Consider the following 229,025-nt stretch of genomic DNA (forward strand, 5'->3'; position numbering starts at 1 on the left):
ATGTCAAACGAGCAAGAGTCCATCACGCAAACGTGGCAGACCGTGCTCGATGTACTTGCTACAGACGAGCGAATCACGCCCCCACTCCACGGGTTCCTCAACCTGGTCGTCCCCAAGGGCATCATGGCGGGGACCTTCTACCTGGAAGTTCCCAACGAGTTCACTGCCGGTCAGCTCAACATGCGGATGCGGGCACCGCTCCTCAATGCCATCGGCACTCTGCAGGAAACTCACGGCGCATCGACATTCGCGGTTGTCGTGAACCCCGAGATCATCGACGAAGAGTACGAACCTCTTCCCCAGGCGCCCGTGCAGCAGCAACAGCCGAATTACCTGCCGAGTCCCAACGCTCCGGCCATGCACGACACGGCTCTTCCCGCACGACAGAACGACACCCGGCTGAACTCGAAGTACTCATTCGACAACTTCGTGATCGGCCAGTCCAACAGGTTCTCCCACGCCGCCGCCGTCGCTGTCGCTGAAGCTCCGGCCAAGGCATACAACCCGCTCTTCATTTATGGCGACTCGGGGCTCGGTAAAACTCACCTCCTCCACGCCATCGGTCACTACGCGATGAGCCTGTACCCGGGAATCCGCGTTCGCTACGTATCGAGCGAGGAATTCACCAACGACTTCATCAACTCGATCGCCAACAACAGGGGTTCCGTCTTTCAGTCGCGCTACCGCGACATCGACATCCTGCTGATCGACGACATTCAGTTCCTCCAGGGCAAGGCAGAAACCCAGGAAGCGTTCTTCCACACCTTCAATACCCTGCACGACCACAACAAACAGGTCGCCATCACGAGCGACCTTCCTCCGAAGGCACTCACCGGGTTCGAAGACCGGATGCGCTCGCGCTTCGAGTGGGGTCTCATCACCGACGTCCAGGTTCCCGACCTCGAGACACGTATCGCCATCCTTCGAAAGAAGGCGCAAAGCGAGAAGCTTCAGATTCCGGACGAGGTACTCGAATTCATCGCGTCCAAAGTCTCGTCCAACATCCGTGAGCTCGAAGGAACCCTGATTCGGGTGACGGCATTTGCGAGCCTGAACCGCACACCTGTCGACATGAACCTCGTGCAGACGGTTCTCAAGGACCTGATCACCCTCGACGATGACAACGTCATCTCGCCGGTGGACATCATCAACATCGTCGCCGCATACTTCAAGCTCAGCGTCGACGACCTGTATGGCTCCAGTCGGTCACAAGCCATTGCGACGTCAAGGCAGATCGCCATGTACCTGTGTCGCGAGTTGACGAATCTCTCCCTTCCGAAGATCGGCCAGCTCTTCGGTAACCGCGATCACACCACCGTGATGTACGCGAATAAGAAGATTTCCGACCTCATGCAGGAACGTCGATCGATTTACAACCAGGTCACAGAACTGACCAGCCGCATCAAACAGGGACACCGCTTCAACCGTTAAAGCGGTGCTCAGGCACGGTTAAAGTCCACAGGATGCCGCAGTCTTACACAGTGTGGATAACCCTGTGGAAGAAAATCGGATAACTCGCCTGAGCCTGTGAGTGAAGCCGCTCTTAATGTGCACAACCGGCCTGCATGCCAGTAATGGCAAGGATCTCTCTCCGACCCAACTCCACAACGCGCCAACAAGTAACAACCGTGTGGTTCCCTTTCATTTACTCGCATCGAGAAAGTTATCCACAGTTTCCACAACGGTTAAGACCATTAAAGAATTCTTAAACTTTTAATCCGCCAATAACCTTTTGGCGAGACGGGCCTCGCCCCAACGAGGGTGTGACGTGCTCTCTCAGACCCGGCTAACATGGTGATCCACTCGTACCTTGAAATGACAGGGGATCCCACCGTGCGGTTCAGCGTCAATCGCGATGTCTTCAGCGAAGCGGTTTCGTTCGCCGTGAAGCTTCTGCCCCAACGAACCACCCTGCCCATCCTCAGCGGTGTGCTCATCGAAGCGACCGACTCAGGACTTGTGCTTTCGAGCTTCGACTACGAGGTTTCGGCCCAGACCGAGATCAATGCCCAGGTTGATGAGCCAGGAACGGTTCTGGTCTCCGGCCGGCTGCTCGCCGACATCGCGAGCCGGCTTCCCAACGCACCGGTGGTGTTTTCGACAAACGAGAACCGCATCGTCGTCAGCTGTGGTTCCGCCAACTTCACGCTCCTCTCCATGCCGGTCGAGGAATATCCGAGCATTCCTCAGATCAGCGGGCAAACCGGCCTGGTTCCTGGTGAAGACTTCGCCGCAGCGGTGGCCCAGGTTGCTGTCGCTGCCTCACGGGACGACGTCACGCCGGTCATTACCGGAGTCCAGCTGCAGGTCACCGACAATCGCCTCGGCCTGGTCGCCACAGACCGCTATCGCGTCGCGGTCCGTGAAATCGACTGGGACAACGGAGAAAACACGAACCCAGAAGGCCTCACCGCACTGGTTCCCGCGAAAACTCTGCAGGAGGTCGGCAAGACCTTCGGCCACTCAGCAACGATTTCTGTGTCGTTCACGGCCAAAGACGACCGAGAACTGATCGCGTTCACCGCCGACAACAAGACCGTGACGTCACTTCTGATCAAGGGATCCTTTCCCCCGGTCCGGCGCCTTTTCCCCGACAACACCGATAACTACGCCGTGATCAACACCGGCGAACTGATCGAAGCCGTTCGCCGGGTCTCCCTGGTTCTCGAACGTGAGGCAGCACTTCGGTTCACCTTCACGATCGATGGACTCACGATGGAGGCGGTGGGCTCCGAACACGCCCAGGCATCCGAATCACTCGACGCCCTGCTCACCGGCGACGACATCGTGCTCAGCCTCAAGCCGCAGTTCCTCATCGACGGGCTTACCGCCGTTCGCAGCGAATTCGTGCGCTTCTCGTTTACGAAGAGCGAGAACACGAACAAGCCGGGCCCGATGCTCATCACGAGCCAGTCCTCCAAGGATCAGCCGGGCGCCGACAGCTTCAAATACCTCCTCCAGCCCAACCTCCTCCTGCGGTAACAACCGGCGACGGGATACCGTCGCGCCTGGGCGACACACAGAGCCTCACGAAAGGGCTGACCATGCACATCGGTCTCATCGGACTCGGCAAAATGGGCGGCAACATGCGCACGCGGTTGCGCGCCGCCGGCGTCGAAGTAACAGGTTTCGACCGAAACCCGGATGTCACTGACGTTGCGACGGTCGAGGAGCTGGTCGCTGCACTGCCGGCACCGCGCACGGTATGGGTCATGGTTCCCGCCGGGAAAATCACTGACGACGTCGTCGGCGAACTGAACAACCTGCTGAGCGAGGGTGACCTGGTGATCGACGGCGGAAACAGCCGTTTCACCGAAGACTTCAAGCACGCGGAACTTCTCGCCGGCAACGGGATCGATTACATCGACGCCGGTGTATCCGGTGGAGTATGGGGCCTCGAAAACGGTTATGGCCTGATGGTCGGCGGATCCGCGGCCCAGGTGGAACGGGTGATGCCCGTCTTCGACGCGCTTCGTCCAGAAGGTCCCCGCGAAGAAGGCTTCGTTCACGTCGGAGAAGTTGGTGCCGGCCACTACGCCAAGATGGTCCACAACGGCATCGAGTACGCCCTCATGCAGGCATACGCCGAGGGATTCGAGCTGCTCGAGAAGCGTGAGGACATCATCCGCGATGTTCCGGGCACGTTCAAGGCATGGCAGCGTGGCACGGTCGTCCGGTCCTGGTTGCTTGAACTCCTCGTCCGAGCGCTCGACGAGGACGACGATCTCTCCGAAATCGAGGGCTACGTCGAGGATTCGGGCGAGGGTCGCTGGACCATCGAAGAAGCGCTGGCCAACGCCGTTCCTGTTCCCACAATCTCGGCATCCATCTTCGCTCGCTTCGTGTCGAGGCAGGACGATTCGCCAGCCATGAAGGCGGTAGCTGCGCTCCGCAACCAGTTCGGCGGCCACACCGTAAAGAAGAGCGACGAATAGTCGCGTCGGTGGTTCACAGGTAGCCTGTCTCAGTGATCGTTACCCACCTCAACCTCAGTGAATACCGCAACTACGCGGTAGCTGATGTGGCGTTCGCGCCGGGGGCGAACCTCTTTGTCGGCCGTAACGGCCAGGGCAAGACAAACCTGGTTGAGGCTCTCGGGTATCTCTCGACACTCGGATCGCACCGGGTATCCAACGATCAGGCCTTGATTCGGGCGGGTGCCGATGCCGCGGTGATCAGGGCTCGCCTGCAGCACAATGGCCGTGATCTGCTCGCGGAGGTACAGATCAATCGCAGCGGCGCCAACCGCGCGCAGGTAAATCGGAGCCAAATCAAGCCACGGGAACTGCCCCGTTACTTTTCGAGTGTGCTCTTCGCTCCGGAGGACCTCGGGATCGTGCGCGGAGACCCGTCGGCCAGGCGACGGTTCATCGATCAACTGCTCGTCCTGCACACCCCCAGGCTCGCCGGGGTGATGAGCGATTACGAGCGCACACTCAAGCAGCGCAACTCGCTGCTCAAATCGGCTCGATCGTCGGGACTGAAAGCGAACCAGCTGACAACCCTCGAAATCTGGGACGACCGGCTCGTGGTCTTCGGCTCTGAAATCATCGACGAACGGGTGCGGCTGGTCGAGGCCCTCTCCCAGCCGATCAGGGATGCGTATGCCTCGGTTGTCGGCGATGACCACGGCCCGTCGCTGACCCCACTTCTCTCGATCAACGGTGTCGATGCCGAGGAAACCGGCGCCGCACCCACCGAAACCCGAGCTGAGCCTGGTGGCCTGTCCACGGCAGACCTCTTCCGCTCTGCCCTCGCCGCCCGGAGGAAAAGTGAGGTCGAGCGCGGTCTTACGCTGGTCGGCCCACACCGGGATGACATTCTCTTCGAGCTCAATTCACTCCCGGTTAAGGGTTATGCCAGCCACGGCGAATCCTGGTCGTTCGCTCTCGCGCTGAAGCTGGCATCCGCCGAACTGCTCCGTCGTGACTCGAGCCTCGGCGATCCGGTTCTCATCCTCGACGATGTGTTCGCCGAACTCGACTCACACCGGCGTGCCCGTCTCGCCTCGGCGGTCTCGACGTTCGAGCAGGTCCTCATCACCGCCGCCGTTCTCGACGATGTACCCGCCGAGCTCGCTGCCCACACCGTTCACATCGAAGCCGGACGGATCCTTGACAGTTCCGCTGTCGGTGCGATTGAGAGCGAGCGCGACAGTGTCTGATCTGACGCCAGGTTCCGACAAGGGGGCCGAAGCTGCCCGGGTTTATGTGAGGTTCAAAGAGCTGTTCGGCGGGCACAAGCACTACGCCCGCTCGAAGCGAAAGAGCCGAACGGATGCCGCTGAGAGCGTTCCGTTCGGCGCCGGCCGCGATCCAAAGGGGCTCGGCGACATCGTTGGGGCGCTCACCAGCCAGCTCGGCTGGGACTCGCCCCTCGCGCAGTCGGAACTCGTCGCCAACTGGACCTCGCTCGCCGGAGAAGAAACAGCCAATCACTCCACCCCCGTCGGAATCGACAACGGTGTCCTGACCGTGCAGTGCGAGTCGACCGCGTGGGCTACCCAGTTGCGGATCATGCGGGTGGAGATCATGACGCACATCGCCGTGCGCTACCCGCAAGCCGGTATCGAGAGCATCCGTTTTCTTGGCCCCAACGTTCCAAGCTTCAAACGCGGCCCCAGATCGGTTCAGGGGCGTGGCGTACGCGATACCTACGGTTAGGCAGTCAAATCAGGTGGACTGGCTGATAAAAGTGGCTCAGACAGGCGATTCTGCCCCGAACCACTGTTCTTCTTGATAGAATGACATGTCGAGTAAGAACACGGTTTGGAGCCTAATTTCATATGTCATCAGAACCGGATAGGTCCGTGGACAACAGTAGCTACGGTGCAAGCCAGATTCAGGTTCTCGAAGGTCTCGAAGCCGTACGCAAGCGCCCCGGAATGTACATTGGTTCAACCGGTCCCCGCGGATTGCACCACCTCGTTTATGAGATCGTCGATAACGCTGTCGATGAAGCCCTCGCAGGATACTGCGACAACATCGAGGTCACCATCCTCAAGGACGGTGCCGTCCGGGTTACCGACAATGGCCGCGGCATCCCCGTCGATATTCACCCCGCAGAGGGAAAGTCGACCGTCGAGGTCGTCCTGACCATCCTGCACGCCGGCGGTAAGTTCGGCGGCGGCGGTTATGCGGTTTCCGGTGGACTTCACGGCGTCGGCAGCTCGGTGGTGAACGCTCTTTCCACGCGACTCGATGTCGAGGTTCGCAGGCAGGGATCGGTCTGGCGCGCCACATTCCACGATGGTGTTGCCGATGCGCCGCTGTCCCAGGACGAGGATTCCGACGAGACGGGCACGACGATCACGTTCTGGCCGAGCGCCGAGATCTTCGAGACCACCGAGTTCGATTACGACACGCTCAAGATGCGTTTCCAGCAGATGGCCTTCCTCAACAAGGGCCTTCGGATTGCTTTGACCGACGAACGCGACGACCACCTCGTTGAGGCTCCCGCCGTCGACGGTGCGGCGCCGGAACTCGTGCACCAGTCGAACGTCTTCCTCTACGAACGTGGCCTCGTTGACTACGTCGAGTACCTCAACCACGCCCGCAAGGCCGAGCTCGTCAACGACGAGATCATCTCGTTCGAGACCGAAGACGACAACCGCAAGATCGCGCTCGAAGTGGCGATGCAGTGGACGACCGCGTACACCGAGAGCGTCCACACCTACGCGAACACGATCAACACCCACGAGGGTGGAACCCACGAAGAAGGTTTCCGCGCGGCGCTGACGACTCTCGTCAACAAGTACGCCAGGGAAAAAGGCCTGCTCAAGGAGAAGGACGACAACCTCTCCGGTGACGATGTCCGCGAGGGACTGACCGCCGTTATTTCGGTCAAGCTCGCCGAACCGCAGTTCGAGGGCCAGACCAAGACCAAGCTGGGAAACACCGAGGCCAAGGCGTTCGTTCAGAAGGTTGTCGGCGACCAGCTCGGTGACTGGTTCGGACGCAACCCCGCCCAGGCCAAAGAGATCATCCGTAAGGCGTTCCAGGCAGCGACGGCACGGATGGCCGCGCGCAAGGCGCGCGAAACCGCACGCCGCAAGGGACTCCTCGAGGGCGGCGGAATGCCCGGCAAGCTCAAGGACTGCCAGTCGAAAGACCCCTCGCTCTCCGAGATCTTCATCGTGGAGGGCGACTCGGCAGGCGGTTCCGCTGTCCAGGGTCGAAACCCCGAGACCCAGGCGATCCTGCCGCTTCGAGGCAAGATTCTCAACGTCGAGAAGGCACGTCTCGACCGTGCACTCGGCAACGCCGAGGTCCAGGCCATGATTACGGCCTTCGGTGCCGGCATCGGCGAGGACTTCAACCCCGAAAAGGCTCGCTACCACAAGATTGTTTTGATGGCGGATGCCGACGTCGACGGTCAGCACATCACCACGCTGCTGTTGACTCTCCTGTTCCGCTACATGCGTCCGCTGATCGACTCCGGTTACGTCTATCTCGCGCAGCCACCGCTGTTCAAGCTCAAGTGGTCGAACGCGGCGCACGAATACGTCTACAGCGACGACGAGCGCGACGCGCGACTCGCCGCCGGTGCCGCCGCCGGCCGCCGGATTCCGAAGGACAACGGCATCCAGCGTTACAAGGGTCTCGGTGAGATGGACTACAAGGAGCTGTGGGAAACCACGATGGCTCCCGAAACCCGCACACTGATGCAGGTCAACCTCGACGACGCTGCCGCGGCCGACGAGATTTTTTCGACACTCATGGGCGAAGACGTTGAGTCCCGCCGTAACTTCATCCAGAAGAACGCCAAGGATGTGCGCTTCCTCGACATCTGATCGGGCCACGCCCGAGAAGCATCCGACGCCGGATGAGCCGAGAAACGCCGACTGACAAGTAGAGAAGACTTATGGCAGACGAAACCAACAACAGCGACGAGACTGCTGCGGAGACCACGGCCGCTGTTGTACCCATCGATCACGGTGTGCACGGTCGCATCGACCAGGTCGACCTTCAGCTCGAGATGCAGCGCTCATACCTCGACTACGCCATGAGCGTCATCGTCGGTCGCGCGCTTCCCGAGGTCCGCGACGGCATGAAGCCCGTGCACCGCCGCGTGATCTACGCGATGTACGACGGTGGATACCGGCCCGACAAGGCATTCTCGAAGTGCGCCCGCGTCGTCGGAGACGTGATGGGTCAGTTCCACCCCCACGGTGACTCGGCCATCTACGACGCCCTGGTACGACTCGTTCAACCGTGGAGCCTGCGTTACCCGCTCGCACTCGGCCAGGGAAACTTCGGATCTCCCGGTAACGACGGTGCTGCTGCTCCGCGATACACCGAAACCAAGATGGCCCCGCTCGCCATGGAGATGGTTCGGGACATCGACGAAGACACCGTCAATTTCCAGGACAACTACGACGGTCGCACGCAGGAGCCGGCGGTTCTGCCCGCTCGATTCCCCAACCTCCTGGTCAACGGATCAGTCGGTATCGCCGTCGGTATGGCCACGAACATTCCGCCGCACAACCTCCGCGAGGTTTCGGCCGGTGCACTGTGGCACCTCGCCAACCCCGAGGCATCCCGCGAAGAGCTCCTCGAAGCGCTCATGCAGCGCATCAAGGGTCCTGACTTCCCGACCGGTGCCCAGATTCTCGGCACCAAGGGCATTCACGACGCATACAGCACAGGTCGCGGCTCCATCACGATGCGCGCCGTCGTCAGTGTCGAGGAGATCCAGGGACGCACCTGCCTCGTCGTCACCGAACTGCCGTACCAGGTCAACCCGGATAACCTGGCGATCAAGATCGCCGACATGGTTAAGGACGGCAAGATCTCGGGTATCGCGGACATCCGCGACGAGACTTCCGGCCGCACCGGCCAGCGCCTCGTCATCGTGCTCAAGCGCGACGCCGTCGCCAAGGTCGTGCTCAATAACCTCTACAAGCACACGCAGCTTCAGGAGAACTTCGGCGCCAACATGCTGGCGATCGTTGACGGCATCCCGCGCACCCTCGCCATCGATGGCTTCATCACCGCATGGACCGCGCACCAGATCGACGTCATCGTGCGCCGGACCAAGCACCGCCTGGCCAAGGCCGAAGAGCGCGCGCACATCCTGCGTGGGTACCTCAAGGCACTCGACGCCCTCGACGAGGTCATCGCTCTCATCCGCCGGTCGAAGACGGTCGAGGATGCCCGCGACGGACTGATGGGCCTGCTCGACATCGACGAACTCCAGGCGCGCGCGATCCTCGACATGCAGCTGCGTCGACTCGCCGCCCTCGAGCGCCAGAAGATCATCGACGAGCACGACGAGATCGAGCTCCAGATCACCGAGTTCAAGGCGATCCTGGCCGACCCCGAGCGCCAGCGCAGCATCGTCAGCGAAGAGCTGACCGAGATCGTCGACAAGTACGGCGACGACCGCCGCACAGAGATCATGTTCGGCTACGACGGCGACATGAGCATCGAAGACCTCATCCCCGAAGAAGAGATGGTCATTTCCGTCACCCGCGGCGGCTACATCAAGCGCACGCGGAGCGACAACTACCGCCAGCAGCACCGTGGCGGCAAGGGTGTCAAGGGCGCACAGCTGCGTGCGGATGACGTCGTCGACCACTTCTTTGTCACAACGACGCACCACTGGCTCCTGTTCTTCACGAACAAGGGCCGCGTGTACCGCGCGAAGGCCTACGAGGTGCAGGAGGCCGGCCGTGACGCCAAGGGCCAGCACGTCGCCAACCTGCTCGCGATGCAGCCTGACGAAGAGATCGCTGAGATTCTCGACATCCGGGACTACGAAGCAGCGAAGTACCTCGTCCTGGCCACCCGAAACGGTCTCGTCAAAAAGACGGCGCTGAGCGAGTACGACACCAACCGCACCGGCGGCATCATCGCCATCAACCTGCGCGAGGGTGACGAACTCGTCGACGCTCTTCTCGTCGAAGACGACAGCGATATCTTCCTGGTCTCCCGCCGCGGCATGTCGATTCGCTTTACGGCGAGCGACGAGGCGTTGCGGCCGATGGGTCGATCGACATCCGGTGTCATCGGAATGCACTTCCGCGACGATGACGAATTGCTGTCAGCATCGGTTCTTCCTTCGGATCCGGACTCGGATGCCTTCGTTTTCATCGCGACGGAGGGTGGCTACGCCAAGCGCACAGCGATCGAGCAGTACCGACTGCAAAACCGCGGTGGACTCGGCATCAAGGTCGCCAAGTACAACGAAGATCGTGGCCATCTGGCCGGCGCTTTGATCGTCGGCGAGGATGACGAGGTCCTTGTGGTTCTCGCGAGCGGCAAGGTGGTAAGGTCTGCGGTGGCCGAAGTTCCGGCCAAGGGCAGGGACACGATGGGTGTCGTATTTGCACGATTCGCAGACGACGACCGCATCATCGCCCTGGCCAGGAACAGTGACCGTAATCTTGTCGCCGAGGTGGATGCGGAATCCGCACCAGCAACCGAGGGCGAGTCGGAGCAGAAAGAGTAAGCATGAGTAGCGTTGCCGAGAAACTCGCGAAGAAGTCGACGAAACGCACCACGACGAAGCAGGTGCGACTGAAGCTCGTCTATGTCGACTTCTGGTCGGCGGTCAAACTGTCGTTCCTCGTCGCGATTGCCCTGGCAATTATCACCATCGTGCTTTTCTTCCTGGTGTACACGGTTCTCGACACCACGGGAATCTTCGCGAACATCAACGGACTGTACAAGGACGTTGCCGGTGTTGGTGATGACCTCACGGCCATCTTCAACCTCGGCCGGGTGATGGGCTTCGCGGTTGTCGTTGCGATCCTCGACCTGATCGTCGTGACGGCCCTCGGAGCGCTCTGCGCAGCGCTGTACAACCTCAGTGTGAAGATCACCGGCGGCCTTCTCGTCGGCTTCACCAACAACTAAACGTCCAGAATCGGGTGGCAAGCCGCTCGATTATAGAAATCGGCAGATCTCGGGTAGTCTCGAACCTGCCCAAACGGGGATATAGCTCAGGCGGTTAGAGCGCTTCGCTGATAACGAAGAGGTCCCAGGTTCAAGTCCTGGTATCCCCACTCGGGAGACAATTTTCACAAGTTTCTCCCTAATCGGGGCCTTAGCTCAATTGGTAGAGCGCCTGCTTTGCAAGCAGGAGGTCAGGGGTTCGATTCCCCTAGGCTCCACAACAAAATACGAAAAATGCCCCGGCCACGTGCCGGGGCATTTCTGTTTCATCGGCGCGTGCCATCAGCTCTTGAGCGCGCAGGATGCCCCGTCCGGTTGCGTGGACGTTGCTTCATCGGCTGCGTGGGCTCAAAGGGTTGTTCCATCGGCGGAACTCTCGCCGTTTGCGTCCGTGCGGTGCGGGGTAACGGCGAGTGACCATTTATGTCCGAGCGGCGCGATGGGCGCGGGAGTCACCGGGAGTCACCGGGCTGGCTGTCGTGACGCCGCGCGGGCCCTGACGGCCTCTCTCGCCGCCCGCAGCAGCGCAGCGACGGCTCCATTGGTCTCGCCCATTCGACGCCCTGAGCCGCGCACAGGGCCGCCTCGCTGTTATCCCCTCCCGGCGGCTCGAATTAAGCTTCGAAACCCGCGTGAATCGACCAATCGCGGAGCCGAATTACGGGCGTGTAGTTATCCACAAGACTTTCCACACCTGTGGATAGATCCGCAGATCGCTCGCGATTAAGCACCTGTGAGTTATTCACAATTAATCTGTGGAAATTCGAAGATCGACTCCTCCCCGCGCTGGGGCCTGTCGAGCAACGGATCCGCGCAGGCACGGTGTGTACATTGGGGCCATGGACATCCGGGTAGCGGCCTATGGCGTAATCATCCGAGGGGAGCACATTCTCCTGGCGCACTGGAATGCCTCGGGGCGCAGCGGGTGGACCCTGCCCGGTGGCGGTATCGACCCCGGCGAGGATCCTGCGGATGCCGCGGTTCGCGAAATCCGAGAGGAGACCGGGTATACCGCTGAACTCGATCGACTCCTCGGCGTGAACTCACTCCTCGTCCCGGCAGCGCAGCGTTCTGACCCGTCGGCGGGGGTGCCCCTCCACGCGCTCCGGGTGGTGTACACGGCACACGTCACTGGTGGAGAGCTCACCAACGAGATCGGCGGCTCCACCGACCGGGCGGACTGGTTCCCGCTCGCGAGCCTGGGCGAGCTGGATACCGTCGGCCTTGTGGACGTCGCGCTTGAGATGCTTCAACAGCCGCAGACCGGAGCAGCGGCCGACCTGAGCTAGTCGGTCGGCTCGATGACGAGCTCGTCGTCATCCTCCTCGGCCGGTTCGAACCGGCGCCCGCTAATGGATTCCGGGGTGACCTCGACGACAGCATCCCTCCGGCCACGGATGAAGGGGTCGCGAAGCTGAGGGGAAATCCTCGCGAGCTCATCCGGCTCGTCGTCGAGCCTCCGGGCGCGCCCGTGCACGATCACGCTCCAGGCCGAACCTTCACCAATTTCATCGGCTTCGAAGAGCACGGCGGCGTTGACCGTGAGGGCGGCAAGTTTGTCGCCGGGAATGGTGCGGAAGTAAATCGAGCCGTCAACCACGGTGTGTGACACCGGATGAATGCTGGCCACGCTCCCAACCGCTGTCACGATCCTGCCCACCAGCGCGTCAGCCACCAGTTGCATTGATTGCTCTTCGGTCAGTTCCGTGGTCGGCATGGTGGCTCCTTTGGTGAACTCGGCGTGGGCGTCATTGTGACCCATGCGTCGTTGATGCGACAGGGGTTAACGCAACAATGGCCGGCCCCGAAGGACCGGCCATTGTTGTCGAAGACGTTAGAGGTTGGGCAGAGCCGGCTCTTCGTCGGCGACCCAGAGTTCATCGTCCGCACGGAATGTCTGCCAGACGGCGTATGCGACACCCGCAGCGGCCAGAACGCCAACACCAACGGCGATGACGTTGCCGGCGCTCGTTGACTTCTTCTTCGGAGCAGGCGTCGTGGCCTTCTGCAGCCGCTCCAGTGCGGAGCGGACGCGAGTGTCCTTCGCAATGTCGCTGATCGACAGGACAGAACCAACAACCCCGCCGATTGCCGGGAGGACTGCCTTGTCCAGGCCGTGCTTTGCGGTATCGACGATTCCGCGTGATGCGGCGTATCCGCGGTCGACGACAGGCTGAACGCGGTGCTCGTATGTGCTCACCACGGTCGGTACTACCTGCTCACGACCATATGCAGCCAGTTGCCTCGACGCTTCGCGGGCGACGTGGTTGGCGTGGTCAAGGATCTCCTGCTGTGAGCGCCACAGTTCGTTGGCGTCCCCCTTGAGCCGCTTGAGTTCCTTCTTACGCTTGCGTGACAGGCTCACCGCTGACCTCCATTTATCTCGTTCGTACGCGACAGGACTCCATCTTGCCACCGAATGGCCTGAACGCCACCTGACAGGCTCAGTGGATGTGTAAGAATTGGGGCATGTCAAAGCACACCGCTGTCGCCACCCTTCACACCAACTACGGAGATATCAAGGTCAACCTCTTCGGTGACCACGCCCCCAAGACGGTTAAGAACTTTGTTGGCCTCGCGACCGGTGAGATTGACTGGACCGACGAAAAGACCGGCGAATCCAAGAAGGGCACCCCGCTCTACAACGGTGTGATCTTCCACCGGATCATCCCCGGATTCATGGTCCAGGGCGGCGACCCGCTCGGCAACGGAACCGGTGGCCCCGGCTACAAGTTCGACGATGAGATCAACCCGGAACTCAACTTCAACGAGCCGTACATGCTCGCCATGGCAAACGCAGGAACCGTCGGTGGCAAGGGCACGAACGGTTCGCAGTTCTTCATCACCGTTGGCGCAACCAGCTGGCTCCAGGGTAAGCACACCATCTTCGGCGCAGTCGAGGATGAGGCAAGCCGCAAGGTCGTCGACAAGCTCGCCGAGGTTCCGCGCGACGCTCGCGACCGTCCTCTCGACGACATCGTCATCGAGAGCATCACGGTCACCGACGCCTAACACGCTGTCGGCTGCGGTCGCTCGATGACCTCGAACTCCCCTCCCCCGGTTCAACGCAACAACTTTTGCTACCGGCATCCTGACCGCCAGAGCTTCGTGCTCTGCCAGCGGTGCGGACGAACCGTGTGTGGGGAGTGCCAGACGCCCGGTGCCGTCGGGGTCATCTGCCCCGAGTGCATGAATGAGCAGCGCAAGAGCACGCCTCGTACCCGAAACCGCGCCGCGTTCTTCCGCAGCTCGAACGACAAGCCGGTGGTGACATACGTCATCCTCGCGGTGACTGCGCTGGTGTTCCTCCTCCAGTTGATCCCTGGCCTCGGCATCACCGAACGGCTGCTGTACGCCGGCGTCTACTCGTCCCCCATGGCTTTCGAGCCGTGGCGGATGCTGACGACGGCACTCGTGCATTCGCAGAACTTCATCCTGCATGTCGGTCTCAACATGTATTCGCTGTGGCTGTTCGGCCAGGCGCTCGAGCCCATGCTCGGTCGGGCACGCTTCCTGACGCTGTACCTGATCTCGGCGTTCGCTGGATCTCTCGGGGTGCTGTTCCTGTCGGTACCCAACCAGGCAGTCGTGGGAGCATCCGGTGCCATCTTCGGCCTGATGGGTGCGTTCCTTGTCATCCAGCGCAAGCTGGGCGGAAACATGAATGGTCTTCTGGTGCTGGTGGGTATCAACCTCGTCATCGGGTTCATACCGGGCACCAACGTTGCCTGGCAGGCTCACGTTGGCGGTCTTATCGGCGGCGCCCTGGTCGGTCTGATCTACGTCTCAACCCGCGGTGTGCGCCAAAAGGGGCTTCAGATCGCCCTCATCGTCGCACTTTCCGTGGTTCTTGTCGCACTCAGCCTCGTCCGTTTCGCGATCTGACCGGCCCCTGCGCGGCGGGGAACCTTTACCGGGGTAGAATCATGCCTATGGCACGCGAGAAGACGAAGAGCACCCAAACGCCCACGAGCGCGCAGCGATCCGGCGAGCAGGCCCCGAACCCGGTCTGGTTCAAGCCGGTGATGTTCGGCTTCATGCTCGTCGGCCTCATCTGGATCATCGTGTTCTACGTCAGCCAGGGCGCGCTGCCGATCGCGGCTCTCGAGTCCTGGAACATCGTGGTCGGTTTCGGAATCGCGTTCATCGGCTTCCTGATGACCACGCGCTGGCGCTAACCAGCTTTTCCCACAGTCACCCGTTGCCCGGCGTCGCCGCCGCGCAACGGGTGATTTTGCGTTAACGACCGAATGCAGAAAAATCCCGGGTCAAAGTTATTAACACCCTTATTAACACTGTGGACAATTACACCGGTGTAATTATCCCCAGCCTGTGGATAACTGTGTGGAGAACCCGGTGGAAAGCGACAGGGTGGCCTGTCACTTGCTGCGGATAGAATGGCCCGCATGCCTTCGACCGCCCCAGCAGTGCCTGACACCGCGGCTGGCCGACGGTTGCGTGCGCCAGCGAAATCACCGCGGCCCCGATCACGGATCAGTATCGTGGGCGTGATCGGAGAACTCCTGATCACAGCCGGAGTTTTGGTCATGCTCTTCCTCGTCTGGCAACTGTGGCTGAACGACGCCATAGAGCGCGCGGCTCAAGACAGTGAGGCGGCGGAACTCAGCGAGCAGTGGGCGTCGAGCATGCCGACGACGGTGCCGAGTCCCGCAGAGAGTAATCCACAACCTGTGGATTACGGCGAGCCGCTTATCCTTCCGCAGCCGGGCGACGCCGAGACTTTCGCCATCATGCACGTTCCGCGATTCGGCCCGGATTACGCCGCCAAGATCGCGGGCGGTGTTTCCAAGGCGCGCACGCTCGATCCCCTGGGAATCGGGCATTATCCGGATACGCAGATGCCGGGTGAGGTCGGTAACTTCGCGATCGCCGGTCACCGCAACACGCACGGCAAGCCGCTGAACTCCATCGGCTCGCTCCAGGTGGGTGACGCGATAGTCATCCAGGTGGAGGACGGCTGGTACACCTATCGGTATCGCACCACGGAGTACGTGAAGCCATCGGGGGTCGGGGTCCTTGACCCGGTGCCGCAGTCCGATGGTGTTGTGGCCACCGATTCCATCATCACGCTGACGAGTTGCAACCCGGTCTTCTCGCAAGCCGAGCGGATTGTCGCCTACGGCGTGTTCGAATCCTGGACTCCTGTGTCGGCTGGTCCGCCGGCGGCACTCACCGAATCTCTGGAGGGCTGATCATGTACGCCGCGCTCTGGCGCGCCCTTCCCGGACCGGTGTGGGTGCGCATTCTCATCATGATCATTCTGATCGCTGTAGTTTTGTATGTGTTGGCGACGTGGGTGTTCCCCTGGGTGCAGAGCATCGTCGACACTCAGGAAGTAACCGTTGAAGAGTAGAGGCTGACGTGACTCGTGTACTTGTGATCGATAACTACGACAGCTTTGTCTACACATTGAACGGGTATCTCCTTCAGCTCGGTGCTGAAACCGACGTGATCCGTAACGATATGTTCCGACCGGAGGATGCTGCAGCGCGCATCGCCGAATACGACGGCGTCCTGGTCTCACCCGGCCCAGGATCCCCCGCGGACGCGGGCGTTTCCATTCCGGTTGTGAAGGCCGCACTCCGCGCGGGCACGCCATTGCTCGGCGTCTGCCTCGGCCATCAGGCGATCGCCGAAGCGTTCGGTGCCACCGTGACCAACGCAGACGAACTCATGCACGGCAAGACGTCGCTGATCGAGCACGACGACAGCGCCTTCTACGCCGGCGTGCCCCAGCCGTTCACTGCCACGCGCTACCACTCGCTCGCTGTCGTCAATGGCACAGTGCCCGACGAACTCGTTGTCACCAGCCAGACCGGGGGCGGCGTGATCATGGGACTCAGGCATGCTGACGCCCCGATTTACGGCGTGCAGTTCCACCCCGAGAGCGTGCTCACACAGGGCGGGTACCTGATGCTCGGAAACTGGCTCGCCACGGCGGGCCTCCCGGAAGCGGCGGAGACAGCCAAGGGGCTGACTCCACTCGTCCCGACGGAGTCAGCAGCCTGATTCGAGGCCCAGAGTTCCGCGGTTTTCCGCGGTATTTGGTCGCGTGATACTCCCCTGCCCGCGGGGTGTCAACCCCGGCCCTTAAGCTTGCCGTTCGCCGCCGCTGCCGTCAGGATTCTTGTCACACGACTCGAGACCCTCACGCCGCTTTTCACTCTGAACCGCGGCTCGGTCTCCTCCTAGGAGGAAGAATCATGACACAAACCTCAACCGGTACAGACGACGCATCCACCACCGACCGGGTCCGCGAGGCCGGAGGCCACGTGGCTTCAACTGCCGCTGACGGGGCTTCGAATGTGAAGCAGGAGGTCGGTACGCAGGCAAAGAACCTCGTTGGTGAAGTCCGCTCGCAGCTGACGACGCAGGTCTCCACCCAGCAGGAGCGCGCCGCAGGCGGTATTCGGACGATGAGCGAGCAGCTCCGTTCGATGGCAGACTCCTCCGAGACCAGCGGAGTTGCAACGAGCCTCGTCTCACAGGCAGCCTCGCGCGCCGAAGGCGTCGCCGGATGGCTGGAGAGCCGTGACCCCGCCGGCCTGCTCGATGACGTCAAGAGCTTCGCTCGCCGTCGTCCAGGCGTATTCATCGCTGCCGCAGCTGGCGCGGGAATCGTCGTTGGTCGTCTCGCCAAGTCGCTTGCCGCCGGAAACGACGACTCGACCTCGACTTCGAGCTCAGCGACCACGGTAACGCCGCAGGCATCCACGCAGACGTTTGACGCTGCACCGCCCGCGACCGACCTGGGCTACGTGGCACCGCCCGCGTACAGCGACACTCCCACGTACGCCGACACGGCGACCGAGTACGGCGATTCCGGTGACGTCCGATGACCGATCCATACGTACCGGATCCGAACGGAAAGACTGAATCCCTCGGCCAGCTGCTTGGCGAGGTGTCGAAAGACATCTCGACTCTCTTCCGCCAGGAAGTGGAACTCGCGAAGGCAGAACTCTCCGATTCAGCCAAGAAGGCCGGAAAGGGTGCTGGAATGTTCGGCGGCGCAGGCGTCGCTGGATTCCTCGCCCTGATGTTCCTGTCCATTGCGCTGTGGTGGGGCCTTGGCTACCTGATGGGCAACGTCTGGTCGGCTCTGATTGTTGCGGTCATCTGGGGAATCGTTGCTGCGATTCTCGCGATGCGCGGCAAGAAGGAAGTCGAAGAGATCCAGGGTGCGCCCAAGACCGCAGAAACACTGAAAAAAGTGCCAGATGCATTCAAGACAAGTGAGGACCAGAGATGACCAACGATCCCGAAGCAATCCGTCAGGACATTGAGGAAACACGCCGTGAGCTCGGCAACGACGTCGACGCGCTGGCCGACAAGGTAAGCCCGTCGAGCATTGCCCAGCGCCAGACCGAAAAGGTCAAGGGCTTTGGCCGCCGAGTCAGGGACAACGTCATGGGTGTCGCAGACAGTGCGGGCTCGCACCTGAGCGACGCAGCCTCACACGTCGGTGGCGCTGCATCCAACGCGGGCAGCATGCCATCCGCAGCCGTGAACAAGGCCAAGGGTAACCCTCTTGCCGTCGGCGTCATCGCCTTCGGTGCCGGCCTGCTCGCCGCGTCGCTGATCCCGGCGTCGAACGCTGAGAAGCAGCTTGCCCAGACCGCCAAGGACAAGGCCGCCCCCCTCGTTGACGACCTCAAGGAGACCGCTAAGGGTGTCGCCGAGGACCTCAAGGAACCGGCAATGGATGCTGCCCAGTCCGTCAAGGGCGTGGCCACCGAGGCTGTTTCGAACGTCAAGGGCGACGCACAGTCGCAGACCGAGGACATCCGCGGCGGGTCTGACGACTCGTCATCCGATGCACAGTCGGACACGGCGACGTACTCCGCCGAGGGTTACGTTTCGGCCGACGGCGGCGGAATGCCCACGACGACTGACTACTCGCGCGACGACACGCTGCGATAGAACCGTCTGACACAGAAGCGGTGGCTGGGACTCAGGTCCCGGCCACCGCTTTCATTTGCCATGACATCCGCTCGCGTGGCCGTCTGGTGACGGTAACCCGGACGGACGACGGCGGGAGAGCTAACCGGTAGTGGTACCTGTGCAGTAGGTCAGCTGGATTGTCGACTGCTGAGCGACATCGCCGGGTGCCAGTGACTGGTTCGTGACCGGATTGCCGGGCTCCGCGGGACAGGTGGGGTCTGGCACCGGCTCAACGGTGAGACCAACCGTCGGATCCTCCATGAGGTCGGTCGCAACACTGAGGCTCTGTCCCCGAACGTCCTGAATGGTTACGAGACCGCTTGAAACGATGAGGTTCACCGTCGAGCCAGGGGCAACTTGCGATCCAGAGGCGGGGTCGGTGCCGATGACCGTTCCCTCCGACAAGTCCGGCGAGTTTTCGCGGCTGATGGCGCCCGTGGTCAGGCCGGCAGCGACCAGGTCCGCCTGGGCCTGTTCGGTCGTCTTGTTGGCGACTTCGGGCACGCCGACCGTTGGCGCACCGGTCGAGACCACAACCCGGACGACGGTCTTCGGGGGAACCCGGCTGTCAGTCCCCGGGTCCGTTCGGATGACGGTTCCCGCTTCGACCTCGGAGTTCAACTCGTTGACGACGCTCGCGACGAGGTCGAGTTCTTGCAGTGTGTCGACCGCGCTTTGCTCGCTGACGCCGACGAGATCCGGAACCGTGCGGGATGCCGCGGGCGGCGGTTCCACCTGACTCAACGTCATCACCCAGATCATGACGGCGGCGAGGACAACGACGATGGACGCGATTCCAGCCCAGATCCACACCACGGGTGGGCGGCGCTGGGTGCGGGTCACTGAATCGTCACTCGTCAGTTGGCGGAGAGCCTGTTCTGTACTGGACGCCACGTTCGGCGCCTGGCCGAAGAGAGCCGTTGCCACGTCCTCGTTGTCTCGCTGGGTGGGGATCTTGCCCCGGCCGGCGAGCTCGACGGCATCACGGAATTCCGCGGCGGTCTGGTAACGCTCGAAACGATCCTTCTTGAGCGCCCGCATGACGACGTAATCGAGAGCCGGTGAAACCTTGGGGTTCACGCTCGATGGCTTTACCGGGGTTTCGCTCACGTGCTGGTATGCGACGGCCACCGCGGTGTCCCCACGGAACGGGGCGCGGCCGGTGAGCATTTCGAAGAGAACGACGCCGGTTGAGTACAGGTCGGTGCGGGCGTCGACGGTTTCGCCCTTTGCCTGCTCCGGTGAGAAGTATGAGGCGGTGCCGAGGATGGCCGTTGTCTGCGCGACGGTAGAGGACGAGTCGCTGACGGCACGGGCGATCCCGAAGTCCATCACCTTGACCTTGCCCTCTGGGGTGATCATGATGTTGCCAGGTTTGATGTCGCGGTGCACCACGCCCGCCCGGTGCGAGTACTCGAGAGCGGTGAGGATGCCTTCGGCGATCGCTACCGCTCGCGCGGAGTCGAGTGGGCCGTCGGCGATGACGGTTTTGAGTGTTTCGCCCTGGACGTACTCCATGACGATGAAGGGCTCGCGGGTGATGCGGCCATCGTGCCTGACGGTCTCTTCACCGGCGTCAAACACCCGGACAATCGTCGGGTGGGCCATGCGTGACGCGGCCTGTGCTTCCTGCCGGAATCGGGTCCTGAACGCGGGATCAGTGGCGAGGTCAGCCTTGAGTATTTTGATCGCGACGGTGCGGCCGAGCTTGGTGTCGGTGCCACGGTAGACGTTGGCCATTCCACCGCGTCCGATAAGGTCGCCGACGAGATAGCGCCCCGCGAGCAGGCGTTGTTCGTCAGCCACTCATGAACTCCTTCAGCAATCGCAAGTCAGTCGGGTACATCCTAGTCGCTGGCAGATGTTCAACCGACCGGAGTGTTCTCGACCTCTGTCGGGGCCTGAATGGGCGCTGTTGCCGTCGGGGACTGGCCGGTTTCCTGCTGCCCGCAGTGTGCGCTGTAGCTCACGCTGAACGTACCGGGCGCGGTGCCGACGGTCACTCGCGCGGTGTTCGACGAAACCTCGCCACCGGCGGCCTGGGACGTACCACCCTCCACCGTAATGCGGTATCCGAGAAGCGATGAACCAGCCGGGCACCGGGTGAAGGCGGCCCAGTTGACCGTGACTTCTGCTCCTGCCGTGAGCGCTGTGCAGCTTGTATCGACGCAGGCAGGGCCGGACAGCGTCGGCGTTGCGGTCGGCGTGGGAATCTCCGCCATCGGGCTGTACACGGTGACCTTGACGACGCGGCCCTTTTCGAGGTTGCCCTCCGGGTTGATCGCGTAGACGGTGCCGACGTCGTCCTGCGAGCTCGCGGCATTGCCGTCAACACGCTCGGATGCCAGTCCAAGCGACCTGAGCCTGGCTGCGGCTTCGTCGTAGGTCAAGCCGACGAAGTCCGCCTGGCTTACGGCGATGAGGCTTTGCGTGGGCTCCGGTGTTGGCTTTTCCTCGGTCGGTGCGGTGGTTTCGACCGGGGCGCTCGTGGTGGTCTCGACCGGCGGCGGGGTTTCGTCCTGGTTGACCAGTGCGATAACCGTTCCGGTCAGAATGATGGCGAGAATCGCGATCAGGGCAATCAGGGGCCAGGTCCAGCGGCTGCGCTTCTTCTTTTCAGAGGTGGGCACCTCGGCCGTGGTCGTCGGGACGTCTGTGCCCGCTGCCGCCGTGGTTCCGAGGAGCGCGGTTTCGGCATCAGAGCCGAGAAGCATCGTTGCCGCCGTCGGTGTCGAATCGCCCGCGATCGCGGGAACCGCGACGGTCGCAGCGGATACATTGCCCTGGCGGAGCGACTGGGCTGCACGTGCGACGTGCGCCGCGGATGCCGGTCGGTCAGCCGGGTTCTTCGCGATCATCGACAGCACGAAGTTGCGGACCGGTTCCGAAACGGTCACCGGCAGGGGTGGTGGAGTCTCGTTGATCTGCGCCATCGCGATCGCGACCTGCGATTCACCGGTGAACGGGCGTTTTCCGGCGAGGCACTCGTATGCGACGATGCCGAGCGAGTAGATGTCGGTTGTCGGCGACGCCGCGTGGCCAGACGCCTGTTCCGGCGACAGGTACTGGACGGTGCCCATCACCTGTCCGGTCGCGGTCAGCGGTACCTGGTCGGCAATGCGGGCGATGCCGAAGTCGGTGATCTTGACCCGGCCATCAGGCGTAATAAGAAGGTTGCCCGGTTTGATGTCACGGTGGACGAGACCGGCCGCGTGTGCGGCCTGGAGTGCCGCCGCGGTTTGCGCGACGATGTCGAGGACCTTGTCGGTCGACAGAACGTGTTCCCGCTCGAGCATTGTGGAGAGCGCTTCGCCCGGAACGAGTTCCATGACGAGGAACGCGCTGCCGTCTTCCTCGCCGTAGTCAAAGACGTTAGCGATTCCCTCGTGGTTCACGAGTGCTGCGTGACGCGCCTCCGTGCGGAAACGCTCGAGGAAGTTCGGATCCCCGAGGTATTCGTCCTTGAGGATCTTGATGGCGACGCTTCGGCCGATAACCAGGTCCGTGGCGTTCCACACTTCACCCATGCCACCGATGGCAATGCGGGATTCGAGCTCGTAGCGCCCCCCGAAGGTGACCCCAGCTGTGGGTCTCATTTGTTCAGCACCGCCTCTATGACTTTCTTGGCTATGGGAGCGGCCACGATGTTCCCGGAGCTGTGATGCCCCAGGTTGCCGTCGTTTTCGACCACGACCGCGACTGCTACTTCCGGGTTTTCCGCTGGCGCGAAGCCGGTGAACCAGAGTGAATATGGTTCGCCTGTGCCGTTCTGCGCTGTTCCAGTCTTCCCAGCCACATCGACCCCCTCTATTCTTGCACCGTTGGATTGCCCATCTGAGACAGCACTGATCATCATGTCGGTCAGCTGGACGCAACTCTCCTCATCGAGAGTCTCGCTCATGAGCTCAGGTTCGAAGCTTTGCAGAACTTCGAGGTTTCTCCCGGTAACCCGGTCGATCAGGTTCGGCGCCATGAGGTCGCCGTCGTTGCCGATGGCCGCGGATGTCATCGCCATCTGCAGCGGGGTTGCACGGACCTCGTACTGCCCAAAACCTGTCAGGCCAGTCTGGGCATCATCGAGGTCGGACGGGTACGAACTCTTACCAGAGGGGAACGGCAGGAGGATTTCAGAGTTGAAACCAAACTTCTCCGCCTGCTCGCGAATCGCGTCGTCGCCGAGTTCAATGGCGAGTTCGGCCATCGGGACATTGCAACTCTGACGGAGGGCTTCCTTGAGGGTCACAGTCTCGCCAGGTCCACACGCGGCACGTGTCCAGTTGAAGACCTCTGACGTGCTGCCGGGCAGCTGGAAGCTCACCGGGTTGGGGAATTCGCTCTCGGGGGTGTACTTCCCGCTCTCGAGCGCGGCCGCCGCGACAATCACCTTGAACGAGGAGCCGGGAGGATTCATGTCTCCGCTCGTTGCACGGTTGGTGAGTGGCTTGAGCGGGTCATCCTCCAGCGCAGCGTATGCGTCGACAACGGCCTTCGAGTCGTGGCTGGCAAGGACGTTCGGGTCGTACGTGGGGGAGGAGACCATGGCGAGGATCCGCCCGGTTGCCGGTTCGATCGCGACAACGCCGCCCTGCCGGTCGCCGAGGGCGTCGAACGCGGCCTGCTGGACGACGGGATCGATGGTCACTTCAACGGCGGCACCCTTGGGGGCCTGACCGGCCACGATCCGATTGATGGTGTCGAGGAACTGGGTATTCGACGTTCCCGAGAGGTAGTCATTCATGTACTGCTCGATGCCGGCTGACCCCTGGGTTGGGTTGTAGTAGCCGGTCACCGGCGCGTAAAGCTCGCCCTGCGGGTACTCACGCTGGAAGGCGTACTGATCGCCGGTCGGCACCGACTGTGCGATGACGGTTCCCCCGGCGAGGATCGGCCCGCGTTCGGTGTCGTAGCTGTCGTACAGGGCGCGCGTGTTCCTCGGGTCAAGGCGGAGGGCATCCGCCTGCACCACCTGGATGAAGGTGGTTGAGACAAAGAGTGCGGCGAACATCGCGAGCACCACGAAGCTCACTCGTTTGAGTTCTCGATTCATGTTGACACCTCCGATGCCGGTCCGGTCCGAACGCTGTCGCTCACCCTGAGCAGCAGGGCGACGATGATCCAGTTCGCGACGAGAGACGATCCGCCCGCCGCGAGGAAGGGTGTGGTGAGGCCGGTGAGCGGGATGACGCGGGTGACGCCGCCGACCATGATGAACACCTGAAGGGCCACGGTGAAGGCGAGGCCGATGGCGAGCAGCTTGCCGAAGTCGTCCTGGCCTGCGAACCCGATCCGGATGCCGCGAGACACGAACAGGAGATACAGGCCCAGGATCGCGAACAGTCCGGCGAGGCCGAGTTCCTCACCGAGGCTCGCGATGATGTAGTCGCTCTGCGACAGCGGCGTGAGTTGTGGCCGGCCCTGGCCGAGTCCCGTACCGATGAGACCGCCTTGAGCGAGACCGAAGATGCCCTGCACCAGCTGGTAGCTGCCCCCGTTGGCGTCGTAGACCTGCGGGCTGAAGGCATCCAGCCAGTTCTGGAATCGGCCCTGAACGTAGGTCAGCGTCCGCGACGCGAAGAACGCTCCTCCGCCAAACAGGCCGATGCCGATGAGAATCCAGCTCAGGCGGCCCGTGGAGATGTAGAGCATCACGGTGAACAGACCGAAGTACAGGAGCGCGGTTCCCATGTCGTGCTGGAACACGATGATGAGCATCGACAGAGCCCACACGACAAGAATCGGCCCGAGGTCGCGGAGGCGGGGGAAGCGGATGCCCAGGATCTTCTTGCCGACCATGGAGAGACTGTCGCGGGTGCGCACCAGATAGCCGGCGAAGAATATGGCGAGGGCGATCTTCGCGATTTCGCCGGGCTGGAAGCTGCCGAAGCCGCCGAGACTGATCCACACCCGCGCACCGCTGACCTCGCGGCCCAGACCGGGAACCAGGGGCAGGAGCAGAAGAACGAAGGCGAGTGCCCCGAACAGGTAGGTGTAACGGAACAGCACGCGGTAATTGCGGATGACCAGGGTCACGACAATGGCGGCGATGATCGCGACGGCCGACCAGGTGATCTGCCTCGTCGACGCGGCCTCCCAGCCCGCGAGATTCTTCGCGAGGTCGATCCGGTAGATCATCGCGATACCGAGGCCGTTGAGCACGGTGACAATCGGCAGGAGTAGCGGGTCGGCCTTGGGTGCCACGTAGCGGAGGCAGATGTGCAGGCCGATGACGAGCACCGAGAGTCCCGCACCGAGGTAGAGAAGCTCGAGGTCGATGACACCGATTGCGCCGAGCTGCACGAGCAGGATGGCGACGGAGTTGATGACGCACGCGAAGAGCAGAAGAGCGAGCTCGCGGTTACGGAGTTTCTGGGGCAGGTGGAGCTTGCGCATGGTGCGCAGCACACTGGTGTCCGGGCGCAGCGCCGAATCGGCGCCAGGCTTCGTCAGATTCGAGGTGTTGGCCATCAGCCACCGTCCTCATCTTTGGAGGTCGTCGTCCGCAGTCGCGACACGATCTCTTCCGCTTCCTCCAGTGACGCGGCGCTGAGGGTCTGCTCCACTTGCTGCCGGTCATACGTCGAGAGAAGGGACAGCGGGATGCCGGTGTCCTTGTGCTCGTGCGAAAGGCTGAACGGGCCGATGTCCTGCTGGATCCCCTGGTAGATGACCACCGTGTTGTCGTCGGCTCCAACGAAGTAGCGCGACTGGGTCCACGCGTAGCCGAGGAGGGCGGCGAGCACGATGGCGAGTCCGAGAGCGATGGTCCCGACGAGCCAGGTGAGGCGACGTCGCCGTGCCCGGCGGGCATCCTCCTCGATGAGCTCGTCGAGGTAATCCTCGGATGCTGGTTCGAAGTGGCTCGATGCGAGCGGGTTGGCGCGTGCCGCGTGAAGCCGAAGCGAGGGAAGCAGGCCGGTTCGTTTCGGCGCTTCGTTCTGGAAGGCGAGGGGGCGGGAGGCAGACCCGACGATGACCGGGGTCTGGGCGTTCGCGGATCGTTCGACACCGACGTCGTAGATGACCACCGTGACGTTGTCGGGTGCCCCGCCGTCGAGAGCCTTGCGGACCAGCTGTTCGCCGACCTGTCGCGCGGGCAGCTCCTGGGCGAGGGTGGCTTCGATTGCGTCCTTGTCCACGACGCCGGAGAGACCATCGGAACACAGCATCCAGCGGTCGCCGGGGTGGGTGCCCATGATCATCGTGTCGATCTCGGGGTTGGAGTCGACGTCGCCGAGCACCCGCATGAGCACGGAGCGGCGCGGATGCACCATGGCTTCTTCCTCGGTGATGCGCCCGGAGTCAACGAGGCGCTGCACGAAGGTGTGGTCTGTGGTGATCTGGCTCAGTTCGCCATCGCGGAGGAGGTAGATGCGGGAGTCGCCGATGTGGGCAATCGCGATTTCGTCACCGACAGCGACGATGGCATCCACCGTTGTGCCCATTCCGGCGAGTTCCGGATGCTCGAACACGGCGTCGGCAAGCTCGTTGTTCGCCGAAATGATCGCCGATTGCAGTGCCGCTTCGGCGTCCTGCGCGCTGGTGTAATCGGCATCCGCTTCGATGATGCGTTGAAGGGCGATCGCGGATGCGACGTCACCGCCCGCGTGGCCGCCCATTCCGTCGGCGACGACAAACAGGTGCTTACCGGCGTAGCCGGAGTCCTGGTTGTTCGACCTGATCTTCCCGACGTGGGAGATGGCCGCGGAGTCGCCCGCTTTCGTCATCGTCTACCGCCGCAGTTCGAAACTGGTCGCGCCGACCTTGATCGGGGTGCCGAGAGTGATCTGCGTCGGTGCACTGATGCGCTTGCCGCCGAGGAATGTGCCGTTGGTTGAATCCAGGTCCTGGATCATCCAGTCTTCATTCCAGAGCAGGAGTTTGGCGTGGTGGGTTGAGGTGTAGTCATCGCGGATCACGAGCCCGGAGTCCGGCGCACGACCGATGGTGAGCGGATCGCGGCCAAGGGAGACTTCGAGTCCCTCCTTGGGGCCGGCGGTGATCACGAGTCGGCTGACGTTGTGGATCGTCGCCTTCTCGTTCTTGCGAGGCTGGGGAGGCAGCGAGGGTGGTGCCGTCGCAGCCCGTGGCGGAACGACCGGAGCGCGAGGCGCGGAGTTCTGTACCGGAGCGGGGGATGCGCCTGCTGCTGCCGCGGGGGTCTTGCGCGGCGTCTGGCCGAAGAGATCGGAGCGCAGCGCGTAGACGATGGCAAAGACGAAGAGCCACAGCAGCACAAGGAAGCCGATCCGAAGGACCAGCAGAGTGAGTTCACTCACCGCGCAGGCCCCCAAAATCCGTCGCCGGCGTCGTAAGCCCGCGTTGAATCTTCGGGTTCCATCGCTGAATTTCGGGTCGTTGCCTGTGCCAACACTCGGAACACAATACGCGTTCGACCGATCTGTACGACCGAGTCGGGCTCGAGCACGGCCTGGCTGAAGGCCTGGCCGTTGAGGGTCGAGCCGTTCGTCGAGCCAAGGTCACGGGCCTGTGCGCGCTCGCCGTCCCAGAGGATTTCGACGTGCTTGCGGCTCGTCCCCGCGTCATCGATCGTGATGTCGGCATCGCTTCCGCGCCCAATGATTGTGCGGCTTTTCTCGATCGGGTAACGCTTGCCACCGATATCGAGGACCGGTGTCCACGACACCTGGCCTTTGACGTTGACCGAGTCGACCTGGAGCATCCCGTCGCTGAGTGATGAATCAGCCGTCAAACGGATGCTGACGCCACCGGCAAATTGATAGCCCTGGTTTTTCGCGTGCTTCTGGACGAGGCTCGTGAGTTCGTCGATGAGAGCGGGCCCGATTCCGGTCATCCGCTCGTAGTCGGACGGTGACATGCTCACGACGAACTGGTTGGGCGCGAGGATGCGCTCACGGCTTACGACGGCCGCCTTGGTGTCGAGTTCGCGCTTGAGAGCGGACGTGATCTCGACCGGCTGAAGCCCCGAACGGAAGGTCTTGGCGAACGCACCGTTTACGGCACGTTCGAGACCTTTCTCGAAGTTGTCCAGAATGCCCACAGGTCTCCCGATCGCGTCAAATAGCTATGCACATGTTAGTGGTCGGGGCTGAGAGTGGCACCGGAACGGGTGTCACGGCGGCATCCGCTGGCACATGCGCGTCGATTACAGTACCGTTTGCTCGCCGTGCGCGAGGCCTCGAATGGAGTTCGTGCGCGTGCCATGCTAATCTCGCTGAGTTGACATGCGTGCATGTCGCAACACTGCGCGAGTGGCGGAATTGGCAGACGCGCTGGCTTCAGGTGCCAGTGCTCGAAAGGGCGTGGGGGTTCAAGTCCCCCCTCGCGCACAGTGAGTTTGATCGGCAAAAGGCCACCGGATCCCGGTGGCCTTTTTCGTTTCTGCCGGGGGTTTCCGGGAGTGTCGTTGCTCGGACAGAAATGGCTGGAGTGACCGCTGCTCGGTCGGAAACGGCTGGGATTTCTCGAGAAGTGCGACCCTTTGTGTCGTCGCAGGGCACGGCTCGCCCGCCCGCCCGCTCCCACACTGTGGCGTTTCGCTAGTCTTCAGTCCAAGAGCGACGGCGCTGGTGCTACCGCGGCGCGAGCTCCTCATCAAGGGAGTGGGCCAATGAACCGTCGAGGAACGCGCGCTGCACTGACGATGGTCGTCGCATCCGCCGGCCTGCTCCTTGCCCTGTGCACCCCCGTAGGCGTCGGCCTGCTCGTGGCGCTCAACCTGGACGACGCACCCGACGGGGTGCATTGGCTGGCGATATTTGGGGCCGCAACGCTCGGCCTCGCCCCGGTTCTCGCCGGCACCGTTGTCGCGAGCTGGAACGTGGATCCCCGAACGGCTCGTGGCCGGACCTGGTTTGTGCGGTTCGTACTCGGGGTCGCTGTGGTGGAAGTGGCAAGCGCTGCAGCCGTTGTCGTTGTCGCCGCAGCGGGCGCCCTGCCGGTGTGGGTTGCTGCCCTCGCGATCCTGAGTTCCGTCCTCTTTGCGGGTCTGGGTATCTGGCTCGGCGAGACGATCCGTCGTCGGATCGCTCAGACTGAACCCGAAGAACTGACGCAGGGGGACCTCGCTCCCGCCAGCCTTCGTCGCAAGTGGCGCCGAATCCTGCTCTCCTTCATCGTTGCCCTCGCGGTGAGTCTTGTCGGCGTTCTGCTTCTTGACGACTTGTCAGGCGACTCGACCCTGCTGGGTGTCGTCGCGCTCGCGGTGGCCATCGCGGCCATTGTCTCAAGCGGCGTGTGCCTTGGCATTTACCTGCCGCTGGTTCGGCGCGTGCCTCCCCTCTTCTCGAATGACGTGGAGCGGCAGAAGAAGATCGTCGGCGTGGTGTGGAAGGGTCAGAGTATTGAGCTCGACCCCGCCGAGACCGAGGTGGCCATCAGATACGCCGGCATGGTCGTGAGCTTCCTGCCGTTTCAGGCGGCCCAGAGCGTGCTCCTGTTTATCGGCCTAAGCGCGCTGCGTGTTGCCTCTCTTGCATCCGGGAACACTGGATTTCTCGGCTTCGACGTGATTTTTCTCGGGGCCATCGCCATCGTGCTGCTTGCGTCGGTCCCGTTCTGGGTCATCCGCTTCCGCCGGGTGCGCGGTTACCTCGACGACCGGTCCGCTCTGGAGCGGTGAGTGTGCCGACCCGCGCGTTGCGCCCCAGGGTGCCCTCGTTGCTCGGCCAGAGATGGTCGGAGGCACCGTTGCTCGGCCAGAAACGGCGGGAGTTTCTCGAGAAGTTTGACCCTTTTTGGCGTCGCAGGCAATGCCGCTGCGCTGTGAGGGCACCCCGAGCCACTCGCACAGCAGGGGGCGGCCGCGACGTGATCGCGACCACCCCCTGCGGCGACCGACCGGGTCAGCGCACCGACTTGCGCTCGTAGATCGTCATCGACCAGACGTACCCGACGACCGCGATGACGACGCACCACCCGATCGCCAGTGCTGGGTTCCAGCCGAGCGGAGTACCGAGCAGCAGACCCCGCACCGTCTCAATGAACGGCGTGAACGGCTGGTACTCGGCAAACCACTGCAGCCCGGCCGGCATTGACTCGGTCGGAACGAAGCCGCTTCCGAGCATCGGCAGGATGGTCAGGATGAGTGGCAGATTGCTCGCCGTCTCGACCGACTTGGCCTGCATCCCCATCGCCACTCCGAGCCAGCAGAGTGAATAGGAGATGAGGACGATCAGGCCTGCGACGGCCAGCCATTCGACGGGTCCCGCCGTCGGCCGGAACCCGATCAGCACAGCGACCCCGAGCACGAGCGCAACGGCAATCATGGCCTGGATGGTGTTGCCGAGCACGTGCCCGGCGAGCACAGCCGACCGGGAGATCGCCATGGTGCGGAATCGTGCCGTGATTCCCTCAATCATGTCCATCGAGACGGTGATGGCGGCTCCCGTCGTTGCTCCGCTGATCGTGATCAGCAGGATGCCAGGCACGACGTAGGCGGTGTATGCCTCGCGAGCGGCAGCGGGGTCGGCACCGGGCAGGCCGGCTCCGAGAGTGCCGCCGAACACGAACACCACGAGCAGCAGTGCAATGACCGGCCCGAGGATCGTGAATAGAGACAGGCCCGGGTAGCGAACCATGTGCAGCAGGTTGCGCCGCAGCATCGTCACCGAATCGGCGATGATGTGCGATTGGCGGCGGATGCCAGTGGCGGGGCCCGTGGCCGGGCGCTGTGCGGTGACTGTGGTCATGAGACCGTTCCTTTCGACGTGGCCCGGCTGGCTTGTTCCCTCTTCCCGGTCAGGGCGAAGAACACGTCATCGAGGTCAGGGGTGGTGATACTGAGGTCGTCAACGTCGACGTGAGCCGCATCGAGGCGGTCCAGGATGGTTCGCAAGGTTCGTATGCCGCCCGTACTCGGCACACTCAGAGCCAGGGCTGCGTCGTCGCGTTCCGCTCCCGCGAATATGCCGGAAGCGGCATCCAGTGCTTCGACATCCGCGAATCGAAGCTGGACGTGCCCGCCGGGGACGAGGCGCTTGAGTTCCTCGGGGGTTCCATCGGCGACGATCCGGCCGCCGTCGAGTACGGCGACCCGGTGTGCCAGCTCGTCGGCCTCATCGAGGTACTGGGTGGTGAGCAGTACCGTCGTGCCCTCGGTTACCAGCCCTCTGACGATGTCCCACATGGTGTGGCGGCTGCGGGGATCGAGGCCGGTCGTTGGTTCGTCGAGGAAGATCACGCTCGGCGTTGAGACCAGGGTCATGGCGAGGTCAAGCCGCCGCCGCATCCCTCCCGAGTAGGTGGCGAGAGGCTTGCGCGCCGCCTCGACCAGATCGAACTGCTCGAGCAGCTCGGCCACCCGGGCTTTTGAGCGTGTTGGGCCAAGGTGGCGCAGGCGGGCCATCAGCAGGAGGTTCTCCTCGCCGGTGAGCAACCCGTCGACCGCGGAGAACTGCCCGGTCAGGCCGATCGAGGCACGGACGCCGTCCTGCTGGCGAACGATGTCGAATCCGTTGACGGATGCCGAGCCTCCGTCTGGCCTGATGAGAGTCGACAGGATGTGTACTGCCGTTGTCTTGCCAGCCCCGTTTGGGCCGAGCAGTGCGGTGACGGTCCCCGCCTGAACGGAGAGGCTGACGTCGTCGAGGACGACTTTGTCGCCGTAGGACTTTCGGAGTCCGGTGACATGGATAGCTGGCGTGTTCCCTGCGGTGTTCCTTGCGTTCTTCATTGGGATGTTCCCTTCGAATCAGCCCGGCTTCATCGGGCGCGTTGGATGGTGATGTTGCCGAACTGGGTCCGCGCGCGCACCGCGACGGTTTGTTCGGATGTGTCTGGTGCGGCGTCACTGTCGAGATCGCTGCGCACGCGTCCGTCCCTTGACGACGCATCAAGCCAGGCGGGGATGCCGTCACGGACGCCGATGGAGATCTGGCCGAATCCGCTCTCGACCTGGATCGAGCCACTGGAGACCTCGCGCAGTTCGATAGCGCCGTACGCGGTCTTCGCGGTCACCGACCCCAGGGCCCTCTCGATCTCGAGGTCACCGTACGAGAGCTTCGCCTCGAGTTCACCGCCGGATTCAGCGACCCTGATATTGCCGTGGGACGATTTGAGCAACGCGTCGCCGGTCACGGTGCGGACGCGGATCTGGCCGTGATCTGCGGTGATTTCGGCGCCGCCGTCGACGGTTCCCACCGTCGTATTGCCGTGTCCGGCGCGCAGCCACAGGTCACCCGTCTGCTCCAGGTCGACGGCGCCCGTCGATGCTTTGACCCGGGTGGCGCCGAGGCGGCCCCGTGAGTTCAGGTTGCCGACCGAGATGTCGGCGGTGAGCCGTGAGCCCGCCGGCAGCTCGACGATCAGGTCGATGGACTCGGTCGGCCCGATGAAGCTGAGCCTGGGCTTCGGTCCGGTCACCGTCAGGCGTTGCCCGTCGAAGTCGATCTTCGTCTCCTCGGCGCCCCGGCGGTCAACGGCTTTGGCGGGGTTCGTCGGGGACGCCGTCACGACGGTGTCTTCGCGGTCGCTTGCGACGACGGTGATTTCGCCGACCGGCAGCTTGATGGCGAGGTCTATGGTGTGTGGTGTGGCGAATCTGGGCATGCGTGCGCCTCCCTTTCTCTGGGCGTGCTTGTCGGGCCCCGTGGTGTCACGGGGATCAAATGTGGTGAGCCGGGCCGGTTACCGCGCCCAGCCGGCGAAGTTGTCGCCGGTGCGCAGCGTTCGCTGTGCGTTTCGTCGTTGTTTGGGGGCAAGGGCGGCGGCAACCGCGCGGACCAGCCAGGTATTGACCGACAGACCGTCGGCCGCTGCCGCCTCGTCTACCCGAGCCTTGAGAGCGTCCGGCAGGCGAAGAGTGGTGCGGGAGGTGCTTGTGTCATCGAGATCGACCGCCGCGAGTACGCGATCGTCGGTCTCGGGCTCCGGTGTTGGTTGCGTGACGACGAACTCGACGTCGCGCCCGCGCAGGCGCAGATCAACCGATCCGGGGGCGAGATCGCGGGTGATCTCGCCGACGGCGGCAGAGAGTGCCTCGAGGAGCACGAGCCGCGTCGCTGAGTCCAGGCCAGCGGCAAGCCGCTCGGCCACGGCGCGGGTGTCTTCCGCACCGTTCGCGGCGGCATCCACCAGCTGGCGTTGGAGGTCAGTGACGTAGGGCCCAAGTTCCATGGCGTCAGTCTGACACCACGATGGTGTCACGTCAAGGGAAAAATGGTGTCACGGCGAGAATTGGCTGGGGCAATGCGATCCGGGACCCCACACCGCTCGCACGTGGATAATGTCCCCATGCCCAAGATCACCGCCCCGACCGTTGTGGAACACCGTATCCATCAGCGTCGTGCTCTCCTCGATGCCGCCGAGGCGATCATCGGTGACGAGGGTATCGCGGGCGTCACTCCGCGTTCGGTCGGAGAGCGGGCGGGGCTGTCTCGCTCCAGCTTCTACGAGTACTTCCCCTCGAGAGACGATCTCCTCGCCGCGATCGCCGTCCAGGCGTTCGATGAGTGGGTCGCTGAGCTCGAGACCGCCACCGCGGCGGTGCCAGCCGGTGCCGACCGCCTTCATGCCTACGTCGAGGCCACAATGCGGATGACGGCAGACGGCAAGCACTCCCTCGCGACGGGGCTTCGCGACGCCGATCTCTCACCGAAGAGCCGCGACGCCATCATGGCGATGCACGACATACTGCTTGCGCCGCTCCGTACCCTGCTCGAGGAGATGCAGATTCCGGATGCCGCGACGACAGCCATGCTCGTTCAGGGCATGATCAACTCCGGCGTTCAGCTGGTCGGCCACGGTGTTCCGGCTCAGGAGGTCACCACCGCCATCAACACGATGCTCGATTCCGGTATTCGCGCCTGACGACGGCCTCCGCCACAGTTCGACCGACGCCCGCGCTCGCCGGATTCGTCTTATCGACACAGTGTCGATAACATCGGGACCATGGAGATTCTGAAGAACGTCATACTCGCATTCCACATCATCGGCGTAGCCAGCCTGCTCGGCGGTGTTCTGGTGCAGATCTCTCAGATCAAGCTCGGCAAGACGCGCATCATCCCGGCCATCATGCACGGCGCCTGGCTGCTGCTCGTTACCGGTGTTCTCCTGGTCGGACTCCAGTACCCGCTCGGACACGAGGTCAACAACCTCAAGATCACCGTCAAACTCGTTGTGCTCATCGCCATCTTCGTGATCGCCTTCATGAACAAAAAGCGCGACGTGCTTGCCAGCTGGGTCATCCCCGCACTCGGCGGCCTGGCCGTCGCCAACATCCTTATCGCGACGGTCTGGAAGCAATACAACTAAGACCGCTCACCAACGAAGCGCCGGCCGGATCAACACCCGGTCGGCGCTTCGTGCATTCGGGATGGAGGTCAGGCGAGCGTCAGGAAGAGCTTCTCCAGCTCGTCGACCGTCATCGGGTCGCTCTTCTCACCCGTGCCACTGACGCAATCCTTCATCGCTGATGACACGATGGTGAAGCCTGCACGGTCGAGAGCCTTTGAGACTGCGGCGAGCTGGATGACGACGTCACGGCACTCGGACCCGGACTCGACGGCAGCGATGACCGATGACAGCTGTCCCTGCGCGCGCTTGAGCCGGTTCAGCACCTTTTTCTGGCTGTCAGCGGCAGTTTCGGCGGGAACGGGTGCGGTGGGTGTCGACATGGTGTCCTTACGCGAATGGGGTAGCGGGAGGTGTGCGGTGTGCGCCGGTCTTTGGCGACGTGGATGCCGTTCCGGCCAGCCAGGTGCGGTAGCCGCCATCGAGGTTACGTACGTCGTGGCCGAGCTGACTGAGGAGCCGCGATGCGGTGTGCCCGCGCTGCCCGACCTGGCAGTGGACGATGATCGGAGCATCCGGCAGTTCAGCAGCGCGTTCACGGATCTCGTCGAGGGGCAGGTTGATCGCCCCGGGGATGCCGCCCCGGTCGAATTCGCCCGCGGAGCGAACGTCGATCAGGGTCGCTCCGGCCGAAACCGCGTCATCCAGTTCGTGCCACTGGACACTGCGGGTGGCCCCCGTTGCGAGGTTGTCGGCGACGTAGCCCGCCATGTTGACGGCATCCTTCGCCGAGCCGAACTGGGGCGCGTACGCGAGTTCCAGCCGCGACAGCTGGGACGCTGTCAGGCCGCCGGCCATCGCCGTGGCGATGACGTCGATTCGCTTGTCGACGCCGGACCCACCGACGATCTGGGCGCCGAGGATGGCATCCGTTTCAGCGTCGACGAGGAGCTTCATCGACATTTGTTCGGCGCCGGGATAGTAGCCAGCGTGCGATGACGGATGCGTGTGGATGACGCGGTGCGGCCGGCCTGCGGCGAGCAGTCGGGTCTCGCTCCAGCCGATCATCGCGATGGTGAGGCCGAAGAGTCCGACGATCGATGCGCCGAACGCGGGAACGCTCGGTTCGGCGACGCCCGCGATGGCATCTGCGGCGGTCCTGCCGTGGCGGTTGGCGAGGCCTGCCATCGTCACGAGCGTTGCGCCATGGTCGATGCCATCAGTTTTCTCGACGGCGTCGCCGACCGCGTAGATCGAGGGGTCGCTCGTGCGCTGGAATTCATCGACGACGATGCCGCCGCTGGCCCCGATGGCAATGCCGGCGTCGCGAGCGAGGGATGAGTCGGGTCGCACGCCCCGCGCGTCGATGATGAGGTCGGCGGCGACGGCGGTTCCGTCGTCGAGGTGCACCATGCCGGCGCGGATATCGGTGACCGTGGTGTGAACGCGCAGGTCGACACCGTGGTCGCGGAGGGCGTCGATGACTGGGGCGGCCATCTCAGGATCGAGGGGGGACAGCGGACGGGGTCCGCGCTGGACGAGGGTCACGGCGAGTCCTCTGGCGACGAGGTTCTCGACGGCTTCGAGCCCGATGAATCCGGCGCCCATGATGACAGCGCGCGCGCTGTCGCCGGCCTCATCGAGAACCGTGGTGATGGCATCCACATCATCGATGGTTCGCAGTGTGTGGACCGGGATGTCGTTTCCGGGGAGAGTGCCGGTCACCGTTGCGCCCGCAGCGAGGATCAGTACGTCGTACGGCTCCGTATGGGTGACACCGTCGCGGACGCCTGTGACCTCAACGGTTCTGGATTCGCGATCGATCCGCGTGACTTCCTGGAGTACCCGTGCGTCGAGGCGAAAACGCGCGGCGAGTGAGGCGGGAGTCTGGAGGAGGAGGCTCTCGCGATCCTCGATGATCCCACCGACGTAGTACGGCAGCCCGCAGTTGGCGAACGAGACGTAAGGCCCGCGCTCAAACACGACGATCTCCGCGCTCTCATCGAGACGGCGCAGGCGGGTTGCAGCGGACATCCCGCCCGCGACACCTCCGACGATGACAATCTTCATAACGGTCCCGCTCCGCTTAGCGGCCGAAAAGGCGTGCGAAGAACCCGCCTGAGCTCGGCGTGTTCTCGTGACCCTGGCATCGGTCAGCGCGTGGCACGCCAACCATGACCGCATCGACGTGCTGACCGCAGCCCGCCCATGTCGTCTTTCCGCAGGTCTTGCAGGTCACAGCTCGGCACATCGTTTGGATTCTCCCTCGGTATTCGGGCACCCGGCGGGGTACCTGAACCCAACGTAAGATACCCCAGGGGGTATACCAAATCCGTGTTTGAACTCTGATTACTTTGACAGGGAACGGCTGGACTGATCGCGGCCTGAGTCGCTGATGAGGGCTCGAGGAGCCCGTTTCGAGCAGTTCGGTGAAGCGTATTTTGTCGGATGGTTGACGGAAAATTTCGGCCCTAATAGCTTGGCCACAATCCGCCCACTCAATGAGGAGTTCCCCGCATGCGCAGAAGATCTCGATACATCGGTGCCGCCGTCAGCGCTGCCGCACTCGTCCTGGGTGTGGTGCCTCTCGGGGCTGCCGCAGCGGCTCCCGACACGCTGGTGGGTGCCGGGCTGGAGTCTGATCTGCCGCTCATCCCGCAGCCTGTGTCCGTCGAGCGCACGGAAGGTACCTTCACGCTCGACGAGGGGGTGCGGATCGAAGCGATCGGAGACGCGGTCCCGGCGGCAGAGTACCTGGCAGAGATCCTGCGTCCATCGACGGGGTTCGAGGTGCCGGTGGTTGCCGATGCTGAGGGATCGATGATTTCGATTGAGGTGGCACCGGGCAACGCGCCCGCGGGCCACGAGGCGGAGGGCTACCAGCTTGACGTCACGGCAGACGGTGTCGGGATTGCTGCCGACACCGCGGAGGGTGCCCTCAACGGCGTCCAGACTCTCCGCCAGTTGTTGCCGGGGTGGGTCGAGTCCGACACCACTCTGCGCACCTCCTGGACGGTTCCCTTCGTCTCGATCGAGGACTACCCGCGTTTCGGCTACCGGGGCCTGATGGTGGACACAGCGCGGAGTTTCTATTCTGTCGATGACGTCAAACGTCTCATCGACAGTGCGGCGCCACTGAAGATCAATAGGCTTCACATCCATCTCACCGACGACCAGGGCTGGCGAATCGCGATGGACACGCCCGCGGATAACCCCTCAGGGATCGATTACGGCCTCCTCACCGAGGTGAGTGGCGCCACGGCGATGACGTACAACCGCGACGGCCAGCTCATGGGCACCGAGCTCGGGCACACGGGGTTCTACACCAAGGCCGACTACATTCAGATCGTCGAGTATGCCGGCCGCAACGGCATGGTCGTGGTTCCGGAGATCGACATGCCGAGCCACACGAACGCAGCCCTTCACGCCATTCCGCAACTCAACTCGGCTGGTTCCAACCCGAAACCCGCCCCGGGAGAGCTCACCGTGCCCGCTCAGGGCACGGGCGACGTCGGCATCTCGACCTTCGACGCCGACAACCCGCACACCTACACCTTCATCACGGAGGTACTGGTGCAGCTCGCCGAGCTCACGCCGGGGCAATACCTGCACATCGGTGGGGACGAGGCGCACGTGACGAGCCGCGAGGATTACGCGGCCATGGTCGACTTCGCGACGGCGGAGGTCGCGAAACTCGGCAAGACCGTCGTCGGCTGGAACGAGTATGCCGATACCGCCCTCCCCGAGAACGACGCCGTCGTGCAGTTGTGGATGGGCGACGGAGCCTCTACCCGTGAGGCGGTGGACACGCGCGGTGCGCAAGTGATCATGTCGCCGGCGGAAAAGGCCTACATGCCGCAGAAGCAGGACGCCCGTCAGCCGGTTGGCGGAACCTGGGCCTGCCCGGGGCCATGCACCATCGAGAACGCCTACGACTGGAATCCAGCGACCTACGTCGCCGGGATCGGTGAGGAGGATGTCCTCGGCGTCGAGGCCGCCTTCTGGGGCGAGTTCATTCGCGGTGTCGACCAGGCGCAGTTCTATACGTTCCCGAGGCTGCTCGCGACGGCCGAGGCCGGCTGGACTCCGGAGGCTGAGAAGGACGAGGCGAGCTTCCTCGACCGGGTCGCCGCTCATGGGCCACGGATGACAGTGCAGGGAATCAACTTCTTCCCGACCGCAACGGTGGACTGGGCAGTGTCGGCGGCGCAGACGGACTCGGCGTCAACGTTCGCCACTCAGGCGGTGGATGTGATCGAAGGAGAACTCGGTCAACCCGTGCAGATCGGCTGGAACGTGGCCGCCCCTGACACCACGAGCGCCGATGTAGCCGCGTTACTGCGCTGGGATGACGGGCAGGCCACCGAGGTCGTGTTGACCTCGACCGGAGTGACGGACATTGCAGCCATGACGATCAACCCGCTCTACACCGGCACCACGTCACGTTCGTTCGCCGAGGCGGGCACATACACCGGAACACTTGAGGTGTCGGTGGGTGGAGCGCTTGCGGCATCCGAACCGGTCACCGTGACCGTTGCCGCGGCGCCCGGTGTTCCAGCCGAGCCCGGTGTTCCTGCCGAGGCCGGTGTCCCGAGCGAGCCGGGCGTTCCGGTTGAGCCTGGGGTCGGCGAAGGTTTGGGCGACGCGTCCGGAAGCGGAGAAGTCTCCGGGGGTCGAGCGTCGGGAACATCCGATTCGCTTGGCCGCACGGGCGGCGGTGAGATCTGGCCAAGCCTCGCACTCGGAGTCGGTGCGCTTGCCATCGGCGCACTCGGATTGGTTCTGGTACAAACCGGGCGACGTCGCCGGGGCGCAGCAGACTAGTCGCGCCGGGTCACGGCTTCGGTGGGGCTGTGGACGCACGCACGATGAGTTCCGGGTGCAACCTTTCGGTTGCACCCGGTTCGCGCTTTTCGATCATGTCGATGACCCGCGTCGCTGTGGCGCGACCGACCTGTTCGAATGGCTGCCGAACCGTGGTGAGCGCGGGTGCAGCGTATGCCGCGAGGGCTATGTCGTCGACGCTGGCTACGGAGATCTCGTCAGGCACGATGCGGCCCGCTTCGTGCAGTGCCCGAATCACACCGAAGGCCATCTCATCGCTGGAGACAAACACCGCTGTCGCGTCGGGGATCGCTGCGAGGGTTCGGCCTGCCCGGTAGCCGGACTCGGGCGACCAGTCGGCGGGAATAACCGGGGGTGGGGTAATGCCGTGTTCTTCGAGGACGGCTTCCCACTCCTCGCGGCGAGCCTTTGATTCCTGCCAGAACTCGTCTCCGGAGACGTGCCAGACCGAACGGTGGCCGAGCTCGAGCAGGTATTCCGTGGCCATGCGGGCTATGGCTCGCTGATCGACGAGCGCATCGATCCCAGTGCTGTCTGACTGGCGATGACCGACGGTTGGCGTGCGCTCGGTGCGCGCTCCCAGGGCTTCGGCGAGGTAGCCGACCGGGGCGAGAAAGACGATCCCTTCGGAGCCCTGGCGCTCCAGCCGCTCGAATGCCTCCACGAAGGCGGCCGGCGCTGAGTGTTGTGGAACGCTCGCGGTGGTCACGGTGTACCCGGACTCCGCAGCGACGGCTTCGACGCCGAGCAGGATCGCGCTCGTCGAGTAGCGCCCGGACGAGACGAGGATGACCCCGAGGGTGCGGGTCCGACCTGAGGCGAGAGACGCGGCGGCCGCGTGGAGTCGGTAGCCGACGGCGTCGACAGCGGTCATCACGCGGCGGGCCGTTTCGGGCCGCACATTCGAATTACCGGAGATCACGCGGGAGACGGTCTGTGCAGAGACCCCGGCCGCGCGCGCGACATCGACCTGACTTGGCGACCGATCCTCCGGTGAACGACGTGGCATGCCCACCATCGTAGTGAGCGTTCACTCCGCCCGTACCCGCCGACCGGCTGGTCGCGGTAATCACGGTAATGTTAACGCAAACATTCTTTGGGGGCGATCCTGCCCGCGATCGGAGGACTGACCGTACATGAGTGCGACCATCACCCGGGACGTCACCGTCTCGCCAGCTGCCCTCACGTACAGCGACGACGTCCTCCTGAGGAACGGGCGGCCGCACCGGATGCTCTCCGGCTCGGTCCACTACTTCCGGGTGCACCCAGACCAGTGGGAGGACCGGCTGCGGCGCCTGGCCGCCATGGGCGCCAACACGGTCGACACCTACATTCCGTGGAACTTCCACGAGCAGGTGGAGGGTGAGCCCGATTTCGACGGGTGGCGCGACATCGAGGGATACATTCGACTCGCGGCAGAGATCGGTCTCGACGTCTACGTGCGTCCAAGCCCGTACATCTGCGCCGAATGGTCAAACGGGGGCCTGCCGACCTGGCTTACCGGGCGCACGCTCGCCGTCCGGACCAGCGACCCCGAGTTCCTGCGGTCGGTGGATTCCTGGTACGAGCACCTCCTGCCGCGACTGGCACCGCTCCAGGCGGCACACGGTGGGCCGATCGTGGCTTTCCAGATTGAAAACGAATACGGATCATTCGGATCGGATCGCGAATACCTCGAGCACCTGCGCGACGTCGTACGGGCGCACGGCATCGTTGAACTTCTCACAACGGCCGATGGAACAACCGCCGACATGGTCAGGAACGGTTCCATCGACGGCGTGATGCCGACGTTCACGTTCGGCACGGGTGTACCGGCGGCGCAGAGCCTGCTGCCTGAGGCGACCCCACTCCTCTGCAGCGAGCTGTGGGGCGGCTGGTTCGACCACTGGGGAGAGCGGCACCACGTGCGAGAGGCATCAAGCACGGCAGCAACCGTCGACGAACTCCTGGCTGCGGGCGGATCCGTCAGCCTGTATATGGCCCACGGCGGCACGAACTTTGGCCTGTGGAGTGGCGCCAACTGGGACGGCGTGCTCCAGCCGACCGTCACCAGTTATGACTCAGACGCACCGATCGCCGAGGACGGGCGACTCACCGCGAAATTCGAGGCGCTCCGGACGTCGTTCGCTCCATTCCACGATGGTCCGCTCCCTGAGCCCCCCGCCGAACCACGCTTCCAGCCAGCGGAATCGCTGCCGCTTGTGCCGGAGGCATCCCTCATGGCCGTCGTGCGCTCGGTGTCGGCCGGTCCGGTCCAACCTCGCCCACTGACGTTCGAGGACCTCGGCGTCGCTGACGGCCTTGTGGCCTACGAGAGCACTGTGCACCTCCCAGGGGAGACGGTCCTCGCGATCGATGGCCTGCACGATCGGGCCGTTGTCTTCCTCGACGGTGAACGCATCGCCGTTCTCGAGCGTGACGGCGAAACGAGCGTGCCTCTCGACGGACCCGCACGGTCGGCGGTGCTCACCATCGTCGTTGAGAGCCTCGGTCGCATCAACTACGGAGCAAAGCTGGGCGAACGCAAGGGCATCCTGGGGGGAGTTCTCGTCGGTGGACGACTGATCCACGGGTGGACCCACCGCGTACTTCCGCTCGACGGCGTCGTGGTCGGCGGCGCAGCAGGCGCTGACGGGTTCGCGAGCGCCGAACTCGAGCTGGAGGAGGCCGCGGATGCCTGGCTCGCCTTCCCCGGTGGTGTTCGGGGCATGGTCTGGGTGAATGGATTCCTCATCGGGCGCTATTCGGCGGTCGGGCCCCAGGAGACGCTCTACGCGCCTGCGCCGCTGTGGCGCGAAGGACACAACGAAGTCCGCGTCCTCGACTTGGACCGGCTTGGGACCGCGGTAGAAGTTCGGGACCGCGCGTCGCTCGGTGAGGTCGAAGAGTTCATCGGCTCGTAACGGTCGGCGGTTGCTGAACGGAACTCTTCCAGGCAGCAATGCGTCAGACACAACGAATGAGGCCCCGCGGCGCAACGCCGCGGGGCCTCTTTCGATTGGTCGGGTCAGCCCTTCACCGCTCCGGCGGCGAGTCCGGACTGGAAGAACCGCTGCAGGCTGAAGAAGAGCAGGATGAGCGGAATGACCCCGAGCAGGGCGCCGAGCATGACGGCACCCTTGTCCGGCGCAAAATAACTCACCATCCCGAACAGCCCGAGCGTCACAGGCTTGAGTTCCTGCGATGACACCATCAGGAGCGGCAGCAGGAAGTTGTTCCACGTGGCCACGAAGACGAACAGGAAGATGGTCACCATCGCCGGTCCGAGAAGCCGCAGGACAATGGTGAAGAAGATGCGCGCTTCACCCGCCCCGTCGATGCGAGCGGCCTCAAGCAACTCGGAGGGAACCGAGGACTCCGCGTAGACCATCGCCAGGAAGACGCCGAACGGCGAGACCGCTGACGGGATGATGATCGCCCAGGCCGTATTGACGAGGCCGAGCGCCTGGAACTCGAGATACAGGGGCACGGTCAGCAGGGCGACGGGCAGGAGTAGCCCTCCCATGATGAAGCCGACCGCCACCCGCTTGCCGGGGAAATCGAACTTGGCGATGGCGTATCCAGCCATGACAGCGAACAGGGTTCCGATGAGGCCGGCAGACAACGAATAGAAGACCGAGTTGCCCACCCACTGCCAGAACATGCCCTGGGTCCAGCTCATCAGGCTTTCGTAGTTCGTGACGAGATTCCAGTCGGCGAACCAGAACCCGAACGTCGACGACAGGTCGCGGTTGTTCTTCGTTGCGGCGAACATCACCCACACGACGGGTGCAACGAAATACAGGCTCGCGAGGAGGAGGGCGCCGATCCCGGCTACCCGGGCGATCGGCCCCGGCAGTACGGACTTCGGCGGGAGATCGGCGACGGGTGCGGCCCGGCGAGGTTTCGGGGTGGTGATGAGGGCGCTCACGCGCTTGCTCCCTTCCGACGCTGCAGCAGCGCGTAGACGATGGCGAGTGCTCCGGCGATCGCGGCCATCAGCAGCGAGTATGCCGAGGCAGGGCCGGTTCCCGACGGCGAGATCGCGCCCATCATCGAGTTGTATGTGAGCATCATCGGCGTGTATGCCTTACCCATCCAGGGGTTGGCTGCCTCCATGACGACCGGTTCGTTGAACAGCTGCACGGTGCCGATGATCGAGAGAAGCACGGCGAGGAGCGCGGCCGAGCGGACGAGCGGAACCTTGATCTTCATCGCGATCTGCCAGCCGCTTGCGCCATCGAGGCGTGCTGCCTCGTAGAGTTCACGCGGCACGGTCTGGAGCGCGGCGAGGAAGATGAGCATGTTGTAGCCCGTGTACGTCCAGGTGGTCATGTTTGACATCGAGAGCAGGACGGTGCCTGGGCCCATCAGGTCAGTTCCCTCGGGCAACAACTGCATGAAGGGGGAGACCTCAGGGGTGTAGAGGTAGAGCCACATCATGGCGGCGATAACCCCGGGGATCGCGTATGGCAGGAAGAAGGCCAGGCGGAAGACGGTGGGCCGACGCACGATGAAGGAGTCGAGGAGGAGCGCGAGGCCGAGCGCCGCGACGATCATCACGGGAATCTGGAAGAGCGCGTAGAGCGTCACCCTTCCCATTCCCAGCCAGAAGACCTCGCTCCCCAATGCGAGGGCGAAGTTATCGAATCCGACGAAAGTGTCGACGACTTCACCGCCGCCGTACAGGCCGTCGCCGCCCGGTTTCTGCGAGAAGAGCGCCGAGCGGATCGACACTCCGATCGGGACGAGGAAGACGACGACGAAAAGAACAGCGAATGGTGCCATGAACAGCCAGCCGGTCATGGCCTGCGAGCCGAGACGGCGTTTGCGTTTCACCGTGGTCGGCCGCGGAGCGGTGGCGGCGGGTTTCCGGTCGGGTGGAGAGCTGTCCGGAACGGCGCGGGTGGTCATGGTCATCAGCTGTGGTCTCCTTCAACCAGGAACGGCCGGCGGACCACATGATGTGTGGTCCGCCGGCGCGGTGTTTATTCTGTCGTTACCGTCACTTGGCGGTCGGCAGCCCGAGGTCTTCGAGGGTCTCGAGTGCTGTGGTCTTCGCTGTCGTGAAGATGTCAGCGACTGTCGCAGATCCACCCGCGACGTTCGAGGCTGTCTCGTTCATCTTGGTCAGCGAGGCGAAGCCCGGTGCGTAGACGAATTCGGGGTTCAGGTTCGCGGACGCCGTTGCCAGTTCCGCGAGAACATCCTGTCCACCGAACTGGCGGAGCATCTTCTCACTCGTCTCGGGTGTGCCGTTGGCCGCGATGACGAGGCCCTGTGAAGCGAGGTCATCGGTCTGCGTGTTGAACCACGCGTTGAATTCCATAGCTTCCTCGGGGTGCTCGCAGCCCTTCATGACGGCGACGCCCGAGCCGCCGTCGGGGCCGGTGACCTCTCCTGCGCCGAAGTCGGGGAGCTGCGCAACGCGCCACTGGCCTTCAGCGGGAGTTCCGTCGAGCGAGTCGAGCAGGAAGCCTGCTTCCCACGCTGCTCCGACGTGGCCGATGAGTGATCCGTCGTTCAGGGCCTGGGTGAAGCCTTCGCCCCAGCGCTCGGTCACGAGGGTCTGGTCGTTGTCGATGAGGCCCTGCCAGAATGCGGCGACCTTCTGGCTTCCGGGGCCTTCCGAGTCGACTGTCCAGCCCTCATCCGTCGAACCGAACCAGACATCGCCCGCCGCTGCGGACTGGGCGGACAGCCAGGACAGTGCTTCGTCAGGAGTGAAAGCGGCAGCGAACTTGCCTGCACCCGCTGCGGTAGCGGCCTGGGCGCCGAGCTCGTCGAGCGTCGTGGGAACGGTGAGGCCGAGCTCGGTGAATGCCGTCTCGTTGTAGTAGTACACGAGGGGGCCGGTGTCCTGCGGGAGCCCGACTACCGCGTCGCCGACGGTCATCATCGCGTACGCGCCGGCAGAGAAGTCGTCGGCGTACTTGTCAGCTTCCTCCGCAACGTCTTCGACGAGGCCCTTGACGAACATCTGCGGCACTTCGGAGTAGCCGACCTGGGCGAGGCAGCTGACGTTGCCGGCTTTAACATCGGTCTCGAGCTTCAGAATCATGTCGGTGGCTGCGCCGTCGAACTTCGTCGCTTTCACCTGGATGTCGGGGTTCTTCTCGTTCCACCGGTCGACGATCTCATTGACCGGGGTCATTCCTTCGCCATCGGGCAGGCGGTGAAGGTATTCGATCTTGACGGGCCCGTCAGACCCGGCCGATGTGTTCGACCCCTCGGTGCTGCAGGCCGCAAGCCCGAAGGCGGAAATCGCCGCCACAGCCGTGACGGCTGTGAAACGCGCGAAGCGAGTCCTGGGTGTCATCTGTCGCTCCTCTTTGAGAGATACCGCCCCGGATGGCGGGACGGATCGAATGCTGGCCCCAAGCGTTTCGTGCGTCGCCTCGCTGCCGAGCAAATGAATGTTTGCGCTAACACTACCGCGCGTATGCAGAAAATCAAAGAAGAGTGAATGACATTTGCTCAGGAAAGATAGCGCAACCAGCTGGGATTCAGCGCTCCTGTTGACCTGCTTCCGAGTGCCCGCGCTCGGCGGGGCTGTTGCGGAAACTGGTACCGATGAGGGCGAGCTGTCAGTGCCAGTTGATGTTCGACAGGGTGCGGGTGACGACGATCGGTTCGCCGCACCCAGTCAACAGCACGCGGCTGCTCGAGCGGCTCAGGCGCCGACGTAACTCGCGAGGTGCTCACCGGTGAGGGTCGAGCGGTGAGCGACAAGGTCAGCCGGCGTGCCCTCGAACACGATCCGCCCGCCGTCATGGCCCGCGCCGGGGCCGAGATCGATGATCCAGTCTGCATGCGCCATCACCGCCTGGTGATGTTCGACGACGATAACGCTCTTGCCCGAGTCGACGAGCCGGTCGAGCAGGCCGAGCAGATTCTCGACGTCGGCGAGGTGCAACCCGGTTGTCGGCTCGTCGAGCACGTAGATCCCACCCTTCTCGCCCATCTGGGTCGCCAGCTTGAGCCGCTGCCGCTCACCGCCCGACAGTGTGGTGAGCGGCTGGCCGAGGCTCAGGTAGCCGAGCCCCACGTCGGACAACCGCTCGAGGACCACGTGTGCCGCCGGCGTCCTGGCATCCCCCGATCCGAAGAACTCCTCGGCCTCGAGCACACTCATCGCGAGCACCTCGCTGATGTCGCGCCCACCGAGCGTGTATTCGAGAACGGATGCCATGAACCGCTTACCCTCACACACCTCACAGGGCGATTCGACAGTCGCCATCATGCCGAGGTCGGTATAGATCACGCCGGCCCCGTTGCAGTTGGGGCACGCGCCCTCCGAGTTGGAACTGAACAGGGCGGGCTTCACGCCGTTGGCCTTCGCGAACGCCTTGCGGATCGGATCCAGCATCCCGGTGTACGTTGCCGGGTTGCTGCGGCGCGAGCCCTTGATGGCGCCCTGGTCGATGGACACCACACCGGCACCGGGCGGAATCGAGCCGTGCACGAGTGAACTCTTGCCCGAACCGGCAACCCCGGTCATCACGACGAGCACGCCGAGGGGGATGTCGACGTCCACGTTCTTGAGGTTGTGCCTGGTCGCGCCCCTGATCTCCAGCGTGCCCGTTGCGCTCCGCACCTCGTCCTTGAGTGCGACCCGATCGGCGAGGTGACGGCCGGTGAGGGTATCGCTTGCGCGCAAGTCAGCGAGAGTGCCCTCGAAGCAGATAGCGCCGCCCGCCGATCCGGCTCCCGGGCCGAGGTCGACGATGTGGTCGGCGATCGCGATCATCTCGGGCTTGTGCTCGACCACGAGAACCGTGTTGCCCTTGTCGCGGAGCCGCAGCAACAACTCATTCATCCGCTGGATGTCGTGGGGGTGCAACCCGATGGTCGGCTCGTCGAAAACATAGGTGACGTCGGTGAGCGACGAACCCAGGTGGCGGATCATCTTGGTGCGCTGGGCCTCGCCACCCGAGAGTGTGCCAGCGGGTCGATCGAGCGAGAGATAGCCGAGGCCGATCTCCACGAATGAGTCGAAGATGTGCTGGAGTGCACCGAGCAAGGGGGCAACCGATGGCTCGTCGAGTGAGCGGACCCAGTCGGCGAGGTCGCTGATCTGCATCGCACACGCCTCAGCAATATTGACGCCGTCGATGCGCGACGACCGTGCGCCCTCGTTGAGCCGGGTGCCTCCACAGTCGGGGCACGTGGTGAACGTGACGGCCCTGTCGACAAACGCCCGAATGTGGGGCTGCATCGCCTCCCGGTCCTTCGAGAGGAGCGACTTCTTGATCTTGGGAATGAGCCCCTCGTAGGTCATGTTCATCGACTGGAGCGAGATCTTCGTCTGCTCCTTGTACAGAAAGTTGTCGCGCTCCTTTGTCGTGTACTCGCGGATCGGCTTGTGAGGATCGACGAATCCCGACTCCGAGTAGATCCGCACCATCCAGCCGTCTGCGGTGTATCCCGGAATGGTGAGGGCGCCGTCGGCCAGCGATTTGGAGTCGTCGAACAGCTGGGTCAGGTCGATGTCGTTGACCGTGCCCATGCCCTCGCAGCGCGGGCACATGCCGCCCGTGATGGAGAAGTCACGGCGTTCCTTGATGGTCTTGCCGCCGCGCTCGAGGGTGACAGCGCCAGCGCCCGAAATTGAGGCGACGTTGAACGAGAACGCCTGTGGTGGCCCAACATGCGGCTGGCCCACCTTGCTGAAGAGTATCCGCAGCAGGGCATTCGCGTCCGTTGCCGTGCCGACCGTGGAGCGGACGTTCGCGCCCATTCTTTCCTGGTCGACGATGATCGCCGTCGTGAGTCCCTCGAGGACATCGACGTCCGGCCGGGCGAGGTTCGGCATGAAGCCCTGGAGAAACGCGCTGTACGTCTCATTGATCATCCGCTGCGACTCCGCGGCGATTGTGCTGAAGACGAGGGAGCTCTTGCCGGAGCCGGAGACCCCGGTGAACACCGTGAGGCGGCGCTTGGGAAGATCGAGACTCACGTCCCTGAGGTTGTTCTCGCGGGCACCCTGCACCCGGATTCTGGTGTGCCCGTCGGCGATGTGTTGATCCCCGGCCACTAGCGAAGCTCCTGCAGGCGAATCAGGTTGCCAGCGGGGTCACGGAACGCGCAGTCACGGATGCCGTACGGCTGGTCGGTCGGTTCCTGGACGATTTCGGCGCCGCGAGCCTCGAGAGCCGCGAAGGTGTCGTCCAGGTCCGTGGTGGCGAGGTTCACGCCGAAGTAGCTGCCCTTGGCAATGAGATCGAGAATCGTCCGGCGTTCATCTTCGGTGAAGTCCGGAGATGCGATCGGCGGCATCAGGACGATCGAGGTGTCCGGCTGGTTCGGCGGTCCGACAGTGATCCAGCGCATGTCTTCATAGCCGACGTCGTTGCGAACCTCGAAGCCGAGGACGTCACGATAGAAGGCGAGCGAGGCGTCAGGGTCAGTCTGGGGAAGGAATGATTGGTGGATTGTGATGTTCATGATCGTCACGCTAGCTCCGGCTGTCGTGGCCGTGCTTCTCGATTCCTGACCGGTCTCGTCACCTGTTTGGCCACACACGGTGCCAGGCCGGCCGATGGGTGGATGGGCTCGCGCCGATAGACACTCGGAGGAACCCCCACCAGTTCGGTGAATCGGGTGCTGAATGTGCCGAGCGAGGAGCATCCGACGCTGAAGCACACCTCGGTGACGCTCAGGTCACTGTTACGCAGCAGCGCCATGGCCCGTTCGATGCGACGGGTCATGAGATACGAGTACGGGGAGACGCCATAGGCGAGTCGGAACTGCCGGCTCAGGTGCCCGGCCGAGAGGTGCGCACCCCTCGCGAGCCCCTCGACATCGAGCGGCTTCGCGTACTCACGATCGATCCGGTCCCGCACACGACGCAGAATTGCGAGGTCGGCGATGCGCTGGTTCTCGGCGGCACTGCTGGTCACACGCCCGATCGTGCCACGTCCGATTCGGCTTGTCCAGCGCCCCGGTGTGCGAGCGCGGCGCTGGGCAGTGGTCCGCCCCGGACCTAGCCGGAGGCCCGCATTCCGGGCTCGAGCGCCCGCGTCTTTCCTGCCGCGCGATACCACTGGAGGCACAGGATCACGATGAGTGCGGCATCCGCAACGTCACCGCCGTAATACATCAGCACGCTGCCCGACTGGGCTTCGGCGAGAGAAACCCCGGCAGGCGGATGCGCGTACAGATACTTGGAGAGGATGCCGTGACCGGCGAGGGCGGCCACCAGGACGACAGCCCGTAACGGGTAGCCCGCCCGGTGGGGGTTCGGGTCGACGCCGATGAGTGACGCGACCAGGAGATAGCCGGCGATGACGAAGTGCGCCGTGACCAGGAGGTGGAAGAACGAGCTCGATTGCATCAGCTCGTACAACTGCGTTGTGTAGAGCAGCCAGAGACTGCCGACGTTGATCACGGCTGCCGTCACCGGGTGCACGAGGAACCGGGCCGGGCGGCTCCGGAGCAGCCGCGACAGGCGGCGCGCCTGTCGAACATCGAGGGCACGCAACGCGAGGGTCACCGGGGCGGCAACGACGAGAAAGATCGGTGCGACCATGCCGGCGAGGAGGTGGCCAAGCATGTGGGCGGTGAAGCTCTCGTGTCCGGCGGTTGCGAGCGGTCCGATCATGGAGACCGTGACGACGAGAAGCCCCACAACCCAGCACGCCGTGCGCCAGAGCGGCCAGCTCCGACCCTGACCACGTGCAGCGCGGAGGCCGCCGAGATACAGCGCCGCCGCGGCCACCATGACGAGAGCAACGGCGTAGTCAAGAGCCGCGATGCCTGGTTCGCCGTGACCGTGGATTGTCACGTCGAGATGCATGGTCACGTCGAGCGAGCTGCCCCGCGCCTGGTCATGACGAGAAGCACGATCCCGGCGACGAGCATCAGGATCGCGGTGCCGTTCCAGACCAGGTCATAGACGAAGACGTCGGGGACGTATCGGATCTGGTGGATGCCGAACAGCTTGTGCTGAACCGTGCCGTCGTACAACTGGAATGCACCGGCGCCGACGAGGATGCCACCCCACCACCGCCGTGGCCAGAGCGCATTCCGGCGCCTGAGGTCGGCGAAGAGGAAGAGCCCGGCAATCGTGGCGAACCAGCTGATGGCGTGGAAGATGCCGTCGGAGACGAGGCCGACGTCCGGTGTGCCGAGATCGTAAAAATGGTGCCAGTGAAGCAACTGGTGGAACACGGCCTCGTCGATGAAGGCAACGATCCCCACACCGAAAAGAACACCGGACCAGGCGTTCTGCGCCGAGCGGGCCGCACGGGCGTCACGGGCGTCAGTCGTGTTCACTGTTGCCGGGGCGGATGCCATGGAAATCCTTCTGGTCAGGTGTGGAGCTTCCACCCTCGCTCGCTGCGGACGGAAAAGAAAGACGTTCCCATCCGGCCGGACATCTGTTAGCGCGTGCGAGACATCCGTCGCGTGTTCGAGCCGGGTGTCGCTCAGTAGACGAATCTGAGGGCGAGTGCACAGGCAATGGACTGCGACTCGATCTCGGCGTAGTCCAGCACCTCGCCGGTCGACACTTCCTCGCGGGCACCGAACAGTTCGGCGGCGCGGTGTGCAACCAGCGCCGCGTCGACGTCACCGGTGATGTCCACGGCGTTGATGCTGAGGTTCATGCCGTACTCATTGGTGGCCTGGCGACTGGTCCTGGTGATCACCGACACGACCTCGCGGTCGAGGCTCGCCTTGAGCGAGATGTCGGAACCGCGCGCGAGCACGAGTACCTGCGCGGGCTGGGCAAGGAGAGGGAGGAGCGTGTGGAGAGTCGCTGAGAGTGTCGACGCGAATTCCTTGCGGGCCCGGCGATCGCCGAGTCCAGCCGTATCGACGGTGAGAACCACTCCCGTTGCCTCATTCTCATGGAGCGACGCGGCGCAGGCAGAAATCTCTCGGGCTCGGATGGTGTCGACGCCGTGCTCAGAGAGTTCGGACACGATGGCCTCGAACGCGCCGCCCTCGTCGCCGAGCACCATGACGCGCGGTGTTGCCTCGGCGTATGACGAGCCGGTCCGGGCACGAGCGGGGGCTTCGATGTCCACGCGGAACGCTTCCCAGTCGACGGCCGGTGAATCGGAGTCGTCTCCGCTGGACCCGTCGCGAGCGATGGTTGCTGACCTGACTTTCCCGAACACGAGGGTCGAGCTTACACACAGAGCGCCGGATTCCATACGCGGCTCCCATCGGAAGCTCAGGAACAGCAACGGCCCGCGGTTTCCCGCGGGCCGTTGCTCAGATGACGCTGTGCTTACGCGGCGGACCAGCCACCGTCGCTCGCGAGGATGACACCGTTGACGTTCACGCCGTCATCACTGAGAAGGAAGGTGATGGACGCCGCGAGAGCGTCGCTCTCGACGGCATCCGGCATGACCGCCATTCCCGCACGGACGCGCTGCGCGCCGAGCTCTGACGCGAATGTCGCCTGGATGTTCGTGATCGTCGGCCCGGGGGCGACAGCGTTGACCCGCACGCCACTCGGTCCGTACATGAACGCACTGCTCTTGGTGAGGCCGACAACCGCGTGCTTCGACGCCGTGTATGCGGCGCCGGCAGCCGAGCCGCGAAGGCCGGCCTCTGACGCAACGTTGACGATCGAGCCGTACTCGCGAGCGAGCATGAACGGCGCAACGGCCCGCATGAGCTTCATCGTTCCGTCGACGTTGATCGCGAAAACGCGCTTCCAGATCGAGTCCGAGATCTCGTGCACCGGCGTCATGTCGTCCATGATGCCCGCAACGTTGGCGAGGGCGTCGATGGTTCCGCCGGCTGCCTCGATGATCGATGCGATCGCAGCATCGTCGGTGATGTCAGCAACGACGGGCACGATCTCTGCATCGGGCAGTTCGGCGACGAGCTCGTCCAGGCGCTCGCTGGAGATATCGACAGCGATGACGCGTCCGCCCTCGCGGGCAACGCGCGACGCGGTTGCGCGTCCGATGCCGGAACCGGCGCCGGTCACGATGACGGTCTTTCCGGTGAAGCGACCGGTGCTGATGCGCTCGACCCACTGCGGGCGCTCAACCGGTGCTGCTGCCGGCGTGTCTGAGTCGGCTGCCGGTGCGGCATCCGTTCCCGGTGCGGACTGGGGGGCGTCGCCGGCGGCGGCGCGCTCGACGAGCGCATCGAGCATCTCCTGCGTGAAGGAGCCCTTGCTCAACGTCACGAGGCGCTTGATGGCGAGGCGGCGGACCGGGCGCATGACCTCGGGGGTCTGTCCTCCCTGGGCGAGCATGTCGCGGAGGATGGCGCCGCCGACGGGGTGATCGATCCAGGTGCCGATCGCGGAGTCGGCGGTGAGGGGAGTGGCCGTGTTTGTCATGTGCTTCTTCCTGTCGGAGGTACATACCGGACAACTGTGTCCGGTTGTAGGCTACACCCGTGCCACCCACAGCAAAAGCGAACCGCGGACCCAGCGCAGGGCCGGAAAACCGGCGCGCGCTGATCGCAGCTGCCCGCGAGGTTTTCGCGACCGACGGCCTCTCGGCGCCGCTCAGCGCCGTCGCTCGCCGGGCCGGTGTCGGCCAGGGCACCCTGTACCGGCACTTCCCCGAGCGGATGGACCTCGCTGTTGCCGTCTTCGACGAGAACCTCACCGAACTCGAGGCGTTTGTCGACAACCCGGACTCGACGCTCGATGCCCTGCTCAACCTGGTCATCGAGCAGGCCGTCGTGTCGACGGCGTTCATCGACCTGATCTGGGCGAACTCACACGACGCGCGAGTGCTTCACCTGGGCGATCGGCTCCGGAGCATGGTTGAGCGAGAGCTCACCCGCGAGAAGGCGGCGGGGCGGATCGGAGCCCACGTCGACCCAGAGGACGTGCTGCTGGCTGTGTCGATGCTCGCGGGAGTTCTCGCCCGAACGGATGCCGACGACCGGCCGGCCGCCGGGCGCCGCGCCGTGACCCTGTTTACGCTGGCGTTCTCCCCGCGCTGACCCCGCGAGCAGAGCGCTCCCGCGCGACGTTCTCGCGGACGCCCGCTGCCACCTCGGCGAAGAGTTCTGTGGTGCGCGCGTCGTCAGTGACCAGGATGAAGCCCGAGGTCCCGTACTCAAGGGCGATGCCGGTGAGCTGGTCGATCCATTGGTTTGCCGGTCCGACGAGCAGTCCCTGTCCAGCGGCAGTGAACCGTCCCGCGACGTTGAGCAGCCGGCGAATGTCTCGCGGGTCCCGCCCTGCACGGGTCGCGCCGTCATCGATGTGGGCATTCATCGCTGTGAGATCGCGCGGCCCGCCTGGCAGGTAAGCGAGGGAGGGCATCCAGCCGTCGGCGGCGCGGCCCGTCATGCGGAGAATCCTCGGTTTGAGCGCGCCGACCCAGATGCCGATGTCGTGGGCGGGCTTCGGGCCCCGCTTGGCGCCGTCGACGCGGTGGAAGGAACCGTCGACGACCAGCCGACCGGGAGCATCCGCCGCCCAGATTCCGCGGATGATCTCGATCGCCTCTTCGAGAGCCTCGATCGACTCGCCCGGGGTGAGGCGCGTGCCACCCATCGCGACGATGGGGTCCCAGAAGCCGCCGGCGCCGATGCCGAGCTCGACGCGGCCGCCGCTGAGCAGATCGAGACTCGCGGCGCTGCGAGCGAGCACCGCTGGCTGGCGAAGCGGCAGGTTGAGCACGTTGGCGCTCAGCGAAATGTTCTCGGTCCTGGCCGCGGCGTATGACATCAGGGTCCAGGTGTCGAGGAAACCCGGCTGATACGGATGATCCTGGAAGGTCGCGAGGTCGAGGCCGGCGCGATCGGATACCACCGCCATCTCCACGGCGTGCATCGGCGGGTTGTTCGTGGGCGTGATGAACGTGCCAAAGAGCAGGTCGTGTCCATAGTCGGTCATGAGGTCGCCTCCGTGAGGGTCGCGTTACTGGGCGTCGGCGAGGTCGCCGCGGTGATGGGGAAGTTGTCCCGGAAGACGTGGTTCGGGTCGAAGCGTGCCTTGAGCTCACGAAGCCGGGTGAGCGTCTTCGGCGGGAACGCGTCGGCCAGCCGCTCGGGCCTCGTGTCGGTCTCGAAGCTCAGGTAGATGCCGTCGAAGAACGGGTACAGGGCCTCCCAGGCGGCATCGAGCCGCTGCCGGTTCGAGCCGAACGCGACAACCGAGAAGTTGGCGTTCCGGTGTGCGTACGCCGTGGCATCCGGATGGACGTCGGAAATCGCACCGCCGACCGCGCGGATCTGGAAGAAATAGACGATCCCGCTGGAGATGAGACGTGCCGCTTCGGCGGCAAACTCGGGGGTGATCTTCTCGAGCAGGCCGGTGCGTGTCACGGGCTGGCCCTGGCCGCCGTTGGACTCACCCTGCGCGTTGGCCATCACCGCCGCGTATGACGTCAGTTGAACGGACTGGCTGTAGAGCGGGGAGATGTTCGCGAAGGGCTGGAGCCGCTCGACGATGGTGCCGGGGTCACTGGAGTCGACCATCGCCATGATCTGGGCGACCGCGGGCTGGCCGGAGCGGGGAGGGCCCATGATCAAAAAGCTCGTGGTGTCACGGGGTGCCGTCTCGCTCAGGTGGCCCCAGGTCTCGAGGAAGCCGGCGGTGTCTGTCGCATCGAGCCCCAGTTGCGCCCAGCCGACGTCTCCGACCTCGTCCACCTCGAACTCGAAGGCGGTCACGATGCCGAAGCTCGCCCCCGCGCCGCGGATGGCCCAGAACAGGTCCGCGTTCTCGGTGTCGCTCGCGCGGACGAGCGAGCCGTCCGCGAGCACCATCTCCACTGAGCGGAGGTGGTCGATGGTGAGCCCGTGCTCACGTCCGAGGAACCCGACACCGCCAGCAGTGGCCAGCCCGCCGACGCCGACGCCGCCGTAGTCACCCGAGCTCAGCGCCCAGCCGTACGGGGCCAGCACTGCGGCGATATCCATCCAGCGCGCGCCCGGCTCGATGCGGACCCGCCGTGTTTGTTCATCGATGACGTCGATGCGGTTCATGTTCGAGAGGTTGATCACGATGCCGCCGTCGTTGGTCGACCTGCCGCTGATGCCGTGGCCTCCGCTCCGGATCGACAGCGGGAGTTCGGGGTGTTCGCGGGCGAACTCGAGGGCCGCGGCGACCTCTGCCGGGGTGTGAACCGGCAGGACGAGCCCGGGGGAGCCACCGCGCAGGTAGGTCGACTTCACCTTGGCATAGCCGAAGTCACCCGGCTCGATGGCGGCGTCGGCAAGAAGAGGCGGGACAGCGTCATAACGGATGCCCTCACGCCGTTTCGCGATCGCCGCCGACCTGCGGACGCGTGCGGTACGGGCAGGCTGGGGCAGCGCCGAGGTCACGGCCTCGCGCAGGGCGGGGACGACCTCGCTCGCGAATCGCTGCAGCACTGCGTCGTCATCCGACGCCAGGAGAATGCCGCTTGCACCCTGGTCGATCACCAGGGGAAGCAGGTCGTTTACCCAGTCCGAGGCGGCTCCGGAGAGGAAGCTGTTTCTGGTGTTTGAGAATGTTCCGCGGATCGTCACGAGCCTCCGCACCTCGCGCGGATCGCGACCTGCGGCGCTCGCCGTCTCGTCGAGGAGCCGGTTGCGTGCCGCAAAGCTGGCGAATCCCGAGCCGCCGATCTCGGTGAGCCAGCCGTCTGCTTTCTCTGCCGCGAGTCGCACCAGCTGTGGGGTCCCGCCGTGGATCAGGATCGGTACGTCGTGCGCTGGCGCGGGGCCGGGCTGCGCACCGTTGACCCGGAAGACGTCCCCCGTGTACCGAACAGTGCCGCGCTCGCCGACAGCCCACATGCGCCGGATGATGTCCAGTGTCTCCTCGGCGACCTCTGCGCTCTCCGCCGACTCGGCGGCATCCGCTGTGCTCTCGGCGCCGAGCGCAACCGTGACTCTGCCGCCCGACAGAAGGTCGAGGCTTGCGGCAGCCCGCGCGGCAACGGCCGGAAAGCCGGAGGGGTCGACGGCGAGCTGCGCGAGGAGGCCGATCCGGTCCGTGGTCCCGGCGATCCAGGCGAGGAGTGTCGCGTGATCGAGCCCCGCGGTCGTGGGTGACGAATCGTCGGGCGCGGAATCGTCCGACGCGGAATCATCGAACGCAAGGAGGTCGAATCCGAGGCGTTCCGCGAGCAGGGCTCGGTCGAGGACCGAGTCAGGCTCCGTACTCCCGGTTGCGAGAGCGACGCCGAAGATAAGGGGGTGGCCGTAATTCATGCTCATACTCTGACGGACCATGGACATCGCCACCAACACGAGGTAAGCTACTTACCTCAAGTAAGTGGGGATCATGCGCGCAACGAATTTTGAACACATCAATGACGACGAGTGCCGACAGTTTCAGGATGCCGTCGAACTCGCCGGACGCAAATGGAACGCCGCGATCCTGCTCGCCGGTGCGCGCGGAGCGCGGCGCTTCTCGGAGTACCGCGAGAGCATCGATAGCATCTCAGACCGGCTGCTCTCGGCGCGCCTTCGCGAACTCGAACTCGAGGGCCTGATCGAGCGGGACGTTACTCCGACCACGCCAGTGATGATCAGTTACACCCCGACGGAGGATGGTCGCAGGCTCATCACCCTGATGCATCCCCTGGTGCTCTGGGGGAGAAACCGGGCAGTGAAAACCCCGAGCGCGCTGAGCGCGTGATCGTCCGGGTTCGTCAATTCGACAGGTCCCGGCAGGTGCGGGTGGGCTGTTCCGCGGCCCGAGTTTCGCTTGCCGGGGAATAGCGCGGGGAACCACAGCGTTATCGCTCTGAATGACTTCGAATACCCCACAGCCCGATCCCTCTGACCGCACCACCACCGAAGGACGCAACGCGCTCGTGGTGGGCGCGACCGGAATCGGAGGGTCCGCACTGGTCGATCTGCTCACGCAACAGGGGTGGCCGGTCACGGCGCTTTCACGGCGACCCGGCGCTGAGCGTGAGGGTGTCCGTCCGCTTTCCGCCGATCTTCGCTCGGCCGAGGACCTCGCTCGCGTACTGGCCGATGAGCGACCGACTCACGTCTTCTTCACCGCCTGGTCCCGGCAGGCGACCGAGGAAGAGAACATCGCCGTCAACGGCGGAATGGTTCGCGATCTGCTCGCGGCGCTGTCTCACGCGCCGCTCGAGCATGTCGCCCTCGTCACCGGTCTCAAGCACTACCTCGGCCCGTTCGAGGCGTACGGACAGGGGAACATGCCCGACACTCCGTTCCACGAGGAAGAGGCGCGACTCGACGCCCCGAACTTCTACTACGCGCAGGAAGACGAACTCTTTGCCGCGGCTGAGCGAGACGACTTCACCTGGTCGGTGCACCGCTCTCACACGGTCATTGGCCACGCCGTCGGCAACGCTATGAACATGGGGCTTACCCTCGCGGTCTACGCGTCAATTTGTCGCGAACTCGGCACCCCGTTCGTGTTCCCTGGTTCGCTCACGCAGTGGAACGGCCTCACCGACATGACGGATGCCACGGTGCTCGCCGAGCAGATGCTCTGGGCGTCGACGTCGCCCGCGGGGCGCAATGAACCCTTCAACGTCGTCAACGGTGATGTCTTCCGCTGGCGCTGGATGTGGACGCGCCTCGCCGAGTACTTCGGTGTCGAGCCCGTTGGCCCCGTCGCGGAGCCCAACCCGCTCGAGCAGCAGATGGTGGACGCTCAGGACGTCTGGCAGCGGATCGTGGAGAAGAACGGGCTCGTCGAGTCCGACCTCGGCCGCATCGCCTCCTGGTGGCACACCGACGCCGACCTGGGCCGCGAGATCGAGGTCGTCACCGACATCAGCAAGTCACGGCTGGCCGGCTTCACCGTGCACCACCGCACTGTCGACTCGTTCACCGCGCTCTTCGACCGCTACCGGGCCGACCGGCTCATCCCGGGGGCGTAAGTCCCCGCCCCGGCTGGCCGGTAGCTCTCGGGCACTCCGGCCAGCCGGGCGAAACCTTTTCCCGTACGCGATTGCGTGCGGGAGCTTTAGCGTTTGGCGATCGCCTTGACGCCCCAGACGACGGCGCCCGCCGCGGCAATCCACGGACCGGCGACGAGGATCGGGTCGATCCACTGGTGGTTGAGGTCAACCCGCTTACGGCCGAAGCGCGATGAGATGCCGCCGCGGGTGAACTCGCTCAGCACGCCCGTCTCGGTGATCGGGTTGTCTGGACGCAGGGTCGCGAAGGAGCGCAGGTGGCTCTCGACGGCATCCACCCGGTCTGCTCCAAGCAGGATCAACCAGTGCGCGGCACGACCCTCGCTGTATTTGGCGTAGGCGAAGCGGCGGAGCATGCCCGAGAGGCCGCGCAGCGGCGCCGATGTGCCGAAGACCGGGGTCAGGAACTTGTGCTCAATGGAGCGCTCGCGCGGGACTTTCTCTTCCTGGCGGTCGGGGAAGTCCCAGTGGGCGCCGGTCGCGCTCGGATCGAATCGCTCCCGCGGAACCGACGGGCGGTCCTTCGGGTCGAGGTCGGCACCCCAGCCGGGGATGCGGGCGCGGAGTTCGTCGCTCGATTCGGGAGGCGTCGGGTGCTCAGCTGTGTACGGCATTCTGGTTTTCCTCTCAGGCGCCAGGAACGATGACGGGCTTGATGCAGTCATCGAGTTTCGCGGAGAACATGTGGTACCCCTCGGCGATGTGCTCGAGCGGGATGCGGTGGGTGACGATGTCGTTCGGCTTGAGGTATCCGTTCTGGATGTGCTCGAACAGGCGCGGCCACTGGCGCTTCGCAGGCGCCTGGTTCATGCGGAGCGTGAGCCCCTTGTTCATCGCATCGCCGAATTTCACGGCACTGAACATCGGGCCATATGCGCCCATGACCGAGACCGTACCGCCCTTGCGGACCGAGTCGATCGCCCAGTTCAGGGCGATGGGAGAGCCGCCCTGCAGCTTGAGTTTCGCTGCCGTCACGTGCTGGGTGAAGTTGCCATCGGCTTCGGCACCGACGGCGTCGATCACCACGTCTGCGCCGAGGAAGTCTGTCGCCTTCTTCATCTCAACCACGATGTCGTCGTACTCGGCGAAGTTGCGGGTCTCAGCGTGAGCAAAGGTGCGGGCCTTCTCGAGGCGGTACTCGAGGTGGTCGATCACGATTACCCGGCCGGCACCCATGAGCCACGCAGACTTGGCGGCGAAGAGGCCGACGGGGCCCGCTCCGAAGACCGCGACGGTGTCGCCCTCGCTGATGTCGCCGAGCTGGGCACCGAAGTATCCGGTCGCGAGCGCGTCGGTGCACATCAGGGCGTCTTCGTCCTCGAGCCAGTCCGGAATGACGGAAGGTCCGACATCCGCGAATGGCACCCGAACGTACTCGGACTGCCCGCCGTCGTACCCGCCACACGTGTGGGAGTAGCCGTAGATGCCGCCGACGGCCGTGGCGTTGGGGTTGACGTTGTGGCAGTTCGAGTAGAGGCCGCGCACACAGAAGTAGCAGGAGCCGCAGTACACATTGAACGGCACCATGACGCGGTCGCCGACCTTGAGGTTCTGGACTGAGGAGCCGACCTGCTCGACGACGCCGATGAACTCGTGTCCGAAGGTCATCCCGACCCGTGTGTCCGGCATCATGCCGTGATACAGGTGCAGGTCGGAGCCGCAGATGGCCGCGAGAGTCACACGGATGATGGCGTCGTTCGGATGCTCGATCGGCGGCATCGCTTTTTCCTCAACCCGAACCTTGTATGGTCCGCGGTACACCATCGCTCGCATCAGCTCTCCTGTCGTTCGTCGATGACAGCTAGGGTCACATCGCCCGGCCCGGATCGGCAGGGGGTTGAACTGCCCGGCGGAGGGGGATATAGGCGACAGCGCTCGGGCCGGGAACTCGGGCCGGCGAGCCGCGGCATCGTGCACCGGCGCCCATGGGCGCCCGGCCACACCCTCGGCACACGATGCCGCCGCGCGCCTCGTGCAGGAGATCGCACGGTTGACAGGATGCTTTCGCCGATTGTGTCCTGATAAGCGCGCGATCTCCTGTTAACCGTGCGGCCCGAGTCAGGCGCCCGCGCTCGCTAGGCTGAGAAACATGACCCGATTCGGTCCCCTCGAAGCCCGCGGAAACACCCTCGTTCTCGGTGACGCAGGCGGTCATCACGCCGAACTGACGGCATCCGCTCTTGTGCTGCGTGAATTCCAGGAGGAGCCCGTCTCGATCGACTGGTCACGCGTCGAGCAGGTGACGCTCACTGTGCCAGAGACCCGATTCCGGCTGCCCGGTTTGGCAACCACCGTCGGGCTGGTGGTTCTCGGCTCCATGTCCGGCGACATGGGTGTCGGCACGGAAATCGACGACGGCACACTGCGCGTATCGGTTGCCGGCGCAGACCCCGTCGAAATGCCGATCACGCGACACCACGTCGGTGGCTACTGGGCGAAGAGCGTGCGGGCAGCGACCGCCCTGCTGAACCGGCTCGGCACCGACCCGGAAGCGCGCCAGCTGCTCACTAACCCCGAGAGGGTCGTTAGGCTCCTCGCGTCAGGACGATGACGGATGCCGTCCGCTGACAACGACGAAATCATCGCCGAGATCCGCGCGGTTCTCGATCGTGCCGTCGAGCGGTTGAGTGCGGCTGGGGCGCGCGACGAGGCGCTCGCCGAATGGGTGCCCGAGCACCGGGTCCTGCTCATTCCGCGACCGCCGGTGTTGCGTTCGCTCGGGCGGGTCTGGCGGCTCGGGGTGTTTTTGCTCGGCGCCGACGGCACCCTCTACGAAACCGGACTGACGACGCGAGCACTCGAGCCGGGTCGCCCGGCTTTCCAGTCGCAGTCGGCAGAGCAGCGCCGGGCGTACCGCGCCGCGGCATCCCGCGGTCGATTCGCCAACGGCGAGACGGTGAACTTCGACGCGGTCCCCGTCGTGCTCGACGCTGAGGTGCTGGCGAGTTCACCCGGCCGGCTGTTTCTTGAGGGAGGCCGGGCGCTGGTGCGCTGGAGCACTACCGGTGCGGATGCCGTGGACTTCGCGACGTACCTCGCTGACCGGGTCGAGTTGCTCGCTGAGCCGCCGGCCGGGGCCTGACGGTCGGGGGTCTGACGGTCGGGGTCTGACGGCTGAGGAGTCGCCGACCTGGGTTGCCAGACATCGCCCACCTGAGTTGCGCGAGATAAGGACATCGGCCCGAGACAAGGACAAAAGCACCGGTTTCGTCCTTATCTGGGCGCTATTGCCTTCCCTCGGGTCGCACGATTATCAGAAGATGGTACGAGTTACAGGATGCTCTGGGGCAGTTTGGTCCTGATAACCGTGCGATCTCCTGTAACCGTGCACGACGGCATCCGCTCGCTCTACCGTGCGATCTCCTGTAGACCGCGTGCGACGGCATCCGCTCATCGGCCGACACGCGGTGCTCAGCCGACCGCCCGCTTCACCAGCGCGGCGATCCGCGTCTCGTCCTCGGGCGTCAGCGATGTGATCGCGAAAGCCGACGGCCACATGGTGCCGTCGTCGAGCGCCGCACTGTCGTTGAAGCCCAGCGTGGCGTAGCGGGTGTTGAATTTGTCGGCCGGCTGGAGGAAGCAGAGCACGTTTCCGCCCCTGGCCCAGGCGGGCATGCCATACCAGGTCTTCGGCAGGAGTTCCGGCGCGTTTTCGACGATGATCGCGTGCACCCGCTCGGCGATGGCGCGATCAGCGTCTGACATTTCGGCGATTTTGGCACGCAGTTCCGCCTCACCTTTTTCCCGTGCTTTGGCATCGCGTTCGTCGCGTCGCGCCTCGGCCTTGAGCTCACGCGCACGTTCCTTCATCGCCTCGCGCTCTTCGGCTGAGAATCCCTCGGTCTTCGTGCCCTCTGGCGCTGCCTTCTCGGTGTTGCTCATGTGCGGGTTCCTTCCCGGGTTGTGTGCCTGGCTCCATGCTAGGAACCGAGCGCGGCATCCGCTTCTCGAATTCTGATCGTTCACGCGGGTCGCATAGGCTGGGCAAATCGCGCGCCGCACACTGCCGTCGGCCACTCACTCCCACATATCTCGATCGGCGACGCCTGTGTCCTCACCAACGACAGCACCGACTGACAGCCCTGCCTTCCCCTGGATCGGGCTGCTGACCCTCGCCGGGGCGATTTTCGTGTCGGTGACGAGCGAGTTCCTGCCGACGGGCCTTCTGCCCGAGATGGCCAGTGACCTCAACGTCGGCCTCTCGACGGCCGGGTTCCTCGTCACGGTGTTTGCGGGAACCGTCGTAATCGCGACAACTCCGCTCGCCGCCCTCACGAGGAGGTACTCTCGCAAGAGCCTCGTCGTCGTCGTGCTCCTCGTGCTCGCCCTCGGTAACGTGCTCGCCGCCCTCGCGCCGACCTACGAGATCCTCGTCGGCGCGCGCATCCTCGGTGGTCTCGCCCACGGGTTGTTCTGGGCGGTTGTCGCCGCGTACTCCGCCCACCTCGTCCCCCGGCACCAGCTCGGCAAGGCCGTCGCCATCACCGCCGGCGGCGGATCAGCTGCCTTCGTCCTCGGCGTCCCGGTGGGGACCGCACTCGGTCACTCGCTCGGCTGGCGGATGGCGTTCGGCATCATCGCGGTGATCATCGTGATTCTCGCTCTGGCTGTAATCAAGTTCCTGCCACCGGTGAACCACCACGTCGTCGTCAAGACGGGCGAGATCCCGGTGCCGCTGCGCAAGGACCGCAGCATCCGCGGCATTGCACTGCTCTGCGCCGTCATCGTCATCATCATCACCGGGCAGAACATCTACTACACGTACATCGCGCCGTGGCTGATCGACGCTGCCGGGTTCCCTGAGACCTCCGTTGCTTTCCTGCTCTTCATCTTCGGTGGTGCGGGTGCGGTCGGTCTCGTCCTCGCCGGTTTTGCCTCTGACCGGTTCCCGAAACGGGGCTTCGCCGTTGCACTCATCGCGATCATGGCAGCGGTTCTCGTGCTCGCCCTGTGGTCGACGCACCCCGTCGTCGTCGTGGTGGCGTTCGTGGTCTGGGGTGTCGCTTTCGGCGGGATCCCCGCCATGCTTCAGACCCGGATGCTGCACACCGCCTCATTCCGCACGCGCGACCTTGCTGCGGCCCTGCAGACGACGGCGTTCAACATCGGTATCGGTGGAGGGGCGCTTCTCGGCGGGTTCCTGCTCGACACCAGGGGACTGCAATCACTTCCCATCGCCCACGTCATCTTCATCGCCGTCGGCTTCATTCTGCTCGTGGGAAGTGACGCCATGCGCGCTGCCCGCGCCCGTCGACCGCTCACCGTCTGAAAACCGGAATTCACGTGACTCACTCGCACTCGCATTCGTCCGCCGCGCCCACCTCGGACGCCATCGCCACCCGCCGCCGGGCCAATCGCCTCCTCGCCGCCATCCTGATTCCGCTCACCCTCCTGACCATCCTCGGGATGGCGCTGCTCTGGCCGAGCGGATCGAGCGACGACGTCGAGGTCGGCAACCCTTACTCGGTAGCCGGAGGCACGGGTTTTTCAACGGGAACCGTGGAAAGCATGAGTGTCGCGCCCTGCCTGTATCCCTCGGCGAACGCACCGGAGGGACAGCAGTGCACCGTCGTCAGCCTCACCCCCGACAGCGGTGACGACGGCACCATTGATGTGGAAGTGCCGCCGGAGGTGGGCCGCGAGGTCGACCTGTCCGCCGGCGACCGCATCCGTTACCTGGACCTGGGCGCGCGCGTTGACGACCCGGCAGCGCGCTATTCGTTCGTCGACTTCGTTCGCACAGTGCCGATGGCGCTCCTCGCGGCGGTTTACGCCCTCGTCGTGATCGTCGTTGCCCGGTGGCGCGGGTTCCGGGCGCTGCTCGGTTTGTTCGGCGCCTACCTCGTGGTGGCGAACTTCATCCTGCCCGGGCTCGTCGAGGGTAAACCACCGTTGCTGCTCGGCCTGGTCGGGTCGAGCCTCATCATGATCGCCGTGCTGTACTTCGCGCACGGGTTCTCGGCGCGGACATCGACGGCCCTGCTCGGCACGATCTTCGGGCTGGTGATCACCTCGCTTGTCGCGGCCTGGGCAACCGGGGCCGCGAACCTCACCGGGCTCAACGACGAGGCCGATTACACGCTGTCGTACGCCGCAGACTCCATCTCGCTGTCCGGCATCCTGTTATGCGGGCTCATCATCTCCGGCCTGGGTGTGCTCAACGACGTGACGATTACCCAGTCATCTGCGGTCTGGGAGATGCACGAGCTGGCGCCCGAGTCGAGTGCCAGGCGGCTCTTCGCCGGTGCGATGCGGGTGGGCCGTGACCACATCGCCTCGACGGTCTACACGATTGTGTTTGCTTACGCGGGTGCGGCGCTCCCGCTGCTGATCCTGCTCTCGCTGCAGGACCGGCCGTTCCTCGAAACGATCTCGAGCGGTGAGCTCGCCGAAGAAATCGTGCGCACACTCGTCGGCTCCATCGGCCTCGTCCTCGCCATTCCGGTCACAACCGGCATCGCGGTGCTCGTGGTCAAGGCCGTCGGCTCACAAGCGGGTTCGCGGGTGGGCTCAGCGGCTTCATCGCCGACGCCTTCGACGACGGATGCCGCCGGCGACGCGACATCCGAACCTCACGAAGCACAGGCGGCTGGCGTCACCGGCAGGTCGGACGCTTCGACGACGGTCTCTGTGTCGCCGTTTGAATCATCGATCGTGACGGCCCCGGGTGTTGTCAGGTCGGCAGGCCTTCTCGATGCGTCGGAGGCACCGCCAGCCGACGACGAGCCCCTGACCAGGCGAGAGCGCCGACTGCGTGAAGACTCGGGCGACTCTGAGTCCTGAGTCCGACCCGCTCCCTTCAGCCCCGATGCGGTCAGAGTGACAGGTCAGGAGGGATGTTGTGGTTGCGCCGGAACAGGTTCTCCGGGTCATACGTGTGCTTGATCGTCACGAGCCGGGCGAGGGTGTCGTGCGGGTACAGCCGGGACGGGTCCTCACCGTTGCGAGCGGTCGAGAAGCCGCCGTACGTGCCCTGGAGGTAAGGTTCGAGCCTGCCCCAGAGCTTATGGGTGCGCTCGATGGCCTCAGCCGGCGCGTCAGCCGGCAGGAACGCCGCGGAGATGATGAGCGCCTCGCTGTCACGGAAGGCGAAGGCCGTGGCATCGTTCGGTACCCGGTTGAAGGCGCCGGTCAGGCTCCTGATCATGAGTACGGAACCGCCCAGCTCCGTGTACACGCCGGCGAGCAGGTCACTGAGCTCGTCGCTTAACTCACGGGCGAAGGCGTTGTGGGTGGCGATCGTCACTCCTTCGGGCGGGTGTGCCTCTCCGAGCACAGCGGAATAGGGCTGGGGTGCGATGTCGTCGCCGTTCAGTCCGGGTAGAGCGCGAAGGGGAGCGATAGCCGCCTCGGCAGCAGGTACGTCATCGCCCGCGTAGCAAACGACGATCTGCACGCCGCCCGGCATTCCCGGAAAGTCCGGCATCGCGAGGAAGGTCGAGTTGAGGTTTTCCGGCGCCTCGCGCATGATGCCGCTCCACCCGGCCAGCAGTTCGGCAAGATCCCCTCCGGCGAACTGCAGCGTTCCCGCGATGACACGGCTCATCGGCTGGGCAGTGAAGGTAAAACTGGTGACCACCCCGAAGTTGCCTCCTCCGCCACGAAGAGCCCAGTACAGGTCCGGGTTCTCGTCGGCGCTCGCCCGCACCTGTTCGCTTCCGGCGGTGACGACGGATGCCTCCACGAGGTTGTCAACGGTCAGGCCGACCGTTCGGACCAGCCAGCCGATACCCCCGCCGACGCCGAGGCCGCCGACTCCGACCGAGACCGTGTCACCCGAACTGAGCGAGAACCCCTCGGCTCCCAGCGCCGTCGCGACGTCCCCCCACACGGCACCGGAACCGATGCGCACGAGTCCCCGAGAGGGGTCGAGAACCTCGACCCGGTTGAGGCGCCGAAGATCAATGACGAGGCCGCCCTCGTTCGAACTGAACCCGCTCGAGCTGTGGCCACCACTGCGGATCGAAAGCTCAAGTCGGTGCGATCGCGCGAAGGCTACGGCCACACCGACATCATCAGCGTCAGAGACCTGCACCACGACCGCGGGTGCGCCGACTAGGCCGTAGAAGTTGCCGTACGTAGCGCGTGCCGCCTCATAGTCCGGGTCGGCTGGCACAATTACCCGCCCGGTAATGGACTGGATGAGGTCAGCAATAGCGTCAGGGTGCAGGGAAGAAGAGTCGACCGTCGTCATGATTGCGCTCCACAGCGTCAGGATTTCGGTCGAGTTTTCTCCTGACGGCGCGAGTCGTCAAGGGCTCTGGCGCTGGTTCTCGGCATGTTTCTGCCAACCTCGCGCGCCGGAAAACGCCTAGTGCGCTGTCGCCCCTGGGCCTGCCGGAGTCTTTTTTGCGTCCTGCAGGGGGAACACGACCTTCTGCACGATGATGATGGCCGACGCGGCGACCGGAATCGCCACGAGTGCACCGAGGATGCCGCCGATCGCGCCGCCACCGACCGCCGCGATCACGACGATCGCTCCCGGCACCGCAACGGCGCGGTTCATAATCCGTGGGCTCAGCACATATGCCTCGATCTGCATGTAGACGAGGTAGTAGATTCCGGCGATGAGCGCCGTCAGCGGGGAGACGAAGAGGCAGATCAGTGTGTTGATGATCGACGCGGTCAGAGTCCCGACGAGGGGGATGAGCGAGCCGAGGAATGCGATGACAGCGAGCAGGAACGGCAGCGGCGCACCGATGATGGACAGGAAGATCAGGCTCAGGATGCCGTTGACGAGCGCGAGCGAAACCTGGCCGACGACGTAACGGCCGACAGCACCGGTGATCTCCTCGGTGATCTGCGCGAAGTTCACGCGGCGGTACGCGGGCACGAACCGGTATGTGATGCCCTTCATCGATCGGAGCGACGCGAGGAAGTACAGGGTGAGGATGAGGACGATCGTTGCGCCGGTGACGCCGCTCGCGACGCCGGCACCGACCGCGGCGATGCCGCCACCGATGGCGACGAGGTTCTTGGGGTCACTGATGAAGTCGATTGCGCCCGAGATGCCGCCCTGGATGCTGAACGTGCCACCGAACGCGTTCTCGAGGTCCTTGATGAGGGCGCTGTTGGTCAGGTCCTTCTCGAGCTTCGGCAGGTCGTTGATGAGGTTCGTGCCCTGGTTGATGAGCACGGGGATCACCGCGAAGAGCAGCCCGGCGAACACGCCAAGCACGGCGATGACCACGAGAAGGATAGCCAGCGCCCGCGGTATCCGCTTCTCAAGCCAGGTCACAAGCGGGTCAAGGCCGAGCGCGAGGAACAGGGCGACACCGATGTAAATCAGGACGGTGCTGAGCTGGCCGATCACTCCACCGATGAGCAGGGCGGTGAGGACGCCGAGGCCGCCGACGAGGCCGATCCGAAACGCATTGATGCTGAAGCCGGGAGCACCACCGCCCGTTTGAATGGCGATGTCGGGCTTGAGGTCGCTCGTCTCCGTGGTTGTCCGGCTCGACCGCTGGCGCGCTTTACGCATGGTTCACTGCCCCCCATTGCCACGGTGCCCGGCGAGGTGCCGGAAGTGTGACGCTTTCCTGAGTCAATCGTGCCCCAACACGCGCCAGGAACCTACCGGCTCGCCGAAGATGCAGGGCGGGCCGATCGGTTCAAGGGGACGGGAAGGCCTACGCCTGGGGTACAGCAGCCTCTGCGTGTGCGCTCGCGAGAACCTTCTCCAGGGCGGCGGATGCCTCTTCCGGCGTGAACTTCTGGGCAAGTGCGAGCTCGGACTCGAGGATCTGGCGCGCCTTCATCAGCAGTCGCTTTTCACCGGCCGAGACGCCGTGGTCCTGGTCCCGGCGCCACAGGTCACGGACGACCTCGGCCACGCGGTACACGCTGCCACTGGCCATCTTCTCCTGGTTGGCCTTGTACCGGCGCGACCAGTTGCCCGGTTCTTCGACGAACGGCTCGCGCAGGACATCGGAAACGGCCTGGACGCCTGCAGCGTCGATGACGTCGCGGACGCCGACGAGTTCGGTGTTGTCGATGGGCAGCTTGATGACGAGCTCGCTGGTGTGAGCGCTGAGGGTCATGACCTTCTTCTCAACACCCTTGATCAGCCTGGTGGAGATTTCGGTGATGGTGACCGCGCCGTGGTGAGGGTAGACGAGTGTTTCTCCGACGGTGAAATTCATTTCCGGTGTACCTCTTTTTTCAATCGGTCCTTCAACGAAGGACAACGTGGATGCCGGTCGGCGCGGTGAGCGACCGGTCGGGGATTCAGCAAAACTGGGGTTCGACGAGCGTTCCCGGCAGGAGCCGCACGAGCTCATCCACCAGGTCGTCGTCGGAGATCGAGTCCCGGCCCTTCATCGTCGAACCGATGAGGGTGAGTGCTCCGCCGGCCACGAACGTCGCGGTGAGTTCGGGCCGTGGTCCTGACAGGCCGCCGAGCGAGTCGATCGAGTCGAGCCAGAGGCCCGCATAACCGTTCACGACCTCGTCGTACGCCCGTCGAGACAGGGAGAGGTCGAGAACACTCGCGTAGACCGGGTAGTGCTTGACCATGTGCGTGAGGAGCCGGCGGTACCCGTCGCGGGCGGCGTCCTGCCGGCTGTCGGCATCCGTTCGGATCACATCGGCAACGGATGCCCTCACTTCAGCGAGCTGCACGTGCAGGTATTCACGGGCCAGGTCATCGAGGCCGCTGAAGTGGGCGTAGAAGGAACTGCGGCTGATGGCCGCTGCCCGGACGATGTCGCTGACGGTGAGCGGTGTGGTCCTGCCGGTCGCGAGCGACTCGACGGCTGTGAAGATTGCCCGCCTCGTTTTCTCGGCGCGAGGGTCGGACTTGAGAATACGTTCCGACCCCGGAATGCGCTCAGAATTGAGAATGCGCAGGGACTCCATCGGGGTCTCTGCGCGTAACATCAGACCAGTCTACCACTTCTCGGACAGGTGTCCGACAATGTGCCGCCGCATCCGTGGTAATGAGCATCCCACCGGGTTCGAGCCGGTACCGCAGGGCCGCGAGCGTCAGTGTGTCGCCGGAGCCTCGTCGATAACACCGATGAATCCGCTGCCGATCCCGTCGACCTCAGAGCGGGCCATGCCGGGGCCGGGTTCCGGCAGTTCGTCCGGATCATGGTGTGAGCAGGTGAGGTAGGTGAACGCCGGCCACCACTTCTTCGGCCGTGCCGTCTCGGTGAAACCACAGACGTCACACCGGAGTTCCACCCAGACCGCCTTCTTGCCCGTGCGATTGGCGCGGGACTGGGCGAGCCAGGCCGGCGGTGTTGCGTCGAGCTCGTTGAGCTCCTGCTCGCTCATCCGCGAGGGGATGCCGTGGCGCACCGCCATTTCGAGCGGAATGTCCAGTCGCTGTGCGGCTTCTCTGCGTGTAACCATGTCGCCTAATGATAATCGGGCGGCTGTTGTGGACTCTCCACAGTTGCGGATTTTGTCCACAGTTGTGGGGCAAGCGATGAATTTCCCAGCCTGGGCCGTTAGTGTGGGTGGGACCCGTATGACGACTTCGGCCCTATCCTGTCGTCCGATCGAACCAACACTGCCCCGGCGCGCACGTTTTCCCTGTGCCCGTTGCGCGGCTGGAGACTACATGAGCGACCAGAACCCCGAACTTGCCCCCCAGGGCAGCACGGGTGACCCCGCTGGCTCAGCGGGATCCTTTCCCACCAGGGCGAGCCTCCGCAAGGCAGCAGGGCTGCGAGCAGCAGCAGCAGCGCCAGAGGCGAGCGAAGCCCGGACAGCGACCACTGAACTCGGCGAAAAGCCGGTTGCCCGCGTAGCGACACCGATCGCGCAGAAGCCGGCACCGAGCAAGCCGTCTGTGACCAAGTCCGCGCCCCACAAAGCCGCGACCAAGCCGGTCACGAGCGGATCGCGCTGGCGCAACATCAGGTCGACCGTCGTCATGGCACTCGTCGTTCCCGGCATTTTCGGAACCATAGCGCTGCCGGCGTACGCGTTCGAGACGACCCCAGACGCCACTGTCGCTCCGGTCCACGACACCGGCGCGCAGTCCCTCATCGTCAACGACTGGACCGCAGAGTCCGTGAGCCGCGACAGCTACTCGGCGACGTCGCCCGAAGAGCTTCAGGCGTCCAAGGCGGCACTCGCCGCTGCCGCCGCCGAGGCCGCGGCCGCCGCCGCGCGGGCTGCAAACAAGACGAACTCCAAGTCGAACTCAAACTCCTACTCCGACTCCACCGCTGTCGAGGAATACACCGGCCCTGCAGGCGCCTGGATCCGCCCTGTCGGCGGAAAGATCTCCTCGGCCTACGGTCCCCGCGGGCTCATCTGCAACGGTGCAGGATGCTCCAATTCCTTCCACGACGGTGTCGACTTCAGCGGCAGCTGCGGTACCCCGATCAAGGCAGTGTCAGCCGGACGTGTCACGTTCGTCGGCGCAGCCGGCAGCTACGGTAACCGCGTGATCGTCGACCACGGCGGCGGAGTCGAGTCGATTTACGGCCACCTGCAGGGCGGGTCATACCGCGTGTCTGTCGGCGACCTGGTCGAACCAGGCACCGTTGTCGCCGGGATCGGCGCCACTGGCGTCGTCACCGGGTGCCACCTTGACCTCAAGATCAGCGTCAACGGCAGCTTTACGAACCCCGTACCCTTCCTCGCGAACCGGGGCCTTCAGCTCTAGGAGTCAGAGCGTGAGCCTCTCGATATCGAGAGACAGTTGGCCTGGTCTGGCCACATGCCATGGCGAACCGCGATCGCCGGGACAACGGTCTCGGTCGTGCCTGAACCAATCGGCGAGTCAGTGAACCAAAGTCCTGGACTCGCTGGCTGGCATCCGTCAGCCTCGTAGCCTCAGCGCTTGAGCGGGGCCGTACGTGGCCCGGCGTCGTACCGGGCAAGGGCGTCAGCGTCCTGGGCGAGTCGTGACGCGCGCCGGGCCGTATCGAGCGCTTCGACAGGATCATCGGCGGCCTCAGCCAGCGCGAGTTGTCGTTGTGCCTCGGCCAGTCGGGTCCGGGCATCCGCGCCGACCCGTCCGCGGTTATCTTCGATGAAACCTCCCGCAACATCGAGGTGGCTCCTGGCCGAAAAGAGTGCACCGCGCAACGCTTCCCTGGCGTTCTCGATGCGCTGCTCCATGCTGCGAGCTGAGGCGAGTGCAGCGTCGAGGCGGGAGACGGCGTCGCGAAGTTCGTCGAGGCGAGCGAGCGGGTCAGGCAGCTGCCTGCGGTCGGTCACGAGAGCGATCGTCGCTGTGACGACATCCAGGGCCCGCGAAATTTCATCGGCGGATTCCGGAAGCGGCGCTTGATCGCGCCTCGCGGTCGCCTCGCTCACCGCCCGGCGGGTCTGCGCAACGGAGGTCGCAAGCTCGGCACTCGCTGAATCCAGACCGGATGCCGTTCGGTCCACAGATTCGAGGGCGTGCCTCGCCTTCAGCAGGTGCCCCGATGCACGTTCGATGTCGGCCGTTGCCGGTTCGTTCGACGCAACCCGGGCGCGGGATGCGTCGAGCGACGTCCTCGCCGCGGCAAGGGACTGACTGGCGGTGGTGACGGCGCCCTCGACACCGGCATACGTTCCAGGGGCATAGGTCTCGCTGAGCCGGTCGAGCGTTGCCTCGGCATCCGGCACCTGCGCTTCGGCCGCGGCAACCGCGATTTCGAGTTCGGCCAACTGCTCGGGGGCGGAGCGTTCGAGTGCGCGCATTCTGTCGAGGTTCGACGTCTGCCCGCTGACTTCTTCGGTGATGAGTCCGCACAGCTCAACAATGCGCTCGGACCAGCGCCGCCGCTGGGACTCGCTGTCCGGGACGGCATCGTGAAGTTGCTGGTGGAGTTCGAATGCTTCACGCAGGTGCGCCCGGCCCCGTGTCACCGCTCGCTGAAGTTCAGCAGCGGCGCTGTCGCCGAACTGGGCTCGAGCAAACTCTGCTTCGTCTTCAGCCTCCCTGAGCAGATCGTCGGCTCGAACGAGTTCGGCCCCTGCCGATTGCTCGATTGCCCGAAGCGTCGATACCGGATCAATGCCGCGCTGCCGTTGCTTTGCCCGCATGAGGCGAACGGCGAGAATCACAGCGACCGCTGCGCTGCCGAAGACAATGAGCGACGGGAGCCACCAGAGTCCGTTGAGCATGCCCCGAGTGTAGTTGGAGCCGGTGGGAGCCAGCCGAGAGCCAGCGCGGCTGCGCTAGCCGAGGAGCAGTTTGGCCAGCTGGTCGGTCGAGTGGACAACGGCGACCGCGTGCTCTGCCTCGGCCGGTGAGCCATAGCCCCATTCGACCAGGATCGTCGGGATGCCGTGAGCGGCGGCGCCTTCGACGTCGTGGTGACGGTCGCCGACCAGGACGACCTTCGAGAGGTCGACATCCTTGGCCGTCAGCCGCCGGAGTGCCTCCTCGATCACATCTGCCTTTGAGCTGCGAACCTCGTCTTCGGACGCGCCGCACAGCACGGTGAAGTATCGGCTGAGGGCAAAGTGATCGAGGACCGCCTGAACCTGCGACTCCGGCTTACTGCTCGTGATGGCGAGCGGAACGCCCTGCGCACAGAGAGTCTTGATGATGCCAGCGACACCCGGGTACACCGCCGAACCCGTCCAGGGCCCATCGACCGCTGAAATGGCACGGTAGACGATGAGGGCGTCCTGCGCCTCGTCGGGGGTCATGCCCGCGCGGTGCTCGAATGACTCGAGCATGGGCGGTCCCACCCACTGCAGCAAATCGGCTTCAGAGGGCACCGGTCGGCCGAGTTCTTCGAAAGTCTTGACCAGTCGCGCAACGATGCCCGGAGCTGAATCGGTGATCGTTCCGTCGAGGTCGAAGAGCACGCACGACCAGTTGCGGGTGACGACCGACTCTGTGCTCGTCAGTTCGGGTGAGGTAATAGACATAGGGACTCCATGATAGGCACTCCGTCGATCATCACAACAATTGCCTGACGGCTTACTCACCGGCGCACGCGACAACTCGTTCCGGCGCACGCGATAACTCGTTGACACGAAGCGACTCTGTTCGTACTCTGTGAACGTGCACAGACGCACCGCTGGTGTTGCTGCGCAGGTTCACAGAACAATGCCCGTCTCGTTCTGTGCACGTGCGCAGTCGGGGCTCAATTCGCTCCTGCGCGCTCGACCGAACCCCGTTGCTCCCCCAATGAAGTTGGAGAAATGACAACACTTACCCTTACCGCGCGCAGGATGACCGCCGTGCTCACCGCCGGGGTTCTCGTCGCCTCCGCGAGTGTCGCACTCACAGCCGCACCCGCGGCCGCGGCCCCGACAGATCAAACCGTATCGATCGACCTTGCGGGCGACTGGCAGTTCACGACCGGCGACGATCCCGCGTACGCCGACCCTGGCTTCGACGACAGTGCGTGGACGCCGATCACTGTGCCGGGCGACGGCACCCCCTTTGCCGATTACGACGGCTTCGGCTGGTACCGCCTCAGCTTCGACCTCCCGGCCGAGGCGAGCGGCGCCAATCTCGTGGCGTCTCTTGGTTTCCTCGACGATGTGGACGAGGCCTTCCTGAACGGTGTGAAGATCGGCGCCACCGGAGTCATGCCCCCGAACGCGAAGAGCCAATGGTTCGAGAAGCGGTTGTACCCGATCCCGGCCTCGGCCCCGGTCTTCGGTGGCGAGAACACGATTGCTGTGCGGCTCCACGACATGAGCGGCGGCGGTGGCTGGTACCAGGGCCCCGTCGGCATCTACTCGAAGGATGCCGTGCGCGAGAACGTCTACGGCATCGTTGGCGAGCCCGCGAGCGCCGATCAGGTCGCCGCGGTCTCCCGGGTGCTCGCCACCCAGAAGGCGGCCCTCGCGGCCGGGGACGTGGACGCCTACCTGGCCACCCTCGCCACCGACTACAACCACGACGGCCGCGACACCACGCGCCGCGCGGCTGAATTGCGCGGCTGGCTCGCCCAGTCGGGCACGCTGAACCTGGTCGACAGCGAGGTGGAAGTGCTGGTGCGCAACGGTGTACTGGTGGTCGACACCAACCGCACCATCTCCGGCACCCGCGGGGGAGCAGCTTTCGAGTTCCAGCCGAAGACTCAGCAGTTCCTCGAAATCGATGCGACGACGAACCTTGAGGGCGGCAACAACTCCCGCTTCTTCTCCGACTTCGTCGACTCCGCCCTCGAGGGCAAGCGCCGCGCGTTCCAGGTCTATCTTCCGCCGTCGTACTACACCCAGCCCACGCGCGACTTCCCGGTGGTCTACCTGCTGCACGGGGTCAACGGCGGGAGCAAGGAGTGGGAGCCACGCGACTTCGACGCCAGGCTCGACGAGCTGTACACGACGGGTGGCCTGGCCGAGTCGATCGTGATCATGCCCGATGGTGAATCCCTCTGGTACTCGGACACCGAGAGCTCTCCCTGGCGCAGCATGTTCCTGCAGGAGATGATGCCGCTGGTTGAGGCGGAATTCAACACTCTCGACGACCCGAGCTACCGGGCTCTCAGCGGCGTATCGATGGGCGGTTTCGGCGCCTTCTCGATCGGCCTGCAGAACCCCGAGCTGTTCAGCTCGATTGCCACCCACATCGGTTCGGTGAACTACACCCCGGTCGGCCAGACCCCGGTGGCCCTCGCCACCGCGATGACGGCGGAGCAGTTGACGCACTACAGCCTCTACTTCGACGCGTGCGAGTTCGACGAGTATCGCTTCGATGAGGGGGCGCGCAGCCTTGCCGGGGTGCTGACGTCGAAGGGCGTTCCGCATACCTGGGAGGTGTACCCGGAGGGGCGCCATAACGACGCCTGCTGGATGCCGCACATCGCCGACTCCTTCGGGTCGCACTCGGCGCACTTCCGGGCCGCGGGCCTGGTCGAGGCTCCCGTGCCTCCGGTTGACGCTCCCGTGCCCCCGGTCGACGTAACAGAGCCGCCGACCGAGGCGCCTGCGCCGCCGACCGCTGCACCCGTGCCGCCGGCCGAGGCGCCGGTCGCCGCGGGCGAGCCGAGCCTGGCTTCGTCCCTCCGAGGCGGGATCAGCGTGAGCGATAACACCCTCGCGACAGGCCAGACCTTCACGATCACGGTGGATGAGCGCAACCGCAACCGTTACGTGGCTGCTTTCGTCTACTCGAGTCCCGTGAGTCTCGGCGGCTGGAAGCTCGCATCCGCTGCCGGTGACATCTCGGCCACGCTCCCGGCCGGAATCGCTCCCGGCGCGCACCGGCTCGCGGTTCAGGACGCTGACGGCGCGGTGATCGGCTGGGTAGACATCACGGTGCTGGCGAACAGCCCTGCTGCACTCTCGCAGAGCGGCGCGGATATCGCTCCGGCACTCGGCGCCGGGGCGGTACTCCTGGCACTCGGAATATTGCTCGTAGTGCGTCGTTCACGCCGGGCGGGCCAGCTCGGCTAATGGAACGAGAGCTCAGTGGAGCGAAAGGTCAGAACAGGCGTCCGTCGGCGTTGTCGAGCCCGCGCATCGCGTCGTAGTCGAGAACGAGGCAGCGGATGCCACGGTCTTCGGCGAGCGTGCGTGCCTGCGGCTTGATCTCCTGCGCGGCAAAGACGCCCGAAACCGGGGCGAGGTGCGGGTCGCGGTTCATCAGTTCGAGGTAACGGGTGAGCTGCTCGACACCGTCGATGTCGCCGCGGCGCTTGAGCTCGACGGCGACAGACGCGCCATTCTCGTCGCGCGCGAGGATGTCGACGGGGCCGATGGCTGTCATGTACTCGCGGCGGACGAGGGTGTGGCCGTCGCCGAGGAGCTCAATCTGCTCGGCGAGGAGCTTCTGCAGGTGGGCCTCAACGCCGTCTTTCTGCAGGCCGGGGTCGATGCCGAGTTCGTGCGCCGAATCGTGCAGCACCTCGTAGATCGAGACGATGAGCATGTCGCCCGTTTTCGCGTGGGTGACCTTCCAGGTCTCCGTCACGCCGGCATCCGCCTGGTCAGAATCCGGCTCTCCGATGGCGAGGGTGCACGGAGGGCTCATCCAGTTGAGTGGCTTGTAGCTGCCGCCGTCTGAGTGGACGAGGAGGCTGCCGTCGCTCTTCACCATGAGCAGGCGGGTGGCGAGCGGAAGATGCGCCGAGAGTCGTCCGGCATAGTCAACGGAACACTTCGCAATCACCAAACGCACTCGAGAAGTGTAGCCCGGCCCGGAGGCCGCTTTGTGCGCTCGTCAGTCTCGAGTGTCGGGCCTCCGCAGGAAAACCCGCACCGTCGACAAACCAATCCGATTCTCAGGCGGAAGGTACCGGTGCCGCCGGCTCAGCTTTCCGCTCGCGCGCCGCGGGCGAGGCGAGCCCGGAGAGCACGACGAGCACCAGTACAACGAAGAGCGCGTTGAGCAGTCCGACCTGATCGCCGAGCAGGCCGATGAGCGGCGGTCCGACGAGGAACGCGAGGTACCCGATCATGGCGACGGCGCTGACCCGCGCCGCCGCGTTGGCGCCCTCCGCTGCCGCTGACATCCCCAGTGGGAAGCCAAGAGCGCTGCCGAGGCCCCAGAGAATGGTGCCACCGATGACGATCCACAGGTCAGCTCCGAGAATGAAGGCGAGCAGGCCGACCACCGCAGAGACGGCAGAGACCTGCAGCACCCGCACGCGTCCGAAGCGATCGATGAGCGGGCCTCCCGCCACCCGACCGACCGTCATCGCCGACACGAAAACGCCGAAGACGAGCGCTCCGGTGGGCTCCGTCAGACCGTGGCCCTCCACGCTGGCCAGGGCGAGCCAGTCGTTCGCGCTTCCCTCCGCGAAGGCCATGCCCAGCATGATGACGCCGATGAGGATGAGCCGCAGATCGGCCCAGACCGCGAGGCTCGACCGCAGCCTGGCCTTCCAGTCCTGCTTGTGGGAGTGCGCCTGGGCAGAGTCTCCGAGGTCCTCGCGAACGGGTACGTACCTCACAGCGATCACAACGGCGAGAGCGACGATAACCGCCATGGCGGCAGCGTGCCAGACCACCCCGATTCCGAGGGCGGATGCCGCTGCGCCGATGCCGGCCCCGATCACGGTTCCGACGCTGAAGAACGCGTGCATGAGCGGCAGCACGGTCTTGCCGAGTTCGGTTTCGGCCGCGGCACCCTCGACGTTCATCATCACGTCGACGCTGCCGTTACCGAAGCCGAACAGCGCAAGTCCGATGAAGACGAGCACCGGTGAGAACACCACCCCAGCACCGATGCCGATAATCGCGAGGCCGATCGCGACGCAGCCGAGGGAGAACACCATTCCGGTGCGGGCGCCGAAGCGGGCCATCAGCCACGCTGAGGCCATCAGCCCGAGGATCGAGCCGGCACTCATCCCGAGGATCAGGATGCCGATCGATCCGGTTGTGACGTCGAGGTTCTGCTTGATCTCCGGCAACCGGGCCGCCCAGGTGGCAATGCTCAAGCCGGACAGCGTGAAGATTACAAAGATCGCGTTGCGCCAGGCAACGAGTTCAGTGCGCGGGCGAAGGGCTGGTGCGTGGGGAGACATGGAGTTCCAGGAGGAGTGTGTGTTCAAGCGAGGAAGCGGGAGAACCCGGGAATCGAATCGATTCGATCTGCCGCTTCGCCTAAGCTAACCGCAGACAACACCGCCCGGTCAAGGCCGCAGTGCCCACCGATCAGACCGGCGATCGCGAGGACGAATGACCAACCAGCCAGCGGCATCCGCTTCGGTTCCACACGGTGGGCGCCCGACGCTCGCCGCTGTCGCCGCGCGTGCCGGGGTGTCGCCCTCGACGGCGTCGCTCGCCTTCAGCGGTCAGGGACCGGTATCGGATGCCACGCGGGAGAAGGTGCTGACCGCCGCCCGCGAGCTGCACTACGGCGGGCCTGACCCGCTCGCCCAGTCACTGCGCCGCGGCAGAAGCGGCATCGTCGGCGCTCTCATTCCGGCGCGAATCGGTGTCTCCTTTCGTGACCCGGTTCTGATCCAGACGCTCGACGGCCTCGCCGAGGAAATTTCGAGCATCGGTGCCGGTCTCCTCCTGATGCCGGACCTCGGTGAGGGTGTGGTCAGCGTGACAACGGCACCGGTCGACGCCGTTGTTCTCGTCGGGTGCAATGCGGATGCCGTCGAGACGCTCGATGTGCTCCGTCGCCGCAACATTCCCATCGTTCAAATCGAGGGGCCCGGCGACAATGGCGTCCTCACCGTGAGCGTCGATAACCGGGGTGGGTCACGGCAGCTGGCACAGCACCTCAAGGACCTCGGTCATTCGAGGGTTGCCCTGGTCACCCTCGGCCTCGACCGGGATTCCACGCCGGCCCCGCTCTCTCCTGAGCGCGAGGCACGGGCCACCGTCACGACGACCGTCGAGCGGATCGCCGGCGCCCGCGATGTCTATCCGGGTGTCTCAGGGATGACCGCCGGTGGCAGTCGCAGCGACGCCGGGCGTCAAGCGGCTCTTGTTCTGCTCGATGTCGACCCGGGGGAACGCCCGACCGCGATCATCGCCCAGAGTGACGTGCTCGCGGCCGGAGTGATCGCGGCTGCAGAGGAACTCGGTCTTCGCGTGCCGGACGATCTCAGCGTTGTGGGCTTCGACGGCATCCGGGTTGACGGACTCGAACGACGGCTCACAACGATCTGGCAGCCGTCACAGGGCAAGGGTGCGGCCGCGGGAAGGGCCGTCGTCGAGCTGCTCGCCGGTCGGTCCGCGGACCCCGTTGCCTTCGACGTGCGATTCCAGGCGGGCGACACGACGGGCCCAGCGCCGCACTGACCGCGCGCTCTAGGCCCGCTCGCCGTCCTGCACCATCACCGCGAGGATCCGGTTGAGGTCCATCGCAACAGCGGCAACGGGCGTGAGCGCCGATGGTGCGCTATCGGTCTGCTGGTCGATTCGAGCGGTGAGCGCGTCGACCGCCCCGCGTGCCGCCTCGACGGCATCCGCCACATCACGGTCGGAGTTCCGCTTCTTGAGGGGGTCCGCGACGGCATGGAGCGCCTCGGACAGCGGCTCTCGCAGCCGTTCAGGGACCTCGGAGTGGAACGGAGCATCCCAGATCGCGGCGGCGAGCACCTCGGTGAGGTCGCGCACGTGGAAGGTAATGCGCTCGAGGTCGGCGAGGTCGCGGTAGTCGTCGTCGAGGTTCCGTTTGTGGCGGCGCGCACGGGGGTTGCCCCTCCTGCTCTCGTCGGCCTTACCGACGGCCACACGAACGGCGGTTGCCGTCTCCGCGAGAGTATTACTGCGGCTCGCCCACCCCTCGTGCTCTGGGGGCCAGTTCTCGACGAGGGCATCACCGACCTCCTCGAGGTGCTTCGCGAGCAGGCTGCGGAACTGGGCGAGCTTGACGACGGCGCCGTTGAAGTTGAGCGGTGGCAGGATGAGGAAGTTCACGAGCAGGCCGACGGCTACCCCGACGCTCATCTGGACGATGTAGCCGATCGAGTAAGAATCAGCGTTCGGGCCACCGACGATGAGCACGAACAGCGCGGCAACGGGAACGTAATCGCCGCCGGTCGTCAGCCACTTGCTGCCGGCGATGAGCACACCTGCGCCGATCACGAGCGAGATCGTGACGACATTCGGTGCCGCAACGATGAGTACGATGGCGGCGAGCAGGATGCCGATGGCGAGCGACGCAAGCGTCTCGATGCTCGTCCTCAGTGAGCTCATGAGCGTCGGGTACATGCTGATCAGCGCCCCGAGCGGCGCGTAGTACGGGTATTCTTCCGCGACCCCCGGTACCAGGGGAGCGATCAACCAGGCGATGGCGACAGCGATCGAGGTCTTCACGGCGAGCAGGAACCTGGGGTCGCTTACCCACGCTTTGAGGCGCGCACCGGCTCTCTGCACCGGAGTGCGTGTTGCTGACGTCATTGGTTCATCATCACAAACCCCGCTGGGAAGGCAGCGAACTGCCTTCCCAGCGGCGAGCTGGGTCAGCCGAAACGGTTCCGGTTCGCTCGTTCACGGCACGCGGGTCAGCGATCCGTGGCTGACCATTCCCGGTCGAGCATGGCGTAGACGCCCGTGTCGCCCCACTCGCCCTTGACCCAGATGTCTTCCAGGTAGTGTGCCTCCTTGCGCATGCCGAGTCGGCGGCACAGGCGCACCGACGCGTCGTTGGCTGGGTCGAGCTTCGCGATCACCCGGTGGGCACCCATTGTGCCGAAGGCGAAGTCGACGGCGGCGCTCGCCGCCTCCGTCGCGTAGCCCTGGCCCGAGTAGTCGGGGTGCAGGATCCAGCCGACCTCGACACTCTGGTGCTCGGCGCTGTCGATGTTCAGGTAGATCAGGCCGATGACCTGCTGGTCGTCCCGTCGCTCGATGGTGGGCTGAATCCAGTCGCCCGAATTCTCCAGCCGCGATTTGGTCGCCGCCTCGGTGATCTTCTCTTCGATGGTGGCACGGTCGCGCGGTTCGTAGAGAAGATACGTGCAGACATCCTCACGGGACTGGAACGCATGGATCGGATCGATGTCGTCCAGGATGGGCATCCGCAGGGTGAGCCGCTCGGTCTGGATAGGTCGGGTGAACTCGGTCGCGCGCATGCCTCATGCTAACCAGCGCAGGTTCGGTCGGCCAGTGTCTGGTTCTCGGCGCCCGCGTTCAGAGCAGCCCGAGCTCCAGGGCGAGCGTCACGGCGCGGGTGCGGTCTGAAACGCCCAGCTTCTCGAAGACATGGATGAGGTGGGTCTTCACGGTTGCCTCGCTGATGAACAGCTGTTTCGCGATCGACGGGTTGCTGTGCCCAGCCGCAACGAGCCTGAGCACCTCGAGTTCTCTCGGGCTGAGCCTGGGACCGGCAGGCGCGGCTCCCTGTCGCATTCTGTCGACAAGCTTGGCCGCAATGGCGGGGGCGAGCACGGTCTGGCCGCCGACCACCGAGCGCACCCCGGCGATGATCTCGCCCTCCGGCGCGGCCTTGAGCAGGTAACCGCTCGCGCCGGCCTCGATTGCGCCGAGGATGTGGTCGTCCGATTCGTAGGTGGTGAGAATCAGCACCCGAGTGGCCGGCAGCGTAGACACGATCTGCGCGGTCGCCGCGGCGCCGTCCACCTCCGGACCGCTCGCGACGGGCATCCGCAGGTCCATCAACACGAGGTCGGGTTCGAGCTCCACGGCCAGCGCGACCGCTTCGGCGCCGCTCGCCGCCTCGCCGACGACCTCAATGTCATCGGCGAGGGAGAGCAGCGACGAGATCCCCGATCGCACGATGGGGTGGTCGTCGGCAACGACGACCCTGATCGGAGCATCGCTCATGCGGTTCTTTCCTTCGCGAGGGGGATGGTGACGGTGAGTTGCGTGCCCGCCGCTGTTCCGGCATCTGTCACGACGAGCGATCCGCCGACGAGCCCGACCCGGTCCTGCATGCCGCTGAGCCCGAAGCCGCGTTCGCCGTCTGGCTGGTAACCGTCGAGGCCCCGACCGTCATCGCTGACCCGCAGGCTGACGCCGTCGTTCTCCTGGAGCACGGTGACGGATGCTGTTCGCGCGTGCGCGTGCTTCCGAACGTTGGCGAGGCCCTCCTGGGCGCACCGCAGCAGCACGACCTCGATGTCGCGGGGGAGTTCGCCGAGGTCGACGTCGGTGGTGACGGTGACACCGGTTTCGCGCGAGAAGCGCTCGCCGAGGCGAGCGAGGGTGACGGCGAGTGAGGCGTCGCTCGCGGGAAGGCCGGCGTTGGTCGCCACGAGCGCTCGCGCCTCGCTGAGTGCGTCGCGGGCGGTGGACTCGATGAGCTCGAGGGTCGACTCCTGGGCGGGCTGCTCGCGGCGCGCCCGCTGGGCGAGCATGACGATGCTCGTGAGGCTCTGCGCGATGGTGTCGTGGATGTCACGGGCGATGCGTTCACGCTCGGCCGTGCCCCCGGCATCCCGGTGCAGCAGTTCGAGTTCGCCCTGTGCCGACTGGAGTTCCGCGAGCAGTCGCTGGCGCTCGTCGCCGTAGCTCGCGATGCTCGTGATCCAGAGTCCGAGTGCGAGGCTGAACGCGAGCGAGAGGCCGCCGACGAAGAGGGTCTGGACCAGCCCATCCACCCCACCGCCGAGACCGATGCCGAAGCCTGTCGTCATGACGATAGCGGCGCCGACGTTGGCGAGAACCGCCTGCTTCGTGGTCAGCGACACCACCCAGATCAGCGGAAACGCGATGGTCTGTGCGGTGATGACGTTGGGTTCGAACGCGGCACCGACCCCGACGATGACGGCGAGCAGCGCCTGAAAAGCGAGGCTGGGCGCCAGTGTCGGTGTCGGCCGTCCGCGGTGGCCGGCGCCGACGAGTCGACGGCCGAAGACGTAGTACGCGGCGCACAGCAGTGCGAGCGAGGCCAGTGCGGCCCACCCGTGGAAGCCGTCGGTGGTGTACACGACGGTGATCCCCACAATGACCGCGGTGGCGGCAACCGCGATATCCCACCACTTCGGATTGTTCACTGGACTACTCTCTCGCATCGCGACAGGGGCTGTTGACGTGGCGTTCGTGTGCCCGGAGCCGCCTCCACAATGGAGACGGCCCGCGAGCGTGATCCCGGCGTCCGGGTCGGGCTCAGCTGTCCTTACGGATCCAGCGGAACGTAAACCGGCAGAGCAGGAGCCCGACGACGCACCAGATCAGCATGATGATCGCAACCCAGTCGAGTTCCCAGCTGCCGTTTTGCTCGAGATCAGCGAAGCTCTCCGGCAGAAACACCGAGCGCATGCCCTGGGCGAGCCACTTGAGCGGGAACACGCTCGCGATGTTCTGCAACCACTCAGGCAGCATCGTGAACATGAGGTAGACACCGGAGATGAACTGCAGGACGAGCACGATGGGGATGACGACGGCCGTCGCGCTCTTGCCGGTTCGCGGCACAGCCGAGAGTGCAATGCCGAGGACGGCCGACGTGATGATGCCGAGCAGGTACAGCCAGGCGAAGCGCGCCCAAAGTTCGGGTTCGGTCGGCAGGTCGATCGAGAAGACGACGCGAGCGACCAGGAGCAGCAGCACGATCTGCGCGAGTGACGTGACGAAGACCTGCCCCATCTTGCCGATGAAGTAGCTGATCACCGGCAGCGGAGACCCGCCGAGTCGCTTGAGCGTTCCGTCGCTCTTCTCGGTCGCGATGTCGGTCGCGAGGTTCTGTACTCCCGAGAGCAGGATGCCCGCTGCGATCATTCCTGGCAGGTAGTAAGCGCCCTGCGTGATGCCGCCGCTGCCGTCGGGGTTCGTCCCGATCTTTCCTGACGTGCTGAAGGCTGTCGCGAAGATCGACAGCATCACCACGGGAAACAGGAAGGTGAAGAACACCTGGTCGCCGACCCGGAAGTAGGTTTTGACCTCGTATCCGATGCGCTTGATGCCGAGGCGGATGCCTCGCCCCGGCGGAAGCGCGGGGACCGGGTTCGCGACAGTCGGCCTCGTGAGGGTTGATTCAGACATGCGCTGCTCCTGTCGGTTCGGCCTGTTCCGTTGACTCGGCGTTGGCCGTTGCGACGAGGCCGAGGTAGATGTCTTCGAGGCTCGGCCGGATCACCTCGAGGCCCTGGGGCTCGCCTCCCGTACGTTCGGTCAGCGCCGTGACAAACGCGGCAGGCTCTGTGGTTCGCTCCTCGTGGAGCCCGGTCCCGTCGCGCCAGCGGACGACCGGTATGCGGGCGTCCGCGCCGCCGATCGAGCCGACCGTGCCGATCTCGACGAGTCGTCCTGCGGCGATCACGGCCACGCGATCGGCGAGCTGGGCTGCCTCGTCGAGGTAGTGGGTGGTGAGCAGGATCGTGGTGCCTTCGGCTTTGAGTGACCTGATCAGCTCCCAGAAGTGACGGCGCGCTTCGGGGTCGAAGCCCGTCGTTGGCTCGTCGAGGAAGAGCAGCTGAGGGCGACCGATGACACCGAGTGCGACATCGACCCGGCGGCGCTGGCCCCCGGAGAGCTTGCCGATGCGGGTCTTCGCCTTGTCGGTGAGGCCCACGGCAGCGATGACCTCGTCGACGTCCCGCGGCGACGGGTAGTAAGCCGCGAACTGCTCCACCTGTTCACGCACCGTGACGTGTGCTGCCTCAGCACTCGACTGCAGCACGATGCCCAGCTGGGCCTTCCAGGCCAGGTCGCCCTTCTGCGGGTCGATGCCGAGTACGCGCACCTCACCGCTGGTTCGGTCGCGGTATCCCTCGAGAATTTCGATGGTGGTCGACTTGCCCGCGCCGTTCGGTCCGAGCAGGGCAAAGGTCTCCCCGCGCTGAATGTCGAAGCTGACGCCGTTGACAGCGGTATGTGCGGGGTAGCGCTTCACGAGGTTCCGAACCTCGACGACGGGCGGGCCCGACGGTTCTGCGGATGCCTGTGGCAGGCTCGTCGAAAATGTCATGACTACAGGATCGCGCCGTAATCATCCCCGCAACAGTGGTGGCTCGGCTGATTCACAGGTCAACCGACCGGTTGATGCTTACGAACCTCAGCCGTCGAGCTCGCTGATCAGGATGGCGGTATAGATCAGCGACAGGTGACTGAGCCCTTGCGGCAGGTTGCCCGCAAAGTCCAGGGTGCCGGTCTCGATCATCTCGGAGTACATTCCGACATCGTTCGACAGCTCAACGAGCTCGTCCATGAGGGATTTCGCCTCGTCCATCCTGCCGACGCAGGCCAGCGCCCCCGCGCGCCAGAAGGCGCACGCGACGAAGGTGGCCTCCTCTTCCCGCATACCCGAGTACCGGTAGACGAGCGGACCGCTGCCCAGCTCTGCGGTGATCGCGTCGATGGTCAGTGACATCCGCTCGCCCCGATCGAATCCGCTCGGTGCGTGGAGCAGGATCGACGCGTCCAGCTCGTCGGAGCCGGGATACATCGTGTACGCCTGCCGGTCTTCCGACCAGCAGTTCTCGTTCACCCACTCGGCGATTCTGTCGCGTTCACCCTCCCAGCGCGCCGGATCGCCCGGGATTTGTCCAAGGCCGGCCAGGTGAACGGCGCTCGAGAGCGCCTGCCAGCAGCCGAGCTTCGAGGTTGTGTAGTGTCGTGCTTCCTCGAGTTCCCAGATGCCTGAATCGGGCTTTTGCCAGTCGTCGCAGGCCTGGTCGGCAACCGCAGCGAGCGATCGCCCGGTCTCGGCGTCGAGGATATTGCCCGCGTCGACGTAGCTGCGCATGACGTCGAAGAGGTCACCGTATGGGCCGAGCTGCAATTGGTGTTTGGCATCGTTGCCGCAGACGACAGGGCCCAGTTCGCGCCAGCCCGGCGCCTGGGTGTGGACGATGTCATCGGGAATCCGGCCATCGAGGGTATAGAAGATCTCGAGCTCTGGGCCGTGCTTGCGGATGGTGGTGAGCATCCACGACACGGCGGCCTGGCTCTCCTCGCGGAGGCCGAAGCGGATCATGGCCTGCAGCGTGTAGGCCACGTCTCGAACCCAGGCGAACCGATAATCCCAGTTCTTGCCGCCGTTGATCGTCTCGGGAAGGCTCGTCGTCGCCGCGGCGGCGATGGCGCCGGTCGGGCTGTGAATGAGGAGCTTGAGCGCGAGAGCGCTGCGCTCGACGGCATCCGACCACGGCCCCTCCCAGGAGAACTCGCGGGACCATGCCCGCCAGTTCTCCACTGTGCGGTCGATGCCCCGGTCGACGTTCCTCGGGTTCGGCGGGTGGACCGGTTCGCGTGACGTCCCGGAGACCGCAAACAGGTGGCGTGAGCCCTGGCTCGTGGTGAACGCTCCGTCGAGGCTGTGGGTGCCAGGCTCGTTCGGTCCGTATTCGAAGCCCGTGACCGACAGCATCACTCCGTCGACCCTGATTACCGGGCCGTGCACGGTCTGGTCTACCCACGGCATCGCGGTCCGGAGAGCGCGACCGGGTTCGACCGACCAGGTCATGGCGACTGTTCCCCGAACGCCGTCGATCCGCCTGGCCAGCTCGGTCCACGGCAGTCGGCCCGCCACACCGGTGACGAGCGCGTCTGTGACGCGGACGACACCGGATGCCGTCTCGAACGTCGTCTGCAGCACGTTGGTCCCAGAGACATACGCGCGGGTTGTCGTGAATGGCTCGACCGGCGAGAGCCTGATCCGTCCGCCGTCTTCGGCGTCGAGCAGTGCGGCGAAAACCGGGACCGAGTCGAGCGCGGGGATCGGCAACCAGTCGACGTCACCGTCGCGGGCGATGAGCGCGACGGTTCGGCCGTCGCCAATGCCGGCGTAACCGCGGAGGTCGGCGTAGCCGTTCTGGCGATCGAGTGCGCCGGCGCGGTCGATTGACGCTCCCCGCCCGGTGGACTGCTGTTCTGGCACTGTTCCTCCGATTGGCACTGTCGCTCCGATGGGCACTGTCGCTTCCGAAACCGAATGCCTGCCTCATACAGACGTGCCGCCCACCGGCTGGTGGGCGGCACGTCTGTGGTTACGGCGTCGGCATCCCGCCGTTGACGTGGAGGGTTTCACCCGAGACGTAGCTCGACTCGCCCGACGCCAGGAAGACGAAGGCGGGTGCGAGCTCGGCCGGCTGGCCCGGGCGGCCGAGCGGAGTGTCGGAACCGAAGTCGGGCAGTACCTCTGTCGGCTGGCCGCCTGCGGTCTGGAGCGGGGTCCAGATCGGGCCGGGCGCGACGACATTGACCCGGATGCCCTTGGGCGCGAGCTGCTGGGCCAGCGCCTTCGAGAACGTGTTGATCGATGCCTTGGTCGTCGCGTAGTCGACGAGGTTCTCGGACGGCTGGTAGGCCTGGATCGACGACGTGTTGATGATCGTTGAGCCGGGACCCATGTGCTTGAGCGCTGCCTTGGTGACCCAGAACGTGGCGTAGACGTTGGTCTTGAAGGTCTCGTCGAACTGCTCGTCGGTGAGATCGAGGAGGTCCTCGACGTGCTGCTGTTTCGCCGCGTTGTTCACGAGGATGTCGAGGCCGCCGAGTTCGGTGACTGCCCGCTCGACGAGCTCACGGCAGTAGTTGACGTCGGTCAGGTCGCCGGGGATGGCAACGGCGGTACGGCCGGCCTCCTCGATGAGTGCGACGACACCCTTGGCATCCTCTTCCTCTTCGGGGAGGTAGGCGATGGCGACGTCGGCGCCCTCGCGGGCGAACGCGATGGCGACGGCCGCACCGATTCCGGAGTCAGCGCCAGTGATGAGCGCCTTCCGGCCCTTGAGCCGGCCCGAGCCCTTGTAGCTCTTCTCTCCGCGGTCGGCCTTCTGGTCGAGGTCGGCGTCGAGGCCTGGTCCGTCCTGCGACTGTGCGGTGGTGTCGATGTCTGCGTACTTCTTGCTTGGATCTTCGAAGGTGTGCTGGTCGGGCGACATGGTGACCTTTCCTGCTTGATCGTGGAACAGCGCGGGAATTCAGCGCCGTTCTTCGATGGTGTCAGGGCACCCGCGAATGCATCATCCCGTTGACCACGGGAAGCAGTTCAGGTATGGAGAAGCAGCCTAAACGGTCTACAAAGTGACCAGCCCCGGGGACGATGGTGAGCGGTGCGGCGAGTTCGCGGGCGAGTTCTGCGGTGAACTTCGGAGCGACAGTTGTGTCGTTGTCCGAGCCGAACACGTGGCGGTGCTCGATGTTTCCTGCCAGGGAGTGCACGTCGATGGGAGGGGTGGTGAACGCGTCGAGCTGCGGCAGGTTCGGCAGCGGTGACACGAACCCGGCGACCAGGATGAGGCCGCGCAACCGCCACGGTCCAGGCATCCGTTCGAGGTAACGCAGCGTCGTGATGCAGCCGAGGCTGTGACCGATGAGGATCGTCTCGTCGTCGACCCGGCCGACCGTCGCCGCGAGGGCGTTCACCCAGGGTTCCGGTTCAGGGGACGTTGGGTTCGGCAGTGTGGCAACTCTCACAACGCCGGGTTCGAACTGTTCGACCAGCCACGGGAACCAGTGCCGGTCAGGAGCGGCGTTGTAACCGTGAGCAACGACGATGCGGGATGCCATGCGACGAGTCTGGCACCGTGGGCAGCGCACTGCGACCCGGATCAAGCGCCGGCGGTCCGCGGCTGCAGCTCAGACGCCGGTGCGCATCCACGCGGTCGTGCGTGCCCGCAGCCCCAGGGTGAGTGCGCGCGCCGCGAGGTAACCGAGCGTGAACGCGGCCGTCAGGAACGCCAGGCCAGCGGCATCCGTCGGTGCCGAGAGCTGAACCCAGAGTGCCAGCGGAACGAAACAGGCGAGGTTCAGGATGCCGGTGAGCGCGAGGTAACGCGCGTCGCCGGCGCCGATCAGCACGCCGTCGAGCACGAAGACGAATCCGGCGAGCGGGGCGCTGATGCCGAGCACGATCAGGCTCGGCACGAGCAGCGCCGCGAGGTCGGGGTCGCTCGTGAAGAGCAGGCCGGTGACGCCGGACGTGGCGATGATGACGAGACCGAGCACGATCCCCGATCCGACGCCCCAGGTCAGGCAGCGGCTGAGAACTGCGCGCACCCCTGTGGTGTCGGCAGCACCGAGTCCCTTGCCGATGAGCGCCTGCGCGGCGATCGCGAGGGCGTCGAGCACGAAGGCAGTAAGGGTGAACATCGTCATGACCACCTGGAAACCCGCGAGCTCCCTGGTGCCGAGTCCCGTCGCGACGAAGGTGGCCAGCAGGATCGCGGCGCGGAGGCTCGCGGTGCGCACGAACAGCCAGCCCCCGGACATCGCCGAGCCCGAGATGCCCTCGCGGTGCGGCCGGATGCTGGCGCCGGTGCGGCGGGCGTGGCTCAGCACAACGACGAGGTAGACGGACGCCATGCCCCACTGCGCGACGACGGTGCCGATCGCCGAGCCGGCGATGCCGAGGCCGAGCAGGTAGATGAAGACGAAGTTGAGCGCGATGTTCGCGGCGAAGCCGATGCCGGCGACGTAAAGCGGGGTCCTCGTGTCCTGCAGGCCGCGGAGCAGTCCCGTTGCCGCGAAGACGAGGAGCATCGCCGGGATCCCGGCCATCGAAATCGAGAGATAGACGGATGCCTGCTGCGTGACATCCGCCGACGCACCGAACGCCGAGAGGAGGATGGGGGTCGCGGCCACTCCGGCGAGACCGAGTGCCGCGCCGAGGCCGAGCGAGAGCCACAGCCCGTCGATGCCGACGGACACCGCGCCGCGCTCGTCGCCCGCGCCGAGACGGCGGGCAACGGCGGGGGTCGTCGCGTAGGCGAGGAACACCATGAGGCCGATGATGGTCTGCAGTACGGCGCTCGCGAGGCCGAGGCCCGCGAGTGGTGTCACGCCGAGGTGGCCGATCATTGCGGAGTCTGCGAGGAGGAAGAGCGGTTCGGCCACGAGGGCGCCGAGCGCCGGGACGGCGAGGCGCAGGATGTCGCGGTCAACCGTTTTCACTTTTCGAGCCTACGGGAGACCGGGCGGGGGTTCGCTGTCCTGGTGGGTCCTTGCTCGGCCAGAAAGGGTTGTTGTCGGCGCCGTTGTGCGTTGCTCGGACAGATAGGGTTCAACTTCGGGTGATCGAGCGACCGTGTGTGTCCGAGCAGCGCAACGAACGACTGTTTATTGCCCCGTGCTCATTCCGCCGACGTAGTCTGGCAGCAACGGCTGGCTCCCTGGACCAGCCGAGGAAAGGTGCCCATCATGGATCTCGACGACCTGCTCCGTGCACTGAACTCCGGTGAAACCATCGCCGGCAATTCTCCGCTGCATCGGGTGATGCACGATGTCAGCCAGGAAGCGCTGCGCATCACCGCTGAGCTCAACGGTGGCTATCACGAGCCTGAACAGGTTCGGGCTTTGCTCTCGGTCCTGACCGGCCGGCCGATAGCCGCGGGCGTGACGGTCTTTCCGCCTTTCTCCTCCGACTTCGGCAAGAACATCAGGCTGGGGGACAGGATTTTCATCAACAGCGGATGCCGTTTCCAGGACCAGGGAGGAATCACCATTGGTGACGACTGCCTGATCGGCCACAACGCGGTATTCGCCACGCTCAACCACGACCTCGACCCGGCTCGTCGAGCGGACTTGCGTCCGTCGCCCATTCGAATCGGACGCAATGTCTGGATCGGCGCCAACGTCACGGTCCTTCCGGGTGTCACCATCGGCGACAACGCCGTCGTCGGAGCAGCATCCGTCGTGACCCGCGACGTGCCTGATGACGCCGTCGTTGTCGGCTCACCGGCGAAGGTGGTTCGGACCGTTTCCTCGCCGTAGGGGCGATTGGATGGGTTCGCGGCGCGAACGGAACCGTGCGACTGCGCGGCACCTGCATGTCGAACAGCCGGGGCTTCCGCTCCCCGGCCCCTCGTCGTATCCTCGCCGACATGATCGGAGAATTTCGCAGCGTCGTGCTCGACTGCCCTGACGCCCGTTCCCTGGCGTCCTTCTACGAGGAGCTGCTCGGTATGGAGCGCATCATCGACCGTGACGACTGGGTTGCCCTGCAGAAACCCGAGGGCGGCCCGCGGGTGTCATTCCAGCAGATCGAGGACTACAACCCGCCGAAGTGGCCCGGCCAGCTCGTCCCGCAGCAGTTGCACATTGATGTGACCGTCGACGACATGGCCACCGCCGAGCAGCGCGTGCTCGCCATCGGGGCCACCGACACTGGCTACCGCGAAGACGACTTCCGGGTCTTCCTCGACCCGGCAGGCCACCCGTTCTGCCTCGTCGCGGACAGCTGACGAGTAGCGCGATCGCACGGACGGGGTTTGCTCGGCCGGAAAAGGTCAGGTTTCGGGCGGTCGAGCGACCGGTTGTCGCCAAGCAGCTCGTCGAGCGACCGTTTGTGGCCGAGCAGGGCAGGGCAGGGCAGGGCAGGGCAGGGCGGGGCAACGGGAGGGCTTTCGCTGCCCGAACTCTCGTCGTATCCTCACGGACATGATTGGTGAACTTCGAAGCGTCGTGCTCGACTGCCCTGACCCCGACTCCCTTGCCTCGTTCTATGAGCAGCTCCTTGGCATGGAGCGCATCATCAACGAGGACGACTGGGTAGCCCTGCAGAAGACCGGCGGCGGAATCAGGGTCGCCTTCCAGCAGGTCGACGATTACACGCCGCCGCAGTGGCCGGGACAGGTGGTCCCGCAGCAGTCACACTTCGACATTCGTGTCGACGACCTTGACGCAGGGGAGGCACAAGTACTCGCGATCGGTGCCCGTGACGCCGGCTACCGCGAAGACGATTTCCGCGTCTTCCTCGACCCGGCCGGTCACCCGTTCTGTCTCGTGAGCTAAGCACGGCCCGGCGCTGGGCGGTCCTGGTGCCACTGACACATCACGCTGTCCGCCAGGTCCGGAGGGACCCGACCCGTTCTCAGCCCTTGCTCGTGCGACGCCGTCCGACAAGAAGGAGCGCGCCGCCCACTGCGGCAGCAGTCGCAATGCCGGTGAGTGTCGCTGCGAGGGAAACATCCCCTCCGGTGTCGGGCAACCGGTCGCCGTCATCTCCCCACGATGTTCCCGTCTGAGAATCCGGTGTCGGATCCGAGCCGGGACCTGGCGCGGGTGCGGTTGCGGTCTCCGTCGGAGTGGGAGTCGGGTCCGGCGTGACTGTTGGAGTTGGGGTTGGCGTGTCTGTGGGTGTCGGCGTTGGCGTTGGTGTGTCCGTGGGGGTTGGCGTCGGTGTTGGTGTGTCCGTGGGGGTTGGCGTCGGCGTCGACCCGTCCTCGTAGGTGCACGTGAGTTCGGCATTGAACGGGAAGCTGTGCACTTCCCTCGGTGCCCCGCCCGGAATGGCTGGCGTGCCGTGCGTGAACTGCGCCGCGATCACGTTTCCTTCGATGTTCTGCGTGACTTGCCAGCTCAGGTTGGCGGTTGGAGCGTAAATCGTGCCTTCAAGGCTGTCGCCGCCGGCGACGGTCACAGACGTCGCCTCTGGGAAGTTCCACAGGATGTACGGTGCCTGGGCCGAAGTCGCACCCGGCAGATTCGGAATGGAGCCATTGAACGTTTGCCCGCTGATGTTCACAAGCAAGGGAGTATCTTCGGCGGGCTGTGAGTCGAGAACGAGTTCGCTCAGCGCTTCGAGATCGGATGCCGGGATGTTCAGTACGTTCGTCACGCCGGGAGTAAGCGAGAGGTGACCCCGGGTCCCCGGAGCGATGGGCGAGGTGAGGGGCGTGCCCGCGTCATCGGTCAGTGTGGCGTTCGGGGTGCATTGGGCGAGTTGAGTGGTGAGCCCACGATATGCGGTGAACGCTCCCGGAATGTCGATCAGGTCAGTGCCGACTGCCGTGGAAACCTGGGTCGGCGTTTCGGTGATCGTTCCCTCGATTCGGGGAACGGAACCGTATGCTGCTCCGGGCTGCACAATGTTGTAGTTGACCGTCGCGTTGTTGTTGTCGCGGTCCAGGGCCAAATATGTCGATGCGTCGGCAATCTTCGTGAAGCCGTTGTTGAGCACCCTGAGCACGTTGGAGCCACTCGCTGCGAAGTCGACCCCTCCTCCGACATAGAGGTACGTCGGTTGAGTGTCACCGGGTGCTGTGAAGGTGTTGGGAAATAGACCGGCACCGGCGATTGAATAGCTAGCGCCGAAGCTCAGATCACCGCCCGCGGCGACTGTCCCTTCGGTCTCGTCGGCGTTCAAAGCAACGTCGCCTTCAACAAACACGGTGAAACCGCTATTCGCCGGATGCCCGCTCACCGTCACGGTGACAGGGTTGACGGGTCCGACCGTGACGGTCGCTCCCTCAGCGGGCAGAGACCCCGCAGCAAGAACAGTGGCGGCCGCCAGAACGCCAACCGTTCCGGCCACAATCGCCATTCCTGCAAGTCGTTTCGTCGTGTATCGCCTCATCGGGCTAGGTGTAGCAAGGAGGGGAGACCGACGGTAGAGACTTTCCTTGTTTTTGTCCGCACTGTCCTCTTGTTCGGCTCCCAGCGGGGCCGGACGACTCTGGTTGGCCCCCGTTAACCCGGCTTAACCTCGCCATAATCAACCCGGTGCAAGCACGTGCATTGGCTATTGGAGGGGTGTCATGATCAGTCAGACTCACAACAGCAGAGGCATGTCTGCGATCGTCGCGGTCTTTGCGCTCGCGCTCGCGTTGACGGGGTGCGGAGGGGGCCCGGACAACGGAGGACCGCCGCGCGACGGCGGTGGCGGTGGCGGCACCCGGGATACCGGTAGCCCCAAGGAGAGCGGTAGCCCCAAGGACAGCGGGCGCATACCCACCCTCACCGAAGAATTTGTTGTCGGGACGTGGGGCGATCCCGATGACGCCGATGACCCGTACCTCGAATTTGCCGAGGACGGAACTGTCACAGGCAGCGACGGATGCAACGACCTCGCGGGGACCTGGACGATCGAAGACGAGGCAGTGGTGTTCTCTGAACTCGCCACGACCCTCGTGGAGTGCGCAGGCGTCAACACCTGGCTGAGCGCAGCGGCCACAGCGGTCGTAGAGCCGGATGACGACGACGAACTGGCGTTCCTCAACGGTGAGGGTGTGCCGATCGGCACACTCGACCGCGACGGCCCCGACTACGACGATGACCGCGACGACGACTGACCGCGCCGGTTACTAACTAATCGCGACGGCAATACCGCGACGACGAAACAGAAAAGCGGGAGGGGCGAACCCCTCCCGCTTTTCTCGTAGTCGTAGTCGTAGTCGTAGTCGTAGCCGTAGCCGCAGCCATTCAGCCCAGGTGGAGTGCCTTCTCCGGAGTGGTGCTCATCGGCATCAGTTCTTCCTTGGATCCGCGGATGAACGTGGCGGCGATGATCGAGCCGATCACGAGGGCAACCGCTGTGCCGATGAAGACCGCCGAGTATCCCGAGACGAAGGCGTCGAGACCGGTGCCTGTCGCACTGCCCGCCGTGTACAGCGCCGTGTAAATGCCGAGTCCGATCGATCCGCCGATCTGCATGGCGGCGGTGTTGGCCGCACTCGCCGCACCCGCGTCGTGGGGTTCGACGCCGAGCAGGGCGAGGTTCTGCATCGGCACGAAGAGCATGGCCATTCCGACGCCGAGCAGCACGAGTCCCGGGAGGATCTCGGTCCAGTAGTTGCCCGTCGAGCTGAGCCCGCTGAGCCAGACCATTCCCGCTGCGGAAATGAGCGGGCCGACGACCATGAGGACCTTCGGACCGATCCGGGGCAGCAGCATCGTGGCGATCGGTGCGACGATGCTGATCACGATGGTCATCGGGAGCGAGGCGAGACCGGCGAGAAGCGGCGAGAAGCCGAGCACGATCTGCAGGTGGAACGTGAGGTAGAGCATCATGCCGATCATGACGCTGCCCGAGACCATCTGAAGAAGCAGTGAGCCCCCACGTACCCGGTTCGCGATGACGCGGAGAGGAAGCAGAGGCTGGGCGACTCTCGCCTGGGAGTAGAAGAACAGCGCCAGAAGCACGGCGCCGGCGCCGAGGAAGGCCCACGCGCTGAGTGAGCCCCAGCCGTGTTCGGCGAGGGTGAAGCCGTAGACGAGGGAGCCAAGACCCAGGGCGACCAGCACCGTGCCGAGGAAGTCGTACTTATTGTCGCCCTCGGCCTTGCTTTCGCGGAGGAGGTAGATTGCCGCGACCATCGCGATGAGAACCACCGGGACGTTGACGAGCAGGCACCAGCGCCAGCTGAAGAACTCGGTGAGCACACCGCCGAGCACGAGCCCGACAGCGGCACCGGCGCCAGCGACGGAACCGAAGACGGCGAATGCCGTGTTGCGTTCACGGCCGGAGGGGAAGGTGGTCGTGAGGATGGCGAGGGCCGCTGGCGCCATGAGCGCGGCGAAAACTCCCTGGAGGCCGCGGGCGACAATGAGTTCGACACCGGTGCCGATCAGTCCGCCGTATGCGCTGGCGATGCCGAAGCCGATCATGCCGACGATGAAGGAGCGCTTGCGCCCCCAGTAGTCGGCGATGCGGCCGCCCAGAAGGAGCAGGGCACCGAAGGCGAGAGCGTACGCCGTGACGACCCACTGGCGTTCGACGTCGGTGAGGCCGAGGTCGGCCTGCGCCTCTGGCAGGGCGATGTTGACGATGGTCCCGTCGAGGACGACCACCAGCTGGGTGAGGGCAACGATGGCGAGGACCCACCAGCGGCGTTTGTTCGAGAGCGGAGCTTCGGACTGAAGTGACACAGAAACCTTTTCCAAATAAGTATTTGCTTTTAGCTCTATTATGATTGCATGACCGTGGCATCCGTTCGCACCAAAGCTGTGATTCTCGACGCCGCGCGGCGTGAATTCGCGGCGCACGGGCTCGCGGGCGCACGGGTCGATCGCATCGCCAAACTGGCGGGCGCGAATGTGCAGCGCATCTACGCGTACTACACAGACAAGCAGGGTCTCTTCGATGCTGTCGTTGAGGATGCCGCCGACGACCTCGTCGCTGCGATCGGTTCGCCCGCCGACCTGGCCACATTTGCGACAGCGGTGTTTGACTTCGTCACGCAGAACCCCGACAGCACCCGCACGATGATCTGGGCGCGGCTCGAACGTGAAGAGGAGTTCTTCCGCCTGATGGGAACCCGCGCGAATGGTCAGACTCCGATTTCGGTGGTTGCCCGCCTGCAGGACGCCGGCCTGGTGACGACCGCGTGGGATGCCACGACGATCGTCGAGGCGATCATCGCACTCTGCGAGCGGTGGCACTCGAGTGCGCAGGAGAATGGCCGCGACCACGAGCGCTCCTACCGGGAACTCGTCGTCGGATTCGCCCGGACGTTCGAGGTGGAACCGGCCGCATCCTGAACCGGTGGAAATGCGCCTGCCCGGCCGTCGGCATCCGCGGTCGCGCGACGCGGTGAATCCATCCCTGTCTGAACGGCGGGCAGCGGAACTAGGGTGGAACCATGACTGACGCAGCGCTCCACTCCGGCATCGCACTCGACGAACTCGACCCGGAGGTGCGTCCGCAGGACGACCTCTACCGCCACGTCAACGGCAAGTGGCTCGACCGCACCGAGATTCCGGCAGACAAGGCCCGCTGGGGGTCGTTCCACCAGCTCGCCGAAGAGGCCGAGAAAGCGGTGAAGGACATCATCCTCGAGGCGCAGGGCGCCACCGAGACGACGGGTGAGACGGCCGTCGAGCAGCGCAAGGTCGGCGACCTCTACGCGAGCTTCATGGACGACGAGCTCATCGAGGCGCTCGGTGCAGCGCCGATCGCCGAGCAGCTCGCCTCCATCGACTCCATCGAGACGATCGAGGAATTCGTGACGGCTGTTGCCGCATTCGAGCGCGTTGGGGTCAGCGGGTTCTTCCAGCTCTACGTCGACAACGACCCGGGTAACCCCGAGCGGTACCTCGTGCTCATCGAGCAGGGCGGTATCTCACTGCCTGACGAGAGCTACTACCGCGAGGACTCCTTTGCGTCGGTGCGCGAGGCCTATCTCGGACACGTCCAGCGCATGTTCCAGCTCGCCGCTGACGGCATCGCCGATGGGGAGGAGTTCACCGCAGCCGACGTGCGTGCGCAGCGGGTCTTCGAGCTTGAGACCAGCATCGCGGCCGCGCACTGGGACAACGTGCGCACCCGCGACAGCGAGGCGACCTACAACCTGTATTCGTGGGCGGATGCCGCTGCCCTGTTCGCGGGGACCGCCGTCGACGTCAGCGATGAACGTGACGTCGCACGCTCGGCCGCCGGCATCCTCGAGACCTGGCGCACCGCGCTCGGTGCCCCCGAGCACGCGCTCGACGAGGTCGTGGTTCGTGAACCGAGCTTCTTCGAGGAGCTCGCGCCGCTCCTCGTGCCCTCACGCCTCGAGGCCTGGAAGGACTGGCTCGCCTGGAAGGTCGTCCACGGCGCAGCGCCCTATCTGTCCGGCGAGTTCGTCGACGAGAACTTCGACTTCTACGGCCGCACCCTCTCGGGCACGCCCGAGCTTCGGGAACGCTGGAAGCGTGGCGTCTCGCTGGTGGAGGGCGTCATGGGTGAGGCCGTCGGCAAGATTTACGTCGAGCGATTCTTCCCGCCACAGGCCAAGCAACAGATGGACGTGCTCGTCGACTACCTCGTCGAGGCGTACCGCGAGTCGATCTCGACCCTCGACTGGATGAGCGAGGCCACCCGCGCCCGTGCCCTCGAGAAGCTCGACAAGTTCACGCCGAAGATCGGATTCCCGGTGAAGTGGCGTGACTACTCCACGCTCACCGTCGACAAGCGCGACCTCCTCGGCAACGTGCGCAGGGCCAGCCAGTTCGAGTTCGATCGCGAACTCGGCAAGATCGGCAAGCCGCTCGACCGCGACGAGTGGTTCATGACCCCGCAGACGATCAACGCGTACTACAACCCGGGTTTCAACGAGATTGTGTTCCCCGCCGCCATCCTGCAGTACCCGTTCTTCGACGAGAAGCGGGATGCCGCGGCCAATTACGGTGCGATCGGTGCGGTTATCGGCCACGAGATCGGTCACGGCTTCGACGACCAGGGCTCGAAGTACGACGGCGACGGCCGACTCACCGACTGGTGGACCGAAGCGGATCGATCCGCGTTCGAGCAGCGGACGGCATCCCTCATCGAGCAGTTCAATGCACTCGCGCCCGCGCAGATTCCCGACCACCACGTCAACGGTGCGCTCACCATCGGTGAGAACATCGGCGACCTCGGGGGCCTGTCGATCGCGTGGAAGGCGTACCTGCTCTCGCTCGGTGGCCAGGAGCCCCCGGTGATCGACGGGCTGACCGGTGCCGAGCGGTTCTTCCTCTCCTGGGCGCAGGCCTGGCAGCAGAAGAGCCGTGACGCCGAGGCGATCCGCCTGATCGCCATCGACCCGCACTCGCCGAACGAGTTCCGCTGCAACCAGATCGTGCGCAACATCGACGAGTTCTACGAGACGTTCGGTGTGACGCCGTCCGACGCACTGTGGCTTGACGAGGGTGATCGCGTCACGATCTGGTAGCTGCGCGCCGGCGCCCGGCCCACGGCATCCGTTACCGAAAGCATCAGTTCCGGTCGAGCACATCAGTTCCGCGCGATGTTCTCGACCGGAAGTGGTGTTCTCGCGGTGGGGAGGCTGACGGGTGAGGCTCAGTTTTTCCGCCACCGCCGATGCAATTGAGGTACCGTTGTAGCGGTCGAACCGCTCGTCAGGCGGGTTTGCATAGCAGCACTCGACCGATATCGACGTCGATGCACTGTCCGGGACCCAGGGAGAGAGTGGTCACGGACGCGTCGACCCTTGTGATGGAGAACCGTGGTATCGCCGACCCCCCAAGCGCCGAAGTCTCACGACAGGCTGCGCGCGCGGGATCGGCGGCGGGCGAAGCACAGCTCGGCAGAGCCGAGCGACACGTTCACCCGCAGCTTCAAAGCGCTCGGGTACCTCGCCAGGAACGGTGTCCAGGTGTCGGCTCGGGTCACCGACCTCGCCAGTGGTGCTGAGCTCCTGAGCGTCGACGACTACGTCGTGATGCCGACGGCATCGATTGGCAAGGTCCTGCTGTTGATCGACGTCGCCGCGAGGCTCTCCGATGACGACTTCGCAGCGCTGACCATTCTCGACCGCGAGTCAGACGACTCGGTTGGAGACTCTGGCCTGTGGCAGCACCTCCAGGCGCCGTCGTTTCCGGTCGCCGACCTCGCTGCCCTCGTCGCCGCCACGAGCGACAACCTCGCCACAAATGTGCTTCTTCGCCTCGTCGGCCTCGATGCCGTGCGTCAACGCGCCGAGTCCATTGGCCTCAAGCGTCTCGCGCTCCTCGACAAGGTGCGCGACAGTCGCGGACCCGATGACGCACCCCACCTCTCCGTCGGCTCCATGAAGGAACTCGCCTGGCTGTTCTCCGCGCTTGCCCGCGGCGAGGTCGTCGACCAGGTGACGAGCCAGCGCGTGGCCAACTGGCTCTCGCTCAACACCGACCTCTCGATGGTCGCGTCGGCGTTCGGCCTCGACCCGCTCGCCCATCGCGGTGGCGACCACGGCATCCACATCTTCAACAAGACCGGCACCGATGTGGGTGTGCGCACCGACGTCGGAGCCGTGCGGGGACCGCGGGCCGGTGTTGCGTACGCGGTGTCAGCGTCTTTCACGGATTCAGGACTCCCGCCGCGGCTCGCGGTGCTCGATGCGATGCACACCATCGGGCTCGACCTCGTGGAGTACGTGCACTAGTTCGAGTGCGTGTGAATCGAGCGTCATCTACCCTCGACATATGCCTCGACCATCGCGCCCGTCACCGAGAGAACTCGCCGAGGGGTGGCCCGACTCACCATCCGCCGATCCGGTCGGCGAGGTCGCACGACAGCTGGCTCTGAACCTTCGCGCTGCCATCGACAATCGGAGTCTCCGCGCCGCTGCAGAGGCCGCCGGCGTGGATCACAGCACCATCCTGGCGATCCTGCAGGGGAGGACCTGGCCCGATCTCTATACGGTGGCCAGACTCGAGCAGGGTCTCGAGGCCGACCTGTGGCCTGGCCGCAGCCCCGGGCAGGCGTAGCGACCGCCGGGAAGGGCGCGCCCCGCTCCGCGGTTACACCCTCACAACACACAGAGGAGACACCATGGGCAAGGTTCTGCAGATGAGGCTCGTCGTCGAAGCCGAGGACTTCGACGCGGCCGTTGCGTTCTACAGGGATGCACTCGGCCTCCCCGAGGAGGCGGCGTTCGAGGGCGACGGTGACGCCAGGGTGATGATTCTCGACGCCGGTCGTGCCACGCTCGAGCTCGCGAACCCCGCCCAGAAGCGCATGATCGACGAGGTTGAAGTCGGCAGGCAGGTCGCGCCCCGGCTTCGGGTTGCCTTCGAGGTGACGGATGCCGACGAGCAGACGACGCATCTCACCGTGCACGGTGCTGAGCTGGTCGCGCCGCCGACGAAGACGCCGTGGAACTCACTCAACTCGCGTCTCGATGCGCCTGCGGGGCTGCAGGTCACGCTCTTCGAGGAGCTGGGCGACGCCGCGCGTCCCGAACCGGACAGCTCGGCGCGATAGCCCGGACTGTCGTGAGTGCCACAGGTCCCGCGCTCAGGACCTCTGGCACTCATCGTGGTGGCGCTTAGCGGCCTAACCTCGCCTCACCAATCCAACCCCGCACCACCACGCAGGTTGGGCATCGTCGTAACGGAGGCAAGTTGTATGTGCACGGGAGCGAACTACACCACGAGAGATCACTACTTCGGCCGCAATCTTGACCTGGAGTTCTCGTACAACGAGACGGTGACCGTCACGCCTAGGAACTTCGCGTTCGAATTTCGCAAGGAGGGAACCCTCCAGACCCACCACGCCATTATCGGGATGGCAACCATCGCAGATGGCTATCCCCTGTACTACGACGCGACCAACGAAAAAGGACTCAGCATGGCTGGGCTCAACTTCCCGGAGAACGCCGACTACAAGCCGGAGGCTGAAGGCAAGACGAACATCACGCCGTTCGAATTCATCCCGTGGATCCTGGGGCAGTTCGAGACCGTCGCCGAGGTCAAAGTTGCTCTGGCCACCCTGAACCTCGTGAAAATCAACTTCAGCGAGACCTTCCCGCTGTCGCCCTTGCACTGGATCATCTCTGACAGAGAGACCTCCATCACCGTGGAGAGCGTGCGTGAGGGATTGAAGGTCTACGACAACCCGGTCGGGGTCCTCACCAACAACCCCACGTTCGATATCCAGCTATTCAATCTCAACAACTTCATGCACCTGTCGAAGAACCCACCAACGCCGCAGTTCTCGGATGAGCTGGAGTTCGATGTCTACAGCCGCGGAATGGGTGCGATCGGTCTCCCCGGAGATCTGTCATCCGCTTCACGTTTCGTGAAGGCCGCGTTCACGAAACTGAACTCGGTTTCCGGCGACTCAGAATCGGAATCGATCAGCCAGTTCTTTCAGATCCTCGGATCCGTCGCGCAGCAAAGGGGGTGCGTCGAGGTATCCCCCGGGAAGTTCGAGATCACGATCTACTCTTCGTGCTGCAACACCGACAAGGGGATCTACTACTACACGACCTACGAGAACAGCCAGGTCACCGCGGTCGACATGCACAACGAAGACCTCGATGGAGCCGCGCTCGCTGATTACCCCCTGATCAAAGAGCAGCAGATCCACACGGCAAACAACCGCGCAACGGCCGAGAGCCGCTAGTCGATCAGGTCGAGCGCAGCGAGCTGCTTGAGCACCTCGGTGCCGGCCGGCGGGCACCGGTCTGCGTCTGCCGTCGTCACCCAGTGCACCTCGCTGACCTCGGCGCTCGGTCGCGGTTCGGCATCAGGAACACCCGAAAACACGACCATTCGCACCTGCCTGCCGTCGGGTTCGCCGTGCGCCTGGGTCACGACAGTGAAGAGCTGGTGCACGGTGCCGGGGACCAGGCCGACCGCGACCTCTTCCCTGGCTTCGCGCACCGCAGCATCCATGGCGGTCTCGCCATCGTCGATCTTTCCGCCGGGCATGTACAGCACATCGCGGCCACGTGCGCGCACCATGAGCACGCGGCGGTCGCGCACGAGAGCGACAGCTGACACGAGGATGTCGGGGTGGTCCTGAGCGAGGGTCGGTGCGTTGGCGGCGGTGGCTTCGGTCGGTGTCGAGACGGATGCCGGAGCCGCGTCGGAGGAAGGGCTGTGGTCGATAACGGTTGTGCCGTCATCGGAACCGAACGCGTCATCGGCGCTCGCAACGGGATCTTCGCCGTGGCCCGCCGGTCGGTTGGCCAGCAACCCCACGGCATCCGCTGCCGCGTCGATGGTGTCCGGCGCGTGCAGGATGCGGAAGTGGCCGCTCACCGGGACCTGGACGTTGGTCGCGCCGACCAGCACGCTGCCGTCGGGCACGTGCGGGTCGAACGGGCCGAAGATGGAGACGATCTCGGAGTTGACGCTGGAGTCGCGGCCGAGCAGCACGATTGTGTCGTCGGTCGGGGAGAACGCGCGAAGGGTTTGGCCGAGCACGTATTTGGCGTATCGCGAGCCTGCGAACGGGGTGCAGACGGCAACGAGTCCGCGAATGCCGAGGCTCTCGCGGTGGGTCAGCATGAGGTGCTTGCCGACGAGTCCGCCCTTGCTGTGCGCGACGATGATGCGTCCCGCCGGGTTTGCCCGTACACGCGAGAGCGCGGCGGCCAGCCGGTCGGAGGTGTCGATGATCGGCCGGAGGTTGTACCCGAGGCCGTGCACGATGCTGATCGGGTAGCCGTCTTCCCACAGCCGATCGGCGATGGGCTTGAGGAAGTTCCAGCGCTCGTAGACACCGGGGATGAGCACGATCGTGGGCTTGCCTGGCTCACCGTGCGCGTAATGTTCGGGCACGCGCCAGCCTCCCGCAATCGCACGGACGTGCAGTTGCGCAGCGTCGACATAGTCGACCGCCCAGATCCCAATCTTCTCGAGAAGATTCACACTCGCCCTTCCGCGTGACGGGCGATGAGCGCGCCGACGGCTTTGCCGTTCGTCATCATCACCTCATGACCAGTTCCCGGCACCTCGACGTAGCGCGAACGCGGGATGGCCGCCACGATGCGGTCAACCCAGCTGCGCGGGCACAGCTTGTCGTCACTGCCGCGCACAATCAGGGTGTTCGCGCGGATCTGCGGCATGATCTTCTCAACCTCGTGCCGCATCATCATCCTGAGCGTCTTGGTGTACCAGCGCGGCCCGGCCTTGAGGTAATACACGACACCGAACCCGAGCACCCGCCGTTTCGCTCCCCACAGGTCCTGCGCGAGCCGCCTGGCCTGGGTTGAAACCCGGCGTTCGTCGGGGTTCACCGTCGGGCTGATGAGTACGAGTGATTCGAAGAGGTCCGGATGCCGCGCGGCAGCTTCGGCGGCGACCTGCGAACCCATGGAGTGGCCAACGAGCACGACCCGCTCGAGCCGCATGCGTTCGACGAGCTCGGCGATGAGGTCGCCCGATTGCGCCATCGTGAGTGGGGTTTCCGGTTCGGGTGCATCGCCGAATCCCGGGAGGTCGAGTGCGAACACCCGGCCATGGGCGCCGAGAGTGTCGGTGAGGGTGCCCCAGTACCGCCTCCCCATGCCGATGCCGTGCAGAAGAATGAACGACGGCCCTGTGTGGAGTCCGCTCTCGGCGACCACCGTCACTCGCTCGCGCGTTCGGAACTCCTGGGCGCGGGGTGCTGGCATGCGGCAAGTCTACGGACGCTGCGTGTGCCCTCGGGTGGGCTTGCGCCTCTGGTCCTTCATCCGTCGCGGATGCCTGGTGTGTGCGACGTTTGTCGACATTCACGCCGGATGAACGGATGGCCGCACGCGGTTGGCACCGTCATCCGTCGCACGTGTCGGGTTTCCGCCGCGATTGTCGGCATTTGTGCCGGACGACGGATGCTGCGCGATCCTGCCGCCGGGAACGTTGCACGCACGTGCGCTCTGGCCGGGCGTCCAGACACGCGCGGCTAAGCTTGAATGGTCCGTGCAGCCGGCACGGTACCCCCTTTCGCATCAGGAGCCACAGTGGCCGCATCCAGCCGTCTCGACTCAGTCATCGCCCTCGCCCGCCACCGCGGATTCGTCTTCCAGGCCGGTGAGATCTACGGAGGCTCGCGATCCGCCTGGGACTACGGGCCCCTGGGCGTCGAGCTCAAAGAGAACATCAAGCGCCAGTGGTGGAAGTACATGGTCACCCGTCGCGACGACGTTGTCGGCCTCGACTCGAGCGTCATCCTCCCGAAAAAGGTCTGGGAAGCATCCGGCCACGTCGGCGTCTTCACCGACCCGCTCGTCGAGTGCCTGAACTGCCACAAGCGGTTCCGTGAAGACCACCTCCTCGAGGCATTCGAGGAGAAGAAGGGCCGTGCACCCGAGACCGGCATGCTCGAAATCGCGTGCCCGAACTGTGGCACCCGCGGTGAGTGGACCCCGCCTCGCGACTTCAACATGATGCTCAAGACGTACCTCGGCCCGGTCGAGGACGAGTCAGGCATGCACTACCTGCGCCCGGAGACCGCCCAGGGCATCTTCGTCAACTTTGCCAACGTCCTGCAGGCCGCGCGCGTCAAACCGCCGTTCGGTGTCGGCCAGATCGGCAAGAGCTTCCGCAACGAGATCACACCGGGAAACTTCATCTTCCGTACCCGCGAGTTCGAGCAGATGGAACTCGAGTTCTTCGTCGAGCCCGGCACTGACGAAGAGTGGCACCAGTACTGGATCGACTACCGCTTCAACTGGTACACCGATCTGGGCATCAACCCAGACAACCTGCGCCTGTTCGAGCACCCGGCGGAGAAGCTCTCGCACTACTCGAAGCGCACCGTCGACATCGAGTACAAGTTCGGCTTCACCGGTGGTGACTGGGGCGAGCTCGAGGGTGTCGCCAACCGCACCGACTTCGACCTCACCACCCACGCCGAGCACTCGGGCAAGGACCTTTCGTTCTTCGACCAGGGCAAGAACGAGCGCTGGGTGCCGTACGTCATCGAGCCGGCGGCGGGGCTTACCCGCTCGCTCATGGCGTTCCTCGTCGACGCGTACCACGAGGAGGAGGTGCCGAACGCGAAGGGCGGCACCGACAAGCGCACCGTGCTCAAGCTCGACCCGCGCCTCGCGCCGGTGAAGGTGGCCGTGCTTCCGCTCAGCCGCAACGAGGCGCTTTCGCCCCTCGCGCGCAAGGTGGCCGCTGAGCTCCGCGAGTCGTGGAACATCGACTTCGACGACGCCGGTGCCATCGGCCGCCGTTACCGCCGCCAAGACGAGGTGGGAACCCCGTTCTGCGTCACCGTCGACTTCGACTCGCTCGAAGACAACGCGGTGACCGTGCGTGATCGCGACACGATGGCGCAGGAGCGCGTGTCGATCGACAAGCTCTTCATCTACCTCGCTGAGCGGCTCAAGGGCGCCTGACCCCCGGTCGCTTCCCGTCGTGACAAACGGCCGCCTCTGCTTTAGGGGCGGCCGTTGTCGTACCCTCCGAAGTGCCACGAAAGGGGGGAGTTCTCCCCATGGCGCGCCCGGCGCGTGTAATTGACTCTCATTCAGCAGGCTGCCAGTCTGTAATCCGGCTTACGAAGGAGCACCATGTCGAACGACAACTACAGCAACACCCCGCCAGTGCCCAACGCTGGCTCCAATCAGCCTTACGCTCAGCAGGCGCCCCAGTACTCAGCCCCTCAGGCTCAGTACGGAGCACCGCAGGGACAGCCGGCGAAGTGGAACGTTCTCTCGATCATCACCCTGGTCAGCGCGGTTCTCGGGTTCTCGATCATCTCGATCGTTCTCGGAATCATCTCGCTCAACCAGATCAAGAAGACCGGCGAGCAGGGCAAGGTCCTCGCCATCGTCGGAATTGTGATCGGCGCACTCGCGACCATTGGCTACATCATCGCCATCATCACGTTCATCGCTGTGCTGAACGACCCGTACATGTATAGCTAGCACGTCCTGATCCGGCATTCGCCGGAGACAAGTTGCCCGCTCCACGAATTCGTGGGGCGGGCTTCTTCGTGCCAGGGGGGCCGGCGGCGGTCTAGGAGGCTTCGGCGTCCAGCTCGAGGTCGTCGTCGAGGTCGCCAGCGACTCCGAGCGTCCGAGTGATGGTCGCTGTTTCGGCGGTCGGCGCGGGAAGATCAGGGGCGGATGCCGCTTCCTCGTCGAGCGTGATGCCGAACAGTGTGTCGAGAGCCTCGACGTAACGGTCGTGGTCACCGGCCCTGGCATGTTCCCGTGCCCGAACCGTCGGCGTGTGCAAAAGGCGGCCCATCATGTGGCGCAGCGCGCGCTCAACGCTCCCGTCGGAATCGCGTGGGGCAACCCGGGCGATCTCCTGCTCGAGCACTTCAGATGCGCGAGACCGGAGAGCAACGACAGCGGGCGCGAGGCTTTGCTCGTCGGTGACCGAAGCGAACTTGCGTGCTGCCTTGTTGACGATCTGCCGTGCATGGTCTGTCGCCTGAAGCTCTTCGAGCGGGGCGTGGATGCGGATGGTCTCGAGGTCGAGCAGGTCGACACCGGCGAGGGTGGCGACGTCAGGGTCCACATTGCGCGGCAGACCAAGGTCGATGACGAGCTGGCCGGCAGAGTGATCGACGGGGCAGCCGGGCGTGCCATCGATCGGGAAGGCGGGCAGCGCCGCCTCGAGGTCGCGACGCCCAGCGGCAATGACCTCGGCATCGACCACAAAGCCGGATGCCGTTGTGCACGTCACGATGATGGTCGCCTCTGCGGCCTCCCGCGGGAACATATCAGCGTCGACGGGCCGGATGTCATGGCCGGCAGCGAACTTCGCCGCTCGGCCTGACGGGGAGTACACGGCGACGTCGGTGACACCGCGGTCGCGGAGTGCGGCGAGGCTGGCACCGGCGTATGCGCCGGTGCCGATGAGCAGAACCCTGACCGCTGACCAGTCGGTGATGCGGCTCTCGGCGAGATCGAGGCCGAGCCGCACGATCGAGCGACCCGCACGGCCGAGCGGTGTGTTGTTCTTGACGCCGCGCGACGTTTGGGAGGCGCGCTGGAAGAGTCGTTCGAGGTCGCTCGTGGTCGTCCCTGATTCGCGGGCGAGCTGAAGGGACCGGCGCACCTGACCGGCGATCTCGCCCTCGCCGACGACGACGGATTCAAGGCCGGCTGAGACGGCGAAAAGGTGGCGAGCGGCTTCCTCGTCCGTGTGCGTGTGCCAGGTCTGGAGCAGGGTGTCCGTGGCGATCCCTGTGGCCGCACTGACGGCATCCGTCGCTGCCTGAAGGGCAACCTGCGCGCCGGCCGTAACCGGCTCATCGAGGTCGATGTAGGCCTCGAACCGGTTGCAGGTGGCGATGACGATCGCACCGGCGACGCACTCGGAGTGGTTGAGGATGCGTTCGCCAACCGTCTCGGCGCCCGTAGAGAGTCGCTCGAGCAGATCGAAGGAGGCGTTTTTGTGACTCGCCGTCAGACACATGAGCACCCCCCAAGGATACCCCGTCAATTCTGAGCGTTCGGTCTGTCCTGGTTCGCGAGCGCGGTCAGCCCGCGTTGTTGGCGATTGCGACGACGACGACATAGGTGACGACGAGAATCGTGCTGAGAATCGCGCCACTGCCCGCCGTCATGCGCAGCCGCCTGCCGCCGGGAGCGACGCGGGGTTCGCCGGCCAATGACGGGGCCTGGTGCTGGCGGGCGGGCTGGTCGTGTGCGCCGGCGGCCGGAAGCGTTGCCCGCCGCGGTGATGCGCCGGATTCGTCGCGGCTGTCACGCCACCTGCCCCACCGGTCGATGGCCGCGGTGACGGCCGTTGTTGCCGCGACGACGTTGTGCCAGGTGCCCGGGTCGAGTGTCACAACGTCCCGGCTCGATTCGAGGAAAAGCCAGTCGTCCACGATCTCGACGTCGAAGCCGTGAGCCCGGTCAATGAGTTCGGCCATGACGTCGGGAGTGAAGAGGTAGAGGGCGTCCTGTTCATATCCCTCCGGGCAATACAGCGTGAAATGCTCGTCGAAGTCGCCCTCGAGGGAGAGTGCCTGTGCGCGGTGGGGAGTTGTGGTGGCGAGGGAGCGCCCGCCCGCTTGTGCCCGCAAGACGATGTGAGGAAGCGGGGCCGGCAGCCTGAGAGCGCAGAAGCCCCCGAACTGCAGAGCGCGGTCGCGTTTCGCGCCGATCTCGAGTTCGTAGTTCGCGAACTCGATCGAGCGTTCGCTGGGCGGCCTCATCAGCCGGGTGAGTGTGAGTTTGCCCCGGGCGGCCAGGGGCGCCACATGGCTGCCCTTCATCGGACCCGGTTCGTAGGTCATACCGTTGTCAGCGGCGAACCGCGAGAACCGATAGTGCCGCGTCGCCGTGCCGTGCCGTGCGGCGAGGCGCGATCCCGCCCGCAGCAGCGTGAACGCTGCCACGACAAAGAGGCCACAGATGGCCAGCATCCCGACGCCTTCTCCCGCGTCGCTTGCCTGCGCGGCCAGTTCCGCCAGGGCACCGAGCGCCATGGCGAGTGCGCCGAGCGATGCGGCAGCCCCGCCGATGTACAGCATCACGAGCCGCACCGTCATCGCTGGTTGCTTCACGCGCGGATGCTGTTCCGCGAACGCCCGGTAGAACCTCCGCACCTGTCGCCGCTTGGTTTCGGTTGTGAGTGCGTCAGTGCGCAGGCCGGTGCGGGTCTCGTCGCGTGTGTTCATTCTCAGGAGCTCCGTGGGTCTGTGGCGATCGCGGCGCGGCTCGGTCCGGGTGTCGGGGAGCGGCGGCAAGGCTCAGGGGAGAGAGTTGGCGATGAAAACCGCGGCGACGTAGGCGGCGACGAAAATGCCGGTCACGATTGCGCCGTTGCCTGCGACCATTTTCAGTCGACGGCCGCGTGGAGCCACTTGTTTTCCGCCCGGAAGCATCGTCGCTTGCCCGTCGCCGCCCCTGGGGAGAGATCCCGCTGACAGCCGGTCGTCGCGCCACTGTGCCCAGCGGTCGATCTTCGCGGTGATGGCGGCCGTCGCGGTGACAACCTTGTGCCAGGTCTCGGGATCCAGGGTGACCACGTCGCGGCTCGACTCGAGGAAGAGCCAGTCGTCGATGATCTCGACGTCGAAGCTGTTCACCCGATCGATGAGTTCGGCCATGACGTCGGGGGTAAACAGGTAGAGGGCGTCCTGCTCATAGCCCTCTGGACAGTACAGCGTGAAGTGATCGTCGAAATTGCCCTCGAGCGAAAGCACCTGCGCGCGTGCGGGAACCGCGTATGGCAGGACGCGACGGTCATTCTTCGCCACAAGCAGGATGTGGGGAAGGCTGTTCGGAAGCTTCATTGAGACGACGCCGCCGAACCCGGAGTTGCGGCTGCCGCTGGTCTCGGTGGCGAGGACGTAGTTCGCGAACTCGACCGCTCGCGGAGAAACCGGCCGCATCACGCGCGTCAGTATGAGCTGCCCCCGCTCTTTCCACGGCGTCAGGTGAGTGCCGGGAAGAGGGCCGGGGAGGTAGGCCATTCCGTTCTCGAACCCGAACTGCGCGAGGCGGTAGTGCCGCTCCGGAGTTCCGCGCTGCGCCCGGTGCCGAACACTGGCCCAGCAGAGCAGCACTCCGCCATAGAGAAACAACCCGAAGATGGCGAACATCGCGACGAGCTCGCTCACCATGTCGGGATTTGCCTCTTCGATCTCCTCGCTGATCCCGAAGGACAGGGCAAGCAGCCCGATCGGGAAGGCGAGGGCGCCGAGCGGCAGCATGATGCGCCGTACGACCTCGATGGGGTTTCGGACTGACGGATGCTGTGCGGCGAACGAGCGATAGAACGCCCGGACTTCTCGTCGCTTCACTCGAGCCGTGAGTGCATGCGTCCGGAGGCCAGTCCTGCGTTCCTCAACTGTCTCCACCCGGCGGTACCCAGATCTCTCTCTCGACTGTGCTGGAGCTGCTCCGTGTCGAGGGTAGCGGTTCGGCTGTGAGCATTTGTGCAAAAGTCTCCGGTGCCCTCGCAATTTGAGAGGATTGCAGAGTGCAGCTTTCTCAGAACCACCCGCTCGAAGCGGGACTCACCTCGTCGTCGCGGCTGATCACCGCCTACCGGGGCGAACGCCCAGACACCACTCCCGTGTGGTTCATGCGGCAGGCAGGCCGCTCGCTGCCCGAGTACCGGGACCTGCGCGTCGGGACCGCAATGCTCGACGCCTGCCTCAACCCCGAACTCGCGAGCGAGATCACCCTTCAGCCCGTCCGCCGCCACGGCGTCGACGCGGGCATCTTCTTCAGCGACATCGTCGTCCCGCTCAAGCAGGTCGGTGTCGAGGTCGACATCGTTCCCGGCAAGGGCCCCGTGCTCGGCAAGGCCGTACGCACCGCCGCCGATGTCGACGAACTCGTCGCGCTTGACCCGTCGGTGCTCGATGAGACCCTCGCCCCGGTCCGCGACGCCGTCGCGCTCACCGTCGCCGAACTCGGTGAAACCCCGCTCATCGGCTTCGCAGGAGCACCGTTCACGCTCGCGGCCTACCTCGTCGAGGGTGGACCGTCGAAGGACCACATCCACGCCCGTACCCTGATGCACGCGGAGCCCGAAGCATGGGCACGCCTGATGGAGTGGGTGGCAGAGGTCACCGGCCGTTTCCTCCGCGCCCAAGTGCTCGCGGGAGCCTCGGCAGCGCAACTGTTCGATTCGTGGGCCGGTGCGCTCTCCCTCGATGACTACGTGCGCTACGTCGCCCCGGCATCCGCTCGCGCTCTCGAACACGTGCGCGACCTCAGCTATACGGTCGCCGGCGAGGCGGACTCCCGCGACGTCCGCACGGTGCCGATCGTCCACTTCGGCGTCGGAACCGGCGAATTGCTCAAGGCGATGCACGACATCGGCGCTGACGTGGTCGGCGTTGACTACCGCGTCCAGCTCGATGAGGCATCGCGCCGGCTCGGTGGGCTCGTTCCCGTGCAGGGCAACATCGACCCTGCGCTGCTCGCGGCGCCGTGGCCGGTACTCGAGGCGCACGTGCTCGACGTGCTCGATCGCGGCAAAGCTGCGCCGTCCCACGTTCTGAACCTCGGCCACGGCGTGCCACCGGAGACCGACCCCACCGTGCTCACCCGGCTCGTCGAATTCGTGCACGCGCAGTGATCGAGCCGCGCCACGTTCTCGTCATCGGCGGTGGCATCGCCGGGCTCGTCGCCGCGCTCGACTGCGCTCGTGTTGGCATCCGAGTCACCGTCGTTGAGGCCGCCGACCGGGCCGGTGGTTCCGTCGCGACCGAAACCGTCGCCGGCATCCGTGTCGATACCGGTGCGGAGAGCTACGCAACGCGGCAGGGAACGGTGCGGAAGCTCGTCGACGAACTCGGCCTCGCGGACGCGGTCGTCACCCCCGCTTCGGCTGGCGCCTGGGTGCGGCTGCCGAACGGAGTCAGTGCGCCCCTCCCGAAGGCCGGCCTTCTCGGCATCCCGTCGAACCCGCTCGCGGACGACGTTCGCCGGGTCATCGGGTGGAGCGGAGCGATCCGGGCCTACCTCGACCGGATTCGTCCGGTGCTCACGATCGGACGTGAGCACAACCTCGGTGACCTGGTCTCGCGACGCATGGGTAAGGCCGTTCTCGACTCGCTCGTCGCTCCGGTGACCAGGGGCGTGTACTCCGCAGATCCGGCCGACCTCGATGTGACCCGGGCTGCGCCCGGCCTCAATAAGGCGCTGACCAAGGCGGGGTCGCTCTCGGGCGCGGTCGCTCTGCTCAGGGCAGCTGCCCCCGCCGGATCGAACGTCGAAGGTCTTGCCGGTGGTATGTACACGCTGGTTGAAGCGATGCTCGCCGAGCTCAGGCGCCGCGAGGCAACAGTGCTCCTCGGTACGACAGCCACCGAACTGCAGCGCCAGGGCGGTTCGACCCTGGACTCCGAGGTGGCGGCCGAAGCCCAGCCCGCAACCTGGCGAGCCCTCCTCGATGACGACACCACCATCGACGCCGACTACGTCATCGTCGCAACCCCGGAAGCTGAAGCGCTCCGCCTGCTCGCACCGCTCTCGGCGGAACTCGCTACAGAACAGCCGATCGAGACACCGACCGTCGAGCTCGCGACCCTCGTCATTGACGCCGCATCCCTCGACGTCAAGCCCCGTGGCACCGGGGTGCTGATCGCCGACCGACCTGAAGGATCAAGGCCGGCCGGGCGCGCGATCATGGCGAAGGCTCTGACGCACTCGACGGCCAAGTGGCAGTGGCTCGCCGACGAGGCCGGTCGTGAGCATCCGCACCGTCACGTCGTCCGCCTCTCCTATGGCAGGCTCGGTCAGGCCAACCAGACGCTGGGTCTTGACGATGAGGCGCTTCGCGCCGTCGCCGTCGCTGACGCGTCGGAGATTCTTGGCGTGCCCCTCGACGCCTCGCAGGTCGTGGGGTTCACCCGGACCGCGTGGGTCGGAACCCTCCCTGGAGCGGCAATCGGACAGCGCGAACGGGCCGAACGGCTCCGCGACGCGGCCGTGGCAATCGGGGATCTCGATGTGACAGGCGGTTGGCTCTCGGGAACGGGCCTGGCTTCGGTCATCCCCGATGCGCTCGCGGCGTCCGCGCGAATTCGCCATCTGGTCGCGGCGAGCTATCTCGAAGACGGCGTTGTGGTCGATCCGCATACCAGAACAGGCATAAACGACACCAGCCCGGACGCAAACCCGTCATAGGTACTACGCTTGAGCCACTGACGGCCGATCGAACGGAGTTACCCATGAGGGGCAAGCTGGTTTTTGTGGCAGGAATTGCCACTGGATACGTGCTCGGGTCCCGCGCGGGCCGCGAGCGGTACAACCAGATCAAGAAGAACTGGCTGAAGGTCTGGAACACCGACGTGGTGCAGGACAAGGTCGAGGTTGTGCAGGGCTTCGCGAAGGCACGCCTGAGTGAGGTTCCTGGCGCGGTTTTCGCCGGAGTCAAGAAGGTATCCACCGCTGTCGGCGGTGAAGGCACCCCCGGCCAGAAGCTCGACCGCACGATCGCGAAGACCAAGGACGCCGTCGACGACGTCGCAGAGCGGGTTCTCCCGCACGACGAGCCGTCGAACCCGTCAACCGGAACACCCTCGAAGTAGCACCTGGAGCGTCTGACCATGACGGACCGAAATCTCAGCGATAAGAGCCGCGAATCGCTCTTTGAGTTGCTCGCCGACCTTCCCAACCTGATCACCAACCTGATCCAGGCGGAGATCGAGCAGGTCAAGACGAAGGCCAAGCACCTCGGAAGCTACGCGGGTAAGGGTGCCATTTTCATGGTGCTCGCGCTGATCTTCCTGTTCTTCGCCATCGGCACCGCCGTTGCCGTAGCTATTCTGGCGCTCGCGCTGGTACTCCCGGCATGGTTGAGCGCGCTCATCGTCTTTGTCGTGTTTGTTCTGATCGCTGTGATTCTGGCGTTGATCGGACTCAAGTACTTCAAGAAGCTCGGCGATGACCCGAACCCCGTCGAGAGCGTCAAGAAAGACATCCGTGCGGTAAAGGGGGAGGGCGAATATGACCGTTACTAACCCAGGATCGAACCCGGGATCGCCCGCGGTAGCACGGGCTGAGCTCGTTGCGACTCTCAACGCCATCGAAGACAAGCTCAACGTTCCCCGCAAGTTCAATCGCCTCGTCGTGCAGGGAAAGAAGCAGGTCGCGACGCTTCAGCGCGAGAACCCGACGGCGCTCTATGCCGGAATTGCCGCAGTGGCTTCCGTCGCAGGCCTTGCCGCATGGGCCATCGTCCGCGGCATCGCGAACCGCTAGCGGCTTCGATCGCGTATATCCTCTGCTGCGCCGGAAATGGTCGCGGAGGCGAGCGTGTTGAGCCAATGCACAGGGGAAGCCACGCTCATTTGGCGGGGAGAGATTAAGGGGTGATGATGTTAGGTATGACTCACCCGGCCTCTGCCGAGGCATCCCTGCCCCAAAACATTTCTGAACCCGAAGAGAACCCGACAGGATTTGCGCTCTGGGCGGTTCTGCGTCGCCCGCAGGCGCCGGTCGCACTCAGCGACCATGCCGTCTTTGAGTTGGATTCTGCTGTGAAGCGCGTCGAGAGCGACGGTGTGACCGTCCGCGGTTTCTATGACGTCTCCGGCCTTAAGGCCGACGCTGACATCATGATCTGGCTGCACGGAGACACGGCCGACGCGCTTCAGCGGGCGCTTCGCGAACTGCGCCGCACCAGCATTCTTCGCGGCCTTCTTCCGACCTGGAACGCGATGGGGGTCCATCGCGAAGCTGAGTTCAACAAGCGCCACGTGCCCGGCTTCCTCCGCGGCATCGACGCGAAGAACTGGCTCACCGTTTACCCATTCGTGCGCAGCTTCGAGTGGTATCTGCTCCCCGACGACGAGCGGAGCAAGATGCTCGCCGACCACGGTCGCAAGGGCGCAGCGTTCCGCGGAGCCATCGCAAACACGGTGTCCGCGTTCGCCCTCGGCGACTACGAGTGGATTCTTCCGATCGAATCGGACGATCTGACCGAACTTGTCGATCTCATGCGTGATCTTCGCGCCACGGATGCCCGTCGCCACGTCCGCGAGGAAGTTCCGTTCTACACAGGCCGTCGCATTTCGACGGCAGAAATCCCCGAGGTAATCCAGTGACCGATCTCGTTCTCGGCGCAACGCCGGCCGCAGCGTCCGGCGAGCCGCACATCACCGAGCCCGTCGCGTATGACGCAATTCTGCTCGCCGGTTTCGGCGGTCCTGAGGGACAGGACGACGTCATTCCGTTCCTGCGCAACGTCACCCGTGGCAGGGGCATCCCGGAGGAGCGGCTCGAAGAGGTCGCACACCACTACCGTCACTTCGGCGGGGTCAGCCCGATCAATGACCAGAACCGGCAGCTCAAGGCAGCACTCGAGGCCGAGCTGGCCTCTCGTGGCATCGACCTTCCCGTCCTCTGGGGCAACCGCAACTGGGACCCGTACCTGCGTGACGCGCTGGTTGAGGCGAACGACCGCGGCTTCACCAAGCTCATCGCCATCGCGACGAGCGCGTATTCCTCGTACTCGAGCTGCAGGCAGTACCGCGAGGACTTCGCCATCGCGCTCGACGAGACGAGCCTGTTCGGGCACATCGCGATCGACAAGGTGCGCCAGTTCTTCGACCACCCCGGATTCGTGACGCCGTTCATCGACGGAGTACGCGACGGTCTCGTGCAGATCCAGAACGACAACCCGGGCATCGACCTCGCCACAGAGGTCGAGATCCTCTTCTCCACACACTCGATTCCATCGACGGATGCCGCGAAGTCCGGTCCTGCCGAACGCGGCTTTGGCGAGGGTGGTGCCTACGCGGCCCAGCACAACGCTGTCGCCGAGGTCGTTGTCGAGTCGGTCAAGCGTGAGCTTGGCCTCGAGGCCGAGCTCGCCTGGCAGCTGGTCTACCAGTCCCGGTCCGGCCCGCCGAGCATGCCGTGGCTCGAGCCCGACATCAACGACACCATCGCAGAACTGCCGGCAAAGGGCATCCGTGCGGTGATCATCGTTCCGCTCGGTTTCGTCAGCGACCACATGGAGGTCCTCTGGGACCTCGACAACGAGGCCACTGAATCCGCGCAGGAGGCGGGGCTGTACTCGGTGCGTGTTCCCACTCCTGGCACCCACAAGGCCTACGTCACAGGCCTCATCGACCTCGTGCTCGAGCGCCGCGACGGCGTGCCGGTTTCCGAGCGACCGGCGATGACCGACCTGGGCCCGTGGTACGACGTGTGTCGTCCCGGTTGCTGTGAAAACGCGAGGCTCGGCTTCAAGCCGGCGGTTGCAGGCCTCAAGCCGTGACTCTTCGCATTGGGACGCGCGGCAGCGCTCTCGCGCTTGCGCAGGCGGGCGACATCGCGCGGGAGATCACCGAGCGCACGGGAGTCGCGACAGAGCTCGTGCCGGTAACGACGCACGGCGACGTGTCACGGGAGTCTCTCTCGAGCCTCGGCGGCACGGGAGTCTTTGCGTCCGCGCTGCGGGAGTTCCTGCTCGCGGGTAAGTGCGACCTGGTCGTGCACTCGATGAAGGACCTCCCGACCCAGAAATACGACGGGCTCCGGATTGGCGCGGTTCCGCCGCGCGCCGATGCCAGGGACACCCTGTGTGCCCGTGACGGGCTCACTCTCGACACACTGCCTGAGGGCGCGCGGGTCGGAACTGGTTCGCCGCGGCGTGCGGCGCAGCTCGCCGCTCGCCGTCCGGACCTCGCGATCATCGACATCCGCGGCAACGTCGACACACGACTCGGTTTTGTCGCCTCTGGTGAGCTCGACGCTGTCGTGCTCGCCGCTGCCGGTCTCGGCCGGCTCGGCAGGACAGAGAAGGTTACCGAGTATTTCGATCTCGAGTCATGGCCGACGGCCCCCGCTCAGGGCGCCCTCGCGATCGAGGTCCGCGACGAAGCACACGACGATGACCTCCTTGGCGCGCTTGAAGCCATTCACGATTCGTCAGCACAGGCAGCGGCCGTCGCCGAGCGCAGCATCCTGTTCCGGCTTGAAGCGGGTTGTGCAGCACCGATCGGCGCGCACGCGACAGTGAGCGAGAGCGCCATTACGTTGCTCGGTGCCGTCTATGCCCCGGACGGGTCCGGCCAGCTTGTCCTGACCGGTTCTGGGAAACTTGACGCCAGCCACGCGGCGACTGTCGGCGCCGACGATTTCTCCGGTCCCGCCCAATCGAGCATCATTGAGACTGCCGAGTACGTCGGCAGCGCTCTTGCCGACGAGTTGCTGGCAGGGGGAGCAGCTCGACTTGCCCCCCTGAAGCAAGACTGAGGACCCGATGAAGCCTGCAGCACAGATCACGAAACCCCTGAAGGGGTGGCGCATTCTCGTCCCACGCGGAGGTCCGTGGGGAGACAGTGTCGCGGCCGACCTGCGCGCCCGCGGCGCAACACCGGTTGTCGCGCCCATGATCAACTTCGCGCCGACCGAGGACCCCGATAACCTCACGCGGGCACTTGCGGCTCTCGCGAATGGTGAGTTCGACTGGCTCACGGTAACGAGCGCCACGACGGTTGACGTGATGTACTCGCAGGGCGTGAAGATTCCCGAGCGCACGCGTGTTGCCGCTGTCGGCGAGACAACCGCCGCGGCGCTCCAGGCCGTTGGGTATCGCGTCGACCTTGTTCCGGCCAAGGACAACTCCGCGCGCGGAATGGTCACCGAGCTCATGCAGCTCGAACCGAAACCCAAGCGCTTCCTCACCCTTCGATCGGAGATCGCGAAACCGCTGCTCAGCGAGGGGCTCGCCGCAGCGGGGCACGACGTGCAGTCCGTCGTCGCGTACCGCACCATCGGTGAACCCGTCGCCGAGAACGTGATCGCCGACGTCAGGTCCGGGCGCATCAACGCGATCCTCGTCACGAGTGGTTCGGTAGCCGAGCAGGTCGTCCGACAGTTCGGTGACCTGCCGGAGTCAACGCTTGTGGCCGCGATCGGGCCGCGAACCGCGAAGGATGCCACGAGCTACGGACTGACTGTCGACATCGTCTCCGGGCACCAGACGGTGTCAGCACTCCTCGACTCGATTGTCGCAACGGTCGAAGCAGCTCAGCCGCAGGACACCGACTACTAGGAGCGCGTTTTCTCTGGCGGGTGCGCGTCTGCACCCGGCGAGGTCCCAGCCTCGAAAGCGTAGGCTGAACTGTGTGAATGCTCCCGTAATCCGCCCCCGCAGACTTCGTTCAACCCCGGCAATGCGCCGCCTCGTTTCCGAGACGCGAGTGCACCCAGCCGAACTCATTCTTCCGCTCTTCGTTCGTGAGGGCGCGACCGAGCCGGCCCCCATCGGCTCGATGCCCGGCGTGATGCACCACACCCTCGACTCGCTGAAGCGGGCCGCAACCGAGGCCGCCGATGCCGGCGTCGGCGGGGTCATGCTCTTCGGGGTTCCGCTCACGCGGGACGCCACAGGCTCGCAGGCATCCTCGCCCGACGGCATCCTCAATCTCGCCACCGAAGCCCTCGTCGCCGAGGTGGGTGACGCGATTGTCGTGCAGACCGACCTGTGCCTCGACGAGTTCACCGACCACGGACACTGCGGTGTGCTCGACTCCCGCGGCGCTGTCGACAACGACGCGACCCTCGAGCGGTACATCGACATGGCACTGTCTCAGGCACACGCCGGTTCTGCCATGCTCGGTCTGTCCGGCATGATGGACGGCCAGGTCGACGCTGTGCGCGCCGCCCTCGACGAGGAAGGTTTCGTCGAGACCGCGATCCTCGCCTACTCCGCGAAGTACGCCTCTGCCTTCTATGGACCGTTCCGTGAGGCCGTGGATTCGCAGCTCACCGGCGACCGCCGCAGCTACCAGCTCGACCCGGGCAACCGGCGCGAGGGCATGCGCGAAGCGACCCTCGACATGTCTGAGGGTGCTGACGTCGTCATGGTGAAGCCGGCGATGAGCTACCTCGACGTGCTCGCGGATGTCGCCGCGATGAGCGACATTCCGGTCTGGGCATACCAGGTCTCCGGTGAATACGCGATGATCGAGGCCGCCGCCGCAAACGGATGGATCGACCGTCGTCGGGCAATCGAGGAATCCCTCGTCAGCATCCGCCGTGCCGGTGCCGACGCCGTTCTCACCTACTGGGCGACCGAGGTTGCAGGGTGGCTCAAGTGAACAACGACGAACTCTTCGCGCGCGCCAAAGAGTCCATTCCCGGCGGTGTGAACTCGCCGGTTCGCGCCTTCGGGTCGGTCGGTGGAACGCCGCGATTCCTGGTAAAGGCGTCAGGCGCCTACGTGACGGATGCCGATGGCGCCGAATACGTGGACCTCGTCGGTTCATGGGGTCCCGCCATCCTGGGGCACGCCCAGCCCGACGTGGTGCGCGCCGTTCAGGACGCTGCCGCCCTCGGACTCTCGTTCGGCGCGTCGACTCCCGCCGAGACCGAGCTTGCCGAACTCGTGAAGTCGCGGGTCGTCGCTGGCGGAATCGCCCCGATCGAGAAGCTGCGACTCGTGTCGACGGGCACCGAGGCCACCATGACGGCCATCCGGCTCGCCCGCGGCTACACCGGGCGCGACCTGCTCGTGAAGTTCGCCGGCCACTACCACGGTCACTCCGACGGCCTGCTCGCCCAGGCCGGGTCCGGCCTCGCAACGCTCGCGCTCCCCGGTTCTGCCGGTGTCACCGAGGCGACCGCGGGGCAGACTCTCGTGCTGCCGTACAACGACCTCGACGCTCTCAGGGTCGTCTTCGAGGAACGCGGCGACCAGATCGCCGCCGTCATCACGGAATCGGCCGCCGCGAACATGGGGGTGCTCGCACCGCTTCCCGGCTTCAACGCCGCACTCGTCGACCTCGCACACCAGTACGGCGCGCTCGTCATCCTCGATGAGGTGCTGACCGGTTTCCGCGTAAGCGCCGCCGGCTACTGGGGACTCTCGGTGGCCGACGGCCCCGCTTACCAGCCCGACCTCTTCACCTTCGGCAAGGTCATCGGTGGCGGGATGCCGCTCGCCGCCCTCGGCGGGCGCGCCGAGATCATGGACTACCTCGCCCCTGCAGGGCCGGTCTACCAGGCCGGCACGCTGTCGGGGAACCCGGTCGCTGTCGCCGCAGGAATTGCGACCCTCGAGCGCGCGACGCCCGACGTGTATGCGCGCCTTGACGCAGCATCCGCGACCCTCTCGAATGCTGTCTCCGATGCGTTCACACGCGAGGGCGTCGCCCACGTTGTGCAGCGCGCAGGCAACCTGTTCAGTTTCGTCTTCGCCGACGATGCACCGCTCAACTATGTCGATGTGCAGGCGCAGGAGGCGTGGCGCTACGCGCCGTTCTTCCACGCCATGCTCGACGGCGGGGTCTCGTTGCCGCCGAGCGTGTTCGAGGCGTGGTTCGTCTCCGCCGTGCACGATGACGCGGTACTCGGGCGCATTATCGAGGCGCTTCCCGCCGCGGCGCGCGCCGCAGCGGCCGCGAAACCTGTCTGATCAGTTACCCCCAGTTAGAGCGGGCCTCGGCTCGTTTTTCTGCGGCAGTCCGCCGATCGATGCAGTGAGCGGCCCGCCCACAACCCCGCTGTTACCTCTTTGTGAGGTTTCACCACCCGAATTCGCCACCCCTACCGGCAGACTGGAAACATGGCTCGTCTTCACCTTCACCCTGACCGACTTGAGATCGCACTGTCGACGGCTGAGAAGACGCTCGCGCTACGCAAAGACAACATCGTCATCCCGCGCTCGGCCATTCGCTCGGCGACGCTGACCGACGATCCATGGATCTGGGTCCGCGGCATCCGTGCTCCAGGAGCTGCCATTCCGCTTACTCTTGCCGTCGGTCAGTGGAAGTTCCACGGCGGTAAGGACTTCCTCGTGCTCAAGGGCACGAAGCCTTCCGTCGTGATCGACATCGCCGACGAGGAGTTCTCGCGCGTCATCATTACGACGAAGCACGGGCTCGAGTTGGTGGCCAAGCTCCAGGACGACGTGAAGCCGGCCAAGAAGCAGCCGAGAGCTCGCAAGGCGACGCCGCAAGTGACCCCGAAGCCGAAGCGGGCTGCGAAACTGGCGACGGATGCTCCGGCACCAGCGAGCGAGGGCGTCTCACCGGTTGAGACGGCAGCATCCGCTGTCGACGCATCGGGTGCTGAGGCATCCGTCACTCCGGCGAAGGCTGCCGCAGCAAGGAAGCCGGCCGCATCGGCCCGCAAGACCCCTGCCGCGCCCCGGAAAACGGCCAGCCGCAGGAAGACCGCGGAGGCAGTGACCCCCGCAAAAGCAGCGGCTGAGGCGGTTGAGCAGCAGGCGGAGGCGAGTGATCGACCCGAGTCCTCCGAACCACCCACCGAAACGGCCGCGACCAACTAACGCGCGGGGTGCCGCGGACGACAGCCGTCCCGCTCTCGCTGAGCTACCGCACGCCGTTCGAACTGACTAAGCGCGTACGTCGACGACAGTGCGCCCGGAGAGCTGGCCGTCGAGGATCGCGACGGCCGCAGCCTGTGCCTGGTCGAGGGGGATCTCGGTGGTCAGCCCGTCGAGGAGCTCCGGGTCGAGGTCGGTGGCGAGTCGCGACCACGCTTCCTCGCGCAGGGGGAGCGGCGCGTCGACCGAGTTGATGCCGGCGAGCGTTACCCCGCGCAGGATGAACGGAACCACCGTCCCGGGCAGGTCAATGCCCTGCGCCATGCCGCTCGCCGCCGCGATACCGCCGTAGTTGAGTCGCGCGATCGCATTGACGAGGGTGTGGCTTCCGACGGGGTCGACGATCGCCGCGTAGGTCTGCGACTGCAGTGGTTTGCCCGGCTCGCTCAACTCGGCGCGGTCGATCACCGTTGCTGCACCGAGGCGGCGGAGGAAGTCGCCTTTACTGTCGACCCGTCCTGTCGAGGCGACAACGTCGAAGCCGAGCCGTGACAACAGGGCGACGGCGATCGACCCGACCCCTCCGGCTGCCCCGGTGACGAGCACCGGCCCGTCCGCTGGAGTCACACCGTGCCGTTCGACCGCGAGCACCGAGAGCATCGCCGTGAACCCCGCTGTGCCGATCGCCGCGGCTCGCCGGGCCCCGAGCGAATCGGGAACGCGAACCAGTGACGCGCTGTCGACCCTCGCCCGTTCGGCGAGGCCGCCGTGGTGCGTCTCGCCGAGGCCGGCACCGTTCAGCAGCACTTCATCGCCCACAGAGAACCGGTCGCTCTCACTCGCGGTCACCGTTCCCACGACGTCGATTCCGGCAACGAGCGGCCAGGTCCGAACCACTCCGGGCCTGCCAAGAAGGGCGAGGCCGTCCTTGTAGTTGATGCTCGACCACGACACATCGAGGGTGACGTCGCCCGGCATCAGGTCAGTGTCGGTGAGCTCTGAAACGGATGCTGTTTGCGAAGCAGTGCCGGAAGCATCCGAGTGCTTCTCGACCAGCCAGGCGCGGAACGTCGTTGTCATGCGTCCAAGCCTAGAGCGCGAGCGCCCGGCGCTGGTGGGTTTGCCCTCACCGGCAGACGATGGCCGTCGTGCAGAATGGGACGATGACCCGATCGGCGACGCTCAACAGGCCCCTCGCTCTTCTCGTCGCCGTGACGTTCTTCATGGAAAACCTCGACGGCACCATCATTCAGACCGCCGCTCCGGCCATGGCCATCGATCTCGGTGTTCGCGCCGTCGACATCAACATCGCCATGACGGCGTACCTGCTTACCCTCGCCGTCGGCATCCCGGTCAGCGGCTGGCTGGCCGATCGATTCGGGACGCGACGCATCTTCCTGCTCGCGATCGTCGTTTTCACTCTCGCTTCGGTGCTGTGTGCACTGAGCACGACCCTGCCCATGCTCGTCGCCATGCGGGTGTTGCAGGCCGTGGGCGGCGCGATGATGGTGCCGGTCGGCCGCCTCGCCGTGCTGCGCAGTGTCGAGAAGCGAGACCTGCTGGATGCCATGGCGTACCTCACCTGGCCTGCACTGCTGGCACCGGTGCTCGCGCCCGTCATCGGCGGGGTTCTCTCCGACACCGTCGGGTGGCACTGGATCTTCCTGATCAACGTCCCGATCGGCATCGTGGCGTTCGTGGCGGCACTGAAGCTCGTGCCCGCCACAGAGCCGACCGGGCGGAATCCGCTGGACTGGGCAGGGTTCGCCCTCGTCGGTGTTGCGCTTGCCGCGCTGGTGCTCGGTATGGAGCAGCTCGGGGCGAGCCGGACCGAGTGGCTCTGGGCGGCGGGGCTGCTCGTTCTCGCTGTCGTCGCCGGAATCACTGTGCTCGTTCGGCTTCGTCGGGCGGCGCATCCCCTGCTGGATCTGTCGGCGCTCCGAATCGCGACCTTCCGGGTCGGTAACGTCGGCGGTAACCTCTACCGGCTGCTCATCGGCGCCGCGCCGTTTCTCTTCGTGCTGCTCTTCCAGTCAGGGTTCGGGTGGAGCGCCTCCCAGGCCGGCCTTCTGGTGATGGCCGTCTTCGTGGGCAACGTCGTGATCAAGCCGGCGACGAGTCCGCTCATTCGCCGGTTCGGGTTCCGGACGGTGATCATCTCGAGCAACCTGTGTGGCGCGGTCGTCTTCGGGCTGTGCGCATTTATTCAGCCGTCGACGCCGGTCGTTCTCATTGCCGCGCTGCTTTTCGCGAGTGGGGTGTTCCGGTCGATCGGTTTCAGCGGGTACAACTCGGTGCAGTTCGCCGACGTGCCCGCAGCGCTCACCTCGGGAGCGAACACCCTCGCGTCAACGCTGCAGCAGGTGGCCGTTGGGCTCGGTATCGCGGTCGCGGCGCTCACCGTGCGTGCGACGACCGCCGGCGCTGCCTTGATCGACGCCGGTGCTGTTGGGCTGGGCTATCGGTGGGCTTTTGCGGTGCTCGCCGTCCTGCTGCTCGTTCCGGCCGTCGAGGCGTGGCGGATGTCGGCCTCCGCCGGTGCCGAGGTGGCGGCCCGGCGGTAGCGCTTCGGTTCGCGGCCGGCCGGAGCAGAACGGCGGTTGTGGGGTTGCGAGGTCGTGAGCAGAATAGGGAAGCCATGACGGATGCACCGCTGTTCAGGAGCCGGGACTTCCGGTTGCTTCTGATCGGCCAGACCACGAGTCAGCTGGGATCTCAGGTCAGCGGCGTGGCCATCCCCCTGCTCGCCGTACTCACGCTCGACGCGTCGCCGATCGAGCTTGGCCTCGTCACCGCGTCGTCCACGCTCGCGTTCGCGCTCATCGGTCTGCCGGCGGGGGCGTGGCTGGACCGGTGGGTCAAGCTTCCCGTGCTCGTGGCGAGCGACATCGCGAGGGCGCTGCTGCTCGCGACCATTCCTCTCGCCGCACTTGTCGGCATCCTGAACATCACGCATCTCGTGGTTGTCTCCCTGCTCACGGGATTTGCCCGGGTGTTCTTCGATGTCGGCTACCAGAGTTACCTTCCTGTCGTGCTCGGCAAGGACCGGGTGCTCGCCGGTAACTCGTCAATGGAGGCTATCCGCGCGTCAGGACAGGTCATCGGTCCCGGCCTTGGTGGCGGGCTTGTCGGAGTGATCGGCGCGGCGAACGTCGTGCTGACCCAGGCGGTGACCTTCGCCGTCTCCGCCGTCTGTCTTCTCGCCATCCGCACGCGGGAGGCACCGATACCGGTTCACCCCGATCGCCCCAGGCTCGGCGCACAGATCCGCGAGGGGCTCGTGTTCGTCGCGCACAACCGCATACTCCGGGCAACGGCGCTCGCGAGTGCAGCGGGGAACTTCTCGTTCGCCATCGCGTCGGCGGTGACGTTCATCTTCGCGTCCCGCACCCTCGAGCTCTCGCCGCTTGCCATCGGGGTGATCGTGTCTGTGGGGTCGGTCTCGGCCATTATCGGTGCAGCATTCACACCGCGGATCTCCCGCCGGGTGGGGAGCGTCAGGATCATCTGGCTCTCGCTCGCGGTTACCGGTCCGTTCGCCCTGCTGACGCCGCTTTCCCAGCCCGGGTGGCTGGTTCTCCTCGCGGCGGTCGGGATGTCTGTGGGAGAACTCGGTCAGATTATCTACGCGGTGACGAACGTCAGCCTGCGGCAGCGGCTCTGCCCGGACGCGATGCTGAGTCGGGTCAATGCGACGATGCGAGTGCTCATCATGGGATTGTTCCCCCTCGGCGCTCTGGTCGGCGGAGTGCTCGGGGAGCTGATCGGCCTCCGGGGGACGCTCTTTGTCGCGGGCGGGCTGATGGTGCTGTCGCCGATTCCGTTGATGGCTGTATTCGGTCGCATCCGCGACATCGAACAACTGGAGAGCTGGCACCGTCCAGGGTAAGCAGTTTGAGCCATCGGAGTCGGCGCTGCACATTCCTTGTCGTACTCGGGCCGTGCTCGCAAGGCCCTTGCTGCGTTGTGCGGCTCCGGCATACGGTCGATGTAACGCAACACGAAGGAGATACGCATGACTGACGCAGAATCGCCGAAGAACGCCCTTCCCGACGGACTGGCCGCGACCCCTGAGGTCGTTGACGCTCAGTTTGTCGAACAGGGATACAGCGAGGACATTGTCTCCTCGCCCGAGATCCGTGCGCAGGACTACGAGGGTGACAACCCGGTCCTCAAGGAGCACTACAACAACTCGGATGCCGATCCAGAGGCTGCCGACGAGATCCTCGATGAGCAGATCGACGGACGCACCGACGGTTAGTCGATAGCTTCATCCACCTTCGCCGCCGTAGCGGGCTCTTCACAGGGCGCGCTACGGCGGCGTTGTGCGTTGTACTGCAACTGAAAGTGGCGTCCACGCCTGCAGCGGGGCGTCCATTTCAGCGTCGCATTCGACTCCGATTTCGGCCGGTGCCAGCTAGCCTTCGCCCTGGTCCGGCGGCGTGTACCAGGTTTCCATGACCCGCCGGTTGGATTCCCGACGCCGAGGTACCCGCGGCGGATCGGCAGGGCGGTCGCGGTTCGCTGGCCTGGAGGTCCCCGAGGGTGAAGCCGGGCCCGCCGGCGACCCCGGCACCTGCCGCGGCGCTGCCGCGGGCATTTGTGGTGGGTCTGCGCCGGGTATCGGTGCCCCGTCGCCCTGTGCCGTCTGGCTGGCGCGTTGTTCGCGTCGTTCGCGTTGTTCGCGTTGCTTTCGTTGTTCGAGTGCTCGGGGTGGGGCCTGTTTCAGGGCGGAGCGGCTGCGGAGGGGACGCGGTTTTTGCTCGGGGTCGAGAGTCTTGGGTGGGATGGCCGAGTACCTGGTGCCGTCGCGGACGATTTTCCAGCCGTTGTTGTGGATGAGCATGTGGTCTTCGCGGCAGACGAGGATTCCGTCGGCGATGTTAGTGAGTCCGTGGTCGGCGGCCCATTCGTTGATGTGGTGGGCTTCGGTGTAGGACGGGGGTCTGGTGCAGTCTTCGAAGACGCAGCCGCCGTCACGGATGGCGAGGGCGATGCGTTGCTTGGTGGTGAAGCGCCGTTGTTCCCGGCCGACATCGAGCGGATTGTTGTTCTGGTCGACGCGGATAGGGCGGGTCCCGGTGGTGCAGATGTTCCGTTCCATGATGTTGCCGGGGATGGCTTCTCCGGTGTCTTCGTTGAATCCGGTGCCGGTGAGGTGTCCGTCGGCATCGCGGGTGTCGAGCTGGTCCTGGGTGATCACGATTCGGACGCCGGGTTGGCGGTTTCCGAATGCGGTGTTCGGGTCGGCTTCGGCGCCGGCTTTGAGGGTCGCCATCAGGAGGTCGAACACGAGCTGGTCGTTGCTGCGGGGGTCGTCGATGAGGCGTTGGGCGCGTTCGGCGTCGGCGGGGTCGATCGTGCGGGGGCCACCGCGGCGGGGTCGCATTCCGGCGCCGACGAGCTGGTCGATGTAGGCGGCTGATTCGTCGTCGAACTCGACCCACGCGGTTCTCACACCGTCGGCGGAGCGGGAGAAGCGCCATTTACGGTTCTCGAAGTGTTGGTCCCAGCGAAGCCGGACGCCGACGGGATCGATTTGGTCGCGGAGGAACCGGGCCCGCCGGCCGAGCTCGTCGGCGTTGGTGCCGGCGGCGTCGGTAAGGAGCTGCTCGGCCGAGATCCGGAGGTCGTCGACGCTGACGCGTTCGTTGGGTTCGCCCAGGCCTCGCATGATGATCGTGACAGCTTCGGGCTTCAATACCCGGTCGCGGACCGCGCGGGTGAGGGGTTCATGCCACGGAATCTCGGGTGCCGGTCGGATCGCCGAGGACCCTGCGTCCGAACCGTCCGAACCGTCCGACCCATCGGCACTGCCAGAATCATCCGAACCATCGGCACCGCCGCCCAGTCCATCGAAGAGGCCGTCGCCGGAGCCTGTGATCCCGACCGGGTGGGTGGCGGCATCCGCCTCGCCCATCGCTTCACCGAGCTTCACCTGCCGCGCCGCTTCGACCCGGGTGGATCCGGTCAATCGTTGCACCATGTCGACGGCATTGTGGTCGCCGTGACGTTTGGCCAACCCGGAGTAACCGAGCTCACGAGCAGAACGCTTCGCGACCACACCAGCGGTCGCAGCGACCACGGCATCCGCCTCGGACCGCAACCGTGACGCATCACGCAGCAGCCCCTCCAGATCGGAATCAGTCGCCCGATCAATCAGCAGAGACAACGTCTGGTCCGCGGCAGAAATTACTGAACCGGCGGAGGAGAGAGGTTCAAGCGCAGCGATCCGATCGCACACACTCTGTGCAATCTGTCGAATCTGCTCCGAGATCTGAACCATGCTCAAATTTTACCAAAGAACAGACGAAAATCGAAGCTATGTTCGAAATATTCTCCTGTTTATGGTTGTGGAGGAATTGATGCCCGCGACCTCGCCGCCGACTCGCCACCGAAACCGACGCCGACCCCGGCCGCCGAGCTACGCGACGACGCCGTTCGCGGCCGCGTGTTCCTCGCAGAGCGGGGCAGCGGCAGCGTGCTCATTGCACAGCACCATCTGCACGCGGCAGGAGGCATCCGCACAGTTCTGCATTCGCTTGCTCGGCGTGCCGCACACGGCGCACTCGCCGACAACCGCGGCCGAGTCCGTAAAGTCGATCGACAGCCTGTTGTCGAACACGTAGAGCGAGCCCTCCCAGAGTCCTTCATCGCCGAACGTCTCGCCGTAGCGAACGATGCCGCCGTCGAGCTGGTAGACCTCACCGAAACCCCGGCTCTTCATCAGGCCGGAGAGAACTTCACAACGGATGCCGCCGGTGCAGTAGGTCACAACCGGTTTGTCCTTGAGGTGGTCGTACTTGCCGCTCTCCAGCTCGGCGACGAATTCGCGGGTATTTGAGACATCCGGGACGACAGCGTTCTTGAAGTGACCGATCTCCGCCTCGAACGCGTTGCGCCCGTCGAAGAAGACGACGTCATCGCCCCGCTCGGCGACGAGTTCGTGGAGCTCGGCCGGCTGAAGCTTTGTGCCGCCGCCAACCACACCGTTCTTATCCACCTCGAGCTCACCGGGAGCACCGAACGACACGATCTCCTCGCGCACCTTCACGACGAGGCGCGGGAAGTCAGCGCTCGCGCCGGTGTCGTCGAGACCGGTGCCCTCAGACCACTTGATGTCGAGGTTCTTGAATGCCGGGTACTCGCGTGTCTTCCTCAGGTACTTCTTGACCGCGTTGAGCTCGCCGCCGACCGTGCCGTTGAGGCCGTCCTTCGAGATGAGGATGCGACCACGCAGGTTCAGTGACTCGCAAAGGTCACGCTGCCAGAGCCGGATCGCGTCGGGGTCGGCCAGGGGAGTGAAGACGTAGTAGAGGAGGATCTTCGAAATGGCCATCCGCCGATTTTACCCGCAGCTCGCTGGGGCGAGGCCGAGTGCCGGACGCCGCGCGACAGGAGGCATTCGTCGTTTATCGCCGCGCAGAGGTCAGGCAGCCCCTATGATCGTGCGGTCGGTGTTGAAAGTCAGTGGTGTAGCGAAAAGGACAACTATGTCGAAGTCGAATAAGTCGGGCACCATCAAACGCGTTTCCAAGCCCCTCTATGAGCAGGAACTCGAGCGGCTGCAGGCGGAACTGGTGAGCATGCAGCAATGGATCATCGAGACCGGGGCTCGTGTCCTGGTCATCTTCGAGGGTCGAGACGCTGCGGGTAAAGGCGGCGCGATCAAACGAATCATCCAGTACCTCAACCCACGCTCAGCACGGGTCGTTGCGCTTCCGACGCCGAGTGAACGCGAGAAGGGGCAATGGTACTTTCAGCGGTACATCGAGCACCTGCCGACCACCGGCGAAATCGTCCTGATGGATCGCTCCTGGTACAACCGTGCCGGCGTTGAACGGGTCATGGGGTACTGCACCGATGAGCAGTACCACCGGTTCCTCGAGCAGGTTCCCCAGGTGGAAAAGATGCTGGTTGACGACGGCATCATTCTCGTGAAGTACTGGTTTTCCGTCTCGGACACCGTTCAGGAACAGCGGTTTCACTCGCGTCTGGAAGATCCGATGCGCCGGTGGAAGCTCTCAGACACCGATCTCTTCTCGATCACCCGTTGGGAAGACTATTCGCGAGCCAAAGACGATATGTTCGCGGCGACCGATCGCTCCTACGCGCCGTGGTGGACCATTGAGAGCGATGACAAGCGCGCTGCGCGCCTCAACTCCATCAAACATCTGCTGGATCAAATCCCGTACGAACCTCGTGAACCGGAGAAGGTGACCATCCCCGAACGCCCGGTCGCGGCCTCGTACGAGCGGCCCTCTCGCGATCACACGAAGTTCGTCACTGACCACGCGAAAAGTCTGAAACAGAAAGTGTAAATCGCCTTCGGTCACACACGCCCGAAAAACCACGGGACACCCCAGCTCGACGATTCGCACAATCGACCTCTCACCACGCTTCTCTCGAGAAGCCAGGCCCTCGTGCGGTGGTCCGGCAGGAGGCATCCGTCGTACGCTCGAAGGGCACGTTCAGTTGATCGGAGAAGATCCCCATGTCACGAGCAGTTCTTGTCGATGTTGTCCGCACCGCGTCCGGGCGCGGGAAGCATGGGGGAGGCCTCAGCGGAATCCACCCGGTCGATCTGCTTGCCCAGACGCTGCAGCGCCTCGTCGAGCGTGTCGACCTCGACCCGGCGCTCATCGATGACGTCATCGCTGGCTGTGTGACCCAGGCCGGCCGGCAGTCCACGAATATCGCCAGGAATGCCGTGCTCGCCGCGGGATTCCCCGAGACGGTGCCGGGCACCACCGTCGACAGGCAATGTGGCTCGAGCCAGCAGGCCGCCCAGTTCGCGGCGCAGGCGATCATCGCCGGGACGAGTGACATCGTTATCGCATGCGGCGTCGAGCAGATGAGCCAGCAGCCGATCGGCTACTCCACCCTGGGCGAGGACTACCTCGGCCCGGCGGTCGCCCACCGCTACCCGGATGGGCTGGTCTCACAGGGCATCGCCGCTGAGCTCATCGCCGCCCGGTGGAACATCAGCCGCGCCGAACTCGATGCGTTCGCCGCGCGCTCACACGCCCGCGCGACGGCCGCCCTCGATCGGGGCCTGTTCAGCTCCGAGGTCGTCCCCATCACCCTCGTGGCGCTCGACGGATCCACAACGACCTTCGGCGTCGACGAAACGGTGCGCCGCAGTACGACGGCGGATGCCCTGGCGCAGTTGCCCCCTGCATTCCACACGGATGCCGATGCGGAACGATTCCCGGAGATCGGCTGGAGCATCACGGCGGGCAACTCGTCGCCACTCACCGACGGGGCATCCGCGGCACTGATCATGAGCGAGGAGAAGGCCGAACAGCTCGGGCTCACTCCGCGCGCGCGGTTCGTCGGGTTCACGGCGGTCGGCAGCGATCCGCTCGAGATGCTCACCGGCATCATTCCAGCGACCCGCCGCATCCTCGACCGCACAGGCATCGCCCTCGATGACATCGACGTGTTCGAGGTCAACGAGGCGTTCGCGTCTGTGCCGATCGCCTGGCAGCGTGAGTTCGACGTCGACGAGTCGAAGCTCAACCCCTGGGGCGGAGCGATCGCGCTCGGCCATCCGCTCGGCGCGTCAGGCACCCGGATCCTCGCGACCCTCGTCAACGCGCTGCAGACCGGCGGCGGCCGATACGGGCTTCAGGTGATGTGCGAGGGCGGCGGCATGGCGAACGCCACGATCATCGAGCGGTTGTAGCGGCCGCGAGAGTTGTGGACTCAGCACAACGGTGTCGCTCCTGCACCCGGCGACAGCAGCCTGCCACGACAAGCCGGCCACCGCGGTTGACGGCGCACCCCTAGGCTGCACGTGACTCGTTCTCTGGAGGATCAAGCAATGAAGCTCGACGGAATTTCCGCACTCATCACCGGTGGTGCATCAGGTCTCGGCAACGCGACAGCGACCAGGCTCGCCGCGCTCGGCGTCGCCGTCGTCATCGTCGATCTGCCCGGTTCGAACGGTGCGGATGCCGCGTCACGGCTGGGTGAGAACGCCCGGTTCGTCGCCGCCGACGTGACGAACGAAGACCAGGTGCAGGCGGCCGTTGACGCGGCCAGCGCACTCGCCCCGCTCGGCATCGTCGTGAACTGCGCGGGGGTCGCCACCCCCGGCAAGGTGCTCGGTCGCGACGGTACTCTCCCCCTCGCCACGTTCAACACGGTGATCCAGATCAATCTCGTCGGTACGTTCAACGTCGTGCGGCTCGCCGCTGCCGCGATGTCGCAGAGTGAGCCGGACGAGAACGGGAGCCGCGGGCTGATCGTGAACACGGCATCCGTCGCGGCCTTCGACGGGCAGATCGGCCAGCCGGCCTATGCCGCATCGAAGGGCGCTGTGCACGCGATGACGCTGCCGCTGGCCAGGGAACTGGCGCGGTACGGCATCCGCGTGAACACGATCGCGCCAGGCATCATGGAGACACCGATGCTGATGGGCCTGCCGCAGGAGGCACAGGACTCGCTCGGCACCCAGGTTCCGTTCCCGTCGCGCCTCGGTCGCCCCGACGAGTACGCCGCGCTCGTCCAGCACCTCGCCGAGAACGACTATCTCAACGGCGAGACGATCAGGCTCGACGGTGCGATCCGGATGGCGCCGAAGTAGGCGCACCCCACCGAGAACACTCATTCCGGTCGAGATCACCCCGCACGCCGGATGTCCTCGACCGCAACGGATGATCTCGCCTCCCACCACACGCCTCACAACGAAAGTGACAGCATGACCGACAGCATCCTCTTCACCGTCGACGACGGGCTCGCCCACGTCACGCTCAACCGCCCGGCGCGGCTCAACGCGATCAACGAAGACGCCGCGCGCGCCTGGCGTGACATCGCGCAGCAGGTCGCCGACCGCGACGACATCGGCGCCGTGCTCCTCGACGCTGCTGGCCCCGCGTTCTGCGCCGGCGGCGACGTCGCCGAGATGAGCTCACTCGGCGGAGACACCGGCTCAACAATCGGTGACCTCGCCGACATCATCCACGAGGGCCACCGAATCTTCACCACGACCCCGAAGCCCATGGTCGCGGCGGTGAACGGCGCCGTCGCCGGCGGCGGTCTCGGCTTCATGCTCGTCGCCGACTACATCGTCGCGTCGGAGTCGTCGAAGTTCGTGTCGAAGTACGCCGACATCGGCCTGACCCCCGACTGCGGCGTCTCCACGCTCCTGCCGGAGGCCATCGGCGTGCGTCGAGCCCTCCAGCTCGCCCTCAGCAGCAAACTGCTCACCGCCGCGGAGGCCCTCGACTGGGGACTCGTCGCCGAAGTTGTTGCCGACGGTGAGACGGATGCTCGCGCGCGCGAGGTCGCAAACGTCTGGCTTTCGGGCGCTACCGCGGCCTTCGGACAGGCCAAGCGCCTGCTGCGCGACGGTGCCTTCCGCGACTTCCAGTCCAACCTCGACGACGAGTCGCGCACCATCAACGCTGCAGCCGCAACCGACGACGCCCGTGCCCGGATTGCGGCGTTCGCCGCGCGCTCAGCCCGCCGATAGCATCCGCCCCGAAGGAAAGTGACCCCATGACCGCACCACTCGCCGGAAAGACCCTCCTGATGTCGGGCGGAAGCCGCGGCATCGGCCTCGCCATCGCCCTTCGCGCTGCTCGCGACGGCGCCAACATCACGCTGCTCGCCAAGACCGACACGCCGGACCCTCGCCTCGAGGGCACCATCCACACCGCGGCGGATGCCATCCGGGATGCCGGTGGGAAGGCGCTCGCGGTGGTCGGCGACGTGCGTGACGACGCTTCGATTGCCGATGCGGTCGCGCAGACTGTTGACACCTTCGGGGGCATCGACATCGTCGTCAACAACGCGAGCGTCATCAGCCTGGCCCGCACCCTCGAGCTGGAACCCAAGCGCTTCGACCTCATGCAGGACGTCAACATGCGCGGCACGTTCATGCTCTCGCGCGCGGCGATCCCGCACCTGAAGGAGGCGCCGAACGCTCACATCCTGTCGCTGAGCCCGCCGATCAACCTCGACCCGAAGTGGCTCGGTGCCCACACCGGATACACCCTCGCGAAGTACGGCATGTCGATGGCGACCCTCGGGTTCGCCGCCGAGTTCGCCCGCGACGGCATCGCCGCCAACACGCTCTGGCCGCGCACCACCATCAAGACCGCCGCCGTCGGCAACATCCTCGGCGGTGAGGCCCTGCTCGCGAAGAGCCGCACGCCGGAGATCTACGCGGATGCCGCGTACGAGGTGCTGACGAAACCGTCACGCGAGTACACCGGCCAGTCCCTGATCGTGGAGGACGTCTTGATCGCCGCCGGCGTCACCGACTTCTCGCAGTACTCACCAGGTGTCGACGAGAAGGACCTGTTCCCCGACATCTTCCTGTAGGCGGCGGTCCAACCCGGGCGAGAGCATCACTTTCGGTCGAGAGCATCGCGCGCAACCGATGTTCTCGACCGCAACTGATGCGTTCGGGCACCACCTACCCCGCGCCGGGTGTACTCGGCTCGAGCGCCATACCCTTGATCGACGGAAGGAGCCAGCATGGACGACCTCGACACGCGCGTGGCCGACGGCACCGGCCGCATCACCCTCAACCGGCCGCGGGTGCTCAACGCCCTGACCCACGAGATGATTCGCGGCATTGCCGAGGCGCTCGAGCGCTGGCGGTCCGACCCCGAGGTGGCGATGGTGCTCATCGATGGTGCCGGCGACCGCGGGCTGTGCGCCGGCGGCGATATCCGTGGCCTCCGTCAGCACGCCCTCGACGGCCGCAACGACCTCTCCCGCCGGTTCTGGCGCGACGAGTACGAGCTCTGCGCCACGATCGACGAGTATCCCAAGCCATACATCGCGCTCATGACCGGCATCACCATGGGTGGAGGCGTCGGCGTCTCGGCGCACGGCAGCATCCGTATCGTCACCGAATCCAGCCGCGTCGCGATGCCCGAAACACGCATCGGCTTCAGCCCGGACGTCGGCGGTACCTGGCTGCTCGCTCACGCCCCCGGGGAGCTCGGCACCTACCTGGGCCTCAACGGGCAGACGATGAGCGGTGCGGATGCTGTCGCGTGCGGATTCGCGGACCACTACGTGCCATCCGACCGGCTGCCGCGGCTCATTGAGGCCCTGGGCGAACAGGCGGGCTCCGGCTCGCCCACTGACGTGGTGCTCAGCTTCTCGGAGGCACCGCCGGCGTCGACGCTTGAGGCCAAGCGCGAGTGGATCGACCGGTGTTATTCGGCGGACTCGGTCACCGAAATCCTCGAGCGGTTGCGCGCGGAATCCGGGTCGGAAGCCGCCGATGCGGCCGATGAGCTGGGCGCGCTGTCACCGATGGCGGTCACCGTTGCGCTCGCCGCACTCCGCCGGGCTCGCGAACTCGGCTCCCTTCGGGAGGCTCTCGCGCAGGAATACCGCACCTCGGCGTGGCTCGCAGAGCAGCCGGATCTCGCGGAGGGCATCCGGGCACAGGTGGTCGACAAGGACCGCTCACCGAAGTGGCTGCCATCCAGGCTCGCCACTGTTCCGCCATCCCTCGCGGCGACGGCGCTCGGACACCGCCCCCCTCGCCATTGAGCCGTTCCTCCATCGGTATACCAAAGAGTGCAAAACAAGCACCAATCGAGCGAAATCACGGTCTTCTGTATACCGGCAGCGTGGCCTCCGCGTATACTGGGCCCTGTGCGAGCGAGCGATAAGGCCTACGACGTCCTCAAGGAGGACATCCTGTCGTGGAAGCTCCGGCCTGGCACCGTGCTCGGCGAGACCGAGCAGTCCGAGCGGCTCGGCATCTCACGTACCCCGCTCCGCGAGGCCATCACCCGGCTCGCCGCCGAGGGACTCGTCGACACGCAGCGTGGTCGCGCCGGCGTCGTCACCGACGTCTCAGCGGCCAACCTCGCCGAACTCTTCGAGCTGCGCGAGGCACTCGAAACCCAGGCAGCCCGGCTCGCCGCCCGCCGCCGCAGTGCGTCGGTCTTCGAGGCACTTCGCGCCGATTTCGAGAGCGCACGCGCCACGGTCGCCGAGGACACGGCAGGCTATTACGCCCTCGTGGCACGGCTCGACGCGGCCATCGACGACGCCATGGCCAACCGGTTTCTCCTCTCCTCGCTCAAGGGCCTTCGCGGTCACCTCGCCCGCGCCCGCCGCCTCGCGCAAGACAACCCCGACAGGCTCACCGAGAGCATCGGTGAACACCTGCTCATCGTGCAGGCCATCCTCGACCGCGACGAACTCCTTGCCGCTCAGGCCACCGCTGTGCACTTGCGCAAGAGCCTCACCAACCTGCTTGACACCGCCGCGCTGAATGCCGGCGCCCCCGAGTCTTCGATGAAAGGAACACAATGAAGACCCACCACCTGCGCGTCCACACGAGCGAGGAAAACCTCTCACGCGAGGGTCAGCTCGCCTGGGCACTCGCCGAGGTTGCCGCCGACCCGGTCGAGGTCACCGACGAGGTCACCGACATGATCATCAACCGCATGATCGACAACGCCGCCGTCGCCGCGGCGTCACTCACCCGCGGCCCCGTCGTCGCAGCCCGGTCGCAGGCACTCGCACACCCCGTCACCACCGGCGGAAGCGGCTCGACGGTGTTCGGTCCGGATGCCGCGCGTCGCGTCAGCCCTGAGTGGGCGGCCTGGGCAAACGGCGTGGCTGTGCGTGAACTCGACTACCACGACACGTTCCTCGCGGCCGAGTATTCGCACCCCGGCGACAACATCCCACCGCTCGTCGCCGTCGCCCAGCACGTCGGTGCGACCGGCCACGACCTCGTCCGCGGGATCGCGACCGGCTACGAGATCCAGGTTGACCTCGCCAAGGCGATCAGCCTGCACGCCCACAAGATCGATCACGTCGCTCACCTCGGCCCATCGGCGGCCGCCGGTATCGGCACCATGCTCGGCCTTGACGTGGAAACCATCTTCCAGGCCATCGGCCAGGCGCTGCACACCACGACGGCAACCCGCCAGTCCCGCAAGGGCCAGATCTCCACCTGGAAGGCACACGCCCCGGCATTCGCGGGAAAAATGGCCGTCGAAGCCGTTGACCGTGCCATGCGCGGCCAGACCTCACCCGAACCGATCTACGAGGGCGAAGACGGCGTCGTCGCGTGGATGCTCGACGGACCGAACGCGTCATACGATGTGCCGCTCCCCGAGTCAGGCGAAGCGAAGCGCGCGATCCTCGACAGCTACACGAAGGAGCACTCGGCCGAGTACCAGGCCCAGGCCTGGATCGACCTCGCGCGGAAGCTGCACAACGAGCACCCGGAGCTCCTCGTCCCCGGCGCCATCGACCGCGTCGTCCTCCACACCTCGCACCACACGCACTACGTCATCGGCTCGGGCGCGAATGACCCGCAGAAGTACGACCCGACGGCCTCGCGCGAGACCCTCGACCACTCCATCCCGTACATCTTCACCGTCGCGCTTCAGGACGGCCGCTGGCACCACGTCGACTCCTACTCGCCCGAGCGGGCAGCACGAGAGGACACCGTCGAGCTGTGGAACCGCGTGAGCACGGAGGAAGACGCCGAGTGGACGCGCCGCTACCACTCCATCGACCCCGCCGAGAAGGCCTTCGGCGGGCGCGTCGAGATCACCCTCACCGACGGAACCACGATCGTCGACGAGATCGCCGTCGCCGATGCCCACCCGCTCGGTGCCCGCCCGTTCGTTCGCGAGGACTACATCGCCAAATTCCGCATGCTCGCCGAGCCCGTGCTCGAGCCTGAAGAGATCGAGCGTTTCCTCACCACAGTTCAGCGCCTGCCTGAACTCACCGCTGACGAGCTCGGCGGGCTGACCATCCAGGCGGCATCCGGCGTTCTTGCCGGAGTCGAATCCCCGAAGGGACTGTTCTAAATGCTGTACTCAAAGACCACACCGGAGGAGAAGCGCCGGATCTTCCGTGACCGCCTCGCCACCGGTGAACTGCTCCGCTTCCCCGGCGCGTTCAACCCGCTGTCTGCCCGCCTGATCGAGCAGAAGGGCTTCGACGGGGTTTACATCTCCGGCGCTGTCCTCAGCGCTGACCTCGGCCTGCCCGACATCGGGCTGACCACCCTCACCGAGGTGGCCGGCCGTGCGAAGCAGATCGCCCGGATGACCGAGCTGCCCGCGCTCGTCGACGCCGACACCGGCTTCGGCGAGCCGATGAACGTCGCGCGCACCATCCAGGAGCTCGAGGATGCCGGCCTGGCCGGCATGCACATCGAGGACCAGGTCAACCCGAAGCGCTGCGGACACCTCGACGGCAAGCAGGTCGTCGACGAGTCGACGGCGCTCAAGCGAATTCGCTCCGCGGCCGATGCACGTCGGGACGACAACTTCCTCATCATGGCGCGCACCGACATCCGTGCCGTCGATGGACTGGATGCCGCCATCGACCGGGCAAAGAAACTCGTCGACGCCGGCGCAGACGCGATCTTCCCCGAAGCGATGCGCGACCTCAGCGAGTTCGAGGCCGTCCGCAACGCCGTTGATGTGCCGATCCTCGCCAACATGACCGAGTTCGGCAAGAGCGAGCTCTTCACGAGCGCGCAGTTGGCCGATGTCGGAATCAACATTGTCATCTGGCCGGTGTCGCTTCTGCGCACCGCCATGGGTGCTGCCGGGCGCGCGCTCGACACGCTCAACGACGAGGGCAGCCTGTCGTCGAAGCTCGACGAGATGCAGCACCGCGCCGATCTCTACGAGCTCGTCGACTACGAGGGCTACAACCAGTTCGACACTTCGGTGTTCAACTTCACCGTCGCACGATAGGGTTCCACGGACCAGCGGTGCGGCATCCCCGACCGCTGGTCCGCCCAGACTTTCGCACCACCCCACGCAAAGGAGCACGGCATGACAGACACCGACATCAAGAAGGGCCTCGCCGGAGTCGTTGTCGACTACACGGCGGTGTCCAAGGTCAACCCAGAGACCAACTCGCTGCTGTACCGCGGCTACCCGGTGCAGGAACTCGCCGCGAACTGCAGCTTCGAGCAGGTCGCCTACCTGCTCTGGCACGGTGAGCTGCCGACGGATGCCGAGCTCAAGGAATTCGAGGAGATCGAGCGCGGGCAGCGTGCTCTCGACGACAGCGTGAAGGCCGTTGTCGACCTCCTGCCGATGACAGCGCACCCGATGGACGTGCTGCGTACCGCGGTCTCGGCCATCGGTGCCACCGACCCGGATGCCGACGTCGCGACCGAGGAATCCAGCCTCAACAAGGCGGCTCGGCTGTACGCGCAGGTTCCGGCCATCGTGGCGTACGACCAGCGTCGCCGTCGCGGCGAAGACCTCATCCCGCCGCGCGACGACCTCGGCTACTCGGCGAACTTCCTCTACATGACGTTCGGCGAGGTGCCGGCGGACGCCGTTGTCGACGCGTTCAACGTGTCGATGATCCTCTACGCCGAGCACTCGTTCAACGCATCGACGTTCACCGCCCGCGTGATCACCTCGACCCTGGGTGATCTGTACTCAGCGGTGGTCGGCGGCATCGGCGCCCTCAAGGGTGCACTGCACGGCGGCGCGAACGAAGCGGTCATGCACACCTTCGACGAGATCGGCACCGCAGACAAGGCCGAGGCGTGGCTCGAGGAGGCGCTCGCCTCCAAGCGCAAGATCATGGGCTTCGGTCACCGCGTGTACAAGAACGGTGACTCACGGGTGCCCACCATGAAGACCGCGCTCGACACGCTCGCCGAGTATTACGACCGCCACGACATGGTCGAGCTGTACGACGCGCTCAACGATGCGATGACGAGCCGCAAGAACATCAAGCCGAACCTCGACTACCCGTCCGGTCCCGCGTACCACCTGATGGGCTTCGACACCCTGACCTTCACTCCGCTCTTCGTTGCGGCGCGGGTCGTGGGCTGGACGGCGCACATCATGGAGCAGGCAGCGTCGAACGCGCTGATCCGCCCGCTGTCGGAGTACAACGGCCCCGACGAGCGCCACCTGTAGGCCAGCCACACGAGTTGCTGGGTTTGCACCGGTTGAGCGCACCGTAACCCGTGCAAACCCAGCAACTCGAGAAGGCGGTCAGGCCTCCGGCACCGACTCCACCGGACCGAAGGCGAACAGGCCGTCAGGGTCATAGGTTGCCCTGACCCGCGCGAGGCGCTCAAATGTTTCGGGCGGCCAGGCCTGGGCAAAGTGCTCCGGTGTGTCGACCCGTGTCGAGAAGTTGATGTTCGTCTCAGGGGAGATCCAGCGTTGCGCCCGTTCGGTGAACGCGTCGGCAACGGCAGCCATCCGTTCGAACAGCGGTGGAACCACACCGATGAGCGTGAAGGTGAATGCGCTGTTGCGACCGCCGACCGCTGATCCGCCCTCGACATCCCTGCCGGTCGCGCCGCCGAGGTGGCGGATCTCAGTCGCGACGAAGGGGGAATCGGCATCCGGCCCGAAGCTCGCGAGCAGCTCGGTGACGAAGTCCTGGTCGATGGGCCCGAGCAGGAGGCCCATGTCCCAGAGCGGGCTGGGGTCGTCGGGATCGGCGTGGATCGAACCCATGGCCGTCGCCGGAATTTCCGTGACGCCGTCGACGTAGACCGGTGCTGCCTGTCGCAGGGGGTGCAGCATCCGCTCGCCCTCATCGGGGTCTCCGGGATAGGCAAAGCGCATGCTCAACAGGAACCTGCCACGGAACGGCTCGGGGATCTCGTCGATTGGTGGCATGGAGAGCAGCGCGACGGATGTCGTGACATCGTCGGGGGCGGTGTGGGTCCAGTCCACCCAGGCGCGGAGCGCTGTCTCGATGTCTGGGGTATCGAAGAAGAGGCTGCCGGCGTAGAGGGTCACGAGCGGCACGAGTTCAAGCCGCATCTCGGTGACGATTCCGAGGCCGCCTTTGCCGCCCCGAAGCGCCCAGAACAGCTCGGGATTCTCAGCGGTCGTCGCAATCACGACAGTGTCGTCTGCGATGACGACCCGGAAACCCCGCACCCAGTCCGTGCTGAAGCCGTGGCTCCGGGCGAGAGGGCCGAGTCCGCCGCCGAGGGTGTAACCGACCGCGCCCACATGCGGCGAGGAGCCGGTCACCGGCGCGAGTCCGTATGGCGCGGCAGCCTCGATCACGGCGCTCCATCTCGCGCCGGCGCCGATGGTCGCGATGTGTTCGTCGGGGTCGACGGTCACCGAGTCGAGTCGCGACGTCACGACGAGAAGTCCGGTTGTGATCGGGCCCCACGCGCCGTGACCGGTGGATTGCACACTCACGGGAAGGCCGTGCTCTGCGGCAAAGCGCACTGCCGTCGAGACGTCGGCCTCGTCTGCGACCACGACGGCGACGTCGGGTTCGTGCCGGATGAGCGTGTTCTGGGTGGCGACGTGGTCGGCCATTTCCGGATCGCCGCGCTCGAATACCTCACCCGTCACTGCCCGGCGGAGGCTCGAGAGGTCACTTGTCGAAAGACTCATGCCGAGACACTACGCTCGCCGATGGGCGGAGCACCAGAGCGAAATGAGCGGGCCTCAGCTCCGGAGAGTGATGCCGGCGTGTCGGTGGCCGTCACGTATCGTGGTGCCCATGACTACCCTCGCGGCCAGCGACACCGTGCTGCGCTCGAGCTACCGGCCACGGCATCCGCTCTCGGTCTCCGCAACGCTCGCCCCGCTCTCGCGTGGTGTCGACGGCCCGTGCTTCCGGCGGACGGCGAGTGGCTCGTGGCTGACGCTTCGCACCCCGATCGGTCCAGCAACTCTTCACCTGGTCCAGCGGAACGACGAGATCGACGTTGCTGCGTGGGGAGACGGCGCTGAGTGGGCGATGGACGGCGTTCCGGAGCTGCTCGGCAGTCGCGACGACTGGGAGAGCCTCGACCTCAGCCGAAGCCCGCTGCTCACCGAGGTCCGCCGTCGGAACCCGGGCCTGCGCCTCAGCCGCAACCGGCTCGTGTTTGAGATGCTCGTCCCTGCGGTGCTCGAGCAGAAGGTCACCGTCGTCGAGGCGTGGCGCGCGTGGCGCCGGCTGGTGCGACGCCACGGTGAGCCGGCACCCGGTCCGGCGCCCGAGGGGATGACTGTCGCGCCAGCGCCCGACACCTGGCGCCTCGTCCCCAGCTGGGAGTGGCACGAGGCTGGGGTCGGCCCGCAACGGTCAGACACGGCAGTCCGCGCGAGCCGGGTCGCCGACGCTCTCGAACGCACTCTCTCGACGGGGGAGGATCTCCTCCAGGAGTCCGCGACGGCATCCGCCCGGCTCCGCAGCCTGCCCGGAATCGGCGTCTGGACGGCCGCGGAGGTCACCGCGAGGGCACACGGTAACCCGGATGCCGTCAGTGTCGGCGATTACCACCTCGCGTCGACGGTCGGAATGGCGCTCACCGGCTCGCCGGTCGACGACGATGGCATGCTCGAGCTGCTCGCGCCGTGGGAGGGGCAGCGACAGCGCGTGGTGCGGCTGATTCTCGCGAGCGGGATTGCGAAGCCGCGGCGCGGCCCGAGGATCACGATCCAGGATCACCGCAGGCACTGACCGGCTCTTCGAGATCTGCGTCAGACGCCGGTGGCCACTGCCGCGACATCGTCGATGGCGCGGAGCGATTCGATACCGGCCCGTGCTGCCGCGAAGTGCGAATCTTCCAGTCGTGACGCGACCAGTTGCACGTTGCGCCCGACGAGCGGAAGCGCGCTCTGCCGCACCGTCGTCGTCACATCCTCGATGAACGATGGAAGAGATCGCACGACAGCGCCGCTCAGCACGACGACCTCGGGGTCGATGACGTGACAGGTGTTGACCAGGACCCGCCCGAGGACCATTGCCGCCCGCTTCGCGAGCGGCGTCACTGTTGCGTCGCCGTTGTGAGCACGTTCGCAGAACTCGGCCCACTCGATCGCCGACCCGGTTGCTGTTTCGTAATCACGCAGCATTGCGGGGATCGAGACATACTGCATCAGGCAGCCGGCGTTGCCGCACGTGCACAGCGGGCCGTTCCAGTCATAGACCGTGTGGCCGAGCTCCCCGGAGCCACCCCTCGCGCCGGACTGGATGATGCCGTCAGACACGTGGCCGGATGTGACGCCGTAACTCACGTCCACATAGAGCAGATTCGAGTGGTCCCGACCGTTCCCCCAGAAATACTCAGCGAGGCCCTCGAGTCGTGCGGAGTTCTGCGCGTACACGGGTACGCCGAATCGGGAGGCGAAGTACTGCTTCGGATTGACACCGAACCAGCGGCTGGATGCCCGCTGTGCGTAGATGTCGCCTGACCTGGCATCCATCTGGGTATCGACCGCCAGGTGCAGGGCGCGAAGCGAACTGGGGGCCAGGTCGCTCTCTGTCATCAGGCGCTCGACGAGATCGGCGCCCGCGGACATTCGTTCGGTCGCCGGGGTGCCGGGACGACCCGAAAGTGTGAATTCCCCTAACACTCGACCGTCGAGCGCAGCCAGAGTGACCGTGCACGTGTCGACGAGGAACATGACCGAGGCGAGTATTCCGAGCCTCGGCGTCGTTCCGATGAGGTTCTTCAGCACCCCTGGTTCGTGGTGCGGCTCCTCGATCCACCCGTCTGCCTGCAGGCGATTCGTCAGGTTGCTGACCGTTGCCCGCGATACGTCCAGCGTGCGCGCGAGGTCCGCCCTGTACGCGGGCCCGTCGGAAATGAGCACTCTGAGGAGCCGCTGCGCGTTCGGAGTGAGAGTCGTCACGCGGGCCTCCTCGCTGGAAATCAGGACGACGACGGGCGGGTCCGCTCGTCGTCACGCAGAGCCTACTGACACTCGGCCAGAAAATTCTGTTTAGTTTCTTGACACTATCGCACTGTCCGTGCATTCTGTAGATCAGCTCACACACCCGGCCAACTACTACTCGCCCACGCGGCCGTGAGCACAGCGGGGGCACGATTCCAATGGAGTGATCATGAAGTTTCGCAAAGTCCTGGCAGGTGCCGCCTGTGCGTCCCTGGCGTTGTCGCTCGCCGCGTGCAGTTCGGACGACCCGAACGCCTCAGGTGCGGGTTCTGGCGATGTCGAGTCTGGAACCGTCCGTATGTGGGTGATGGAGGGCTCGCTCACCGAAGAATCCCAGAAGTTCCTCGCCGAAGAATTCGCCGATGCGAACCCGGGAAGTGAACTGAAGATCGAGGTCCAGCAGTGGGACGGCATCGTCTCGAAGCTGCAGACATCCCTCGCATCGAAGAATGAGAGCCCCGACCTGGTCGAGATAGGGAACACACAGACCACCACGTTCACCACGGTCGGCGCGTTCGCCGACGTGACGGACATGAAGGACGAACTCGGTGGCGACAGCCTCATTCCGTCGTTCGTTGACGCATCCACTGTTGACGAGAAGATCTACGCGTATCCCTTCTACGCCGGTGCACGCGCCGTGTATTACCGGACCGATCTCTTCGAGCAGGCGGGAATCGCCGTCCCGACGACAACCGAGAAGTTCCTCGACGCGGTCGTCACACTGCAGGAGAAAAACCCGGAGGCAAACCCTGACTTCTCCGGAATGTATCTCGCGGCGGTTGACCCGCACGGTGTCGAGTCCTACCTGTTCCCGCAGGGTTTCGAATACGCGAAGCAGGACGGCGACGAGTGGGTCGGCCAGACGTCCACACCTGACTCGATCGAGGCGCTCACGTCTCTGCAGAACCTGTTCCAGAACGGCACGAAGTATGCCCTTGACTCGCAGGCGGGTCAGAAGACCTTCGAGCGGTACTTCAACGAAGGCAAGACCGGCGTCCTGATCGGTACCGGAAACATCGGAACCAAGATCGACCAGGCCCTGTGGGATGAAGGAAAGGTCGGGGTGTTCGCCATCCCGTCTGACGAGCCCGGTGAGCCCGGCGCCACCTTCGCCGGTGGCTCAAACATTGGTCTCGCTGCCAACTCCCAGAACCCGGAGCTCGCCAGGAAAGCCCTCGAAACCGTCTTCGGTGAGCCCTTCCAGAAGCAGCTGGCTGGAGAGGGATGGGTACCGGGAAACACGGACTATGCCGACGAGGTAGCGGGAGCGTTCGGTGAGATTGCGGGCGACGTCATCACGAAGTCCAAGCTCACCCCCAACAGCCCGGAATGGGGCGTCGCTTTCGGAAGTACCCAGTTGAACGAGTTCTTTACCCGGATCGCCAAGGGTGAGGACGTCGAAACGGTGGCCAAGTCGTTCGACGAGCAGCTGAGCGCCGCTCTCAACAAGTAAGCGGAAGTACAACCAGCATCATGACCCAGACGACAGCCCGGCCAGCTCCGGCGCCCGAAAAACGCTCAGTTCGGCTCAAGCCGATGAGCCGAACCGTGCAGAACCGAGGCAGGAAGCTCACCCCGTGGATGCTTCTCGCTCCCGCGACCATCATGGTTGCGGTGGCACTCGGTTACCCGCTTGTGCGACAGATGATCATGTCATTCCAGCACTTCGGGCTCGCACAGCAATTCGGGCAGCCAGCGGAGTGGGCCGGGCTGTCGAACTACGTCACGATCCTCACCGATCCGTACTTCTGGAGCGTCTTCCTCAAGTCGCTCGCCTTCTGCGCCTGGACCGCCGGCATCACGATGCTTCTCGGGGTCGCCTTCGCCGTGCTCATGCTGCGTCTCAACCGCGTTGTCCGGATGATCTTCAACACGACGCTCATCGTGGTGTGGGCGATGCCGGCACTTGCCTCTCTCACCGTGTGGCAGTGGCTCGTCGACCCACGCTCAGGGCTCCTCAACCACGCGCTGACGTCGATCGGACTCGAGGGATTCACAAACTTCAACTGGCTGGGCGGCAGCTACTGGACCTTCTTCCTCATCGCATCTGCCGTCATCATCTGGTCGTCGCTCCCTCTCGTCGCCATCACGATCTATGCGGCACTTGCCCAGGTGCCGAAGGAAGTGCTCGAAGCATCCGAGATCGATGGCGCGTCGCATTTCCAGCAAATCGGCAGGATCATGCTTCCGATGATCGGCCCGGTCATCTCGCTCATCGGAGTGCTGCAGGTCATCTGGGACCTGCGCGTCTTCACCCAGATCTATGTTCTGCAACAGGCCGGCGGTATTGCGAGTGAAACGAACCTGCTCGGCACCTACGTCTACGAGACCGGCATCGCCCAGGGTGACTACGGCGTCGCATCGGCACTGGCAATGGTCATTCTCGCCCTGACGCTCGTCCTCACCAGTCGCTACCTCATAATGCTCTACCGCCAGGGAGGCATGTCCTGATGACGTCGCAAACCGCACTCGTCGCTCGCAACCTCGCGACAGGATCGCCCCGGAACGCCGGCGGCCCGAAGCGAAAGCGCGCTGGCAAACACCCGCTCGCCAACCTCACCGGCGTTCTCCTCTCACTCCTCTGGCTAATCCCGGTCTACTGGATGGTGAACTCGGCGTTCCAGTCGGAATCCGAACTGATGTCGTCGCCGCCGCACCTCGTGCCGCACGCGTTCACCTGGGACAACTTCCTGTCAGCGTTCACCAACGCGTACTTCTGGCCGGCGCTGCGCGCCTCGCTGATCGCGGCGTCGCTTACCGTCGTTTTCGCGTCAGGTGCTGCGTTGCTCGCGGCGTTCGCGCTGTCGAGGTTCCGCTTCCGTGGACGTACGGTCATGATCATCGCGATCCTCATCGTCCAGATGATCCCGGCCGAGGCGCTCTTCATCTCCCAGTACCGGATGCTCGACGGGTGGGGACTGCTCAACTCGGTGATCGGGTTGTCCGTGCTCTACATCGGAACCATCGTCCCGTTTGTCGCCTGGATGATGCGCGGGTTCGTGGACGGCATCCCGATCGAGCTGGAAGAAGCCGCGATGGTAGACGGATGCTCGAGGGCAGGTGCCTTCCGCCGCATCACGCTCCCGCTCCTGGCGCCGGGCATCGTCTCCACCTCGGTCTTCGGCTTCCTGTTCGCGTGGAACGAATACACGCTCGCTCTCATCGTCCTGTCGAAGGACTCCTCCGTGACGCTGCCGATCTGGCTGCAGTCCTTCCAGCAAGGGCTCAAGGCCACGGATTGGGGCGGCGTCATGGCGGGTGCGACATTGATCGCTATCCCGGTGATCATCCTGTTCATCGTCGTGCAGAACAAGATCTCCACTGGCATGGTCGCAGGGGCGGTCAAGGGATGACGCCCGGCACTCTCCCCGCCGCAGAGGTGGGGCCTGTCAACGGCAGGCAGCCGCGCGTCGAGTGGCGCGGCCTGATGCTCGACTCGGCGAGGACCCGGTTTCCGGTATCGGTGATCAAACAGGTCATCACCCTCGCGGCGCGCTACGGGTTCAATCGGTTGCACTGGCACCTGACCGACGACCAGGGCTGGCGGTTCGAGGTTCCCGGGTATCCGGGCCTCACCGAGAGCGCTGCCTTCCTTCCGCGCGGCGACTTCGACGACTATGACTCACTGCTCGGTGATTCGAGGCAGCGTGCGATCGATGAGGCCGCAGACAAGTGGACGAACGGCTACTACTCGGACGAGGAGATCGCAGACGTCGTTGCGCACGCATCGACTCACTCGGTCGTCATCGTCCCCGAGGTCGATGTTCCCGGCCACATGATGGCCGCGATCAGGGCATACCCGGAGCTCGGTCGTCCTGAAGGGCTCCCTCTGCCGACGCAGTCGATGCGCGAACACATGTGGTGGCCTGCGCGCAACGACCTTCTGTGGCCGACGGACGCGGCGCGCGAATTTCTCGCCGCTGTCATGCGGCGGATAGCCGAACTGTTCCCCGGCCCGTATGTGCACATCGGCGGCGATGAGTGCGCCTATCAGCAGTGGTCGTCCGATCCCGACATCGACGACTGGATCCGGAAGCGCGGGTTGTCACGGGTCGAGGACCTGCAAACGTGGTTCATGGACGACGCCACCCGTGTACTGCGTGAGAACGGGAAGTCCGTTGCCGTGTGGGACGAAGCGTGCGAGATTTCGGATGCCGACGACATGCTTGTGGTGGCCTGGGATGAAGAGCGCGGGATGGAACGGGTCTCGCGAGCACGGCAGCGGTATGTCTTCGCCGACGCGCGCACCCTGTATCTGAACCGCGTTGATCCTGACGCAGGGGAGGACCAGAAGGGAATGGTTCCGGCGATCTCGGTCGACGACATCCTGTCGGCGCCATGGGAGGAGTCGTACGACGAGCGCTGTGTCGGAATCCAGGCGTGCGTCTGGTCCGAATTCGTTCTCGACGGCGCCGACCTCATGTCAATGCTTTTTCCGCGGCTGCTCGCCGTTTCCGAACGGATCTGGAATCCAGAACTCGACCCGAGTGAGACGCGCGAGAGAATCCGGCGGGAGTACGACGTGCTGGCAGCATCTGGAGTGCTGGAAACGCACCAGGAGGCTTACGCCGCGACGGCGCTGGCGAATCAGCCGCAGGACGTCGCGCTGGCTCAGTCGCCCGCCCGTTGACGGCGGCGCGCCTTCGCCCGGTACATCTCCACGTCTGCTCTCTGAAGCATTTCGGAGGCCTCCGTGTCGCGCGACGCGACCGTGGTGCCGACGGATGCGGTCATGGCGAGCGACACGGAGCCGATGGTGATGGGGGCGGCTATCGACCGACGCACGCGGGCAGCGATCGCCTCTGACTCTTCATCGCCGGAGAGTTCGCAGAGCACGACGAATTCGTCACCGCCGAGCCGGGCGACGAGGTCGTCTGCCCGTGTCGCGGAAACGATGCGCTGGCCGACAAGCGTGAGCAGCGAATCGCCGACGTCGTGTCCGTATGTGTCGTTGACGCCCTTGAATCCGTCGAGATCGATGAAGAGAAGGCTGAGCTGGTTCGCGGTGCTTTCGCTGCTCAACGCGAGTTCGAGCTGGGCGATGAGGTTGCGGCGATTGGGTAATCCCGTCAGCGCATCGAAAAGGGCAAGGCGCGCGAGGTTGGACTCGGCCCTCCTGAGCAGCGCGCCTTCGAGGTCGCGCGCCAGTTCGACCGCTTCCAGGACGAGCTCTCCCCATGGCTCTGCGGTGTCTGTGACGCTGTCGGTCCAGGACGAGAACGACGTGCGCGGTGAGAGCACTGTTTCGCGGTTGGTGCTCGACTGGTCGCCGAGCCAGTGGACGTTGCGCAGGATCTCGTTCCGGAAGAAGGCCAGGTAGTCGCCGTTGCCGCCGATACTGACGACAAACACTCCGGCGGAGGTCGCCCCGATCGCCGCCAGGTCGGGATGCTCCACAGCGATGGCGTCGCTGGCGAACGGCTCGCCCGGCGAGGTGCGTTCGGCGTGTGCGATGAGATGCTCGATCTCATCCGGCACGTCGCCCGCCGTGGCGCTCACGCCACCGATGCGGACCGAAACCCCGTCAGCGCTGATCACGTCGCGGACGGTGACCCGGCCACGAACAAGTGACTCGGCCAGGTCGCCGGCGGCAGCGAGCTCGCTCATCAGCTGCGACCGAGTGCTTCGGATTGCCACCTGCCTGGTCAGCTGAGCGACCCGCTCCAGCGCGCTGAGCTGGAGCGCGACGTGGTTGGCGAGTACTTCGAGGCCGCTGCGCAGCAGGAATGGTATTCGCAGAACGCCGCGGTGCGCGCAGGTGATCATGCCGATGAGCTGGCCGTGCCGCACCATCGAGATGGACAGCGTTGACTCCTGTCCCATATTGCTCATGAACTGAAGATGATGGGGTGACACGCTGCGCAACTCGGCATTGCTGAGGTCGAGCCGGAACTGAACAGGTTCGTCGGCATCCGTGACCAGTTCGACGCTCGATCGTGAGGTGCCGACGATCGCGCGGGAGAGTTTGGTGAGATACAGCTCCCTGGCTTGCGCGGGGATATCCGACGCCGGGAAATGGAGCCCGCCGTAGGATTCCATGCCGTCCGCGTGGTCATCAGCGAGGATCTCTCCGTGGCCGTCCGGGTGGAAGTGGTACACCATCACCCGGTCGAAACCGGTGAGTTTGCGGAGCCCTGCCGCGGTGTCGGCACGGAGGTCCCTGACCGCCTTACTCAGCGTGAGCCTGTGGATCAGCGCGTTCAACGCCGAGGTCGACAGCGTCGATGGGGTGGAGAGCACCGGCTCAAGCTCAACGATCACGAACCCGTCGACGGTGTGCACGATGGCGTCAAACGAACGCTCTCCGATGGCGAGGGACAGCGGGTTGAGTTCCGCCGGGGCCGCGGCAACGGATGCCCGAACCTCGCGTTCGAACGCGGCCCCGGCGATCTCCGTGAGAGAGAGGCCGAGCACCGCAGAGGCCGTGCCCATGATCTCTTGGCAGTTCGAACTCGCGATCCTCACGACGAAGGTCAGCGGATCGAGGGCCATCAGGGCGCCGTGTGGCTGAATCGACCCCGGCGTGCGAATCGGTTCCTGCGCGCACTGTTCGAGGCGGAGGAGCTCGGCTGCGTCAGCGATCGTCCGGCCTGTCTCCGCAGAGACGTGGCCCGCGATTGTCGCGCTCATCAGTGCCTTCCCATACTCCGAAGGTCGTGAGCACCCGCCCACCCTACCGACACCGGCTGACATTGCCCGGTACCCGCCCGCAACTCTCGCGTGCGAAAACCCACTATTCGGATTCGAGCAGCGCCATCGCGGCATTGTGGCCGCCGATGCCGGACACCGCTCCACCCCGGCGCGCGCCCGACCCGCAGAGCAGCACCCGCGGGTGGGCAGTCGCGACACCCCAGCGCGCGGCGGGAGTGTTGAGCGCAGCGTCGTCTTCGGCGAATGGCCAGTCCAGCCCGCCGTGGAAGATGTTGCCGAGCGGCATTCCCACCGCACGCTCGATGTCGAGCGTCGTCCTGGTTTCGATGCAGGGCCGGCCAGCGGCATCCGTCATGAGAAGGTCTTCGATCGGTTCGGCGAGAACCGAATTGAGCGAGGCGAGCACCGCGGCCTGCAGGCTGTCGCGCATCTCGTCGTTGTTCTCCGCCGTGACGAGTCGGGCCGGGGTCTGCAGCCCGAAGATGGTAAGCGTGTGCGCACCGGACTCGCGCAGTTCGGGCGAGAGGATCGTCGGATCGGTGAGGGAGTGGCAGTAGATCTCGCAGGGCAGCGGGTTCGGGATGCCGCCCTCAGCGGCGGAGAGGTACGCGTCGTCGAGTTGCGACCACGACTCGTTGATGTGGAAGGTGCCGCCGAACGCGGCTTCACCGGTCACGGCCGCATCCCGCAACTTCGGCAGCCGCGAGAGCAGGAGGTTCACCTTGACCTGGGCGCCCTCGCGGGACGTGTTCGGGTTCGCCGCCGCGGCCGACCCCACGCCGAACGGTCGCGCCTCGAAGACGCCGACGGACGGTTCCCCTGCCGCGAGCTGTTCACGCCCGTAACTGACCTCGGTACCAGTAGCGAGCAGCCGGTCGAGCACGGCTGGCGCGACGTTCGAGAGGATCCACTGGGCGCGCACCTCGAGTTCGGAGCCGCCCTGCCGATACCGCACGACCCCGGCCGGGTCGACCGCCGTCACCTCCGCTCCGGTGACGAGTGTCGCACCGGCCTTGCGGGCGGCCAGGCCGAGTTCGGCGGTCACGGCTCCCATGCCACCAACCGGTACGTCCCAGTCGCCGGTGCCACCGCCGATGAGGTGGTAGAGGAAGCAGATGTTCTGCTGGAGGTCGGCGTCTGTGGCCCGGGCAAACGTGCCGATGAGCGCGTCGGTGAGGACAACGCCCCTCACGACGTCGTTCTGCAGGTTCCGCGCGATGACGTCGCCGATCGGACGATCGATCATCGCATCCCAGACCGCAGCACCGCCGGCATCCGTCACCAGCCGCTTCGCCTCCGACCGCGTGAGCAGCGGCGCGGTCATCGTCGGCCAGAGCGCCTGGGTGAGTACGCGGCAGTGCTCGTAGAACCGCTCAAAGAGGTCGAATTCGGTGTCGGCAGCTCCGATCCGGAGAAAGGATGCCGCGGTGGCAGCCGGATCGTCGTTGTCGACGAGCAGCCCGCGCGTCGGATCGGCGGGATCGGGCGTGTACGACGAATACCTGCGACGCGCGAGCGTGATGTCGAGCCCGAGGTCGTCAATGATCCGCTGAGGCAGGAGACTCACGAGGTAGGAGTAGCGCGACAGCCACGCCTCAACGCCCTCGAACGCCTGGGCGGAGACCGCCGCGCCACCGACGGCATCCAGCCGCTCAAGGAGCAGCACCCGCTTGCCCGCCTTGCCGAGGTAGGCCGCCGCGACGAGACCGTTGTGGCCCCCGCCGACGATGACCGCGTCGTACGTCTCGATTGTCGTCATGCCGCGAGTCTGCCACGCCGGCCACGAGTTGCTGAGATTGCATGGGTCCGCCATCGTCTGACCCGTGCAAAGCCAGCAACTCGCGGCGGCTACGGCGTCAGGAACCCCGTCGCCCTCGCCAGCGCCCCGCGCACAGCGGTGACGGCAGGGCGGGCCGCACTCACCCGTCGTGCCGAGGTGAACACCGTGCGCGACGGCATCCCCGGCAGGTCGACCAGTCGCAACGCGGGCTCACGGCCCGCCCACACCAGGTCGGGCAGCAGGCCAACGGCGTTGCCGGACTCGATCAGGCGGATGTGCGCGATGAGGTCAGCCGTTTCGAACCGCACGTCGGGTTCGAACCCGGCGGCCCGGCACAGCTGGGTCGACCAGAGTCGGGCGACCGTGCCCTCCGGCTCCATCACGAACGGGAGGTGCGCGGCATCCGTCACCGAGGAAACCGCGGATGCCGCCGGCACAGCGAGCCGGAGCGCATCCGTCGCGAGAAACTCACGATCGAGGTCGGGCAGGTGTGGGCGGGTGTGACCGGGGTACTGCTCGGCGAGGACGAGGTCGAAGTCACGCGCCGCGAGGTCGAACAGGCCGGCCTCCGGCTCACGTTCGACGATTTCGACCCGGAGATCCGGGTGCTCTGATCTGAGGATCGACAGCGCCTCGGGGATCACCGCGTGGGCAGCCGACTGGAAGACGGCGACGCGAACCGTGCCGATCACCGCGTCGAGTGAGGTGGCAAGTTCCGCTTCGACCCGCTCGAGGCCGTCGAGCAGTTCGGCGGCGCGCGTGGCCAGCAGCTCGCCCTGAGGAGTGAGCTGTACCCGCCGTCCGCTCTTCTGAAGCAGTTTGACGCCGGCCTCGCGCTCGAGTTGCGCCAGCTGCTGCGACACAGACGACGGACTGAATGCGAGCGCTTCGGCAACCTCGGCGAGGGTGCCGCGCAGTTGAACCTCGCGGAGCAGCCGCAGTCTTCTCATGTCGAGCATGGGGCCAGCCTACTCATCGGAAAAACCCATCAATATTGGTAAGAAACATTCGCTTTTTTGAATTGAATCCCTCCCACACACTGAAACTGAGAGTTGACGCAACCCGCGTTCCGCTCCCTTCGCACCAGGTACAGAGGGAATAGTCTCGTGATCATGCCTCACACTTCGGCCGGCGCCGAACTCAGCGCCACTCAAATCGCAGCCGACGCCGTAGTTCTCGCCCGCAAATGGGTGGACGAGAGCGCTGACGCTCCGGTGGATCCTGCCGCCGAGCGCCTCGCCGATGTGCTGAAGGATCCGAACGGGCTGGCCTTCACCGTCGGCTTCGTCGACGGCGTCATGCGGCCGGAAGACCTCTTCGTCGCCGGCTACAACCTGCAGCGCGTCGCGAAGCTCACTCCGGCATTCCTGCCCTGGTACCTGCGCGCCGCGATCACCGCCGGCGGTGTGCTCGGGCCGGTCATTCCCGGCGTGGTGATCCCCATCGCTCGCCGCGTGCTGCGCGACATGGTCGGTCACCTCGTGGTGGACGCAACACCGGAGAAGCTCGGACCGGCCATCGCGTCGCTCCGCGAGGGCGGCTCGAAGCTCAACCTGAACCTGCTCGGCGAAGCCGTGCTCGGCGAGAACGAGGCACACAAGCGGCTCGAGGGTACGCGCGACCTCCTCGTCCGAGACGACGTCGACTACGTCTCGATCAAGGTTTCCGCCATCGCCTCACAACTGTCGATGTGGTCGTTCGATGAGGCCGTCGACCGCATCGTTGAGCGACTGACGCCGCTGTATGAACTCGCCGCAGAGTCCAGGACGCCGAAGTTCATCAACCTCGACATGGAGGAATACCGCGACCTCGACCTCACCCTCGCGGTCTTCATGCGTGTGCTGGAGCGGCCGCGACTACGGGGGCTCGAGGCGGGAATCGTCCTGCAGGCCTACCTGCCGGACGCGCTGTCCGCGATGCAGACGCTCCAGGGCTGGGCGGCGACGCGCGTGGCATCCGGTGGCGCTCCGATCAAGGTGCGCCTCGTCAAGGGTGCCAATCTCGCGATGGAGGGTGTCGAGGCCAAACTCCACGACTGGCCGACGGCCCCGTACGACCTGAAACAGGACACAGACGTCAACTACAAGCGAGTCCTGTTGTGGGCGCTCACCCCGGAGCGCTCGAAGAACGTTCACCTGGGCATCGCCGGTCACAACCTCTTCGACGTCGCTTTCGCCTGGCTCCTCGCAAAGAACCGGGGCGTCACCGACGCTGTCGACTTTGAAATGCTCCTCGGCATGGCCACCGGCCAGGCCGCAGCGGTGAAGCGCGACGTCGGCGATCTGCTCCTCTACACACCGGTGGTCAATCCGCGTGAGTTCGATGTGGCCATTTCCTACCTGATCCGCCGCCTCGAAGAGAACGCGTCCGAGGAAAACTTCATGTCAGCGGTCTTCGAGCTCCATGACAACGCCGCGCTGTTCGAGAGGGAGAAGGGTCGCTTCCTCGCGAGCGTGGAACAGCTGGATGCAACGGCGAACGAGATCCCGACACCTCGCCGCACGCAGAACCGCGAAACGGAATGGACGCTCGCACCCATCACTGAACTCGCACCGGGCACGGCACCGGCCGCCGATCAATCGATCACGAGACCTGTCGCGGTCGATGACGACGAGATGAGCATGACCCAGCAGGTGCTTGGGCTTGCTCGCGGGTCGAAGACCGAGTCGCCGTTCGACACCGTGCGGGTTTTCGATACAACCACCCTGAACACGGTGCCGGCGACCGACATCGGCGCTCCCGGCTTCGTCAACACCCGCGACACCGACCCGGCCCTCCCGGCGAACCGCGCGTGGGCGCGTCGTATCGTCGCCAGGGTCGCCGGCAGCGAGCTCGGGACCGCGACGATCGCCGCGTGCACGGTGACGGATGCCGAAACCCTCGAATTCATCATCGCCGGCGTCCGCGAACGCGGCGCGACCTGGGGTGCCACCCCGGCGGCCGAACGCGCAGCCCTTCTCGACCGGGCCGGGTTCGCCCTCGCGGCGAACCGGGACCGCCTGATCGAGGTGATGGCATCCGAAACCGGCAAGACGATCGCCGAGGCGGACCCCGAGGTCAGCGAGGCCATTGACTTCGCGCACTACTACGCGGCGAAGGCCCGTGAACTCGACGCGATTCGCGGGGCACGGTTCGTGCCGTCGCAGCTCACCGTCGTCACGCCGCCGTGGAACTTCCCCGTCGCGATCCCGGCCGGTGGAGTGCTCGCGGCGCTCGCCGCGGGTTCAGCGGTCATCCTCAAACCGGCTCCGCAGGCCCGCCGCTCGGCCGCCATCCTCGCCGAAGCTCTCTGGGAAGCCGGCATTCCGCAGGAGCTGCTCACCCTGGTCTCGCTCGACGAGCATGGCCTCGGCGAACAGCTCGTCTCCCACCCGAGCGTCGACCGGGTCATCCTCACCGGCGCGTGGGAAACCGCGAAGCTGTTCCGGTCCTGGCGCCCGGAGCTGGCACTGCACGCCGAGACCAGCGGCAAGAACGCCATCATCGTGACCCCCAGCGCTGACCTCGACCTCGCGGCCGCCGACGTCGTGAAGAGCGCGTTCGGCCACGCCGGCCAGAAATGCTCGGCGGCAAGCCTCGTCATCCTCGTCGGCTCTGTGGCGAAGAGCGATCGCTTCCGTCGCCAGCTCATCGACGCGGCAACCTCGCTGCGCGTCGGCTACCCCGACGACCCCACCAGCCAGATGGGCCCGATCATCGAACCGGCCGACGGCAAACTGCTGCACGCGCTCACCGAGCTCGGCGTCGGCGAGAAGTGGCTCGTGAAGCCGCGGCAGCTCGATGACACAGGCCGGCTCTGGTCGCCTGGCATCCGCGGCGATGTCGCCCCCGGGTCGTACTTCCACCTCACCGAGTTCTTCGGGCCTGTGCTCGGCGTCATGCACGCCGCGACGCTCACCGAGGCGATCCGCTACACCAACGCGATCGATTATGGGCTGACGAGCGGGCTGCACACCCAGGACGCCGACGACCTCGAGGAGTGGCTCGCCACCGTCGAAGCGGGCAACCTGTACGTCAACCGGGGGATCACCGGGGCGATCGTGCAGCGTCAGCCGTTCGGCGGCTGGAAGCGTTCCGCCGTCGGAGCTGGCGCCAAGGCCGGTGGCCCCAACTACCTGCTCACCCTGGGTTCGTGGGTTCCCGACTCCGGTTCAAGCAGCACGACGCTCCATCTGCGCGGCCTCGATTCGCGCGTCACCCGCATCATCGAATCGGCCCAGCCGTCGCTCGGTTACGAGGAATTCGACGTCCTCCGCCGGTCAGCCCTCTCGGATGCCATCGCCTGGGGAAACGAATACGGCGAGGTGAAGGATGCCTCGGCGCTCGAGGTCGAGCGCAACCTCTTCCGCTATCGCCCGGTTTCGGTCGCCGTTCGCGGCACCGCGGACGCCGACCTCGGTGACGTGCTTCGCGTGGTGATTGCCGGTGTGCGTTCGCGGTCTCGCTTCACGCTGAGCGTGGCATCCGGGCTGCCCGCCACCATCCGCGGCGTGCTTGCCGACCTCGGTGTTCCCGTGTCTGTCGAGACGGATGCCGAGTGGATCGAGCGGGCAGCCGCCATCGATGCCGATGCACATCGGGTGCGGCTTGTCGGCAGCGCCGCGGCGCGACGCCAGCTGCACACGGCCCTCGCCGGAGCGGCAGAGGGCAACCCTGACCTCGCGATCTACGCGGGTGCCGTGACGCCGTCCGGCCGGATCGAGTTGCTGCCGTTCCTCCACGAGCAGGCCATTTCGATCACGGCGCACAGGTTCGGCAACCCCGACCCGTGGAGTGAAGCGGTCATTTAGCCGCAGTCCCCGTGCGTTGAGGCCACGGGCGCACGCGTCTATCACGGCGGGCGCACGCGGTCCAGCGGTGCTCGGGAATTTCGCGACTGCAGTACGGTCGGATTATGAAGCGCATCACATACTCCGGCGGATCAATCGTGACGGGCAACGCCATCACGGCGGCGCTTCTCAAGTACACAACCACTGTGGCTGACGCCGAGAACAGCGTCACCGTGGACATCCCGGTTCTCGAGGAGAACGGCGAGATCACCGTTCACGAGTTCCTCCTCAGCCCGGCAAGCCAGTTCGACGTCGCTGACGTCGGGGGTATGAGCAGCGAAGAGGAAGCCAAGCGCTTCCAGGTTCCGGACATGCCGCAGGTGGGCATCAAGGGCAAGGTCGAAGAAGGAACGGCAGCTGAGAAGACCGCCGAAGATTTCAACGCGGTCATGAACGACATCGACGCGGGGCTGGGGGAGTAGAGCGTGGGTAAGTTCATCTACGGAACGCCGTCGATCTCCGTCGACTTCGACGACCGGGTGCTCGCACACCTCAAGGTCGTCATCCTGTCGAAGGTACGGCGTGGTGAGAGCTTCTCGTTCTCCTGGGAGTACACGGTTGCCTCTGGCAGTGGGCACAGCTCCATCTGGATCCACCCGGCAATCCCGCTCCAGTTCGACTTCGCCGGCAGCAGGGAGCCACGGCTCAACCGCGCCTGGGTCGAGCAGCTGGTCCGGCTGGCGAACTCGCCGGCTGGTCTTCGCGTGATTCCGGAACCCGCCGAACCCGCGCCGTAACCCCGGCCGCGACGGGAGCGCCCCGGCGCATACTGGGTGCATGGCATCCGCCCCCCGTACCGAGTCCGCCACCCAGCGGATCGTTTTACTCGTCGCGATCCTCGCATCCTTCGTCGCTTTTCTGGACGGCACGATCATCAACGTCGCCCTGCCGGCGATCACCCGCGAATTCGGCGGCGGCCTCCCGGTTCAGCAGTGGGTCGTCGACGCCTACCTGCTCACGCTCGGTGCATTCATCCTGCTGGCGGGATCGCTGTCGGATGCCTTCGGTCGCATTCGCATCCTCGCGATCGGCCTGGTCGGATTCGGAGTGACCTCGCTGCTCTGCGCAATCGCGCCGAGCGCTGAGTTTCTCATCGTCGTTCGCGCGCTGCAGGGCGGGACGGCAGCCTTGCTCGTGCCGAGTTCGCTCGCGATCATCATCTCGACGTTCTCCGGTCAGGCCCAGGCGAAGGCCATCGGCACGTGGACGGCGTGGACGGGTACCGCGATGATCGTGGGTCCTCTCGTCGGCGGGTTACTCGTCGACACGGTGAGCTGGCGGCTCGTCTTCGGCATCAACGTTTTGCCGATCGCGGCCACCCTCTGGCTGCTCATGAAACTGGAGAAGCAGCCGGAGCGCTCGAGGCGGCCGCGCGTCGATGTTGTGGGCGCGGTGCTCGGCGCCATTGGACTCGGCGGTCCGGTGTTCGCGCTCATCGAACAGGGGCGGTTCGGCTGGCAGAGTCCGGTCGTGTGGCTTCCGCTGGTGCTGGGGATCGCGGCCTTCGCCGCGTTCCTCTGGTGGGAACGCCGCACAACCGACCCGATGATGCCGCTCTCGCTGTTCCGGTCACGCAACTTCTCAGCGGGCAATATCGCCACGGTGTTCATCTACGGGGCCCTCGGCTTCGGCTTCTTCGTCATCGCCATCTACCTGCAGCAGGTGGCCGGCTGGCCGGCGACCCTGGCCGGCGTTGCGACGCTCCCGCCGACGCTCGTGATGCTCGTGCTGTCGAGCCGGATCGGCGCGCTGGCCGGAAAAATCGGGCCGCGGATGTTCATGACCATCGGTCCGATCGTCGGCGGGGTCGGATTCCTCCTCATGCTCACGGTCAGCGCAGACATCGACTACTGGTTCCAGCTCTTGCCAGGGCTCGTGCTCTTCGGCGTCGGTCTCTCGATCACCGTCGCGCCGCTGACGAGCGCAATCCTCGGTGCCATCGATGAATCCCAGGCCGGCATCGGATCGGCCATCAACAACGCTGTCGCCCGGGTTGCCGGGCTCGTTGCCGTCGCGTGTGCCGGTCTCATCCTCGGCTCGGTGCTCGACCTCGGCGGATTCCACCGTGCCATGGGCGCCACCGCCATCGCACTCATCCTCGGCGGAATCGTCTCGTTCATCGGCATCCGCAATCCTGTGGTGCGCGAGGGGGCGCCGGCGCCCACGTAAAGCTCGGTCGGGTTCAGGACGAACGGATGCCGAGTGCAGCCGTCACAATCGACAGCGCCTCATCCGGTGCGATGCCGAGCGACTTCACGCGGTCGGCATAGGCAACAGCGGCGAGCTGGGCCTGCTTGTGGGTCGGATCGCCGACCGCCGAAACGAACGAGCCATTGCGGCCGCGGGTCTCGATCACGTCGTCACGCTCGAGCTCGCGGTAGGCGCGCGCGACGGTGTTGGCGGCGATACCGAGGTCGGCGGCCAGCGTGCGCACCGTCGGCAGCTTGTCGCCGGGAACGAGGGTGCCGTCGCGCACGGCGTCGATGACCTGTACCCGCAACTGTTCAAACGGGGGAACGGTCGAACGAGCATCGATGGCGAACTTCTGGGGCACGGTGTCCTCGTCATGAGTGGTCGGTGACGCGATGGCGGTGCGGCCCAACGTAGCAATACAAAGCTGTCTGAGCAAACGCCGAGAGGGGTGCTGCGAGCGCGACCGGCGCTTAGGCTTGAACAATGACCGAGCCAACGCACCTCACTGAGCACCGGATTTCAGACGCAGAGGCCGCACCCTATGGCGTTGCGCTCACCGACGACGGCGCCGTCTGGGCCACCCTCATCCGTGGGCAGGCGGTCGTGCGCCGCGACGTCGATGGCACACTCGACACGATCAGCCTCGGTGAGGGCTCCGAGCCGTCACTCCTGGCCGCGGCGACCGAGGACTCGGTCTGGGTGACGGATGCCGCACGCAACCGCATCGTCCGTATCGGCCCTGAAGGCATCCGGGCCGAGATCCCGGTGCCGAGCGTCGGTGGACGCCCGTTCGGTATCGCCGCCGCCGACTCGGGCGAGGTGTGGTTCACCGAGATGACCACCGACCTGATCGGAAAGGTCGACATTCTCGGCAAGGTGACGGAGTTCACCGCCGGTGTCGACCACGGCAATCCCTCGATGATCGCCTGCTCCGGCGAGAGCGTGTGGTTCACACTCAACGGCGCCAACGCCATCGGTTACATTCGCGGCGGTAACTCTGCCGTCGTCGTCACTGACCTGCCCACCGGCAAGGCCGGCCCGGTCGGAATCACCGTTGCGACGGATGCTGCCGCCTGGTTCACCGAGATCGCCGCCGGACAGATCGGACGACTCGATCGCGATGGGGTCCTCACCGAGTTCCCCTTGCCGGATCGCTCCAGCAAGCCACACGCCATTGCCGCCGCCCCGTCCGGCGGTTGCTGGTTCACGATGTGGGGCTCAAGCCAGATCGGGTTCATCGCCTCCGACGGAACGATTGCGGTGACCGACCTGCCGACACCGGAGAGCGAACCGCACGGCATTGCCGTTGCCGCTGACGGCACGGTGTGGTCAGCGCTCGAGACGGGGTTCCTCGCGGAACTTCGCCCCTAGGCGCCGGTTACTGCTGCGGATCACTGCTGCTGATCACTGCGTGCGGCCGCAAGCATCCGCAGCATCGCGTCAGGAACAGCGTCCCTGCCGATGTCACGGGTGTCGATAACGCCGTCGTCGGCGCCGGGCACGCTTGCCAGTGCGAGCACCTCGTCGTGGAGTCGCTCCATCTTCACGTCGAGGCGGTTCGCCGCGAGTGCCGCATCACGGAGCTCCGTGAGGAGTCGCTCAGGAACCGCGCGGTTGTATTTGTAGTAGATCTTGTGCTCGAGCGCCGCCCAGAAGTCCATGGCGATGGTGCGGATCTGGATCTCCACTTTGACCTGCTCGACGTGATCAGACATGAAGACGGGCACCTCGATGATCATGTGCAGGCTCTTGTAGCCGTTCGCCTTGGGCTGGGCGATGTAGTCGCGGACCTGCAGCACGGTGACATCCCGCTGCGCCGAGATCATGTCGAAGATTTTGTAGGTGTCTGAGATGAAGCTGCAGGTCACCCGGATGCCGGCGATGTCATGAACGTCGGAACGGATGCCGTCGAGCGTCATTTCCGAGCCCTTGCGATCCGCCTTGGCAAGAATGCTCTCCGCCGACTTGAGCCGGGAACTCACGTTCTCGATCGGGCTGTAGTCGTGCCGGTGGCTGAACTCTTCACGAAGGATGTTGATCTTCGTCATGACCTCGTCGATGCCGAACTTGTACGACATCATGAACCTCGTGAAATCGCCGTTCAGGGCCCGAAGGCCCTGCAGATCCGTGGGGTCTGGCATCGCGGCTGTTCCTTTCGGTGGCGGGTCCGTTCGCCGTGTTCCAGTCTGTCGCACGCTGCTGGTGATCGGGCGAAAATGTGGCGGGAATCCCGGTGACAGATCGAGCGGTTCATGGTTGCATGTGGAGACAATCTGTTCACGACGCCAGAGCCAGCAGGGCTGAGGGGTCCGAGAGAAGGAGACAGGCCGAATGAGTTTCGTCACGGTAGGCACGGAGAACTCCACAGACATCAACCTCTACTACGAGGACCATGGTTCGGGTCAGCCGGTCGTGCTCATCCACGGCTATCCTCTCGACGGTCATTCCTGGGAGAAGCAGTCTGCCGCGCTGCTGGGCGCGGGCTACCGTGTGGTCACCTACGACCGCCGGGGTTTCGGTCAGTCGAGCCAGCCGACGACCGGCCACGACTACGACACTTACGCGGCCGACCTCAATGCGCTTCTGGAGAGCCTCGACCTCCGCGACGCCATCCTCGTCGGGTTCTCGATGGGCACGGGCGAAGTGGGTCGGTATCTCAGCACGTACGGCTCAGGACGGATCGCTAAGGCTGCGTTTCTCGCCTCGCTCGAGCCTTTCCTGCTGCAGACAACCGACAACCCGGCCGGAGTGCCTCAGGACGTTTTCGACGGCATCTCCACTGCAGCCATTGCCGACAGGTTCGCCTGGTACGACGACTTCTTCGCCAACTTCTACAACCTTGACGAGACGCTCGGCTCACGGATCAGTGAGGCGGCCGTCCGCGGCAGCTGGAACGTCGCTGTGTCGGCCTCCTGGTTCGCGGCATCCGCTGTCGTGCCAGCGTGGTTGACCGACTTCCGAGACGATATCCCCAAAATCGACGTGCCGACCCTGATTCTGCACGGCACCGCCGACCGGATTCTCCCGATCGACTCGACCGGTCGACCGTTCTCGGCGCTCCTCCCCGAGGCCGACTACGTCGAGATCGATGGCGCACCGCACGGCCTTCTGTGGACACACGCGGACGAGGTGAACGAAGCGCTGCTGAGCTTCCTGAGGGCGTAGGCCGCGGCGTCCCTTCGCTACTCGAGAGCACGAAAACCACCCAGAGGCGACAGTTGAGGAGTAGCCTGTACCAAAGAGTCCATTACTCCTGGAACGGGGATCGCAGGGCCAATATAGGCGGAATCACAAGCAACTCCCACCGCTTTATCAGCAAACAGGGTCCCGCGTCAAGGCCCTTCCCTCGATGCGGAACATGGTGTTGCGCGCTGCTAGCGTCGTTGCCATGAACATTCTCCTTGTAGTGGTCGCAATCATCGCCATCATTCTTCTTGTCACCGGTGGCTTCGTGCAGTCCCTCAACTTCCTGCTGTGGGTTGGCGTCGTCCTCCTGGTTCTGGCAATCATCGCCTGGCTGCTCCGTGTAGTCACAGGCAAGAAGAACATCTAACCAAATTCAAAACTCTGTCTGACGCGGCTCACTGAGCCGAATACGACGACACAGCAAGGCCACGCCACCGCAGCAATGCGGACCCGATCACAGCATTTCGGGGGCGTGGCCTTTCTGCTGTTAACGAGTGGCGCAGCCGGCGACGCGTGCGAAGGACCCGGCGTCAGTCGACCGCGCGGGAGATCAACCGGGACAGGACTATCGCGCTCCGGGTGTGGTCAACGTGCGGGGCGTGGCGGACCCGTTCGAGTGCGGCCTCCAGGCTCGGAATGTCCCGCGAGCGCATGTGAACGATAGCGTCCGCGCTCCCGGTGACCGTGCCGGCGTCGATGACCTCGGGGACGTCGGCCAGGATCCGCAGGAGTTCATCGGGCGCGACGGTTCCCCGGCAGAAAATCTCGACGTAGGCCTCGGTGTGCAGGCCGTCGACCGCCGGATCGACCTGGATGGTGAAATTGCGGATGACGCCGTCGGCGACCAGCCTGTCGACGCGCCGTTTGACGGCAGACGCGGAGAGCCCGACCTCCTGGCCGATGTCACCATACCCGGCACGCGCGTTCTGTCTGAGCAGATCGATGATGCCGCGGTCGAGGTTGTCCATTTCCGCATTCTACGGCAGGATTTTGCGTCCACGGGGAAAATGACGCAGCATTCGTGCGCAGGACTGTCGACATCATCTCGACGCTGCGTGCAACACTGGTTCTACGGCGTGCCGGTCAGATTGCCACGTGCGAGCTGCCGGCCTCCCTGGACACCGTCCGCCGCTTCTTCGTGACGGAGATCAGCATGACCAATACTGAGACCATGGCCGCAGGACAGACCGGGGCTCGGGTGCCAACGACCCGCAGCTACCTCATGTGCAGGCCCGATTTCTTCACTGTGTCGTACAAGATCAACCCGTGGATGGAGCCGACAAAGCCCACCGATACCGCGAAGGCCCTCGCCCAGTGGCAGGTGCTCTACGACACGTACATCGGTCTCGGCCACGACGTCCAGCTCATCGATCCGATCGACGGGCTGCCCGACATGGTTTACTCGGCCAACGGCGGGTTCGTGATCGACAACATCGCGTACGGAGCGAGCTTTACCCACCCGGAGCGGATGCCGGAGGGTCCCGCGTACATGGACTGGTTCCGCAGCCACGGCTTCGATGTCCGGGTTCCCCGGAACGTCAACGAGGGCGAGGGGGATTTCCTCCTGGTCGGAGACACGATCCTCGCCGGAACCGGATTCCGAAGCGAATCACAGAGCCACAGCGAAGTTGCCGCGCTGTTCGGCCGTGAAGTGGTCACGCTCACCCTCGTGAACCCCAATTTCTACCACCTCGATACCGCGATCGCCGTGCTCGACCCGATCGCCGGGGAGACTCCAGCGAATATCGCATACCTGCCGAGTGCGTTCGACGATCGCTCGCTTGAGATCCTCCGTGACCGTTACCCGGATGCCATCATCGTGAGCGAAGAGGATGCTTCGATTCTCGGACTCAACTCGATTTCCGACGGATATAACGTCGTGATCGCGAAACGTGCTGTCGGATTCGAACGTCAGTTGCGTGAGCGCGGCTACAACCCCATCGGCGTCGACCTGTCCGAGCTGCTGCTCGGCGGCGGCGGTGTGAAGTGCTGCACCCTGGAGTTGCGGAGAGCATGAGCATCGTGAGCGGCGGACCTGACGTGTACACCCCCGATGCTCGACGGGTCATTGCGAGCGAAGAAGAGTACGTTGCCCACAACTACCACCCGCTCGAGGTGGTCGTGGCATCCGCCGACGGCGCCTGGGTCACCGACGTTGCGGGCAAGCGGTACCTGGACTGCCTCGCTGCGTACTCGGCGGTGAACTTCGGGCACTCGAATCCAACGCTGCTCGACGCGGCGCGTGACCAGCTGCGACGGGTAACCCTGACCAGCAGGGCTTTCTACAACGACCAACTCGGTTCGTTTGCCCAGGCGCTCGCCGAACTCAGCCGCAAGGACATGGTGCTGCCGATGAACACGGGCGCCGAGGCTGTGGAATCGGCGATCAAGGTGGCGCGAGCGTGGGGCTACCGCGTCAAGGGTGTTGCTGACGGCCAGGCAAACATCATCGTCATGTCCGGCAACTTTCACGGACGCACGACGACGATCATCAGTTTCTCCGATGACCCCGATGCTCGTGCCGACTTCGGTCCGTACACCCCGGGCTTCCGCACTGTGCCGTATGGCGATGCCGACGCGCTCGCCGCTGTCATCGACGAGAACACTGTTGCGGTGCTCGTCGAGCCGATCCAGGGGGAGTCAGGCGTCGTCGTTCCGCCCGCGGGTTACCTGCCTGCGGTCCGTGCGCTCTGCACCGATAACAACGTGCTCTTCATCGCCGATGAAATTCAGTCGGGGCTCGGCCGCACCGGAGCCACGTTCGCCTGCGACCTCGTCGGCGTCGTCCCTGACCTCTATCTGCTCGGCAAGGCGCTTGGCGGCGGCATCGTGCCCGTGTCGGCTGTCGTCGGTAACCGCGACGTGCTCGGAGTCCTCCAACCCGGCCAGCACGGGTCGACCTTCGGTGGTAATCCCCTCGCGGCGGCCGTGGGCCGCGCCGTCGTGCGGATGCTCGTGAGCGGCGAATACCAGAAACGCGCCAAGGTGCTCGGGGCCCGACTGCACGACAGGCTCAACGGCCTGGTCGGGCACGGGGTTCTCGAGGTGCGGGGGGCAGGACTCTGGGCGGGGATCGACATCGACCCAGCCATCGCCTCAGGCCGGCAGGTGTGTGAACGACTCATGGAGCGTGGTGTGCTCGCCAAAGACACCCACGGATCGACGATCCGTCTTGCTCCACCGCTCGTCGTGGAAGAGGCCGACCTGGACTGGGCCGTCGACCAGCTCGCGGCGGTGCTCGAGGAGTTCAGGGGAATATAACGCGCGTCCTCGCGGTGTTACAGCGCCATCGGGTCGACGCCTGGTTCGCAATGCCCCCGTTAGCGGGGTACCGTCGTATCTATGAGCCAGGTCACAACTCCGGCCTCGGCGCGTGAAGATCACAGCTTTTTCGGGCAACCACGCTCGCTTGCCAACCTCTTCGGCGTCGAGATGTGGGAACGCTTCTCCTTCTACGGGATGCAGGGCATCCTCCTTATCTACCTGTACTACTCGGCAGCTGAGGGAGGCCTCGGTATTCCGCAGGTCACCGCGGCCGGCATCGTCGGCGCGTACGGCGGTGGCGTCTACCTCTCCACCATCCTCGGAGCGTGGATCGCTGACCGCCTCCTCGGCAGCGAGCGGGTGCTGTTTTACAGTGCCGTCGTCATCGTGCTTGGCCACCTCGCCCTCGCGCTGATTCCGGGAATCCCGGGCGTCGCCGCCGGCCTCATCCTCGTCGCCGTCGGATCCGGTGGCCTCAAGGCGAACGCCACGAGTGTCGTCGGCACCCTTTACGCCGAGAAAGACCCGCGTCGTGACGCCGGATTCTCCCTGTTCTACCTCGGGATCAACCTCGGTGCCTTCCTGGGTCCCATCCTCACCGGCCTGCTTCAGAAGAGCCTCGGATTCCACTTCGGCTTTGGTCTCGCCGCGATCGGCATGACCGCCGGACTCATCCAGTATTCGCTCGGGCGCAAGCGTCTGCCCGCGATCGCGAGCCACGTACCTGACCCGCTGCCCAGGTCCCGGTGGCTGACTTACGGCCTGATCGCGGCCGCTGCTGTCGTCCTCATCGTGGTGCTCGTTGTGGTCGGGGTCATCACCGCCGAGAACCTCGTCACGATCGTGATCGGCCTCACCGTGGCATCCGCAGTCATCTACTTCGTCGTGATCCTCACGAGCAAGCAGGTGACGCAGGTCGAGCGTAAACGGGTCGTCGCGTTCATCCCGCTGTTCATCGCGAGCGCCGCGTTCTGGTCGCTCTACCAGCAGCAGTTCACTGTTGTCACCATCTACTCGGACGAACGGCTCAACCGCAGCTTGTTCGGCTGGGAGATGCCGGTCTCGTGGGTGCAGTCGATCAACCCGATCTTCATCATCATCCTGTCGGGTGTTTTCGCGGCGATCTGGACGAAGTGGGGCACCAGGCAGCCGTCGACACCGCTGAAGTTCGCTGCCGGCACCGCGATCATGGGTGCAGCGTTCCTGCTCTTCCTGCCGTTCGCCGGCGGAGCCGCCAACTCAACCCCGCTCCTCGCGATGGTCGGCATCCTCTTCGTCTTCACCGTCGCCGAGTTGTTGCTGTCGCCGGTGGGGCTCTCGGTGGCGACAAAGCTCGCGCCGGAGCCCTTCCGCACGCAGATGGTCGCGCTGTTCTTCCTGTCGGTCGCGCTCGGGTCGGCGGTCTCCGGACTGCTCGCCGAGTGGTACCTCACGGTGAATGAGTCGCTCTACTTCGGTCTGCTCGGCGGCATCGCCATTGCGATCGGCGTGATCCTCGCCCTCATGGCCAGGCCAGTGCTTCGGCTCATGAGCGGGGTGCGCTAGCCGGTCACCACGACGGGCCCCGCGTTCGGCTTCCTCGCCCACCGTCTCTGACGGATTAGGCTGGGAAGTCGCGCGGCGCCCGCCGCACCGGGAGGACGCACGTGGCCGAAACGCTTGTCGTCATTCCGACATACAACGAGCGCGAGAACGTCACCGCCATCGTTGGCCGGGTCCGGACGGCGACCGCTCACGTTGACGTGCTCGTGGTCGACGACAACTCACCCGACGGCACCGGTGAGGTCGCCGACGGGCTGGCGGCATCCGATGCTGCGGTATTCGTCCTGCACCGCGCCGCGAAGAACGGCCTGGGTATGGCTTATGGCGAGGCATTTCGCTGGGCACTGGCCCGCGGATACTCGCGGATTGTCGAGATGGACGCCGACGGGTCACACGCGCCCGAACAGCTTCCGGCACTCTTAAGCGCGGCGGATGACGGCGCTGACGTCGTTCTCGGATCCAGGTGGGTGCCGGGCGGTGGCGTCGAAAACTGGCCGCGGTATCGCGAGCTGCTGTCGCGGGGTGGCAGCGCATACGCGCGCTTCGTGCTCGGCCTGCCCCAACGCGACGTGACCGGTGGATACCGGGTGTTCACTGCCCGCGCGCTCAGCAGCATCCGTCTGGAGGATGTGCACAGCCAGGGATACGGGTTCCAGGTCGACATGCTGTTCCACGCCCAGCGGGCGGGACTCGTGATCGTCGAGGTGCCGATCACCTTCGTCGAGCGGGAGTTCGGCGAGTCGAAGATGACCGGGGGCATCGTCCTGGAGGCGATGTTCCGGGTGACGCTGTGGGGGATCGGCGCGCTTCCCGGTCGGCTGCGGCGACGCGTCGCGCGCTGACCCGCAACACGCGGGACCCACCATCCCCAGTGGACGATGGGCCCCGGCAGGTGCGGGAGTGGCCTCAGTTGTTTACGGACGCGACAGCGTCGGCGGCGGGCGACGCGTAAGGAACAAGACGTGCAAGCTGGGTCACGTGGCGCGGCTCGAGCTCGTCGAGGCTCGCAACACCGAGCAGCTTCATGGTGCGGGTGATCTCCTCGGAGAGGATCGCGATCGTGCGATCGACGCCCTGGCGCCCGCCGGCCATGAGTCCGTAGAGGTAGGCGCGGCCGATGAGGGTGAACTGCGCGCCCATGGCAACGGATGCCACAATGTCGGCGCCGTTCATGATGCCGGTGTCGAGGTGGACCTCGACTTCGTTGCCGACCTCACGCACGACGGCGGGGAGCAGGTGGAACGGAATCGGAGCGCGGTCGAGCTGGCGCCCGCCGTGGTTCGACAGGACGATCGCGTCGGCACCGAGCTCAACGGCGAGGCGCGCGTCGGCGACGGACTGGATGCCCTTGACGACGAGCTTGCCCTTCCACTGTTCGCGGATGAACCTGACTTCGTCTGGTCCGACGGTCGGATCGAACATCGTATCGATGAGGGCGGCGACGGTTCCCGACCAGCGGTCGAGGCTCGCGAAGGCGAGGGGCTCGGTGGTGAGGAAGTTGATCCACCAGGCCGGGCGAGGCAGCGCGTTGATCACGGTCTTCGGCGTGAGCGCCGGCGGAATTGAGAAGCCGTTCTTCACGTCGCGGAGGCGAGCACCTCCGACCGGAGTGTCCACGGTCACCATGAGGGTGTCGTACCCGGCGGCCTGCGCCCGGTCGACGAGGGCGAGCGACCGGTCACGGTCGGTCCACATGTAGAGCTGGAACCAGTTGCGTCCGCCCGGCGCTGCCGCTGCGACATCCTCGATCGACGTCGTACCCATGGTGGAGAGGGTGAAGGGGATGCCAGCGGCCTCCGCGGCCGTCGCACCCGCACGCTCGCCCTCGGTCTGCATCATCCGGGTGAAGCCGGTCGGTGCGATGCCGAACGGCAGGGCGCTGGTCTTGCCGAGCACCTCGCGCGTGGTGTCGACGTGCGAGACGTCGCGCAGTACGGAGGGATGGAACTCGATGTCCTGGAAGGCCTGACGGGCGCGGGTGAGAGAGATCTCGCCCTCGGCGGCGCCATCGGTGTAGTCGAACGGAGCCTTGGGGGTGACGCGCTTGGCGATCGTGCGCAGGTCGGCGATGCTCGTCGCGGCAGCGAGCCGGCGAGTGCGGGCGTTGAACTCGGGCTTCTTGAACTGCATGAGCGGCGCGAGGTCACGCACCTTCGGGATTCGTCTGTCGACCATGGGGTCTCCTTCTGTCGGGGGTTGTGTGTTCGAGAAGCCAGAAAGGGCTGTCTACGTGCCCCGCGGGGCGGCATCCGGAGCCATTTCTGGCCCATCGACCGCGCGATGTGGGGGCAGGTCCGTCTCTGCGTAGTAGTTCGTGATGTGCGCGTGAACGGTCGAGCGGGCGCTCGCCGCATCACCGGTTTCGATCGCCGCAAGGATGTCGCGGTGTTCGGCGCGCAGGCGTTCGGCGGTCGCGGTCCACGACGGCAGCGTTGCGGCCCCGGCGCGCACGTAGCTCTCGATCGAGCTGCGCAGACCGGCCATCGTCGCAGCGATCACCTGGTTGCCGGATGCTTCGGCGAGCGACAGGTGGAACTGAGCGTCGAGCGCGAGGAATTCGGCATCGGTGAGGGTGAGTGACTCCATCACGTCGAGCAGGGCCACGGATGCCTCAAGGCTCGGCCGCGGATCGGCGTCGGCGAGATCGGCGGCAACGGCGGTCTCGAGCACGAGCCGCGTTGCCACGATGTCGGACACGGCGAACCCCGTTGCTGCGACCTGCAGCCGCATCAGCGCAGACATCCCGCCGCCGGGGAGGGCGATGATGATCGCGCCGGAGTTCGGGCCGGATCCGGTTGCGGTGCGGATGAGCCCGAGTACCTCGAGTACCCGAAGTGCTTCGCGCACGCTCGACCGGCCGACGCCGAGGTCGGCGGAGAGCGCGCGTTCGCCGGGGAGACGGTCGCCGGGGCGCAGGCGGCCCTCGAGCAGGTCGCGCTCGATCGTCTCGAGCACCACCCGCCAGGCGCGAGGTTCATCCGTCACGCTGCTCCCGTCATTGGTGTGGTCTGACCACAGAGCCTACACCGGAAGCTGACCCGTTACCGAAGAGGGTGTGGTGTTCTCAAGCGACGGGTGTGTCGTGCGTGTCCCGGTGGATGAGCACGTCGTCCATGTGTGTTTCCGCCCATCCTCGAAGACCGCGTACCACAGCCTCCAGCGACTGACCGAGTTCGGTGAGCTCGTAGGAGACCGTGACCGGCACGGTTGGAATCACGGTTCGGGTGAGGAGGCCATCGCGTTCGAGGGAGCGCAGCGTCTGGGTGAGCATCTTCTGACTCACACCCGCCAGCAACCGCGCCAGCTCGGAGAAGCGCATCGCGCGGGGCGTGCTGGGCGTGCCAGCGCCGTCGCCGCCGAGAGCGCAAAGGACCAGCGTGACCCATTTATCCGAGATCCGGTCGAGGAGATTCCGGCTGGGGCAGCCGGCGAGGAACGCGTTGTATTCGACCCTGGCCTGGGCTCGAGCTTCGGCCGCCGTGCTTGTGCTCATCGGATGCGTCTGTTCCTTTCGGTAACCAAGGCACTTTGAGGTGCCTACTTCCCACCGGGAAGCTTCCGCTCCATTCTGAAGGAGTGGCTCCAGAAGGCGCTACCTCCCGATCATCGGAAAGACACGGTATGGATACTCATTTCTCTTTGCTCCCCGGCGGCACCTGGACTCTCGGGGACCTCACCGTTTCCCGATTCGGCTACGGTGCCATGCAGCTCGCCGGCCCGTGGGTGATGGGGCCGCCGGCTGATCGGGATGGTGCGATCGCCGTTCTCCGGGCAGCTGTCGAGCTCGGAATTACGCATATCGACACCAGCGATGCCTATGGACCACGGGTTACCAATGAGTTGATCCGTGAGGCTCTCTCCCCGTATCCGTCCCAGGTGCACATCGTCACAAAGGTCGGGGCTCAGCGGGATGAGCAGGGCGGCTGGCCGACGGCGCGGCAACCAGACCAGTTGCGCCGCCAGGTCGACGACAACCTCGAATCTCTCGGACTCGATGCGCTCGATCTGGTGAACCTGCGGCTCGGGACCGCCGATGGTCCTCATACCGAGTCGTTGGCTGAGGCGTTCGAGACGCTTGTCGATCTCCAACGACAAGGCGTCATTCGCCACCTCGGTGTGAGTAATGCCACCGGTGAGCAAGTCGCCGAAGCCCAGAGCATCGCGCCGATCGTCAGTGTGCAGAACATGTACAACCTCGCACACCGCTCTGATGATGACTTGATCGATCGGCTCGCCGCTGGCGGTGTCGCATACGTTCCGTTCTTCCCGCTGGGCGGTTTCAGCCCGCTTCAGTCTTCTGCACTCTCCGGTGTCGCGTCGAGGTTGGGCACGAGCCCGATGTCGGTCGCGCTTTCGTGGCTGTTGCAGAGGTCGCCGAACATCCTGCTGATCCCCGGAACTTCCTCGGTCGCGCATCTGCGTGAGAACTTTGAGGGCGCTGCTCTTTCGCTGTCCGATGACGACCTCACGGAGTTGGACACGATCGGACGGAATTGAGGTGTCCACTTTCCATATCGGCAAGTGTAGAGTTTCCGACATGGAAAGAGATGACGCACTCAGCCCCGTGAACGCCCAGGAGCAACTCGACGCGCTGCGCGCAGACGGTGCCGCTGTGAGCACGCGCACCTCAGCGCCGCTCTGGTACCTCGTTGCACAGTCGCTCTGCATCGCGGGGTTCGTCTTCTCGTTCAGTCTCGACAACTGGCAGTCGCTCGGGTTCGTGATCGCCGCGGTGGCGATGGTACTGCTCGGGATGCTCCGCCCCGCCATCACCGGAACGCGCGCGGAACCGTGGGTGTACCGGCGCTCACTGACGATCGGCGCGGCGCAGCTGGGATTCGTGGTCGCCCTCGTCGTGCTGGGTCCCCTCCTCGTGAGTCTGGCCGACTCGGCCGTGCTGTTCGGCGCGCTCCTGGTGGTGGCCTTCGGCGGCAGCCTCGCGCTCGGGATCGCGATGGAGCGCGCGCTCGCGCGATCAATTGCCGAGGGTGAGTAATGGCGGCAGAAGCGCGCTTCGATGAGGCCGTGCACGGCGTTGTGCGGCTGCGGGTCTGCGGCATCCTTGCTCGCCTGGGCAGCACCGAGTTCGCGCTGTTGCGAGACACGCTCGGGGTCAGTGATCCGACGTTGAGCAAACACCTCAAGCAGCTGGAGAACGCGGGGTACCTCAAACTGGTCAAGGGCCCGGGCCTTGGCGGTCGCACTCGCACCTGGGCCGAGCTCACCGATGCGGGCCGTGCGGCATTCGACGGTCATGTTGCCTTCCTGCGTGAGGTTATTGACACCGATCCTGTCGCACGCGATGGCGAGAGCTGACGTGGTTTCTCACCGCGGCCTGACGTCCTCGTCGCAGTCAGGATTCGAGCAGGTGAATGTATCCGGACCCCACGGCGGCATTCCGGTCCGCTGGTACCAACCAGCAGCATCCGATGTGTTCAGCCCCGTGCTTGTCTGGCTTCATGGCGGTGGATTCTTCACGGGCGGTCTCGAGCAGCCCGAGTCACACGATGTCGCGCTCGGGCTCGCGGGCAGGGGCATCACGGTCGTGACCGTCGACTATCGCCTGGTCCCGCTTCCCGTCCTGGCCCAGGTGGGAGCGCTCGCGGGCCGCGCCGCGGTGCGGCACCCGCTCCCGAGTGATGACGTTGCCGCCGTGGTGCGGTGGGCGCGCGAGCGCGCTGGTGGGCCGGTCTTCCTGGGTGGAGCGAGTGCCGGCGCGTGCCTCGCGGCCACGGCCACCCTGCGCATGACGGACGAGGGCTCGCCGGTGCTCGGCACGGTGCTGGCCTACGGTTTCTTCCACGCTGCTCTCCCCGTCCCTCCGGCGGAACTGCGCTCGCGGCTGACCGGCCACCGCAGGCTGACGCACGCGCCTTTTCTCCTCGACGCCGTCAACCGGAACTACGCCGGTTCAGCCACCGCGCTGTCTGAACGGCTCGCATTCCCGGGCGGGCATGACCTCAGCGGCTTCCCGCCTGCACTGATGATCGACGCCGACAGGGACGTCATGCGCTCCTCGGCAGAGCGGTTCGCCGCTGAGCTTCGGGCTTCGGGCACGGATGTCACGCGCCGTGTTCTCCCCGAGACCCACCACGCGTTCCTCAACCGTCCGGCGCTCCCGGAGTTCGCGACGGCGATCGACCTCATCGCCGGGTGGACCGCCCGTCACGCGGATGAAGGCCAAGGTTCGCACCGGGAGAAGGAAGAAGAGCCCGGATAAGGTCAATTCACCGCTGGTGATCCTTATCTCGCGGCTATTTCCCTGGCTCGGCGCTGACACCCGGAGGGTGGACCCGCCTAGGAGCGAAGCACCACGTTCTCGGGTTCTTCGCCGCGCAGCATCCGTTCGATCTGGCGGCGGGCGAGCTTCGCCATCCGCGGCATCATGGCCGTCGATGCGCCACCGACGTGAGGGCTGATCAGCACGTTCTCGAGGGCGAAGAGTGGGTGGCCGTCCGGTAGCGGCTCCGGATCGGTCACGTCGAGCGCGAACCGCAGGCGGCCCGATTCGGCGTGGCGGAGGATGGCATCCGTGTCGGCGACGGCACCGCGCGCGATGTTCACCAGCAGGGCCCCGTCGGGCATGACCGAGAGGAACTCCTCGTTGACGAGCCCGGTCGTCTCGTCCGTGAGCGGAACCCCGACAATGACGATGTCGGCGGTGGGCAGCAGCTCGGGCAACTCGTCGATGCCGTGGATCTCGCCACGCTCATCGCTCCGCGCGTGGGTTGCAACACGCACGACGTTGACCTCGAACGGGAGCAGGCGGTCCTCGATCGCCTTGCCGACGCCGCCGTAACCGAGCAGCAGAACCGTCCGGTCGGCAACGCTCGCGTGCCTGGCCGGCGCCCACTTTCCCTTCTCCGCGGCGCGGACGAAGTCCGGGATGCCGCGCTGCGCTGCGAGCACGAGCGCCAGGGTGAGCTCTGCGGTCGAGGTCTCGTGCACCGACGATGCATTGGCGAACACATTCCCCGGTGGCAATACCTCGTCCATGCCGTCGTAGCCGATCGACTGGCTCTGCACCAGTTTCGTCGTGACGCCCTGAAGTGCCTGCAGCGTCTCCGGCGATCCCATGTAGGGCAGGATGACGATGTCGAAAGAGGACTCCGGCGCGGGGCCGGACAGATCCCACTCGACAAACCGGACGCCATCGATGTCGCCGATGGCCTTGCGCAGGGTCTTGCCTGGGACGCTTACGAGCAACGGATCAGTCATGATTCGAGCCTATCGAAGGGGGTCCTCCGCGCCGAGGATCCGTGGGGAGCTGGACAGCGCGCTGTAGATTCGACTAATGGATTCACCGCTCCTCGTCGCACTCCTTCTCGCCAACGTCGTGTTCAACCTCATCGTCTGGCCGCCGCTCTACCGGCGCGTGGTGAAGGACCCGAGGGCGCGGGATGCCGTCGGCAAGGCAACCAGGTTCCTCACCGTGCACATCGTGCTGTTCGTCGTTGCTGGTGTGCTGACCCTGGCCAGCGCGATCGTCGCGATCGCGGCGCTCGTCGGCTAGCGCGCGCCACCCGTCGAGCGCGCCACATCCTGCCTTGCGCTGCAGAAGCTTCTGCAGCGCTGGGCATGGAAGTGCAGCGGTGGGCGTCATGGAGCAGCTCAGCAGCGTCAGCGACGCGCGCGCGGTTCGAACCGCCGCGGCTCGAACGAGGTCGCGGTGAGCGCACGCAGCGACTCGAGATCACCCTCAAGAAGCCCGACCGCCCGTGCTTGAACGAGCACGTTGCCGATCGCCGTTGCCTCCACCGGGCCGGCGAGCACGGGAAGCCCGGCCCGATCCGCGGTCAGCCGGCACAGCAGGGTGTTGAGCGAGCCACCGCCGACGATGTGGATCACCGAAACGTTCGTGCCCGCGAGGCGTGACGCAGTCTCAACAGCGCGCGCGAAGGCATCCGCGAGGCTCTCGATAATCGACCGGGTGAACTCCGCACGTGACTGCGGCACCGGCTGGCCGGTCTCTCGCAGCAACTCCGCGATGCGCGCGGGCATGTCGCCCGGCGGCATGAGCCGTGGGTCGTTCGCGTCGAATACAGGCACCGGGCTGGAGACCGCCGCCGCCTCGCCGAGCAGGGCGGGCAGGTCGATCGCCGTGCCCGACTCGCGCTCCCAGGTGCGCACCGACTCGCTCAGCAGCCACAGCCCCATCACGTTGTGCAGGAACCGCACCCGCCCGTCGACGCCACCCTCGTTCGTGAAGTTCGCCTCGCGGCTCGCCTCGGTGAGCACCGGAGCATCGAGTTCGAGCCCGACGAGTCCCCACGTGCCGCACGAAATGTAGGCGGCATCGCCCGTCGTCATCGGAATTCCCACGACAGCGGATGCCGTGTCGTGCGATCCGACAGCGGTCACGGGGACGCTCGACGAAAGCCCGGTCTGCTCGGCGACCTGCGGCAGCAGCGTCCCGATTGTCTCGCCCGGCTGAACGAGCGGCGCCAAAAGCGAGCGGTTGAGGCCGAGACGGCGGATCAGCGCGTCGTTCCAGTCGCCGTCGACCCTCAGGAGCCCGGTCGTCGACGCGTTGGTGGACTCCGAGACGCGGGCGCCAGTGAGCCAGTGCGCGAAAAGGTCGGGGATCAGCAGCGCGGTGTCGGCATCGTTCAACCGATCGCCGTCGGCGGCGAACTGGTAGAGCGTGTTGAACGGGAGGAACTGCAGGCCGTTCTCGGCGTACAACTCGCTGAATGGAACCGCCGCGTGCACCGCCTCGACGCCGCGAGCTGTGCGGCCGTCACGGTAGTGGAACGGCTCGGCAAGCAGGCGCCCGCCGGAGAGCAGGCCGTAGTCGACAGCCCACGAGTCGATGCCGATCGAGGCGAGGTTCGGCGCACGCCTGGCCGCCTCGGTCAGCCCGGCAAGCACCGATTCGTAGAGTCCGGTGATGTTCCAGTGCAGCTCGCCATCGATCTCGACGGGGCCATTCGGGAAGCGTGTCATCGGTTCGAGCCGCAGCTCGTTGGGTCCGACGTGGCCGAGCATGACCCGGCCACTCGTCGCGCCGAGGTCGACGGCCGCGACGGTGCCGACGGTGTCGCTCACGCGGCCACCTCGCTCGCCGTGCTGCCGAACACATCACTTGCGGTCGAGAACACCGGTTGCGCGTGATGTTCTCGACCGGAAGTGATGCTCTCACCGAGAAAGAGTCGGCTCATCGCAGGAAGGCGGCTGCAACGCCGGCGTCGACCGGGATGTGCAGCCCAGTGGTGTGCGACAGGTCGCTCGTGCAGAGCACGAACACGGCGTTGGCGACGTTCTCCGGAACAACCTCACGCTTGAGGATGGTGCGCTGGGCGTAGAACTTGCCGAGGTCTTCCTCTTCGATGCCGTAGGTCTTGGCGCGGTTGGCGCCCCAGCCCGAGGCGAAGATGCCCGAACCGCGTACGACACCGTCCGGGTTGATGCCGTTGACCTTCACGCCGTACTCGCCGAGCTCGGCGGCGAGCAGTCGCACCTGGTGCGCCTGGTCCGCCTTGGTGGCCGAGTACGCGATGTTGTTCGGTCCGGCGAAGACCGAGTTCTTCGACGAGATGTAGATGATGTCTCCGCCGAGCTTCTGGTCGATGAGCACGCGCGCCGCGGCCTTCGACACGAGGAACGAGCCCTTCGCCATCACGTTGTGCTGCAGGTCCCAGTCCGCTTCGGTGGTCTCGAGCAGCGACTTCGACAGCGACAGTCCTGCGTTGTTCACGACGAGGTCGAGCCCGCCGAACGCGAGAAGAGCGGCATCGATCGCGGTCTGCACCGCTTTCTCGTTCGAGACATCCGCCGCGATGCCAATAGCGACATCCGTGTTTCCGATCTCAGCCGCAGCGGCCTGAGCCTTCTCGAGCGAGAGGTCGGCGATGACGACGCACGCGCCCTCCGCAGCGAGGCGGGTGGCGATGGCCTTGCCGATTCCGGATGCAGCTCCCGTCACGAGAGCGATGCGGGTCGCGAGCGGCTTCGGCTTCGGCATGCGCTGGAGCTTGGCCTCCTCGAGCGCCCAGTACTCGATGCGGAACTTCTCGGCTTCGTCGATCGGCGCATAGGTCGAGAGACCCTCGGCGCCGCGCATCACGTTGATGGCGTTGATGTAGAACTCGCTCGCAACGCGCGCGGTCTGCTTGTTCGCGCCGAAGCTGAACATGCCGACACCTGGGACGAGAATGATGAGCGGGTCAGCTCCACGGATCGCGGGGGAGTCAGCCGTCGCATTGCGGTCGTAATAGGCCTGGTAGTCCGTGCGGTACTCCTCGTGGAGGACCTGCACGCGCTCGATCGTCTCTTCCACCGAAGCGGATGCTGGCAGGTCGACGACAAGCGGCTTCACCTTGGTGCGGAGGAAGTGGTCGGGGCAGCTCGTGCCGAGCGCGGCGAGGCGCGGGTGCTCGGTGCTCGCGAGGAAGTCGAGGACGACAGCGTGGTCGGTGAAGTGGCCGACCTGCGGTTTGTCGGTCGATGCGAGTCCGCGGAGCGTCGGCGCGAGGGCTGCGGCCTTGGCGCGACGCTCGGCGAGAGGCAGGGCTTCGTAGCCGTCGAGCTCGGGGCCGAACGGCTCGGGCCGGGAGTGAGTCGCGATGTACTCAGCGGCGGTGTCGATGATCCAGAGCGAGTTCCTCTCGCTCTCGTCGCTGGTGTCGCCCCACGCGGTGATGCCGTGTCCGCCGAGGATGCAACCGACGGCATCCGGGTTCTTCGCCTTGATCTCAGCGATGTCGAGGCCGAGCTGGAAGCCGGGGCGGCGCCAGGGCACCCAGACGACCCTGTCGCCGAAGATGGTCTTTGTGAGCTCTTCGCCGTCTGCGGCGGTCGCGATCGCGATGCCGGAGCCGGGGTGCAGGTGGTCGACGTGCGCGGCGTCGACGAGGCCGTGCATGGCGGTGTCGATCGACGGGGCAGCGCCGCCCTTGCCGTGGAGCGTGTAGTCGAAGGCCGCAACCATCTTGTCTTCCCGGTCGACGCCGGGGTAGACGTGAGTGAGCGCGCGTATGCGGTCGAGGCGGAGGACAGCGAGGCCCTTCTCGGTGAGGGTGCCGAGGTCGCCGCCGGATCCCTTGACCCAGAGCAGCGCGACGTCTTCGCCGGTGACGGGGTCGGTGTCGATGCCCTTGGCTGAGGTGTTGCCGCCGGCGTAGTTGGTGTTCTTCGGGTCGGCGCCGAGGCGGTTACTCCGGGCGATCAGTGCCGCTGCGGTCTCGTTCGTCATGCGCAATCTCCGTTGTTCGTTCATGTTAACTCTTACAGAAAGTAACACCGGCCATCGCGTCGGTCAAGGGTCGCTCCCGTTCAGGCGAGTTCGACGAGCTCCCTGTACGGATCAAGCCGGGCGTCGGCGGGATCGAGTTCGGTGACCATGAGGCTTACCCGCTGCCAGTCCAGGGCACGCGCAAGGGCACGCTGGCCGAGTTTGGAGGAGTCGACGAGGAGGACCGTTTCGTCTGCCGCCGCGACGAACGCGAGCTTGACCTGCGCCTCCGCGAGAGTGACTTCACTCGTTCCGCGCTCGGGGTCGACCGCGCCCGCTGAAGTGAAGAAGTGCGAGTAGTGCAGCGAACCGGCCGCCTGGCACGCCAACAGGCCGACGAAGCTGTCTGTGCGCTCCTCGGCCTCACCACCGATCAGCAGCGGCATCCCCCCGAGCCGCCGCGCACTCTGGAAGTTCTCGTACGAGTTCGTGGCAACGGTGAGGTCAGCGCCCGATCCCTCCATGCGAGTGAGCACGGTTCCCGCGGTGGATGACGCATCGAATGCGACGGCTCCGGTGGCGGGCATCAGCGCAAGCACCTTCTCAGCGATGACGCGCTTGGCGTCGGCTCCCGTCGACATCCGGTCGAGGAACGAGCGTGGCTTGAGCGACGGCACGGCACCGCCGCGAACGCGCCGCAGCCTGCCTTCCACCTCGAGGTCGGCGAGGTCGCGGCGAACGGTCATCGCCGAAACACCGAGGGATTCCGCCGCGGCGTCCAGTCGAATGATCCCGTCAGCGGTGAGGATCTCGAGCAGCCGCTCCCGACGGGACTCAGCGTCGACGGTCGATGTTGTTGCCATGATTCCCGCTCCTCGGTCTGGAGTGAAATGTTACCGCCCGGGGGCCCGCCGCCGTCGCGCGCTTGCAGCACGCGGATTGCGCAAGCGTTTGGCAACGTTTTGGTTTCGTTTCTTGACGCGAATTGACGATTCGGCCTACATTGCGAGGGAAAGCTGAGAGTTCGTCACTGTTGCCGAGCGGAGGAGCGATGAGTCGATACGATTTCGTTCGCGAAGAGGCGATTCTCGATGCCCTCCTCATCAAGGGCCGCGTCACCGTCAACGACCTTGCCACCCGGCTCGGTGTCTCCGCCGTCACCGTGCGCAAAGACCTCGACCTGCTCGAGCAGCGATCACTTCTCCGCCGGGTCCGGGGCGGCGCGGTTGCCTCCGCCCCGCGCGAGGAAGACGCGTTCGAGAGCCGCCTTCGCACCGATGCCCGAGCGAAGCGAGCGATCGCTCGGGCGGCATCCGAGCTCGTCAACGATGGCGACGTCATCGCCATTGACTCCTCATCGACGACCTATTACCTCGCGAACGAGCTGATCGACCGAACCGGTCTCGTGATCGTGACCAACGGCATCCGTCTTGCCAGTCTCCTGATGGAGCGATCGGATGCCACAGTCATCCTTCCCGGGGGAGTGTTGCGTCGTGCGTCCGGGTCGGTAGTCGGCGCATTTTCGGATGTGCTCGAGGGCCGCGGCCGGGTGAAGACGGGCTTCTTCGGTGTATCGAGCGTGTCGCGGAGTCTCGGTCTGCTCGAACTGTCGACGGAGGAGTGTGTGGCCAAGCGCGCGCTCGCGCGTTCGTGTGACGCGGTCGTTGGGCTCTTCGCCGCAGCGAAGGCCTCGGGCTTCGGCCTGCACGCGTTCGCGGACCCCGGACAGATCACTGCGCTCTACACCGATGACGCTGTTGACCCCGGGTTTGCTGCTGGGTGGGAGGGCTCGGGGGTCGAGATTGCCGTGGTTCCCGTGGAACGTAATCACACAACCGAGACCAGCGAGGTACCGGCATGACCGTCACACCCAGAAGAACACCTCGCGGCGGATCCGCCGCGATCGTCAGGGCAGAGTTGCCCGGTTGAGAGAAGAAAGAGGCACAACTGTGTTGTTGAGAAGGAAGAAGACACTCGCGGTCGGCGCACTCGCGTTGACGGCAGCTTTCGCCATGACCGCATGCACGAGTCGTGGCGATTCCGGTGACGCCGGTGGGGGCGGAGGTGGGGGCGACGAACAGATCACCGTTGCGTTCGTGCCCAAGCTGCAGGGCATCCCCTACTTCGAGGCGATGAACGCTGGCGGTGAGGCCGCGGCTGAAGAGCTCGGCATTGAATGGCTCTATCAGGGGCCAACAACGGCGGATGCCGCGGCGCAGGCTGACATCGTCCGCTCGTTCATTCAGCAGGGCGTCGACGCGCTCATCGTTGCACCCAACGACCCTGACTCGATGGCGCCGCTCCTCGAGGAGGCCGCTGACGCCGGCATCCAGGTGGCGACGAGTGACACCGACGCGCCCAGCTCTGTGCGTGAGGTGTTCGTCAACCAGGCCTCGGTCGAAGGCATCGGCGAAGGGCTCACCGACGCGCTGCTCGAGGCGATGGGTGGGTCAGGCAAGTATGCGATTGTCTCGTGCGGTGAGACCGCGGCCAACCTCAACGCGTGGATTGAAGTGCAGGAGGCGTACACGGCCGAGCAGTACCCCGACGCCGAGATCGTTGACATCGTCTACGCGGGCGAAGACCAGGCCATGGCCACATCGATGGCAACCGACCTCATGAACGCACACCCAGACCTCACCGGCCTCGTCGGTGAGTGCACGTCGAGTGCTCCTGGCGTCGCGCAGGCGGTATCTGATGCCGGCAAGGTCGGTCAGGTGTTCACGGTCGGTCTCGGAACCCCCCAGTCGATGAAACCGTACCTGGAAGACGGTTCATCGAGTGCGTCGATCCTCTGGGATGTCGAAGCACTCGGCTACCTCACCGCGTGGACCGGGTTGCAGCTCGCCGAGGGTAATGAACTCGAGGCCACGAACAACGTGAGCGACGACCTGCCCGAGGTCGAGTACGACTCGGAGACGAAGGTGCTCCTGCTCGGACCCCCGCTGACGATCACGACCGAGAACGTCGACGAGTACGACTACTAGGCCGAATCACCGACCGAGACGGGGAGAGCCAGCCGGCGATCCCCGTCTCACAGGAAGGACCCCATGTCGAACCTCGACACCTCAGCGGATGTCCGGCCACGGCTCACCCTCTCCGGAGTGACCAAGAGTTACGGCGGCGTGCGCGCGATCCGCAACGCGGACATGTCCGTTGCTCCCGGAACCGTGCACGCTCTGGTCGGCGAGAACGGTGCAGGCAAGTCAACGCTCATCAAGATCGTGGCGGGCGCGGAACGGGCGGATGCCGGCTCGCTCGAATTCGACGGTCGTCCCGTCACGATTTCCTCAACGACGGATGCCATCGGGCTCGGAGTGCAAACCGTCTACCAGGAACCCCAGCTCTTTCCCGAACTCAGCGTTGCAGAGAACGTCTTCGTTGGTCGCGAACTTACCCGGGGCATCCGTGTCGACTGGACGGGACAGGCCGCGCAAATGCACGATCTCCTCGACACGGTCGGGCTCCCCGTCACGATCGCCGCCGAACCGGTCGGCAGCCTGTCGATCGCGCAACAACAGCAGGTGTCGATCGCGAAGGCGCTCGCCGGAGACGCGCGTGTGCTCATCCTCGATGAACCGTCGGCGATCCTCACAGACGCCGAGATCGACGTGCTCTTCGCCGTCATCCGCCGCTTGACCGCAACGGGCGTCGCCGTCCTCTACATTTCGCATCGACTCGACGAGCTCTTCCGCATCGCCGATGTCGTGACGGTCATGCGCGACGGCGAAACCATCACCACACGACCGATTGACGAGCTCACCGTGCGCGAAATCGCCGAACTCATGGTCGGTGGAATGCTGGCCGAGCCACGTGGGGATGACGCTGCGGCGCGCGGCGACGTCGTGCTCGAACTGGATGCCCTGAGCCTCGCGAACGCCTTTGATGCAATCAGTCTGACGGTCCACTCTGGCGAGATCGTCGGTCTGTACGGCCTGATCGGCTCAGGTGCCGGAGAGATCGCCAGCACCATCTACGGCATGCAAAAACCGACCGGCGGCCGGATGCTGTTGAAAAACCAGCCCGTCGTGATCCGTCGTCCGTCTTCGGCAAAGAAGCGCGGCATCCATCTTCTCCCCGCCGACCGATCCGCGCAGGGAGCGTTCTCGTTCCAGAGCATCGCCTTCAACATCACTATTGGCGAGCTTCAGCTGTTGTCGAGGGTGCGCGGCTGGGTTGAACGTCGGGTGGAGCGCGAGATCGCGCGCGATTTCATTTCCAGGCTCGCGGTCAAGACGCCGAGTGAGAAACAACCGATCAGTGCCATGTCGGGCGGCAACGCCCAAAAGGTTGTTCTTGCCCGTCAGCTGGTCAGCCACCCGGAGCTCCTCGTGCTCGTCGAACCCACACAGGGCGTCGACGTCGGTGCCAAGGAGGAGATCCACCGCATCATCGATGACCTCGCCGCCGGTGGCGCAGCTGTTCTGGTCGTGACGAGCGACCTCGGTGAGGTTTTGCGGATCTCTGACCGGATTCTCGTGATTCGAAGCGGCGAGATCGCCCGGGAATTCACTCCGGATGCCACGCAGGTCCACATTCTGGCGGCCGCAGCGGGCGAAACCCAGCGACGTGAGGAGAAGCCATGACCGCGCTGGTGACAGAGCCGACCGAGAAGCCGATCGTGAGGCGGATCCTGCCGCCACCGGTGACCGGGCAGGAGTTCGTCCTCGTCGGCGTCATCGCCGTGCTCTGGGCGCTGCTTGGGATCTTCACCCCCTCGTTTTTGAGCCCATCGTCCATCCAGCCCCTGTTCGTTTCCGTTGCCCCGATCGCGCTCATCGGCGTGGGGATGACGTTCATCATCATCACCGCCGGTATCGACGTTTCGGTTGGTGGTGCGATCGCCCTCTGCGCGGTGGTGACAGCGAAACTGCTGGTCAACTTCGATGTCCCACTGATCGTCGCCGTGCTCGTGAGCATGGTCCTCGGAACGGTTCTCGGTTTGGTCAACGGTGTTCTCATCGCGTACGGCCGTGTACACGCCATCATCATCACCTTCGGAACGGCGAACATCTTTCAGTTCTTCGCGCTGCGGATCTTCGGGTCGTCGACCGTGAACAACATCCCGTCCACCCTGGACGTGTTCGGGCGCGGAGAGTCCGGCCGAACGCTCGGAGTGCCGCACAGTTTCGCCATCACGGTCCTCGTTGTCGTCGCCGCGTGGTGGTACCTCCGCAATACCGCTGGTGGAAGACACCTGTTCGCCATCGGAGGCAACGCGAATGCTGCCCGCCTCGCCGGGGTGAAAGTGCAACCGCGCACGGTGCTCGCCTATGCGATCACCGGGGCACTCGTCGGCCTCGGTGCCTGCTTCTTCATTGCCGCCGGAACATCGACCCTCGACCAGGGCGTGGGAACGGGGAGGGAACTCGCGGTCATCGCGGCTGTCGTGATTGGGGGTACGTCGATTCTCGGCGGTCGCGGGTCGGTCATCGGGACGCTCCTCGGGGCCATCCTCGTGCAGACGGTCAACTCGGGGGTCACCCAGCTCGGTTGGCCATCCCAGCTGGCGAACCTGTTCGTCGGCCTTTTTATCATCGTCGCCGTCGGCACCGACTTGTTGCGTGAGCGGGCACGAAGGAGGAAAGCGTGAGTGTGACAACAGCTCCCCAGGCACCACTTCAAAAACCACAGGAGCCGAAGCGGGGCATCGCCTCTCGGGCTCTTGAGGCGCTGCTCACCCAGCGCATCGTCCTTCTTGCCGTCCTCATCGTCGTCGTGCTCCTCGTCATGACCGTGCTCGACGGCGCTGACATCCTCAGCGGCTCATACAACTCCGACTATCTCGCCGCCTCGCTTATCAACGCCGTCCCGCTTGCAATGCTCGGTCTCGCGCAGCTCGGCGTCATTCTCTCGGGGCGCGGGGGCATTGACCTGTCGGTTGGCTCCATGGTCTCGGTCACCGGCATCGCGTTTGGGATGTCATACGGGTTGTGGGGCTGGAATCTCGTGATCGCGATGATCTTCGCCGTCGTGCTTGGCGGCATTCTGGGCGGGATCAATGGTGCGCTGGTGTCATTCATCGGCTTCCCCCCGCTCATCGCGACCCTCGCGACGTTCTACGCCTATCGATCGATTGCGCTCGTCTGGAGCGGCCAGAAGCCGGTGAACTCGACCGAGATCCAGACCTTCTACTCAGCGGCGAAGGCCATCGAGCTGCCGCTCATCGGGTCGTACCTGCCGCTGATTCCGCTCGGCATCTTCACCTTCCTTATTCCGGTGGTTGTCGTGGTCTGGGTACTGCTCAACAAGACGACGTTCGGGCGCCGCGTGTACGCGCTCGGCACCAACAACACGGCGGCTGTCTGGGCAGGAATCAACGTTCGGCCCAATCGCTTCGCTGTCTATGTACTGTCAGGGCTGATCTCTGGTCTGGTGGGAATTGTCACGGTCGCGCAGTTTGCATCGGCGCGACCTGACGCCGGCACGAGCGGCAACGGGATGGCACTGCCCGCCATTACGATCGCCGTACTCGGCGGGGTCGCCATCACTGGTGGCATCGGGAGGGTCTCCGGGGTTGTCCTCGCAACGGTCCTCATCGTGTGGCTCAATGCCGGCATCCTGCTCGCGTTCCCTGGCAACGACGGGGTGCAGGTGCAACTGCTCGCGCTCGGTCTCGTGCTCGTGTTTGCCTCTCTCCTCAACGGGCTCACGCGGCGCAGGTACGGGGGCATCTGACTCTGGCGCTGGTTCGCGCAGGTTGATATTCATGACGGCACGACAACCGTGTGCGTAACCGGACGAAAGGGTTTCTCATGGCCGAGGTTCTGCTGTTCCATCATGTTCACGGCCTGACCCAGGGCATCCGTGAATTCGCCGAGCTGCTTCGAGAGGCTGGCAACGAGGTGCACGTGCCCGATCTGTTTGACGGGCGCACCTTCGAAACTCTCGAGGAGGGCGTGAACCATGCCCGAGAGATCGGGTTCGCAGCGATTTTGCGTCGGGGGAGCGCTGTGGCCGCGGACCTGCCGACCGACCTCGTCTACGCCGGCTTTTCACTCGGGGTCATGCCGGCTCAACTGCTCGCGGAATCCCGGCCCGGCGCGCGCGGTGCGCTGTTCTTCTCCGCGTGCCTGCCGGTCACTGAGTTCGCCGATGCCTGGCCGGCCCCGCTTCCGGTGCAAATCCACGCGACGGAGAGTGATCCGGAGTTCGTGGACTCGGGCGACATTGACGCGGCACGTACTCTCATCGCGCAGGCCGATGACGGTGAGCTGTTTCTCTACCCGGGCGACGCGCACCTGTTCGCCGACTCCAGCCTTCCGTCATACGAACCGGATTCGGCGGAGCTTCTCAGCGGTCGCGTCATCCAGTTTCTCGATCGGGTCGGGTAGACCGCGTAGCCTGACCCGCCACGACCGGCACGCCTGACGCTTACGCGCCCCAGCCCGCCTGCTGGCCGCCAACGCGCTCAGCGGCGATCTGCTCCTGGTAACCGGATGCCGCGTATGCGGCCATCGGGTCGGCCGGAAGACCGCGCGACTCACGCCACGCGGCGAGGTCGCCGCGAACATCCGTGTAGAACGCGTCCATGAGGATGCCGTTGGCGCCGAGCACATCGCCCGCGTTCTGCGCGGTGAGAAGGGCGTCACGGTCGACGAGCAGCGCGCGCGCCGTCATCTCCTGAACGTTGAGCACGCTGCGGATCTGGCCGGGGATCTTGTCCTCGACGTTGTGGCACTGGTCGAGCATGAACGCGACGGGTGAGTCGTCGTCGAGTCCGCCACCGCGGACGACCTCATAGAGGATCCGGAACAGCTGGAACGGGTCAGCCGCACCGACGATGAGGTCGTCATCGGCGTAGAACCGGGAATTGAAGTCAAAGGAGCCGAGCTTGCCGAGGCGGAGCAACTGGGCGACGATGAACTCGATGTTGGTGCCGGGAGCGTGGTGGCCGGTGTCGAGGCAGACGAGCGCCTTGTCGCCGAGGGCGCTGACCTGGGCGTAGCTCGTTCCCCAGTCGGGAACATCGGTGTGGTAAAAAGCCGGCTCGAAGAACTTGTACTCGAGCACGAGGCGCTGGTCGTCGCCGAGGCGCGCGTAGATCTTTTCGAGTGACTCGGCGAGCCGGTCCTGGCGGCCACGGATGTCGCCCTGCCCCGGGTAGTTAGTGCCGTCGGCGAGCCAGATCTTAAGGTCCCGCGACCCGGTTTCGCCCATGATGTCAATGCACTCGAAGTGATGATCGATGGCTTTCTGGCGGACGGCTGCATCGGTGTGCGTGAGCGAGCCGAACTTGTAGATGTCGTCCTGGAACGTGTTTGAGTTGACCGTACCGAGCGAGACCTTGAGGTTCGCTGCGTAGTCACGAAGCGCAGCGTAATCGTCGACCTTGTCCCAGGGAATGTGGAGTGCCACCTGAGGAGCGAGTCCCGTGAGCTCGTTCACCTTCGCGGCATCCGAGAGCTTCTCCTGGATGGTGCGAGGGGTGCCGGGGGTCCCAAAGACCTTGAACCGGGTGCCGGAATTCCCGAACGCCCATGAAGGGAGCTCGATGGCCTGTTTCTCGAGCGTGGCAAGCACCGTGGAGTCGATCGTCATTGTTCTTCGTCCTTACTGAACTTCATGCGCGGGAAGCAAATTAGTGAATCGTTTCAGCTTTGAGCACCAAGTTACCAGAGGGGACGGTGCCGGCATAGCCCGGCTTACCGTTCGCGTGTGAAGCTCGCCGTCACAGTGAGAGGGATGCCTCGCTCAGTGCATCTGCGCCCTCGCGAAGCCCGACGTCAGGCAGCGATCCACGGGTTCGCCTATACGCTGGCATCACCGGCCATGGAGGATTGCGTTATGGGAATGAGCGTTCGTGACGTAGCGAACCGCGCGGGAGTTTCTGTAGGGACTGTCTCCAACGTGCTCAACCGGCCGGACAAGGTGTCACCCCGGACCGTTGAGCGTGTAAGGAAAGCGATCGACGAACTGGGTTTCGTGCGCAACGACGCGGCACGGCAGCTCAGGGCGGGACGGAGCCTCAGCATCGGGCTGATCGTTCTCGATGTCTCGAACCCGTTCTTTACCGACGTCGCGCGAGGTGCCGAAGACCGCGCGGCCGAAGACGGTCTCACAGTTCTTCTCGGCAACAGCGACGAAAACGTCGAGCGTGAGGCGGCCTACCTCGACCTCTTCGAGAAGCAGCGGGTCCGCGGTGTCCTCATCTCACCGGTCGGGGATAGTGTCGACAGGCTCGAGAGCCTGCACTCCAGGCGCATCCCTGCTGTTCTGGTTGATAGACCGACAACCGACGACCGGTTCTCTTCGGTTGCCGTCGACGACGTCGCTGGCGGGTATCTCGCCGTGCGGCACCTGATTGACACTGGACGACGCCGAATCGCCGTTGTCGGTGGACCGATGAGCCTGCGTCAGGTGGCCGATCGGCTCGCCGGCGCACGCAGAGCTGCAGCGGAGACGGAAGGGGCCACTCTCGAGTACATCGAAACTGATGCCCTCACCGTCCTTCAGGGAAGAAGAGCAGGGGAAGCCGTGCGGGATCGGTCCGACGCCGAGCGCCCGGATGGCCTGTTTGCCGCAAACGACCTCGTGGCGATGGGGTTGCTCCAGGCGCTGAATATGTTCGGCACGCTCTCGGTACCTCACGACATCGCGATCGTGGGCTACGACGACATTGATTTCGCCGCCGCAGCGGTGGTTCCCCTCACGTCGGTCAGGCAGCCGAGCGCCGTCATCGGGTCGACCGCGGTCGACCTGCTCATGCGGGAGGCGGAAGCGCCCGACGATTTCACGCGCGAACACATCGTGTTCCAGCCCCAATTGGTTGTGCGGGAATCGACCATGCCGGGCGCATCTGTGGGGGAACCCCTCAGTAGCTCCGCGACGTTTGCGCCGGCATCAGAGGCGACACGCCCGGCGTGCATGTGCAATTTGCCGGAGTGACGAAAGCCAACGTAGAGTAACTACTCGTCACCCCAAAGGTGCGGCTGAGCTTAGCTCGCCGGCCTCATGCGGGACCACCTCCTCACCTCAACGTAGACACTCTTGAGTGTCTTCATCTTGAGGTTTAGGATATAAACCCACCCAGGAAGAACCGAAGAAATTCGGCGATTTTTGTGATGCCCGGCCTGGCCGGATGTCACGGGGACCGGCCGGTTTTACCGGCTGATTCATGTGGTAGGGTAGAGAAGTTGCCCTGCGGAGCAGCCCGAGAGGGTGAAAAGCGGGAGCATCCGATCCTTGAGAACTCAACAGCGTGCACAATGTCAAATGCCAAATACCCGTTGACTCGACCTTTTCTGGTTGGGTTACGGATTCCTTTGGAAAACATTTAAACAACAAAGCAAGTCAGTAATGATTTGTTCTGTCAGTTTCAAACTCGCGACGTTTTCACCTATTCCGGTGGGATGTCGCAAACAATGTGCCGGTCACTTCGGTGGTCGTGCAATTAAACATTTACGGAGAGTTTGATCCTGGCTCAGGACGAACGCTGGCGGCGTGCTTAACACATGCAAGTCGAACGATGAAGGAGAGCTTGCTCTCCGGATTAGTGGCGAACGGGTGAGTAACACGTGAGTAACCTGCCCTTGACTCTGGGATAAGCGTTGGAAACGACGTCTAATACCGGATACGAACCGCGAAGGCATCTTCAGTGGTTGGAAAGAACTTTGGTCAAGGATGGACTCGCGGCCTATCAGGTAGTTGGTGAGGTAATGGCTCACCAAGCCTACGACGGGTAGCCGGCCTGAGAGGGTGACCGGCCACACTGGGACTGAGACACGGCCCAGACTCCTACGGGAGGCAGCAGTGGGGAATATTGCACAATGGGCGAAAGCCTGATGCAGCAACGCCGCGTGAGGGACGACGGCCTTCGGGTTGTAAACCTCTTTTAGCAGGGAAGAAGCGAAAGTGACGGTACCTGCAGAAAAAGCACCGGCTAACTACGTGCCAGCAGCCGCGGTAATACGTAGGGTGCAAGCGTTGTCCGGAATTATTGGGCGTAAAGAGCTCGTAGGCGGTTTGTCGCGTCTGCTGTGAAAACTGGAGGCTCAACCTCCAGCCTGCAGTGGGTACGGGCAGACTAGAGTGCGGTAGGGGAGATTGGAATTCCTGGTGTAGCGGTGGAATGCGCAGATATCAGGAGGAACACCAATGGCGAAGGCAGATCTCTGGGCCGTAACTGACGCTGAGGAGCGAAAGGGTGGGGAGCAAACAGGCTTAGATACCCTGGTAGTCCACCCCGTAAACGTTGGGAACTAGATGTGGGGACCATTCCACGGTCTCCGTGTCGCAGCTAACGCATTAAGTTCCCCGCCTGGGGAGTACGGCCGCAAGGCTAAAACTCAAAGGAATTGACGGGGGCCCGCACAAGCGGCGGAGCATGCGGATTAATTCGATGCAACGCGAAGAACCTTACCAAGGCTTGACATATACGAGAACGCGCGAGAGATCGTGAACTCTTTGGACACTCGTATACAGGTGGTGCATGGTTGTCGTCAGCTCGTGTCGTGAGATGTTGGGTTAAGTCCCGCAACGAGCGCAACCCTCGTTCTATGTTGCCAGCACGTAATGGTGGGAACTCATGGGATACTGCCGGGGTCAACTCGGAGGAAGGTGGGGACGACGTCAAATCATCATGCCCCTTATGTCTTGGGCTTCACGCATGCTACAATGGCCAGTACAAAGGGCTGCAATACCGCGAGGTGGAGCGAATCCCAAAAAGCTGGTCCCAGTTCGGATTGAGGTCTGCAACTCGACCTCATGAAGTCGGAGTCGCTAGTAATCGCAGATCAGCAACGCTGCGGTGAATACGTTCCCGGGCCTTGTACACACCGCCCGTCAAGTCATGAAAGTCGGTAACACCCGACGCCGGTGGCCTAACCCTTTATTGGGAGGGAGCCGTCTAAGGTGGGATTGGTAATTAGGACTAAGTCGTAACAAGGTAGCCGTACCGGAAGGTGCGGCTGGATCACCTCCTTTCTAAGGAGCACGTGCCAGTCCGTCTGTATACAGCGGAATTCACTGGCCAGTCAGTTCAGGGACGAACGTTCCTGCTGGCGCTCATGGGTGGAACATTGACATTGATACGGATCGTAATGATTCGACACGAGTACGCCCTGGTTTTGCCGGGGAAGGAAAGAGTCGGGCCGGCACGGTTCGTATGTTGCACGCTGTTGGGTCCTGAGGGACCGGAACGAAACGCTTTCGAGTGTTTCGGACTGTACCTCTGGACCTTCTCCTGTTCGACGAGAACCTTCGGGTTGTTGGATGGGGTGGGTACCGCCCGTACTTTGAGAACTACACAGTGGACGCGAGCATCTTTTGACTCGGACTTCGGTTCGAGTCGAAAACAACAATTGACTCAAGCATTTATGTTTGAGTCCATTGGTCAATTTTTTCGAGATAGATTTTCGATTTTCAAAACTCATGTGATTGGCAAGTTTTTAAGAGCAAACGGTGGATGCCTTGGCATCTGGAGCCGAAGAAGGACGTAGTAATCTGCGATAAGCCTCGGGGAGCTGATAAACAAGCTGTGATCCGAGGGTGTCCGAATGGGGAAACCCCGCCAGGGGCTGCAAGGTTACCTGGTGACTCCCGCCTGAATATATAGGGCGGGTAGAGGGAACGTGGGGAAGTGAAACATCTCAGTACCCACAGGAAGAGAAAACAACAGTGATTCCGTTAGTAGTGGCGAGCGAACCCGGAAGAGGCTAAACCGTGCATGTGTGATACCCGGCAGGGGTTGCATGTTCGGGGTTGTGGGACTTTTCTGCACTTGGCTGCCGCCGGTGCGACGTTACAGAGCGTGATAGACGAACAGGATTGAAAGCCTGGTCATAGAGGGTGCGAACCCCGTAGTCGAAATTTCGTGATGGCGTGAAGAGTATCCCAAGTATCACGGGGCCCGAGAAATCCCGTGTGAATCTGTCAGGACCACCTGATAAGCCTAAATACTCCCAGATGACCGATAGTGAACAAGTACCGTGAGGGAAAGGTGAAAAGTACCCCGGGAGGGGAGTGAAATAGTACCTGAAACCGTTTGCTTACAAACCGTTGGAGCCTCCTTTGTTGGGGTGACAGCGTGCCTTTTGAAGAATGAGCCTGCGAGTTAGTGATATGTGGCGAGGTTAACCCGTGAGGGGTATCCGTAGCGAAAGCGAGTCTGAATAGGGCGATTCAGTCGCATGTCCTAGACCCGAAGCGAAGTGATCTATCCATGGCCAGGTTGAAGCGTGTGTAAGAGCACGTGGAGGACCGAACCCACTTAGGTTGAAAACTGAGGGGATGAGCTGTGGATAGGGGTGAAAGGCCAATCAAACTTCGTGATAGCTGGTTCTCTCCGAAATGCATTTAGGTGCAGCGTTGCGTGTTTCTTGCCGGAGGTAGAGCTACTGGATGGCTAATGGGCCCTAAAAGGTTACTGACGTCAGCCAAACTCCGAATGCCGGTAAGTGAGAGCGCAGCAGTGAGACGGTGGGGGATAAGCTTCATCGTCGAGAGGGAAACAACCCAGACCACCAACTAAGGTCCCCAAGCGCGTGCTAAGTGGGAAAGGATGTGGAGTTGCACAGACAACCAGGAGGTTGGCTTAGAAGCAGCCACCCTTGAAAGAGTGCGTAATAGCTCACTGGTCAAGTGATTCCGCGCCGACAATTTAACGGGGCTCAAGCACGCCACCGAAGTTGTGGCATTGATATTTATAGGCAGGCCTTCGTGGTCCAGCCGTATTGATGGGTAGGAGAGCGTCGTGTGGCGAGCGAAGCGGCGGTGTAAACCAGCCGTGGATGCCACACGAGTGAGAATGCAGGCATGAGTAGCGAAAGACGGGTGAGAAACCCGTCCTCCGAAAGACCAAGGGTTCCAGGGCCAGGCTAATCCGCCCTGGGTAAGTCGGGACCTAAGGCGAGGCCGACAGGCGTAGTCGATGGACAACGGGTTGATATTCCCGTACTGACGAAGAACCGCCCAAGCTAATCCAGTGATGCTAAGAGTCTGAATCCCACTGATTGATCCCTTCGGGGTGAGACGGTGGGCCTAGCGCTCGACCCTATGCTGGTGCGGTTAGCGTATTAACAGGTGTGACGCAGGAAGGTAGTCGGTCCTGGGCGATGGTTGTCCCAGGCCAAGGTTGTAGGCCGAGAGATAGGCAAATCCGTCTCTCATATAAGGCTGAGAGCTGAAGGGGAGCCCGTAAGGGCAAGATCCGATGATCCTATGCTGCCAAGAAAAGCATCGGCGCGAGGTTCAAGTCACCCGTACCCCAAACCGACTCAGGTGGTCAGGTAGAGAATACCAAGGAGATCGAGAGAATCGTGGTTAAGGAACTCGGCAAAATGCCCCCGTAACTTCGGGAGAAGGGGGCCTGACACGTCAACGGACTTGCTCCGGGACGCGTGGTAGGGCCGCAGAGACCAGTGGGAAGCGACTGTTTACTAAAAACACAGGTCCGTGCCAAGTCGCAAGACGATGTATACGGACTGACGCCTGCCCGGTGCTGGAAGGTTAAGAGGAACGGTTAGCCGCAAGGCGAAGCTGAGAATTTAAGCCCCAGTAAACGGCGGTGGTAACTATAACCATCCTAAGGTAGCGAAATTCCTTGTCGGGTAAGTTCCGACCTGCACGAATGGCGTAACGACTTCCCAGCTGTCTCAACCGCGAACTCGGCGAAATTGCACTACGAGTAAAGATGCTCGTTACGCGCAGCAGGACGGAAAGACCCCGTGACCTTTACTACAGCTTGGTATTGGTGTTCGGTGTGGCTTGTGTAGGATAGGTGGGAGACTGTGAAGCTGGCACGCTAGTGTCGGTGGAGTCATTGTTGAAATACCACTCTGGTCATATTGGATATCTAACTTCGAACCGTAATCCGGTTCAGGGACAGTGCCTGGTGGGTAGTTTAACTGGGGCGGTTGCCTCCTAAAAAGTAACGGAGGCGCCCAAAGGTTCCCTCAATCTGGTTGGCAATCAGATGTCGAGTGTAAGTGCACAAGGGAGCTTGACTGTGAGACTGACAAGTCGAGCAGGGACGAAAGTCGGGACTAGTGATCCGGCAGTGGCTTGTGGAAGCGCTGTCGCTCAACGGATAAAAGGTACCTCGGGGATAACAGGCTGATCTTGCCCAAGAGTCCATATCGACGGCATGGTTTGGCACCTCGATGTCGGCTCGTCGCATCCTGGGGCTGGAGTAGGTCCCAAGGGTTGGGCTGTTCGCCCATTAAAGCGGTACGCGAGCTGGGTTTAGAACGTCGTGAGACAGTTCGGTCCCTATCCGCTGCGCGCGCAGGAAATTTGAGAGGATCTGACCCTAGTACGAGAGGACCGGGTTGGACGAACCTCTGGTGTGTCAGTTGTTCCGCCAGGAGCACCGCTGATTAGCTACGTTCGGGATGGATAACCGCTGAAAGCATCTAAGCGGGAAGCCGGCCTCAAGATGAGATTTCCATGCCTTCGGGCGAGAGGCTCCCAGCTAGACTACTGGGTTGATAGGCCGGATGTGGAAGAGAGGACTAAAGACTCTCGGAGCTGACCGGTACTAATAAGCCGATAACTTACCAATCATCCCACCCTTGTGGTGGAGCATGAGTTTTGAGGTAAATCGAATTTCGTGATCGATAAAATTCACGATGCGTAGCGTCCACTATGTGGTTCTCGATGTACGGTCGAGAACCGAACACACACATTATGTGTTTGTTCGATTCAGTATTTGACTAACGTCAATAATTGTTTCGGCGGCCATAGCAAGAGGGAAACGCCCGGTCACATTCCGAACCCGGAAGCTAAGACTCTTTGCGCCGATGGTACTGCAGGGGGACCCTGTGGGAGAGTAGGACACCGCCGGACTTAACTTAGAAGAGCCCACCCCTAGGGGTGGGCTCTTCGTCTTTAACCCACACCCCACACAACACGCAACGAGCCCGCCCACCAGCGGGCTCTTCGTCTTTAACCCACCACCCGCACACGAAGCACTCAAGCCACCCACACCGGGTGGCATTTCGTCGTTAACGCGCTCTGCTCCGCCACAAACGGTCGCTCACGACACCGCCCGGACAAGAACGGTCGCTCGAGCGGACGAACTCGAGCCGTTTGTGGCCGAGCAAGGCACGAGTCACCCGTGGGGCCCCGAATGGGTTTGTCGCGGCTCGGAGCCGTCCCCGTGGTCCCGAACACCCACCGCCCAGACGTTGCGCACAGAAGGGATCAATCACCCGCTGCTCGGGCGCAACGGGTCGCCTGGTCCGCTGCTCGGACGGAAACGGTCGCTCGAGCGGACGAATTCGAGCCGTTTGTGGCCGAGCAAGGCACGAGGTGCACGTGGGCATCCCTACGCGCGCCTCAGACATCGGTTGCCCGTGGGACGGCTTGGTGTTCGCCAGGCCCGGAGCCGTCCCACGCTGCGGCGACACCCGTCGACCCGGGTGCTCTCGGCCCAATTGGCCGCCGCGTCTGTCGCTCGGACGGAAACGGTCGCTGACGTACGCGAAGTCGAGCCGTTTCTGGCCGAGCAAGGCATCCGTTGACCAGGTACTGTCGGCGCAGAATGGCCGCCGCGTCCGTCGCTCGGACGGAAACGGTCGCTCGGGCGGTCGGACTCGAGCCGCTTCTGGCCGAGCAAGGCTCGCGGGCCGGGCTAGCGCCGGCTCGACGCCGTCGGGGTCGGGCGCTCGGCGGCGGAGGTCTTGTCTGCCGACCGCTTCGCGTCACGCCGCGATGTGCGTGCGAGATCGGGCAGGGAGATCGGCGAGGTCAGCGCGACCTCCTCCGAGAAGTCCTCCGGCACGATCGATGACACGGGGAGCGGGCGACCGGCGTGCGTGACGACGAGGCGCCAGCGGGAGTCCGGGTGCACACGCAGCCTCAGCTGTCGTGCCGCAACCGCCCAGGTCAGCGCGAACGTGCAGGCAATGAATGCAGCGACACCGGCAGCGGCGAGTGCCCATCGGGGACCCCACGCGTTGGCTATGCCACCGACGATGGGAGCTCCGAGGGGCGTTCCGCCCATCAGAACGGCCATGTACAGCGCCATCACGCGGCCGCGCACCTTGGCATCCGTCGTGGTCTGCACAAAAGCGTTTGCTGTCGTCAGCATGGTGACCGTCGCGAACCCGATGAAGATCAGGGCGAACGCGAAAGTCCAGAATGTTGGCATGACGGATGCCGTGAAAGCGGCAGCGGAGAACAGCCCGACCGCGGCGATGATCACCCGCATCCGTGCACGGTCGCGTCGCGCGGCGAGCAGGGCACCGGTGAGCGAGCCGATCGCGAGGATCGACGACAGCAGGCCGTAGTCGCCGGCGCCACCACCGAGCTCAACCGCCATCGTGGAGGCGAAGATCGGGAAGTTCATGCCGAACGCGCCCATGATGAACACGATGACGAAGATGACACCGAGGTCAGGTCGGCTCACGACGTAACGGAAGCCCTCGACGAGCTGCCCACGCTGGCGGGGAGCCCGCGGCACGGTGCGCAACTGGCTCGAACGCAGCTTGTAGAGCGCGAACAGGACGGCAAGGAAGGTGGCCCCGTTGACGATGAAGACCCAGCCGGAGCCGATCACGACGATGAGCAGGCCGGCCAGCGCTGGGCCGATCATGCGGGCCGCGTTAAAGGAGGCGGAGTTGAGAGCGACGGCGTTGGACATGTTGTGCTCGTCGACGAGGTCGGACACAAACGTCTGGCGCGCCGGGCCGTCGACCGCGTTCACGATGCCGAGGAGAAGCGCGAAGAGATAGAGGTGCCACAGCTCGGCGTGGCCGAGGATGAGCAGGAGACCGAGCGCGATACCGAGCAGCATGAGCGCGCTCTGGGTGATCATGAGGATCTTGCGCCGATCGAATCGGTCGGCAATGAGCCCGGTGATGGGCACGAGCAGCAACTGCGGCCCGAACTGCAGGGCCATCGTGATGCCGACGGCAACGGCGTCGTTGTCGGTCAATACGGTGAGCACGACCCAGCTCTGGGTCGTCGACTGCATCCACGCACCGATGTTGGACACGAGGGCGCCAATGAACCAGAGGCGGTAGTTATAGCTCGAAAGCGATCGGAACATTGCACTCACTGGGTGGCGAGTCTCCTCATCAGGTCTGCGGCCTTGGCCAGGGTTTCTCTGTCGGCGGGATCGAGGGCGCGGAGCTGGTGGTGAAGCCAGGCATCCCTCTTGGTGACTGTTGCTTTGACGATCGCGACGCCGGCATCCGTCAATTGGATGTTGGCTTTACGTTTATCGGTGGCGTCGGGAACCCTCGTCAGGTAGCCCGACTCTTCGAGGCAATTCACCGTGCGGTTCATCGACGGCGCCGATACGCGCTCACGTTCGGCCAGCTCGCCGAGGGTGTGGGTGCCCGCCGCGCGCAAGCCGAAGAGAACAGACAGTTGCCCGTCGCTCAGCTCGTTCTCTGCGCGTTCGGCACGAAGTCGACGCGCCAGCCGGAAGGTTGCCATCCGCAGGTCGGAGGCCTGCTCAGCGATAGTTTTTGCCACGAGAGTCCATGATAGCAAAGTAGTTAGCGAAGGTAAAGACCTCGTTAGTGATGCTAATAACCCCCTGTTGAGGGTCGCGACGGTTACAGTATGGAAATGACCGATGAGGATAAAACGCGAACGGATGCCACGGCGCCCGAATCAAGGACGCTGGTCGACGCCGACGGGGTCACCATTTACTACTACACCTGGTCGGTGCCGAATCCGAAGGGCGTCATCCACCTGAGCCATGGAGTGGGTGAACACGCCCGCCGCTATGCGCCGCTCGCCAGGGAACTCAACGCGGCCGACTACACAGTCATCGCTCACGATCAGCGCGGACACGGCCAGACCGGAATCCACCACCTCGGAATGGGCAAACTCGGCGATCGCAGCATTCGAGCCGCGATCGACACCGCACAGTTCGTCGGCGAGCGGATTCGGGATGAGCACTCAGAGTTGCCCCTGGTGCTGCTCGCGCACAGCTGGGGCTCGATGATGGCGCAAAAGATCATCAATCGTGCGAGCATTTACGACGCTGTCGTCCTGTCCGGATCGTCGCTCGCCGTCCCTGGCGTTGTCGGAGCCGGCAACTACAACCGCAGGTGGAAATCACCGACGGCGACCGGGCTGGAATGGCTCAGCCGGGACGAGTCCGTGTGGGAGGGATTCTCTGCCGACGAGTTCAACTTCGACATTGCCGTGAACCCGGTGTGGACGCCGGTGCAGGCGTTTTTTGTACTTGTCGGGCTTCCGCCGCGACAGATGCCCCGCGACATCCCGATGCTCATCCAGGGCGGTTCGGAAGACCCACTCGGTGGCACACGTGGGCTGACGCTGTTGCGTGACGCATACGTCAAGCGGGCGAAGCTCAGCGACGTCACGCTGAAGATCTACCAGGGTGCCCGGCACGAGATCTACAACGAGACGAACCGCGACGAGATCATCGCCGACCTGGTGGGCTGGCTCGACGCGCACACTCAAGTGGTGCGCTGAGCCCCTGTGTGACGTCAGTACCGGTGGGCAGCAGCACTTGCGGGGACGTTGAATGCATAGAGCCGAGCCCTGCCCGCCGTGTAGTCGAGTGTGGTTACGGCGCCATTCTGAACGACGGGCATGAGGTCGCGATAGCGGTTCGGGTCGATGCCCATCAGTGAGCACAGCGTCAGCCGGAGCGCCGTGCCGTGGCAGCTGACGAGCACGCGGCCCTGGGGAAACGCGGCCTCGATCCTGTCGAACGCGCGAAGGTATCGCGTGATGCCGTGAAGTCCCTGCTCACCGCCGGGCAGAATCGCCTCAGCAGGTCTGGCGACGAAGGCGTCAACCTCCGCGGCATAGGTCGGCCGCAGCTCGTCGAGTGTGCGCCCCTCGCCGACCCCGAACCCGACCTCCATGAGATCCGGGTCTGTCTCGACGATCTCTCCCGTGGCCCGAGCGCTCGGCTCAGCGGTGAGGATCGCGCGACTCAGCGGCGACGAGTAGATCGCGTCGAGGCGGGCAGTCTTCGCCCATTCCGCAAGGGTCTCGGCCTCGCGTAACCCGTTCTCGTTGAGCTGGACGTCGGCGGTACCGGCGTATCGGTGCTCAGCGTGCCAGACCGTCTCGCCGTGGCGGGCCAAAAACAGAGTAGTCATAGCCCCATTGTCACCCAACGCGCGCGATTCGGCGCCCCTCTCCTGGTGTGCCCGCCACGGCTAGGCTGGACACATGCATGGTGAGTACAAGGTTCCCGGCGGCAAGCTCGTCGTTGTCGACCTCGATGTCGACGAGGGCCGGATCGTCAATTTCCGTCTCGCCGGTGACTTTTTTCTCGAGCCAGACAGCGCTCTCGAAGACATCAACAGGGCCGTCAACGGCCTTCCGGTCGAGACGGATGCCACGGCGCTGGCATCCGCGATCCGCCGCGGTCTTCCTGAGGGAGCGACCCTCCTCGGCTTCAGCCCTGAAGCCGTCGCAACCGCGATCCGCCGCTCGCTCTCCGGGGCCGCCGACTGGCGTGACTTCCCGTGGGAGCTGATCCACTCGAAGCCGGTCTCGCCACGGATGCACCTCGCACTGGACGAGGTGCTCACCGCCGAGGTTGGTGCAGGGCGCCGCGGGCCGACCCTCCGCATCTGGGAATGGGAGGAGTCAGCCGTCGTCCTCGGCAGCTTCCAGTCGGTCAGGAACGAGGTCGACCTGGAACAGGCCAGGGCCAACGGATTCGACGTGGTGCGTCGCATCTCCGGCGGCGGCGCGATGCTCATGGGCAAGGGCCAGATCATCACATACTCGCTCTACGTGCCGGCGGAACTGGTTAAGGGGATGACGTTCGCGGACAGTTACGCCTATCTCGACGACTGGGTGCTCACCGCACTGCGCTCCCTCGGCATCGAGGCGACATACCAGCCGCTGAATGACATCACGAGTCCGAGCGGCAAGATCGGCGGGGCCGCCCAGAAGCGCCTCGGCAACGGAGCTGTCCTCCACCACGTGACCATGAGCTACGACATGGACGGTGAGCTCATGGCGAAGGTGCTCCGAATCGGCCGCGAGAAGCTCAGCGACAAGGGCACGAAGTCGGCCGCGAAACGTGTCGACCCGCTGCGCAGCCAGACCGGTTTGAGCCGCGCCGAGATCATCGAGCGCATGAAGGCCACCTTTGTCAGCCTCACCGATGCGGTTCCCGGCGACATAACACCCGAGGAATATGCCGAGGCTGAAGCTCTCGTCGAGTCCAAGTTCGCCACTGACGCGTGGCTGAATCGGGTGCCGTGAGTGTGACCGCCGACGAGACGGCTGACGCCCTTGTCGTGAACGAGCCGTCTGTCGTGAACAGCCCGTCTGTCGTGACCGATCCCACTCCAGCAGCGAACATGGTCATCGAGGGCGACAACCTCCAGATCCTGCCCACCCTGCCCGACGCATCCGTCACCCTCGTCTACATCGACCCGCCATTCAATACGGGACGGGAACAGCAGCGCCATGTGACCTCGAGCGTTCGCGTCGAGAACGGTGGCAGCACGGGGTTCAAGGGCAAGAGCTACGAGCGCATCCGCGGAGAACTGCGCCGTTACGACGATACGTTCGATGACTACTGGACCTTCCTCGAGCCCAGGCTCCTCGAGGCGTGGCGACTCCTGGCCGACGACGGCACCCTGTACCTGCACCTCGACTATCGTGAGGCGCACTACGCAAAGGTGCTGCTCGACGCGATCTTCGGCCGTGACTGTTTCCTCAACGAGCTGATCTGGGCCTACGACTACGGAGCGAAGTCCAAGAGCAAGTGGCCGACGAAACACGACACGATTCTCGTTTACGTCAAGAACCCGAAGTCGTACTATTTCAACTCGGATGCCGTCGACCGCGAACCGTACATGGCTCCGGGACTCGTCACTCCGGAAAAGGTGGAGCGCGGCAAGCTCCCCACCGACGTCTGGTGGCACACGATCGTCTCGCCCACCGGCAGGGAGAAGACCGGCTACCCGACTCAAAAGCCCGTCGGGATTCTGCGGCGCATCATTCAGGCATCCAGCAGGGAAGGCGACGTCGTCCTCGACTTCTTCGCCGGCAGCGGCACGACGGGTGCCGTCGCTTCAACGCTGGATCGGCGCTTCATCATGATCGATCAGAACCCCGAAGCAATCGCCGTCATGCGAGCCCGGCTCGCGGCAGCTGACGTGGATTGGCGAACACTCAACGACAAGAAAGGCGACTAGTGAAGTTCAGGATTTTCACCGAACCACAGCAGGGGGCAACCTACGACGACCAGCTCGCTGTGGCACAGGCAGCTGAGCGCCTTGGTTTCGACGCGTACTTCCGCAGCGACCACTACTTGAAGATGGGCGACCACTTCTCCGGGCTTCCGGGGCCGACCGACGCCTGGACCACCCTCGCCGGACTGGCTCGCGAGACCTCACGCATTCGACTCGGCACACTCGTGTCGAGCGTGACCTACCGACCGCCGGGCATCCTGGCAATCCAGGTCGCTCAGGTCGACCAGATGTCGGGCGGCAGGGTCGAACTCGGTCTCGGAACGGGCTGGTACGAAGAAGAGCATGCCGCGTACGGAATACCTTTCCCGCCGAAGCGGTTCGGGATGCTCGAAGAGCAACTCGAAATCGTGACAGGGCTGTTCTCGACCCCCGTTGGAGAGAACTATTCGTTCAGCGGTGAGCACTACTCGCTCGTGAATTCGCCCGCGCTGCCCAAGCCTGTTCAGGACCGCGTGCCCGTGATCGTCGGTGGCGGCGGACCCAAGCGCACCCCGGCAATGGCCGCCCGATTCGCTACCGAATTCAACGCGCCGTTTGTGCCATTCGACAAGATTGCCGCCACGTTCGCCGGTGTTCGCCGGGCCTGTGAAGCCATCGCGCGCGACCCGGACGACCTCACCTACTCCGCCGCGTTCGTCGCTGCCGTCGCGTCAGATGAGGCTGGGTACGCCAGGCGGGCTGCCGCAATCGGCCGGGAGACCGGGGAGCTGCGCGAGAACGGACTGGCCGGAACCCCCTCAGAGATCATCGACCGGCTTGGGGCGCTGCAGGACGACGGCGTCGAAACCGTGTACCTGCAGATTCTCGACCTTTCGGACCTCGATCACCTCGAGTTGCTCGCCGCAGAGGTCACGCCGCACTTCGCGTAAGCCCTCAGTACCTCGCCCGGTTCTACTTCTGGAGCTGGGCGAGGTCGGCTTCGAGCGCAACCCACGCGAGCATGGCGCACTTGACTCTCGCCATGTACTTGGAGACGCCCTCGAGCACGACGGCATCGCCGAGTGGCTCGTCGTCGTCGACTCCAGCACCCTTCGAGTGCATGAGTTCACGAAACAGGTCGATCCGTGATCGCATCTCGTCGATCGTGAGTCCCGGTGCCAGGTCGTGCAGCAGTGAGGCGGATGCCATGGAAATGGAGCAGCCGGCACCTTCCCAGCTGAGCGACCGAACCACGTCGCCGTCGAGGTGAAGCTGCATCGTCAGTTCGTCACCACAGGTGGGGTTCAACTGGTGGCTCGAGGCATCCGCTTCGGCTTCCAGGCCGAAACCGTGCTTCTCGCGCGAGTGCTCGAGAATGACCTGCTGGTACATCCCTGCCAGATCTCCGGATGCCATTACTTCACTCCGAAGAATGCGCGGACGGATCCCATGGCGTCGATGGCCGCATCGACGTCGGCGGTCGTGTTGTAGAGATACGCGCTCGCACGGGTCGACGCTGTGACACCGAACCGGCGGTGCAGCGGCTGGGCGCAGTGGTGACCGACCCGCACGGCGATGCCGCGGTCGTCAAGGAACTGGCCAACGTCGTGGGCGTGGACCCCTTCGACGTCGACGCTCGCGAGGCCGGCGCGGTGCACGTCGGCACCCGGCCCGAGCACGCGTACTCCTGGCAGCGCGTCGAAGCCCTCGACGAGTCGTGCTCCGAGCGATGATTCCCACCGCTCGATCCGGTCCATGCCCACCGCCGTGAGGTAGTCGACGGCGGCGGCGAGTGCGATGGCCTGCGAGACTTTCTGGGTGCCGGCCTCGAACCGCTGGGGAGCGGGAAGATAACCGGATGCCTCCATGGTCACCGTCGTGATCATCGATCCGCCGGTGAGGAATGGGGGCATCGCGTCGAGCAGCTCTGCCCGGCCGTAGAGCACACCTATACCCGTTGGCGCGAGCATCTTGTGCCCGGAGAACACGGCGAAGTCCACGTCGAGAGCGGCGAGGTCGAGCGTGCGATGCGGCGCTGACTGGCAGGCGTCGAGTAGGACGAAAGCTCCGACGGCGTGTGCCAGGCGGACGAGGGTCTCGACCGGGTTGATGACGCCGGTGACGTTGGAGACGTGGGTGAACGTGACGATCTTCGTGCGGTCGGTGATCAGCCGTTCGGCCTCCTCCATCCGAAGCGTGCCGTCATCGTTCACCGGGATGTAGCGCAGCGTCGCACCGGTGCGGGCGGCGAGTTCCTGCCACGGCACGAGGTTCGCGTGGTGCTCACCCTCTGTGGTCAGGATTTCGTCGCCGGCCTTCAGGACGAAGCGGGCGGCATCCGCACCGCCACGACCGAGGCTGGCGTTGGAGAAAGCGTAGGCGAGGAGATTGACGCCCTCCGTCGCGTTGGAGGTCCAGATGATTTCGTTGTCGCGCGCGCCGACGAAGCGGGCGACTGTGGAACGGGCGTTCTCGAACAGCTCGGTGGCGTTTGCGGCGAGGGTATGCGCACCGCGGTGGACCGCTGAGTTGTCGTGCTCGTAGAAGGAGCGTTCGGCGTCGAGCACGCTCGTCGGCTTCTGTGAGGTGGCCCCAGAGTCGAGGTAGACGAGGTCGTTGCCGTTGACCTTCTGGTTCAGCGCGGGGAAATCGCGGCGGAGAACGCGCACCTCGTCATCGGTCAGAGAGCCGCTGAGCTCCGTCGTCGCTGCGAGAGGGTGGGACATGCGGAACTCACGATCTTGGGTCGGATTACGAAAGAGGCGAGGCAACGCGGTGTCTCGAGGCCTCTTCCAGTCAAGCGCAAACGGCGCCGGGCTATTCCTTCTATTGTGCTCCCCCGCGCTCGGAACAGCCACAGCACGAGAAACGCGATCGCGCTGGACGCTGGCGGCGCGGCCCGTCAGGCGGAGTCGCGCGCGACGAGCTTCGTCGGCATGGTCGTCGCCGTGTCGATCTCTTCGCCGTCGATCAGTCGCACGACGATCTCCGCCATTTTCGCGCCCATCGCGGCAGGCGCCTGGTTCACCGTCGTGAGCGGCGGGTCGATGGTGCTCGCGTAGCGGTCATCGTCATACCCGACGACAGCGATATCGCCGGGGATCGTCAGTCCTGCCTCGCGGATCACCGAATACGCCCCTGCGGCGAGCTGGTCGCTGTAGGTGAAGAGCCCGTCGATCGGAACACCCCGTGCGAGCAGTCGCCGCATCGCTTCGGCGCCGTCATCCGGTGAGTAGTCGCCGTACTCGATGAGCGAGTCATCGATGCCGGCGGAAGCGAGGGCCTCACGCCAGCCGGCTAGGCGGTCGATGCCGGGCGGCATGTCCTGCGGACCGGCGATCGTCGCGATTGAGCGGCATCCGCGCTCGATGAGTCTTTGGGTGGCCACGCGGGCGCCGGCGACGTTATCGACGTCGACGTAGTGCCCCTCCGCGGTCTCCGGGTTGATCGGGCGGCCACCGAAAACGATCGGCAACTGCTGCCCCAGGCGGGTGTACGAGTGGTCACCCGAGTGGTGCGAAACCACGAGGGCGCCATCGACGTTGCCACCGAGCAGGTAGCGCCTCGTCTTGTCTGACTTGGTCTCCGACGCGATCAGCAGGTTGAGTGTGTAGTCGGTGTCGGCCAGGTACAGGGCGACGCCCTGAACCACCGAGGCAAAGAACGGGTCGTCGAAGACCTTCGCGGCCGACTCCGGGACCACGAGGGCGATGACCTGGGTCTTTCGACTGGCCAGCGACCTCGCGGCCCGGTTCGGCACGTAATTGAGCTCGGCAATCGCGTTCTGGACGAGCGCGACCACCTCCGCTGTCACTTTGGGGGAGGAGTTGACGACGCGTGACACCGTTGCGCGCGACACTCCGGCGCGGGCAGCAACCATTTCGAGCGTCGGCGACTGCCCGGCGGATGCTGGCGCGCGTGTCGGTTCGATGTCTTGCGTTGTCATCCGCGTCACCCCCTCGGTCGTCCCACTCTAGTGCGCGAGTTCCACGGTCTTGGCGGCAGCGATCATCTCTGCGTATGCCAGTCCCGAGTCCTTGATCGTCCGCTCCTGGCTTGCGTAGTCGACGCGGACGATACCGAATCGCTTGTCGTATCCCCACGACCACTCGAAGTTGTCGAGGAGGGACCAGACGAAATAACCGCGAACGTCCGCGCCGTCGGCGATGGCGTCCGACACGGCCTGAACGTGGTCAACGATGTATTGCGTGCGCTCGGCGTCGTGCACGCGGCCGCCCTCGAGAACGTCCTGGTATGCCGAGCCGTTCTCCGTGACGAAGAGCGGTGGCATGTTCGGGTACTCGCGGCCCAGTCGAACCAGCAACTTGTGCAGGCCGGAGGGGTTCACCTCCCAGTTCATCGCTGTGCGCGGCAGGCCGCGGGTCGGGAAGGTGATGTACTCGGATCCGATCCAGCACGACTTGATGTCGCGTTCGGTCGCTCCGGAGTGACCGTCGGTTCCTGAATCGTCCGGGTGCCCCGAGACCTGATCGTCGTGGTAGTGGTTGACGCCGAGGAAGTCGATCTTCGTTCCGATGATCTCCATGTCGCCCGGCTGGATGACGTCACGCAGACCGAACTGCTCGAGGTCGTTGAGCGTGTCATCGGCGTATGCGCCGGTGACGATGGGGTCGAGGAACACCCGGTTCTGGAGCACGTCGAACCGGCGAGCTGCTTCGACATCAACAGGGTCGTTGGCATCGAGCGGGATGGCGTTCGACAGGTTGAGCGTGATGCCGATCTGCTCTGCACCGAGCCCACGCAGCCGGTTCACGGCCAGCCCATGGGCCAGGTGCTGGTGGTGGATCGCGGCGACGGCGTCGTTCGGGTTCTGCCGGCCGGGTGCGTGCACACCGGAGGCATACCCGAGCAGGGAGGAGCAGAATGGCTCGTTGAACGTCGTCCAGTTCTTCACCCGATCGCCAAGAGTGCCATAGACGGTCTCGGCATAGTCGGCAAAGCGCTCGGCTGTGTCGCGGTTTGCCCATCCGCCCTTCTCTTCGAGCGCCTGCGGCAGGTCCCAGTGATAGAGGGTCAGCCAGGGCAGGATGCCGGCACCGAGGAGTTCATCGACGAGCCTGGAGTAGAAGTCGAGTCCGGCCTGGTTCGGCTCGCGGTCGCCGGGTACGACGCGCGCCCAGCTGGTCGAGAACCTGTACGAGTCGAGGCCGAGCTTCTTCATGATTGCGACGTCACCGGCGTAGCGGTGGTAGTGGTCGACGGCGACCTCGAGATCATCGCCGCCGGCGATGGCTCCCGGAACGCGAGCGAAAGCATCCCAGATCGAGTCTTCCTTGCCGTCCTCGTGGCCTGCCCCTTCGACCTGGGCCGCAGCGGTAGCCGACCCCCAGATAAAGGTGGGGGGAAAGTTGAGTGCCATTAACCTTTCACTGCTCCTTGCATAATGCCTGAAATGAGTTGTTTGCCCGCCACGATGAAGAGGATGAGCAAGGGGACTGTAGCCATGATGGCCCCAGCGAGCACTATCGAGTAATCGACGTACCGCGCCGACTGCAGCTGGCTGAGTGCCGTCTGCAGCGTCGGGTTGCTCGCGTTGAGGACCAGGAGGGGCCAGAGGAAGTCGGTCCACGCCGTCATGAAGGTGAACAGGCCGAGGATCGCCATCGCTGGCCTGGCCGCGGGGACAGCGACGTGCCAGAAGGTCGAGATCATGCTGGCACCATCCATGCGGGCCGCCTCGATGAGCTCGTCCGGGATGACGTCGACCAGATACTGGCGCATGAAGAACACACCGAACGCCGTGACGAGGGTCGGGATGATCACCGCACCGATCTCTCCGGTCCAGCCGAGCGTCCTCATCACCATGAACAGGGGGATGATGCCGAGCTGGGTCGGAATGGCCATCGTCGCGATGACGAAGAGCATCAGGCCGTCGCGGCCCTTGAATCGGAGTTTGGCGAACGCATAACCGGCGAGTGTCGAGAAGGTGACGACGGACACCGTGATGATGCTCGAGATGAGCACGCTGTTGCCGAGCGCGAGCCAGAACGGCACGGTGTCGAAGACCTCGCCGACGTTCTTCCAGAAGTTTCCTCCCGGCAGGAGCGGGGGCCAGGTCGAGCCGAACGCGGCGTTGCTTCGGGTGCCCATGACGAACGACCACCACAGGGGGTAGGCCGACGAGAGGAAGAACACGCCGAGGAGCGTGTAGGTCAGCCACCCTGGGCGCTTGTCGATCCCGAAGAACTTCGCTTTGCGTCGCGTGGGCAGGCTCGGAGGAGTCTCGGTCTGGCGGGTGAGGGTGTTCGCGCTCATCGGTTACCCCTCTCTGCTGTCGGTGCTGGTGGGTCTGTCGGATTGGCGTGGCCGGGCGCGGGGAGCGTCACGGCCGAGGTTGCGGCGCCGCGCTTCACGGCGTCCCGCGCTTCGCGCTGGCGGACCTTGAGCAAGCGACGCTGTGCTCGTGCTTTCGCGCCTCTGCCCTCTGCCGTCGCGATGCTGCGGGACAGCAGGAAGTTGATCACGCCGAAGATCACGATGAGCAGGAACAACAGCCAGGCAATGGCCGAGGCTTTGCCGAAGTTCTGGCGGAAGAACGCCATCTCCCAGAGATAGAGCACGGTGGTCTGGAACTGCCGCTGTGATCCGCCGGCCGTGACCGGGTCGAAGAGGCGGGGCTCCGTGAAGATCTGCAGGCCGCCGATCGTCGCCGTGATGATGACGAAGATCATCGTCGGGCGAATCGAGGGGAGGGTAATGCTGAAGAACCGGCGGAGAGCCCCGGCGCCGTCGAGAGCGGCAGATTCGTGGATGTCGCGAGGCACCGACTGCATCGCTGCGAGCAGGATCAGCGCGTTGTATCCCGTCCACCGCCAGTTGACCATCGTCGCTATCGCGATGTGGCTTGGCAGCGTCTCGTTGCGCCACATGATCGGATCAATGCCGAAGCTCTCGAGGATGTTGTTGATCAGTCCGTATTCCTCGCCGAAGACGTTCGAGAAGATCATCGCGACGGCGACCGGGGTGACGACGTAGGGCAGGAGCACGCTCATCCGCCAGAACGTCTTCCCCCGCAGGTTCTGATCCAGCACCGCGGCGATGATGACGGCAGCGGTGAGCTGGGGAATTGAGGAGAGGAAGAAGATGCTCACCGTGTTAAACAGCGAGTTCCAGAAGAAACGGTCTCCGAGGACGGCCGTGAAGTTCCCCCGCCCGACGAATTCGCCCTGCCCCTTGAGCAGGTGCCAGTCGTACAGCGATACGACGAACGTATAGACCAGGGGGAACAGGCCGACGATGGCGAAGAGGATGAAGAATGGGGCGATGTAGAGGTAGGGGGAGGCCTTCACATCGAGGGCACTCAACCGGTGCTTCATCGACATGGGCGCCTTCTTGGGCGTGCGCGACGCGCGGGGAGATGGACTCTCGACCGGCGGCCGGTTCAGTGTGCTTGTCATGTTCTCGCGTCCAGGTGGAGGCCCCCGGACGGATCCGGGGGCCTCTTGGTCGGGTGCTTGCTAGTTATTGACGACCAGGTCGTTGAGGAGCGAGATGGCTTCATCCCATGCCTCGTCGGCGCTCGTGGTCTTGCCCGTGTCGAGCAGCTTCAGCGCGGGGCCGAAGACGTTCTCCTGGATAAGCGAGTCGTCAGGTCCCTTGAACTGGGCTTCAACTCCCTCGGCGCGTGAGGCGAGGATCGCTCCGGTCGGGGCGTTGTTGAACAGCTCGTTCGGAGTGGCCTCCTCTGCGAGCTTCTCCTGCGCTTCGATGGTGCTGGGGAAGTTGCCGGCCGCGGCGGACTGCTTCACCTGCTGCTCGGGTGCGGTCAGCCACTCGGCGAGGGCAGCGGCTTCCTCAGGGTGTTCCGATGAGGTGGGTACCGAGAGGAACGCTCCACCCCAGTTGGACGCTCCGCCGGGGAAGACATCGGCGAAGTCCCAGCCGGTCGAGGCATCGCCGCCGCCGGACTCGAGGGATCCCTTGATGGTGCCGAGCATCCAGCCCGGGCAAACGAAGGTGGCGAAGGAGCCATCAACGAATGCTTTGCCCTTGCCCCAGTCCCACGCGGTCTGGTTGGCCGAGAGGCCGTTTGCCGTGCCGGCCGCGAGCTGGTCGAAACGCTCACGCATTTCGGCGTTGTCCTCGATGTTCAGGTCACCATCCCTGGTGTAGTAACCCTCGTCCATCTGGTTGACCATGGAGTTCCAGACGAAGCCCGAGTGGTCGTACCAGGCTTTGCCCGTTGCTGCCTTGTACTGCTCGCCGAGCTCGAAGTACTTTTCCCAGGTCGCGTCGTCGCCTCCGAAGAGCTCGGCGACCGCTTCACGGTCGCTCGGCAGGCCGGCGGCCTCGAAGAGCTTGCCGTTGTAGCAGAGGCCCTGTGGGCCGATGTCGGTGCCGTAGCCGATGACACGGCCATCGGGGTCTGTCCCCTGCTCGAACTTCCAGGGCACCCAGTTGTCTTTGATGTCGGCAGCGCCGTACTCGTTGAGGTCGACGAACTGGTCGGATACCCCCATGATTTGTCCGAGCCAGCCCTCTTCGATCGCGACGATGTCAGTGAGGCCGGAACCGGCGGAGATCTTGGTGAAGGCATCCGTGCGGGCGTTTCCGCCTGTGTCGATGTTGTCGGCCTTGATGGTGATGTTCGGGTTGGCTTTTTCGTACTCTTTGTAGAGCTCGTCGTAGCCGAAAGTGCCGAACGTGGTGATGGACAGTTCGATTTTTCCGTCAGCAGAGCCGGCGCCGTCTGAGGCGCAGCCGGTGGCGATTAAAGCAAAGGCTGCGGCGCCGGCGATGCCGGACGCGAGCCTGGTGCGGCGTGAGAGGTTCACGATCACTCCTTTGTGTGTGTGGACTGGTGCACTCCTGAGAGCGCTCTCATTTTGGGCGCTGAGAGCGCTCTCACGAATTACCGGCCAAGCTACGCGACACATCGCGTGCGTGTCAAGCATTTCTTTCACCGCTCGTGAGTCGCGGCATCCGTCACGCGTTTTCCTCGACCGACGGCGGAGGGAGCCGCGCGGTGGGAGATCCAGCGGGGCGAGTGTCACGGGGCCTCTCTCACCCGGGTCGATTACCATGGGATTTAGCTCTCAACCAAAGGATTTTTTGTGCAGAACCCGTTCCCGTCCGTCAGCCCCCGCGTCAGAAAGCGCCGCATCACGGTACTGGCGGGCATTGTTGCGGTGGGAGCACTCGTTGCAGGGTGCGCAACACAAGGGGCACCAACGGATGCAACGGGAGATCGCCCGCAACCGTCTGTCTCCGCAACGCCCAACGTGGTCAGCCAGGTCAGCGCAGTGGAGCCGGCGACCGGATCGGTGACCGGCGGAACGACGGTTTCCGTCTCCGGCACCGGGCTTAAGAAGGCAACGGCCGTGACGGTCGGAGGGGTTCCCGCGTCGGATGTGACGGTGAAGGATGACACGACACTGACCTTCGTGGCTCCCGCGGCCGCCAATTACCAGCCTGTCGCCGCCGATGTCGTCGTGCTCGACGGCGAGACGCCGATCGGGTCACCCGTGCCGCTGACCTATGCGGTAGAGACCGGCATCGACGCCCAGATGTCATACGCGATGACCCACTGGAGCGCGTACAACGAGGCCGAGTGGGGCAACCTCAACCCGGTCGGTGGCGACTGTGCCAACTTCGTCAGCCAAACCCTGATCGAACGCGGCTGGGAGCAGTCCGATGCGTGGCACAACAATCGGGCCGGTGCTGACTGGACGCCCGCCTGGGGATATGTGCCCGCCATGGACGACTGGTTCGCCAGTTCCGAAGGGCCGGAGGCTACCCGGCTGTCCATCGAGGAGCGGGACAAGGTGAAGGTCGGCGACGTCGCCATGTTCGACTGGAACCTCAATGACACTCCCGACCACGTCATGATCGTGTCGAAGGTGTTTGTCGAGGGTGACAAGACCGTGGTCCAGCTGGTCGGGCACAACAAGGACTTCGATTACAGGGACCTCGACACCACCATCACCGTCGAGCACCCGGGTGGTACCGCGTGGTTCTGGAGCATCCCCGCCTAACCCCGGCTCGGGATTGGACAGCATATGCCCCGCATAAACCAAACGAAACGCGTGCTCCTCGCGCTTGCGTTCGCCGGTATCGGGGCAGGGTTCGTCGCGTGTTCTGCGGCCGACGAGGGGCTGTCATCACCGGACTCCGGGCAGCCGGTAGCGGCCTTTTACGGCGACTCCTACACGCAAGGTGCTGGCGCAAGCGATCCGTCACTCCGTTGGTCGACGCTCATCGCCGCCGACCGCAACTGGACCGAGTTCAACCCGAGCGTGAGCGGTCTCGGTTTCGTGAACAATCGCGACCGTCTCCCCGAGGACCTCGTCGGGCTCATCGTCAACGAGAAACCCGACATCGTCATCGTCACGATGGGACTCAACGACAACTTTGCTCCGCCGACCGCGGCCGACGATCTCAAGCAGGCCATCGAGGGCGACCTGGGAACCTTCGCGGATGAGCTTCCTGACGCCCGCCTCGTGGTCGTCGAACCGTTCTGGTACACCGATGAGAGACCGGAAACCGTCGGCACCATCATCGGCTGGGTGCGGGATGCCGCCGTCGGAGTCGACGCGGACTACATCGAGGGAGCCTCACGGTGGCTGGAGGGCCACCCGGAATGGATGTCGGTCGACGGTATCCACCCCAACGACGAGGGATACGCCGAGATCGCCGAGCGCATGGACGAGGAACTGGCCGCACTCGGCCTGTAGCCAGCTGCCGAGAGCCTCAGTTCCGGCCCAAAGCACCGGTTGCGCCGGATGTTCTTGACCGCAGCTGAGGCGCTCGGCGCGTGAGCTAGCCGCCGAGCGCCGCGTCGACGATGAGTTTCGCCTCGGCCTGGACCTGCTTCAGGTGCTCCGCGCCCCGGAACGACTCAGCGTAAATCTTGTACACGTCTTCGGTCCCGCTCGGCCTAGCGGCGAACCAGGCGTTCTCGGTCACGACCTTCACCCCGCCGACGGGCGCACCGTTTCCTGGTGCCGTGCTGAGCTTCGCGACGATGGGATCCCCGGCCAGTTCGGTCGCCGTGATCGCTGCTCCATCCAGCTTTCCGAGCGCTGCCTTCTGGGCTTTCGTTGCCGCTGCATCCACCCGCTCGTACACGGGGTCGCCGAACTTGTCGGTGAGTTCCCGGTACAGCTCAGACGGGGTTTTGCCCGTGACGGCGAGGATCTCCGCCGCGAGCAGGCACAACAGGATGCCGTCCTTGTCTGTGGTCCACACGGTTCCGTCAAGACGCAGGAAGCTCGCGCCAGCGCTCTCCTCGCCACCGAATCCGACGGAGCCGTCGATGAGTCCGGGGACGAACCACTTGAACCCGACCGGCACCTCCCAGAGGGTGCGGCCGAGGGAGTCGGCCACGCGGTCGATGATGGAGCTGGAAACCAGGGTTTTCCCGATTTTGGCGCCCTGATCCCAGCCGGAGCGGTTGCGGTAGAGGTAATCGATGGCGACGGCGAGGAAGTGGTTGGGGTTCATCAGGCCGGCGTCCGGCGTCACGATGCCGTGCCTGTCGGCATCCGCGTCATTGCCGGTGAGGATGTCGTACTCATCCTTGTGCGCGAGAACGGATGCCATCGCGAACGAACTCGACGGATCCATGCGGATCTTGCCGTCCCAGTCGAGGGTCATGAATCGCCAGGTCGGGTCAACGTCCGGGTTCACCACTGTGAGGTTGAGGTTGTACTTGTCGGCGATCGCCTGCCAGTACGACACGCTCGCCCCTCCGAGCGGGTCTGCCCCGATCCGGATCCCGGACTCGCGGATGGCATCCATGTTGATAATGGTCGCGAGGTCGTCGACGTAGTTCGTGCGGAAATCGTAGGTTTCGACGGCGCTCGGCTCGGCCATCTGAACATCGACCATGCCGTTCGCGATGATCTCGTTCGCACGGTTGGCGATCCAGCTCGTCGCATCGCTGTCTGCCGGGCCACCGTGCGGCGGGTTGTACTTGAAGCCACCGTCCGCCGGCGGGTTGTGGCTCGGCGTAACGACGATGCCGTCGGCCTGTTCCTCTGCGCCCGAGTTGTTGTACTTGAGGATGGCGTGGCTGAGTGACGGGGTCGGCACGAAGTCGTCGAACTCGTCGACCAGCACACGCACGTCGTTGCCCACCAGCACTTTGAGTGCGGTGGTCTGCGCCGGGTGGCTCAGCGCGTGGGTATCGGAGCCGATGAACAGGGGACCGGTGATTCCCTGGGCTGCCCGGTACTCGACGATCGCCTGGGTGGTCGCGGCGATGTGGTGTTCGTTGAAAGCCGTGTTGAGGGACGAGCCCCTGTGTCCACTGGTTCCGAAAACGACGCGCTGCTCGGGGATCGACACATCCGGCTGCTTCTCGAAGTATGCCTCGATAAGCGCCGGGACGTCGACGAGGTCGGATTCAGCTGCTGGGGTGCCTGCTCGCTCATTCATGAGCCCATTGTGGCATCAGCGCCACCACGCCGTCAGGGCCTTGCGCCGTCGCCTTCGGCCAGCAGGGTGGCGTCACTCGCGATGCTTCGCGACCCTGGGGTGATGTCGTGGCGCTCTCCCGTGATGATCTTCTGGATGTCGTAGAGGCTCTCGGTGCCGTCACCGAGGTACTTGTCGTGGTCGAAGTGGCGGGATGACCCGACCACGTCGTGCGCCTTCACCGCCGCCAGGATGGTTCCGTCTGCGAGCGTTGTGCCGTCGCTGCCAAAGAACTGCGCGCCCCATTCCGGTTCAGCCGGATTTGCCCGGCCCGACCAGAAGCGCCCGGTATCGGCGAGGGCGTCCTCGCGTGCCTGTGAGACGTAGACCCGCTCGGGCCGGACGTGGAGGTCAGCGATTGTCAGTCCGGCAGGCACGCCGGCCGAGCCGATGACGACAAAGGAACTCACCCCGTAGTTGCCAGAGGCGAGCGCGAGGGCCGCGGTCGTCGACCCGTAGGAGTGGCCGATCACCGTCACCTCGGCGAGTGACTCAGCCGCGTCTCGCACGGCGTCATAGCTGGCGAGGGCTGCCGCGAGTCGCACGGAGCCGGCTTCCGCGTGACCGGTCGACACGGTGTCGACCGGTCCTGGACTCTCGTAACCAAGCCAAAGCACTGCGGCGCTGTCGACCGATGCCTCCTGCATCCGTTCGACCCCGCGCAGGTAGTCCGAGAGCTGGAGCACGCTCGAGTCCATGCCTGGGACGAAGAAGCTCGTGAACTTCGCCGTATTGAGATCCCCCACTGCGACGGCGGCAAGAGGCGGCCCCGTCACGCTTCCATCGAGCTCGATGAGGTAGTGCGGCACAGGGTCGGTCGCGTCTGTTTCGGAACCGAATCGGTTGGCGAGAAGTTCAACCCCGCGCAGCCTGTCGGTCGCTTCCATCGCCCGCCGGGCACTCTCAGCATCCCCAGCGGACGAGGCGCTGCGCCCGAGCGCGAGGTGCAGGTCCGATTCGGCCTGGTCTCTCAGCTCAACGAGACGCGCCACGTTGGCGCTGCTGCGGTCGACGTACGAAACACCGCCGAGGTTGCCGATCGCGTCTGGCCGGTCCTCGACCAGACGGTTCCGGAAGTCATCGGGCAGGGCGGGCCAGAGCGCCGCGACCTGGCGAGGCGTGAGTGAGTGCAGTGCGCCGACGGCGCCCTCGAGGTCCCCGGCGAACTCCGTGGCAAATCCGAGGCCGGAAAGTGAGCTGACAACCCGCATGGACGGTTGTGAAACGGATGCCGGTGACCGCGAATCCTGGTCAGCGAGCGAACGGGGAAACTGCCCAGCTATGCCGGGGCCCGAGATAAGCAGTGCGATCGCCGTTGTTGCGCCGCCGAGCCGGGACAGGCGCGACGCGCTCTGAAGCGCCGACCTGCCCCTGGTGGCCGCCGACGCGACCAGCCTTAACGAATACACCGACTACTCCCCGCACAGCGACCTGGAATGCCGTTTCCCCCTGGTACGCGCGCGTAGCCAGCCTCGAAAGCATATCGATTCATGCAGGCCGTGCACAGTCCCACATTCGGGGTCGTACGCCGATGCTCCCCGTCGACCGGGAGGGTGGCCGGTAGGCTCGATTCTATGGCACAGACCCGCGACACGGCCCCGCTCCGCACATACAGCTACCTCGGGCCACGCGGAACGTTCACCGAAGCGGCCCTCGCGCAGGTGCCGGAGGCGGTCGGCCAGAGCTGGCGATCGGTAAACAACGTCGGTGAAGCGCTCGGAGATGTGATCGCCGGTCGCAGTGACGGAGCGGTCATCGCCATCGAAAACTCCATCGAGGGTGGAGTTTCCGTTGCCCAGGATGCCCTCGCGACCATGCCAGGGCTCCGGATCGTCGGTGAGTACCTCGTTTCGGTGAACTTCGTCCTCGTCGCCCGCCGCGGCACCCGGCTCGAGGATGTGAAGGTCGTCAACGCGCACCCCGTCGCGTACGCGCAGTGCCACCAGTGGATGGACGCGACTCTCCCTGATCACGGCCACATTCCCGCCACAAGCAACGTGGCAGCGGCATCCGCCCTGTTCGAAACGGAACTGGCCGACGCCGCCATTGCGCCGCCCGGAATCGTGGACTCGTACGACGTCGACGTGCTCGCCGAAGCGATCGGTGACAACCCGAACGCCGTCACGCGGTTCCTCCACGTCAGCAGGACAACCCGGATCCCTGAGCCCACCGGGGCAGACAAGACAAGTCTCGTCGCCGAGCTCCCCGTGGACCGGGCCGGTGCCCTCCTCGAGCTGTTGCAGCAATTCTCCACGCGCGGCGTCAACATGAGCCTCATCGAGTCGAGGCCCATCGGCGATGAGCTCGGCAGGTACCGGTTCATCATCGACGCCGACGGTCACATCAGCGACGAACGGGTTGCGGATGCTCTCCTCGGTGTCAGGCGGTTCAGTCCCGGTGTCATGTTCCTCGGATCGTACCCTCGCGCCGACAAATCGCCGATCGTGTTCGATGAGAAGTACTCGGACGACGTGTTTGCCGACGCGCGCGACTGGCTGCGGGGGCTTCTGGCAGGCGAGTCCGACGTCAGTTCAGCGCAGCCGTCACGCGCTGGCTAGAATCCGAGTCAGGCACGCCGCGCGAAGGAGCATCGGATGAGTGACGAAGGCGGATTCGACCCCAGATACAGTCCCGAGTTCCAGCGTGGCTACGAACCCGGGTCCCGGGGGCGGACCGATGAAGCCCCGAAGTCCCACTCGCCGTCGCGGGTCGCCCCGATGCCGGTTGCCCCTGTTCCTGATCGGGTGGTCCACCCCGCCGACGAACCGGACCAGCTCGACTCGGTCAGTGCCATCGACGCGGGCGATGCTGAGGGTGTCCCGGATGGGGGTTCGCTCGCCGAACCCCGGCCGTGGCGGAACCCCTACCTCGTGAGCCTCGCCGTCATCGGCCCGGCCATGACGATCGCGGGTGTGACGCTTTTTCGCTGGGCGGTCACTCAGATGTACTCGGGACAGATCTCGGGGGGAACATCCACAACCGAAGAGGCGCGAGCGGACTGGATCTGGGTCCAGGTCGCGTGGGGGATTGCCCCGCTCCTGTGTATCGCCGGGGTCCTGACGGTGATCGGCGTGGTTTTCTTCCTGGCGACCAGGTGGAGACCAGGGAGCCGGACGACGGTCGACGCGAGCGACGAGCTGGACGCGTAGGCCGTTCGTGGCATCCGTGAGGCGAGCCCGTCGACATCATCGGGGGCGCTGGATCGCCGGTGCTGGTGCCTTGCTACTCTTGACCGGCTTCGGCCTCTTGCTCATTGACGCGCACGTGAGACTGGACGCTGCCGAGGGGGGTTATCCCGCTGACCGCGGAAGAGCGTGACTACTTCGGCCCGGATGCAGACGTGATGATCCGGTCGTTTGTGACGTCATCACTCGTTCAGGGCCTGGTCTCGGGTTCTGACATGCGCACATTCGAGGTGACGGTGTCTGAGCCAGACAGCGAGGGCGGTGAGGTCTCGATCATCGAAAAGTCGCCGTCAAAGGTCGTGGTGTTCCCCGGCAGCTGGCACGCCGGCCCGCCCGCAATGCCGTTGTTTGCGGGGATCGTATTGCTCGTCGTCGCGCTGTGTGATCGGGCGGCCAGGTGGCGGGCGCAGCCCGATACCGAACGGTGAAATTGACTGTCGCGCCGGGCACGATCAAACTGTTCTCGGTCGAACAACGGCCTTTCTCGCGTGATGCACCCCTCCTCATCCGGAACCGGCCTGCCTCGCGTTGCCCGGGCGGTGTTGCCCGTTTTCCTGATCAGAAAGTTCTTCCTTGTTCCAAACCTCTCCCAGTTCAGACGCCATTTCCGAGGTGTACGAGACCGCCGTCGCCCGCAACGCCGGGGAGCCGGAATTCCACCAGGCCATGCACGAGGTGCTCGAGTCGATAGCGCCAGCGCTCGACGAGCACCCCGAGTTCCTTGAGGCGGGAATCCTCCAGCGGATCGTTGAGCCCGAGCGTCAGGTCATGTTCCGCGTGCCCTGGACGGACGACAAGAATCGCGTGCAGGTGAACCGGGGATTCCGGGTGCAATTCAACTCAGCGCTCGGTCCGTACAAGGGCGGACTCCGGTTCCATCCCACGGTCAACCTGTCCATCATCAAGTTCCTCGGTTTCGAGCAGATCTTCAAGAACGCACTCACCGCGCAGGGCATCGGTGGTGCCAAGGGTGGAAGCGACTTCAACCCGCAGGGCAAGAGCGACGCCGAAATCATGCGGTTCTGCCAGAGCTTCATGAACGAGCTCTATCGGCACCTCGGCGAGCACACCGATGTGCCGGCCGGTGACATCGGCGTTGGCGGCCGCGAGATCGGCTACCTCTTCGGCCAGTACCGCAAGATCACCAACCGCCACGAGTCCGGCATGTTCACCGGAAAGGGCACCGGATGGGGCGGCGCCGAAGTCCGTACGGAGGCGACGGGCTACGGCGCGGTGTTCTTCACCGAGGAGATGCTCGCCACCAGGGGCGAGTCCATCGAGGGCAAGACCGCCGTGGTCTCCGGCTCCGGCAACGTCGCGATCTACGCCATCGAGAAAGTCCAGCAGCTCGGCGGACGTGCGATCACGGCATCCGACTCTTCCGGTTACATCGTGGACGAGGCGGGAATCGACGTCGACCTGCTCAAGCAGATCAAGGAAGTCGAGCGGCTGCGCATCGCCGAGTACGCCGAGCGGCGCACGAGTGCACGGTTTATCTCTGGTGGCAGCGTGTGGGATGTTCCCGGCCAGATCGCGCTGCCCTGTGCGACACAGAACGAACTCTCGTTGCGGGACGCGGAGGCGCTCATTGCCAACGGCGTTGAGGCCGTCGCGGAGGGCGCCAACATGCCGTGCCTGCCCGACGCCGTGCACGCCTTCCAGCAGGCCGGTGTGCTCTTCGGCCCAGGTAAGGCGGCAAACGCCGGCGGTGTCGCAACGAGCGCGCTCGAGATGAGCCAGAACGCATCGCGCCAGCGCTGGAACTTCAGCGACAGCGAGGACCGCCTGCACAACATCATGCGCGGGGTTCACGCTGCGGCGTTCGAAGCGGCCGACCGATACGGTCGCCCCGGCGATTACGTGGTCGGTGCGAACACGGCGGCGTTCGTGAAGGTCGCAGACGCGATGCTGGCGCAGGGCGTCATCTAGCGCTCGCTGTGGTGGTGGCGCGTGCCGACGGCATCCAATCGTGTGCGGGGCCTGCGGACGCTCCCCTTGCTCGGCCAGAAACGGCTGTTCGTGCGCTGCTCGGACAGAAAAGGTTGTTCGTGCGCTGCTCGGCCGGAAAAGGCTCGACTTGACGCGAAAGTGCGACCCTTTGTGGCCGTGCAAGGCCTGCGCGGCTCGTGTGCGACCGTTTGTGGCGGAGCAAGGCGTGGTGGGCCGAACGGTTCTTCGTGCTCGGCCAGAAACGGCTGTTCGCGCGCTGCTCGGCCAGAAACGGCTGTTCGTGCGCTGCTCGGACAGAAATGGCTCGACTTGACGCGAAAGTGCGACCCTTTGGGGCTGAGCAACGGGTGCGCTGAGTGGGCGCGGTGTGCGACCGTTTGTGGCCGAGAAGGGTGCGGTTGCTAGCCGACCCACCCCAGCATCCGCAGCCGTCGCTCGACTCGGCGTCTCAACGCTGGCAGGTCGGCGAGGTCGTCGCCGGTGAACTGCAGCGTCTGCCAGCCCTCGTCGCCGATGTCGTTCGCCCGGCGCACGTCGGTTCGCCACTGGCGAATGTCGGTGCGGTGCTGATCGCCGTGATACTCCAGCTCGAGCTTATGGTCGGGGAACGCAAGGTCGAGATATACCGTGCGTCGCGCCAAGGGGAGGAACACTTCGTGGTTCGCGAGGGGAGTGGGAAGCCCGCTCAGCGCCAGATCGACGCGAACCAGTGATTCTGGGCGAGATCGAGAGTGGTCGGAGGTGAGGGCGAGCGCTCGCCGCAGCATCCTTCGACCGGCTCGCGCGGGGTATCTGTCGACGGCGCTGGCGAGCTGAGCGGCGGTCGTGCGTGGTGCCTCGTGCCAGAGGAGGAAATCCGCCGCCGCGACCAGGTCGGGCAGATTGAGCATGGCAGCGAGGTCGCACCAGGTGCGCTCAACGGTTGTGATGGGAAGCCCGCCGAGCATGGTGACGTCGCCCGCATCGAGAACGGCGCTGTGCCCCCGCACCCCGCGTCGACGAAGAGCCCGCCCGGGCGATGGAACGGTGACGTGGATGGCTGCGTCGGACGACAGCGGCAGCGGCATGCCGTGAACCAGCGCCGCCGTTCGATGACTGAGGGCCGCACCCGGCGGCAGCCGTGTTGCGATCGCGCGGCATGCCAGTTCGAGGGTGAGACTCGGCGTGGCGAGCACCCGGATGCCGTGAAACGGCGCGACGAGGCCCCTGTTCCGCATCTGCGCACGCGTGAACCCGTGCTCGTATGCGTCTGCCACGGAGAACGCGGAGGGTAATGCGCGCGGCAACGGTTTGCGGAAAGTCACGGCTCGAGGGTGGCCCACCCCTGTGACGGGTGGCGGGTGCGATCCGCGGCTGTGGACTTTGCGGTGCCCCCGACCGCCGGTTGAGGAACGGGCGCGTTGCGCGGTCGGCTCCTTGCTCGGCCAGAAAAGGCTGTTCGCACGCTGCTCGGCCAGAAAAGGCGGGAGTTTTCGCGAGAGTTCGGCCTTTTTTGGCCGAGCAGAGGGCAGGGCGGGTGCGGAACGACCACTTGTGGCCGAGCAGAGGGCTGGGCGGGTGCGGAACGACCACTTGTGGCCGAGCAGCAGGGAGGGGGGGCGGATGCCGCGCCTAGCGCACCCGGACGGCAAGCGCCCCAGGGTCGGTCGCGAACCGCACCCCGGCCACGATGCCGAACCCGTCGCCGTCGAGTTCAATGGCACGGGGTTTCTCGAGTGACACGGTGATGCCGGCGCTGCGCAAGTAGGTGATGGTCGACGAGTTTCCCGATGTCGCCTTGATGATGCGGCGGCCCATCACCGACTTGCGGAGCGGTCCGTTGTCGACCCGCAGCCTGCGCGCGACATCGATCCAGCCGACTGTTCCGCGGGGCTGCAGCACGGCGACGTCGAGCAGTCCGTCGTCGACGACGGCGTCGGGCATCATCTCGAGTCCGCCGGTCAGCGTGCCGCAGTTGCCGAACAGGATCGTCGAGACGTGGGCGCTGTGCACGGGCTTGCCCTCGAGCTGGTACCGGATGCGGAACGGCTTTGCGCCCGGCAGCACGCGGATGCCTGCGTCGACGTAGGCGAGCCAGCCGAACGATTTCTTGAGCGCGTCGCTCGTGTTCGCCATGATGTCAGCGTCGATGCCCATACCGGCCATCACGAGGAAGCCGTGCTCTTCGATGCTGCCGTCGATGCGGCTGAGCGTCGCGATGCCGAGGTCTATGTGACGGGTGTTTCCCTCGAAGGCGATGCGGATGGCATCCGCTGTATTGGTGATCGGCACGCCGATGTTGCGCGCGAGGACGTTGCCAGTGCCGGGGGGGAGGAGCGCGAGCGGAATGCCCGAATCGCGGAGGCCCTCCGCAACGCTGCGCACAGTGCCGTCTCCACCGGCAGCGAGCACCATGGCCGCACCGGCCTCGACCGCCTCGAGGGCAATGCCACGCCCCGGGTCTTCGACGCTTGTCTCGAACCACATCGACTCGCCCCACCCGGCGGCGGTGGCGGCCGCGTCGATCTGGCGGCGCAACTCCTGGATGCGGCCCTTGGTCGGGTTGAAGATCACAGCGGCGCGAGGGGACTCTGTGCTCGTCATATCTTCAACGGTACCCCGCGCGGCTAGACTTGCCAGCGTGATTGATCCAGTGCTCCTCCGCGAAAACCCCGACCTCATCAGGCGCTCGCAGGAGGCGAGACGATCGCCCGTCGATCTGGTCGACCAGGCCCTTGAGGCCGACCGTGAGCGCCGCACCGCGATCACCAGCTTCGAAGAGCTCCGCGCAGAGCAGAACGCCTTCGGCAAGACGGTCGCCCAGGCGCCGAAAGACGAGAAGGCGGCGCTCGTCGCCCAGGTCAAAGGCCTGTCCGAGCGGGTCAAGCTCGCGCAGCAGCAGGTCACGGATGCCGAGACCCGCTTCAATGAGATCGTCGGCGCGATCCAGAACCCGATTATCGACGGCGTGCCCGCCGGCGGCGAAGACGACTTCGTCACGCTCCGCGAGGTCGGTGAGAAGCCGACGTTCGACTTCGAGCCTAAGGACCACCTCGAACTCGGCGAGACGCTCGGCGCCATCGACATGCAGCGCGGCACCAAGGTTTCCGGTGCGCGGTTCTACTACCTCCGCGGCATCGGTGCCCGCCTCGAGCTCGCCATCATGAACATGGCTCTCGATCGCGCGCTCGCCGAAGGGTTTATCCCGCTCATCACTCCGACCCTCGTGAAGCCCGAGATCATGGCGGGCACGGGGTTCCTCGGCGCCCACGCCGACGAGGTCTACTACCTGCCAGCCGACGACCTGTACCTCACGGGCACGAGCGAGGTGGCGCTCGCCGGGTACCACTCCGACGAAATCATCGACGTGGCGGATGCCCCCATCCGCTATGCGGGCTGGTCCACCTGCTACCGCCGCGAGGCCGGCTCGTACGGCCGGGATACCCGCGGAATCATCCGCGTTCACCAGTTCAACAAGCTTGAGATGTTCGTTTACACGACGCCTCAGGAGGCAGAGGCCGAGCACCTCCGCCTGCTCGGCTGGCAGGAAGGCATGCTCCAGGCCCTCGGCTTGAGCTACCGCGTGATCGACACCGCCGCCGGTGACCTCGGTTCGAGCGCCGCACGCAAGTACGACGTCGAAGCCTGGGTTCCGACGCAGGACGCGTTCCGCGAACTCACCTCGACCTCCAACTGCACGACCTATCAGGCGCGCCGGCTCAACATCCGTTACCGCGGCGAGAGTGGCAAGACCAGCCCGGTCGCAACCCTCAACGGCACCCTCGCAACGACCCGCTGGCTCGTGGCGCTCCTCGAAACCCACCAGCAGGCCGACGGCTCCGTCGTTGTTCCCGAAGCGCTCCGCCCGTACCTCGGCGGGCTCGATGTGATCCGGCCGCTGTGAGCGAAGCCGGTCTCCTCGTCGCGCTCGACGTCGACGGCACCCTGCTCCACGAAGACGGATCGATGTCGGATGCCGTCATCGACGCCGCTCGCGCGGCATCCGCTCGCGGTCACCGGCTGATGCTCGCAACGGGACGCAGCTGGGAGACGACGCTGCCCGTCGTCGAGCAGCTGGGAATCGACCCCGAGTACGTCGTCTGCGCGAACGGCGCTCTTGTGATGAAGCGTGACCCGGCCGCGGTCGGTGGGTATCGTCGCCACCTGATTGAGACCTTCGATCCGAGCGACGTGCTCAAGACCATCCGTTCGCACCTTGCCGACGGCCGGTACATGGTCGAATACCCGAGCGGATACCGTAGATATACCGTCGGAATGACCGACTGGAACCTCGAAAACGCCGAAGAGGTCGAGTTCGATGGGCTGCTGAGCGAGCCGGTGACGCGAGTCGTTGTCGTCTCTCCCGAGCACGATGAACTCGAGTTCCTCAAGATCGTTGAGAGCATGGGGCTGCACCAGGTCGCCTATGCCATCGGCTGGACCGCGTGGCTCGACATCGCCCCGCTCGGCGTCAACAAGTCGACGGCCCTCGAGCGGGTGCGGGAATGGCTCGGTGTTCCGCTGGATCGTGTCGTCGCCGTCGGTGACGGCCGCAATGACGTTGAAATGTTTGCGTGGGCGGGAGCCAGCGGGCGCGCCGTCGCCATGGGGCAGGCGCCGGTCGAGGTCAAAGACGCGGCAACCGAGGTGACCGGGTCGGTTGCCGATGACGGTCTTGTGGCTGTGCTCGAGTCGCTCTGAGAGTGAGTTCGGGGCGGCAGGGGCACGGTTCCCACTCAGGGGTCGTCCAGAATGCCCTGTGAGGATGGACTTGCCCTCGTCCGCTAGGATCGAGTGTTGGGTGTTGTCCCGACAACATGCCATGGAGGGCTGTCCGAGCGGCCGATGGAGCCAGTCTTGAAAACTGGTGGGCAGAAATGTCTCGTGGGTTCGAATCCCACGCCCTCCGCCAAAGCCCTGCCGACCCGAAAGGACCGTCGAGTGAGTGAGCCTTCACGCCCTACCCGGGGGACCGAGCAGGTTTCAACAATCGCCAGGCACGGCCGGCTGAAGAAGTCACACCCGATCCGGACGATTCTCAAGGTCCTCTCCGGCGCGCTTGCTGTGCTGTTCGTGAGCGGAACCGCTGTTTCGGCATATGCGCTCTGGGACATCGCGAAAGACGTGCAGCCATCCGTGACGCTCGCGAATGAGACACCGGGAGTGAAGCTTCCGAACATCGAGGCAATCGAGGGTGGCGTCAACCTGCTCCTGGTCGGCAGCGACAGCAGGGCTGGCCAGGACGGCGTGTTCGGTGATCCGGACAAGGAAACCAGCGTCCTCAACGACGTCACGATGCTCATGCACATCTCGGAGGATCACTCAGCCGCGACGGTGATCAGTTTCCCGCGGGATATGTTCGTCCCCATCCCCGCCTGCCCGAAGGAGGGCGGCGGCACCTATGAAGCCAAGGCCTCCCAGAAGATCAACTCCACCCTCCAGTACGGTGGGCTCGCCTGCACAGTGCTCACAGTGGAGCAGTTGACGGGCATGAGCATTCCCTTCGCGGCTGAGGTCCAGTTCAACGGCGTTATCGAGCTCTCGAACGCCGTCGGCGGTGTCGATGTCTGCGTTGCCGAGCCGATCGATGACTGGCGCACGGAGACCTACCTCGATGCCGGAACTCACACACTGCAGGGCATGGCAGCACTCCAGTTCCTCCGCACCCGCCACGGCGTCGGTGACGGGTCAGACCTCGGCCGAATCAGCAATCAGCAGGTGTTCCTTTCGTCGCTCGTCCGCCAGTTGAAAAGCAGCGAAACGCTCACCGACCCCACCAAGCTCTTCAGTATCGCCAAGGCTGCAGCGGGCAACATGACCCTCTCGAACAGCCTCTCGAACGTCAACACCATGGTCTCCATCGCTATGGCGCTCAAGAACATCCCACTCGAGCAGGTGGTGTTCGTGCAGTACCCCAACGCAGATGGGACGAGCGGCGGACAGAGCGGTGTTCTGCCCCTCAAGGCTCCCGCAAAGCAGTTGTTCGATGCGCTCGCCTCCGACCAGCCGATCGCACTCACGGGTGATACCGGGGTCGGATCGGTCATCGATCCGAACGCGCCGGTCGCGGAGGCTCCACCGGCAGAAGAGGCACCAGCCCCGGAGGCGCCGGCTCCTGAGGCGCCCGCTCCCGACGCGTCGGCAGATCCGGCGGTGCCGCCGACGCCCGATGTCGTCGAGCTCCCCGAGAACGTGCAAGGCCAGACCGCCGGTGACTACACCTGCTCCAAGGGAAATAACTGACCTGACCCGCTCCGGGTGCCGCTGGCTGGTGCCGACGGCAGTTTAGAGTGGTGCTGTGACCACGAGCCCCCGACGTACGCCCGCCATGAAGCATGGGCGGCAGGCGCGCCGGGGCGCCACGGCCACGTTGCTCAAGACGACAGCCGTTGCCCTCGCTGTGGTTCTTGTGAGCGGCGCGTCCGTCGCTGCGTGGATTGTCTATGACCTGGCATCGAACGTTTCGTCCAATGCAGTTGACATCACGCAACCGGACGGCGCTGGGGGTTCAGCTCCCGCGGTACCGAATATCGACGCCTTCGAGGGCGGCTTCAACATGCTGATCGTCGGAGCCGATAACGACGAGAATCAGGACCCGAACGCGTACGGCCCGCGCGACATCACCCTCAACGATGTCAACATGCTGCTGCATGTGTCTGAGGATCACACCTCCGCCGTCGTGGTCAGCCTGCCGCGTGATTTAGTGATCGCCCAGCCCACGTGCGTTGATCCTGAGACGGACGAAACGGCACGCGCGGTGTCGGCACAACCGCTCAACGCGGCCTATGAGCGCGGAGGACTCGCCTGTGTCGTTGGGACCGTGTCGGAACTCACCGGCCTCGAGATCGAGTATGCGGCCCTGATGTCATTCAACGCAGTGGTCGAGATGACCAACGCCGTCGGCGGTGTTCCCGTCTGCCTCACCAAGCCGGTGAAGGACAGGTGGTCCGGTCTTGACCTCCCCGCGGGGACGACCACGATTTCGGGGGCGACGGCCCTGGCATTCCTCCGCACACGCCACGGTGTCGGTGACGGAAGCGACCTGTCCCGCATCGCGTCGCAGCAGCAATACATCTCGTCGCTCATCCGGACCATCAAGAGCGATGACACGCTGACGGATGTCACCAAGCTTTATGGCCTGGCGCAGGTCGCGGCGAAGCACGTCAAGCTCTCGACATCGCTGACCAACCTCACCCGGATGGTTGCGATGGCCAGGACGCTCCAGACGATTGATCTGGATAAGCTCGCGCTCGTGCAGTACCCGGTCGGTGCCGACCCATACAACGTCAACAAGGTAGTTCCCGATGAGGCCCTCGCGAAGAAGTTGTTCGACGCGATCGCGGCTGACGAGCCGTTCGCGCCCGATCCCAACGTCGACCGCAATGGAGTCCAGGCTGATCCGGATGCGCCGGTGCCGCCTCCTGCAGCGGCTCCGCCCGCGACGGAAACGCCGGATGCCCAGCCTCCGGCATCCGCCCCGTCAAATCCCGGAGCGGATGCCACGCCGGCGCCAACTCCGACATCCAACGTGATCGAGGGGCTTTCCGGCCAGACCGCGCTCGAGCAAACCTGTTCGGTCGCCAATCGTTAGTAGTCACCGGTCGTTTCTGGCCGCGATTCGGAACACGGCGCATCACCCGTTATGATTGAGCCTGTGCATCCGCCAGTCGGCATGCACATGGAGACGTCGCATAGTTCGGCCTAGTGCACCACCCTGCTAAGGTGGAGTCCTCGTAAGGGGACCGCGGGTTCAAATCCCGCCGTCTCCGCCACGGAAACCCTCACTCTCGGAGTGGGGGTTTTTGCTTTCCCCGCGTTGCCCGGTCCTGGCGTCAGGCTCAGGGAGCGCTCACGCTTGCTATGCAAGACTGGGTGGGAACCTTTGGCATCGTCGACGTGGTCGTTGTCGCAGTCCAAACCACTGTGGAGACTCTATGCATTCGCTTTCCCACGCCGCCAGCCTCGTTGCGGCCTCGGCTGACTCGTCGTCGGCCGGCGTCGCAGACGGAATCGCCGGATGGGCGATCTCGGTCATGGAGGCCCTCGGGCCGATCGGCGCGGGAATCATCGTTTTCCTCGAGAGTGTCTTCCCGCCGATCCCCAGCGAGATCATTCTTCCCCTGGCCGGTTTCACCGCGAGCCAGGGCAACTTCAGCATTGTTGAAGCGATCCTGTGGACGACCGTCGGTTCGGTCCTCGGCGCATTCCTGCTCTACGGGCTCGGCCGGTTGCTCGGCCACGACCGCACAATGTGGCTCGCTGCCCGCATCCCGTTCGTGGACCCTGACGACATCACGAGAACCGTCGAGTGGTTCGGTCGGCATGGAAAGAAAGCAGTGTTCTTCGGGCGGATGCTGCCCATCTTCCGGAGTCTGATCTCCATTCCCGCGGGAATCGAGAGGATGAACCTCGCCGTGTTCGCTGTCCTCACGCTCGCTGGATCATTGATCTGGAACAGTATCTTCGTGATCGCCGGATTCCTGCTCGGTGAGAACTGGAGCGCGGTCCTGCAGTACGCCGACATTCTCAAGTACCTCGTCGTCGCGGGTGTTGCCTGCCTCGTCGCATGGTGGGTCGTGCGGACCGTGCTGCGAAACCGCGCGCGCCGGGCAGCGCTCGCGAAACAGCCCGAGGAGATGCCGGCGCCTGATCTGGACGAAACGCAGCAGCGATAGGGGCCTCGTCCTCCGTGTGTGGCGAACCTCTGGTGAACATTTCTCGCTGAGCACCCTTTCGAGGCGCGCTGTCCCCTAGGTTGGAGGGGTCAACCACATGCCAGGCAGGATGCGACCCGGGGTCTGTCGCTGCTCGAAAGGACTGAACGTGAACTACCGCACCGTGCGATCGACGTCGATTGCCGCACTTCTCATCGGCGCTGTCGCGCTCACCGGCTGCTCAGCTGATCCGGAAGCATCCTCTTCGGAAGCTCCGGCGGAATCGAGCGGAACGCTCATCGTGTACACGAACTCCAACTCGGACGGTCGCGGCGAGTGGGTCACCGAGAAGGCCGCGGAGGCGGGCATCGAGATCGAGATCGTCGGGCTCGGCGGAGCCGACCTGGCCAACCGAATTGTCGCGGAGAAGAACAACCCGGTCGGCGATGTGGTCTACGGACTCAACAACATGTACTTCGAGACCCTCAAGGAAGAAGAGGCAATCGACGGGTACGAGCCGTCCTGGGCGGCAGAGGTCGACCAGGAGTCCGGCGACCCCGACGACGGCGCTTTCTGGCCGCTCGTCGAGCAGGCCATCGTCACCGTGTACGACACGAACACGGTGAGCGAATCGGACGCTCCCACAGAGACCAGTGACCTCTGGAGCGACAGCTCCTATGAGGGACGCTACGAGGTCAACACCGTCCTCGGCCAGGCGACACCGCAGTTGATCCTCGCCGGCCTGCTCTCGCAGTACGTTGACGAAGACGGCGACCTCGGCATTTCCGACGAGGGCTGGGAAGAGGTCGAGAAGTACTTCGCCAACGGCTCACCCGCTGTCGAAGGAACCGATCTCTACGCTCGCCTGACTCGCGGCGAGGTGGACTACGGCGTCATTCCCTCGAGCGGAATCACCGCACGTGATGCGGAGTACGGAACGAAGACCGGGGTCATCTCGCCGAAGGCCGGTGTGCCATACGTCACCGAGCAGATTTCGGTAATCGCCGGCACGTCAAAGCAGGACCAGGCCGAAGAGTTCATCGACTGGTTCGGCAGCGCCGAAGTTCAGGGCGAGTTCGCCAAGGAGTTCTCGGCGTACCCGGTTAACGAAACTGCCCGTGCCGAAGCGCTCCCCGAGGTCATCGAACTCATCGATTCGCTCGAGAAGCAGGACATCGACTACGGATTCGTGCGCGAGAACATCAGCGCGTGGGTCGAGAAGACCGAACTCGAGTACCTGCCCTAACCGCTCGTCCTTCCCGTCTCTGGGGTGAGGTGGCCGCGGGCAGCCCGCGGCCACCTTTCCCCCTCAACCTCCCGTTCATCGCGGAACGGTCGCTGGAGCTCAGATGATCACGTACGACAACGTCGAAGTCCGGTTCGGTGAGCACGTCGCCATTCCCGACCTTAACCTCGAGATCTCCGAGGGCGAGTTCTTCACTCTTCTCGGCCCATCGGGCTGCGGCAAGACAACGGCACTCCGAACCCTCGCTGGCTTCATCGAGCCGTCGCGCGGCAGGATTTTCATCGACGGTAAGGATGCCACACGGCTGCCAAGCGAGAAACGCCGCGTCGGTATGGTGTTCCAGAACTACGCGCTCTTCCCGAGCATGAGCGTCGGCGAGAACATCGCCTTCGGACTGGCCGTTCGCAAGACCAAGAGGGCGGAAGCCGATCGACTCGTCGCGGAGATCGCAGACCAGGTCGAACTGACTCGTGAGCAGCTCGACAAGAACGTCGCCGAACTTTCGGGTGGACAACAGCAGCGGGTGGCCATCGCGCGGGCGCTCGTGCTCAAGCCGCGCATCCTGCTGCTTGATGAGCCGCTCTCCAACCTCGACGCCAAACTGCGGGTGCAGTTGCGCGAACAACTGAAGAACCTCCAGAGCGAGCTCGGCATCACCACGGTCTACGTGACGCACGACCAGGAGGAAGCACTGACGATGAGCGATCGGATCGCCGTCTTCAACAAGGGTGTCGTCGAGCAGGTGGGCACCCCGGAGGAGATCTACGACCGGTCGCGAACGGAATTCGTGTGTACCTTCGTTGGTGCAATCAACCCGCTCTCGCCTGACTTTGTCCAGCGGCTCGTCTCGGCTGGTGCCTCCGGACTCGACCCGGCCAAGCCGTCGTATCTCCGACGCGAGAAGGTTTCCCTGTACCCGCCGCGGACCGGGGAGAACAGCATCCGTCTGGATGGGGTTGTCGCAGCGCGCACGTACCACGGTGCGTACAGCACCTACGAGATCGAGTCGGGTGCCACAACGCTGCTCGCGATGGTGACGGAGAACGGTGAGGCTGTGCTGAAGCCGGGTTCGACGGCCGACCTCTACATCGATCCGACCTCGATCCTGCAGTACTAAGGGGCCGGCATGCGGAACTCATCGCTCGGGGCCATGCTCCGCTCACCGCTCGTGATCGTCGTCTCGGTAGTGCTCGTGTGGTTCATCGCCACCTTCCTGCTGTTCCCGAACATCAACCTGCTGGTGTCGACGTTCTTCCCCGGCGGCGAGTTCAGCGCCCGCGCTGTGGAGAAGCTCGTCAGCTCCGAGCGCGCCATGAAGAGCCTGTGGCACAGCTTCCTGCTCGCGATCACCCTCTCGGTGACGGTCAACGTGGTCGGCATCTTCATCGTGCTCGTCACGAAGTACTTCCAGATCAGGGGCGCCCGGGTGCTCTGGCTCGGATACGCCACCACCCTGATCTACGGCGGCATCGTGCTCGCCGCCGGCTACAACTTCATCTACGGCCGGTACGGGTTCATCACCAACGCCGTTCGCAACGTCTGGCCAGAGGTCGACCCGAACTGGTTCTCCGGCTTCTTTGCCGTCGTGCTCGTGATGACATTCGCGACGACAACGAACCACATGCTGTTCCTGTCGTCGTCACTCGCGAAGATCGATTACCAGACCATCGAAGCTGCACGGAACATGGGAGCGTCGACCTGGCGCATCCTGTGGAAGATCGTTCTGCCGGCCCTTCGTCCGATGATCTTTGCGGTCACCGTGCTGACCTTCCTCACCGGCCTCGGCGCGCTCACCGCTCCGATCGTGCTCGGTGGCCCTGACTTCCAGACCATCGCACCGATGATCGTCACGTTCTCGAAGAGCACGAGTTCGCGCGACCTCGCGGCGCTTCTGGCGATCATCCTCGGTGTCGCAACGATCATCCTGCTCGCGGTGATGAACCGGGTCGAGAAGTCTGGCGTCTACTTCTCCGTCGCGAAGGTCGCGACCCCGCTGCAGAAGCAGCGGATCCCCAACCGCGCGGCGAACGTGATCGTCCACATCGTCGCCTACATCCTCTTCGTCATCTACGCGGCGCCGGTGCTGCTCATCGTGTTGTTCTCCTTCGTCGACTCCACCGCTGTGCTCACCGGGTCGATCACGCTCAGCTCATTCACCCTCGACAATTACGCCACGGTCTTCGGGACTCCCGCCGTGCTGCGGCCGTTCGTTGTGAGCGTCGTTTATAGCGCGCTTGCCGCATTCATCGTCGTTGGCGGGTTGCTGTTCGTCTCCCGGGTGATCCAGAAATATCGCAACCCGGTGACATCCACTCTGGAATATCTGCTGCACATCCCGTGGATTCTCCCGACCATCCTGATCGCGCTCGCGCTCGTGATGACCTTCGATCGACCCAACCCGCTCATCGGCGGCCAGGTGCTCACCGGCACGGCCGTGCTTCTGCTCGTCGCCTACATCATCGTGAAGATCCCGTTCACGCTGCGGCTCCTCAAGGCGGCGTTCGCGTCGATCCCTGATTCACTCGAGGATGCCGCTCGCATCCTCGGTGCGAAGTCACTGTTCACCTTCCGCAAGGTGCTGTTCCCGCTCGTGATTCCGACGGCGGCTGCGATCACCGCGCTCAACTTCAACAGCCTGCTCGATGACTACGACGCCGCCGTCTTCCTCTATCACCCGCTGTACGAGCCGCTCGGCATCGCCATCAAGGCGAGCACCGAGGGTGAGAACAATCTCGACTCCATGTCGATCACCTTCGTCTACACGGTGCTGCTCATGATCATCATGGGCCTCACGATGTACCTGGTCTACGGCCGCTCGGCTGGCTCAAAGAAGCGCCGTACGCGTTTCAGCGTCATCGGTGGTCCTGCCGCGGCTGGCCCCGCTGCTCCCGGCACAGATGCTGCGGGCACGGATGCCGTGGTAACGGCTGGAGCAAATCCGCGTACCTGACCGGCGCAAAACGCCCCCTGACCGAGGGGTAACGCCGATTTTTCTGGATCCTGCGCAAAAATTGCGGGTTTCTTGCCCCGTTCAGGGGTCAATCCTGATGGAGCGCGTGGAGTGTAGTCCTGCGAGCGGAACAGTCCCTCGTCGTGTTGCCCGACCACCCGAGGTCGGCACACGGAGCGACCGTTCTGCGCTGCTGCGCTTACCCGATCGCACTGCGCAGACCGGAACGATGACGCATTCCCGACATCAATCGGGGTGCGTGCAGGAAGGTTATTGTGAAGATTCACACCAAATTTATCGCTGGCTTCAACGCCAGCGTTCTCGTAGGAGCCGCCCTGGTGCTCTTCGCGGGAGCGGCACCAGCAACAGCTCACACCCCCAAGGTTGCTGCGACGTGCGACGGCGTGACAGTGGCACTTACCAACTATGGAGCGACAGCCAAAAACTCCGCCGAGGTGATCATCGACGGGGAAACCGTCGAAGACACGACCTTCGGCAAGGAGTTCATTGAGGAGTACGAGTTCGACGACAGGACCGTGGCGCACAGCTACACGGTTGTCGTCGATGCACCCGGCACCGCTCACGACGTCGATACATCGGACGAGAGTGAGCCATGTCCTGCACCTGTACAGGAAGAGCCGCCGGTGGTTACGCCCCCGGTTGAAGAGCCTCCAGTGGTTGTCCCCGAGATGCCACAACCGAACGAGACGGTCACGTCCGTCGACGACGTCAACTGCGACAGCAAGACCGTCACCACG

The 229,025-nt window shown here is 64.8% G+C and carries 208 protein-coding genes, 5 tRNA genes and 3 rRNA genes (1 of these 216 running past the window's edge); 125 read left to right on the forward strand and 91 right to left on the reverse strand.

The features are described from left to right. Positions 1-123: 123 nt before the first annotated feature. The 11 genes from dnaA to C3E77_RS00055 all read left to right on the forward strand — a co-directional run bounded on the left by dnaA (position 124) and on the right by C3E77_RS00055 (position 12,187). Positions 124-1,431, forward strand: a complete 1,308-nt coding sequence (dnaA, locus tag C3E77_RS00005) for a chromosomal replication initiator protein DnaA (RefSeq protein WP_418288082.1) — start codon at positions 124-126, stop codon at positions 1,429-1,431. Positions 1,432-1,833: 402 nt separating this feature from the next. Then, a complete protein-coding gene (gene dnaN / locus C3E77_RS00010) occupies positions 1,834-2,982 on the forward strand; it encodes a DNA polymerase III subunit beta (RefSeq protein ID WP_108392836.1) in 1,149 nt (382 codons plus the stop codon). A gap of 62 nt (positions 2,983-3,044) precedes the next feature. Next, complete coding sequence (gene gnd / locus C3E77_RS00015; protein ID WP_108389777.1) at positions 3,045-3,935, forward strand: phosphogluconate dehydrogenase (NAD(+)-dependent, decarboxylating); 891 nt, start codon at positions 3,045-3,047, stop codon at positions 3,933-3,935. Between the two features lie 32 nt (positions 3,936-3,967). Continuing rightward, positions 3,968-5,164, forward strand: a complete 1,197-nt coding sequence (recF, locus tag C3E77_RS00020) for a DNA replication/repair protein RecF (protein ID WP_108389778.1) — start codon at positions 3,968-3,970, stop codon at positions 5,162-5,164. Then, positions 5,157-5,663 (forward strand): DciA family protein, encoded by a 507-nt coding sequence (locus C3E77_RS00025; protein WP_232529059.1) that lies wholly within the window; start codon positions 5,157-5,159, stop codon positions 5,661-5,663. Before recF ends, C3E77_RS00025 begins: the two co-directional genes overlap by 8 nt. A 122-nt stretch (positions 5,664-5,785) precedes the next feature. After that, on the forward strand, positions 5,786-7,792 hold the full coding sequence (gyrB, locus tag C3E77_RS00030) for a DNA topoisomerase (ATP-hydrolyzing) subunit B (protein WP_108389780.1): 2,007 nt from the start codon (positions 5,786-5,788) through the stop codon (positions 7,790-7,792). Positions 7,793-7,863: 71 nt separating this feature from the next. Further along, positions 7,864-10,452, forward strand: a complete 2,589-nt coding sequence (gene gyrA, locus C3E77_RS00035) for a DNA gyrase subunit A (protein WP_108389781.1) — start codon at positions 7,864-7,866, stop codon at positions 10,450-10,452. A 2-nt stretch (positions 10,453-10,454) separates the two neighbouring features. Next, positions 10,455-10,859: a DUF3566 domain-containing protein gene (locus C3E77_RS00040; RefSeq protein ID WP_108389782.1), complete on the forward strand. Its 405-nt coding sequence runs from the start codon at positions 10,455-10,457 to the stop codon at positions 10,857-10,859. Between the two features lie 75 nt (positions 10,860-10,934). Next, positions 10,935-11,008: transfer RNA gene (locus C3E77_RS00045), tRNA-Ile, on the forward strand. Between the two features lie 35 nt (positions 11,009-11,043). Then, positions 11,044-11,116, forward strand: a tRNA-Ala gene (locus C3E77_RS00050). A gap of 621 nt (positions 11,117-11,737) precedes the next feature. Further along, positions 11,738-12,187, forward strand: coding sequence for an NUDIX hydrolase (locus C3E77_RS00055; RefSeq protein WP_108389783.1), 450 nt, complete (start codon positions 11,738-11,740; stop codon positions 12,185-12,187). On the opposite strand, the gene C3E77_RS00060 is transcribed toward C3E77_RS00055, so the two are convergent. After that, positions 12,184-12,615, reverse strand: a complete 432-nt coding sequence (locus tag C3E77_RS00060) for a pyridoxamine 5'-phosphate oxidase family protein (RefSeq protein WP_162924860.1) — start codon at positions 12,613-12,615, stop codon at positions 12,184-12,186. The genes C3E77_RS00055 and C3E77_RS00060 overlap by 4 nt on opposite strands. A gap of 117 nt (positions 12,616-12,732) precedes the next feature. After that, positions 12,733-13,263 (reverse strand): DNA helicase, encoded by a 531-nt coding sequence (locus tag C3E77_RS00065; protein ID WP_108389785.1) that lies wholly within the window; start codon positions 13,261-13,263, stop codon positions 12,733-12,735. Positions 13,264-13,367: 104 nt separating this feature from the next. Here C3E77_RS00065 and C3E77_RS00070 point away from each other — a divergent pair, with 104 nt between their 5' ends. From C3E77_RS00070 to C3E77_RS00105, 9 genes are all read left to right on the forward strand, one after another. After that, positions 13,368-13,910, forward strand: coding sequence for a peptidylprolyl isomerase (locus tag C3E77_RS00070; protein ID WP_108389786.1), 543 nt, complete (start codon positions 13,368-13,370; stop codon positions 13,908-13,910). Between the two features lie 24 nt (positions 13,911-13,934). Then, the gene (locus C3E77_RS00075) at positions 13,935-14,783 is read left to right on the forward strand and encodes a rhomboid family intramembrane serine protease (RefSeq protein WP_108389787.1); all 849 of its coding nucleotides are present in this window, start codon (positions 13,935-13,937) and stop codon (positions 14,781-14,783) included. 47 nt (positions 14,784-14,830) lie between these two features. Further along, complete coding sequence (locus C3E77_RS00080; RefSeq protein ID WP_108389788.1) at positions 14,831-15,076, forward strand: cell division protein CrgA; 246 nt, start codon at positions 14,831-14,833, stop codon at positions 15,074-15,076. Positions 15,077-15,304: 228 nt separating this feature from the next. Next, positions 15,305-16,111: a class E sortase gene (locus C3E77_RS00085; RefSeq protein ID WP_108389789.1), complete on the forward strand. Its 807-nt coding sequence runs from the start codon at positions 15,305-15,307 to the stop codon at positions 16,109-16,111. Positions 16,112-16,113: 2 nt separating this feature from the next. After that, positions 16,114-16,272 carry a hypothetical protein gene (locus tag C3E77_RS15330; RefSeq protein ID WP_162924861.1) on the forward strand — a complete coding sequence of 53 codons (159 nt, stop codon included), beginning with the start codon at positions 16,114-16,116 and terminating at the stop codon, positions 16,270-16,272. Positions 16,273-16,280: 8 nt separating this feature from the next. After that, positions 16,281-16,928, forward strand: a complete 648-nt coding sequence (locus C3E77_RS00090; protein WP_108389790.1) for an anthranilate synthase component II — start codon at positions 16,281-16,283, stop codon at positions 16,926-16,928. A gap of 194 nt (positions 16,929-17,122) precedes the next feature. Next, the gene (locus tag C3E77_RS00095; protein WP_108389791.1) at positions 17,123-17,758 is read left to right on the forward strand and encodes a hypothetical protein; all 636 of its coding nucleotides are present in this window, start codon (positions 17,123-17,125) and stop codon (positions 17,756-17,758) included. Then, positions 17,755-18,168 (forward strand): phage holin family protein, encoded by a 414-nt coding sequence (locus C3E77_RS00100; protein WP_108389792.1) that lies wholly within the window; start codon positions 17,755-17,757, stop codon positions 18,166-18,168. Before C3E77_RS00095 ends, C3E77_RS00100 begins: the two co-directional genes overlap by 4 nt. Next, a complete protein-coding gene (locus C3E77_RS00105; RefSeq protein ID WP_108389793.1) occupies positions 18,165-18,839 on the forward strand; it encodes a DUF3618 domain-containing protein in 675 nt (224 codons plus the stop codon). The genes C3E77_RS00100 and C3E77_RS00105 overlap by 4 nt, the downstream gene beginning before the upstream one ends. Before the next feature lie 120 nt (positions 18,840-18,959). Here C3E77_RS00105 and pknB read toward each other — a convergent pair whose 3' ends face one another. From pknB to C3E77_RS00140, 7 genes are read right to left on the reverse strand one after another with little or no spacing between them, the layout of a single operon-like run. After that, a complete protein-coding gene (gene pknB, locus C3E77_RS00110) occupies positions 18,960-20,666 on the reverse strand; it encodes a Stk1 family PASTA domain-containing Ser/Thr kinase (RefSeq protein ID WP_108389794.1) in 1,707 nt (568 codons plus the stop codon). Positions 20,667-20,725: 59 nt separating this feature from the next. Beyond that, positions 20,726-22,456 (reverse strand): protein kinase domain-containing protein, encoded by a 1,731-nt coding sequence (locus C3E77_RS00115; protein WP_108389795.1) that lies wholly within the window; start codon positions 22,454-22,456, stop codon positions 20,726-20,728. Continuing rightward, complete coding sequence (locus tag C3E77_RS00120; RefSeq protein ID WP_108389796.1) at positions 22,453-23,907, reverse strand: peptidoglycan D,D-transpeptidase FtsI family protein; 1,455 nt, start codon at positions 23,905-23,907, stop codon at positions 22,453-22,455. The genes C3E77_RS00115 and C3E77_RS00120 overlap by 4 nt, the downstream gene beginning before the upstream one ends. Beyond that, positions 23,904-25,325, reverse strand: a complete 1,422-nt coding sequence (locus tag C3E77_RS00125; RefSeq protein WP_108389797.1) for an FtsW/RodA/SpoVE family cell cycle protein — start codon at positions 25,323-25,325, stop codon at positions 23,904-23,906. The genes C3E77_RS00120 and C3E77_RS00125 overlap by 4 nt, the downstream gene beginning before the upstream one ends. Further along, positions 25,325-26,584 carry a Stp1/IreP family PP2C-type Ser/Thr phosphatase gene (locus C3E77_RS00130; protein ID WP_108389798.1) on the reverse strand — a complete coding sequence of 420 codons (1,260 nt, stop codon included), beginning with the start codon at positions 26,582-26,584 and terminating at the stop codon, positions 25,325-25,327. Before C3E77_RS00130 ends, C3E77_RS00125 begins: the two co-directional genes overlap by 1 nt. A 3-nt stretch (positions 26,585-26,587) precedes the next feature. Further along, positions 26,588-27,136: an FHA domain-containing protein FhaB/FipA gene (locus C3E77_RS00135; RefSeq protein WP_108389799.1), complete on the reverse strand. Its 549-nt coding sequence runs from the start codon at positions 27,134-27,136 to the stop codon at positions 26,588-26,590. Then, on the reverse strand, positions 27,133-27,879 hold the full coding sequence (locus tag C3E77_RS00140) for an FHA domain-containing protein (RefSeq protein ID WP_108389800.1): 747 nt from the start codon (positions 27,877-27,879) through the stop codon (positions 27,133-27,135). Before C3E77_RS00140 ends, C3E77_RS00135 begins: the two co-directional genes overlap by 4 nt. 205 nt (positions 27,880-28,084) lie before the next feature. Between C3E77_RS00140 and C3E77_RS00145 the strand changes: the two genes are divergently transcribed. Both C3E77_RS00145 and C3E77_RS00150 read left to right on the forward strand, forming a co-directional pair. Next, positions 28,085-28,168: transfer RNA gene (locus C3E77_RS00145), tRNA-Leu, on the forward strand. A gap of 281 nt (positions 28,169-28,449) precedes the next feature. After that, positions 28,450-29,460 carry a hypothetical protein gene (locus tag C3E77_RS00150; protein WP_108389801.1) on the forward strand — a complete coding sequence of 337 codons (1,011 nt, stop codon included), beginning with the start codon at positions 28,450-28,452 and terminating at the stop codon, positions 29,458-29,460. A gap of 223 nt (positions 29,461-29,683) precedes the next feature. Here C3E77_RS00150 and C3E77_RS00155 read toward each other — a convergent pair whose 3' ends face one another. The 4 genes from C3E77_RS00155 to C3E77_RS00170 form a co-directional block, all read right to left on the reverse strand. Further along, the gene (locus tag C3E77_RS00155) at positions 29,684-30,529 is read right to left on the reverse strand and encodes an ABC transporter permease (RefSeq protein ID WP_108389802.1); all 846 of its coding nucleotides are present in this window, start codon (positions 30,527-30,529) and stop codon (positions 29,684-29,686) included. Continuing rightward, entirely contained in the window at positions 30,526-31,512 is a 987-nt protein-coding gene (locus C3E77_RS00160; protein WP_108389803.1) for an efflux ABC transporter ATPase subunit, DrrA-related, read from the reverse strand. Before C3E77_RS00160 ends, C3E77_RS00155 begins: the two co-directional genes overlap by 4 nt. Positions 31,513-31,541: 29 nt before the next feature. Then, entirely contained in the window at positions 31,542-32,387 is an 846-nt protein-coding gene (locus tag C3E77_RS00165) for a DUF4097 family beta strand repeat-containing protein (RefSeq protein ID WP_108389804.1), read from the reverse strand. Positions 32,388-32,465: 78 nt separating this feature from the next. Continuing rightward, positions 32,466-32,954 carry a toxin-antitoxin system HicB family antitoxin gene (locus C3E77_RS00170; protein WP_108389805.1) on the reverse strand — a complete coding sequence of 163 codons (489 nt, stop codon included), beginning with the start codon at positions 32,952-32,954 and terminating at the stop codon, positions 32,466-32,468. A 117-nt stretch (positions 32,955-33,071) separates the two neighbouring features. Between C3E77_RS00170 and C3E77_RS00175 the strand changes: the two genes are divergently transcribed. Next, entirely contained in the window at positions 33,072-33,647 is a 576-nt protein-coding gene (locus C3E77_RS00175; RefSeq protein WP_108389806.1) for a TetR/AcrR family transcriptional regulator, read from the forward strand. Positions 33,648-33,728: 81 nt separating this feature from the next. Continuing rightward, entirely contained in the window at positions 33,729-34,091 is a 363-nt protein-coding gene (locus C3E77_RS00180; RefSeq protein ID WP_108389807.1) for a hypothetical protein, read from the forward strand. A gap of 68 nt (positions 34,092-34,159) precedes the next feature. On the opposite strand, the gene C3E77_RS00185 is transcribed toward C3E77_RS00180, so the two are convergent. The 3 genes from C3E77_RS00185 to C3E77_RS15840 are packed head-to-tail and all read right to left on the reverse strand — an operon-like array spanning position 34,160 to position 36,321. Next, positions 34,160-34,453, reverse strand: coding sequence for a metal-sensitive transcriptional regulator (locus C3E77_RS00185; RefSeq protein ID WP_108389808.1), 294 nt, complete (start codon positions 34,451-34,453; stop codon positions 34,160-34,162). 7 nt (positions 34,454-34,460) lie between these two features. Continuing rightward, positions 34,461-36,140: an FAD-dependent oxidoreductase gene (locus C3E77_RS00190; RefSeq protein WP_108389809.1), complete on the reverse strand. Its 1,680-nt coding sequence runs from the start codon at positions 36,138-36,140 to the stop codon at positions 34,461-34,463. 16 nt (positions 36,141-36,156) lie between these two features. After that, entirely contained in the window at positions 36,157-36,321 is a 165-nt protein-coding gene (locus C3E77_RS15840) for a DUF8730 family Cys-rich protein (RefSeq protein ID WP_522731625.1), read from the reverse strand. Positions 36,322-36,587: 266 nt separating this feature from the next. Here C3E77_RS15840 and C3E77_RS00195 point away from each other — a divergent pair, with 266 nt between their 5' ends. After that, positions 36,588-38,894, forward strand: coding sequence for a beta-N-acetylhexosaminidase (locus tag C3E77_RS00195; protein ID WP_108389810.1), 2,307 nt, complete (start codon positions 36,588-36,590; stop codon positions 38,892-38,894). A gap of 10 nt (positions 38,895-38,904) precedes the next feature. Here C3E77_RS00195 and C3E77_RS00200 read toward each other — a convergent pair whose 3' ends face one another. Beyond that, the gene (locus tag C3E77_RS00200; RefSeq protein WP_108392838.1) at positions 38,905-39,924 is read right to left on the reverse strand and encodes a LacI family DNA-binding transcriptional regulator; all 1,020 of its coding nucleotides are present in this window, start codon (positions 39,922-39,924) and stop codon (positions 38,905-38,907) included. A 127-nt stretch (positions 39,925-40,051) separates the two neighbouring features. On the opposite strand from C3E77_RS00200, the gene C3E77_RS00205 reads away from it, so the two are divergent. Continuing rightward, positions 40,052-41,818, forward strand: a complete 1,767-nt coding sequence (locus C3E77_RS00205) for a glycoside hydrolase family 35 protein (RefSeq protein WP_108389811.1) — start codon at positions 40,052-40,054, stop codon at positions 41,816-41,818. Positions 41,819-41,922: 104 nt separating this feature from the next. Here C3E77_RS00205 and C3E77_RS00210 read toward each other — a convergent pair whose 3' ends face one another. The 10 genes from C3E77_RS00210 to C3E77_RS00255 all read right to left on the reverse strand — a co-directional run bounded on the left by C3E77_RS00210 (position 41,923) and on the right by C3E77_RS00255 (position 52,203). Further along, positions 41,923-42,825 carry a carbohydrate ABC transporter permease gene (locus C3E77_RS00210; protein ID WP_108389812.1) on the reverse strand — a complete coding sequence of 301 codons (903 nt, stop codon included), beginning with the start codon at positions 42,823-42,825 and terminating at the stop codon, positions 41,923-41,925. Continuing rightward, positions 42,822-43,814 (reverse strand): carbohydrate ABC transporter permease, encoded by a 993-nt coding sequence (locus C3E77_RS00215; protein ID WP_234031237.1) that lies wholly within the window; start codon positions 43,812-43,814, stop codon positions 42,822-42,824. The genes C3E77_RS00210 and C3E77_RS00215 overlap by 4 nt, the downstream gene beginning before the upstream one ends. A gap of 85 nt (positions 43,815-43,899) precedes the next feature. Then, positions 43,900-45,213 carry an ABC transporter substrate-binding protein gene (locus tag C3E77_RS00220; RefSeq protein WP_108389813.1) on the reverse strand — a complete coding sequence of 438 codons (1,314 nt, stop codon included), beginning with the start codon at positions 45,211-45,213 and terminating at the stop codon, positions 43,900-43,902. A 354-nt stretch (positions 45,214-45,567) separates the two neighbouring features. After that, positions 45,568-47,931, reverse strand: a complete 2,364-nt coding sequence (locus C3E77_RS00225) for an ATP-binding cassette domain-containing protein (protein WP_108389814.1) — start codon at positions 47,929-47,931, stop codon at positions 45,568-45,570. Next, positions 47,931-48,341, reverse strand: a complete 411-nt coding sequence (locus tag C3E77_RS00230; RefSeq protein ID WP_108392842.1) for a VOC family protein — start codon at positions 48,339-48,341, stop codon at positions 47,931-47,933. The genes C3E77_RS00225 and C3E77_RS00230 overlap by 1 nt, the downstream gene beginning before the upstream one ends. A gap of 5 nt (positions 48,342-48,346) precedes the next feature. Further along, entirely contained in the window at positions 48,347-48,796 is a 450-nt protein-coding gene (locus C3E77_RS00235; protein WP_108389815.1) for a helix-turn-helix transcriptional regulator, read from the reverse strand. Positions 48,797-48,879: 83 nt separating this feature from the next. Further along, positions 48,880-49,680 carry a cytochrome c oxidase assembly protein gene (locus C3E77_RS00240; RefSeq protein ID WP_234031238.1) on the reverse strand — a complete coding sequence of 267 codons (801 nt, stop codon included), beginning with the start codon at positions 49,678-49,680 and terminating at the stop codon, positions 48,880-48,882. Positions 49,681-49,694: 14 nt separating this feature from the next. After that, positions 49,695-50,192 (reverse strand): DUF2243 domain-containing protein, encoded by a 498-nt coding sequence (locus tag C3E77_RS00245; protein ID WP_108389817.1) that lies wholly within the window; start codon positions 50,190-50,192, stop codon positions 49,695-49,697. Positions 50,193-50,323: 131 nt separating this feature from the next. Then, positions 50,324-51,055 carry a hypothetical protein gene (locus C3E77_RS00250; protein WP_146188108.1) on the reverse strand — a complete coding sequence of 244 codons (732 nt, stop codon included), beginning with the start codon at positions 51,053-51,055 and terminating at the stop codon, positions 50,324-50,326. A 77-nt stretch (positions 51,056-51,132) separates the two neighbouring features. Then, entirely contained in the window at positions 51,133-52,203 is a 1,071-nt protein-coding gene (locus C3E77_RS00255) for an SDR family NAD(P)-dependent oxidoreductase (protein ID WP_108389819.1), read from the reverse strand. 59 nt (positions 52,204-52,262) lie between these two features. Here C3E77_RS00255 and C3E77_RS00260 point away from each other — a divergent pair, with 59 nt between their 5' ends. Further along, positions 52,263-52,820 carry a TetR family transcriptional regulator gene (locus tag C3E77_RS00260; RefSeq protein ID WP_108389820.1) on the forward strand — a complete coding sequence of 186 codons (558 nt, stop codon included), beginning with the start codon at positions 52,263-52,265 and terminating at the stop codon, positions 52,818-52,820. On the opposite strand, the gene C3E77_RS00265 is transcribed toward C3E77_RS00260, so the two are convergent. Beyond that, complete coding sequence (locus C3E77_RS00265; RefSeq protein WP_108389821.1) at positions 52,795-53,721, reverse strand: LLM class flavin-dependent oxidoreductase; 927 nt, start codon at positions 53,719-53,721, stop codon at positions 52,795-52,797. The two genes, C3E77_RS00260 and C3E77_RS00265, sit on opposite strands and share 26 nt — an antisense overlap. After that, the gene (locus tag C3E77_RS00270) at positions 53,718-56,027 is read right to left on the reverse strand and encodes an LLM class flavin-dependent oxidoreductase (protein WP_108389822.1); all 2,310 of its coding nucleotides are present in this window, start codon (positions 56,025-56,027) and stop codon (positions 53,718-53,720) included. The genes C3E77_RS00265 and C3E77_RS00270 overlap by 4 nt, the downstream gene beginning before the upstream one ends. A gap of 73 nt (positions 56,028-56,100) precedes the next feature. Here C3E77_RS00270 and C3E77_RS00275 point away from each other — a divergent pair, with 73 nt between their 5' ends. Both C3E77_RS00275 and C3E77_RS00280 read left to right on the forward strand, forming a co-directional pair. Beyond that, on the forward strand, positions 56,101-56,457 hold the full coding sequence (locus C3E77_RS00275) for a winged helix-turn-helix transcriptional regulator (RefSeq protein ID WP_108389823.1): 357 nt from the start codon (positions 56,101-56,103) through the stop codon (positions 56,455-56,457). A gap of 112 nt (positions 56,458-56,569) precedes the next feature. Further along, on the forward strand, positions 56,570-57,685 hold the full coding sequence (locus C3E77_RS00280; protein ID WP_108389824.1) for an SDR family oxidoreductase: 1,116 nt from the start codon (positions 56,570-56,572) through the stop codon (positions 57,683-57,685). Positions 57,686-57,771: 86 nt separating this feature from the next. Here C3E77_RS00280 and C3E77_RS00285 read toward each other — a convergent pair whose 3' ends face one another. Continuing rightward, positions 57,772-58,338: a hypothetical protein gene (locus C3E77_RS00285; RefSeq protein ID WP_108389825.1), complete on the reverse strand. Its 567-nt coding sequence runs from the start codon at positions 58,336-58,338 to the stop codon at positions 57,772-57,774. A gap of 13 nt (positions 58,339-58,351) precedes the next feature. Continuing rightward, entirely contained in the window at positions 58,352-59,497 is a 1,146-nt protein-coding gene (locus C3E77_RS00290) for a zinc-dependent alcohol dehydrogenase (RefSeq protein ID WP_108389826.1), read from the reverse strand. A gap of 316 nt (positions 59,498-59,813) precedes the next feature. Between C3E77_RS00290 and C3E77_RS00295 the strand changes: the two genes are divergently transcribed. Together C3E77_RS00295 and C3E77_RS00300 are read left to right on the forward strand one after the other, a co-directional pair. Then, positions 59,814-60,275 carry a hypothetical protein gene (locus C3E77_RS00295; RefSeq protein ID WP_108389827.1) on the forward strand — a complete coding sequence of 154 codons (462 nt, stop codon included), beginning with the start codon at positions 59,814-59,816 and terminating at the stop codon, positions 60,273-60,275. A gap of 3 nt (positions 60,276-60,278) precedes the next feature. Continuing rightward, positions 60,279-60,806, forward strand: a complete 528-nt coding sequence (locus tag C3E77_RS00300; RefSeq protein ID WP_108389828.1) for a hypothetical protein — start codon at positions 60,279-60,281, stop codon at positions 60,804-60,806. 329 nt (positions 60,807-61,135) lie between these two features. Here C3E77_RS00300 and C3E77_RS00305 read toward each other — a convergent pair whose 3' ends face one another. Beyond that, positions 61,136-61,606: an iron chaperone gene (locus C3E77_RS00305; protein ID WP_108389829.1), complete on the reverse strand. Its 471-nt coding sequence runs from the start codon at positions 61,604-61,606 to the stop codon at positions 61,136-61,138. Positions 61,607-61,772: 166 nt separating this feature from the next. Here C3E77_RS00305 and C3E77_RS00310 point away from each other — a divergent pair, with 166 nt between their 5' ends. Together C3E77_RS00310 and C3E77_RS00315 are read left to right on the forward strand one after the other, a co-directional pair. After that, positions 61,773-62,993, forward strand: a complete 1,221-nt coding sequence (locus tag C3E77_RS00310) for an MFS transporter (protein WP_108389830.1) — start codon at positions 61,773-61,775, stop codon at positions 62,991-62,993. Between the two features lie 14 nt (positions 62,994-63,007). Further along, positions 63,008-64,507: a YibE/F family protein gene (locus tag C3E77_RS00315; RefSeq protein ID WP_234031239.1), complete on the forward strand. Its 1,500-nt coding sequence runs from the start codon at positions 63,008-63,010 to the stop codon at positions 64,505-64,507. A gap of 31 nt (positions 64,508-64,538) precedes the next feature. On the opposite strand, the gene C3E77_RS00320 is transcribed toward C3E77_RS00315, so the two are convergent. The 5 genes from C3E77_RS00320 to C3E77_RS00340 form a co-directional block, all read right to left on the reverse strand. Beyond that, the gene (locus C3E77_RS00320) at positions 64,539-65,918 is read right to left on the reverse strand and encodes an FAD-binding oxidoreductase (protein ID WP_108392846.1); all 1,380 of its coding nucleotides are present in this window, start codon (positions 65,916-65,918) and stop codon (positions 64,539-64,541) included. Positions 65,919-66,035: 117 nt separating this feature from the next. Then, positions 66,036-67,205, reverse strand: a complete 1,170-nt coding sequence (locus tag C3E77_RS00325) for an AI-2E family transporter (protein ID WP_108389831.1) — start codon at positions 67,203-67,205, stop codon at positions 66,036-66,038. A 148-nt stretch (positions 67,206-67,353) separates the two neighbouring features. Beyond that, positions 67,354-67,866 (reverse strand): CarD family transcriptional regulator, encoded by a 513-nt coding sequence (locus C3E77_RS00330; RefSeq protein WP_108389832.1) that lies wholly within the window; start codon positions 67,864-67,866, stop codon positions 67,354-67,356. 85 nt (positions 67,867-67,951) lie between these two features. Then, on the reverse strand, positions 67,952-68,602 hold the full coding sequence (locus C3E77_RS00335) for a TetR/AcrR family transcriptional regulator (protein WP_108389833.1): 651 nt from the start codon (positions 68,600-68,602) through the stop codon (positions 67,952-67,954). A gap of 105 nt (positions 68,603-68,707) precedes the next feature. Continuing rightward, on the reverse strand, positions 68,708-69,079 hold the full coding sequence (locus tag C3E77_RS00340; RefSeq protein WP_108389834.1) for a hypothetical protein: 372 nt from the start codon (positions 69,077-69,079) through the stop codon (positions 68,708-68,710). Between the two features lie 211 nt (positions 69,080-69,290). On the opposite strand from C3E77_RS00340, the gene C3E77_RS00345 reads away from it, so the two are divergent. Next, a complete protein-coding gene (locus C3E77_RS00345; protein ID WP_108389835.1) occupies positions 69,291-70,346 on the forward strand; it encodes a M23 family metallopeptidase in 1,056 nt (351 codons plus the stop codon). A 170-nt stretch (positions 70,347-70,516) separates the two neighbouring features. Here C3E77_RS00345 and C3E77_RS00350 read toward each other — a convergent pair whose 3' ends face one another. Both C3E77_RS00350 and C3E77_RS00355 read right to left on the reverse strand, forming a co-directional pair. After that, the gene (locus C3E77_RS00350) at positions 70,517-71,800 is read right to left on the reverse strand and encodes a coiled-coil domain-containing protein (protein ID WP_108389836.1); all 1,284 of its coding nucleotides are present in this window, start codon (positions 71,798-71,800) and stop codon (positions 70,517-70,519) included. A 54-nt stretch (positions 71,801-71,854) separates the two neighbouring features. Next, complete coding sequence (locus tag C3E77_RS00355; RefSeq protein WP_162924862.1) at positions 71,855-72,556, reverse strand: HAD hydrolase-like protein; 702 nt, start codon at positions 72,554-72,556, stop codon at positions 71,855-71,857. A 276-nt stretch (positions 72,557-72,832) separates the two neighbouring features. On the opposite strand from C3E77_RS00355, the gene C3E77_RS00360 reads away from it, so the two are divergent. Then, positions 72,833-75,040, forward strand: coding sequence for an alpha/beta hydrolase-fold protein (locus C3E77_RS00360; RefSeq protein WP_108389837.1), 2,208 nt, complete (start codon positions 72,833-72,835; stop codon positions 75,038-75,040). Between the two features lie 28 nt (positions 75,041-75,068). Here the strand turns inward: C3E77_RS00360 and nucS are convergent, their stop codons facing one another. Together nucS and C3E77_RS00370 are read right to left on the reverse strand one after the other, a co-directional pair. Beyond that, positions 75,069-75,764, reverse strand: coding sequence for an endonuclease NucS (gene nucS, locus C3E77_RS00365; RefSeq protein ID WP_108389838.1), 696 nt, complete (start codon positions 75,762-75,764; stop codon positions 75,069-75,071). Positions 75,765-75,867: 103 nt separating this feature from the next. Beyond that, positions 75,868-77,112, reverse strand: a complete 1,245-nt coding sequence (locus tag C3E77_RS00370) for an MFS transporter (RefSeq protein WP_108389839.1) — start codon at positions 77,110-77,112, stop codon at positions 75,868-75,870. A 154-nt stretch (positions 77,113-77,266) separates the two neighbouring features. Here C3E77_RS00370 and C3E77_RS00375 point away from each other — a divergent pair, with 154 nt between their 5' ends. Further along, a complete protein-coding gene (locus C3E77_RS00375; RefSeq protein WP_108389840.1) occupies positions 77,267-78,346 on the forward strand; it encodes a LacI family DNA-binding transcriptional regulator in 1,080 nt (359 codons plus the stop codon). A gap of 9 nt (positions 78,347-78,355) precedes the next feature. Here C3E77_RS00375 and C3E77_RS00380 read toward each other — a convergent pair whose 3' ends face one another. The 10 genes from C3E77_RS00380 to C3E77_RS00425 all read right to left on the reverse strand — a co-directional run bounded on the left by C3E77_RS00380 (position 78,356) and on the right by C3E77_RS00425 (position 88,846). Continuing rightward, positions 78,356-79,450, reverse strand: a complete 1,095-nt coding sequence (locus C3E77_RS00380) for an FUSC family protein (protein WP_108389841.1) — start codon at positions 79,448-79,450, stop codon at positions 78,356-78,358. Between the two features lie 104 nt (positions 79,451-79,554). Beyond that, positions 79,555-80,124: a GNAT family N-acetyltransferase gene (locus C3E77_RS00385; protein WP_108389842.1), complete on the reverse strand. Its 570-nt coding sequence runs from the start codon at positions 80,122-80,124 to the stop codon at positions 79,555-79,557. A 58-nt stretch (positions 80,125-80,182) separates the two neighbouring features. Beyond that, entirely contained in the window at positions 80,183-80,836 is a 654-nt protein-coding gene (locus C3E77_RS00390) for a response regulator (protein WP_108389843.1), read from the reverse strand. Further along, on the reverse strand, positions 80,833-82,008 hold the full coding sequence (locus C3E77_RS00395; protein ID WP_162924863.1) for a sensor histidine kinase: 1,176 nt from the start codon (positions 82,006-82,008) through the stop codon (positions 80,833-80,835). Before C3E77_RS00395 ends, C3E77_RS00390 begins: the two co-directional genes overlap by 4 nt. A gap of 112 nt (positions 82,009-82,120) precedes the next feature. After that, entirely contained in the window at positions 82,121-82,993 is an 873-nt protein-coding gene (locus tag C3E77_RS00400) for an ABC transporter permease (RefSeq protein WP_108389845.1), read from the reverse strand. Continuing rightward, positions 82,986-83,918, reverse strand: a complete 933-nt coding sequence (locus tag C3E77_RS00405; RefSeq protein ID WP_108389846.1) for an ABC transporter ATP-binding protein — start codon at positions 83,916-83,918, stop codon at positions 82,986-82,988. The genes C3E77_RS00400 and C3E77_RS00405 overlap by 8 nt, the downstream gene beginning before the upstream one ends. An 87-nt stretch (positions 83,919-84,005) precedes the next feature. Next, on the reverse strand, positions 84,006-85,829 hold the full coding sequence (locus tag C3E77_RS00410) for a glycoside hydrolase family 15 protein (protein WP_418288049.1): 1,824 nt from the start codon (positions 85,827-85,829) through the stop codon (positions 84,006-84,008). 109 nt (positions 85,830-85,938) lie between these two features. After that, positions 85,939-86,835 carry a glucose 1-dehydrogenase gene (locus C3E77_RS00415; protein ID WP_108389847.1) on the reverse strand — a complete coding sequence of 299 codons (897 nt, stop codon included), beginning with the start codon at positions 86,833-86,835 and terminating at the stop codon, positions 85,939-85,941. Between the two features lie 61 nt (positions 86,836-86,896). Further along, positions 86,897-87,463 carry an RBBP9/YdeN family alpha/beta hydrolase gene (locus C3E77_RS00420; protein WP_108389848.1) on the reverse strand — a complete coding sequence of 189 codons (567 nt, stop codon included), beginning with the start codon at positions 87,461-87,463 and terminating at the stop codon, positions 86,897-86,899. 69 nt (positions 87,464-87,532) lie between these two features. Continuing rightward, positions 87,533-88,846, reverse strand: a complete 1,314-nt coding sequence (locus tag C3E77_RS00425) for an MATE family efflux transporter (RefSeq protein ID WP_108389849.1) — start codon at positions 88,844-88,846, stop codon at positions 87,533-87,535. Positions 88,847-89,092: 246 nt separating this feature from the next. On the opposite strand from C3E77_RS00425, the gene C3E77_RS00430 reads away from it, so the two are divergent. The 3 genes from C3E77_RS00430 (at position 89,093) to C3E77_RS00440 (ending at position 90,685) form a co-directional block, all read left to right on the forward strand. Beyond that, positions 89,093-89,665, forward strand: a complete 573-nt coding sequence (locus C3E77_RS00430) for a sugar O-acetyltransferase (protein ID WP_108389850.1) — start codon at positions 89,093-89,095, stop codon at positions 89,663-89,665. Positions 89,666-89,775: 110 nt separating this feature from the next. Next, positions 89,776-90,135, forward strand: coding sequence for a VOC family protein (locus C3E77_RS00435; protein ID WP_108392852.1), 360 nt, complete (start codon positions 89,776-89,778; stop codon positions 90,133-90,135). A gap of 196 nt (positions 90,136-90,331) precedes the next feature. After that, on the forward strand, positions 90,332-90,685 hold the full coding sequence (locus C3E77_RS00440) for a VOC family protein (protein WP_108389851.1): 354 nt from the start codon (positions 90,332-90,334) through the stop codon (positions 90,683-90,685). Positions 90,686-90,764: 79 nt separating this feature from the next. Here the strand turns inward: C3E77_RS00440 and C3E77_RS00445 are convergent, their stop codons facing one another. Beyond that, positions 90,765-92,249: a choice-of-anchor A family protein gene (locus tag C3E77_RS00445; RefSeq protein WP_108389852.1), complete on the reverse strand. Its 1,485-nt coding sequence runs from the start codon at positions 92,247-92,249 to the stop codon at positions 90,765-90,767. Between the two features lie 181 nt (positions 92,250-92,430). Here C3E77_RS00445 and C3E77_RS00450 point away from each other — a divergent pair, with 181 nt between their 5' ends. Continuing rightward, positions 92,431-92,964: an META domain-containing protein gene (locus C3E77_RS00450; protein ID WP_108389853.1), complete on the forward strand. Its 534-nt coding sequence runs from the start codon at positions 92,431-92,433 to the stop codon at positions 92,962-92,964. A gap of 130 nt (positions 92,965-93,094) precedes the next feature. Here the strand turns inward: C3E77_RS00450 and C3E77_RS00455 are convergent, their stop codons facing one another. Continuing rightward, complete coding sequence (locus C3E77_RS00455) at positions 93,095-94,540, reverse strand: MFS transporter (protein WP_234031240.1); 1,446 nt, start codon at positions 94,538-94,540, stop codon at positions 93,095-93,097. A 48-nt stretch (positions 94,541-94,588) separates the two neighbouring features. On the opposite strand from C3E77_RS00455, the gene C3E77_RS00460 reads away from it, so the two are divergent. The 6 genes from C3E77_RS00460 to bsh all read left to right on the forward strand — a co-directional run bounded on the left by C3E77_RS00460 (position 94,589) and on the right by bsh (position 100,481). Continuing rightward, positions 94,589-95,152 (forward strand): TetR/AcrR family transcriptional regulator, encoded by a 564-nt coding sequence (locus tag C3E77_RS00460; protein WP_108389854.1) that lies wholly within the window; start codon positions 94,589-94,591, stop codon positions 95,150-95,152. A gap of 101 nt (positions 95,153-95,253) precedes the next feature. After that, positions 95,254-97,305, forward strand: a complete 2,052-nt coding sequence (locus C3E77_RS00465) for a M13 family metallopeptidase (RefSeq protein WP_108389855.1) — start codon at positions 95,254-95,256, stop codon at positions 97,303-97,305. Between the two features lie 294 nt (positions 97,306-97,599). Beyond that, positions 97,600-98,517 (forward strand): serine hydrolase, encoded by a 918-nt coding sequence (locus C3E77_RS00470; RefSeq protein WP_332835822.1) that lies wholly within the window; start codon positions 97,600-97,602, stop codon positions 98,515-98,517. A gap of 40 nt (positions 98,518-98,557) precedes the next feature. Next, positions 98,558-98,842, forward strand: a complete 285-nt coding sequence (locus C3E77_RS00475; RefSeq protein ID WP_108389856.1) for a helix-turn-helix domain-containing protein — start codon at positions 98,558-98,560, stop codon at positions 98,840-98,842. 64 nt (positions 98,843-98,906) lie between these two features. After that, positions 98,907-99,338 carry a VOC family protein gene (locus C3E77_RS00480; protein ID WP_198410468.1) on the forward strand — a complete coding sequence of 144 codons (432 nt, stop codon included), beginning with the start codon at positions 98,907-98,909 and terminating at the stop codon, positions 99,336-99,338. 144 nt (positions 99,339-99,482) lie between these two features. Then, entirely contained in the window at positions 99,483-100,481 is a 999-nt protein-coding gene (gene bsh, locus C3E77_RS00485) for a choloylglycine hydrolase (RefSeq protein WP_108389857.1), read from the forward strand. Here bsh and C3E77_RS15315 read toward each other — a convergent pair. Continuing rightward, positions 100,478-101,734 (reverse strand): NUDIX domain-containing protein, encoded by a 1,257-nt coding sequence (locus tag C3E77_RS15315; RefSeq protein ID WP_234031241.1) that lies wholly within the window; start codon positions 101,732-101,734, stop codon positions 100,478-100,480. The two genes, bsh and C3E77_RS15315, sit on opposite strands and share 4 nt — an antisense overlap. Continuing rightward, positions 101,731-102,480 (reverse strand): alpha/beta fold hydrolase, encoded by a 750-nt coding sequence (locus tag C3E77_RS00495; protein WP_108389858.1) that lies wholly within the window; start codon positions 102,478-102,480, stop codon positions 101,731-101,733. Before C3E77_RS00495 ends, C3E77_RS15315 begins: the two co-directional genes overlap by 4 nt. 327 nt (positions 102,481-102,807) lie before the next feature. Between C3E77_RS00495 and C3E77_RS00500 the strand changes: the two genes are divergently transcribed. After that, complete coding sequence (locus C3E77_RS00500) at positions 102,808-104,193, forward strand: glycine--tRNA ligase (protein ID WP_108389859.1); 1,386 nt, start codon at positions 102,808-102,810, stop codon at positions 104,191-104,193. Positions 104,194-104,367: 174 nt separating this feature from the next. Beyond that, positions 104,368-104,724 carry a DUF4190 domain-containing protein gene (locus tag C3E77_RS00505; protein WP_108389860.1) on the forward strand — a complete coding sequence of 119 codons (357 nt, stop codon included), beginning with the start codon at positions 104,368-104,370 and terminating at the stop codon, positions 104,722-104,724. 91 nt (positions 104,725-104,815) lie between these two features. Here C3E77_RS00505 and C3E77_RS00510 read toward each other — a convergent pair whose 3' ends face one another. From C3E77_RS00510 to C3E77_RS00520, 3 genes are all read right to left on the reverse strand, one after another. Further along, positions 104,816-106,234 carry a glutamyl-tRNA reductase gene (locus C3E77_RS00510; RefSeq protein ID WP_108389861.1) on the reverse strand — a complete coding sequence of 473 codons (1,419 nt, stop codon included), beginning with the start codon at positions 106,232-106,234 and terminating at the stop codon, positions 104,816-104,818. A gap of 58 nt (positions 106,235-106,292) precedes the next feature. Next, positions 106,293-107,441, reverse strand: coding sequence for a hypothetical protein (locus C3E77_RS00515; RefSeq protein ID WP_108389862.1), 1,149 nt, complete (start codon positions 107,439-107,441; stop codon positions 106,293-106,295). A 72-nt stretch (positions 107,442-107,513) separates the two neighbouring features. After that, positions 107,514-108,569: a hypothetical protein gene (locus C3E77_RS00520; RefSeq protein WP_108389863.1), complete on the reverse strand. Its 1,056-nt coding sequence runs from the start codon at positions 108,567-108,569 to the stop codon at positions 107,514-107,516. A 179-nt stretch (positions 108,570-108,748) separates the two neighbouring features. On the opposite strand from C3E77_RS00520, the gene hemE reads away from it, so the two are divergent. From hemE to C3E77_RS00580, 12 genes are all read left to right on the forward strand, one after another. Further along, complete coding sequence (hemE, locus tag C3E77_RS00525; RefSeq protein ID WP_108392862.1) at positions 108,749-109,858, forward strand: uroporphyrinogen decarboxylase; 1,110 nt, start codon at positions 108,749-108,751, stop codon at positions 109,856-109,858. Continuing rightward, positions 109,855-111,411: a protoporphyrinogen oxidase gene (gene hemG, locus C3E77_RS00530; protein ID WP_234031242.1), complete on the forward strand. Its 1,557-nt coding sequence runs from the start codon at positions 109,855-109,857 to the stop codon at positions 111,409-111,411. The genes hemE and hemG overlap by 4 nt, the downstream gene beginning before the upstream one ends. Positions 111,412-111,455: 44 nt before the next feature. Next, positions 111,456-111,815: a hypothetical protein gene (locus C3E77_RS00535; protein ID WP_108389864.1), complete on the forward strand. Its 360-nt coding sequence runs from the start codon at positions 111,456-111,458 to the stop codon at positions 111,813-111,815. An 18-nt stretch (positions 111,816-111,833) separates the two neighbouring features. Beyond that, positions 111,834-112,247 carry a phage holin family protein gene (locus C3E77_RS00540; RefSeq protein ID WP_108389865.1) on the forward strand — a complete coding sequence of 138 codons (414 nt, stop codon included), beginning with the start codon at positions 111,834-111,836 and terminating at the stop codon, positions 112,245-112,247. After that, positions 112,234-112,488 carry a hypothetical protein gene (locus tag C3E77_RS00545; RefSeq protein WP_108389866.1) on the forward strand — a complete coding sequence of 85 codons (255 nt, stop codon included), beginning with the start codon at positions 112,234-112,236 and terminating at the stop codon, positions 112,486-112,488. Before C3E77_RS00540 ends, C3E77_RS00545 begins: the two co-directional genes overlap by 14 nt. A 125-nt stretch (positions 112,489-112,613) precedes the next feature. After that, entirely contained in the window at positions 112,614-113,333 is a 720-nt protein-coding gene (gene hemQ, locus C3E77_RS00550) for a hydrogen peroxide-dependent heme synthase (protein ID WP_108389867.1), read from the forward strand. Further along, positions 113,330-114,511 carry a ferrochelatase gene (locus C3E77_RS00555; RefSeq protein WP_108389868.1) on the forward strand — a complete coding sequence of 394 codons (1,182 nt, stop codon included), beginning with the start codon at positions 113,330-113,332 and terminating at the stop codon, positions 114,509-114,511. Before hemQ ends, C3E77_RS00555 begins: the two co-directional genes overlap by 4 nt. Then, positions 114,508-115,491: a hydroxymethylbilane synthase gene (gene hemC / locus C3E77_RS00560; protein ID WP_108389869.1), complete on the forward strand. Its 984-nt coding sequence runs from the start codon at positions 114,508-114,510 to the stop codon at positions 115,489-115,491. The genes C3E77_RS00555 and hemC overlap by 4 nt, the downstream gene beginning before the upstream one ends. 7 nt (positions 115,492-115,498) lie before the next feature. Continuing rightward, complete coding sequence (locus tag C3E77_RS00565) at positions 115,499-116,293, forward strand: uroporphyrinogen-III synthase (RefSeq protein ID WP_108389870.1); 795 nt, start codon at positions 115,499-115,501, stop codon at positions 116,291-116,293. 73 nt (positions 116,294-116,366) lie between these two features. After that, positions 116,367-117,341 (forward strand): porphobilinogen synthase, encoded by a 975-nt coding sequence (hemB, locus tag C3E77_RS00570; RefSeq protein WP_108389871.1) that lies wholly within the window; start codon positions 116,367-116,369, stop codon positions 117,339-117,341. After that, the gene (gene hemL / locus C3E77_RS00575; RefSeq protein WP_418288050.1) at positions 117,338-118,657 is read left to right on the forward strand and encodes a glutamate-1-semialdehyde 2,1-aminomutase; all 1,320 of its coding nucleotides are present in this window, start codon (positions 117,338-117,340) and stop codon (positions 118,655-118,657) included. The genes hemB and hemL overlap by 4 nt, the downstream gene beginning before the upstream one ends. Positions 118,658-118,807: 150 nt before the next feature. After that, complete coding sequence (locus tag C3E77_RS00580; RefSeq protein ID WP_108389873.1) at positions 118,808-119,533, forward strand: hypothetical protein; 726 nt, start codon at positions 118,808-118,810, stop codon at positions 119,531-119,533. A 66-nt stretch (positions 119,534-119,599) separates the two neighbouring features. Here the strand turns inward: C3E77_RS00580 and C3E77_RS00585 are convergent, their stop codons facing one another. After that, entirely contained in the window at positions 119,600-120,610 is a 1,011-nt protein-coding gene (locus C3E77_RS00585; protein WP_108389874.1) for an MDR family oxidoreductase, read from the reverse strand. Positions 120,611-120,693: 83 nt separating this feature from the next. Between C3E77_RS00585 and C3E77_RS00590 the strand changes: the two genes are divergently transcribed. The 3 genes from C3E77_RS00590 to C3E77_RS00600 all read left to right on the forward strand — a co-directional run bounded on the left by C3E77_RS00590 (position 120,694) and on the right by C3E77_RS00600 (position 123,791). Next, positions 120,694-122,094 carry an MFS transporter gene (locus tag C3E77_RS00590; RefSeq protein ID WP_108392866.1) on the forward strand — a complete coding sequence of 467 codons (1,401 nt, stop codon included), beginning with the start codon at positions 120,694-120,696 and terminating at the stop codon, positions 122,092-122,094. 74 nt (positions 122,095-122,168) lie between these two features. Continuing rightward, a complete protein-coding gene (locus C3E77_RS00595; protein ID WP_108389875.1) occupies positions 122,169-123,419 on the forward strand; it encodes an MFS transporter in 1,251 nt (416 codons plus the stop codon). A 126-nt stretch (positions 123,420-123,545) separates the two neighbouring features. Beyond that, a complete protein-coding gene (locus tag C3E77_RS00600; RefSeq protein ID WP_108389876.1) occupies positions 123,546-123,791 on the forward strand; it encodes a hypothetical protein in 246 nt (81 codons plus the stop codon). A gap of 156 nt (positions 123,792-123,947) precedes the next feature. Here C3E77_RS00600 and C3E77_RS00605 read toward each other — a convergent pair whose 3' ends face one another. Together C3E77_RS00605 and trhO are read right to left on the reverse strand one after the other, a co-directional pair. Then, on the reverse strand, positions 123,948-125,816 hold the full coding sequence (locus tag C3E77_RS00605; protein WP_108389877.1) for a DUF222 domain-containing protein: 1,869 nt from the start codon (positions 125,814-125,816) through the stop codon (positions 123,948-123,950). Between the two features lie 138 nt (positions 125,817-125,954). Further along, complete coding sequence (trhO, locus tag C3E77_RS00610; protein WP_108389878.1) at positions 125,955-126,869, reverse strand: oxygen-dependent tRNA uridine(34) hydroxylase TrhO; 915 nt, start codon at positions 126,867-126,869, stop codon at positions 125,955-125,957. A gap of 154 nt (positions 126,870-127,023) precedes the next feature. Here trhO and ppk2 point away from each other — a divergent pair, with 154 nt between their 5' ends. From ppk2 to C3E77_RS00660, 10 genes are all read left to right on the forward strand, one after another. After that, positions 127,024-127,851, forward strand: a complete 828-nt coding sequence (gene ppk2 / locus C3E77_RS00615) for a polyphosphate kinase 2 (protein ID WP_108389879.1) — start codon at positions 127,024-127,026, stop codon at positions 127,849-127,851. A 173-nt stretch (positions 127,852-128,024) separates the two neighbouring features. Continuing rightward, positions 128,025-129,218, forward strand: coding sequence for a thiolase family protein (locus tag C3E77_RS00620; RefSeq protein ID WP_108389880.1), 1,194 nt, complete (start codon positions 128,025-128,027; stop codon positions 129,216-129,218). Positions 129,219-129,356: 138 nt separating this feature from the next. Then, entirely contained in the window at positions 129,357-130,121 is a 765-nt protein-coding gene (locus C3E77_RS00625; protein WP_108389881.1) for an SDR family NAD(P)-dependent oxidoreductase, read from the forward strand. A 114-nt stretch (positions 130,122-130,235) separates the two neighbouring features. Continuing rightward, complete coding sequence (locus tag C3E77_RS00630) at positions 130,236-131,009, forward strand: enoyl-CoA hydratase/isomerase family protein (protein ID WP_108389882.1); 774 nt, start codon at positions 130,236-130,238, stop codon at positions 131,007-131,009. Between the two features lie 26 nt (positions 131,010-131,035). Then, a complete protein-coding gene (locus C3E77_RS00635) occupies positions 131,036-131,863 on the forward strand; it encodes an SDR family oxidoreductase (protein ID WP_108389883.1) in 828 nt (275 codons plus the stop codon). A 156-nt stretch (positions 131,864-132,019) separates the two neighbouring features. Then, positions 132,020-133,054, forward strand: coding sequence for an enoyl-CoA hydratase/isomerase family protein (locus C3E77_RS00640; protein ID WP_108389884.1), 1,035 nt, complete (start codon positions 132,020-132,022; stop codon positions 133,052-133,054). A gap of 105 nt (positions 133,055-133,159) precedes the next feature. Next, positions 133,160-133,828 carry a GntR family transcriptional regulator gene (locus C3E77_RS00645; protein ID WP_108389885.1) on the forward strand — a complete coding sequence of 223 codons (669 nt, stop codon included), beginning with the start codon at positions 133,160-133,162 and terminating at the stop codon, positions 133,826-133,828. Then, positions 133,825-135,348 (forward strand): MmgE/PrpD family protein, encoded by a 1,524-nt coding sequence (locus tag C3E77_RS00650; protein WP_108389886.1) that lies wholly within the window; start codon positions 133,825-133,827, stop codon positions 135,346-135,348. The genes C3E77_RS00645 and C3E77_RS00650 overlap by 4 nt, the downstream gene beginning before the upstream one ends. Further along, positions 135,349-136,248, forward strand: a complete 900-nt coding sequence (gene prpB / locus C3E77_RS00655; protein WP_108389887.1) for a methylisocitrate lyase — start codon at positions 135,349-135,351, stop codon at positions 136,246-136,248. It abuts the gene before it with no gap. 81 nt (positions 136,249-136,329) lie between these two features. Next, complete coding sequence (locus C3E77_RS00660; protein ID WP_108389888.1) at positions 136,330-137,439, forward strand: bifunctional 2-methylcitrate synthase/citrate synthase; 1,110 nt, start codon at positions 136,330-136,332, stop codon at positions 137,437-137,439. Between the two features lie 78 nt (positions 137,440-137,517). Here the strand turns inward: C3E77_RS00660 and C3E77_RS00665 are convergent, their stop codons facing one another. After that, positions 137,518-138,897 carry an FAD-binding oxidoreductase gene (locus C3E77_RS00665; RefSeq protein ID WP_108389889.1) on the reverse strand — a complete coding sequence of 460 codons (1,380 nt, stop codon included), beginning with the start codon at positions 138,895-138,897 and terminating at the stop codon, positions 137,518-137,520. 109 nt (positions 138,898-139,006) lie between these two features. Between C3E77_RS00665 and C3E77_RS00670 the strand changes: the two genes are divergently transcribed. Next, positions 139,007-139,954, forward strand: coding sequence for a DNA-3-methyladenine glycosylase family protein (locus tag C3E77_RS00670; protein WP_108389890.1), 948 nt, complete (start codon positions 139,007-139,009; stop codon positions 139,952-139,954). A 20-nt stretch (positions 139,955-139,974) separates the two neighbouring features. Here the strand turns inward: C3E77_RS00670 and C3E77_RS00675 are convergent, their stop codons facing one another. Continuing rightward, positions 139,975-141,129: an ROK family transcriptional regulator gene (locus tag C3E77_RS00675; RefSeq protein WP_108389891.1), complete on the reverse strand. Its 1,155-nt coding sequence runs from the start codon at positions 141,127-141,129 to the stop codon at positions 139,975-139,977. Positions 141,130-141,340: 211 nt separating this feature from the next. Between C3E77_RS00675 and C3E77_RS00680 the strand changes: the two genes are divergently transcribed. From C3E77_RS00680 to C3E77_RS00695, 4 genes are all read left to right on the forward strand, one after another. Continuing rightward, positions 141,341-142,624, forward strand: a complete 1,284-nt coding sequence (locus C3E77_RS00680; protein WP_198412169.1) for an extracellular solute-binding protein — start codon at positions 141,341-141,343, stop codon at positions 142,622-142,624. 83 nt (positions 142,625-142,707) lie between these two features. Then, the gene (locus C3E77_RS00685) at positions 142,708-143,622 is read left to right on the forward strand and encodes a carbohydrate ABC transporter permease (RefSeq protein ID WP_234031244.1); all 915 of its coding nucleotides are present in this window, start codon (positions 142,708-142,710) and stop codon (positions 143,620-143,622) included. Continuing rightward, positions 143,622-144,524, forward strand: a complete 903-nt coding sequence (locus C3E77_RS00690) for a carbohydrate ABC transporter permease (protein WP_108389893.1) — start codon at positions 143,622-143,624, stop codon at positions 144,522-144,524. The genes C3E77_RS00685 and C3E77_RS00690 overlap by 1 nt, the downstream gene beginning before the upstream one ends. After that, positions 144,521-145,801 (forward strand): family 20 glycosylhydrolase, encoded by a 1,281-nt coding sequence (locus C3E77_RS00695; protein WP_120694487.1) that lies wholly within the window; start codon positions 144,521-144,523, stop codon positions 145,799-145,801. Before C3E77_RS00690 ends, C3E77_RS00695 begins: the two co-directional genes overlap by 4 nt. Here the strand turns inward: C3E77_RS00695 and C3E77_RS00700 are convergent. The 3 genes from C3E77_RS00700 to C3E77_RS00710 form a co-directional block, all read right to left on the reverse strand. Continuing rightward, entirely contained in the window at positions 145,783-147,801 is a 2,019-nt protein-coding gene (locus tag C3E77_RS00700; protein WP_162924864.1) for a sensor domain-containing diguanylate cyclase, read from the reverse strand. The genes C3E77_RS00695 and C3E77_RS00700 overlap by 19 nt on opposite strands. Before the next feature lie 103 nt (positions 147,802-147,904). Continuing rightward, positions 147,905-149,581 (reverse strand): phytoene desaturase family protein, encoded by a 1,677-nt coding sequence (locus tag C3E77_RS00705; protein ID WP_108392872.1) that lies wholly within the window; start codon positions 149,579-149,581, stop codon positions 147,905-147,907. 89 nt (positions 149,582-149,670) lie between these two features. Beyond that, a complete protein-coding gene (locus tag C3E77_RS00710) occupies positions 149,671-150,561 on the reverse strand; it encodes a LysR family transcriptional regulator (RefSeq protein WP_108389895.1) in 891 nt (296 codons plus the stop codon). Positions 150,562-150,714: 153 nt separating this feature from the next. On the opposite strand from C3E77_RS00710, the gene C3E77_RS00715 reads away from it, so the two are divergent. The 4 genes from C3E77_RS00715 to C3E77_RS00730 all read left to right on the forward strand — a co-directional run bounded on the left by C3E77_RS00715 (position 150,715) and on the right by C3E77_RS00730 (position 156,600). After that, positions 150,715-154,392: a proline dehydrogenase family protein gene (locus C3E77_RS00715; protein WP_108392874.1), complete on the forward strand. Its 3,678-nt coding sequence runs from the start codon at positions 150,715-150,717 to the stop codon at positions 154,390-154,392. Between the two features lie 104 nt (positions 154,393-154,496). Continuing rightward, complete coding sequence (locus C3E77_RS00720; protein ID WP_108389896.1) at positions 154,497-154,853, forward strand: hypothetical protein; 357 nt, start codon at positions 154,497-154,499, stop codon at positions 154,851-154,853. Between the two features lie 3 nt (positions 154,854-154,856). Continuing rightward, positions 154,857-155,168 (forward strand): DUF7882 family protein, encoded by a 312-nt coding sequence (locus C3E77_RS00725; protein WP_108389897.1) that lies wholly within the window; start codon positions 154,857-154,859, stop codon positions 155,166-155,168. Between the two features lie 40 nt (positions 155,169-155,208). Further along, complete coding sequence (locus tag C3E77_RS00730) at positions 155,209-156,600, forward strand: MFS transporter (RefSeq protein WP_108389898.1); 1,392 nt, start codon at positions 155,209-155,211, stop codon at positions 156,598-156,600. A gap of 13 nt (positions 156,601-156,613) precedes the next feature. Here C3E77_RS00730 and C3E77_RS00735 read toward each other — a convergent pair whose 3' ends face one another. Further along, entirely contained in the window at positions 156,614-157,033 is a 420-nt protein-coding gene (locus tag C3E77_RS00735; protein ID WP_418288051.1) for a GntR family transcriptional regulator, read from the reverse strand. A gap of 74 nt (positions 157,034-157,107) precedes the next feature. Here C3E77_RS00735 and C3E77_RS00740 point away from each other — a divergent pair, with 74 nt between their 5' ends. Further along, on the forward strand, positions 157,108-157,995 hold the full coding sequence (locus C3E77_RS00740; protein ID WP_108389899.1) for a Vgb family protein: 888 nt from the start codon (positions 157,108-157,110) through the stop codon (positions 157,993-157,995). Between the two features lie 20 nt (positions 157,996-158,015). Here C3E77_RS00740 and C3E77_RS00745 read toward each other — a convergent pair whose 3' ends face one another. Continuing rightward, entirely contained in the window at positions 158,016-158,765 is a 750-nt protein-coding gene (locus C3E77_RS00745) for a GTP pyrophosphokinase (protein WP_108389900.1), read from the reverse strand. Positions 158,766-158,955: 190 nt separating this feature from the next. Here C3E77_RS00745 and C3E77_RS00750 point away from each other — a divergent pair, with 190 nt between their 5' ends. Further along, positions 158,956-159,789, forward strand: coding sequence for an alpha/beta fold hydrolase (locus tag C3E77_RS00750; RefSeq protein ID WP_108389901.1), 834 nt, complete (start codon positions 158,956-158,958; stop codon positions 159,787-159,789). Between the two features lie 223 nt (positions 159,790-160,012). Beyond that, a complete protein-coding gene (locus tag C3E77_RS15335; protein ID WP_162924865.1) occupies positions 160,013-160,177 on the forward strand; it encodes a hypothetical protein in 165 nt (54 codons plus the stop codon). A gap of 163 nt (positions 160,178-160,340) precedes the next feature. Here the strand turns inward: C3E77_RS15335 and C3E77_RS00755 are convergent, their stop codons facing one another. After that, positions 160,341-160,778, reverse strand: coding sequence for an Lrp/AsnC family transcriptional regulator (locus C3E77_RS00755; RefSeq protein ID WP_108389902.1), 438 nt, complete (start codon positions 160,776-160,778; stop codon positions 160,341-160,343). A gap of 185 nt (positions 160,779-160,963) precedes the next feature. On the opposite strand from C3E77_RS00755, the gene ddaH reads away from it, so the two are divergent. From ddaH to C3E77_RS00775, 4 genes are all read left to right on the forward strand, one after another. Next, on the forward strand, positions 160,964-161,827 hold the full coding sequence (ddaH, locus tag C3E77_RS00760; protein WP_108392878.1) for a dimethylargininase: 864 nt from the start codon (positions 160,964-160,966) through the stop codon (positions 161,825-161,827). After that, positions 161,824-163,071 (forward strand): ornithine--oxo-acid transaminase, encoded by a 1,248-nt coding sequence (gene rocD, locus C3E77_RS00765; RefSeq protein ID WP_108389903.1) that lies wholly within the window; start codon positions 161,824-161,826, stop codon positions 163,069-163,071. The genes ddaH and rocD overlap by 4 nt, the downstream gene beginning before the upstream one ends. A gap of 81 nt (positions 163,072-163,152) precedes the next feature. Then, entirely contained in the window at positions 163,153-164,619 is a 1,467-nt protein-coding gene (locus C3E77_RS00770) for a peptide MFS transporter (RefSeq protein ID WP_108389904.1), read from the forward strand. A gap of 101 nt (positions 164,620-164,720) precedes the next feature. After that, a complete protein-coding gene (locus C3E77_RS00775; RefSeq protein ID WP_108389905.1) occupies positions 164,721-165,458 on the forward strand; it encodes a polyprenol monophosphomannose synthase in 738 nt (245 codons plus the stop codon). 64 nt (positions 165,459-165,522) lie between these two features. On the opposite strand, the gene C3E77_RS00780 is transcribed toward C3E77_RS00775, so the two are convergent. The 3 genes from C3E77_RS00780 to C3E77_RS00790 form a co-directional block, all read right to left on the reverse strand. After that, on the reverse strand, positions 165,523-166,791 hold the full coding sequence (locus C3E77_RS00780) for an alpha-hydroxy acid oxidase (protein ID WP_108389906.1): 1,269 nt from the start codon (positions 166,789-166,791) through the stop codon (positions 165,523-165,525). A 51-nt stretch (positions 166,792-166,842) separates the two neighbouring features. Further along, entirely contained in the window at positions 166,843-167,601 is a 759-nt protein-coding gene (locus tag C3E77_RS00785; protein ID WP_108389907.1) for a FadR/GntR family transcriptional regulator, read from the reverse strand. Between the two features lie 79 nt (positions 167,602-167,680). Beyond that, positions 167,681-168,109 carry a winged helix-turn-helix transcriptional regulator gene (locus C3E77_RS00790; RefSeq protein WP_108389908.1) on the reverse strand — a complete coding sequence of 143 codons (429 nt, stop codon included), beginning with the start codon at positions 168,107-168,109 and terminating at the stop codon, positions 167,681-167,683. A 128-nt stretch (positions 168,110-168,237) separates the two neighbouring features. Here C3E77_RS00790 and C3E77_RS00795 point away from each other — a divergent pair, with 128 nt between their 5' ends. The 4 genes from C3E77_RS00795 to C3E77_RS00810 are packed head-to-tail and all read left to right on the forward strand — an operon-like array spanning position 168,238 to position 170,836. After that, positions 168,238-169,113 (forward strand): aldo/keto reductase family oxidoreductase, encoded by an 876-nt coding sequence (locus C3E77_RS00795; RefSeq protein ID WP_108389909.1) that lies wholly within the window; start codon positions 168,238-168,240, stop codon positions 169,111-169,113. A gap of 40 nt (positions 169,114-169,153) precedes the next feature. Then, on the forward strand, positions 169,154-169,612 hold the full coding sequence (locus tag C3E77_RS00800) for a hypothetical protein (protein WP_162924866.1): 459 nt from the start codon (positions 169,154-169,156) through the stop codon (positions 169,610-169,612). After that, positions 169,612-169,932, forward strand: coding sequence for a transcriptional regulator (locus tag C3E77_RS00805; protein WP_108389911.1), 321 nt, complete (start codon positions 169,612-169,614; stop codon positions 169,930-169,932). Before C3E77_RS00800 ends, C3E77_RS00805 begins: the two co-directional genes overlap by 1 nt. A gap of 52 nt (positions 169,933-169,984) precedes the next feature. Further along, complete coding sequence (locus C3E77_RS00810) at positions 169,985-170,836, forward strand: alpha/beta hydrolase (protein ID WP_198412170.1); 852 nt, start codon at positions 169,985-169,987, stop codon at positions 170,834-170,836. 77 nt (positions 170,837-170,913) lie between these two features. On the opposite strand, the gene C3E77_RS00815 is transcribed toward C3E77_RS00810, so the two are convergent. Then, complete coding sequence (locus tag C3E77_RS00815) at positions 170,914-171,834, reverse strand: 2-hydroxyacid dehydrogenase (RefSeq protein ID WP_108389913.1); 921 nt, start codon at positions 171,832-171,834, stop codon at positions 170,914-170,916. 76 nt (positions 171,835-171,910) lie between these two features. Between C3E77_RS00815 and C3E77_RS00820 the strand changes: the two genes are divergently transcribed. Further along, positions 171,911-172,129 (forward strand): SCO4848 family membrane protein, encoded by a 219-nt coding sequence (locus C3E77_RS00820; protein ID WP_108389914.1) that lies wholly within the window; start codon positions 171,911-171,913, stop codon positions 172,127-172,129. A gap of 107 nt (positions 172,130-172,236) precedes the next feature. Here the strand turns inward: C3E77_RS00820 and C3E77_RS00825 are convergent, their stop codons facing one another. The 3 genes from C3E77_RS00825 to C3E77_RS00835 all read right to left on the reverse strand — a co-directional run bounded on the left by C3E77_RS00825 (position 172,237) and on the right by C3E77_RS00835 (position 176,652). Further along, a complete protein-coding gene (locus C3E77_RS00825) occupies positions 172,237-173,664 on the reverse strand; it encodes a rhamnulokinase (protein ID WP_108389915.1) in 1,428 nt (475 codons plus the stop codon). 109 nt (positions 173,665-173,773) lie between these two features. Next, positions 173,774-175,810, reverse strand: coding sequence for a bifunctional aldolase/short-chain dehydrogenase (locus C3E77_RS00830; protein WP_108389916.1), 2,037 nt, complete (start codon positions 175,808-175,810; stop codon positions 173,774-173,776). Positions 175,811-175,890: 80 nt separating this feature from the next. After that, a complete protein-coding gene (locus C3E77_RS00835; protein ID WP_108389917.1) occupies positions 175,891-176,652 on the reverse strand; it encodes a DeoR/GlpR family DNA-binding transcription regulator in 762 nt (253 codons plus the stop codon). A 188-nt stretch (positions 176,653-176,840) separates the two neighbouring features. Here C3E77_RS00835 and C3E77_RS00840 point away from each other — a divergent pair, with 188 nt between their 5' ends. The 6 genes from C3E77_RS00840 to C3E77_RS00865 all read left to right on the forward strand — a co-directional run bounded on the left by C3E77_RS00840 (position 176,841) and on the right by C3E77_RS00865 (position 183,123). Continuing rightward, positions 176,841-177,650: a DeoR/GlpR family DNA-binding transcription regulator gene (locus tag C3E77_RS00840; protein ID WP_108389918.1), complete on the forward strand. Its 810-nt coding sequence runs from the start codon at positions 176,841-176,843 to the stop codon at positions 177,648-177,650. A gap of 64 nt (positions 177,651-177,714) precedes the next feature. Next, on the forward strand, positions 177,715-178,776 hold the full coding sequence (locus C3E77_RS00845; RefSeq protein ID WP_198412171.1) for an autoinducer 2 ABC transporter substrate-binding protein: 1,062 nt from the start codon (positions 177,715-177,717) through the stop codon (positions 178,774-178,776). 63 nt (positions 178,777-178,839) lie between these two features. Then, positions 178,840-180,375, forward strand: a complete 1,536-nt coding sequence (locus tag C3E77_RS00850; protein ID WP_108389919.1) for a sugar ABC transporter ATP-binding protein — start codon at positions 178,840-178,842, stop codon at positions 180,373-180,375. Continuing rightward, positions 180,372-181,382, forward strand: a complete 1,011-nt coding sequence (locus C3E77_RS00855) for an ABC transporter permease (protein WP_108389920.1) — start codon at positions 180,372-180,374, stop codon at positions 181,380-181,382. Before C3E77_RS00850 ends, C3E77_RS00855 begins: the two co-directional genes overlap by 4 nt. Continuing rightward, entirely contained in the window at positions 181,379-182,467 is a 1,089-nt protein-coding gene (locus C3E77_RS00860) for an ABC transporter permease (RefSeq protein ID WP_198410473.1), read from the forward strand. Before C3E77_RS00855 ends, C3E77_RS00860 begins: the two co-directional genes overlap by 4 nt. A gap of 77 nt (positions 182,468-182,544) precedes the next feature. Then, positions 182,545-183,123, forward strand: a complete 579-nt coding sequence (locus C3E77_RS00865; protein ID WP_108389921.1) for a dienelactone hydrolase family protein — start codon at positions 182,545-182,547, stop codon at positions 183,121-183,123. Positions 183,124-183,163: 40 nt separating this feature from the next. Here C3E77_RS00865 and rhaI read toward each other — a convergent pair whose 3' ends face one another. Next, a complete protein-coding gene (gene rhaI, locus C3E77_RS00870) occupies positions 183,164-184,330 on the reverse strand; it encodes an L-rhamnose isomerase (protein WP_108389922.1) in 1,167 nt (388 codons plus the stop codon). A 246-nt stretch (positions 184,331-184,576) separates the two neighbouring features. On the opposite strand from rhaI, the gene C3E77_RS00875 reads away from it, so the two are divergent. The 4 genes from C3E77_RS00875 (at position 184,577) to rrf (ending at position 191,575) form a co-directional block, all read left to right on the forward strand. Then, positions 184,577-185,677 carry a LacI family DNA-binding transcriptional regulator gene (locus C3E77_RS00875; protein WP_108389923.1) on the forward strand — a complete coding sequence of 367 codons (1,101 nt, stop codon included), beginning with the start codon at positions 184,577-184,579 and terminating at the stop codon, positions 185,675-185,677. 512 nt (positions 185,678-186,189) lie between these two features. Continuing rightward, positions 186,190-187,714: ribosomal RNA gene (locus C3E77_RS00880) — 16S ribosomal RNA — on the forward strand. A 454-nt stretch (positions 187,715-188,168) separates the two neighbouring features. Further along, positions 188,169-191,291: ribosomal RNA gene (locus tag C3E77_RS00885) — 23S ribosomal RNA — on the forward strand. Positions 191,292-191,459: 168 nt separating this feature from the next. Further along, positions 191,460-191,575: ribosomal RNA gene (gene rrf / locus C3E77_RS00890) — 5S ribosomal RNA — on the forward strand. The 16S, 23S and 5S rRNA genes sit together here, the layout of an rRNA operon. 787 nt (positions 191,576-192,362) lie before the next feature. Here rrf and C3E77_RS00895 read toward each other — a convergent pair. Together C3E77_RS00895 and C3E77_RS00900 are read right to left on the reverse strand one after the other, a co-directional pair. Further along, complete coding sequence (locus C3E77_RS00895) at positions 192,363-193,781, reverse strand: MFS transporter (protein ID WP_108389924.1); 1,419 nt, start codon at positions 193,779-193,781, stop codon at positions 192,363-192,365. A gap of 5 nt (positions 193,782-193,786) precedes the next feature. Further along, positions 193,787-194,212 carry a MarR family winged helix-turn-helix transcriptional regulator gene (locus C3E77_RS00900; protein ID WP_335583236.1) on the reverse strand — a complete coding sequence of 142 codons (426 nt, stop codon included), beginning with the start codon at positions 194,210-194,212 and terminating at the stop codon, positions 193,787-193,789. Between the two features lie 96 nt (positions 194,213-194,308). Here C3E77_RS00900 and C3E77_RS00905 point away from each other — a divergent pair, with 96 nt between their 5' ends. After that, positions 194,309-195,187, forward strand: a complete 879-nt coding sequence (locus tag C3E77_RS00905; protein WP_108389925.1) for an alpha/beta hydrolase — start codon at positions 194,309-194,311, stop codon at positions 195,185-195,187. 14 nt (positions 195,188-195,201) lie between these two features. On the opposite strand, the gene C3E77_RS00910 is transcribed toward C3E77_RS00905, so the two are convergent. Beyond that, positions 195,202-195,825, reverse strand: coding sequence for a histidine phosphatase family protein (locus C3E77_RS00910; protein ID WP_108389926.1), 624 nt, complete (start codon positions 195,823-195,825; stop codon positions 195,202-195,204). Between the two features lie 73 nt (positions 195,826-195,898). On the opposite strand from C3E77_RS00910, the gene lplAB reads away from it, so the two are divergent. From lplAB to C3E77_RS00925, 3 genes are all read left to right on the forward strand, one after another. Next, the gene (gene lplAB, locus C3E77_RS00915) at positions 195,899-196,948 is read left to right on the forward strand and encodes a lipoate-protein ligase LplAB (RefSeq protein ID WP_108389927.1); all 1,050 of its coding nucleotides are present in this window, start codon (positions 195,899-195,901) and stop codon (positions 196,946-196,948) included. A 98-nt stretch (positions 196,949-197,046) separates the two neighbouring features. After that, positions 197,047-197,889, forward strand: a complete 843-nt coding sequence (locus C3E77_RS00920) for a DNA-methyltransferase (protein ID WP_108392886.1) — start codon at positions 197,047-197,049, stop codon at positions 197,887-197,889. After that, complete coding sequence (locus tag C3E77_RS00925; RefSeq protein WP_108389928.1) at positions 197,889-198,815, forward strand: LLM class F420-dependent oxidoreductase; 927 nt, start codon at positions 197,889-197,891, stop codon at positions 198,813-198,815. The genes C3E77_RS00920 and C3E77_RS00925 overlap by 1 nt, the downstream gene beginning before the upstream one ends. Positions 198,816-198,837: 22 nt before the next feature. Here the strand turns inward: C3E77_RS00925 and sufU are convergent, their stop codons facing one another. The 7 genes from sufU to C3E77_RS00960 form a co-directional block, all read right to left on the reverse strand. Further along, positions 198,838-199,281, reverse strand: a complete 444-nt coding sequence (gene sufU, locus C3E77_RS00930; RefSeq protein WP_108389929.1) for a Fe-S cluster assembly sulfur transfer protein SufU — start codon at positions 199,279-199,281, stop codon at positions 198,838-198,840. Beyond that, positions 199,281-200,591, reverse strand: coding sequence for a cysteine desulfurase (locus C3E77_RS00935; RefSeq protein ID WP_108389930.1), 1,311 nt, complete (start codon positions 200,589-200,591; stop codon positions 199,281-199,283). The genes sufU and C3E77_RS00935 overlap by 1 nt, the downstream gene beginning before the upstream one ends. A gap of 176 nt (positions 200,592-200,767) precedes the next feature. Continuing rightward, a complete protein-coding gene (locus C3E77_RS00940) occupies positions 200,768-201,811 on the reverse strand; it encodes a LacI family DNA-binding transcriptional regulator (RefSeq protein WP_108389931.1) in 1,044 nt (347 codons plus the stop codon). Between the two features lie 27 nt (positions 201,812-201,838). Beyond that, positions 201,839-203,245 carry a GH1 family beta-glucosidase gene (locus C3E77_RS00945; protein ID WP_108389932.1) on the reverse strand — a complete coding sequence of 469 codons (1,407 nt, stop codon included), beginning with the start codon at positions 203,243-203,245 and terminating at the stop codon, positions 201,839-201,841. Continuing rightward, entirely contained in the window at positions 203,245-204,141 is an 897-nt protein-coding gene (locus C3E77_RS00950) for a carbohydrate ABC transporter permease (RefSeq protein WP_108389933.1), read from the reverse strand. Before C3E77_RS00950 ends, C3E77_RS00945 begins: the two co-directional genes overlap by 1 nt. Further along, on the reverse strand, positions 204,138-205,283 hold the full coding sequence (locus C3E77_RS00955) for a carbohydrate ABC transporter permease (protein ID WP_108389934.1): 1,146 nt from the start codon (positions 205,281-205,283) through the stop codon (positions 204,138-204,140). Before C3E77_RS00955 ends, C3E77_RS00950 begins: the two co-directional genes overlap by 4 nt. A gap of 60 nt (positions 205,284-205,343) precedes the next feature. Then, the gene (locus C3E77_RS00960) at positions 205,344-206,660 is read right to left on the reverse strand and encodes an ABC transporter substrate-binding protein (protein WP_108392888.1); all 1,317 of its coding nucleotides are present in this window, start codon (positions 206,658-206,660) and stop codon (positions 205,344-205,346) included. A 279-nt stretch (positions 206,661-206,939) separates the two neighbouring features. Between C3E77_RS00960 and C3E77_RS00965 the strand changes: the two genes are divergently transcribed. After that, positions 206,940-207,860, forward strand: a complete 921-nt coding sequence (locus tag C3E77_RS00965; protein ID WP_108389935.1) for an amidase domain-containing protein — start codon at positions 206,940-206,942, stop codon at positions 207,858-207,860. Positions 207,861-207,884: 24 nt separating this feature from the next. Beyond that, positions 207,885-208,559 carry an SGNH/GDSL hydrolase family protein gene (locus C3E77_RS00970; RefSeq protein WP_108389936.1) on the forward strand — a complete coding sequence of 225 codons (675 nt, stop codon included), beginning with the start codon at positions 207,885-207,887 and terminating at the stop codon, positions 208,557-208,559. Positions 208,560-208,644: 85 nt separating this feature from the next. Here C3E77_RS00970 and pgm read toward each other — a convergent pair whose 3' ends face one another. Together pgm and C3E77_RS00980 are read right to left on the reverse strand one after the other, a co-directional pair. Beyond that, complete coding sequence (gene pgm, locus C3E77_RS00975; RefSeq protein ID WP_108389937.1) at positions 208,645-210,264, reverse strand: phosphoglucomutase (alpha-D-glucose-1,6-bisphosphate-dependent); 1,620 nt, start codon at positions 210,262-210,264, stop codon at positions 208,645-208,647. Positions 210,265-210,296: 32 nt separating this feature from the next. After that, positions 210,297-211,712 (reverse strand): alpha/beta hydrolase, encoded by a 1,416-nt coding sequence (locus C3E77_RS00980; protein ID WP_162924867.1) that lies wholly within the window; start codon positions 211,710-211,712, stop codon positions 210,297-210,299. Between the two features lie 165 nt (positions 211,713-211,877). On the opposite strand from C3E77_RS00980, the gene pheA reads away from it, so the two are divergent. The 4 genes from pheA (at position 211,878) to gdhA (ending at position 215,417) form a co-directional block, all read left to right on the forward strand. After that, positions 211,878-212,861 carry a prephenate dehydratase gene (pheA, locus tag C3E77_RS00985; protein WP_108389939.1) on the forward strand — a complete coding sequence of 328 codons (984 nt, stop codon included), beginning with the start codon at positions 211,878-211,880 and terminating at the stop codon, positions 212,859-212,861. Positions 212,862-212,897: 36 nt separating this feature from the next. After that, positions 212,898-213,452, forward strand: a complete 555-nt coding sequence (locus tag C3E77_RS00990) for a hypothetical protein (RefSeq protein WP_108389940.1) — start codon at positions 212,898-212,900, stop codon at positions 213,450-213,452. 251 nt (positions 213,453-213,703) lie between these two features. Beyond that, positions 213,704-213,916 carry a hypothetical protein gene (locus tag C3E77_RS00995; protein WP_234031245.1) on the forward strand — a complete coding sequence of 71 codons (213 nt, stop codon included), beginning with the start codon at positions 213,704-213,706 and terminating at the stop codon, positions 213,914-213,916. 175 nt (positions 213,917-214,091) lie between these two features. Beyond that, on the forward strand, positions 214,092-215,417 hold the full coding sequence (gene gdhA, locus C3E77_RS01000) for an NADP-specific glutamate dehydrogenase (protein ID WP_416046415.1): 1,326 nt from the start codon (positions 214,092-214,094) through the stop codon (positions 215,415-215,417). A gap of 422 nt (positions 215,418-215,839) precedes the next feature. Here gdhA and C3E77_RS01005 read toward each other — a convergent pair whose 3' ends face one another. Next, positions 215,840-216,742, reverse strand: coding sequence for a hypothetical protein (locus tag C3E77_RS01005; RefSeq protein ID WP_234031246.1), 903 nt, complete (start codon positions 216,740-216,742; stop codon positions 215,840-215,842). Positions 216,743-217,049: 307 nt separating this feature from the next. Then, entirely contained in the window at positions 217,050-218,021 is a 972-nt protein-coding gene (locus C3E77_RS01010; RefSeq protein ID WP_162924868.1) for a diacylglycerol/lipid kinase family protein, read from the reverse strand. Between the two features lie 37 nt (positions 218,022-218,058). Here C3E77_RS01010 and serS point away from each other — a divergent pair, with 37 nt between their 5' ends. The 11 genes from serS to C3E77_RS01065 form a co-directional block, all read left to right on the forward strand. Next, the gene (gene serS / locus C3E77_RS01015) at positions 218,059-219,321 is read left to right on the forward strand and encodes a serine--tRNA ligase (protein WP_108389945.1); all 1,263 of its coding nucleotides are present in this window, start codon (positions 218,059-218,061) and stop codon (positions 219,319-219,321) included. Further along, complete coding sequence (locus tag C3E77_RS01020) at positions 219,318-220,118, forward strand: HAD family hydrolase (RefSeq protein WP_108389946.1); 801 nt, start codon at positions 219,318-219,320, stop codon at positions 220,116-220,118. Before serS ends, C3E77_RS01020 begins: the two co-directional genes overlap by 4 nt. 123 nt (positions 220,119-220,241) lie before the next feature. Further along, a tRNA-Ser gene (locus C3E77_RS01025) sits at positions 220,242-220,329 on the forward strand. A 29-nt stretch (positions 220,330-220,358) separates the two neighbouring features. Further along, positions 220,359-221,660, forward strand: coding sequence for an LCP family protein (locus tag C3E77_RS01030; protein ID WP_108389947.1), 1,302 nt, complete (start codon positions 220,359-220,361; stop codon positions 221,658-221,660). Positions 221,661-221,715: 55 nt separating this feature from the next. Next, entirely contained in the window at positions 221,716-223,008 is a 1,293-nt protein-coding gene (locus C3E77_RS01035) for an LCP family protein (protein WP_162924869.1), read from the forward strand. An 89-nt stretch (positions 223,009-223,097) separates the two neighbouring features. Continuing rightward, a tRNA-Ser gene (locus C3E77_RS01040) sits at positions 223,098-223,189 on the forward strand. 162 nt (positions 223,190-223,351) lie between these two features. After that, the gene (locus C3E77_RS01045; RefSeq protein WP_234031247.1) at positions 223,352-224,092 is read left to right on the forward strand and encodes a DedA family protein; all 741 of its coding nucleotides are present in this window, start codon (positions 223,352-223,354) and stop codon (positions 224,090-224,092) included. Positions 224,093-224,240: 148 nt separating this feature from the next. Next, positions 224,241-225,317 carry an extracellular solute-binding protein gene (locus C3E77_RS01050; protein WP_234031248.1) on the forward strand — a complete coding sequence of 359 codons (1,077 nt, stop codon included), beginning with the start codon at positions 224,241-224,243 and terminating at the stop codon, positions 225,315-225,317. 103 nt (positions 225,318-225,420) lie between these two features. Then, positions 225,421-226,434 carry an ABC transporter ATP-binding protein gene (locus C3E77_RS01055; RefSeq protein WP_108389950.1) on the forward strand — a complete coding sequence of 338 codons (1,014 nt, stop codon included), beginning with the start codon at positions 225,421-225,423 and terminating at the stop codon, positions 226,432-226,434. Positions 226,435-226,443: 9 nt separating this feature from the next. Then, positions 226,444-228,267 carry an ABC transporter permease gene (locus tag C3E77_RS01060; protein ID WP_108389951.1) on the forward strand — a complete coding sequence of 608 codons (1,824 nt, stop codon included), beginning with the start codon at positions 226,444-226,446 and terminating at the stop codon, positions 228,265-228,267. A 275-nt stretch (positions 228,268-228,542) separates the two neighbouring features. Then, positions 228,543-229,025, forward strand: partial view of an LPXTG cell wall anchor domain-containing protein gene (locus tag C3E77_RS01065; RefSeq protein ID WP_108389952.1) — the 5' portion only. It continues 378 nt past the right edge of the window; the window shows 483 of its 861 coding nt (coding positions 1-483); it begins with the start codon at positions 228,543-228,545; its stop codon lies beyond the right edge, outside the window.

The sequence above is a fragment of the Mycetocola zhujimingii genome (assembly GCF_003065425.1).
GTDB lineage: Bacteria > Actinomycetota > Actinomycetes > Actinomycetales > Microbacteriaceae > Mycetocola_A > Mycetocola_A zhujimingii.

What these genes read in the sequence shown, in the direction of transcription:
- C3E77_RS00755 (WP_108389902.1), bottom strand. Translation starts at nt 160,778, where the DNA reads ATGGACAACCTCGACCGCGGCATCATCGATCTGCTCAGACAGAACGCG.
- dnaA (WP_418288082.1), top strand. Translation starts at nt 124, where the DNA reads ATGGCGGGGACCTTCTACCTGGAAGTTCCCAACGAGTTCACTGCCGGT.
- C3E77_RS00075 (WP_108389787.1), top strand. Translation starts at nt 13,935, where the DNA reads ATGACCTCGAACTCCCCTCCCCCGGTTCAACGCAACAACTTTTGCTAC.
- rhaI (WP_108389922.1), bottom strand. Translation starts at nt 184,330, where the DNA reads ATGACGATCGACTCCACGGTGCTTGCCACGCTCGAGAAACAGGCCATC.
- C3E77_RS00950 (WP_108389933.1), bottom strand. Translation starts at nt 204,141, where the DNA reads ATGAGCGCGAACACCCTCACCCGCCAGACCGAGACTCCTCCGAGCCTG.
- C3E77_RS00475 (WP_108389856.1), top strand. Translation starts at nt 98,558, where the DNA reads ATGCCTCGACCATCGCGCCCGTCACCGAGAGAACTCGCCGAGGGGTGG.
- C3E77_RS00105 (WP_108389793.1), top strand. Translation starts at nt 18,165, where the DNA reads ATGACCAACGATCCCGAAGCAATCCGTCAGGACATTGAGGAAACACGC.
- C3E77_RS00940 (WP_108389931.1), bottom strand. Translation starts at nt 201,811, where the DNA reads ATGACAACGCAAGACATCGAACCGACACGCGCGCCAGCATCCGCCGGG.
- C3E77_RS00080 (WP_108389788.1), top strand. Translation starts at nt 14,831, where the DNA reads ATGGCACGCGAGAAGACGAAGAGCACCCAAACGCCCACGAGCGCGCAG.
- gnd (WP_108389777.1), top strand. Translation starts at nt 3,045, where the DNA reads ATGCACATCGGTCTCATCGGACTCGGCAAAATGGGCGGCAACATGCGC.
- C3E77_RS00730 (WP_108389898.1), top strand. Translation starts at nt 155,209, where the DNA reads ATGGCATCCGCCCCCCGTACCGAGTCCGCCACCCAGCGGATCGTTTTA.
- C3E77_RS00805 (WP_108389911.1), top strand. Translation starts at nt 169,612, where the DNA reads ATGGCGGCAGAAGCGCGCTTCGATGAGGCCGTGCACGGCGTTGTGCGG.
- C3E77_RS00165 (WP_108389804.1), bottom strand. Translation starts at nt 32,387, where the DNA reads ATGCCCAGATTCGCCACACCACACACCATAGACCTCGCCATCAAGCTG.
- C3E77_RS00340 (WP_108389834.1), bottom strand. Translation starts at nt 69,079, where the DNA reads ATGGTTACACGCAGAGAAGCCGCACAGCGACTGGACATTCCGCTCGAA.
- C3E77_RS00060 (WP_162924860.1), bottom strand. Translation starts at nt 12,615, where the DNA reads ATGCCGACCACGGAACTGACCGAAGAGCAATCAATGCAACTGGTGGCT.
- C3E77_RS00910 (WP_108389926.1), bottom strand. Translation starts at nt 195,825, where the DNA reads ATGACTACTCTGTTTTTGGCCCGCCACGGCGAGACGGTCTGGCACGCT.
- C3E77_RS00200 (WP_108392838.1), bottom strand. Translation starts at nt 39,924, where the DNA reads ATGCCACGTCGTTCACCGGAGGATCGGTCGCCAAGTCAGGTCGATGTC.
- C3E77_RS00545 (WP_108389866.1), top strand. Translation starts at nt 112,234, where the DNA reads ATGACCGTTACTAACCCAGGATCGAACCCGGGATCGCCCGCGGTAGCA.
- bsh (WP_108389857.1), top strand. Translation starts at nt 99,483, where the DNA reads ATGTGCACGGGAGCGAACTACACCACGAGAGATCACTACTTCGGCCGC.
- C3E77_RS00285 (WP_108389825.1), bottom strand. Translation starts at nt 58,338, where the DNA reads ATGCCGTACACAGCTGAGCACCCGACGCCTCCCGAATCGAGCGACGAA.
- C3E77_RS00400 (WP_108389845.1), bottom strand. Translation starts at nt 82,993, where the DNA reads ATGTCTGAATCAACCCTCACGAGGCCGACTGTCGCGAACCCGGTCCCC.
- C3E77_RS00270 (WP_108389822.1), bottom strand. Translation starts at nt 56,027, where the DNA reads ATGAATTACGGCCACCCCCTTATCTTCGGCGTCGCTCTCGCAACCGGG.
- C3E77_RS00220 (WP_108389813.1), bottom strand. Translation starts at nt 45,213, where the DNA reads ATGACACCCAGGACTCGCTTCGCGCGTTTCACAGCCGTCACGGCTGTG.
- prpB (WP_108389887.1), top strand. Translation starts at nt 135,349, where the DNA reads ATGCTGTACTCAAAGACCACACCGGAGGAGAAGCGCCGGATCTTCCGT.
- C3E77_RS00565 (WP_108389870.1), top strand. Translation starts at nt 115,499, where the DNA reads ATGAAGCCTGCAGCACAGATCACGAAACCCCTGAAGGGGTGGCGCATT.
- C3E77_RS00160 (WP_108389803.1), bottom strand. Translation starts at nt 31,512, where the DNA reads ATGAAGAACGCAAGGAACACCGCAGGGAACACGCCAGCTATCCATGTC.
- C3E77_RS00680 (WP_198412169.1), top strand. Translation starts at nt 141,341, where the DNA reads ATGAAGTTTCGCAAAGTCCTGGCAGGTGCCGCCTGTGCGTCCCTGGCG.
- C3E77_RS00185 (WP_108389808.1), bottom strand. Translation starts at nt 34,453, where the DNA reads ATGTCGACACCCACCGCACCCGTTCCCGCCGAAACTGCCGCTGACAGC.
- C3E77_RS00155 (WP_108389802.1), bottom strand. Translation starts at nt 30,529, where the DNA reads ATGACCACAGTCACCGCACAGCGCCCGGCCACGGGCCCCGCCACTGGC.
- C3E77_RS00840 (WP_108389918.1), top strand. Translation starts at nt 176,841, where the DNA reads ATGAGTCGATACGATTTCGTTCGCGAAGAGGCGATTCTCGATGCCCTC.
- C3E77_RS00330 (WP_108389832.1), bottom strand. Translation starts at nt 67,866, where the DNA reads ATGAATTTCACCGTCGGAGAAACACTCGTCTACCCTCACCACGGCGCG.
- C3E77_RS00450 (WP_108389853.1), top strand. Translation starts at nt 92,431, where the DNA reads ATGATCAGTCAGACTCACAACAGCAGAGGCATGTCTGCGATCGTCGCG.
- C3E77_RS00855 (WP_108389920.1), top strand. Translation starts at nt 180,372, where the DNA reads ATGACCGCGCTGGTGACAGAGCCGACCGAGAAGCCGATCGTGAGGCGG.
- C3E77_RS00835 (WP_108389917.1), bottom strand. Translation starts at nt 176,652, where the DNA reads ATGGCAACAACATCGACCGTCGACGCTGAGTCCCGTCGGGAGCGGCTG.
- C3E77_RS00830 (WP_108389916.1), bottom strand. Translation starts at nt 175,810, where the DNA reads ATGACGAACGAGACCGCAGCGGCACTGATCGCCCGGAGTAACCGCCTC.
- C3E77_RS00690 (WP_108389893.1), top strand. Translation starts at nt 143,622, where the DNA reads ATGACGTCGCAAACCGCACTCGTCGCTCGCAACCTCGCGACAGGATCG.
- C3E77_RS15330 (WP_162924861.1), top strand. Translation starts at nt 16,114, where the DNA reads ATGTACGCCGCGCTCTGGCGCGCCCTTCCCGGACCGGTGTGGGTGCGC.
- C3E77_RS00430 (WP_108389850.1), top strand. Translation starts at nt 89,093, where the DNA reads ATGGATCTCGACGACCTGCTCCGTGCACTGAACTCCGGTGAAACCATC.
- C3E77_RS15335 (WP_162924865.1), top strand. Translation starts at nt 160,013, where the DNA reads ATGAACATTCTCCTTGTAGTGGTCGCAATCATCGCCATCATTCTTCTT.
- C3E77_RS00625 (WP_108389881.1), top strand. Translation starts at nt 129,357, where the DNA reads ATGAAGCTCGACGGAATTTCCGCACTCATCACCGGTGGTGCATCAGGT.
- C3E77_RS00355 (WP_162924862.1), bottom strand. Translation starts at nt 72,556, where the DNA reads ATGTCTATTACCTCACCCGAACTGACGAGCACAGAGTCGGTCGTCACC.
- C3E77_RS00795 (WP_108389909.1), top strand. Translation starts at nt 168,238, where the DNA reads ATGGATACTCATTTCTCTTTGCTCCCCGGCGGCACCTGGACTCTCGGG.
- C3E77_RS00360 (WP_108389837.1), top strand. Translation starts at nt 72,833, where the DNA reads ATGACAACACTTACCCTTACCGCGCGCAGGATGACCGCCGTGCTCACC.
- C3E77_RS00920 (WP_108392886.1), top strand. Translation starts at nt 197,047, where the DNA reads ATGGTCATCGAGGGCGACAACCTCCAGATCCTGCCCACCCTGCCCGAC.
- C3E77_RS00370 (WP_108389839.1), bottom strand. Translation starts at nt 77,112, where the DNA reads ATGTCTCCCCACGCACCAGCCCTTCGCCCGCGCACTGAACTCGTTGCC.
- C3E77_RS00085 (WP_108389789.1), top strand. Translation starts at nt 15,305, where the DNA reads ATGCCTTCGACCGCCCCAGCAGTGCCTGACACCGCGGCTGGCCGACGG.
- C3E77_RS00290 (WP_108389826.1), bottom strand. Translation starts at nt 59,497, where the DNA reads ATGCGAGCGATGGTGTACCGCGGACCATACAAGGTTCGGGTTGAGGAA.
- C3E77_RS00255 (WP_108389819.1), bottom strand. Translation starts at nt 52,203, where the DNA reads ATGACAAACACGGCCACTCCCCTCACCGCCGACTCCGCGATCGGCACC.
- C3E77_RS00750 (WP_108389901.1), top strand. Translation starts at nt 158,956, where the DNA reads ATGAGTTTCGTCACGGTAGGCACGGAGAACTCCACAGACATCAACCTC.
- C3E77_RS00745 (WP_108389900.1), bottom strand. Translation starts at nt 158,765, where the DNA reads ATGCCAGACCCCACGGATCTGCAGGGCCTTCGGGCCCTGAACGGCGAT.
- C3E77_RS00495 (WP_108389858.1), bottom strand. Translation starts at nt 102,480, where the DNA reads ATGCCAGCACCCCGCGCCCAGGAGTTCCGAACGCGCGAGCGAGTGACG.
- ddaH (WP_108392878.1), top strand. Translation starts at nt 160,964, where the DNA reads ATGACCAATACTGAGACCATGGCCGCAGGACAGACCGGGGCTCGGGTG.
- C3E77_RS00875 (WP_108389923.1), top strand. Translation starts at nt 184,577, where the DNA reads ATGGGAATGAGCGTTCGTGACGTAGCGAACCGCGCGGGAGTTTCTGTA.
- C3E77_RS00390 (WP_108389843.1), bottom strand. Translation starts at nt 80,836, where the DNA reads ATGAGCGATGCTCCGATCAGGGTCGTCGTTGCCGACGACCACCCCATC.
- C3E77_RS00465 (WP_108389855.1), top strand. Translation starts at nt 95,254, where the DNA reads ATGACTGACGCAGCGCTCCACTCCGGCATCGCACTCGACGAACTCGAC.
- C3E77_RS00320 (WP_108392846.1), bottom strand. Translation starts at nt 65,918, where the DNA reads ATGACGACGGTCGACTCTTCTTCCCTGCACCCTGACGCTATTGCTGAC.
- C3E77_RS00715 (WP_108392874.1), top strand. Translation starts at nt 150,715, where the DNA reads ATGCCTCACACTTCGGCCGGCGCCGAACTCAGCGCCACTCAAATCGCA.
- C3E77_RS00265 (WP_108389821.1), bottom strand. Translation starts at nt 53,721, where the DNA reads ATGACCGACTATGGACACGACCTGCTCTTTGGCACGTTCATCACGCCC.
- C3E77_RS00695 (WP_120694487.1), top strand. Translation starts at nt 144,521, where the DNA reads ATGACGCCCGGCACTCTCCCCGCCGCAGAGGTGGGGCCTGTCAACGGC.
- C3E77_RS00440 (WP_108389851.1), top strand. Translation starts at nt 90,332, where the DNA reads ATGATTGGTGAACTTCGAAGCGTCGTGCTCGACTGCCCTGACCCCGAC.
- C3E77_RS00380 (WP_108389841.1), bottom strand. Translation starts at nt 79,450, where the DNA reads ATGACGTCAGCAACACGCACTCCGGTGCAGAGAGCCGGTGCGCGCCTC.
- C3E77_RS00945 (WP_108389932.1), bottom strand. Translation starts at nt 203,245, where the DNA reads ATGGCACTCAACTTTCCCCCCACCTTTATCTGGGGGTCGGCTACCGCT.
- pheA (WP_108389939.1), top strand. Translation starts at nt 211,878, where the DNA reads ATGGCACAGACCCGCGACACGGCCCCGCTCCGCACATACAGCTACCTC.
- C3E77_RS00815 (WP_108389913.1), bottom strand. Translation starts at nt 171,834, where the DNA reads ATGACTGATCCGTTGCTCGTAAGCGTCCCAGGCAAGACCCTGCGCAAG.
- C3E77_RS00850 (WP_108389919.1), top strand. Translation starts at nt 178,840, where the DNA reads ATGTCGAACCTCGACACCTCAGCGGATGTCCGGCCACGGCTCACCCTC.
- C3E77_RS00415 (WP_108389847.1), bottom strand. Translation starts at nt 86,835, where the DNA reads ATGTCGCCCGACCAGCACACCTTCGAAGATCCAAGCAAGAAGTACGCA.
- C3E77_RS00685 (WP_234031244.1), top strand. Translation starts at nt 142,708, where the DNA reads ATGAGCCGAACCGTGCAGAACCGAGGCAGGAAGCTCACCCCGTGGATG.
- C3E77_RS00250 (WP_146188108.1), bottom strand. Translation starts at nt 51,055, where the DNA reads ATGGAATCCGGCGCTCTGTGTGTAAGCTCGACCCTCGTGTTCGGGAAA.
- C3E77_RS00120 (WP_108389796.1), bottom strand. Translation starts at nt 23,907, where the DNA reads ATGAATCGAGAACTCAAACGAGTGAGCTTCGTGGTGCTCGCGATGTTC.
- C3E77_RS00705 (WP_108392872.1), bottom strand. Translation starts at nt 149,581, where the DNA reads ATGACGACAATCGAGACGTACGACGCGGTCATCGTCGGCGGGGGCCAC.
- pgm (WP_108389937.1), bottom strand. Translation starts at nt 210,264, where the DNA reads ATGAATGAGCGAGCAGGCACCCCAGCAGCTGAATCCGACCTCGTCGAC.
- C3E77_RS00170 (WP_108389805.1), bottom strand. Translation starts at nt 32,954, where the DNA reads ATGGAACTTGGGCCCTACGTCACTGACCTCCAACGCCAGCTGGTGGAT.
- C3E77_RS00100 (WP_108389792.1), top strand. Translation starts at nt 17,755, where the DNA reads ATGACCGATCCATACGTACCGGATCCGAACGGAAAGACTGAATCCCTC.
- lplAB (WP_108389927.1), top strand. Translation starts at nt 195,899, where the DNA reads ATGCATGGTGAGTACAAGGTTCCCGGCGGCAAGCTCGTCGTTGTCGAC.
- C3E77_RS00970 (WP_108389936.1), top strand. Translation starts at nt 207,885, where the DNA reads ATGCCCCGCATAAACCAAACGAAACGCGTGCTCCTCGCGCTTGCGTTC.
- C3E77_RS00230 (WP_108392842.1), bottom strand. Translation starts at nt 48,341, where the DNA reads ATGAACATCACAATCCACCAATCATTCCTTCCCCAGACTGACCCTGAC.
- C3E77_RS00195 (WP_108389810.1), top strand. Translation starts at nt 36,588, where the DNA reads ATGCGCAGAAGATCTCGATACATCGGTGCCGCCGTCAGCGCTGCCGCA.
- C3E77_RS00325 (WP_108389831.1), bottom strand. Translation starts at nt 67,205, where the DNA reads ATGCGTAAAGCGCGCCAGCGGTCGAGCCGGACAACCACGGAGACGAGC.
- C3E77_RS00650 (WP_108389886.1), top strand. Translation starts at nt 133,825, where the DNA reads ATGAAGACCCACCACCTGCGCGTCCACACGAGCGAGGAAAACCTCTCA.
- C3E77_RS15840 (WP_522731625.1), bottom strand. Translation starts at nt 36,321, where the DNA reads ATGTGCCGAGCTGTGACCTGCAAGACCTGCGGAAAGACGACATGGGCG.
- C3E77_RS00515 (WP_108389862.1), bottom strand. Translation starts at nt 107,441, where the DNA reads ATGAACACACGCGACGAGACCCGCACCGGCCTGCGCACTGACGCACTC.
- C3E77_RS00305 (WP_108389829.1), bottom strand. Translation starts at nt 61,606, where the DNA reads ATGAGCAACACCGAGAAGGCAGCGCCAGAGGGCACGAAGACCGAGGGA.
- C3E77_RS00505 (WP_108389860.1), top strand. Translation starts at nt 104,368, where the DNA reads ATGTCGAACGACAACTACAGCAACACCCCGCCAGTGCCCAACGCTGGC.
- C3E77_RS00420 (WP_108389848.1), bottom strand. Translation starts at nt 87,463, where the DNA reads ATGGCATCCCGCATCGTCGTTGCTCACGGTTACAACGCCGCTCCTGAC.
- C3E77_RS00175 (WP_108389806.1), top strand. Translation starts at nt 33,072, where the DNA reads ATGCCCAAGATCACCGCCCCGACCGTTGTGGAACACCGTATCCATCAG.
- C3E77_RS00670 (WP_108389890.1), top strand. Translation starts at nt 139,007, where the DNA reads ATGACTACCCTCGCGGCCAGCGACACCGTGCTGCGCTCGAGCTACCGG.
- C3E77_RS00700 (WP_162924864.1), bottom strand. Translation starts at nt 147,801, where the DNA reads ATGAGCGCGACAATCGCGGGCCACGTCTCTGCGGAGACAGGCCGGACG.
- C3E77_RS00865 (WP_108389921.1), top strand. Translation starts at nt 182,545, where the DNA reads ATGGCCGAGGTTCTGCTGTTCCATCATGTTCACGGCCTGACCCAGGGC.
- C3E77_RS00215 (WP_234031237.1), bottom strand. Translation starts at nt 43,814, where the DNA reads ATGACCATGACCACCCGCGCCGTTCCGGACAGCTCTCCACCCGACCGG.
- C3E77_RS00630 (WP_108389882.1), top strand. Translation starts at nt 130,236, where the DNA reads ATGACCGACAGCATCCTCTTCACCGTCGACGACGGGCTCGCCCACGTC.
- C3E77_RS00895 (WP_108389924.1), bottom strand. Translation starts at nt 193,781, where the DNA reads ATGTTCCGATCGCTTTCGAGCTATAACTACCGCCTCTGGTTCATTGGC.
- C3E77_RS00620 (WP_108389880.1), top strand. Translation starts at nt 128,025, where the DNA reads ATGTCACGAGCAGTTCTTGTCGATGTTGTCCGCACCGCGTCCGGGCGC.
- ppk2 (WP_108389879.1), top strand. Translation starts at nt 127,024, where the DNA reads ATGTCGAAGTCGAATAAGTCGGGCACCATCAAACGCGTTTCCAAGCCC.
- C3E77_RS00665 (WP_108389889.1), bottom strand. Translation starts at nt 138,897, where the DNA reads ATGAGTCTTTCGACAAGTGACCTCTCGAGCCTCCGCCGGGCAGTGACG.
- C3E77_RS00205 (WP_108389811.1), top strand. Translation starts at nt 40,052, where the DNA reads ATGAGTGCGACCATCACCCGGGACGTCACCGTCTCGCCAGCTGCCCTC.
- C3E77_RS00905 (WP_108389925.1), top strand. Translation starts at nt 194,309, where the DNA reads ATGACCGATGAGGATAAAACGCGAACGGATGCCACGGCGCCCGAATCA.
- C3E77_RS00710 (WP_108389895.1), bottom strand. Translation starts at nt 150,561, where the DNA reads ATGCTCGACATGAGAAGACTGCGGCTGCTCCGCGAGGTTCAACTGCGC.
- gyrA (WP_108389781.1), top strand. Translation starts at nt 7,864, where the DNA reads ATGGCAGACGAAACCAACAACAGCGACGAGACTGCTGCGGAGACCACG.
- C3E77_RS00385 (WP_108389842.1), bottom strand. Translation starts at nt 80,124, where the DNA reads ATGCGCGCGACCGAGTTCACCCGACCTATCCAGACCGAGCGGCTCACC.
- C3E77_RS00640 (WP_108389884.1), top strand. Translation starts at nt 132,020, where the DNA reads ATGGACGACCTCGACACGCGCGTGGCCGACGGCACCGGCCGCATCACC.
- C3E77_RS00335 (WP_108389833.1), bottom strand. Translation starts at nt 68,602, where the DNA reads ATGTTACGCGCAGAGACCCCGATGGAGTCCCTGCGCATTCTCAATTCT.
- C3E77_RS00295 (WP_108389827.1), top strand. Translation starts at nt 59,814, where the DNA reads ATGACCCGATTCGGTCCCCTCGAAGCCCGCGGAAACACCCTCGTTCTC.
- C3E77_RS00780 (WP_108389906.1), bottom strand. Translation starts at nt 166,791, where the DNA reads ATGGTCGACAGACGAATCCCGAAGGTGCGTGACCTCGCGCCGCTCATG.
- C3E77_RS01060 (WP_108389951.1), top strand. Translation starts at nt 226,444, where the DNA reads ATGCGGAACTCATCGCTCGGGGCCATGCTCCGCTCACCGCTCGTGATC.
- C3E77_RS00600 (WP_108389876.1), top strand. Translation starts at nt 123,546, where the DNA reads ATGACTGACGCAGAATCGCCGAAGAACGCCCTTCCCGACGGACTGGCC.
- C3E77_RS00990 (WP_108389940.1), top strand. Translation starts at nt 212,898, where the DNA reads ATGAGTGACGAAGGCGGATTCGACCCCAGATACAGTCCCGAGTTCCAG.
- C3E77_RS00605 (WP_108389877.1), bottom strand. Translation starts at nt 125,816, where the DNA reads ATGGTTCAGATCTCGGAGCAGATTCGACAGATTGCACAGAGTGTGTGC.
- trhO (WP_108389878.1), bottom strand. Translation starts at nt 126,869, where the DNA reads ATGGCCATTTCGAAGATCCTCCTCTACTACGTCTTCACTCCCCTGGCC.
- C3E77_RS00350 (WP_108389836.1), bottom strand. Translation starts at nt 71,800, where the DNA reads ATGCTCAACGGACTCTGGTGGCTCCCGTCGCTCATTGTCTTCGGCAGC.
- C3E77_RS01055 (WP_108389950.1), top strand. Translation starts at nt 225,421, where the DNA reads ATGATCACGTACGACAACGTCGAAGTCCGGTTCGGTGAGCACGTCGCC.
- C3E77_RS00275 (WP_108389823.1), top strand. Translation starts at nt 56,101, where the DNA reads ATGCGCGCAACGAATTTTGAACACATCAATGACGACGAGTGCCGACAG.
- C3E77_RS00740 (WP_108389899.1), top strand. Translation starts at nt 157,108, where the DNA reads ATGACCGAGCCAACGCACCTCACTGAGCACCGGATTTCAGACGCAGAG.
- C3E77_RS00800 (WP_162924866.1), top strand. Translation starts at nt 169,154, where the DNA reads ATGGAAAGAGATGACGCACTCAGCCCCGTGAACGCCCAGGAGCAACTC.
- C3E77_RS00280 (WP_108389824.1), top strand. Translation starts at nt 56,570, where the DNA reads ATGACTTCGAATACCCCACAGCCCGATCCCTCTGACCGCACCACCACC.
- C3E77_RS00480 (WP_198410468.1), top strand. Translation starts at nt 98,907, where the DNA reads ATGGGCAAGGTTCTGCAGATGAGGCTCGTCGTCGAAGCCGAGGACTTC.
- sufU (WP_108389929.1), bottom strand. Translation starts at nt 199,281, where the DNA reads ATGGCATCCGGAGATCTGGCAGGGATGTACCAGCAGGTCATTCTCGAG.
- C3E77_RS00770 (WP_108389904.1), top strand. Translation starts at nt 163,153, where the DNA reads ATGAGCCAGGTCACAACTCCGGCCTCGGCGCGTGAAGATCACAGCTTT.
- C3E77_RS00345 (WP_108389835.1), top strand. Translation starts at nt 69,291, where the DNA reads ATGAGCGACCAGAACCCCGAACTTGCCCCCCAGGGCAGCACGGGTGAC.
- C3E77_RS00590 (WP_108392866.1), top strand. Translation starts at nt 120,694, where the DNA reads ATGACCCGATCGGCGACGCTCAACAGGCCCCTCGCTCTTCTCGTCGCC.
- C3E77_RS00460 (WP_108389854.1), top strand. Translation starts at nt 94,589, where the DNA reads ATGACCGTGGCATCCGTTCGCACCAAAGCTGTGATTCTCGACGCCGCG.
- C3E77_RS00535 (WP_108389864.1), top strand. Translation starts at nt 111,456, where the DNA reads ATGAGGGGCAAGCTGGTTTTTGTGGCAGGAATTGCCACTGGATACGTG.
- C3E77_RS00115 (WP_108389795.1), bottom strand. Translation starts at nt 22,456, where the DNA reads ATGAGACCCACAGCTGGGGTCACCTTCGGGGGGCGCTACGAGCTCGAA.
- C3E77_RS01045 (WP_234031247.1), top strand. Translation starts at nt 223,352, where the DNA reads ATGCATTCGCTTTCCCACGCCGCCAGCCTCGTTGCGGCCTCGGCTGAC.
- C3E77_RS00790 (WP_108389908.1), bottom strand. Translation starts at nt 168,109, where the DNA reads ATGAGCACAAGCACGGCGGCCGAAGCTCGAGCCCAGGCCAGGGTCGAA.
- C3E77_RS00300 (WP_108389828.1), top strand. Translation starts at nt 60,279, where the DNA reads ATGCCGTCCGCTGACAACGACGAAATCATCGCCGAGATCCGCGCGGTT.
- C3E77_RS00125 (WP_108389797.1), bottom strand. Translation starts at nt 25,325, where the DNA reads ATGGCCAACACCTCGAATCTGACGAAGCCTGGCGCCGATTCGGCGCTG.
- C3E77_RS00585 (WP_108389874.1), bottom strand. Translation starts at nt 120,610, where the DNA reads ATGACAACGACGTTCCGCGCCTGGCTGGTCGAGAAGCACTCGGATGCT.
- hemQ (WP_108389867.1), top strand. Translation starts at nt 112,614, where the DNA reads ATGACTCACCCGGCCTCTGCCGAGGCATCCCTGCCCCAAAACATTTCT.
- C3E77_RS00040 (WP_108389782.1), top strand. Translation starts at nt 10,455, where the DNA reads ATGAGTAGCGTTGCCGAGAAACTCGCGAAGAAGTCGACGAAACGCACC.
- gyrB (WP_108389780.1), top strand. Translation starts at nt 5,786, where the DNA reads ATGTCATCAGAACCGGATAGGTCCGTGGACAACAGTAGCTACGGTGCA.
- C3E77_RS00580 (WP_108389873.1), top strand. Translation starts at nt 118,808, where the DNA reads ATGGCTCGTCTTCACCTTCACCCTGACCGACTTGAGATCGCACTGTCG.
- C3E77_RS00595 (WP_108389875.1), top strand. Translation starts at nt 122,169, where the DNA reads ATGACGGATGCACCGCTGTTCAGGAGCCGGGACTTCCGGTTGCTTCTG.
- C3E77_RS00660 (WP_108389888.1), top strand. Translation starts at nt 136,330, where the DNA reads ATGACAGACACCGACATCAAGAAGGGCCTCGCCGGAGTCGTTGTCGAC.
- C3E77_RS00055 (WP_108389783.1), top strand. Translation starts at nt 11,738, where the DNA reads ATGGACATCCGGGTAGCGGCCTATGGCGTAATCATCCGAGGGGAGCAC.
- C3E77_RS00375 (WP_108389840.1), top strand. Translation starts at nt 77,267, where the DNA reads ATGACCAACCAGCCAGCGGCATCCGCTTCGGTTCCACACGGTGGGCGC.
- C3E77_RS00190 (WP_108389809.1), bottom strand. Translation starts at nt 36,140, where the DNA reads ATGAAGATTGTCATCGTCGGAGGTGTCGCGGGCGGGATGTCCGCTGCA.
- C3E77_RS00095 (WP_108389791.1), top strand. Translation starts at nt 17,123, where the DNA reads ATGACACAAACCTCAACCGGTACAGACGACGCATCCACCACCGACCGG.
- C3E77_RS00180 (WP_108389807.1), top strand. Translation starts at nt 33,729, where the DNA reads ATGGAGATTCTGAAGAACGTCATACTCGCATTCCACATCATCGGCGTA.
- C3E77_RS00635 (WP_108389883.1), top strand. Translation starts at nt 131,036, where the DNA reads ATGACCGCACCACTCGCCGGAAAGACCCTCCTGATGTCGGGCGGAAGC.
- C3E77_RS00955 (WP_108389934.1), bottom strand. Translation starts at nt 205,283, where the DNA reads ATGACAAGCACACTGAACCGGCCGCCGGTCGAGAGTCCATCTCCCCGC.
- C3E77_RS00245 (WP_108389817.1), bottom strand. Translation starts at nt 50,192, where the DNA reads ATGGCATCCGCCCCGGCAACAGTGAACACGACTGACGCCCGTGACGCC.
- C3E77_RS00540 (WP_108389865.1), top strand. Translation starts at nt 111,834, where the DNA reads ATGACGGACCGAAATCTCAGCGATAAGAGCCGCGAATCGCTCTTTGAG.
- C3E77_RS00720 (WP_108389896.1), top strand. Translation starts at nt 154,497, where the DNA reads ATGAAGCGCATCACATACTCCGGCGGATCAATCGTGACGGGCAACGCC.
- C3E77_RS00405 (WP_108389846.1), bottom strand. Translation starts at nt 83,918, where the DNA reads ATGACATTTTCGACGAGCCTGCCACAGGCATCCGCAGAACCGTCGGGC.
- C3E77_RS01010 (WP_162924868.1), bottom strand. Translation starts at nt 218,021, where the DNA reads ATGACGAGCACAGAGTCCCCTCGCGCCGCTGTGATCTTCAACCCGACC.
- rocD (WP_108389903.1), top strand. Translation starts at nt 161,824, where the DNA reads ATGAGCATCGTGAGCGGCGGACCTGACGTGTACACCCCCGATGCTCGA.
- C3E77_RS00935 (WP_108389930.1), bottom strand. Translation starts at nt 200,591, where the DNA reads ATGTCCCACCCTCTCGCAGCGACGACGGAGCTCAGCGGCTCTCTGACC.
- C3E77_RS00070 (WP_108389786.1), top strand. Translation starts at nt 13,368, where the DNA reads ATGTCAAAGCACACCGCTGTCGCCACCCTTCACACCAACTACGGAGAT.
- C3E77_RS00435 (WP_108392852.1), top strand. Translation starts at nt 89,776, where the DNA reads ATGATCGGAGAATTTCGCAGCGTCGTGCTCGACTGCCCTGACGCCCGT.
- C3E77_RS00445 (WP_108389852.1), bottom strand. Translation starts at nt 92,249, where the DNA reads ATGAGGCGATACACGACGAAACGACTTGCAGGAATGGCGATTGTGGCC.
- C3E77_RS00995 (WP_234031245.1), top strand. Translation starts at nt 213,704, where the DNA reads ATGCGCACATTCGAGGTGACGGTGTCTGAGCCAGACAGCGAGGGCGGT.
- C3E77_RS00150 (WP_108389801.1), top strand. Translation starts at nt 28,450, where the DNA reads ATGAACCGTCGAGGAACGCGCGCTGCACTGACGATGGTCGTCGCATCC.
- C3E77_RS00130 (WP_108389798.1), bottom strand. Translation starts at nt 26,584, where the DNA reads ATGACGAAAGCGGGCGACTCCGCGGCCATCTCCCACGTCGGGAAGATC.
- C3E77_RS00820 (WP_108389914.1), top strand. Translation starts at nt 171,911, where the DNA reads ATGGATTCACCGCTCCTCGTCGCACTCCTTCTCGCCAACGTCGTGTTC.